Origin of the sequence: Enterobacter sp. BNK-34 (genome assembly GCF_048684445.1) — a bacterium.
GTDB classification, from domain to species: domain Bacteria; phylum Pseudomonadota; class Gammaproteobacteria; order Enterobacterales; family Enterobacteriaceae; genus Enterobacter; species Enterobacter pseudoroggenkampii.
In genome coordinates, this window is the sequence record NZ_JBLQUA010000001.1 from 618,884 (window position 1) to 845,477 (window position 226,594).

Sequence of the window (226,594 nt, forward strand, 5' to 3'; positions counted from 1 at the left end):
TACAGGAAGCCGTTCGGCCACAGCAGGCCACCCACAATCGGCGGCAGGAAGGTCAGCAGCGCGGTTTTGAAACGCCCCATCGCAGAATCATCAAAGCCAAACAGATCCGCCAGGTAGTCAAACAGGCCCAGGGTTACGCCGAGGAAAGAGCTCGCCACTGCGAAGTTAGAGAAGATAACCAGCAACAGATCCAGGCTGCGGCTGTTCAGCACGCCGCTCAGGGCCTGTACCAGCACGTCGATGTTACCGCCCTTCTGGGCAATGCCGATAAACTCCGGGCGCGGGATGTTGCCCATCGTCCCGAGCAGCCAGATCACATACAGCCCCAGCGCCAGCAGCGTGCCGTAGACCAGACACTTCACAATCGTGCGCGGATCTTTGCCGTAGTACTTCATCAGGCTCGGCACGTTGCCGTGGTAGCCGAACGACGCCAGACAGAACGGTAGCGTCATCAGCAGGTACGGCGTGTAGGAGGTATTCACTTCGGCAACGTTAAACAGCGTGGTGGGCGTCACGTGCCCCAGCAGGCTGCCGAAGGTCAGGAAGAAGGTGATGACCTTCGCGCCCAGTACGATTGCCGTCATCCGGCTTACCGCTTTGGTACTCATCCAGACGATAAACGCCACGCCCAGCGCAAAGCATAGTCCGGCCAGACGCGCCGGAACGTTCAGCGACATCTCAGAGAAGGTGTGATGCAGAATCGAACCGCTCGCCGAGATATATGCGTAGGTCAGGATATAGAGCACAAAGGCGATGGACAGCCCGTTAACCAGGTTCCAGCCTTTGCCCAGCAGATCTTTGGTGATGGTGTCGAAGCTGGAGCCAATGCGGTAGTTCAGGTTTGCTTCGAGGATCATCAGCCCGGAATGGAGCATACAGAACCAGGTAAAGACCAGCGCAGCCAGCGACCAGAAGAACCACGCACCGGACATGACCACGGGCAGGGAGAACATCCCGGCACCTATAATGGTTCCGCCGATGATCACCACGCCGCCAAGCAGCGAAGGTGACGTTTGGGTGGTGGTTAGTGTCGCCATACAGCCTTTTCTCCAGTCAATCATGCGGTTCTGCATTTTAATGTGACGCACTGTACCAGTACAAGAGTACAAAGGGAATAAAAAAAGCCCCGATAGCATGTATCGGGGCTGTATATTTTACTTTACGTCAGAAGCGTAAGGCTTACGCGTCACCGAAACGACGACGGCTGGTGCCTTCTTCACGACGCGGGCCACGGCTTTCGCGGCGCTCGCCGGAGAAACGACGACCTTCACCACCGCGACCTTCGCTGCGACCGCCTTCACGACGCTCGCCGCCGAAGCTGCGACCACCGCCACGACGTTCGCCGCCACGGTCAGGACGTGGCTGTGCATCGCCCAGCAGCTGCATGTTCATCGGCTTGTTCAGGATGCGGGTACGCGTAAAGTGCTGCAGCACTTCGCCCGGCATGCCTTTTGGCAGTTCGATGGTAGAGTGGGAAGCGAACAGCTTGATGTTACCAATGTAACGGCTGCTGATGTCGCCTTCGTTAGCGATCGCGCCAACGATGTGACGAACTTCAACGCCATCATCACGGCCCACTTCAATGCGGTACAGTTCCATGTCACCCGCGTCACGGCGTTCACGACGTGGACGGTCTTCACCACCACGCTCTGGACGGTCACCACGTGGGCCACGATCGTTACGGTCGCCACGACGTTCGAAACGATCGTCACGGTCACGGAATTCACGCTTAGGACGCATCGGCGCATCTGGCGGCACGATCAGGCTACGTTCGCCCTGAGCCATTTTCAGCAGTGCTGCAGCCAGGGTTTCCATGTCCAGCTCTTCGCCTTCAGCAACAGGCTGAATCTGCGACAGCAGCGCGCGGTACTGATCCAGATCGCTGCTTTCCAGCTGCTGCTGTACTTTGGCGGCGAATTTTTCCAGACGGCGTTTGCCCAGCAGCTCTGCGTTTGGCAGGTCCGCTTCTGGAATGGTCAGCTTCATGGTACGTTCGATGTTACGCAGCAGACGACGCTCGCGGTTCTCAACGAACAGCAGTGCACGGCCAGCACGACCCGCACGACCGGTACGGCCGATACGGTGAACGTAAGACTCGGAATCCATCGGGATGTCGTAGTTAACAACCAGGCTGATACGCTCAACGTCCAGACCACGTGCTGCCACGTCGGTGGCAATCAGAATATCCAGACGACCGTCTTTCAGACGCTCCAGAGTCTGCTCACGCAGGGCCTGGTTCATATCGCCGTTCAGCGCTGCGCTGTTGTAGCCGCTACGCTCCAGGGCTTCAGCCACTTCCAGGGTCGCGTTTTTGGTACGAACGAAAATAATCGCCGCATCAAAATCTTCCGCTTCCAGGAAACGTACCAGCGCTTCGTTTTTACGCATGCCGTACACAGACCAGTAGCTCTGGCTGATGTCCGGGCGAGTGGTTACGCTGGACTGAATACGCACTTCCTGCGGCTCTTTCATGAAGCGGCGGGTAATGCGACGGATAGCTTCCGGCATGGTTGCAGAGAACAGCGCGGTCTGATGACCGTCCGGGATCTGCGCCATGATGGTTTCAACGTCTTCGATGAAGCCCATACGCAGCATTTCATCTGCTTCATCCAGTACCAGACCGCTCAGTTTAGAGAGGTCCAGGGTACCGCGCTTCAGGTGATCCAGCAGACGGCCCGGCGTACCGACAACAATCTGTGGGCCCTGACGCAGGGCGCGTAACTGCACGTCATAACGCTGGCCGCCGTAAAGGGCTACCACGTTTACGCCGCGCATATGTTTAGAGAATTCCGTCATGGCTTCTGCAACCTGAACAGCCAGTTCACGGGTTGGAGCCAGAACGAGGATCTGCGGTGCACGCAGGTCCGGATCAATGTTGTTCAGCAGCGGCAGCGAGAATGCTGCAGTTTTACCGCTACCAGTCTGGGCCATGCCCAGCACGTCACGACCAGAAAGCAGGTGTGGGATACACTCAGCCTGGATCGGAGATGGTTTTTCGTAACCCAGATCGTTAAGGGCTTCAAGGATAGGAGCCTTCAGGCCCAGATCTGCAAAAGTGGTTTCGAATTCAGCCATGTAGTACGAGTGCCTCAATGTCAATGGCGGCCAGTCTACTTAGCTCATCGTGAAAATGATTAGCAATTTTCATTGAAAAGTGTGAACCGGCTCAAAGTAGGTGTATTGACGAACAACAACGCCCTCACCAGTTAAGGTGATGGCAATCAAAAGATTACGGGCTGATGTTTCTGTCGTCAGCTATTGCTGGTCCGATTCTGCCAGGTCGTCATGCTCCTGGCCCAAGAGCGATAATTCCAACAATGCATAACGGTGCTCAACGAAGTTGTGTACGTTGTTAGCAACCGCTAATTTGAACAGTGCCGTAGCGCTGTCCATATCCCCCAGACTTAGGTAGTACTTACCTAAATAGAAGTTGGTTTCACTGAGATGCTCAGCGAGCGAGGTGTTATCCGTTGCGTCCGCCTTGAGGCGTTCCATCAGCGTTGCTTCGCTAATGTTGCCCAGGTAGAACTCGACAATGTTCCATCCCCACTGTTCCTTGTCCGATTTATCGAAGCGCTGTTTCAGTGCTTCTTTTGCCTGCTTCTCATCGAGCTTCCGCTCAACGATGTAAAGCCACAGGCTACGGAAAGGATCATTAGGATCGTCTTGATAAAACGCCAGCAGATCATCTTGCGCTAACTTATCACGACCGCCGTAATACAATGCGATACCGCGATTCAAGTGCGCGTAGTTGTAAGTTGGATCAAGCTCAAGTACAGAATCAAACGCTTCATAGGCAGCATCAAAATTGCCTGCCTGCGTTAAATAAATGCCTAAGTAATTGAATACTTCAGGCATATCAGGTCGGATAGCCAGCGCTTGTGAAAAATCATTTCGCGCCAATGCCCTCAGACCGAGACTATCATACAACACTCCGCGCTCATATAAAAGCTGTGCGCGTTCTTCATCGGTTAAAGCCCGACTGGCAAGTATTTGTTCCATGCGTGCCAGGATCACTTCCTGCTGCAAAGTCGGTTGCAATGGCACTGCGAGGACTTCGCTCTTACGCCAGGCAGAGTTGCTGCATCCTGCCAGCGTTAAAGCTGTCGCAACGAAACACCAGCGCAAAAAAGGCTTCATTTCCCACTCCCGAAGACAACTATTGGATGAACGTCCTGTCCCCCGGCGGCTTAACAAGGCGTCCTGCCTGATAATAGGCCCTCCGCAAAGCGGAGGGCAAATGGCAACTTACTCGCCTTGCTGTTCTGCTGCCTGTGCTTCTGGCGCAGCAGCTGGCTGAGACTGCTCGGTTGCTTCTTTAATGCTCAGACGGATACGGCCCTGGCGATCAACTTCCAGAACTTTCACCGGTACTTCCTGACCCATCTGCAGGTAATCAGTTACTTTCTCAACGCGCTTGTCAGCGATCTGAGAGATGTGAACCAGACCTTCTTTACCGCCACCGATGGCAACGAACGCGCCAAAGTCAACGATACGGGTCACTTTACCTGCGTAGACACGGCCCACTTCGATTTCTGCAGTAATTTCTTCGATGCGACGGATCGCGAATTTCGCTTTCTCGCCATCGGTTGCTGCGATCTTCACAGTACCGTCATCTTCGATTTCGATGGTGGTACCGGTCTCTTCGGTCAGCGCACGGATTACGGAACCGCCCTTACCGATAACATCTTTGATCTTGTCTGGATTGATCTTGATGGTGTGGATACGTGGAGCGAACTGAGAAATGTCGCCACGCGGCGCGTTAATCGCCTGTTCCATCACGCCCAGGATGTGCAGACGCGCACCTTTAGCCTGGTTCAGAGCAACCTGCATGATCTCTTTGGTGATACCTTCAATTTTGATATCCATCTGCAGTGCAGAGATACCTTCGCGGGAACCCGCTACTTTGAAGTCCATATCGCCCAGGTGGTCTTCGTCACCCAGAATGTCAGACAGTACAACGAAGTTGTCGCCTTCTTTCACCAGGCCCATTGCGATACCCGCAACGGCGGCTTTGATTGGCACGCCTGCATCCATCAGCGCCAGAGAGGCACCACACACGGAAGCCATGGAAGAGGAACCGTTGGATTCGGTGATTTCAGACACTACACGTACGGTGTACGGGAATTTGTCTGCTTCTGGCATGACTGCCAGTACGCCGCGCTTCGCCAGACGACCGTGACCAATTTCGCGACGCTTCGGCGAGCCAACCATACCGGTTTCGCCTACGGAGTACGGAGGGAAGTTGTAGTGGAACAGGAAGCTGTCAGTGCGCTCGCCCATCAGTTCGTCGATGATCTGCGCATCACGTGCAGTACCCAGGGTCGCGGTAACCAGCGCCTGCGTTTCGCCACGGGTGAACAGCGCGGAACCGTGAGTACGTGGCAGAACGCCAGTACGCACATCCAGACCACGGATCATGTCTTTTTCGCGGCCATCGATACGCGGCTCGCCTGCCAGTACGCGGCTACGAACAACGTTTTTCTCGATAGCGTGCAGGATGTCGCTCAGTTCATTAGCGTCCAGCGTTTCATCTTCCGCAACCAGGGTCGCGATAGTTTCAGACTTGATCACGTCAACCTGAGCGTAACGCTCCTGTTTGTCAGTGATGCGGTATGCATCGCTCAGACGAGATTCTGCCAGTGCAGCAACGCGTGCGTTCAGCGCGTCGTTTGCCGCTTCTGGCTGCCAGTCCCAACGTGGTTTACCGGCTTCTTTCACCAGGTCGTTGATGTTCTGGATAACGATCTGCTGCTGGTCGTGGCCAAATACCACAGCGCCCAGCATCTGGTCTTCGCTCAGCAGTTCAGCTTCGGATTCAACCATCAGTACAGCCGCTTCAGTACCCGCAACCACCAGGTCCAGCTTACTTTCTTTCAGCTCTTCCTGGGTTGGGTTCAGCACGTACTGGTCGTTGATGTAGCCAACGCGCGCGGCACCGATTGGACCATTGAATGGAATACCAGACAGCGACAGGGCAGCTGACGCACCGATCATCGCTACGATGTCCGGGTTAACCTGCGGGTTAACGGAAACAACGGTCGCGATAACCTGTACTTCGTTAACGAAGCCTTCCGGGAACAGTGGACGAACCGGGCGGTCAATCAGACGCGCGATCAGGGTTTCGCCTTCGCTTGGACGGCCTTCACGACGGAAGAAACCACCCGGGATTTTACCGGCAGCGTAGGTACGCTCCTGGTAGTTAACGGTCAGCGGGAAGAAGTCCTGACCTGGTTTAGCTTTTTTCTGGCCAACAACGGTAACGAATACCGCAGTGTCATCCATGCTTACCATAACGGCAGCAGTAGCCTGACGAGCCATCATGCCGGTTTCCAGCGTGACGGTATGTTGACCATACTGGAATTTACGAACGATCGGATTCAGCAAAGTTCTGTCCTTTCTTAAATGTTTGACAGCACACCACCGGTGTGCTGTCGATTTAACCCGACCTTCTTCGCATCCTCGCGACTAATGACAACCAACACCCCCATGGGTGAAGCCTCTCATTAGCCGCGCGAACCTCTGCAATGAAGATCATTTATAGCAACAATACAATAGTTTCCAGTGAATTGCTGCCGTCTGGTTGAAAAAAGGGGCCATCAGGCCCCCTTTTCTGAAACTCGCAAGACTTAGCGACGCAGACCCAGACGCTCGATCAGCGCGGTGTAGCGTGCAACATCTTTACGTTTCAGGTAGTCGAGCAGTTTACGACGCTGAGAAACCATACGCAGCAGACCACGACGGCTGTGGTGATCTTTTTTGTGCTCTGCAAAGTGACCCTGCAGGTGGTTAATCTGTGCAGTCAGCAGTGCAACCTGAACTTCGGTAGAACCGCTGTCGTTAGTACCACGACCAAACTCAGAAACGATTTTAGCTTTAGCTTCAACGCTTAGAGACATTTTCAAACTCCAAAGTATAAAGAATGTAAGGATGCCGATCTCTAATTCAGCGACCCCATGTACGCCCCGCAGATTGTTAAACAATTTACCAGGCGTTAAGCGGCGATATTCTACTCGTCTCCCCTGCTTATCGCAAGGTGAGCCGTCATCACCGTCATGCTTCGATCGGATACTCGACGACCAGACGACGCGGCGCAACGCGCCCTTCACCATCCATTTCGCCCATACCGATGAATTTCCCTTCGTCACCTTCGGTCACGCGTACCAGTCCTTCCAGCGGCGCTTCCGCCGTACGAACCGGGTTGCCGTTCTTAAAGTAAACGGAGGATGTTAAAGGAAGATTAACAACCGGGAAGTCCGCTGCCGGACTGTCCATCGGCATCAGCAATGGATCCAGCAAATCTGCCGGCGCGATCCCCTGCACTTCCGCCTGTTCTACCAGCTCGCGCAGTTGCTCCAGGGTCACCATCCGCTCTACCGGGTACTTGCTCACCGCCAGACGACGCAGGTAAATCACATGTGCGCCGCAGCCCAGCTTTTCACCGAGATCGTCGATGATGGTGCGAATATAGGTCCCTTTCGAACAGTGCACTTCCAGCTCAAGCTCATCGCCTTCGTGGCGAATAAACAGCAGCTCATACACGGTTATCGGACGGGCTTCACGCGGGACGTCAATGCCCTGGCGCGCATATTCGTAGAGTTTTTTTCCCTGATACTTCAGCGCCGAATACATCGACGGCACCTGCATCGTGTCCCCACGGAAGCTCTCCAGCGCAGCATCAAGCTGTTCCGCGCTGAAGGTCACCGGACGCTCTTCTACCACCTGGCCATCCGCGTCGGAGGTATCCGTGCGCTGGCCCAGTTTAGCGATAACGCGGTAGCGCTTATCGGAGTCGAGCAGGTACTGGGAAAACTTTGTCGCCTCTCCCAGGCAGACCGGCAGCATGCCGGTTGCCAGCGGATCGAGCGCGCCGGTGTGGCCCGCACGGTTGGCGTTATAAATACGCTTAACTTTTTGCAGCACGTCGTTGCTGGAAGCGCCCTGGGGTTTATCCAGCAGCAGCACACCATGCACGTCGCGACCACGACGACGAGGACGACTCATTAGTCCTCCTTGCTGTCGTCCGCCGGGTTAACACGACGCTCGTCGTCATGTTTAACCACGCTGGTCACCAGGTTGGACATACGCATACCTTCGACCAGCGAGTTGTCGTAGAAGAAGGTCAGTTCAGGCACGATACGCAGGCGCATCGCTTTGCCAAGCAGGGAGCGGATAAAACCAGAGGCTTCCTGCAGCGCTTTAATGCCGTTTTTCACTGCCGCTTCGTCCTGATCGTTCAGGAAGGTGACGAACACTTTGGCATAGGCCAGGTCACGGGACATTTCGACACCGGAAACGGTGGTCATCATGCCGACACGCGGGTCTTTAATTTCACGTTGCAGAATGAGTGCGATCTCTTTCTGCATTTCCTGCGCTACGCGCTGAGGGCGACCAAATTCTTTCGCCATAATAAATTCTCCAGACAAAAAAGGGGCTAAAGCCCCTTTTTGAAATTATTGCCGGGTGGCGCGAGGCGATCCCGGCTTACAATCGGTAATTAAGCGATGGTACGCTGAATTTCGATGATCTCGAACACTTCGATCATATCGCCAACGCGAACGTCGTTATAGTTCTTCACACCGATACCACATTCCATGCCGTTACGGACTTCGTTAACGTCATCTTTGAAGCGGCGCAGGGATTCCAGCTCGCCTTCGTAGATAACCACGTTGTCACGCAGTACGCGGATTGGGTTGTGACGCTTGATGTTACCTTCGGTCACCATACAGCCCGCGATCGCACCGAATTTCGGTGATTTGAACACGTCACGTACTTCAGCCAGACCGATAATCTGCTGTTTCAGCTCAGGAGACAGCATACCGCTCATCGCGGCCTTCACTTCGTCGATCAGGTTATAGATGACGGAGTAGTAACGCAGATCCAGGCTTTCGGATTCAATCACTTTACGCGCAGACGCATCCGCACGAACGTTGAAGCCAACCAGGATAGCGTTAGAGGCAGCAGCCAGGGTAGCGTCGGTTTCGGTGATACCACCTACGCCCGAACCGATGATCTTCACTTTCACTTCGTCGGTAGACAGTTTCAGCAAGGAGTCGGAGATCGCTTCCACAGAACCCTGAACGTCGGCTTTCAGAACGATGTTCACTTCGTGAACTTCGCCCTCGGTCATGTTGGCAAACATGTTCTCGAGTTTAGATTTCTGCTGACGAGCCAGTTTAACTTCACGGAATTTGCCCTGACGGTACAGTGCCACTTCACGCGCTTTCTTCTCGTCACGCACAACGGTCACTTCGTCACCGGCAGCCGGAACACCGGACAGACCCAGGATTTCCACTGGAATGGACGGACCCGCTTCCAGCACTTCCTGACCCAGTTCGTTACGCATCGCACGAACGCGGCCGTATTCGAAACCGCACAGAACGATATCGCCTTTATGCAGTGTACCTTCACGAACCAGAACGGTAGCAACCGGGCCACGTCCTTTATCCAGGAAGGATTCGATTACCGCACCGCTCGCCATACCGTTACGGATGGCTTTCAGCTCCAGAACTTCGGCCTGCAGCAGGATCGCGTCCAGCAGTTCGTCGATACCGGTACCCGCTTTCGCAGACACGTGTACGAACTGGCTTTCACCGCCCCACTCTTCCGGCAGGATACCGTACTGGGAAAGTTCGTTTTTAACACGATCGGGATCCGCTTCTGGCTTATCGATCTTGTTCACTGCAACCACAACTGGCACACCTGCAGCCTTCGCGTGCTGGATAGCTTCGATGGTCTGTGGCATCACGCCGTCGTCTGCGGCAACAACCAGAACAACGATATCCGTCGCCTGAGCACCACGAGCACGCATTGAGGTAAACGCGGCGTGGCCTGGGGTATCCAGGAAGGTGATCATACCGTTGTCAGTTTCTACGTGGTATGCACCGATGTGCTGGGTAATGCCACCCGCTTCACCCGAGGCAACCTTAGTAGAACGAATGTAGTCAAGCAGAGAGGTTTTACCGTGGTCAACGTGACCCATGATGGTCACAACCGGTGCACGCGGTTCAGCCGCAGCGCCAGTATCACGGTCGCTCATTACTGCTTCTTCCAGCTCGTTTTCACGACGCAGGATAACTTTGTGGCCCATCTCTTCAGCAACCAGCTGTGCGGTTTCCTGATCGATCACCTGGTTGATGGTCGCCATGGCGCCCAGTTTCATCATCGCTTTGATGACCTGAGAGCCTTTAACCGCCATCTTGTTCGCCAGTTCGCCAACGGTAATGGTTTCGCCGATCACAACGTCACGGTTAACGGCCTGAGCAGGCTTCTGGAAGCCCTGCTGCAGAGCGGAACCTTTACGCTTGCCGCCTTTACCACCGCGAACAGCCGCGCGTGCTTCTTCACGATCAGCTTTGGATTCAGCGTGCTTGTTGCCTTTTTTCGCCGGACGCGCAGCTTTTGCATTACGGCCACGGCCACGACCGCCTTCCACTTCACGGTCGTTATCATCTTCAGCCTGACGCGCATGCTGAGAAGTGGTCACGTGATAGTCGCTGGTGTCTTCAGTCGGCTCAACGGTATTCACACCATTCTTCTCGTTTTCTTCTGCCATACGGCGCGCTTCTTCGGCGACGCGGCGAGCTTCTTCTTCCAGCTTACGGCGGGCTTCTTCTTCCGCTTTACGCTTCAGCTCGGCAGCTTCATTTTCACGGCGGGCTTTTTCAGCCTGGGCGGTTTTGGTCATTTCGTCTGTCTGTTGATTGCTCACTTTGTCTTTTTCCGCAGCGTCACGCTTCACTTTATCACTTGCGTCGCGTTTCGCTTTTTCTGCGGCCTCACGTTCAGCTTTTAATTCTGCTTCACGTTTGGCGGCTGCTTCCGCCTCACGCTGAGCTTGTTCTTCCGCTTCACGCTGTGCCTGCTCTTCCGCGGCAAGGCGTTCTGCCTCTTGCGGATCACGTTTTACAAAGGTGCGCGTCTTGCGGACTTCAATTTGTACCGATTTGCTTTTGCCACCGGTACCAGGGATGTTTAACGTGCTACGCGTTTTGCGCTGCAGCGTTAACTTGTCAGGCGTAGAACCGTGTTCACGGTTCAGGTGCGTTAACAAGGTTTGTTTTTCTTGCGCGGTCACCGAGTCATCAGCGGACTTCGGGATCCCTGCATCAGCAAATTGCTGTACCAGGCGGTCCACGGAGGTCTGAATCTCAGCAGCCAGCGATTTTACAGTTACATCAGTCATGCTGTTCCTTCCTGCTACAGTTTATTACGCTTCGTCGCCGAACCAGCAAATATTACGTGCGGCCATGATGAGCTCGCCGGCTTTCTCGTCGGTTAAACCTTCGATATCAGCCAGGTCATCAACGCCTTGCTCAGCGAGATCTTCCAGCGTACAAACACCACGGGCAGCCAGCTTGAACGCAATCGCACGATCAAGACCTTCCAGATTCAGCAGGTCATCAGCCGGCTTCTTATCGCCAAGGCTTTCTTCCTGAGCCAGTGCCAGGGTGGTCAGTGCGTTTTTAGCGCGTTCACGCAGGGCTTCAACGGTTGGTTCATCCAGACCGTCAATTTCCAGCAGCTCTTTCATTGGCACATAGGCCAGTTCTTCCAGCGTAGAGAAACCTTCTTCAACCAGAACAGTGGCGAAGTCTTCGTCAATATCCAGGTATTTAGTGAAGGTGTCGATCGCCGCATGGGCTTCAGCCTGATGCTTAGCCTGCAGGTCATCAACGGTCATCACGTTGAGTTCCCAGCCGCTCAGCTGTGACGCCAGGCGTACGTTCTGGCCGTTACGGCCGATTGCCTGCGCCAGGTTGCCCGCTTCAACAGCGATATCCATGGTGTGTTTGTCTTCGTCAACAACGATAGACGCCACATCAGCCGGAGCCATTGCGTTGATCACGAACTGCGCCGGGTTGTCATCCCACAGAACGATATCAATACGTTCGCCGCCCAGCTCAGTAGAAACTGCCTGGACACGCGCACCGCGCATACCGACGCAAGCACCGACCGGGTCGATACGCTTGTCGTTGGTTTTCACCGCAATTTTCGCACGGGAGCCCGGATCGCGAGCCGCCGCTTTAATCTCGATAACTTCTTCACCGATTTCCGGTACTTCGATACGGAACAGTTCTACCAGCATTTCTGGTTTAGAACGGGTCACGAACAGCTGTGCGCCACGCGCTTCAGGGCGAACGGCGTACAGAACACCGCGAATACGGTCGCCTGGACGGAAGTTTTCACGCGGCAGCATATCTTCACGCAGGATCACGGCTTCAGCGTTACCCGGCAACCCTTCGGATTTGATCTCCAGGGAGATATTGTCGCGGTTCACTTTCTTCACCACGCCGGTGATGATTTCGCCTTCCTGATCGCGGAACTGATCGACAACCAGCGCGCGCTCGGCTTCGCGCACTTTCTGCACGATAACCTGTTTAGCGGTCTGGGTGGTGATACGGTCGAAGGTCACAGATTCAATCTGATCTTCAACGTAGTCACCCACGTTCAGACTTTCGTCTTCAAAACGGGCGGCTTCCAGGGTGATCTCTTTGGTCGGCTGGGTCACTTCTTCTACGATTACCCAACGACGGAATGTATCGAAGTCACCGCTTTTACGATCGATTTCTACGCGAACATCGATCTCTTGTTCGTATTTTTTCTTGGTTGCTGTAGCCAGTGCACTTTCCAGCGCTTCAAAAATCTTTTCACGCGGCAGTGATTTCTCGTTGGAGACGGCTTCAACAACAGCCAAAATTTCTTTGTTCATCGCGGGCTTTTCACCTCAATCCAGACTGTTAAAAGTGGGGAACCAGGTTCGCCTTCTGGATATTACTCAGCGCGAACACTTCATCTTTGCCTTCGACTGTCACCGTGATCATTTCACCATCAACGGCTTTGATAATTCCCTGCCATTTACGGCGGTTCTGTACGGCCATACGCAGAACGAGAGCCACTTCTTCACCGGTAAAGCGCACATAGTGCTCGGCCGTGAACATCGGGCGATCGAGGCCAGGTGAGGAAACTTCCAGGTTGTACGCAACGGTAATCGGGTCTTCAACATCAAGAACCGCACTCACCTGGTGGCTGACATCAGCACAATCATCAACATTGATGCCATCTTCACTATCAATATAGATGCGCAGCGTCGATGTACGGCCGCGAACGAATTCGATGCCGACCAGTTCGTAGCCCAGTGCTTCGACCGGTGCAGTAATCATCTCTGTTAATTTTTGCTCTAATGTGGACAAGCCCACCCCCAAGACATAAAAAAAGGGCGTAAAGCCCAGTTATTCTGTAGTCAGATAACAAAAAACCCCGATAAATCGGGGCTTTAGATAACTGAACCCTATAGCCACAACTGTGGCCTGGAGCACTTTCCGAAAGAATTTTTTCAAATCCAGCTACGAAGGCTCTAAGTCTTCACAGTATATTTGAAAAAGAACTTTATGGGAAAGTGGTTGCGGGGGCCGGATTTGAACCGACGACCTTCGGGTTATGAGCCCGACGAGCTACCAGGCTGCTCCACCCCGCGCCTGAAACGTGGCAAATTCTACGCGTTTTGGACAGAATTTGCAAATAATGCTGGGATTTGGTACCGAAGACGGGACGTAAAATCGGCGTTTAGTATATTGATAGTTGACCCCACCTGTCAAGGCGACTTCCGCCAGATCGATCAGACCAAAATTTTTACAAAAAACGCATGACTCTCTTCCGGTCTTCGCCAAAAGATGATTAAATGAATACTCACTTATTTTGCATAAAAATGCACAAGAGAGCGAAAGCGGTCTCTAATCAGTCAATCAAGCAGGGTTTTATTCTATGACGACGATTCTCAAGCATCTTCCGGTAGGACAACGTATTGGCATCGCTTTCTCAGGTGGCCTGGATACCAGCGCTGCACTGCTGTGGATGCGCCAGAAGGGAGCGGTTCCGTATGCCTATACTGCGAACCTGGGTCAGCCGGATGAGGACGACTATGATGCCATTCCTCGTCGCGCTAAAGAGTATGGTGCAGAGAACGCGCGCCTGATTGACTGCCGTAAGCAACTTGTCGCGGAAGGTATCGCGGCTATTCAGTGTGGTGCATTCCATAACACCACCGGCGGTCTGACCTATTTCAACACCACCCCGCTGGGCCGTGCGGTCACCGGCACCATGCTGGTTGCGGCGATGAAAGAAGACGGCGTCAACATCTGGGGTGACGGTAGCACCTATAAAGGTAACGATATCGAACGTTTCTATCGTTATGGCCTGCTGACCAACGCCGAGCTGCAGATTTACAAACCATGGCTGGACACCGACTTCATCGACGAGCTGGGTGGTCGTCATGAGATGTCCGAGTTTATGATCGCCTGCGGTTTCGACTATAAGATGTCAGTCGAGAAAGCCTATTCCACCGACTCCAACATGCTGGGTGCAACGCACGAAGCGAAAGACCTGGAATTCCTGAACTCCAGCGTGAAGATCGTTAACCCGATCATGGGCGTGAAGTTCTGGGACGAGAACGTCAAAATCCAGGCGGAAGAGGTGACCGTACGTTTCGAGCGCGGCCATCCGGTTGCGCTGAACGGTAAAACCTTCTCTGACGATGTTGAGCTGATGCTGGAAGCTAACCGTATTGGCGGTCGTCACGGTCTGGGCATGAGCGATCAGATTGAAAACCGTATCATCGAAGCGAAAAGCCGTGGCATTTATGAAGCCCCGGGAATGGCGCTGCTGCACATCGCTTACGAGCGTCTGCTGACCGGCATTCACAACGAAGACACCATTGAGCAGTATCACTCTCATGGCCGTCAGCTGGGCAAACTGCTGTATCAGGGCCGCTGGTTCGATCCACAGGCGCTGATGCTGCGTGATGCGCTGCAGCGTTGGGTGGCAAGCGCGATCACCGGTGAAGTGACGCTGGAACTGCGTCGCGGTAACGACTACTCCATCCTGAACACCGTGTCTGACAACCTGACCTATAAAGCAGAGCGTCTGACTATGGAGAAAGGTGAATCTGTGTTCTCACCAGACGATCGTATTGGTCAGCTGACCATGCGTAATCTGGACATCACCGATACACGTGAGAAGCTGTTCAACTATGTTGAGAATGGCCTGCTCTCCGCCAGCTCCGGTAACGGCCTACCGCAGGTTGAAAACCTGGAACACAGCGATAAGAAGTAATCGACAGCAAGACATGCAAAAGGCGCCCAACAGGCGCCTTTTTATTTGGTATTTGTAGGGCGGGTAAGCGCAGCGCCACCCGCCATTTTGCCCGCTACCACAATATACAGACGAAAAAAAAGACGTCTTTCGACGTCTTTCTTCTGGAATATTGGTACCGAGGATGGGACTCGAACCCACAAGCCCGTTAGGGCACTACCACCTCAAGGTAGCGTGTCTACCAATTCCACCACCTCGGTACAGAATACTTAGTGCGGGATATCGCTGGTTGGCTTAGCCGGTGCAGCTGGCTGAGTCTGCTCAGTTTTCGCTGGCGCGCTCAGGTTTTCCCACTCGCTTCCTTTGCTGGTCTTATTGCTGTTGATATTGCCAAGCACCAGACTGATGATGAAGAACAGCGTAGCCAGAATCGCCGTTGTGCGGGTCATGAAGTTCGCAGAACCACTTGAACCGAACAGCGTACCGGAAGCGCCTGCTCCGAAGGAGGCTCCCATATCAGCGCCTTTACCTTGCTGCAGCATAATCAGCGCTACGAGAGCGATGGCTACAATAAGGAAAACAACTAAAAGAGCTTCGTACATAATCAACCTGTTCCTTGCGGATTTGCCGCATACCAATGCTTCGACCAATTAGCAGGATTTTTGTTTCCCACTGAAGCGGGTGTGAATACTAACCAAAGCGAATCACCTTCGCAAGGGCATTTTCGACGCATTGTATCAACTGCGGAAAAAAACAGCAAAAAGCCATGAATTGCTTAAAACAAAGGCGGCAAACGCCGCCTTTTTAAACATTTAGCGTGCAAGATTATGCAGCTTTTACGGCATCCGCAATACGGTGCGCAAATTCGGTGACCTGCGCTTCGTCTTCACCTTCCACCATCACGCGGATCAGCGGTTCGGTACCGGACTTACGCAGCAGCACGCGTCCACGGCTGCCCAGAGCCGCTTCAACATCAGCCATCACCGCTTTGACGTTCTCATTTTCCAGCGGATCGCCTTTGCCAGCAGTAAAGCGCACGTTCACCAGGATCTGTGGGAACATTTTCATCCCGCTGCACAGATCGTGCAGGCTCATATGGTTGCGCGCCATCGCGGCAACCACCTGCAGCGCGGCCACGATACCGTCACCGGTGGTAGTTTTGTCGAGCAGGATGACGTGACCCGAGTTTTCTGCACCGATGCGCCAGCCCTTCTCCTGCAGTTTTTCCAGCACGTAGCGGTCACCCACTTTCGCGCGCACGAACGGAATACCGAGCTGTTTCAGCGCCAGTTCCAGGCCCATGTTACTCATCAGCGTACCTACCGCACCGCCGCGCAGCTGGCCCTGACGCAGACCTTCACGTGCAATGATGTAGAGGATCTGATCGCCGTCGACCTTGTTACCTTCGTGGTCGACCATGATCACGCGGTCACCGTCGCCGTCCAGCGCAATACCGAGATCGGCTTTCTCCGCCAGAACACGCGCCTGCAGGGCACGAACGTCAGTTGCCCCCACCTGCTCGTTAATGTTCAGACCATCCGGCTCGCAGCCGATGGCGATCACTTTCGCACCCAGTTCGCGGAAAACATTTGGGGCGATGTGGTAGGTCGCACCGTTCGCACAGTCCACCACAATTTTCAGATGAGCCAGGCTCAGCTCATTCGGGAAGGTACCTTTACAGAATTCGATGTAACGCCCCGCCGCATCGACGATACGGTTCGCTTTACCCAGCTCTGCGGAATCAACACAGGTGATCTCTTTTTCCATTTCGGCTTCAATCGCCTCTTCCACGTCATCCGGCAGCTTGGTGCCGTCAATGGAGAAGAATTTAATGCCGTTGTCGTAGAACGGGTTGTGAGAAGCCGAGATGACAATCCCCGCTTCCGCACGGAAGGTGCGCGTCAGATACGCGACTGCAGGCGTTGGCATTGGGCCCGTAAAGGAGGCGGACAGTCCGGCAGCTGCCAGACCCGCTTCAAGCGCGGACTCCAGCATATAGCCCGAAATACGGGTGTCTTTACCGATGATAATTTTACGTGAGCCATGACGCGCCAGTACCTTGCCAGCAGCCCAGCCGAGCTTCAGGACAAAATCAGGGGTGATGGGAGCATCGCCTACACGCCCACGGATACCGTCGGTACCAAAATATTTACGATTACTCATAGCGTTTGTTTTCCTTCGCTGCCAGTGTGGCTTCCACCACACGCATGGCTTCTACTGTTTCTTTGACGTCATGGACACGAATAATGTGCGCACCCTGCATCGCCGCAATCACTGCGCAGGCCAGGCTGCCGCTCAGGCGTTCGCTCGGCCCCACGTTCAGCAACTGCCCAATCATCGACTTTCTCGACATCCCCACCAGTAACGGCAGGCCAAAATGATGGAATTCCGACAGGCGCGCAAGCAACGCATAGTTGTGGGAGAGATTTTTACCGAAACCGAACCCCGGGTCGAGCAGCAATTTCTCTTTTGGGATACCTGCACGTTCACAGCGTGCAATATGCTCAATAAAGAAGCGATTCACGTCGGCAAAGACATCGTCATACTTCGGTGCTTCCTGCATGGTTTTCGGTTGGCCCTGCATGTGCATCAGGCATACCGGTAACCCCGTCTCTGCCGCGGCTTCAAGTGCGCCAGGCTCGGTGAGTGAGCGAATATCATTAATAATGTGAGCGCCCACTCTCGCCACTTCACGAATCACTTCGGGTTTGGAGGTATCAACGGAGATCCACACTTCAAACCGCTGCGCGATGGCTTCAACGACCGGCACGACGCGCGCCAGCTCTTCTTCCACAGACACGTCAGCCGCACCAGGACGCGTCGATTCGCCGCCAACGTCAATGATGGTGGCACCCGCATTAATCATTAAATTCGCGTGCTTAACCGCCTCGATAAGCGTGTTATGCGTGCCGCCGTCAGAGAAGGAGTCAGGGGTAACATTCAGGATCCCCATCACATGGGGATGTGAGAGATCGAGATGCGAGTCCTGAGCGAATAATTTCATGGCGAAATCCCTGATATCTATATGGTTAAACAGAAATGAAAAACCCCGGAGCAAGCTCCAGGGTTTGAGGTACAGACAAACGCGTCAACAGCAGTAACTTACTTATCGCCCAACTGTTCTGACATGGTGTTGCCCGGGTTTGGCGTACGCGGTTCATCAACCGGACGCGGCGCACGCGGGGTGCCATTGTTGTCAGAATTATTGGAAGCGCCTGGGTCTTCCCAGCCTGCTGGCGGACGCACTTCACGGCGCGCCATCAGGTCGTCAATCTGCGGTGCATCGATGGTCTCATACTTCATGAGCGCATCTTTCATCGAATGCAGGATGTCCATATTGTCGTTCAGGATCTGGCGAGCACGTGCATAGTTACGCTCTACCAGAGATTTTACTTCCTGGTCGATGATACGTGCCGTCTCATCGGACATATGTTTCGCTTTCGCCACAGAACGGCCCAGGAAGACTTCACCCTCTTCCTCTGCATACAGCAGCGGACCGAGTTTGTCGGAGAAGCCCCACTGCGTCACCATGTTACGCGCCAGGTTGGTCGCGACTTTAATGTCGTTGGACGCACCGGTAGAAACATGTTCCACACCGTAGATAATCTCTTCTGCCAGGCGACCACCGTAGAGGGTAGAAATCTGACTTTCCAGTTTCTGACGGCTGGCGCTGATCGCGTCGCCTTCAGGCAGGAAGAAGGTCACACCCAGCGCACGACCGCGCGGAATAATCGTCACTTTATGCACCGGATCGTGTTCCGGTACGAGGCGACCAATAATCGCGTGACCCGCTTCGTGGTATGCCGTGGACTCTTTCTGCGCTTCCGTCATCACCATGGAGCGACGTTCCGCACCCATCATGATTTTGTCTTTCGCTTTCTCGAACTCCACCATGGACACCACGCGCTTGTTACCGCGAGCGGCAAACAGAGCTGCTTCGTTGACCAGGTTAGCCAGGTCCGCACCGGAGAAGCCAGGAGTACCGCGCGCAATGATTGCCGCGTCGATATCTGGTGCCAGCGGTACGCGACGCATGTGAACTTTCAGAATCTGTTCACGACCGCGAACGTCCGGCAGACCCACAACAACCTGACGGTCGAAACGGCCTGGACGCAGCAGCGCAGGGTCAAGTACGTCCGGACGGTTAGTCGCCGCGATAACGATGATACCTTCGTTACCTTCGAAGCCGTCCATCTCAACCAGCATCTGGTTCAGCGTCTGTTCACGTTCATCATGACCACCGCCCAGACCTGCGCCACGCTGGCGGCCTACGGCGTCGATTTCATCGATGAAGATAATGCACGGTGCTGCCTTCTTGGCCTGCTCGAACATGTCACGCACACGAGATGCACCGACACCCACGAACATTTCAACGAAGTCAGAACCTGAAATAGTAAAGAACGGCACCTTCGCTTCGCCCGCAATGGCTTTCGCCAGCAGGGTTTTACCGGTACCCGGAGGGCCAACCATCAGCACGCCTTTCGGGATCTTACCGCCCAGCTTCTGGAAACGGCTCGGTTCACGCAGGTATTCAACCAGTTCGCCGACCTCTTCTTTCGCTTCGTCACACCCGGCAACGTCTGCAAAAGTGGTCTTGATCTGATCTTCCGTTAACATACGCGCCTTGCTCTTACCGAACGACATGGCACCTTTGCCACCGCCGCCCTGCATCTGGCGCATAAAGAAGATCCAGACGCCGATAAGAAGCAGCATCGGGAACCAGGAAATGAAGATAGAAGCCAGCAGGCTTGGTTCTTCTGGCGGCTCGCCAACTACCTTGACGTTTTTGGTCAGAAGGTTATCAAGCAGCTTAGGATCGTTCACCGGGATGTAAGTCGTGTAACGGTTACTATCTTTCTTGGTAACGTTGATCTCACGTCCGTTGATACGCGCTTCGCGAACCTGGTCCTGATTGACCTCCTGCAGGAAGGTAGAATAATCCACCTTGCGGCCATTCGACTCGCTGGGCCCAAAGCTCTGGAATACTGACATCAGCACAACGGCAATGACCAGCCAGAGTATTAGGTTTTTCGCCATGTCACTCAAGGGATTAACCTCATATTACAACTGTGTTAAAAACAGCGTCAGGATACTCTATATCCAGTTTCATTCAAACTTTCGTCTGAAATCTCCCGGTTATCATTTTCGCCCGGTCGCTACAATATACACTTCACGGGAACGGGCCCGGGAAGAGTCCGGCTTACGAACTTTGACCTTCGCAAACAGGGAGCGAATTTCCTTAAGATACTCCTCGAAACCTTCGCCCTGAAACACCTTCACAACAAAACTACCACCAGGCGCTAGTACATCACGACACATTTCTAACGCTAGCTCCACCAGATACATGGCGCGGGGGATATCCACCGCCGGTGTTCCGCACATATTTGGTGCCATATCTGACATGACAACCTGGACCTTACTGTCACCTACACGATCAAGTAACGCTTTCAGCACTAATTCATCACGAAAGTCGCCCTGAAGGAAGTCGACACCGACGATGGGATCCATTGGTAAAAGATCGCACGCGATGATTCGGCCCGTTCCGCCGATCTGCGTGACCGCATACTGGGACCATCCGCCAGGTGCCGCACCGAGGTCAACAACCGTCATCCCCGGCTTAAAAAGTTTGTCACTTTGCTGTATTTCATCAAGTTTAAACCAGGCACGGGAACGCAACCCCTTTTTCTGTGCCTGTTGAACATATTTATCGCTAAAGTGTTCCTGGAGCCAGCGGCTGGAGCTGGCAGAACGCTTTTTACCTGTCATTTAACATTTCCGTCCTGGTTCATCGTTGCTTGCCTGTGACGTAAATTTCTACGCAGCTATTTGGCGATATAAGGGAGATGGCGGTAGAATGAACCGTTTTCAATCCCAACGTAAGCAAAAATATACGATGAATCTGAGTACTAAACAAAAACAGCACCTTAAAGGTCTGGCACATCCGCTCAAGCCTGTAGTGATGCTTGGCAACAATGGTTTGACCGAAGGGGTGCTTGCCGAGATTGAACAAGCGCTGGAACACCACGAGCTGATCAAGGTGAAAATCGCCTCTGAAGACAGAGACACTAAAAACCTGATCGTGGAAGCCATCGTGCGCGAAACCGGCGCCTGTAATGTACAGGTCATCGGTAAAACGCTGGTGCTCTACCGCCCGTCTAAAGAGCGTAAAATCTCGCTGCCACGTTAAGGATATCCTGAATTAAACACATTTTCTGTGTGAAACGAGGGATTTCTGTCAGCAGGCGAGCAAAATGCCATGCTCCTTGAGTTGATAAAAGGCCGCTACGCGGCCTTTTTCTTTTCTTTACAATGTATCAACATCTTAGTAGAGAAGCGAATTACAGGTATTCAACCTTAATAATTTCGTATTCTACTTCACCGCCAGGGGTGCGGATGGTGACAACATCGTCCTGCTCTTTGCCAATCAGGCCGCGAGCAATCGGCGAGTTCACCGAAATCAGGTTCTGTTTGAAATCAGCTTCATCATCACCCACGATGCGATAGGTCTGCTCTTCGTCGTTGTCCAGGTTCAGCACGGTCACGGTAGAACCAAAGATCACACGCCCGTTGTTAGGCATTTTGGTGATGTCGATAACCTGTGCATTGGACAGTTTTGCTTCGATATCTTTAATACGCCCTTCACAGAAGCCCTGCTGCTCACGCGCGGCGTGGTATTCAGCATTCTCTTTCAGGTCGCCATGCTCGCGCGCATCCGCGATAGCGGCGATGATTTCAGGACGACGCACGGATTTCAGGAAATCCAGCTCTTCGCGCAGTTTTTCGGCACCACGTAAGGTCATCGGAATAGCTTGCATTTGTTATACCTCTTAAACATTCCTGTTGGGAGCAGTGTTCCCTGCTCCTGCCCCCCTAAGCGGGCAAGAAGCAAAAAGAAAACCGACCCGGGAGCAATGCCCCAGGTCAGCAGCAATTTTTCAATTTGATATGCATTTTACCGCGAAGTTCACTATGGGTCATCGTTTACTTTGCAGTGCCATGCACCGTAGTATGACGGTTTGTTTTCGGGTTGTTAGCGCGAGATTATGCGATTTTCCAGATTTATCATCGGATTGACTACCAGTATAACGTTCACCGCCCAGGCCGCGAATGTTGATGAGTACATTAATCAGCTCCCCGCAGGCGCGAACCTTGCCCTGATGGTGCAGAAGGTTGGCGCACAGGCTCCCGAGATTGACTTTCACAGTCAACAGATGGCGCTGCCTGCCAGTACCCAAAAGGTGATCACTGCCCTCGCCGCCCTGCTCCAGCTCGGGCCTGACTTCCGTTTTACGACCACTCTTGAAACCAAAGGTAACGTTGAGGGTGGCGAACTGAAAGGCGATCTTATCGCCCGTTTTGGCGGCGATCCGACCTTTAAGCGCCAGGATATCCGCAATATGGTTGCGGTGCTGAAAAAATCTGGCGTGCAGAAAATTGATGGCAATGTGCTGATCGACACGTCCATCTTTGCCAGCCACGATAAAGCCCCAGGCTGGCCGTGGAACGACATGACCCAGTGCTTTAGCGCCCCGCCCGCCGCCGCGATTGTCGACCGTAACTGCTTTTCGGTTTCGCTTTACAGCGCGCCAAAGCCGGATGATTTAGCGTTTATCCGCATAGCGTCCTACTACCCGGTCACGATGTTTAGCCAGGTCCGCACGCTGGCGAAAGGCTCCCCGGATGCGCAATATTGTGAGCTGGACGTCGTGCCAGGCGATCTTAACCGCTTCACGCTGACCGGCTGCCTGACCCAGCGCGCCGATCCGCTGCCGCTGGCCTTTGCGATACAGGATGGCGCAAGCTATGCGGGCGCCATCCTGAAAGATGAACTGAAACAAGCGGGAATAACCTACTCGGGCACGCTGCTTCGTCAGACGCAGGTCAACCAGCCCGGTACGGTCATCGCCAGCAAACAGTCTCCACCGCTGCACGATTTATTGCGAATTATGCTGAAAAAGTCGGACAACATGATTGCCGATACGGTGTTTCGCATGATTGGTCACGCCCGTTTCGGCGTGCCGGGAACCTGGCGCGCGGGTTCAGACGCGGTTCGGCAGATCCTGCGCCAGCAGGCGGGGATCGAACTGGGTAATACCATCGCTGTCGATGGCTCCGGACTATCGCGCCATAATTTGATCTCTCCGGCCACGATGATGCAGGTGCTTCAGTACATTGCACAGCATGACACTGAGCTAAACTTTATTTCAATGCTGCCGCTGGCCGGGCATGACGGTTCACTGCAGTACCGCGCCGGGCTTCACGCTGCCGGTGTGGATGGCAAAGTATCCGCTAAAACAGGCTCACTGCAGGGGGTTTACAACCTTGCAGGCTTCATCACTACCGCCAGCGGACAACGCATGGCATTCGTGCAGTATCTTTCCGGCTATGCCGTCGAACCGACCGACCAGCGCAATCGTCGTATTCCGCTTGTTCGCTTCGAAAGCAGGCTTTATAAGGACATCTACCAGAATAACTAGCGATGAAACTACTTATAGTTGAAGACGATCTGTTATTGCAGGAAGGGCTGGCGCTGGGGCTGGCCAATGAAGGGTATGCCCTCGACTGTGCCGGCACCGCAGCGGAGGCGGACGCCCTGATTCAGAGCGGCGAATACAGTCTGGTGATCCTCGATTTGGGCTTGCCTGATAAAGACGGCGCTACGCTGCTCAGCCAGTGGCGACGTCGCGGCATCGCCAACCCGGTATTGATCCTGACGGCACGTGATGCCATTGAAGACCGTATCACCGGCCTCGATGCAGGCGCAGATGATTACCTGGTGAAGCCTTTTGCGCTTGCGGAGCTGCAGGCTCGGGTGCGAGCGTTGATTCGCCGCTATCAGGGACATAGTGATAACTTACTGACCGACGGCGATATTACGCTGAATCTGCAAACCCAGCAGGTACTGCGCCAGGATCAGGCGGTCGAGGTAACACCAAAAGAGTTCGCCTTGCTTACGCGTCTGATCATGCGCAGCGGGCAAACTGTGCACAGAGAAACGCTCCAGCAGGATATCTACTCCTGGCAGGACGATCCGGGGTCAAATACCCTTGAAGTCCACATTCACAACCTGCGTCGTAAGCTTGGCAAGGACAGAATCAAAACCGTCCGTGGCGTTGGCTATCGCCTGGAGAGCCAGAAATGAACAGCATGCGTCGGCGTTTGATGGTGCTGCTGGCGGTCATTCTGTTATTTTTCCAGCTGATAAGCGTCATCTGGCTGTGGCATGAAAGCCGTGAGCAGATTAGTTTCCTGGTCAGTGAAACGCTGTCAGCAAAAGCGCGTAATAACCATGTCGAGAAAGAGATCCGCGAGGCGATTGCCTCGCTGCTGGTCCCTTCTCTGGTGATGGTCGGTTTTACCCTGCTCTTCTCCTTCTGGGCGGTCACCTGGATCACCCGGCCCCTGAATAAACTGCGTGTCAGCCTGGCTAACCGTTCGGCGGATAACTTAACCCCGCTTCCTATGTATTCCGACATGGAAGAGATCGGCGCGGTGACGACTTCCCTGAACCAGCTCCTCGCCCGGCTGGACAATACCATTCAACAGGAGCGTCTCTTCACTGCAGACGCCGCGCACGAGCTTCGAACGCCTCTTGCCGGTATCCGGCTCCATCTGGAGCTGATGTCGCAGTCTGGTGCGCCACAGGCGGCAACGCTGATTAGCCGTATCGATCAGCTCATGCATACCGTCGAACAGCTGCTGATGCTGGCCCGGGCCGGACAGGCAATGGCGAGCGGCCACTACGAAACCGTAAGCTGGACGGAAAATATCATTGAACCTCTCGGCCTGGGTCATGAAGCCAAAGAGCATACGGTAATTTGGCCCGCTAAAAGCGCGCTCACGGTTCAGGGAGACGCCGTGCTCCTGCGCCTGATGCTGCGCAACCTGCTGGAAAATGCAGGACGCTACAGCCCGGCAGGGACAACGATTACAGTGACGTTAACCGAGGTCGACGGGGGGACGCAGATCAGCGTTATCGATCAGGGCCCAGGGATTGATGAAGCGCACCGGCAGTCCATTACCGAGCCATTCCGCCGTCTTGACCAGCGCTACGGCGGCAGCGGTCTGGGGCTGAGCATCGTGCAGCGCATCGTCCAGCTTCACCACGGCAGGCTAACGCTTGAGAATGGCGCAGAAGGCGGTTTAATCGCCAGCTGCTGGCTGCCTGCGACGCTGGAATAAAAAAAGCCCCCATAAGGGGGCTTTGGACAGATATTAGTGCTTGTAGATGAACTCGACGCCTTCTTCGTCATCTTCATCCCAGTCATCGTCCCAGTCTTCATCGTCTTCTTCCGCTTCCAGCTCTTCGAGCTGCTGGCGGTGGTAGTCATCCCACATGAATTCGACTTTTTCAGGCTGTTTGGCTTCTTCCGCCTGAACGATTGGGTTCTCGATGATGAAGGTCATCACATCCCAGCACAGATCTTTCACGCCAACCTGGCTTGCCGCAGAGATCAGGTAGTATTTATCTTCCCAACCCATCGCTTCGGCAATGGCTTTCGCTTTTGCTTCCGCTTCGGCTTTGTCCATCAGGTCGATCTTGTTGAAGACCAGCCAGCGTGGTTTATTCGCCAGTTTTTCGCTGTATTTTTCCAGCTCACCGATGATGATGCGGGCGTTTTCAACCGGATCGGAACCATCGATAGGATCGATATCAATGAGGTGCAGCAGTACGCGGCAACGCTCAAGGTGTTTCAGGAAGCGAATACCCAGTCCCGCGCCTTCCGCAGCGCCTTCAATCAGACCCGGAATATCGGCAACCACAAAGCTCTTCTCGTTATCCATGCGGACAACGCCCAGGCTTGGTACCAGCGTGGTAAACGGATAGTCCGCCACTTTCGGTTTCGCCGCAGAGACGGCACGAATGAACGTTGATTTACCGGCGTTTGGCATACCCAGCATGCCCACGTCAGCCAGAAGCATCAGCTCCAGCTGCAGGTCGCGCTTATCGCCCGGGGTACCCATCGTTTTCTGACGCGGCGTACGGTTAACGGAAGATTTGAAACGGCTGTTACCCAGACCGTGCCAGCCGCCTTTCGCTACCATCAGGCGCTGACCGTGTTTGGTCATGTCACCCATGGTTTCACCGGTTCCCTGGTCAATCACACGCGTACCGACCGGAACCTTAATGGTGACGTCTTTACCGCGTTTCCCGGTACAGTCACGGCTCTGGCCGTTCTGGCCACGTTCAGCGCGGAAGGATTTTTCGAAACGGTAGTCGATCAGCGTGTTGAGGTTCTCATCCGCCTCCAGCCACACGTCACCACCATCCCCACCGTCGCCGCCATCAGGGCCGCCACGAGGGATATACTTTTCACGGCGGAAGCTCACGCAACCGTTGCCGCCATCACCAGCCACGACCAGGATCGTCGCTTCATCAACAAACTTCATTTTACTCTCCGTAACTCATTCGCCTGAGCGGGGGACTACTACAACCGCTTCATTTTTGCGCCAACGTCCCCAAAGACGATGACCAATGGCGGAATACATCGCGCCCGCAACCACGACAAACGCACCGAGATAGCCCAACAGGTTGAGCATCGGTCTGACGAAGACATCGGGCCAGGCCATTGATAACAAATCTGAAAATAACAGCGTAAACAGCGGAGTAAGCGTAATTAACGCGCTCACCTGTGCTGCCTGCCAGCGCGCCATCGCTTCGGCAAGCGCGCCATAACCGACCAGCGTGTTCAGCCCACAAAAAATGAGGCACGCCAGTTGCCAGTCGCTAAGCTGAGTAATCACACCCGGCTTCGCTAATGGCAGCAATGCTATTGTACACAAAGTGTACAGCAAAAAGAGGATCTGCTGTGAGGCAAGTCGACGCAATAACACCTTTTGTGCGACGCCATAGCTCACCCAGACCGTTGCTGCCCCCACACCGAAAATGACACCCCATGTGTAATCCGTCAGGCGGGTAAAAATCTCTATCAGACTGGTGTTGAAGAACATCACCAGACCGCACAGCAGCATGCTCGCCCCGATAATCTGCGTACCGCGCATCTTCTCCTTGAGGATAAAGACGCTGGCGACCATCATGCCCACCGGTGAAAGCTGACCTATTACCTGCGACGCCGTGGGGCTGAGATATTGCAGGGAAGAGCTGAACAGGATGAAGTTACCGAACAGACCGCCCGTCGCGATAGCCAGCAGCACCAGCCAGCGCGGTTTACGGAAGAGCCGCAAGGGTGGAAGCTTACCTTTGACGGCCAGAATCGCCCCGAGGCCGATGCTTGCCATCAGAAAGCGATAAAAGACCACCGTAGGCGGCTCCATCACTTCCAGCACCTGCTTCATTGCAATTGGCAGCGCACCCCAGCACATTGCGGTGGTGAGCGCCAAAAGAATTCCTATGCCGGCCTGCTGCTTCATGCCCGTTTTCCCTACAGAAAAAATTACCGGGTTTCCAATGTAAAAAGCCCCGCAACAGGGTGCGGGGCTTTAATCCGTTACCGGACCGAGAAAACCTTACTCAGCAACGATGCTGATGTATTTACGGTTGTTCGGGCCTTTAACTTCAAATTTCACTTTACCGTCTGCTTTAGCAAACAGAGTGTGGTCACGACCGCAACCTACGTTGTTGCCAGCGTGGAATTTGGTACCACGTTGACGAACGATGATGCTACCCGCCAGAACGGATTCGCCACCGAAACGCTTAACGCCCAGGCGTTTAGCTTCTGAATCGCGACCGTTACGTGTGGAGCCGCCAGCCTTTTTATGTGCCATTTAAATCTCTCCTCAGGTCTTAGGCGCTGATGCCAGTAATTTTCACATCAGTGAACCACTGACGGTGGCCCTGCTGCTTACGGTAGTGCTTACGACGACGAAACTTAACGATTTTAACTTTCTCGCCACGACCGTGTGCAACAACTTCAGCTTTGATAACGCCGCCATCAACGAAAGGAACGCCGATTTTGACTTCTTCACCGTTTGCGATCATCAGAACTTCTGCGAACTCAACAGATTCGCCAGTTGCGATGTCCAGCTTTTCCAGGCGAACGGTCTGACCTTCGCTTACTCGGTGTTGTTTACCACCACTTTGGAAAACCGCGTACATATAAACTCCGCTTCCGCGCACATCCTCGTATGATTCAGAGTGCGCTATAAATATTCACAATAGGGCGCGAATATTACGCAAAACGCGAGCCTTTGACAAGTGCTACCGTCAATACATGAAGAAAAAAAACACAACACGTACGGTAACGTTTATCTGAGCCGTTTTTTCAGTACAATCAGCACTACTATTGATAAACCGAAACCCTTCGTTACCCCATTGAAGATGGGATCAACAGGATAAAAAGCCCGGCTTTTGCGATGAATTTAGAAAAAATCAACGAGTTAACCGCGCAAGATATGGCGGGTGTGAATGCAGCAATCCTGGAGCAACTCAACTCTGACGTCCAGCTGATCAATCAGTTGGGCTATTACATTGTCAGCGGCGGTGGTAAACGCATTCGTCCGATGATCGCCATTCTGGCTGCCAGAGCCGTTGGTTATCAGGGAAATGCCCACATCACTATCGCAGCGCTCATCGAATTTATCCACACGGCGACGCTTCTGCACGACGATGTGGTGGATGAATCGGATATGCGTCGTGGCAAAGCCACGGCTAACGCCGCGTTCGGGAACGCAGCCAGCGTACTGGTGGGGGACTTTATCTACACCCGCGCCTTCCAGATGATGACCAGTCTGGGCTCCCTGAAAGTGCTGGAAGTGATGTCCGAAGCCGTAAACGTCATTGCTGAAGGCGAAGTGCTGCAGCTGATGAACGTCAACGACCCGGACATCACCGAAGAAAACTACATGCGCGTGATCTACAGCAAAACCGCGCGCCTGTTTGAAGCGGCGGCCCAGTGTTCCGGCATTCTGGCTGACTGTACCGAAGCACAGGAAAAAGGCCTGCAGGACTATGGTCGCTATCTGGGTACGGCATTCCAGCTGATTGATGATTTGCTGGACTATAGTGCGGACGGTGAGACGCTCGGCAAAAACGTGGGCGATGACCTTAATGAAGGCAAACCGACCCTGCCGCTGCTCCATGCCATGCGTAACGGAACAGCCGATCAGGCGAAAATGATCCGTGAAGCGATTGAGCAGGGAAATGGCCGCCATCTTCTGGAACCTGTGCTGGAAACCATGGCTATCTGCGGATCGCTGGAATGGACGCGGCAGCGTGCGGAAGAAGAAGCCGACAAAGCCATCGAAGCTCTCCAGGTCATTCCCGACAGCCCGTGGCGCGAGGCATTGATTGGTCTTGCCCACATCGCCGTTCAGCGCGACCGTTAACCCTCCTTGTTTCTCCCCGCGACCATGGCGGGGGGATTCCAGAAAAATCCTGTAAATTACGTATTCCTGTAAATTCATCGGTTTAGAGACTGCATGAATAAAGCCATGTCTTATTCTGAATATCCCTTCAAGTAACGCGAACTTTTTAGAACAAAAGCTTGAAATGGGTATATTAACCCCGTCGTTTCAGAAGAAACGGCGTAGGTGAATCCGAACTTAAGGACGGCGTTATGGATACGAAATTTATCGACTGGCACACGGCTGATATTATTGCCGCACTGCGCAAAAGAGGCACTTCACTGGCAGCAGAGTCCCGCCGCCATGGACTGAGTTCTTCAACTCTGGCAAACGCCCTCACCCGCCCCTGGCCCAAGGGAGAATTAATCATCGCGACGGCGCTGGATACGCATCCGTGGGTGATTTGGCCTTCGCGCTACCACGATCCCATCACCCATGAATTTATCGACAGAACGCGCATGATTCGCCAGAGAAAGGCAAAAAGAGAACCGCAGAAGTAATGCGTTTTTGACAGGAACAGCAACCCCCCGGTCATTGCTGGCAGGGGGCTGCCGGAACGATTACTCGCCCTTCACACGCTCGATATTGGCACCCAGCGCGCGCAGTTTATCTTCGATACGCTCATAACCACGATCGATGTGATAAATACGATCCACGATCGTTGTGCCTTCCGCGATACAACCCGCCAGCACCAGGCTTGCAGACGCACGCAGATCGGTTGCCATCACCTGAGCACCTGACAGTTTCTCAACGCCATGGCAAATCACGGTATTACTTTCGATCTCAGCATGCGCACCCATACGGATCAGCTCCGGTACATGCATAAAGCGGTTTTCGAAAATGGTTTCTGTGATGAAGCCAGTACCTTCGGCGACCAGGTTCAACAGGGTGAACTGCGCCTGCATGTCCGTTGGGAACGCCGGATGCGGCGCCGTCCGCACATTGACCGCTTTTGGACGCTGGCCGTGCATATCAAGGCTGATCCAGTCTTCACCGATTTCGATATCCGCACCCGCATCGCGCAGTTTCGCCAGCACCGCATCCAGGGTATCGGGCTGCGCGTTGCGACAAACAATCTTACCGCCAGAGATCGCGGCAGCGACCAGGAAGGTACCGGTTTCGATACGGTCCGGCAGAACGCGATAAACACCACCGCCCAGACGCTCAACGCCTTCGATGGTGATACGGTCGGTACCCTGACCGGTGATCTTCGCACCCAGCGCCACGAGGAAGTTGGCGGTATCCACAATTTCCGGTTCGCGCGCGGCGTTTTCGATGATAGTGGTCCCTTCTGCCAGCGTCGCCGCAGACATAATGGTAACCGTTGCGCCCACGCTCACTTTGTCCATGACAATGTGCGCGCCTTTCAGACGACCATTGACGGACGCTTTGACGTAACCTTCTTCCAGCTTGATCTCTGCGCCCAGTTTTTCCAGACCAAAGATGTGCAGGTCAACCGGACGCGCACCGATAGCGCAGCCGCCCGGCAGAGAGACCTGACCCTGACCAAAACGCGCCACCAGCGGGCCAAGCGCCCAGATGGAAGCACGCATGGTTTTCACCAGATCGTAAGGGGCAGAGAAGTTGTTCACCTTGCTGGCGTCGATCCAGACGGAACCATTACGCTCGACTTTCGTGCCCAACTGGGTGAGCAGCTTCATGGTGGTATCGATATCTTTCAGCTTCGGTACGTTCTGAATTTCTACCGGCTCTTCCGCGAGCAGCGCAGCAAAGAGGATTGGCAGCGCGGCGTTTTTCGCGCCAGAAATTGTGACTTCGCCCTGGAGACGCGTTGGCCCCTGTACACGAAATTTATCCATTGTGTGCTCTCTTATAAATTCAACCGTGCTGCGGGCCTGTCGCCCTCAGCTCAAAAACCGTTTAGTTTGCGATCGCGTGCCCACTCTTGCGGGGTGAACGCTTTAATCGACAGGGCGTGGATGCGGTTATCCGCAATATATTCCATCAGCGGCGCGTACACAGCCTGCTGTTTCTTTACACGGCTCATACCGTCGAACATCTCACCCACAGCAATAACCTGGAAGTGACTGCCATCGCCAGTGACGTGGGCTTCCTGAAGGGAGAGTGCATTCATCAGCACTGTCTGGATTTCATGATTTTCCATGGGTTCTTAATCATCTGATAGTGAAAACAAGCCCAACATCTTAGAGCAAAGTGGCGTCGTCTTAAACAAGCAAAAAGCCCCGACGATGAAACTGTCAGGGCTTTCGGAAGTAACGCACTGAAAATATTAACGAGGCAATACGTCCTGAGGCAGATTGTAGAGCTGCGCCAGGGTAACGACATTATCGCTCGCGCCGCGAAGCGTGACGCTCGCCCCCTGCTTTTTCCCTACCGCAACCAGATGGGCAAGCAGCGCAACGCCTGCCGTATCGACCCGTGTGATGTCGGTTAAGTCGATAAGCGTCACGCCCTGCATGGCCTCATGGCGTTTATCCCATAAGGGGTTCAGCAGATCCTGATCCAGCTCACCGGACAGCTTTAATGTCTCGCCTTCACGCGACCAGCTGAGTTGCTGTGACATTACTTCTTCTCGTCCAGCGTGATTTTCTGACGAGCAATGGACTGCAGCTGCGCGGTCAGGCCATCAATACCCTTAGTGCGCAGCAGGTCACTCCACTCGTTCTGTTTGGTGGTGATCATGCTTACGCCTTCGGCGATCATGTCATACGCCTGCCAGTGGCCGGTCTGGCTGTTTTTACGCCACTGGAAATCCAGACGAACCGGCGGACGGCCGTTAGGATCGTTGATCGTTACGCGGATAGGCACGATGGTCGCATCACCCAGCGGCTGCTCAGGCGCAATCTGATAGGTCTGACCGTGGTACATCGCCAGCGCCTGGCCATAAGCCTGTTTCAGGTATTCACGGAACGCGGCAAAGTAGGCCTCACGCTGCGCAGGGGTCGCGTCTTTGTAATAACGTCCCAGCACCAGCGCACCCGCATATTTGATCTGCACATACGGCAGCAGTTCCTGGTCAACGACATCACGCAGATAATCAGGATTAGCACGAATTTTAGGCTGTTCGTTTGTAAGGCGGTCGAAGGTCTTCTTCGCGGCCTCGTCCATCAGTTTGTACGGGTTACTCTGATCCGCAGCGTGGGCAGCGGTGAGAGGGGCGATGACCAGCATGGCAACCATTAACAGTCGTTTAAACATGAATGACTTCTCCTGAAATTAATTCGCAGCACCAGGTGTCGGTGCGGCGTCGGTATGCTCTTCGCTCTGCGCAGGGGCTGCATCGGATTTTTTCTCATCCCCTTTGCTGTTGTAAAGGAACTGACCAATCATATCCTCCAGAACCATCGCGGATTTCGTATCCTGAATGACGCTACCGTCTTTAAGGATAGTCGTTCCCAGCTCGGGGTCTTCAAAACCGACGTTAAGCGCCAGATATTGTTCACCCAGCAGGCCGGAAGTACGGATAGAAAGGGAACTGGTGTCCGGGATATGGTTATAACGCTCTTCGATATCCATCGCGACGCGTGGCAGATAGGTTTTCTCATCGAGCGTAATGTCCGTTACGCGTCCGATCACCACGCCGCCAATACGGACCGGTGAACGCGCCTTCAGCCCGCCGATGTTATCGAAGGTGGCATAGATGCGATACGTCGGCTCGGTGCGCACAGACGTAATATCCGCCGCTCTCAGGCAGATGAACAGCGCGGCCAGCAGCGCCAGAAGCAGGAATACACCGACCCAAATTTCATTTTTTCTCGTTTGCATGAACTCAATTCCCAAACATCAGTGCGGTGAGCACAAAATCCAGACCCAGTACGGCCAGCGACGAATGTACGACGGTACGTGTAGTTGCACGGCTAATGCCCGCCGACGTCGGAATGGCATCGTAACCATTGAACAATGCAATCCACGTGACCGTAATGGCAAATACCACGCTTTTAATCAGGCAGTTAACCAGATCCATTCGCAGGTCAATGGCGTCCTGCATCGCGGACCAGAAGAAACCAGCGTCAATGCCTTTCCAGTGCACGCCAACCAGCGAACCGCCCCAGATACCCACGGCGACAAACAGAATAGTCAGTAACGGTAAAGAGATCACCCCAGCCCAGAAACGCGGCGAGATCACGCGACGTAGCGGATCGACCGCCATCATCTCCATGCTGGAGAGCTGCTCGGTCGCACGCATCAGGCCAATTTCAGCCGTTAATGCCGACCCCGCACGCCCGGCGAACAACAGCGCCGCCACAACCGGCCCCAGTTCTCGTAGCAGCGAGAGCGCCACCAGCATCCCGAGGCTGGTTTCCGCACTGTAGGTTGTCAGAACAAGATAGCCCTGTAGCCCAAGCACCATACCGATAAAAAGACCGGAGACAATGATGATGAGCATCGACAGCACGCCGACATTATAAAGCTGCCGCACCAGCAGCGGTGCGTGCTTACGGAATTCCGGCTTGCCGACCAGCGCGTTGAATAACATCAATCCGGCACGCCCGAACGTCCTGATGGTTTTTATGCCACGGTGTCCGAGAGCGGCCAACGCATTTAACAGCATGAGTGGCTTAACTCCCTATTCCCAGTAAATCGTCACGATAGTCGCCCGCCGGGTAGCGGAACGGCACAGGGCCATCGGCAATACCGTCGAGGAACTGCCGCACGCGCGGATCGCAATTCTCCTGCAGCGCCTGGGCGCTACCGTGCGCGACGATCTTTTTGTCCGCCACGATATAGGCGTAATCGGCAATGCTCAATACTTCCGGTACATCGTGAGATACCACAATGCAGGTGACGCCAAGCGCACTGTTCAGTTCAGAGATGAGCTTCACCAGCACGCCCATCGTGATGGGATCCTGTCCAACGAACGGTTCGTCAAACATGATTAAATCAGGTTCGAGTGCAATGGCTCGCGCCAGCGCGGCGCGGCGCGCCATCCCCCCGGATAGCTCTGAAGGCATCAGTTTCGCGGCGCCCCGCAAACCGACGGCTTCAAGCTTCATCATCACCGTGCTTTTCAGCAGTTCAGGCGGCAGGCTGGTATGCTCGCGCAGCGGATAGGCCACGTTATCAAAGACATTCATGTCGGTGAACAAGGCTCCAGACTGAAAGAGCATGCTCATGCGTTTGCGGACAGTATACAGGCGCGAGCGTGACATCTCCGGGATGTTTTCGCCATCAAAGAGAATTTCACCGCTATCCGGTGGGATCTGCCCACCAATAAGGCGCAACAGGGTCGTTTTACCGATCCCGGACGGCCCCATGATGGCAGTGATCTTGCCACGCGGTACGGTCAATGAAATATCATCAAATATCAATCTGTTGGCGCGAGAAAAACTCACACCGCGAACATCGACTAAATTCGCCATCGTTTGGCTCATTTATGGTTCCTTTATTACCCTGCTCACATTAAGGCATGCTGCCTGAATCAGCCCTCAACTCCGCATTTTTACAGAATAATAGCCGTTGAGGTTAGCGAAAGCTGGCATTTGTTTTACTTTTCCGGCGCATAAAGTCAAAATTAGGAATTCGTTACGCCTCAGACTGTATGCAGTCCAGCCATTTCCGCGCGATGGACCGACGAGTATACCTGAAGAAAGGACTTTTGATGCTTTTAGCAACAGCACTGTTAATAATTGGTTTACTTTTGGTGGTCTACAGTGCTGACCGTTTAGTGTTTGCTGCATCTATCCTGTGTCGCCTGACGGGCGTACCGCCTGTCGTCATCGGGATGACCGTGGTCAGTGTTGGAACGTCACTTCCTGAAATCATCGTCTCTGTCTCGGCATCGCTGCATGGTCAGTTAGACCTGGCAGTAGGCACTGCGATTGGCTCTAACATCGTCAATATACTCTTGATTTTAGGCCTGGCGGCACTGCTCCATCCATTTCGCGTGCATTCTGATGTTCTGCGCCGTGAATTGCCGCTAATGTTAATCGTAAGTCTGCTGGCAGGGTGCGTATTTTACGATGGTGTACTGAGCTACAGCGACGGCATTTTCTTGCTGGCGCTGGCCGTTATTTGGCTGCTGTATAGTGTTAAAATCGCCCGTCTGGCTGAAAAGCAGGGCCAGGATAGCCTCACGCGTGAGCAGGTCGCCGAACTTCCGCGAGAAGGCACGCTGCCTGTTGCCCTACTGTGGCTTGGCGTTGCGCTGATCATCATGCCGATGGCAACGCGTATGGTTGTGGATAACGCGACGGTGCTGGCGAACTATTTCGCCATCAGTGAACTGACCATTGGTCTGACGGTGATTGCCATCGGTACCAGCCTGCCGGAGCTGGCCACGGCCATTGCGGGGGCACGCAAAGGTGAGGATGACATTGCCATTGGTAATATCATCGGTTCCAACATATTTAATATCGCCATTGTGATGGGTCTGCCGGCCCTGATTACGCCAGGGCCCTTTAATCCCCTGGCGTTCTCACGCGACTACGGCGTGATGTTATTGGTCAGCGTGATATTTGCCCTGCTCTGCTGGCGGCGGCAACGACAGATCGGCAAAGGCGCAGGCGCGCTGCTGACGGGTGGATTTATCGTATGGATGGCGATGCTGTACTGGCTCTCGCCTCTTCTCTCTGGGTAACGGAAACGCATTATGTCGCAAATAGAATTGCAGCCGGGTTTTGACTTTCAGAAAGCAGGCAAAGACGTTCTGGAGATTGAACGTGAAGGTCTGGCGCAGTTAGATCAGTACATTAATCAGGATTTTAGTCTGGCATGTGAGAAGATATTCTACTGTGCCGGCAAAGTCGTGGTGATGGGGATGGGTAAGTCCGGCCACATTGGACGCAAAATGGCGGCAACATTTGCCAGTACCGGCACCTCGTCCTTCTTTGTGCACCCGGGAGAAGCCGCGCATGGCGACCTGGGTATGGTCACGCCGCAGGATATCGTCATCGCGCTGTCCAACTCCGGTGAGTCCAATGAGATCCTGGCGTTGATTCCGGTACTGAAGCGCCTGCAGGTGCCGCTTATTTGCATGACCAGCCGTCCGGAAAGCAGCATGGCGCGGGCGGCAGACATTCACCTGTGCGTGAAAGTGCCCAAGGAGGCCTGTCCGCTCGGCCTGGCGCCGACGTCCAGCACCACCGCCGCGCTGGTCATGGGTGATGCGCTTGCCGTCGCGCTGCTCGAAGCCCGTGGTTTTACGCCGGAAGATTTCGCGCTTTCCCACCCGGGCGGTGCGCTGGGGCGCAAGCTGCTGCTTCGGGTAAACGATATTATGCACACCGGGGATGAGATCCCTCACGTCAGTAAAGAAGCCTCCCTGCGTGATGCGCTGCTGGAAATCACCCGCAAGAATCTGGGGATGACGGTCGTGTGCGACGATCTGATGAAAATTCAGGGGATCTTCACCGATGGCGACCTGCGTCGCGTGTTCGACATGGGTGTCGATGTCCGCACGCTCGGCATTGCCGACGTGATGACGCCAGGCGGTATCCGCGTGCGTCCGGGTACGCTGGCCGTGGATGTGCTGAACCTGATGCAGTCCCGCCATATCACCTCCGTTATGGTTGCCGATGGCGACCAGTTGCTGGGTGTGGTACATATGCATGATCTGCTGCGCGCAGGCGTAGTGTAATGAAGGATAAGACAATGAGTAATGCGGGTGCATCCCTTGCAACCTGTTATGGTCCGGTCAGTACCCAGATGATGGCAAAGGCGGAAAACATTCGTCTGCTCATCCTGGATGTGGATGGGGTACTCTCCGACGGCCTGATTTACATGGGCAATAATGGTGAAGAGCTGAAAGCGTTTAACGTTCGCGACGGCTACGGTATCCGCTGTGCGCTCACCTCAGGTATTGAGGTGGCTATCATCACCGGGCGAAAAGCTAAACTGGTAGAAGACCGCTGTGAAACCTTAGGCATTACCCATCTGTATCAGGGGCAATCCGATAAGATGGCGGCGTTTAAAGATTTACTGGGTAAACTGGCTATCGCACCGGAAAACGTGGCCTACGTCGGGGACGATCTGATTGACTGGCCCGTGATGGCTGAAGTTGGGCTGAGCATCGCCGTTGCCGATGCGCATCCGCTGCTGATCCCGCGCGCTGACTACGTTACCCACATCAACGGGGGCCGCGGTGCCGTACGTGAAGTCTGCGATCTGCTCCTGCTGGCGCAGGGCAAGCTTGATGAGGCCAAAGGGCAATCGATATGAGTAAAACCAGACGTTGGATTATCATTTTGCTTTCGCTTGTCGCACTGGTATTGATTGGCGTGAACCTTGCCGATCGCGACGATACGCAAACGGAAGTGATCAACAATAACGATCCAACCTATAAAAGCGATCACAGCGACACCGTGGTCTACAGCCCTGAAGGCGCGCTGAACTATCGCCTGATTGCCCAGCATGTTGAATATTTTTCAGATGACGGTATTTCGTGGTTTACCCAACCTGTCATGACCACATTTGATAAGGACAAAGTGCCGACGTGGTCAATTAAGTCAGATCGGGCAAAACTGACAAATGACCGTATGCTTTATCTGTATGGCCACGTTGAAGTCAACGCCCTGACCGCTGACTCGCAGCTACGAAAAATTACGACGGATAATGCCCAGATCAACCTGGTAACCCAGGACGTGACGTCGCAGGATCTGGTCACACTGTATGGCACAACATTTAATTCCAGCGGTTTGAGAATGCGCGGGAACTTACGCAGCAAAAACGCCGAGCTGATTGAAAAGGTTAGAACCTCCTATGAAATTCAAAACAAACAAACTCAGCCTTAAAGTAATTATCGCCAGCGCGATGCTGGCGACCAGTCTCCCCGCGCTTGCTGTAACGGGCGATACCGACCAACCGATCCATATCGAGTCCGATACCCAGTCTCTCGATATGCAGGGCAACGTCGTCACCTTCACGGGTAACGTCGTCATGACTCAGGGCACCATCAAAATTAATGCCGACAAAGTGGTCGTGACCCGTCCGGGTGGCGAGCAGGGCAAAGAGATCATTGATGGTTACGGTAACCCGGCCACCTTCTACCAGATGCAGGACAACGGCAAGCCGGTGAAAGGTCACGCTACGCACATGCACTATGAGCTGGCGAAGGACCTGGTCATCCTGACCGGTAATGCGTACCTGGAACAGCTGGACAGCAACATTACCGGCGACCAGATTACCTATCTGGTAAAAGAGCAAAAAATGCAGGCCTCCAGCGAGAAAGGCAAACGCGTCACCACCGTACTGGTTCCGTCGCAGCTGCAGGACAAAGGCAAAGGCCAGGCCCCGGCACAGAAGAAGAGTAACTAATTCGTTATGGCAACATTAACTGCAAAAAATCTCGCGAAGGCCTATAAGGGCCGCCGTGTCGTAGAAGATGTCAGTCTGACCGTCAACTCCGGCGAAATTGTAGGGCTGCTTGGCCCTAACGGTGCGGGTAAAACCACCACTTTCTACATGGTCGTTGGCATTGTGCCGCGAGATGCCGGCAACATTGTCATTGACGATGAAGACATCAGTCTTCTGCCGCTGCACGCGCGCGCACGTCGCGGGATCGGCTACCTGCCGCAGGAAGCCTCCATTTTCCGTCGTCTTAGCGTTTACGATAACCTGATGGCGGTCCTGCAAATTCGTAACGATCTGACCAGCGAACAGCGTCAGGATCGTGCCAACGAGCTGATGGAAGAGTTCCACATTGAGCATCTGCGCGACAGCCTCGGTCAGGCTCTCTCCGGGGGCGAACGCCGCCGCGTTGAGATTGCCCGTGCGCTGGCCGCAAACCCGAAGTTTATCCTTCTGGATGAACCGTTTGCGGGCGTTGACCCAATCTCGGTTATCGACATTAAACGTATCATTGAACACCTGCGTGACAGCGGGCTTGGCGTACTGATCACCGACCACAACGTCCGTGAAACGCTGGCCGTGTGTGAACGCGCGTATATTGTGAGCCAGGGCAATCTGATCGCCCACGGTACGCCGCAGCAGATCCTCGAAGACGATCATGTTAAGCGCGTCTATCTTGGGGAAGACTTCAGACTCTGATAGGGTAGAGGTAACGTAACGCCGAACCGGAGAAAAATGCTCTGAACATGAAGCAAGGTTTGCAATTAAGGCTCAGCCAACAACTGGCGATGACGCCGCAGCTACAGCAGGCAATTCGCCTGTTGCAACTGTCCACGTTAGAACTTCAGCAGGAGCTCCAGCAGGCGCTGGACAGCAACCCCCTGCTGGAACAAACCGATCTTCATGACGAGGTAGATACCCAGCAATCGCAGGATACAGAAGCGCTCGACACCGCGGATGCACTCGAACAAAAAGAGATGCCGGACGAGCTTCCGCTGGATGCCAGCTGGGATGAAATCTACACCGCCGGAACCCCTTCCGGTACGCGTGCAGACTACCAGGATGATGAGCTACCGGTCTACCAGGGCGAAACCACCCAGTCACTGCAGGATTACCTGATGTGGCAGGTGGAACTCACACCCTTCTCCGATACCGACCGCGCGATTGCCACCTCAATTGTCGATGCCGTTGACGACACCGGCTATTTGACCGTCACGCTGGACGATATTCTGGAAAGCATGGGCGACGACGAGATTGAGCTTGAGGAAGTTGAAGCCGTTCTGAAGCGCATCCAGCGTTTCGATCCGGTAGGCGTGGCCGCAAAAGATCTGCGCGACTGCCTGCTAATCCAGCTTTCTCAGTTCAGCAAAGAGACGCCATGGCTCGACGAGGCGCGCTTAATCATCAGCGATCATCTGGATCTGTTGGCGAACCACGATTTCCGCACCCTGATGCGCGTCACGCGCCTGAAGGAAGAGGTGCTGAAAGAAGCGGTGAATCTGATCCAGTCGCTCGATCCGCGCCCGGGACAGTCGATCCAGACCAGCGAGCCCGAGTACGTCATCCCGGATGTGCTGGTCAGAAAACACAATGGCCGCTGGGTCGTTGAACTGAATTCAGACAGCATCCCTCGCCTGCAAATCAACCAGCAGTATGCCTCCATGTGCACCAGCGTGCGTAACGACTCCGACAATCAATATATTCGTAGCAATTTGCAGGAAGCGCGATGGCTGATCAAAAGTCTGGAGAGCCGAAATGATACGCTGCTACGCGTCAGCCGCTGTATTGTCGAACAGCAGCAGGCGTTCTTTGAGCAGGGCGAAGAGTATATGAAACCGATGGTACTGGCGGATATCGCCCAGGCCGTCGAAATGCATGAATCAACCATTTCCCGTGTCACCACGCAGAAGTATCTGCACAGTCCACGCGGTATTTTTGAGCTTAAGTATTTCTTCTCCAGCCATGTGAATACCGAAGGCGGCGGCGAAGCGTCGTCAACGGCCATTCGTGCCCTGGTGAAGAAGTTGATCGCCGCGGAGAATCCCGCGAAGCCACTAAGCGACAGTAAGTTAACCACCATGCTGTCCGATCAGGGTATTATGGTGGCACGTCGTACTGTTGCGAAGTATCGAGAGTCTTTATCCATTCCGCCGTCCAACCAGCGTAAACAGCTGGTCTGACACAACCGATAAGGAAGACACTATGCAGCTCAACATCACTGGACAAAACGTCGAAATTACTGAGGCTTTACGCGACTTTGTGAACGCGAAGTTTGCAAAACTCGAGCAGTATTTCGAAAGGATCAATCAGGTCTATATTGTGTTGAAAGTGGAGAAAGTGACTCATATCTCGGATGCCACCCTGCATGTTAACGGGGGTGAACTGCATGCCAGTGCGGAAGGACAAGACATGTACGCTGCTATCGACGGCTTGATTGATAAGCTTGCACGACAGCTCAATAAACATAAAGATAAACTGAAACAACACTAATTGTCCGGGCAGTTAACGGGTGCAGGACGGCCTGTTGTGAAACACAACAGGCCATTTGTACAGTTAGCGCTTAGGTGAAATTATGATGAACAACGATTCCGCTCTTCAACTGAGCAATGTCCTTAACCAGGAATGTACCCGCAGTGCGGTTCACTGCCAGAGCAAAAAACGTGCGCTGGAGATCATCAGTGAACTGGCTGCAAAACAGCTGGGCCTGCCGCCGCAGGTGGTATTCGAAGCGATTCTGACCCGTGAAAAAATGGGCAGTACCGGTATCGGCAACGGCATCGCGATCCCGCACGGCAAACTGGAAGAGGATACCCTGCGTGCCGTTGGTGTGTTTGTGCAGCTTGAAACACCCATCGCCTTCGATGCCATTGATAACCAGCCCGTCGATCTCCTCTTCGCGCTGCTGGTGCCTGCCGATCAGACTAAAACCCATCTGCATACGCTGTCGCTGGTCGCCAAGCGTCTGGCTGACAAAACCATTTGCCGTCGACTGCGCTCGGCCCAAAGTGATGAAGAGCTCTATCAGATTATCACTGAAGCAGAAGGCAATCAGGATGATGCATAACCAGGAGATGGCCTTCACATCTGTTGTCCTGAGGAGAAACGGAACATGGTGCTGATGATTGTCAGTGGCCGTTCAGGGTCGGGGAAATCCGTTGCTCTGCGCGCGCTGGAAGACATGGGTTTTTACTGCGTCGATAACCTGCCGGTCGTGTTATTGCCTGACCTGGCCCGTACGCTTGCGGAGAGGCAAACCTCTGCCGCCGTCAGCATCGACGTCCGTAACATGCCTGAATCGCCAGAGATCTTCGAACAGGCCATGAGCAACCTGCCTGATGCGTTCTCGCCTCAGCTGCTTTTCCTCGATGCAGACCGCAATACGCTGATCCGCCGCTACAGCGATACCCGTCGCTTGCACCCGCTTTCCAGTAAGAACCTCTCTCTGGAGAGCGCGATCGATGAAGAGAGCGACCTGCTGGAGCCGCTGCGTTCTCGTGCCGACCTGATTGTCGACACCTCTGAGATGTCCGTTCACGAGTTGGCGGAAATGCTGCGTACCCGACTGTTGGGCAAGCGCGAGCGCGAACTGACGATGGTGTTCGAATCCTTCGGCTTTAAGCACGGTATTCCGATTGATGCGGATTACGTTTTCGACGTGCGCTTCCTGCCTAACCCGCACTGGGATCCGAAGCTGCGTCCCATGACCGGTCTGGATAAACCCGTCGCGGCCTTCCTCGACCGGCACACAGAAGTTCACAATTTTATCTACCAGACGCGAAGCTACCTTGAGCTATGGTTACCTATGCTGGAGACAAACAATCGTAGCTACCTGACGGTGGCGATTGGCTGTACCGGCGGTAAACATCGTTCGGTTTATATCGCCGAACAGCTGGCCGACTATTTCCGCTCGCGCGGGAAGAACGTTCAGTCCCGTCATCGCACGCTGGAAAAACGTAAAACATGACCGTAAAACAAACCGTTGAGATCACCAATAAGCTGGGTATGCATGCACGCCCGGCGATGAAACTGTTTGAGCTGATGCAGGGTTTCGATGCTGAGGTTCTGCTGCGGAATGACGAAGGTACCGAAGCGGAAGCGAACAGCGTGATCGCCCTGCTAATGCTGGATTCCGCCAAAGGGCGCCAGATTGAAGTCGAAGCCACCGGACCTCAGGAAGAGGAAGCGCTGGCGGCGGTGATTGCCCTGTTTAACGCCGGATTTGACGAAGACTAGCGTTCGCCCCTCGGCGGGTGGCGCTGCGCTTACCCGCCCTACATAAGATTATTACGCTGCATAAAACCCTCTCCACCCAGCTGATTCATCTGGCGTAGGATCCACGCCTGACGGCTTCGCACGTACCCTGATGGGGCACTGGCTTTAAAGCGGATGGGATTCGGTAAGACAGCGGCCAGAAATGCTGCTTCTGACATGCTCAGACGGCTGGCTGGCTTATTGAAATAACGCTGCGCGGCAGCTTCCACGCCAAAAATACCGTCGCCAAATTCAGCGACGTTGAGATAGACGGTCAGAATGCGCTTTTTGCTCCAGACCGTTTCCATCCCCAGGGTTAACCCCGCTTCCAGCCCTTTTCGCACCCAGCTGCGGCCGTCCCACAGAAACAGATTTTTGGCCGTCTGCTGCGACAAGGTTGAGGCACCGCGCACGCGGTTTTCATGGCGTTCGTTATGGGCTAGCGCCTTCTCAATGGCCGCCACGTCGAACCCCCAGTGCTCCGGGAATTTCTGGTCCTCCGCCGCGATGACCGCCAGCCCCATGAACGGCGAGATCTCGTCCATGCTTACCCAGTCAGAGTGGGCAACATAGCTGAAATCGCCGCCGAGCCACGCGCCGAGCTGGCGCTCAACCATTACGGCGGAGAACGGGACTGGCATAATGCTGAACAGGGCGAGTCCACCGCCCCAAAACACCGCCAGCATCAGAACGATGCGCAACAGGGTACGTTTTACCCACGCGCCGGCACCGGATTGACGACTCATTCAGCCAACACCAGCACGCGGGCGACCAGCTTTTCGATCCCCATAGCCGCTTCTGCAATATTCTTCGCCAGCATATACGCAGGCGTGGTGACAATTTTGTTATCTTCATCAACCACAATGTCATCTACCGGGCACGGAACGTGTTCGCCCCCCATTTCCTCGACGATCTCTGCGGTATCGATATCCGTCCCGATGGTCAGGCGCAGCGGGAAATCAAAAATCTTAGGCAACATCGCCGGTGCGATACAGATAAAGCCCAGCGGCTTTCCTGCCGCATGCATGGCCTGTGACAGCGCTTTCAGATGAGGATCGATCTGACACTCCGCGCCCTGCGCAGCAAAGGTACTGAGATTTTTGGCCGCGCCAAACCCACCCGGCACAATGAGCGCATCAAGCTCTGTAGGGTCTGCCTGAATAAGAGGATGGATATCACCTCGCGCAATACGCGCGGCTTCAATCAGTACATTACGGGTTTCCGCCATCGGCTCACCGGTCAGATGATTAATCACATCCGCCTGATTTTTGTCTGGCGCAAAACAAATCACCTCTGCTCCCTGCTTAGCCAGGGCCAGCAGTGTGATTACGGCTTCATGTATCTCAGAACCATCGTAAACACCGCATCCGCTCAGCACGACACCAATCTTTTTCATCATGACAATCCTTTTCTGCAACTTGCTGAAGCACATTAATAATTTTGATTAAAACGCTATGCTTCACACATTTCACTGATTCATGTAACAAACCATTTAAGATTTGCTATCTTATCTGCGTGCGGCCTAAATTTTTCAGGCAGCGCCCTTTCGAAAATAACGTTTAAAAACAGGCGCAGCCACGATTTCCCTGGTGTTGGCGCAGTATTCGCGCACCCCGGTTAATCCGGGGTCATTTTTTTCTGGCGTCAACCCAGGCTTTAAGCACCGCCACATCGTTTTGCCACTCTTGCTTCATCTCTTCAACCCAATCACCCACGTTATCTTCCCATGCAGGTAAATCAGGCGACTGAATCTGTTGACCCAACTGCTGCAGGTGGCGTAGGCCAACCGAACCGGCGGCACCTTTAATTTTATGTCCTTCTTCCACGATGCCCTTCTGGTCACGCGCCGTCAGGTTTGATTCCAGCACACTCAGATAGCCCGGCATCATTTTTTCGAACACCGCCAGACCATCGGTAATCAGTTTCGGGCCGACCAGATCGATGTACTGCTCCAGCATCGCGGTATCGAGTATCGTTTGGGCTTTTGCGCTATCAACAGACGTCATGGTGCTCTCCTCTTCATCACGGGTATCCCAGAACTTCTTAATCATGGCGGTCAGAGCAGGCACCGCCAGCGGCTTGCTGAGTACATCGTCCATACCGGCATCGAGATACTCTTTTTTATCTTTCAGCACGTTCGCCGTCAGGGCAACCAGCGGCGGCAGTTCGTCGGCCGCGTACTGACGCGTCAGCTCGCGTGAGATATCCAGCCCGGTCATATCCGGTAACTGAATATCCAGCAGAACAAGATCGTATTCGTCCGGTTTAAACATCTCCAGCGCGGCCTTACCGGTCATCGCGACATCGACGCTGTTGCCCAGTTTTTCCAGCACGGAGCGCGCCACGATCACGTTCAGCTCAATGTCTTCCACCAGCAGGACGTGCAGCGCAGGCAGCGGCATATCGTCATTTTCAAAGGTATCCTCAACCTCCTCCGCCACCGCCGGCGCATGGACCGTCAGCGTGAAGGTTGACCCTTTACCCGGCTGGCTGGCAACGGTGATATCGCCCCCCATGCTCTTCGCCAGTCGTTTAGAGACCGCCAGGCCAATGCCCGTTCCGGTAGCTGGTTTTCCGCCGTTGCTGTCCTTCACCTGGTAGTACATGGCGAAGATTTTGTCCTGCTCCTCCTGCGGAATACCCATCCCGGAGTCCTCTACCTCAAAGTGCAGCATGTCGCCTTCGTCAAAGCGGATGCGCACCGCAACCTGCCCCTTCTGGGTAAATTTCACCGCGTTGCTGATAAGGTTCCACAGGATCTGGCGCAAACGCGTACCGTCAGTCACCACTTTATGCGGCAGCGGCAGGGTTGGCTCCATGACAAAACTTAGCCCCTTCTGCTGCGCCTGCAGGCCGGACAGGTTTTCCAGATCGGCAAGGAAGCTGGTGAAATCAACAGGCTGATTATCAAGCTGAACTTTACGGCGCTCCATCTTATCCATATCAATAATATCGTTGAAGATATTACCCAGCGTGACCGCCGAAACATGGATAGTCTTGAGGTATTTTTCCTGCTCTGCGGTCAGGTCGGTATCCAGCAGAATACGGCTCAGCCCGACGATGCCGTTAAGCGGCGTACGCAGCTCGTGGCTGATGGTGGAGATAAAGGTGGTCTTGTCGCGGCTGGCACGCTCAAGGGCATCCTGATAGCGCTTACGCTCGGTAATGTCGCGGCCAAAGCCCATCAGGCCATGGCGTTTCCCCACGCGGTCATAGTAGGGCACCTTACGGATCTCAAAGCAGGCTTTGCGTCCGTCCGGGTAATCCAGCCACTGTTCATAGGTCAGCGAGACGTTATGACGGAAGACTTTTTCGTCGGTCTCCATGACCTTGGCCGCCGCCTCTTCAGAGTAAACGTCCTGCGGTTTCAGGTTAATCAGCTGCTTCTCGCTTTTCCCGGTGAGCAACTCCATCGCCCGGTTACAGCCGGAAAACTCTTTATCTTCATTACGGTAAAACACCAGATCCGGCGAAGCATCGAGGAACGACCGCAGGAAAGAGGATTGCTGCTCAAGCTGGATCTGCGTGACCTCGCGCTCTTTCATTTCGATTTTCAGCTGCTCCAGCGTGGCCTGGCGCTCGGCCTCCGCCTTCTCACGATCTGAAATCTCCTGGTTCAGCTGCGCAATGTTGTCTTTAAGCTGGACGTTGAGCTTCAGGTCTCGCTCGCGCATCTCTTCCAGTTTATCGACCAGCTTAGACAAACGCTGACGGGACTCTTCCAGCTGTTCAACCACCACGGAAAGGAAGTAGACCGCCCAGGGGGTAATAAGTAATCCAAAGAAGATGGAGCGGATGACGTCGATACTCTCGACCTGACCATGCAGAACCATGGTGACGGCCATTTGCACGACAATGGCCAGAACGACCAGCGCCAGCGCAAGCAGCATGGAGAAACGCACCAGCCCAAGCTTCATCATCAGATCGACGTAATACTGGGCAAGCATTCGAATTTGCTTCATAGAGGATCCCTTCACGACTTTATCGCTCAATAATACTCAAATTCAGGGCGAGGCGTTGAAGGTTGTGAGAAAAAGTGCGGGGTGAAACAGGAGATTAGCCTCGCTCCCGGTGAACCGGAAGCGAGGAGAGGTCAATCAGGAGCGTTTCAACAACAGCCAGAGGCTGATCAGGAGGAAACTGGCGCTTGGCAGCAGCGCACCAATTATCGGCGGAATGCCATAAACCAGCGTCAGCGGACCGAAGATCTGGTCGAGCACGTAGAACACAAAGCCGAAGCTGATACCGGTCACGACGCGCACGCCCATCGGCACGCTGCGTAACGGGCCGAAGATAAACGACAGCGCCATCAGCATCATCACCGCCACGGACATCGGCTGGAAGATTTTGCTCCACATGTTGAGCTGATAACGTCCCGCATCCTGCCCGCTCGACTTCAGGTATTTCACATAGTTGTGTAAACCGCTGATGGAGAGCGCGTCTGGATCCAGCGCCACGACCCCGAGCTTATCGGGCGTCAGGTTGGTCTTCCACGTCCCGGTTACCGTCTGAGAACCCGTAATCTGTTTCGGATCGGTCAGGTTAGATTCATCAACCTGGGACAACCGCCACTGCTTATGTTCGGCGTCAAATTTCGCCGAAGAGGCGTGGCGAACGGACTCCAGACGGCGCTGGTCATCGAAAGCGTAGATGCTCACCCCACCCAGTTCGTCATTCCCCTTTACCCGCTCGATGTAGACGAAGTTTTTACCGTCTTTCGCCCATAAACCTTGTTGAGTCGAGAGCAGTGAGCCACCGTACATTGCCTGCGCACGGTAGTTACGCGCCATCTGTTCGCCCTGCGGCGCGACCCACTCGCCGATCGCCATGGTCAACAGCACCAGTGGGATCGCGGTTTTCATTACCGACAGCGCGACCTGCATGCGGGTAAAGCCTGAGGCCTGCATAACGACCAGCTCACTACGCTGCGCCAGCATTCCCAGCCCCAGCAGCGCGCCCAGCAGGGCCGCCATCGGGAAGAAGATCTGCACATCTTTCGGCACGCTGAGCAGGGTATACATCCCCGCGCCCATCGCGTCATAGCTCCCCTGCCCGGCTTTTTTCAGCTGATCGACAAATTTGATAATGCCGGAGAGCGACACCAGCATGAACAAGGTCATCATGATGGTGGTAAAAATGGTTTTACCGATATAGCGATCAAGAACGCCAAACGCCTGCATTAGATGGCTCCTTTACGCGAGAATCGGGCACGTATGCGGCGCACAGGCACCGTATCCCACAGGTTTAACCCTAGCGCCAGTAAGATGTACAGGCTGTTGACGAACCATGTCCAGACCATAGGGTCCAGCTTACCCTTCGCGCCGTTAGAACGAATCGAGGTTTGCAGCAGGAAATAGATCAGGTAAAGCAGCATCGCCGGCAGCATAGAGAGCACGCGTCCCTGGCGAGGGTTCACCACGCTCAGCGGAACGACAATCAGCGCCATCATAAACACGGTGAAGACGAGCGTAATACGCCAGTGGAACTCAGCGCGCGCTCTGTCGGTATCGGTATTCCAGAGGGTCCGCATGTCCATTTGCTCGGTATCCGTTGGATCGAGCGCCACCGCCTGATGGCCGATAATGGCCTGATAGTTCTGGAAATCCGTGATACGGAAGTCGCGCAGCATCGCGGTGCCTTCGAAACGGGTGCCTTTATTCAGCGTCACGATCTGAGAACCATCTTTGCGCTGAGCAAGCTGACCGGAATCTGCAACCACCACGGAAGGACGCGCGTTACCTTTGGGACGTAACTGCGCCAGGAAGACGTCGTTGAATTTACTGCCGTCAACGCTCTCAATAAACAGCACGGAGTTGCCGTCGGTCGCCTGCTGGAACTGCCCCTGGGCTAACGCCGCCATGCCGGGGTTGGCTTTCGCTTCGGCCAGCACTTCGTCCTGATGACGGGAAGACATGGGGCCCGCCCACATCACATTCACCGCGGCAACAATACCCGTGAACAGCGCCAGTATCATGGCCGCTTTCACCAGTACCGCTTTGCTCAGGCCACAGGCATGCATCACCGTGATTTCACTCTCGGTGTAGAGTTTCCCAAGCGTCATGAGCAGGCCAAGGAAAAGACTTAGCGGCAGGATGAGCTGCGCCATTTCCGGGATCCCTAAACCAAGCAGGGAAAGCACCAGATTTGTTGGAATTTCGCCGTCAACGGCCGCACCGAGGATCTTAACCAGCTTCTGACAGAAAAAAATCAGCAGCAGGATGAAGAGGATCGCCAGTTGGCTTTTGAGCGTCTCCCGCACCAGATATCTTATGATTATCACTTTAAATACGCCCGTAAAAACCCGTCTCTTTGCAGGAATTTCGCTTGTTTCATGGCTTAAACGTCATTTATTCTCTTGAGTCGTCGAAATCATCGCTAAGATTAAAACATCCAGCGGATTCACGCTTCAGGACTTTTTCTGACGTGTCGAAACCGTAGTAACGTAAGATTAACACGAAGTCACCACAACAGCGGACATGAGTTACGAAAGGTTTCAATTCTATCCGTAGCAGCCGCCGTTGTCTTTAAGATTCAGGAGCGTAGTGCATGGAGTTCAGTGTAAAAAGCGGTAGCCCGGAGAAACAGCGGAGTGCCTGCATCGTTGTGGGCGTCTTTGAACCACGCCGACTCTCCCCGATCGCCGAGCAACTCGATAAAATCAGTGACGGCTATATTAGCGCCCTGCTGCGCCGTGGCGAACTGGAAGGCAAACCTGGGCAGACGCTGTTACTGCACCATGTTCCGAACGTACTGTCAGAGCGTATTCTGCTGATTGGCTGCGGCAAAGAACGCGAGCTGGATGAACGTCAGTATAAGCAGGTGATTCAGAAAACAATCAATACGCTGAATGATACCGGCTCAATGGAAGCCGTCTGCTTCCTGACTGAATTGCACGTCAAAGGGCGTAACACCTACTGGAAAGTGCGTCAGGCGGTCGAAACGGCAAAAGAGAGCCTCTACAGCTTCGATCAGTTGAAGACCAATAAAAGCGAGCCGCGTCGTCCGCTGCGTAAAATGGTCTTTAACGTGCCAACCCGTCGCGAACTGACCAGCGGCGAACGCGCGATCCAGCACGGTCTGGCGATCGCAGCCGGCATTAAAGCGGCCAAAGATCTCGGCAACATGCCGCCTAACATCTGTAACGCGGCGTACCTGGCCTCTCAGGCGCGTCAGCTGGCCGACGCCTACAGCAAAAACGTCATTACCCGCGTCATCGGCGAACAGCAGATGAAAGAGCTCGGGATGCACTCTTACCTGGCGGTCGGTAACGGATCGCAGAATGAATCCCTGATGTCCGTCATCGAGTACAAGGGCAACCCGGCCGAAGACGCGCGCCCTGTCGTGCTGGTCGGTAAAGGCCTGACCTTCGATTCCGGCGGTATCTCCATCAAGCCTGCCGAAGGCATGGACGAGATGAAATACGACATGTGCGGCGCGGCGGCGGTTTACGGCGTGATGCGCATGGTCGCTGAACTTCAGTTGCCGATTAACGTTATCGGCGTACTGGCGGGCTGCGAAAACATGCCTGGCGGGCGTGCTTATCGTCCGGGTGACGTGCTGACCACCATGTCCGGCCAGACCGTTGAAGTGCTGAATACGGACGCCGAAGGCCGTCTGGTGCTGTGTGACGTGCTGACCTACGTTGAGCGCTTCGAGCCTGAAGCGGTCATTGACGTCGCCACGCTCACCGGCGCCTGTGTGATTGCGCTGGGCCACCACATCACCGGCCTGATGTCGAACCACAATCCGCTGGCGCACGAGCTTATCGGCGCCTCGGAACAGGCCGGTGACCGCGCATGGCGTCTGCCGTTGGGTGACGAATATCAGGAGCAGCTGGAGTCTAACTTCGCGGATATGGCAAACATCGGTGGACGTCCTGGCGGGGCGATCACCGCGGGCTGCTTCCTGGCACGCTTCACCCGCAAGTACAACTGGGCGCACCTGGATATCGCGGGCACCGCATGGCGCTCCGGCAAAGCCAAAGGCGCAACCGGTCGTCCAGTGGCGCTGCTGTCGCAGTTCCTGCTCAATCGCGCGGGTTTTAACGGCGACGAATGATGTAAAACGCCGGGTGGCGGCTTCGCCTTACCCGGCCTACAGCGTCACTCAACCGTAGGCCGGGTAAGCGTAGCGCCACCCGGCTTTGCATTTAAATCCACGACAAGAAGCCCCATATATGAAGAATGCAACGTTCTACCTTCTGGACAACGACACCCATCAGGATGGCCTCAGCGCCGTCGAACAGCTGGTGTGTGAAATTGCCGCAGAACGTTGGCGCGCAGGTAAACGCGTTCTGATTGCCTGTGAAGATGAACAGCAGGCTATTCGCCTTGATGAGGCGCTGTGGGCGCGTCCGCCGGAGAGTTTTGTCCCGCATAACCTGTCGGGCGAAGGCCCGCGCGGTGGAGCACCCGTTGAAATTGCCTGGCCGCAAAAGCGCAACAGCAGCGCGCGCGATATTCTGATTAGCCTGCGGATAGATTTTGCAGATTTTGCCACCGCTTTCACAGAAGTGGTAGACTTTGTCCCTTACGAAGAATCTTTGAAACAACTGGCGCGCGAACGCTATAAAGCGTACCGCCTGGCTGGTTTTAACCTGAATACGGCAACCTGGAAATAATGGAAAAGACATATAACCCACGCGATATCGAACAGCCGCTTTACGAGCACTGGGAACAGCAGGGCTATTTCAAGCCTAACGGCGACGAAAGCAAAGAGTCCTTCTGCATCATGATCCCGCCGCCGAACGTCACCGGCAGTTTGCATATGGGTCATGCTTTCCAGCAGACCATCATGGATACCATGATCCGCTACCAGCGCATGCAGGGTAAAAACACCCTGTGGCAGGCGGGGACTGACCACGCGGGTATCGCGACCCAGATGGTGGTTGAGCGTAAAATTGCCGCTGAAGAAGGAAAAACCCGCCACGACTACGGTCGCGACGCGTTCATCGACAAAATCTGGCAGTGGAAAGCGGAATCCGGCGGCACCATTACCCGTCAGATGCGCCGCCTTGGCAACTCCGTGGACTGGGAGCGCGAGCGCTTCACCATGGACGAAGGCCTGTCCAACGCCGTGAAAGAAGTCTTCGTCCGCCTGTACAAAGAAGACCTGATTTACCGTGGCAAACGCCTGGTAAACTGGGATCCGAAACTGCGCACCGCCATCTCTGACCTGGAAGTGGAAAACCGCGAGTCTAAAGGCTCCATGTGGCACATCCGCTATCCGCTGGCCGACGGCGCGAAAACCGCCGACGGTAAAGATTACCTGGTGGTCGCAACCACCCGTCCGGAAACCCTGCTGGGCGATACCGGCGTGGCCGTTAACCCGGAAGATCCACGTTATAAAGATCTGATCGGCAAATTCGTGGTGCTGCCGCTGGTAAACCGCCGTATTCCAATTGTGGGCGACGAACACGCCGACATGGAAAAAGGCACCGGCTGCGTGAAAATCACCCCTGCGCACGACTTCAACGACTATGAAGTCGGTCGTCGTCACGCCCTGCCGATGATCAACATCCTGACCTTCGACGGCGATATCCGCGAAAGCGCAGAAGTGTATGACACCAAAGGCGAAGAGTCTGACGTTTACTCCAGCGACATCCCGGCGGAGTTCCAGAAGCTGGAACGCTTTGCCGCGCGTAAAGCGATCGTGGCTGCCGTCGACGCACTCGGCCTGCTGGAAGAAATTAAACCTCACGATCTGACCGTGCCTTACGGCGACCGTGGCGGCGTGGTTATCGAGCCAATGCTGACCGACCAGTGGTACGTGCGTGCCGACGTGCTGGCGAAACCGGCTGTTGAAGCGGTTGAGAACGGCAGCATTCAGTTCGTGCCGAAACAGTACGAAAACATGTACTTCTCCTGGATGCGCGATATTCAGGACTGGTGTATCTCCCGCCAGCTGTGGTGGGGTCACCGTATTCCGGCGTGGTACGACAACGACGGCAACGTCTACGTTGGCCGCACCGAAGACGAAGTGCGTCAGGAAAACAACCTGAGCGCGGACGTTGCGCTGCGTCAGGACGAAGACGTGCTGGATACCTGGTTCTCCTCCGCGCTGTGGACCTTCTCCACCCTCGGCTGGCCAGAAAACACCGACGCGCTGCGTCAGTTCCACCCGACCAGCGTGATGGTGTCCGGCTTCGACATTATCTTCTTCTGGATTGCCCGCATGATCATGATGACCATGCACTTCATCAAAGACGAAGACGGCAAGCCGCAGGTTCCGTTCCATACCGTCTACATGACCGGTCTGATCCGCGACGACGAAGGCCAGAAGATGTCCAAGTCCAAGGGTAACGTGATTGACCCGCTGGACATGGTTGACGGTATCTCTCTGGAAGAGCTGCTGGAAAAACGTACCGGTAACATGATGCAGCCGCAGCTGGCGGAGAAAATCCGCAAGCGCACCGAGAAGCAGTTCCCGAACGGGATCGAGTCTCACGGTACCGACGCCCTGCGCTTCACCCTGGCGGCACTGGCCTCTACCGGCCGTGACATCAACTGGGACATGAAGCGTCTGGAAGGTTACCGTAACTTCTGTAACAAACTGTGGAACGCCAGCCGCTTCGTGCTGATGAACACCGAAGATCAGGATTGCGGCTTCAACGGCGGCGAAATGACCCTATCTCTGGCGGACCGCTGGATCCTGGCGGAATTCAACCAGACGGTGAAAGCGTTCCGCGAGGCGCTGGACAGCTACCGCTTCGATATCGCGGCGGGCATCCTGTATGAATTCACCTGGAACCAGTTCTGCGACTGGTATCTGGAGCTGGCGAAGCCGGTGATGAACGGCGGTACTGAGGCGGAGCTGCGCGGCACGCGCAACACGCTGATTACCGTTCTGGAAGGTCTGCTGCGCCTGGCGCATCCGGTCATTCCATTTATCACCGAAACCATCTGGCAGCGCGTGAAGGTGATTGCAGGCATCAACGCTGACACCATCATGCTGCAGCCGTTCCCGGAATTCGATGCGGCTAAGGTTGATGAAGCGGCGTCGGCGGATACCGAGTGGCTGAAACAGGCGATCGTGGCGGTGCGTAACATTCGTGCTGAAATGAACATCGCCCCTGGCAAACCGCTGGAACTGCTGCTGCGCGGCTGCAGCGAAGCGGCTGTTCGCCGTGTCACCGAGAACAACACCTTCCTCAAGACCATGGCGCGTCTGGAAAGCATCACCGTGCTGCCTGCGGATGACAAAGGTCCGGTTTCCGTGACCAAAATCATCGACGGCGCCGAGCTGCTGATCCCAATGGCAGGTCTGATCGACAAAGACGCTGAGCTGGCTCGTCTGGCGAAAGAAGTGGCGAAAGTCGACGTGGAAATTGGCAAAATCGAAAGCAAGCTGGCGAACGAAGGCTTTGTCGCCCGCGCGCCGGAAGCGGTCATCGCGAAAGAGCGTGAGCGTCTGGTTGCCTTCGCCGATGCGAAGACCAAGCTGATTGAGCAGCAGGCGGTTATCGCCGCGCTGTAATGCTTTTACCCCTTACGCTTCAGGGCGTAAGGGGTAACCTTCCTGAAAACTCCTCGCTTGCACTCCCCCTTCTGCGGTGCTATTAACAGCAGTTATGTGTCAATTTTTGTAATGAGTAATGCTATGAGCGTGATTACCCCCGTCGCGACGACGATGCGTCGGATCGCTGAGCAGGATAATCCGGCTATCGCCGCCGTTATCCGCACCGTTTCTGCCGAATATGGCCTGACGGCTGACAAAGGCTACACGGTTGCGGACCCGAACCTGGACGCGCTTTTCCAGCTCTACAGCCAGCCAGGGCATGCCTACTGGGTAATCGAGCAGAATGGCCAGGTGGTGGGCGGTGGCGGCGTGGCGCCCCTCAGCTGCAGCGAGCCGGACATCTGCGAACTGCAGAAAATGTATTTCCTGCCAGCGGCGCGCGGACAAGGACTGGCAAAAAAGCTGGCGCTGATGGCGCTGGACCACGCGCGCAAGCAGGGCTTTACCCGGTGCTACCTGGAAACGACCGCCTTCCTCAAAGAGGCCATCGGCCTGTATGAACATCTGGGCTTTGAGCATATCGATGCGCCGCTGGGCTGTACCGGCCATGTTGATTGCGAAGTCAGGATGCTGAAAAGTCTGTAAATATCTTTGCTGCCCCCTTCTGTTAAGCGGCGCTGAACTGAATACTCTACACTCTCAGTTCACACCACAACGGGGGAAACACGATGTCAAAGATAAAAAGCTACGCCGCACCGCAGGCGGGTGCAGAACTTGAGCTGTACGAGTACGATGCAGGCGAACTAAAAGCAGAAGACGTCGAAGTACAGGTTGATTACTGCGGGATCTGCCACTCGGATCTCTCAATGATCGACAACGAATGGGGCTTTTCAAGCTATCCACTGATTGCCGGGCACGAGGTCATTGGCCGCGTCGTGGCGCTCGGTAGCGCCGCGCAGGACAAAGGGCTGAAAGTGGGCCAGCGCGTAGGCATTGGCTGGACAGCGCGCAGCTGTGGTCACTGCGATGCCTGTATCAGCGGCAATCAGATCAACTGCCTCGAAGGCGCCGTTCCCACCATTCTGAACAAAGGCGGTTTCGCCGACAAGCTGCGCGCCGACTGGCAATGGGTCATCCCGCTGCCGGACAGCATTGATATCGAATCCGCCGGTCCGCTGCTGTGCGGCGGTATCACCGTCTTCAAACCCCTGCTGATGCACCATATCACCGCCACCAGCCGCGTGGGCGTCATCGGTATCGGTGGCCTTGGGCATATCGCCATCAAGCTACTGCACGCGATGGGCTGCGAAGTCACGGCGTTCAGCTCGAACCCGGCGAAAGAGAAAGAAGTGCTGGCGATGGGTGCGGATAAAGTCGTGAACAGCCGCGATCCTGAAGCACTGAACGCGCTGGCGGGTCAGTTTGACCTGATCATCAACACCGTCAACGTCGATCTCAACTGGCAGCCGTACTTTGAAGCGCTGGCCTATGGCGGTAACTTCCACACCGTGGGTGCCGTCATGAAGCCGCTGCCGGTTCCGGCGTTTACCCTGATCGGCGGGGATCGCAGCGTATCCGGCTCTGCGACCGGCACGCCGTTCGAGTTGCGCAAACTGATGAAGTTTGCCGGACGCACCAAAGTGGCGCCGACTACGGAACTGTACCCGATGTCGAAAATCAACGAAGCCATCCAGCACGTGCGCGACGGCAAAGCCCGTTATCGCGTGGTGCTGAAAGCAGATTTCTGATGTGAGTTTGCCGGGTGGAGGCTTCGCCTTACCCGGCCTACTTTCACTGCTACGCCAATACGTTAAATACTTCCGCTACCGCGACCGCTCCCGGATCCATCACCCCATCCAGGTTCTCTTTATTGACATACGACGAGCGTCCCGCGCCGGCTTTCGCCATTTTCGACGTTGCTTCTGCGCCCTGCTGCGCGGCCTGCGCTGCCGCCTGAATATTGCCTTTCTGTAACGCCTCCAGCGCCGGTTGCAGCGCATCGATCAGCGTGCGATCGCCAAGATCCGCTCCGCCGTACTGCTTCATCTGCGCCAGTCCGCTCAACAGCGCATCCGGCAGGGCGTGTCCGTCATGCAGCTTTTGCCCGGCCGCGGTAAAGAAGATCGACATCAGCACCCCGCTCGACCCGCCCATCACCGTAGCCAGCCGCTCGCCAACCAGCAGCAGCAGCTTAGACACGTCATTAAGCGGGAGCGTGTTCTCCTCCAGGCGCTGCGCAATATCCCGCGCCCCTTGCGCAAAGGTGGAGCCGGTATCGCCATCGCCCACTTTGGCATCCAGCGCGTTCAGACGGTTTTCGAGTTGGATCAGCGTCCTCGTTACCGAGGAGACATACTCACCCACCTGCGGATTGTCAGACGGGGTGTATTCCACGCGATCGTGAATAGCGCTATGCGCCACGGTGCGCAGCGGCGCAAACGCCACGGGCTTCTGCCAGCCCAGCGTTTCAACCTCGGCGTGAATCGCCTTTTCGAAGAAATCGTTAAGCTTCAGCAGCGTCAGAGAAAAGCCTTTCATATCCAGCGCGCTCACCAGCGGCGCGGGGCCTATCAGATACGCGATCTCCTCTTTCAGCGCCGAATGCGCCAGCTCTTTGGTCAGCAGCGCCATCTCCAGCGCCGATACGCCGCCAAGATTGTTAATCAATACCGCAAAGCGCCCCTCTCCCGCCTGCGCGCGTAGCGGCGTCACCAGCGTGTCGATAATCGCTTTGCTGTTCTGCGTATCTACGACGGAAGCGCCGGGCTCGCCGTGAATGCCCAGACCCAGCTCGACGTGGCCTTGCTTAATGCGCCCCTCTTCATCGTCGCTGCCCGGCAGATTACAGGTTTGCATCGCAACGCCCAGGCTCCAGAGGTTATCGCAGGCCTGTTGCGCAATATCCCGCACCTCGCTCAGCGATTTCCCCTGCTCCGCCGCATAGCCCGCAATCTTGTGCACCAGTGCCGTACCGGCAATACCGCGCGGCTGCTTGTTATCCGGCAGCGCGATATCGTCTGCCACAATCACCATCTCCACCTTCAGGCCATAGCGCTTGGCCTTTTCGGCCGCCAGACCAAAGTTCAGGCGGTCGCCGGTGTAGTTTTTGACGATCAGCAGACAGCCGCGATCGCCCGTGACCGCCACAATGGCATTCAGCACCGCATCCACGCTCGGCGAGGCAAACAGATCGCCGCACACTGCCGCCGTCAGCATCCCTTTGCCGACAAACCCGGCGTGTGCGGGTTCGTGGCCTGAGCCGCCGCCGGAGATCACCGCCACGCGGCTTTTGTCCCAGTCGCCGCGTGCGACGATCCTGATGGCCGGATCGATATCAAGCTTGACGAGATTGGCATGTGGCGCAGAAAGCAGTATGCCTTCAATGGCATCGTTGACCAGCTGTTTGCGATCGTTAAAGAAGAATCTGGACATAGTTTCCCACTATTTTGTGAACCGTATGCAAAAGCATAGTCCGCGCTGGATAATGCGCCGCAAAGTCAGGAATTTACTCAACCAAATTGCTATCAGGTTGCCTATACTCCACCCAGGACTAAGAGAGGAAGCGCATCATGAGTACACCATTGTTAATTGCCCGGACGCTGGAAAAAGAGCTCTATTTACTGCCCGCGATGGCGAACCGCCACGGTCTGATCACCGGCGCGACCGGGACGGGGAAAACCGTCACCCTGCAAAAGCTGGCGGAGTCGCTTTCGGAGATTGGCGTACCGGTCTTTATGGCTGACGTAAAAGGCGATTTAACCGGTGTGGCTCAGGAAGGAGCGGCCTCTGAAAAACTGCTCGAACGGCTGAAAAATATTGGCATCACGGACTGGACGCCGCATAACAATCCGGTGGTGGTGTGGGATATTTTTGGTGAGAAAGGCCATCCGGTGCGCGCCACCGTCTCCGATCTTGGCCCGCTGCTGCTGGCCCGTCTGCTTAACCTCAACGACGTGCAGTCCGGCGTGCTGAATATTATCTTCCGCATTGCCGACGATCAGGGGCTGCTGCTGCTTGATTTCAAAGATCTGCGCGCCATTACGCAGTATATCGGCGATAACGCCAAATCCTTCCAGAACCAGTACGGCAACATCAGCAGCGCCTCGGTGGGCGCCATTCAGCGTGGGCTACTGACGCTTGAGCAACAGGGCGCTGAACATTTCTTCGGTGAACCCATGCTGGATATCAAAGACTGGATGCGCACCGACAGCAGTGGCAAAGGTATTATTAACATCCTGAGCTCAGAGAAGCTCTACCAGATGCCGAAACTCTACGCCGCCAGCCTGCTGTGGATGCTCTCCGAACTCTATGAACAATTACCCGAAGCAGGCGATCTGGAAAAACCGAAGCTGGTGTTCTTCTTTGACGAAGCGCATCTGCTGTTTAACGATGCACCTCAGGTACTGCTGGATAAGATCGAACAGGTTATCCGCCTGATCCGCTCCAAAGGCGTCGGCGTCTGGTTTGTCTCGCAAAACCCGTCGGATATCCCCGACAACGTGCTCGGGCAGCTCGGCAACCGCGTGCAGCATGCCCTGCGCGCCTTTACGCCGAAAGATCAGAAAGCGGTGAAAGCCGCCGCGCAAACCATGCGCGCCAATCCGGCCTTTGATACCGAAGCGGCGATTCAGGCGTTAGGCACCGGTGAAGCGCTGATCTCGTTCCTCGATCCGAAGGGCAGCCCGTCCGTGGTGGAACGCGCCATGGTGATTGCCCCCTGCTCGCGCATGGGGCCGGTGACCGACGATGAGCGCAACGGCCTGATTAACCACTCTCCGGTTTACGGGAAATACGAAGACGAGGTGGATCGCGAGTCCGCGTTCGAGATGCTGCAAAAAGGGGTCCAGGCGACAACGGAATCGCAGGATGCACCTGCCGCTAAAGGGCAATCAGTCGCCGTGGATGACGGCATTCTCGGTGGGCTCAAAGACATTCTGTTCGGCAGCACCGGGCCGCGCGGCGGCAAACGCGACGGCGTAGTGCAGACCATGGCGAAAAGCGCAGCCCGACAGGTCACCAATCAGATCGTGCGCGGCATGCTGGGGAGTCTGTTAGGCGGCCGTCGCCGGTAGACGGGGAACCCACGGGCGGCCCAGCGCCGAACCCTGCACACCGTGCTCCTGCAGATAGCGGTCGATTTCCACCATCCCCGTCCAGCGGTTTTCACACCATAGCGGTGCCAGAAGCGTTGGACGGCGGGCGCTGGCGGAGATGCGGTGGTAGACGATTTCCGGCGGCGTGTGGCGAATCATCTCCCCCGCCGTCACTGAATAGTCCTCAAGCGCAATACAGTTTAACCGCCCCGCTTCCCAGGCTTTCGCCATAATGCTTCCCTTCACGATATGCAGCGGGTGCAGCTTAATGCCGTCCACGCCGGTCTCAACCACCTTTTCCAGCGTTTCAAGACCATGCTGTTGACCTTCACCGGGTAACCCAACAATCAGGTGCGAACAGACCTTCAGCCCGCGCTCACGGGCCAGGCGCGTGGTGCGCTGGTAGCAGGCGAAATCATGGCCACGGTTAATACGGTGCAGGGTTTTGTCGTGCGCGGTTTGCAGGCCCAGCTCCAGCCAGATCTCGTAGCCTTGTTCTTTGTACTCGCTGAGCAGGTCCAGCACCGCGTCCGGCACGCAGTCCGGGCGCGTGCCCACGCACAGCCCAACGATGTTAGCCTGGCTGACGGCCTGCTGATACATAGCGCGCAGCACCTGCACCTCCGCCCACGTGCTGGTGTAGGCCTGGAAATAGGCCAGATATTGCTTCGCGCGGTTCACCAGGCTGGCCTGATGGGCAAGCTGTTCCGCGATAGATTTATGCTGCAGGGCTTCGTCAGCAAAGGATGCAACGTTACAGAAGGTGCAGCCGCCGCGCCCGATGGTGCCATCACGATTCGGGCAGCTAAACCCGCCGTGCAGCGTCAGCTTATGAACCTTTTGCCCGTACCGCTGCAAAAGATCCCCACCAAACATATTGACTAATTTCTGTAACTGCATAATCTGATAGACCGTCCCGAAGAAAGGGGACAAGCCTGCCACTTTTAGCCTCTGTCGGCGATGACCTGGATCAATCGCCCTGGACGGCCTTTATCTATATGAATAAATACTCAGGATTACTGCAATTTCATTCACGCTACTCGTGATTACTTTTCCTTATGTTCTGATTGTTTTTTTCATTTATAGCGCCGTTACTGAAAAACAGTGACTTTATGCGGGTTTGAAGACAATGCCAGATTATTATTCTGCTATAAAACCGCTATTCAGCACGCTACATTGATAATACCGCTTACATATAGTGAGTCAGATCACACTCCGCTACGTCCTGTCAGGGCATATAATCAATGTAAATATAGTTAAATATCCTTTAATTACAATCAGATAAACTCTCTTTAGCACATTTTTGTATAAATAAGAATGCCATTTGACCTGTGTACCAATTCCCGATAAGTTGGAAATCCGCTGGAAGCTTTCTGGATGAGCGGCCTGCTCATCATATTTATGCAGTAATTGAGATTCCCTCTGAAGCAAGTCCTCAAACTTGTTTACCTGCGCGAAAGGATGAAAAAGAGGGCGAATGCGAGGTCCGCGTATGAAACGCAAACCCCGTCGCCATGCTCTTTCTGTGCCTGTGCGCCACGGTAAAGTTCAGTGGGAAGCCCGACGAGCCTGGGGAGGTTCACTGATATGTTGTACGATAAATCCCTTGAGAAGGATAACTGTGGTTTCGGCCTGATCGCCCACATAGAAGGCGAACCTAGCCACAAGGTAGTGCGTACTGCTATTCACGCACTGGCCCGTATGCAGCACCGTGGCGCCATCCTTGCCGATGGTAAAACCGGCGACGGTTGCGGCCTGCTGCTGCAAAAACCGGATCGTTTCTTCCGCATCGTGGCGGAAGAGCGCGGCTGGCGTTTAGCCAAAAACTACGCTGTCGGCATGCTGTTCCTGAATCAGGATCCTGAAAAGGCTGCCGCCTCACGCCGCATCGTCGAAGAAGAACTTCAGCGTGAAACCCTGTCGATTGTCGGCTGGCGCAATGTGCCAACCAACGAAGGGGTACTCGGTGAAATCGCCCTCTCCTCGCTGCCTCGTATTGAACAGATTTTCGTCAACGCGCCTGCGGGCTGGCGTCCGCGTGATATGGAACGCCGTCTGTTTATTGCCCGCCGCCGTATTGAAAAACGTCTCCAGGACGATAAAGAGTTCTACGTCTGTAGCCTCTCTAACCTGGTGAACATCTATAAAGGTCTGTGTATGCCGGCTGACCTGCCGCGCTTCTACCTGGACCTGGCGGACCTGCGTCTGGAATCGGCCATTTGCCTGTTCCACCAGCGCTTCTCCACCAACACCGTTCCACGCTGGCCGCTGGCTCAGCCGTTCCGCTACCTGGCGCACAACGGCGAGATCAACACCATCACCGGTAACCGCCAGTGGGCCCGCGCCCGTACCTATAAGTTCCAGACGCCACTGATCCCCGATCTGCACGATGCCGCACCGTTCGTGAACGAAACCGGCTCTGACTCCAGCTCGATGGATAACATGCTGGAACTGCTGCTGGCGGGCGGGATGGATATCGTGCGCGCCATGCGTCTGCTCGTGCCACCGGCCTGGCAGAACAACCCGGATATGGATCCTGAGCTGCGCGCGTTCTTCGACTTTAACTCCATGCACATGGAGCCGTGGGACGGCCCGGCGGGCATCGTGATGTCCGACGGCCGTTTTGCCGCCTGTAACCTGGACCGTAACGGTCTGCGTCCGGCGCGCTACGTCATCACCAAAGACAAGCTCATCACCTGCGCCTCTGAAGTCGGTATCTGGGATTACCAGCCTGACGAAGTGGTCGAGAAAGGCCGCGTCGGTCCGGGCGAGCTGATGGTAATCGACACCCGCGGTGGGCGCATCCTGCACTCCGCCGAAACCGACAACGATCTGAAAAGCCGCCATCCGTACAAAGAGTGGATGGAGAAAAACGTGCGTCGTCTGGTGCCGTTCGAAGATCTGTCGGACGAAGAAGTGGGCAGCCGCGAGCTGGACGACGATACCCTCGCAAGCTACCAGAAGCAGTTTAACTACAGCGCAGAAGAGCTGGACTCCGTCATCCGCGTGCTCGGTGAGAACGGCCAGGAAGCGGTCGGCTCGATGGGTGACGATACCCCGTTTGCCGTGCTCTCCAGCCAGCCGCGCATCATTTACGATTACTTCCGTCAGCAGTTCGCGCAGGTCACCAACCCGCCGATCGATCCGCTGCGTGAAGCACACGTGATGTCGCTGGCCACCAGCATCGGTCGCGAGATGAACGTCTTCTGCGAGGCCGAAGGCCAGGCACACCGTCTGACCTTTAAATCGCCGATCCTGCTGTACTCCGATTTCAAACAGCTTACCACCATGAAAGAGGAGCACTACCGCGCCGACACGCTCGATATTACCTTCGACGTGAACGAAGCGAGCCTCGAAGAGACGGTGAATGCGCTGTGTGACAAAGCCGAACAGATGGTGCGTAACGGTACCGTTCTGCTGGTGCTGTCCGACCGCAACATCGCGAAAAACCGTCTGCCGGTACCGGCCCCGATGGCGGTTGGCGCTATCCAGACGCGTCTGGTCGATAAGAGCCTGCGATGCGACGCCAACATCATTGTGGAAACCGCAAGCGCGCGCGATCCGCACCACTTTGCCGTGCTGCTGGGCTTCGGTGCGACGGCGATCTACCCGTACCTGGCCTACGAAACGCTGGCCCGTCTGGTGGATACCCGCGCGATCGACAAAGATTACCGCGCGGTGATGCTGAACTACCGTAACGGCATCAACAAAGGTCTGTACAAGATCATGTCCAAAATGGGCATCTCGACCATTGCCTCCTACCGCTGCTCGAAGCTGTTTGAAGCGGTCGGCCTGCATGACGAGGTCGCCAACCTCTGCTTCCAGGGCGTGGTCAGCCGCATCGGCGGCGCCGGTTTTGCTGACTTCCAGCAGGATCTGGTGAACCTGTCCAAACGCGCCTGGCTGGCACGTAAGCCGCTGGATCAGGGCGGTCTGCTGAAATACGTTCACGGCGGCGAATACCACGCCTACAACCCGGACGTGGTGCGCACGCTGCAGCAGGCGGTTCAGAGCGGCGAATACCGTGATTATCAGCAGTATGCTGAGCTGGTGAACAACCGTCCGGCGGCAACGCTGCGCGACCTCATTGCCCTGAACCCGGGTGATGAAGCGGTCAGCATTGACGAGGTTGAGCCGGCATCCGAGCTGTTCAAACGCTTCGACACCGCGGCGATGTCCATCGGCGCGCTGAGCCCGGAAGCCCACGAAGCGCTGGCGGAAGCCATGAACAGCATCGGCGGCAACTCTAACTCCGGCGAAGGCGGTGAAGATCCGGCCCGTTACGGTACCAACAAGGTGTCCCGCATCAAGCAGGTGGCATCCGGTCGCTTTGGCGTAACGCCAGCGTACCTGGTCAACGCCGACGTGATTCAGATTAAAGTCGCTCAGGGTGCGAAACCGGGCGAAGGCGGCCAGCTGCCGGGTGATAAAGTTACCCCGTACATCGCCAAACTGCGCTACTCGGTACCGGGCGTGACGCTGATCTCCCCGCCACCGCACCACGATATCTACTCTATCGAGGACTTAGCGCAGCTGATTTTCGACCTGAAGCAGGTCAACCCGAAGGCGATGATCTCCGTGAAGCTGGTTTCCGAACCGGGCGTCGGCACCATCGCCACCGGCGTGGCGAAAGCCTATGCGGACCTCATCACCATCGCCGGCTACGACGGCGGTACCGGTGCAAGCCCGCTCTCCTCCGTGAAATATGCGGGCTGTCCGTGGGAGCTTGGCCTGGTGGAAACCCAGCAGGCGCTGGTGGCTAACGGTCTGCGTCATAAGATCCGCCTGCAGGTGGACGGTGGCCTGAAAACCGGCCTCGACATCATCAAGGCGGCGATCCTCGGTGCGGAAAGCTTCGGCTTCGGTACCGGCCCAATGGTTGCACTTGGCTGTAAATACCTGCGTATTTGCCACCTGAACAACTGCGCAACCGGCGTGGCAACCCAGGACGAGAAGCTGCGTAAGAATCACTATCACGGTCTGCCGTTCAAAGTAACCAACTACTTTGACTTCATCGCCCGCGAAACCCGCGAGCTGATGGCGCAGCTGGGCGTGAAGCGTCTGGTAGACCTGATTGGCCGCACCGATCTGCTGAAAGAGCTGGAAGGCTTCACCGCCAAACAGCAAAAGCTGGAGTTGAGCAAGCTGCTGGAAACCGCGCAGCCGCATCCTGGCAAAGCGGTCTACTGCACCGAGAACAACCCACCGTTCGATAACGGCGTACTGAACGCGCAGCTGCTGCAGCAGGCGAAGCCGTATGTGGACGACAAGCAGAGCAAAACGTTCTGGTTTGATATCCGCAACACCGACCGCTCCGTGGGCGCCTCCCTTTCCGGTTATATCGCGCAAACGCACGGTGACCAGGGGCTGGCGGCGGATCCGATTACCGCGCACTTCAGCGGTACCGCGGGTCAGAGCTTCGGCGTGTGGAACGCAGGCGGCGTTGAGCTTTACCTGACCGGCGATGCCAACGACTACGTCGGCAAAGGCATGGCGGGCGGTCTGCTGGCGGTGCGTCCTCCGGTTGGCTCAGCCTTCCGCAGCCATGAAGCCAGCATCATCGGTAACACCTGCCTGTACGGCGCGACCGGCGGTCGCCTGTTCGCAGCAGGCCGTGCGGGCGAGCGTTTTGCGGTGCGTAACTCCGGTGCCATCACCGTGGTGGAAGGCATTGGCGATAACGGTTGTGAATACATGACGGGCGGGATTGTTTGCGTTCTGGGTAAAACCGGCGTGAACTTTGGCGCGGGCATGACGGGTGGTTTTGCCTACGTCCTGGATGAAGACGGTGAGTTCCGCAAACGCGTGAACCCGGAGCTGGTGGAAGTGCTGGACGTTGATACGCTGGCTATCCACGAAGAACACCTGCGCGGTTTGATCACCGAACACGTGCAGCATACCGGTTCTTCGCGCGGCGAAGAGATCCTGGCGAACTGGCCGGCGTTCTCTGCGAAATTCGCGCTGGTTAAGCCGAAGTCCAGCGATGTTAAAGCCCTGTTGGGTCACCGTAGTCGTAGCGCAGCAGAGCTGCGCGTGCAGGCGCAGTAAGGAATTCAGATGAGCCAGAACGTATACCAGTTTATCGACCTGCAGCGTGTTGATCCGCCAAAGAAACCGCTGAAGATCCGCAAAATTGAATTTGTTGAAATCTACGAGCCGTTTTCAGAGGGCCAGGCCAAAGCGCAGGCAGACCGCTGCCTGTCCTGCGGTAACCCTTACTGTGAATGGAAATGCCCGGTACATAACTACATCCCGAACTGGCTGAAGCTGGCCAACGAAGGACGTATTTTTGAAGCCGCCGAGCTGTCTCACCAGACCAACACCCTGCCGGAAGTGTGCGGCCGCGTGTGTCCTCAGGACCGTCTGTGCGAAGGTTCCTGTACGCTGAACGACGAGTTCGGCGCGGTGACCATCGGCAACATCGAGCGCTATATCAACGATAAAGCGTTCGAGATGGGCTGGCGTCCGGATATGACCGGCGTGAAGCAAACCGACAAGCGCGTGGCGATCATCGGCGCGGGCCCGGCGGGCCTGGCCTGTGCGGACGTGCTGACCCGCAACGGCGTGAAGGCGGTGGTCTTTGACCGTCATCCGGAGATCGGCGGTCTGCTAACCTTCGGTATCCCGGCCTTCAAGCTGGAAAAAGAGGTCATGACCCGTCGCCGTGAAATCTTCACCGGCATGGGCATTGAGTTCAAACTGAACGTGGAAGTGGGCCGCGACGTGCAGCTCGACGACCTGCTGAAGGATTACGACGCCGTGTTCCTGGGCGTGGGCACCTATCAGTCCATGCGCGGCGGTCTGGAGAACGAAGACGCGCCGGGCGTGTACGACGCGCTGCCGTTCCTGATTGCCAACACCAAGCAGATCATGGGCTACGGCGAAACCGCCGATGAGCCTTTCGTCAGCATGGAAGGCAAACGCGTGGTGGTGCTGGGCGGCGGTGATACCGCGATGGACTGCGTGCGTACCTCCATTCGTCAGAATGCGGCACACGTGATCTGCGCCTACCGTCGTGACGAAGAGAACATGCCGGGTTCTAAACGCGAAGTGAAAAACGCGCGTGAAGAGGGCGTGGAGTTCCAGTTCAACATCCAGCCTCTGGGTATTGAAGTGAATGCCAACGGTAAAGTGAGCGGCGTGAAGATGGCGCGCACGGAGATGGGGGCACCGGATGCGAAAGGCCGTCGTCGTGCGGAAATCGTCGCCGGTTCTGAACACGTGATCCCGGCCGATGCCGTGGTGATGGCGTTCGGTTTCCGTCCTCACAGCATGGAGTGGCTGGCGAAGCACAGCGTTGAGCTGGATTCGCAGGGCCGCGTGATTGCGCCAGAAGGCAGCGATAACGCGTTCCAGACCAGCAACCCGAAAATCTTCGCCGGTGGCGATATCGTTCGCGGTTCTGACCTGGTGGTGACGGCGATTGCCGAAGGCCGCAAGGCGGCTGACGGTATACTGAACTACCTGGAAGTGTAAAAAAACAGGCCCGATTGGGCCTGTTTTTTTTATTTCACGACGCGAAGAGCCGGACGGCCACCGCGCGGAGGCGGATCGTCATCAGGGTCATTGTCGTCGTGATGATCGGGTTTATCGCCATCAATAAGTGACATCACCGTGTCGCTTTCGCGCTCATCGGATGCGTTGTCATCATTCAGGCTGGCAACATCTTCATCATACGCCGCTTCCGGCTCGAACATGGTACCCGCCCCGTTTTCACGCGCGTAGATAGCCAGCACGGCTGCCAGAGGTACGGAAACCTGACGCGGCACGCCGCCGAAACGCGCGTTGAAGCGCACTTCATCGTTTGCCAGCTCCAGATTACCCACCGCACGCGGCGCAATGTTCAGTACGATCTGTCCGTCACGCGCGTATTCCATTGGAACCAGCACGCCCGGCAACGTCACATCCACAACCAGGTGCGGCGTGAGCTGGTTATCCAGCAGCCATTCATAGAAGGCGCGCAGCAGATACGGACGGCGTGGGGTAAGTTGTGACATTTCCACAGTCATTAGCCTCGGCCGAGACGCATTTCACGTTCCGGTTCAGTTAAAGATGCCAGGAAAGAGTCGCGTTCAAATACGCGAGTCATATAGCCTTTCAGCTCTTTCGCGCCAGGACCGCTGAACTCTACGCCCAGGGTTGGCAGACGCCACAGCAGCGGTGCCAGGTAGCAATCCACCAGGCTGAACTCATCGCTCAGGAAGAACGGTTTCTGACCAAACACAGGCGCGATTGCCAGCAGCTCTTCACGCAGCTGCTTACGTGCAGCGTCAGCTTCAGAAGCGGAACCGCTGACGATAACGTTCATCAGCGAGTACCAGTCTTTTTCAATACGCTGCATGTACAGGCGGCTTTCACCACGCGCGACAGGGTAAACAGGCATCAGTGGCGGATGCGGGAAACGCTCATCCAGATATTCCATAATGATACGGGATTCCCACAGGGTCAGCTCGCGATCCACCAGCGTCGGTACGCTTTGGCTCGGGTTGAGATCGATCAGATCCTGAGGCGGGTTATCCTTTTCCACATGCTCGATCTCAAAACTGACACCCTTCTCGGCCAGCACGATACGAACCTGATGGCTATAAATGTCAGTAGGACCAGAAAACAGCGTCATTACCGAACGTTTGTTGGCAGCGACAGCCATGAAAACCTCCAGGTATATTCAGAATTTTTACTGCTACCAGCCCAACAGGGGCCAGCCAGATGTTGTATCGCCCATCCCAGAGAAAACACATTGTTCAAGAAACGAACAAAAATCGAGTATTCACCGATATTTGGGCAGAAAATTGGATGATAGTTTACCAGATTTTGATGGCTTTGTGGTGAGGGGATTCTGGAAATGTGGAAAAAGAGAAGATATATGCATGGAGATTGTGGATAACCTGCGCATTATCCATAAAAAAACCCGCCGAAGCGGGTTTTTCGCCAATCGTTCTGCGTAAGCAGAATGGATTAACGTTTGGAGAACTGTGGACGACGACGTGCTTTACGCAGACCCACTTTCTTACGTTCAACCTGACGCGCGTCACGAGTAACGAAGCCAGCTTTACGCAGTTCAGAACGCAGGGATTCGTCGTACTCCATCAGAGCGCGGGTGATACCGTGACGGATCGCACCTGCCTGACCGGAGATACCACCACCTTTAACGGTGATGTACAGATCCAGTTTTTCTACCATGTCAACCAGTTCCAGCGGCTGGCGAACTACCATGCGGGCAGTTTCGCGACCGAAGTATTGTTCCAGAGAACGCTGGTTGATTACGATTTTACCACTGCCCGGTTTGATGAAAACGCGAGCTGCGGAACTTTTGCGGCGACCAGTGCCGTAGTATTGATTTTCAGCCATTGCCTATAATCCCGATTAGATGTCAAGAACTTGCGGTTGCTGTGCCGCGTGGTTGTGCTCGTTGCCTGCGTAAACTTTCAGTTTACGGAACATAGCACGACCCAGCGGGCCTTTTGGCAGCATGCCTTTAACCGCGATTTCAATCACACGCTCAGGACGGCGAGCAATCATCTCTTCAAAGGTCGCTTCTTTGATACCACCGATGTGGCCGGTGTGGTGATAGTACACTTTGTCAGTACGCTTGTTGCCGGTTACAGCAACTTTATCAGCGTTCAGAACGATGATGTAATCACCGGTATCAACGTGCGGAGTGTATTCCGCTTTGTGCTTACCGCGCAGGCGACGAGCCAGTTCAGTAGCCAGACGGCCCAGAGTTTTACCGGTCGCGTCAACAACATACCAGTCGCGCTGTACGGTTTCTGGTTTAGCTGTAAAAGTTTTCATTAAAAGCTTACCCAAATAATAAGTTACACGTTGGTGAACACCCAAACGTTTAGTCAGTTGAGGTTCACACGACAAAGTCCGGCAAACCTACCCCTTCGAATAGCTAATGCCGACACATAGAAAGTTTCGGGAAAAAAACCTTCTCGTAACGTGGGGTCGCAAGATTATAGAGAAGTTGAGGTCAAAGATCGACCCTTAAATGTGATTTGGAATGGGTTTTTCGGGGGTAAGTATTGCGCGGTCTGGTGCCCTCACCCCCGGCCCCTCTCCCACAGGGAGAGGGTGACGTTTGTTACGGCATATGCTCCAGCTTCAGGTATTCCTCGCTCTGCATCTCCTGCAGGCGCGACAGGCAGCGCTGGAATTCAAACTTCAGCCGCTCGCCCTGGTAAATCTCATATAAAGGTACCTCGGCGCTGACCACCAGCTTGACGTGGCGCTCATAAAACTCGTCCACCAGCGCAATGAAGCGCCGTGCTTCGCTCTCCATCAGCCGCGTCATCACCGGTACATCCAGCACCATGACGGTGTGGAACAGACGCGAAAGCGCAATGTAGTCGTGCTGGCTGCGGGCATCCACGCAGAGCGTCGTAAAGGAGACCGCCAGCGTTTGGTTTTCGACGCCAAGGGTGGGCAGCGGGCGATGGTTAATCTCGAGTTCCGGGGCGTGATCGCGTTTTGCCCCCGCCAGCGCCAGCCAAAGCTTATCCATCTCGCGGGTGGTCTCTGCATTTAACGGCGAAAGCCACAGGTGCGCCTGTGTCAGGGTGCGCAGACGATAATCGACACCGGCATCGACGTTCATGATGTCGCAGTGCTGCTTGAGGGCGTCGATGGCGGGCAGAAAGCGTGCCCGCTGCAGGCCGTTACGATAGAGCTCATCCGGCGGGATATTCGACGTGGCCACCAGCGTGATTCCGCGGGCAAATAGCGCTTTCATCAGGCCACCTAACAGCATGGCATCGGTGATGTCAGACACAAAAAACTCATCGAAGCAGAGCACGTCGGTTTCCGCCTTGAACCTGTCGGCCACAATCTCCAGCGGATCGCTTTTACCCTGCAGTGCGGTCAGCTCTTCATGCACCCGCAGCATAAAACGATGGAAGTGCAGGCGCTGTTTACGTGCGCCCGGCAGGCTCAGATAGAACAGGTCCATCAGCCAGGTTTTTCCGCGACCGACCCCGCCCCACATATATAAACCGCGCACCGGCACATGAGCCTGCGGCGTTTTTTTACCGAGCAACCGCCCAAACGCCGCCTTTAGGCCACCGTTCTGTTCGACTTCAGCGGGTTTTGCCGTGAGCTCCTGATAAATCGTCTCCAGACGGTTTACCGCCTCACGTTGAACGTCATCCGGCTGATGAGTGCCCTCGTTTAGGGCCAGTTGATATCGCGATGCAGGGGACAGGTTTTGCATAATCTTATTGTTATTCCTTCAATTAACGCTCACCAGCAGACGCGACTGATGAAAAAAAGGCCGTTCTACACTACGCGATGATACGTCAGGATTCCACTTCTACGGAAATAGCGGTTATAGTGGCATTATCAGGCACAGGCAGGAGCCGAGCCAACACCCTACGGAACAACAAGACAACGGGAGAAGTTCATGACCTGGGAATATGCGCTAATCGGTTTAGTCGTCGGCATCGTTATCGGTGCTGTGGCCATGCGTTTCGGTAATCGCAAATTGCGTCAGCAGCAGTCACTGCAGTACGAACTGGAAAAGAACAAAGCCGAGCTGGAAGAGTATCGTGAAGAGCTGGTCAGCCATTTTGCCCGTAGCGCCGAGCTGCTGGACAACATGGCGACCGACTATCGTCAGCTGTATCAACATATGGCCAAAAGCTCCAGCAGCCTGCTGCCGGAAATGACCGCGGAAACCAACCCGTTCCGCAACCGTCTGGCTGACTCTGAAGCCGGTAACGATCAGGCGCCCGTTCAGATGCCTCGCGACTATTCCGATGGCGCGTCCGGCCTGCTGCGCGGCGGTGTAAAACGCGATTAATCGCATAACCTGAATTTATTTTACGGGCGCAGCGATTGCGCCCGTCCTTTCTTGATGACCCCAGCTATCATTTAGTTAAACACCTCATTGTTCAGCGGTTTAAAATTCAATAACATCAACGTGTTTTTGGGGCCGTTTTTCCTTTATTCCAGGTTACGAGAGTCAACATCGATGAAGAAAAAAAACCAGCTGTTGAGCGCTATCGCGTTAAGTGTCGGGTTATCTCTCTCGGCGTCCGTCCCTGTATTCGCCGCCATCCCCACCCAGGTGCCTGGCCAGGCGGCCATTCCAAGCCTCGCCCCCATGCTGGAAAAAGTGTTGCCTGCGGTCGTCAGCGTTCAGGTTGAGGGTACCGCAGTACAAAGCCAACGCGTCCCTGAAGAACTGAAAAAATATTTTGGCGATGAGTCTCCCGACCAGCAGGCGCAGCCTTTTGAAGGCCTGGGCTCTGGCGTCATTATTGATGCGGCAAAAGGCTATATTCTGACCAACAATCATGTCATCAGCCAGGCCGATAAAATCAGCGTCCAGCTGAACGATGGCCGCGAATTCGATGCTAAACTGATCGGCGGAGATGACCAGAGCGACATCGCGCTGTTGCAGGTGCAAAACCCGAGCAACCTGACCCAGATTGCCATCGCGGACTCCGACAAACTGCGCGTCGGCGATTTTGCCGTCGCCGTGGGCAACCCCTTTGGCTTAGGGCAGACCGCGACTTCCGGGATCGTCTCCGCGCTGGGACGCAGCGGCCTCAATCTGGAAGGGCTGGAAAACTTTATCCAGACCGATGCCTCCATCAACCGTGGGAACTCCGGCGGGGCATTGCTCAACCTTAACGGCGAGCTGATAGGGATTAACACGGCGATTCTGGCCCCGGGCGGCGGCAGCATCGGGATCGGTTTTGCTATCCCCAGCAATATGGCCAAAACCCTCTCTCAACAGCTCATTCAGTTTGGCGAAGTCAAACGCGGGCTGCTGGGTATTAAAGGTATGGAGATGAGCGCGGATATTGCAAAAGCGTTCAACATCAACGTACAGCGCGGGGCGTTTGTCAGTGAAGTGCTGCCAAACTCCGGCTCGGCAAAAGCGGGCGTGAAATCGGGTGATGTGATCGTCAGCCTGAACGACAAGCCGCTGAGCAGCTTTGCCGAACTGCGCTCGCGGATTGCCACCACCGAACCCGGTGCCAAAGTGAAGCTGGGCCTGATACGTGACGGTAAGCCGCTGGACGTTGAAGTCACGCTGGATAAGAGCACCTCTTCCTCTGCCAGTGCGGAGCTTATCGCCCCGGCCCTGCAAGGGGCTACGTTGAGCGATGGGCAGCTGAAAGACGGTACGAAAGGCATTCGCATCGACACCGTCGAGAAGAGCAGCCCTGCCGCACAGGCCGGATTGCATCAGGATGACGTGATCATTAGCGTAAACCGCAATCGCGTGCAGTCCATTGCCGAACTGCGCAAGTTGCTGGAAAGTAAACCGGCGGTTATTGCCCTGCAGGTCATGCGTGGCAATGAGTCCATCTATATACTGTTGCGCTAAGCATTTGTGACCCGGACATCACCGCTGCGTGTGATGTCCGGATAACTCATGTTATGCTGCAAATCGTTCCTTTTTTAACGACACGCGCATCATGCTTTTAAAGCTCTTACGTTCTATTGTCATCGGTTTGATTGTCGCTGGCCTGCTGCTGCTGGCGCTGCCGTCTATACGTCAGTTCAATAAACTGTCGGCTCCCCAGTTCGATAGCACGGATGAAACGCCAGCCACCTATAACCAGGCCGTCCGCCGTGCCGCACCTGCCGTGGTTAACGTCTATAACCGTGGTCTGAACACCTCAGCCCACAACCAGCTGGAGATCCGTACTCTCGGCTCCGGCGTAATCATGGACGAGCGCGGCTACATTATTACCAACAAGCACGTGATTAACGATGCCGACCAGATCATCGTCGCCCTGCAGGATGGCCGCGTATTTGAGGCGTTACTCGTTGGTTCTGACAGCCTGACCGATCTGGCCGTGCTGAAAATTAACGCCACGGGCGGTTTGCCGGTCATCCCGATCAACCGTAAACGTACCCCGCATATTGGTGACGTCGTCCTGGCGATTGGTAACCCTTACAACCTGGGTCAGACCATCACCCAGGGGATTATTAGTGCGACCGGTCGTATTGGCCTCAACCCCTCCGGGCGGCAGAACTTCCTGCAAACCGATGCCTCCATCAACCACGGTAACTCCGGCGGGGCGCTGGTCAACTCGCTGGGTGAACTGATGGGCATCAACACCCTCTCGTTCGATAAGAGTAACGACGGCGAGACGCCGGAAGGGATCGGCTTTGCCATTCCGTTCCAGCTGGCGACCAAGATCATGGATAAGCTGATCCGCGACGGACGCGTGATCCGCGGCTATATCGGTATCGGCGGGCGCGAAATTGCACCGATGCATACCCAGGGCGGTGGTATCGATCAGATTCAGGGGATTGTGGTGAATGAAGTGTCGCCTGGTGGCCCGGCCGCTAATGCGGGTATTCAGGTAAATGACGTCATTGTGTCGGTCAACGGCACGCCAGCGGTCTCTGCGCTGGAGACGATGGACCAGGTGGCAGAGATTCGTCCGGGCTCTATCATCCCTGTTGAAGTCATGCGCAACGATAAGAAACTGACGCTGCATGTGACGATTCAGGAATATCCGGCCACTAACTGACAAGCATAAAAAAACGGAGCGATAAGCTCCGTTTTTTTTGCCAGAAGACGGTTCGTTTTACTTGTTAACGAACTCTTCACCCAGGGTGATATCTTTCTTCAGCGTATCCAGCATACCTTCCATCGCGTGTTGTTCAAACGCGCTCAGCGTACCAATGGATTTACGCTCTTCGATACCGTTTTTACCCAGCAGCAGCGGTTGAGAGAAGAAGCGAGCGTGTTCGCCATCGCCTTCAACGTAAGCGCATTCAACAACGCCTTTCTCGCCCTGCAGAGCGCGAACCAGTGACAGGCCAAAACGCGCAGCTGCCTGGCCCATAGACAGGGTTGCAGAACCGCCACCCGCCTTCGCTTCCACCACTTCGGTGCCCGCGTTCTGGATGCGTTTAGTCAGGTCAGCCACTTCCTGCTCGGTGAAGCTCACGCCTGGGATCTGCGACAGCAGAGGCAGGATGGTGACGCCAGAGTGACCGCCAATGACCGGCACTTCCACTTCTGTTGGCTGTTTGCCTTTCAGCTCAGCAACAAAGGTGTTGGAACGGATGATATCCAGCGTGGTCACGCCGAACAGTTTGTTTTTGTCGTAAACACCCGCTTTCTTCAGCACTTCTGCCGCGATAGCCACGGTAGTGTTCACCGGGTTAGTGATGATACCGATGCATGCTTTCGGGCAGATTTCTGCAATCTGCTGCACCAGGTTTTTCACGATGCCCGCGTTGACGTTGAACAGGTCTGAACGATCCATGCCTGGCTTACGCGCCACGCCTGCAGAAATCAGCACCACGTCAGCACCCTGCAGTGCAGGACGTGCATCTTCACCGGAGAAGCCTTTGATTTTTACAGCGGTCGGGATGTGGCTCAGGTCAACCGCCACACCTGGGGTTACCGGAGCAATATCGTACAGGGAGAGTTCTGAGCCTGAAGGCAGTTGGGTTTTCAGTAGTAGGGCAAGCGCCTGGCCGATACCACCAGCAGCGCCGAGGACTGCGACTTTCATCCTAAACTCCTTATTATGGTTAACTTAAGTATCTGTAAATCCGTTGCGGCGACCATAATTCAGCAAGTAAATAATTACAATTTTCGTAGCTAAAGAATTTGAGGTCACGCGACTTTATCTCTCATCAGAAGACTATCTGACGACAAATGGCAACGCATTAAGAGGTGGTTACAATACACCCTGCCCCGCCACCAAAACAACATCATTTTGATAACATTTAATTTACTTTTAAGCTTATTTGCGCGGCGTGACCCAGGCATGTTTTCTGATAACGAAATCTGATAAAATCACTCCCTTTCATAACATTATTTCAGCCTGGCGCTGGGTAGATAATTTGCATAAAAATTCATCCACATGCATAATAATGTTGTTTCTATCGTCATATTCCGGGTGACTTATGCGAAGCTCGTCTAAGCAAGAAGAATTAGTAAAGGCGTTTAAGGCGCTACTCAAAGAAGAGAAATTCAGTTCTCAGGGAGAAATTGTTCAGGCGCTGCAGGAACAAGGCTTCGATAACATCAATCAGTCGAAAGTCTCCCGCATGTTAACGAAATTTGGCGCGGTGCGTACCCGTAACGCCAAGATGGAGATGGTCTATTGCCTGCCGGCAGAACTTGGCGTGCCGACCACCTCCAGCCCGCTCAAAAATCTGGTTCTGGATATCGATCATAACGACGCCGTAGTGGTGATCCACACAAGCCCTGGGGCCGCACAGCTGATTGCCCGCATGCTGGACTCGCTGGGTAAAACGGAGGGTATCCTCGGGACTATCGCCGGCGATGACACCATCTTTACCACACCAGCCAGCGGTTTCTCCGTGAAAGATCTCCACGAAGCGATTCTGGTTCTGTTCGAACAGGAACTCTAATCCCCTCTCCCCGTAGCGTCGCTACGGGGATCGTTCTGCTTACGCTGCGTTTCCCCCTCTTTTCTACTGCCCTTCACTTTGACAAATAGTGCTTTTTACCACCCATTAACATTCATCTGGTGAATGCTAAATCAAAAAATCGCACAAAAAATCAAAAGCTACTATCCATATGATTTAATTAGATATAACCACCACAATCGAACAAAAAACACCCAATATTATGCAATTTGGTTATAAAAAATAGTCTGGTTAACACGTAATAACAATAGAAACCATTAGTCTGGTATTAATTTTTACCGTTATTAGTGTATACTTGATTTTGTGATGAGGGTCACGAAACAAGACCCCACTAAAAAATTCGACGAGGTAAGAATCATGAAAATCAAATCAACTGTAGCGGCGCTGAGCGTCCTGTCTGTCCTGTCATTCGGTGCTTTCGCTGCCGACTCTATCAATGCTGACCAGGCGCAATCCCGCCAGGCCATCGGTACGGTTTCTGTCGGCGCGGTCGGCACATCGCCAATGGACATGCGTGAGATGCTGAACAAAAAAGCGGAAGAACAGGGTGCGTCATCCTATCGCATCATCGAAGCGCGTTCTGGTGACCACTGGCACGCCACCGCTGAGCTGTACAAATAAGTTTTAGTAATAACTAAAAACGTAAATCTCCCCTCAACGGCACCAGGCATAAAAATAGCGGTTCAACCCTTCTCGCCGTTGAGTAAAAAACCCTATTCAGGAGTAAAGACTATGAAAACCAAATTGATCATCGCAACCCTCGGTCTGGCATCCGTTCTCTCTTTCGGCGCAAGTGCAGCCGTACAGCAGGTGAATGCCGACCAGGCACAAAATCTGCAGCCAATGGGCAGCGTATCCGTGACGTCAGTCACCGGTTCCCCAATGGATATTCGTCACGAACTTGCCGCCAAAGCTGAAAAAGCAGGCGCCAGCAGCTATCGCGTCACCGAACTGAATCAGGGTGACCACTGGCATGCAACGGCAGAGCTGTACAAATAAACCCTCGTCGTATCTCATCATACGACTTGCCCCTGGCCTCATGGTCAGGGGCTTTTTTTTTGATTCAATGCCGCGCGTTAAAGCGCAGCTGCCCTTCAAGCTCTTCTTCCGCTTCATCGAAAAGCAATATCAGCGCGCCAAAACGTCTGCGAAGCTTATCGGGCAAATGGATGAACTCAATTTCCAGCGGTAGCGGCAGCAGGCTGCCGGTCACCACGTCCCACAGCGTATCCAGATTCGTCACGCTTTCCCGTTCAAGATCAAACACCCGGATAAATTCACGGTAGAAGTCTTCCTGACTGTCGATCTCGTCAAAATCAAACGTATAGGTTTTCATTGCCAGCCACCCAGTCCAGGCGAGCGGCAGATGCCGCCCTGTCTATTATAATCCCCCAATATGCAGGGTTTTAACTTCCAGATACTCTTCCAGCCCAAGCACGGAGCCCTCTCGTCCAAGACCTGACTCTTTTACGCCGCCAAAGGGGCCGAGCTCCGTGGAGACGGCACACTCGTTAATGCCAATCATCCCGCTCTCGATTGCCTGTGAAACGCGGAAGACCCGTGAGAGATTCTGGGTATAGAAGTAAGCCGCCAGCCCATAGGGCGTGTTGTTGGCGCGCTGGATAACTTCATCTTCCGAGGTGAAACGGAAGCACGCCGCCACCGGGCCAAACGTCTCTTCTTCTGCCAGCTTCATGCCTTCATGGCAGTCGCCCAGTACGGTTGGCATCCAGAAATTCCCACCAAGCGGATGGGGTTTACCCCCAGCCAGTACGGTTGCGCCCCGGGCAACGGCATCGTCGACATGCTCACGCACCTTGTTGACCGCAGAAGGTTCAATCAGCGGCCCGACGACCACCCCTTCGTCAAGACCATTGCCCACCTTCAGCCCATTCACCGCATCGGCAAGTTTATTAACAAATTTGTCGTAGACGGTTTCCTGAATATAAAAACGGTTCACGCTGACGCAGACCTGCCCGGCATTGCGGAACTTGTTGGCGATCGCCCCCTTAACCGCTGCGTCGATATCCGCATCCTCAAAAACGATATAAGGAGCATTTCCCCCCAGCTCCATCGAGACTTTCTTCATGGTTTCTGCGGCGTTACGCACCAGCGTTTTGCCGACGGAGGTTGAACCCGTAAAGGAGATTTTACGCACGTCCCGGCTTGCCATAATCGCATCGCTGATTTCATGCGTATTCCCGGCCACGGCGTTGAGCACGCCGTCGGGTACGCCGGCCTGTTTTGCCAGGGTAAGCAGCGCAAAGGCACTGAGCGGTGTGTTATTGGCCGGTTTGATCACCCCGGTACATCCTGCTGCCAGCGCCGGGCCTAACTTGCGGGTGAGCATGGCCATCGGGAAGTTCCACGGCGTAATCGCCGCGACCACACCAATGGGTTCACGGGTCGCCAGAATGCGTGAGCCGGGTTTGATCGGCGGAATAATTTCACCGTTGGCGCGTTTGGCTTCTTCGGCAAACCACTGGATAAAGCTGGCGGCGTACTCGACTTCTCCCTCAGCCTCTTTCAGGGGTTTGCCCTGTTCGGTGGTCATTAACCGCCCGAGCCAGCTTTTATTCTCAATAATCAGTTCGTACCAGCGGTAGAGAATCGCCGAACGCTCTTTTGCGGTTTTGGCACGCCAGGCCGGGAAGGCTTTGGTGGCCGCTGCGATAGCGTCTTCGGTTTGTGCTTTACCCGCCTTCGCGACTTTAGCGATGACTTCCCCGGTCGCGGGGTTAAGTACATCGAACGTCGTGTCCAGCGTTTTCCAGATTCCATTGACCAGATAACCGGTCTGAAAAAGGATGTGATCCTGAAGCGCCTGGGTCGTCATGTGTCCTCCCTTCCTGAAATGTAAGAACGTGCTGGAATAAGTATAGCCACAAAAAAACCGACGCTTTTGGCGTCGGTTTTTTTACTTCAGTCAGTTATCCGTGAGGGCATTCTGGTAGCGATGCAGCATAAACACCAGCCGTCCTACCGGCTCGGTCACCTGAGGCGGTGCTTCCCAGTGCTTTAGCTTCTCCTGGTAGATATCGAGCTCTTCAAGCAGCTGCGTAAAGTAACGACGTCGTTTGTCATCGCTGCTGGCAGAAAGCACGTGATCGGCGGTACGACGCAGCTGGCGGTGCCAGGCCGACAGATCGTCGTTGATCGGCACCGGCGCGTTACGCAGACGCTGGTGCGCGATGATCATGGTTAACGCCAGGCGGAACTTTGCGATATCGCCCGGGAACTTGTTCAGCAGTAAAAACAGCTGCTGGTAGAGCGCGGGCAGGTGGTTCTCTTTACGGCGCGCGGTATTGGTTGTCATCGACGATACGGCAGCCGACACGAACTGGTTCAGCAGCACGCGGCCCGTTCTTGCCTGCGAGTTATCCCGAACCAGAAGTATCACCATCATGGCCAGGAAACAGCCCACCAGCTGACCTAACGCGCTGTCGAGGAACTGGCTGAAATGGAAGGTCATCGGGTTATCGAGCACGATGATGTTAATCGTACTTGCCAGCGCCCCCAGCGATCCCAGGCGCCGCTTTTGTACTTCAATGCCGATAAAGAACGCCATTACCGCCAGACTAATACAGAGCAGCAGCATGCTCTGCTGGGTAGACGGGATGATGACCAGAAAATAGAGCGCGCCTATCGGCAGGGCGGCAATGGTGCCGTAGAGGAAATCAATGGCGACCATTCGCGGGTTAGGCAGACGCATCGCCAGTGCGGTCACGACGGCAATCATCACCATCGCGCCGCTGCCGGACGTCCAGCCCGTCCACAGCCAGAACAGCGTGCCGAGCATACAGGCCAGCGTGGTACGCCAGAAGTTGACCATGGCGTGATGGCGCTCGGCGGATTCCGCCTTGATCACCACTTCGCCCTGCAGCACCTCTTCTTCCGCCGCGCTGATTTTGGTATTCCCGATCACGCCGCGCTTCAGCAGCAGATAGCGCGTCGCGGCGCCGACCCAGGTGTAGATCGTCACCGGCGTGTCGCGCTCCCCTGTCCAGGCAATCACCCGACGTATGCGCTTAAGCTGCTTGTGCACGTCCTGCACGGTTTCCACCGGCTCGGCAAACAGTTCGCGGAACGTATCGGTGACAGCTTTCGGCCGGGTGTTCTGAATCAAATAGGTTTCACATGCCTGGGTAATCAGCGTCAGAGAGACGGTGTTGAGGGCTTTCAGGCGACGATTCGCGCGAGCCCAGCGCGAGGACTCCATATTAAGGTTGCTGCGCATCCCTTCCAGCGCCTGCGTACGACGTACCAGCCCGCTCCAGGCTTTATCCACCTCTTCGCTGTCGCCGTGCTTAATGCAGAGCTGCATCAGCTGGTACTGGGCAACCATCAGCGCGTCAAGCTCAAGGTCGACTTCCTGCTTGATGGAGCGCGGGGAGAACAGCAGGTCAGCGACGATTGCACTGACAATACCAATCACAATCTCGCTGCAGCGCTCCACCGCAAACTGTGGGGCGAGCAGCGGTTCAGACTGAATGGTAATGACAATAATCAGCGCGGTATAGCCCGCCAGCCCCCAGGCGTAGGAGTTCTCCACTTTCACCAGAGACGAGATCCAGGTGCAAAAGCCCGCCCAGATACAGCAGACCATCAGCATCAGCAGCGGCGTGCGGATCATCAGAATAATAATGGTGAGCGCCGCGAAACAGCCGATAAACGTCCCGATGATACGCAACATCCCGCGATAGCGGATCGCGCCTGAATAGGGTTCCCCACCCGCAGCAAAGGCCGGGCCCGCCGCGACAATCGCAGCCGTCAGCACCGCCCAGCGAGGGGTTTCAAGCTGGAAGTGAAAGCCAACAAACAGCGCCAGCACAATGGCACACGCCAGCTTCACGGCGAAGCGAATGTGTTGGCTGGCGATGGAAAAGATGCCCATAGCGATTAACCAAACTCGCGCAGACGGTGGGCGATTTTACGGAAGAACGAGTCCTGGCTGGCATCCCGATCTTTTTCACCGGTAATCACCACCGTCGCCGTGGTACCCGCAGGCCACAGATTTCCCTGCTGCTCGTCCAGGTGGATGCGCACCGGCACGCGCTGGGCCAGACGCACCCACTCGAGGTTGGAATCTACCGTCGCCATCCCTTTAGCATCGTTAGAGCTGCTGGAGTTAGTCACCCCTGCGGCGACGCTGTCGACGGTGCCTTTAAAGACGCGATTGCTGCCCAGCGGCGTGATCTCCGCGCGATACCCTGGACGTACACCCTCCAGCTTGGTCTCTTCCATATAGGCGAGCACGTAGAAGGAGTTCTGTTTAACCAGCGCCACGGCGGTTGAGCCGCGGGTAATGAATTCCCCGGCGTAGACGTTCAGGTTGGTCACCCAGCCATCCGACGGCGCACGGATCACGGTGCGCTCCAGATCGAGCTTCGCCAGATCGCGCGTTGCCTGCGCTTTCGCCAGCTGGTGGAGCACGGTCTGCAGCACGTTGTTGGACTGGTCAATCTCTTCACGGGACATTGCCTGAACGCCCAGCTGATTGCGGCGGCCAGCCTCGCGGCGTTTCTCCGCAGCCAGCGCCTGGTAATAGGCCACGTCCGCTTCCGCCTCTTCCAGCGCTTTCTGGTAACGAGGCTGGTCGATGGTGAACAGGACCTGATCTTTCTTCACCAGCTGGTTGTCGTGGACGTTGACCGCCGTGATAAGACCGGCCACGTCAGGGGCGATGGCCACCACATCGGCGCTGAAGCGTGCATCACGCGTCCACGGTGATTCGGTGTAATAGACCCAGGCGCGGAAAATAGCGATGAAGGCGAGGATAACCAGCGCCGTAGTGATGGCAGTGCGGGAGATTTTTCTTGTTAGCGTTTTCACATCAACCTCAGACAAACATGCGCGATATCAGGTAGAACAGGCAGCAATACAGCGCGGTATTGAACAATGCAGGGTGCCAGACGAAATCGTAGATCCCGGTAGGGACCAGCACCTTGCGCACCAGCCAGAAGATCGCCAGTGATAAAAGAAGCTCGAAAAATATCGGTGGGAACGACAGACCGAACACCACGATAACGGGAAACAGACTCATGTTGACCTTGATTAGAGAGAGTGCAGGCTTCAGAATTTTTTAGCGCACGCCATCGCAGGAGAGCAAGAAACGCCGGGCGAGAATGGCGCAGCCGTTATGTAATAAATAATATATTAACGTAACTGTTATGCTGTTATCTATAATATGTGATCTAAATCACTTTTAAGCCAGAGTGAACAATGGAACGTTTAAAACGCATGTCGGTCTTCGCCAAAGTGGTTGAACTGGGCTCCTTTACCGCCGCTGCACGCCAGCTTCAGATGAGCGTCTCATCCATCAGCCAGACGGTGTCCAAACTGGAAGATGAGCTTCAGGTCAAGCTGCTCAACCGCAGCACCCGCAGCATTGGGCTGACGGAAGCGGGTAAAATTTACTATCAGGGCTGTCGCCGCATGCTGCTTGAAGTGCAGGATGTTCACGAACAGCTTTATGCCTTCAACAACACCCCCATCGGCACGCTGCGCATCGGGTGTTCTTCAACTATGGCACAAAATGTTCTCGCTGCCATGACCGCGGATATGCTGAAAGAGTACCCCGGGCTTACCGTCAATCTGGTGACGGGTATCCCGGCGCCGGATCTGATTGCCGACGGGCTGGACGTGGTGATCCGCGTCGGCGCGCTGCAGGATTCCAGCCTGTTCTCGCGTCGGCTGGGCAGCATGCCGATGGTGGTCTGTGCATCGAAAAGCTATCTGGCGCAGTACGGTGTGCCGGAGAAACCCGCCGACCTCACTAACCACTCATGGCTGGAGTACAGCGTGCGGCCCGACAATGAATTTGAGCTGATCGCCCCGGAAGGGATCTCCACCCGACTGCTGCCGGAAGGGCGTTTTGTCACTAACGATCCGATGACCATTTCGCGCTGGCTGGTGGCCGGCGCCGGGATCGCCTACGTGCCGCTGATGTGGGTGATCAACGAGATCAACAGCGGCGTGCTGGAGATCCTCTTCCCACGCTACCAGTCCGATCCGCGCCCGGTGTACGCCCTGTATACCGAAAAAGACAAACTCCCGCTCAAGGTACAGGTGTGTATTAACTATCTGACCGAGTATTTTGTGGACGTGGCGGAGCTGTTTCAGGGGATGCGGGGAAGAAGGAAGGAATAATCGATTTATCCCTGAAAGTATATGAGCGATGAATATTTCCAGGATAAAACCCCTCTGCATTCTGGAATATTCCTTCGCCACTATCAGGAATAGCTAATTGACACTGCCGCCGCGCGCCCTTTACTTTATAAACAGTCTGCTGTTCAGACTGTTATTAATTTGTTGCTGATATGAATAATAAAATGTATTCCGCAGGATGACATTAAACAAGGAAAAGAAATGAATCTATTTGAACAAACACCGCCTTCACGCAGGCGCTATGGGCTCGCCGCATTCGTCGGTTTAATTGCAGGGATTGTCTCCGCGTTTGTCAAATGGGGAGCCGAGGTGCCGCTTCCGCCACGCAGCCCCACCGATTTATTTACCGGCGCATGCGGGCCTGAGCAATTAATAAGAGCCGCAAGCCAGATTGACTGTTCACGTAATTTTTTAAACCCTCCCTATGTATTTTTACGTGACTGGCTGGGTGTTGTTGATCCTAACGCAGCGGTTTATACATTTGCCGGACATATATTTAACTGGGTCGGCGTGACGCATATTATTTTCTCAATCGTCTTCGCTGTCGGGTATTGTGTCGTTGCTGAAGTCTTCCCGAAAATTAAACTCTGGCAGGGTTTGCTGGCGGGTGCGTTAGCTCAGCTCTTTGTGCATATGATCTCCTTCCCGCTGATGGGGCTGACGCCACCGCTGTTTGAGCTGCCGTGGTATGAACACGTGTCAGAGATCGTGGGCCATCTGGTCTGGTTCTGGTCGATCGAAATCATTCGTCGTGATTTACGTAACCGCATCACGCACGAGCCGGATCCGGAGATACCGCTGGGTCAATTACGCTAAAAAAAAGGCGCTACTGATGTAGCGCCTTTTTTATGAAGGAGTCAGGTCAGGCTGTACCGCCCACCGTTAGGTTGTCCACTTTCAGCGTTGGCTGGCCCACGCCAACCGGCAGGCTCTGGCCCTCTTTACCGCAGACGCCCACGCCGTTATCCAGCTTCAGATCGTTACCAACCATCGAGATCTGCTGCATGGCTTCAATACCGGAGCCAATCAGCGTTGCACCTTTCACCGCTTTGGTTACTTTGCCCTTCTCGATCAAGTACGCTTCTGAAGTAGAGAAGACAAACTTACCGGAGGTGATGTCCACCTGGCCGCCGCCAAAGTTTGGCGCAAAGATACCGTAATCAACGGATTCGATAATCTCCTGCGGCGTGGATTTGCCCGGCAGCATGTAAGTGTTGGTCATGCGCGGCATCGGCAGATGCGCGTAAGATTCACGGCGTCCGTTGCCCGTCGGCGCAACACCCATCAGGCGCGCGTTGAGTTTGTCCTGCATGTAGCCTTTCAGCACGCCGTTTTCGATCAGCACATTGTACTGGCCTGGCGTACCTTCATCGTCGATAGCCACCGAGCCACGGCGATCGCGCATGGTGCCGTCATCCACCACGGTGCACAGCTCCGAGGAGACAAGCTGCCCGATCTGTCCACTGAACACGGACGTCCCGCGACGGTTAAAGTCGCCTTCCAGGCCGTGGCCTACCGCCTCATGCAACAATACGCCCGGCCAGCCGGCACCCAGCACCACCGGGAATGAGCCCGCCGGCGCCGCGACGGCATTCAGATTCACCAGCGCCATACGCACGGCTTCTTTTGCCCACGCGTCAGCGCGCGCTTCACCGTCAACGTCGCCCAGGAACCAGTCATAGCCGAAACGACCGCCGCCGCCGCTTGAGCCGCGCTCGCGTTTGCCGTCCTCATCAACCTGCACGCTGATGGAGAGACGCACCAGCGGGCGAACATCTGCCGCCAGGGTGCCGTCCGTTGCCGCCACCAGAATCAGTTCATACACACCGCTCAGGCTGGCTGAAACTTCCTGCACGCGTTTGTCCGCCGCGCGGGCGACTTTGTCCACGCGACGCAGGATATCCAGCTTCTCTTCACGGCTCATGCTCTGCAGCGGATCGATGCTGGTATAGAGCGCAGAGTGCTGCACTTCTCCGAGGGTTTTCACGCGACCATCGCCGGTATCACGCACAATGGTACGCGCGGCCTGCGCGCTCTGCTCAAGTGCGGTGAGGCTAATCTGATCGGCATAGGCAAAACCGGTTTTCTCGCCGCTGACGGCACGGACGCCGACGCCCTGGTCGATGTTGTAGGAGCCATCTTTGATGATGCTGTCTTCTAAAACCCAGGATTCGTGATAGCTCGACTGGAAATAAAGGTCGCCGTAGTCGAGACGGCGTTCGGTCAGTTGACCAAGAATGGAGAACAGGTCCTGATGGCTCAGGCCGTTCGCTGCGAGCAAATGTTCACTTACCAGGTTCAGACTCATCGTATTGCTACTCGTTCGTTGCCGCCCGTGGCGGTATAAAGATCGTATTTATTGAGAGTGAGGCAATTACCTGCCCACGTCAAATCATTGCTGTGCATCTTTGCGCGGCTGGCGCAGCACCTCGTTAATCTGCGGTTTATCTACCGGACCGGTAATGCGGTAGCGCAGAATGGAGACCTTGCTCCAGAGTGGCCCCAGCACTTTACTGGCGGCAAACACCGCCGCACCAACAATCGGGTTCACCACGAAAGCTGCCGCCACACCCACGCTCGCGGAAATTTCCGGTGCCACGACGGCTTCCATATCCAGTTCGCGACGCACGAGGTTAACGGAGCCTTTCATGGCGATATCCGCTTCAAGGCCATCCACCAGCGTGTCGTCCGTGTGCAGAACGCCGTCCTTGATCCACGCCGTACTGCGGATGGAATCGTAGTAGAAACCTTCGTTGAAGGTATCACTGAAATCGAAGCGCAGCTTGCGCAGCAGCGCGTCAAAACTCAGCAGGCGCAGGATCTGTCCGGCACGCCCCGTGCTTACGTCGGCGATCTCACCTTTGCCGAAGTGGGTTTTCAGAATGCCGTTAAGCGAGGCCTCATCCGGCTTCCACGGTGCGTCGCGCCAGTGAAGATCGTAATCGACATCAAATGACGAGCCGCGCAGCGGCGTGCTGATACCAAAGAAACTGGCTGCCGCATCCAGTTTGTTGCCTTTAATGTCGCCCTTCAGGGACGTCCGCTGCTCGCCCGGGTTATTCACCCATTCCCCTGCGGCCGTCATGCGGCCAAATCCGGTATCAACCAGGCCGCCGGAGAGCGTAAGCGTGTTTCCCTGGATGGCAAAATCACCGTCGATGCGGCCATATTTCTGCCCCCACAGCCAGCAATCCGCACAGCGCAGCTGGAGATCGGGCCAGCCGCTAAAATCGACGCGGGAGGTATGACTCAGCGGCGACGTCTCTGCCGGTTTGTCTTTCCCGCTCGCGGCGCTTGCCGGGTTGTAGTAGAGGTAGCGGATCGCCGCCTGCCACGGCGCGTGATTGCGCATGGTCAGCGTACCGTTGATCTCTCTGCCCTGGGCCTCCACCTTCGTGCCGTTAGCGCCAGGCTGCGAGACAATGCTCAGGTTGTTCCACTGCTGCCCGCCCAGCATCAGCGACGGCGTACGTACGGTAATGGTTTGCGGGAACTGGGCGGTTTCATCAACGTTTTGCCCAACGCCTTTCTGGAACAGCGCCAGCCACTCAGCACCGTCCATCGGCGGGAGGTTCAGCTCAATGCCCGTCTGCTCCGGCAGCGGCGGCGTGGAGCGGCTATCCGTTGTCCAAATGGCTTTGTCGAGGGTGAGTTTGCGGTTAAGCAGCCAGCGGCTGTTGAAGTGGTTTGTCCCACCCGCGCTGCCGGTCAGCGCGAAGCTGTTCAGGTTGCCATCGACGTTCAGCTTTACCGGCAACGGCTGTCCGGCCTGTTTATCCAGCGGCGCAGGCAGCTGGCTCTGAAGGTTTTTCAGATCGCCCGTGATGTCGACCTTATACTGGGCACCCGCGTGATAAGGCAGGTCGATTGCCACTTTACCCTGCCAGGCAACCGCCCCCTCCACTGACGCCTCAATGGGCTTCGGCAGGACGTCCATACGTGATGGTTGCCAGTTACCGTCCAGATTGACGGCTACCTGATAGGCCTTTTCACCCTCGGTCGTCGTGAAGTCAATATTAACGGGCTGATTAAACCAGCTGGCCGTAAGCGGCTCGCTCTTCAGGTTACCGTTCTCAAAGCTGAACTGCCCGCTGAGATTTTTCAGCGTGCTCTCAAGGGGTTTGATGAACAGACTGTTGTTCTTCAGACGGACGTCGCCTTTGGCGGTGGTCATCTTGCCGTCCAGCGGGATATCAAGATGTAAGCGAGCATTCACATCGCCATCAAGCTGCAGCTGTTGAAGCGTCGCGGCCAGCGACTCTTTCAGCGGCGTCTCCTCAAAGTACGGTCCGACCGCCTTGCCGGGACCGTTGATGTCGGCATCAATCAGCAGCTTCTCTTTTGAGTAGTCCGGAATGTTGGCCGTCAGGTTACTGGCCGTCACGCCGCCCAGCGCCACGCTGTCGGACTTCATCCACAGGCCGTCATTGAGGAAATTAAGTTCGATATCCAGGTTTTTCAGCGCGGGCCAGCCCGGCTGGAACGCGAAGGTGGCGTTATGCAGCGGCACCAGCACCTGGAACTGGCCTTCATTATGTTTATACGGGAAAAGATGCGGATTTCCGCCGTAGACCAGCGTGGCATTGTCCGCCTGACCGCCCTGAATCGCCCCGCTGAGATAGTCTACCAGCGCTTTTCCCATCAGGTTTTCCGGGAAGTAGCGCCAGGCCTGAGAGCCATCATCGGTGCTGATCCCGGCGAGAATACCCAGCCACGGCTCATCCCCTTCAGGCTGCAGATAGCGGAAATCGCCGCGCGCGTGCACCGCTTTGGCTTTCACATCGATATGGCGTCCATCAAGCTGGAAACCCTTGTCGTTACGGAGCCAGTTAAGCACCGCGCTGCCCTGTTTGATTTCTAGCGGCGCGCGGAAGACCGTCTCGTAAGGCATTTTGGCGTCGTGCATATCAACCGTCAGCCTGCCGTTTTCCACGCTGCCTTCCAGCTTGCCGCTAAAGTGCTCTGCACCCGGCAGCAGCTTCCACTGCTTCCAGGCAAGATCTTTCCACGTTGCCTGGAAGCGGGTTTTTTCCGTCGCCTGGAGCGGGATATCCAGCGCCAGAGCGTCTATCTTCCCGCTCGGCTGCGTTGCCAGCCAGATCTCGCCGAGATCGGGAGAGAGCTTTGCCGCCATCGAGCGCAGCCCTTCAATGGCGGCCAAATCCAGGTTGCTGGCACGGATGCGCAGCTCGTCGCTGCGTTTACTGGCCGTGCCGCCAACGTCCTGCTCCGGCATCCAGGCCAGCGTCAGCGCACCGCGCGGCCACGGCTTGCCGTCCATCGTGATGCGCGTATCGGGAATGGCAAACTGCCAGCCCTCTTTCTCCTGCGTTACGTGTGCGGTGAGGTTATCGACGGAAAGCTGATGCTGTTGTTTTTCGCCTTTCCAGCTCGCGCCCCCCTGCTTGAGCCAGATATCACCGCTGGCAAATTCGCCTTTCGTCAGGGTCAGCCAGCCTTCAAGACTGAAGCGGGCCGTTTCCAGCTGCATATTTTGCTGGAGCCAGTCGCCCAGCCACGGCTTGACGTCCACATCGTCGGCCTGCAGCCAGACTTTGCCGTTATTTAACAGGCCGTCATCGTCGCGCAGATCCATGCGCACCTGCATCACGCCGTGCTGGCCGTTCAGGCTTGAGAGATTGACCTGCCCCTCGGCGCGGTGCCGATCCTTACCGTTGAGCCAGGTCAGCTGCGGGATCGCCAGCTCGGCGCGCTGGCCGGAAAGAGTAATAAAGCTCACTTCGCTGTCACGCAGATCGAAATGATCGAACTGGCGGAGGAAAAGATCGCTGAAGCGGTTGGCTTCAAGCCCCTGACCGCTATCGCTACCGGACAGCGGCGTATTGGTCAGGAACTGGAGTTGATAAAAGGTGAGATCGCGAAACTGCCAGCGCAGATGCAGCAGGCTTTGCCAGACGTCCAGCGCCAGGGTCACGCGTTTGATTTTCAGATAACCGCCATCTTTCAGGCGGGCGTTGATATCCCGGACATCGAGCGTCGGGCCAAAATTTTGCCAGTTAGCGCTGACCTGACTGACGTTCACCGGCACGCCGGTGGTGGATTCGATTTTCGCCAGCAGCTGCGGACGCCAGCTGTCCAGATGCGGCAATACGAGGCGTAGCCCGCTCACGAGCAACGCGACAATCACGACCAGCGTTGCCCCTGTAAGCAATAAAATCCCCGGCAATCGCCTCACGCATCTCTCCTTGTCAGCATTCGTCACGCAGCGTACTGCGCTTACATCATCACGACGTCAAACTGCTCCTGGTTATAGAGCGGTTCAATTTGTACTTTTACCTGTTTGCCGACAAAGATTTCCACTTCCGCCAGCGCGTGTGACTCTTCGCCTTTCAGCGCTTCAGCCACCGCAGGGGAAGCATAGACCAGAAAACGGTCGGAGTCGTAGGCATGATGCACACGCACAATTTCACGCATAATTTCGTAGCAGACGGTCTCAACCGTCTTTACCGTTCCGCGTCCATGGCAGGTCGGGCATTCATTACACAGCACATGCTCCACGCTCTCGCGGGTACGCTTACGCGTCATTTCCACCAGCCCCAGCTGTGAGAAGCCGTTGATGCTGGTTTTCACGCGATCTTTACTCAACGCCTGCTCAAGCGAGTGCAGCACGCGGCGACGATGGTCTTCATTACTCATATCGATGAAGTCGATGATGATAATGCCGCCCAGATTGCGCAGACGAAGCTGGCGCGCAATCGCCTGCGTGGCTTCGATGTTGGTGTTGAAGATGGTGTCATCGAGATTGCGATGGCCGACAAACGCGCCGGTGTTAATATCGACGGTGGTCATCGCTTCGGTCTGATCGATGATCAGATAGCCGCCTGACTTCAGTTCAACCTTACGCTCCAGCGCACGCTGGATCTCGTTTTCGACATCATAGAGATCGAAGATCGGCTGACGCCCTGAATAATGCTCCAGCAGGCCAGGCATCTCGGGGATATATTCGGCGGTAAATTCCAGCAGCGCTTCATAGGTCAGGCGCGAGTCCACGCGAATGCGGTCGAGCTGCGCATCAGCAAAGTCACGCAGAACGCGTTGTGCAAGCGCCAGTTCACCGTAGAGCTGGTAGCGGGTCTGGTTGCGTTTTTTACGCTCCATCACTTTGGTCCAGACGCGCTTCAGGTATGCCGCATCCGACGCCAGGTCTTCCTCGCTGATCCCCTCTGCGGCGGTACGGATGATGAACCCGCCCTGCTCATCGCAGTAGGCGCTGACCACTTTTTTCAGACGCTCGCGCTCGCTTTCGCTCTCAATACGCTGCGAAACGCCCACGTGCGACGCGCCGGGCATAAAGACCAGATAGCGGGAAGGTAAGGTGATGTCGGTGGTCAGACGGGCGCCTTTGGTACCGAGGGGATCTTTCACCACCTGCACCATCAGATCCTGTCCCTGACGCACCAGTTCGGAAATGTCGCGCACGGCAAACTGCTTTTGCTCTTCGCCCGCGACGCACTCGGTGTGCGGCATGATATCGGAGGCATGTAAAAATGCCGCCTTATCCAGTCCAATATCTACAAAAGCCGCCTGCATACCCGGTAGTACACGACTGACACGACCTTTGTAGATATTGCCTACTATTCCGCGCCGCGCTTCACGCTCAATATGAATTTCCTGAAGAATGCCACCATCAATATAGGCCACACGGGTTTCCGATGGCGTTACGTTTACCAACAATTCAGCCGTCATAATTATCCCTTCCCTCACGCAGTGAGTTAAAATTGCTCAGCAACTCATACGTTTCCACCAGCGGTAAGCCGACTACGGCGTGATAGCTGCCATGAATCTTCCTGACAAAACAGCCACCCAGCCCCTGAATACCGTATGCACCTGCCTTATCCATTGGTTCACCGCTGGCAATATAAGCGGCGATGTCGTCGTCGGTAAGCACTCTGAACGTCACTTCTGTCACCACCAGGCAATCCAGCACATGCTGGCTGTCAGCCAGCGCGACGGCCGTCATCACCTGATGCGTATGTCCGGACAGTTTGCGCAGCATGCGCACCGCATGATCGGCGTCGCGCGGTTTCTCAAGCACTTCACCGTTCAGAATAACGATGGTATCTGCTCCCAGCACGGGGAGATCGCATGGCACACTGGCCACGCCCGCCTGCGCTTTCTCACGCGCCAGGCGAGACACGTACTGTTGCGCGCTTTCGCCCTCAGCACGTTTTTCTTCAATGCCGGTCACGATGCGTTCAAAAGAGACCCCTAGCTGCGTCAGGAGTTCCTGACGGCGCGGGGAGCCGGAAGCGAGATACAAAGACGTCATAGAAACCTTTTATTGCACAGCAAACTGCTGGCGAACCTTACGCATCAGCAGGAATAACCATGGCCAGAGCACACCGTTTACTACACTACTCCAGAACACTTCCGGTCGGAAAGAGACGTTGATCACTAAAAACTCTGCCCAGAAAACAACGATATCCGCAGCGAGCGACAATAGCATCACCACCAGGGCCTGTTGCCAGAGCGCAAGGTTACGGAAGAGCTGGAATTTGAGTGCGACGAGGTACGCAATAATGCTCATGGACAAGGCGCGCACGCCAAGCGTAGAGCCGCTAATGAGATCCAGTATGGCACCCATCACGAAACCTGTGCCGACATTTACGCGATGCGGCAGGGCAAGGATCCAGTAGAGCAAAATGAGCAATACCCAGTTTGGCCGGAAAACGAGAATGTCATCCGGCCAGGGCATCACTTGCAGCAACAGTGCAATGAGAAACGAGAGCCAGATGACCCAGCGTCCCTGGCTACGATAGCTTGCCACTACTGCCCTCCCGAAGAGAGTTTAGGCGGTGGCGGCGCATCCGGCAGCGGCTGCGTTAACCCGGTTGCCGGCGCCGGGACTGGCGCAGGTGGCCCCATGGAATCCGCAGGCGGGAGAACCTGCGGCATCATCTGCATCAGGCGCTCATTTGCTACGCGATGCACCTCTTCAGGCGTCATCGGGTTAGCACCGTTACGATCGGCGCCCCACAGCAGCAGCAGATAGCGCAGACGCTGCAAACCGGCGGTTGGACGCGCCTGAATTACGGTATAGGCACGCTGCGTATCCAGCTTCACTGAAGAAACCACCGCAACCGGATAGCCCTCAGGGAAGCGTCCGCCCAGACCGGAGGTCACCAGAACGTCACCCACGCGGATATCCGTGTTAGCCGGCAGGTGTTCCAGCTGCAGGTCGTCCGTACAGCCATTACCGGCCGCAATCACGCGGATGTCGTTACGCAGGACCTGGATCGGCAGCGCATGCGTGGCATCGCAAATCAGCAGCACGCGGCTGGTCAGCTTGGCCACGGCAACCACCTGGCCCACGACGCCTTTATCACTGATAACAGGCTGACCTTCATACACCCCGTTCACGCTCCCTTTGTCGATCACAACCTGATCGCTGTAGGGGTCGTTCACGGTGGAGATCACCTGCGTGACCATTTTCTGCTCATCCTGACGCAGCGGCGAGCCGAGCAGTTCACGCAGACGCGCGTTTTCCTGCTTGTATTGCCCCAGCATCAGCAGTTCGCTGTTTTTCAGCAACAGTTCCTGACGTAATGCCCGGTTTTCGAGTTCGAGTTGGTCGCGCGAAGACAGCGTTTGAGAAACGGAGTCGAGCAGTTCACGGGGACCATTTGAAACAAAGTAGAAAGGACTGACGGCGGTATCCATGTACGTTCTGATCTGGCTGAACGTACCGAGGCGGCTATCGGCAATAATGACCCCAAGCGCAACCAGAACCGCCAGAATGAGGCGAAACTGTAGCGATGGGCCACGGCTAAAAATTGGCTTCATAGGCTATGCGTATTCTCGCGTCAGAGAGAAAGGGTAGCAAATTGCTACCCTCTCAAACTCGACTACTCTTCGCTGAACAAATCGCCGCCGTGCATGTCGATCATTTCCAGCGCCTTGCCACCACCACGGGCGACGCAAGTCAGTGGATCTTCTGCAACTACGACAGGAATACCTGTCTCTTCCATTAACAGGCGGTCGAGGTTACGCAGCAGCGCACCACCACCGGTCAGAACCATACCGCGCTCGGAGATATCGGACGCCAGCTCTGGTGGGCACTGTTCCAGCGCGACCATTACCGCGCTCACGATACCCGTCAGTGGTTCCTGCAGTGCTTCCAGAATTTCGTTGGAGTTCAGGGTGAAACCGCGTGGCACACCTTCAGCCAGGTTACGGCCACGTACTTCGATCTCACGCACTTCATCGCCCGGATACGCAGAGCCGATTTCGTGTTTGATACGCTCTGCGGTGGCTTCACCGATCAGAGAGCCGTAGTTACGGCGTACATAATTAATGATGGCTTCGTCGAAGCGGTCACCACCGATACGTACGGAAGAGGAGTACACCACGCCGTTCAGAGAGATAACGGCCACTTCAGTGGTACCACCACCGATATCCACCACCATGGAACCGGTCGCTTCAGACACAGGCAGACCAGCACCGATGGCCGCCGCCATTGGCTCTTCAATCAGGAACACTTCACGCGCACCTGCGCCCTGGGCAGATTCACGGATTGCGCGACGCTCTACCTGGGTTGCACCAACCGGCACACACACCAGAACACGCGGGCTTGGGCGCATGAAGCTGTTGCTGTGAACCTGCTTGATGAAGTGCTGAAGCATTTTTTCAGTCACGAAGAAGTCGGCGATAACGCCGTCTTTCATTGGGCGAATGGCGGCGATGTTGCCAGGGGTACGACCCAGCATCTGCTTCGCGTCATGACCCACTGCGGCCACGCTTTTCGGCGAGCCTGCACGATCCTGACGAATGGCCACAACAGAAGGCTCATTCAATACGATGCCTTGTCCTTTTACATAAATAAGGGTATTCGCGGTACCCAGGTCAATGGACAGGTCATTGGAAAACATGCCACGAAATTTTTTCAACATACTAAGGGATAATCCTGAAAGCTGGGGCGGAAAACAAAATCCGCTTACTTTACCAACCACACGCAGCAGCGACAAGGCGCAAAAATCATCTGCAACGGTGAAAATTTGTGCAGTACGTTTCCTGATGTTACAAAATCATCCCCTGACTCCCTCAGGGCTGAATAAACAGTAGCGTTCCCCACTGACGTTTGTAACCCGTTAAAGGTCGTTCACTGGCTTTTTGCTCGACATACTCAAAGCTACAGGCGCGATATTCTACGTGAAAACAGCGTAAACGGCAGGTCAAACAGAGTATCTTTGCAAATATTTTTTCACGTTGGTGTCAAGCGGTTGAGAGGCAGCAAAAAAATCCCCCTGACCACCCATCACACCGCGCTCTGTTAACATCTGCCATTCACTTCTGGAGCGCACGCCCGTGGCAAATACTTGTGTTCGCGTTCCCTTGCATGCTTCTACCAGACTCTGTACCAGCAGCTGGTTTTCCGTACGCTTCTCAATATTCCTTACCAGCCCCGGATGTAGCTTTAATAACTCCACATCCAGCTCCTTGATCCAGTTGGTACTGACCAGCGTTAAACCTGCCTGAGTCACCGCCACACGCGCACCGAGCGCATTGATCAAACGTACTACCGGACGTAACCGGCTGATGTGTTGACCTACATCGGCCTCAGCAAGTTCAAAAATAATGTGTTTGCGTTGCGATTTTTCGCATTGCATTAATGTATCACGAAGCCAGCGCTGAAAACGTGGGCGTATTAATGACTCAACGGTAACCTGTAATGCCAGGCTCTCTTCAGGCCAAAAAGATAAAAACGGAATCAATCGGGTAATTTGCTGGCGGTCATACTCTTCGGACAGGCCAAATTGCAGGACCATCGGCAGATATTCCGCCGAGATAACCTCTTCCGAACCGTCAAAAATACGACACATCAGTTCACGGTGATGAACGTTGCCGTTTTTCATGACCGCGGGTTTTTGATAAATACGTGGTCCACCGCGGCTAAGCATTTGCTCAATCAAAGTACGCCAGCGCACATTACCACGCCCTTTTTCCGGCAGCGAGTCATCGTAAACCGCCCATCCGTTCGCCCCCTGCAACACGGCGTTGCGGGTGGCAGCTTCCGCATGTTCCATCACCTGTTCTGTGGATTGTCCGCCACGCCAGGCGCAGATCCCCATGTGGACCATATCGTCCCTGTCGAGCATTTTGCTCTGCGGCAGCGCATCCACCGCCTTCAACAGCTGGCTGGCGATGCTTTCCGACTCTTTCAGCGTACGATGAGGCAACAATACGGCAAAGTCGCTGCGGTGATAGCGGGCCAGCAGCGCGCCCGGGTAGCGCATAATAAAGGTGGAGAGCAGGTTGATCAGCGTAAAGAGATTTTCTTCCGCAGCCCGCTGTCCCCAGGTATCGCGCAGGAGATCGAAATCGGGCAGGCGAATCATCATCACCACCCCGTGTGTCCCCACTTTTTCTGAATCGTCGAGCAGCGTCGCGAGCTGATTATCAAAGAAAAGACGGTTGTTAAGGCCAGTTTTATTATCCTGGGCGGCATAAGAGCGAATCAGCGTATCCATTCGGCTGCGCTGGTCGCTGGCAAACTGGATTTCCGAGAGCAGCGTATCCAGCGCGCTGCTGGCGCGTGACGGCCACTCATGGACCGAGCCACGCACCTGCGGACCGCGTTCACCGTTAAGGATCCGCACGGAGCGCATCTCCAGCAGCTCCTGGCCGGAGAGCTGGCGGCGCAGCCAGCGGACCGCGAGAAAGATCAGCAGGACGATAAACGCAACGGCGACGGTGAGCGGTGCGGTGGTCATCATTGAACGAAAATAGCTCGCCATCGGATCGAGGTAGACCATGTGTATGGTCATCCCCGGATTTTTCAGGGAATGCACCGTCACTTCCCGATACTGGCTCACCACGCCCGCGGGACGATAGCTTCCCGGCCGTTCGTGGCTTAAAACACGATGCTTTCCCTGCAGAATGTCGATCTGAACGATATCAACAGGTACCATCAACTCATCGAGCTCACTGGAGAGCGCCGGTAGCGGCGTCGTCAGCAGACGCGCATCAATCACCGATGCAACAGACTGTACCCGGTTAACCAGCTTGTCCTGAATGGCGGTGTAAAAGCTCAGGGAGCAGCCCATAAGCGTGACAAAAATGGTAAGCCCCGTCAGCAAGGTGATAAAAGCCGAGAACTTCGTCGTTAATCGCATCCTTGAGATTACTCCGTGGGTTGATGGGGTAGCGAGTAAGCGCTAACTTGCATTCCAAATGCGGCATACTACCAAATCGAGTGTATCTGGCAATTTATTGCGTTAAATCGGCATTGCGTTTCCCTGAGCGAGTATAGTCTTCAGAAATTATTTTCCAATCATCTGAGTCGAGAGGACCCCGTATGCAGGCTTTGATCTTAGAACAGCAGGACGGCAAAACGCTTGCCTCAGTGCAGGCGGTTGAAGAGAGTCGCCTGCCGGAAGGCGAAGTAACCGTCGACATCGACTGGTCCAGTTTAAATTATAAAGATGCGCTGGCGATTACCGGTAAGGGTAAAATCATCCGAAATTTCCCTATGGTGCCGGGGATTGATTTCGCTGGCCGGGTTCATACCAGCGAAGATCCGCGTTTCCATGTGGGCCAGCAGGTGCTGCTCACCGGCTGGGGGGTGGGTGAAAATCACTGGGGCGGGCTGGCAACGCAGGCGCGCGTGAAGGGCGACTGGCTGGTGCCAATGCCGAAAGGCATGGATGGCCGCAAGGCGATGATTGTCGGCACGGCAGGCTTTACCGCCATGCTGTGCGTGATGGCGCTGGAAGAGGCGGGCATCCGCCCTGAGTCGGGTGAAATTGTCGTCACCGGTGCCAGCGGCGGCGTGGGCAGCACTGCAGTCACGCTGCTGCACAAGCTGGGCTATCAGGTCGCGGCGGTGTCGGGCCGCGAAAGCACCCACGATTACCTGCGCCAGCTCGGGGCCAGCCGCATTCTCAGCCGTGACGAATTCGCCGAAACTCGTCCACTGGAAAAACAGGTCTGGGCAGGCGCGGTGGATACCGTCGGTGATAAAGTGCTGGCAAAAGTCCTGGCGCAGATGAACTACGGCGGCTGCGTGGCAGCCTGCGGACTGGCGGGCGGATTTGCCCTGCCCACCACCGTGATGCCATTTATTTTGCGTAACGTCCGCCTGCAGGGTGTGGATTCCGTGATGACCCCGCCGGCCCGTCGCCATGAAGCCTGGGAACGGCTGGTGCGCGATCTGCCGGAATCTTTCTATACCCAGAGCGCAACGGAGATAACCCTCAGCCAGGCGCCGGAATACGCCAGTAAGATCATGGACAACCAGTTCCACGGTCGTGCGCTGGTAAAAATCGCCTAATCTTCAAATTTTCGTGACATATTCGCGCGAATCCCTCTCCTCCGTCATGCTTAGGAAAACGCATGACGGAGGATGCCATGAAAAACCGAAAACTGACGGAAGCCGACGTAACGTCCGAGTCTGTCTTTATGTTACAGCGCCGCCAGATCCTGAAAATGCTTGGTATCAGCGCCACAGCCCTGACGCTCTCTCCGGCGGCACACGCCGACCTGCTAGACTGGTTTAAAGGCAACGATCGGCCGAAGGCTCCTTCCGGCGCCCCGCTCACCTTTACGAAACCCGCCCAATGGCAAAATAAACTGACGCTGACGCCAGAAGATAAAGTCACCGGCTACAACAACTTCTACGAATTTGGTCTCGACAAGGCCGATCCTGCCGCCAACGCCGGTAGCCTCAAAACCGATCCGTGGACGCTGAAGATTGATGGCGAAGTGGCAAAACCCCTGACGCTGGACCACCACGATCTCACCACCCGTTTCCCACTCGAAGAGCGTATCTATCGCATGCGCTGCGTGGAGGCCTGGTCGATGGTGGTGCCCTGGGTCGGCTTCCCGCTGCATAAACTGCTGGCGATGGTTGAGCCCACCAGCAACGCAAAATATGTCGCTTTCCAGACGCGCTATGCGCCGGACGAGATGCCAGGACAAAAAGACCGGTTTATCGGCGGCGGGCTTGAGTATCCGTATGTGGAAGGGCTACGTCTCGATGAGGCGATGCACCCGCTTACCCTGCTAACCGTTGGCGTGTACGGCAAGGCGCTTCCGCCGCAGAACGGCGCGCCCATTCGTTTAACCGTACCGTGGAAATACGGTTTCAAAGGAATTAAGTCCATCGTCAGCATTAAGCTTACCCGCGAGCGTCCTCCCACCACCTGGAATCTGGCGGCTCCGAACGAATACGGCTTCTTCGCCAACGTGAACCCGCATGTGGATCACCCGCGCTGGTCGCAGGCAACCGAGCGGTTTATCGGTTCCGGCGGTGCGCTGGACGTGAAGCGTCAGCCAACGCTGCTGTTTAACGGCTATGCGGATGAAGTGGCCTCGCTGTACCGTGGCCTCAATTTACGGGAGAACTTCTGAGTGCGTTTAACGGCAAAACAGATTACCTGGCTGAAAGTGCTGCTGCACCTGGCCGGGTTACTTCCTTTTATATGGCTGTTCTGGGCCGCCAGCCAGGGGCTCTTTAGCGCAGACCCGGCCAAGGATATCCAGCATTTTACCGGTCGGATGGCTCTGAAATTTTTACTGGCCACCTTGCTCGTCTCGCCGCTGGCGCGCTACGCTAAACAGCCACTATTGATACGCACCCGTCGGCTGTTAGGGATATGGTGTTTTGCCTGGGCGACGCTGCACCTCACCAGCTATGCCCTGCTGGAACTGGGAATTAACAATCTGGCACTGCTTGGCCGCGAACTGGTGACACGCCCTTATCTGACGCTGGGTATTGTGAGCTGGGTGATTTTACTGGCGTTAGCGCTGACCTCCACGCAATATGCGCAGCGAAAACTGGGCAGGCGCTGGCAGCTGCTACACAACTTCGTCTATCTTGTCGCGATCCTCGCCCCCATTCATTACCTGTGGTCGGTGAAGATCCTCTCCCCGCAGCCGGTCCTGTACGCACTGGCCGCCGTGGCGCTTTTAGCATGGCGTTACAAGAAGTTCCGCCAGTGGTTGCGATAGTTCGCGAAACTGTGCGTTTTCCCGCATATTCCCTGTCAACCGCAAATCTTTTTCGGATAGCGGTTGATAATCTTCCCTGATAAGACCAGTATTTAGCTGCTAAATGCTACGAAATCGTTATAATGTGCGACCTTGGTTCGCCTGACAGCGGTTTTAAGCCTCTGAAAAGGTGACATTTGCGTTTCGAAGGTATATTTTGTTTTTTACCCGAAAATCGCAGGAGATAGCGGCATAATGACTGATAAGTTCCATATCTTAGTTTTGAACGGACCGAACCTGAACATGCTCGGAACCCGTGAGCCAGAGAAGTACGGCACGCTGACATTGAGTGAAATTGTTAACCGTCTGGGAACGGAAGCAGCGTCACTGAATGTGGATTTGGATCATTTTCAGTCGAATGCGGAGTACGCAATCATCGACCGTATTCATCAGGCTAAAGACAATGTGGACTATATCCTGATCAATCCGGCCGCGTTTACGCACACCAGTGTTGCTATCCGCGACGCACTGCTCGCGGTGAGTATCCCGTTTATCGAGATCCACCTGAGTAACGTGCACGCCCGAGAGCCGTTCCGTCACCATTCATATCTGTCAGATATCGCTGCTGGCGTTATCTGTGGACTGGGCGCAGACGGCTATTCATACGCTTTACAGACAGCGGTAAAACGCTTGTCACAATCACACTAAACAAGAGTACGGAACCCACTCATGGATATTCGTAAGATTAAAAAACTGATCGAGCTGGTTGAAGAATCAGGCATCTCCGAACTGGAAATTTCTGAAGGCGAAGAGTCTGTACGCATCAGCCGTGCAGCCCCAGCCGCTAGCTTCCCGGTAATGCAGCAGGCTTATGCTGCGCCAGTGCAGCAGCCTGCGCTCTCCGCAGCCGTTGCGCCAGCAGCTGAAGCCGCACCTGCCGCTGCAGCAGAAATCAGTGGTCACATCGTACGTTCCCCAATGGTTGGTACTTTCTACCGCACCCCGAGCCCGGACGCGAAGGCGTTCATCGAAGTGGGTCAGAAAGTCAACGTAGGCGATACCCTGTGCATCGTTGAAGCGATGAAAATGATGAACCAGATCGAAGCAGACAAATCAGGTACTGTGAAAGCGATTCTGGTCGAAAGTGGTCAGCCGGTTGAATTTGACGAGCCGCTGGTCGTCATCGAGTAACGAGGCGTACATGCTGGATAAAATTGTTATCGCCAACCGCGGCGAGATCGCACTGCGTATTCTTCGTGCCTGTAAAGAACTGGGCATCAAGACCGTCGCTGTGCACTCAAGCGCGGATCGCGATTTAAAACACGTATTGCTGGCGGATGAGACGGTCTGTATTGGCCCGGCTCCGTCCGTAAAAAGCTATCTGAACATCCCGGCTATCATCAGCGCCGCTGAAATCACCGGCGCGGTGGCAATTCATCCGGGTTACGGCTTCCTCTCTGAGAACGCCAACTTTGCTGAGCAGGTTGAACGCTCTGGCTTCATCTTCATCGGCCCGAAAGCCGACACCATCCGCCTGATGGGCGACAAAGTGTCTGCAATCACCGCGATGAAAAAAGCCGGTGTGCCAACCGTACCAGGCTCTGACGGCCCTCTGACCGACGACATGGATGCTAACCGTGCTCATGCTAAACGCATTGGCTACCCGGTTATCATCAAGGCGTCCGGCGGCGGCGGCGGTCGCGGTATGCGCGTTGTGCGCAGCGATGCTGACCTGGCGCAGTCCATCTCCATGACCAAAGCTGAAGCGAAAGCCGCTTTCAGCAATGACATGGTATACATGGAAAAATACCTGGAAAACCCACGCCACATCGAAATTCAGGTGCTGGCTGACGGTCAGGGCAACGCGATCTATCTGGCAGAGCGTGACTGCTCCATGCAGCGTCGTCACCAGAAAGTGGTCGAAGAAGCGCCAGCACCGGGTATTACCCCGGAACTGCGTCGCTACATCGGCGAGCGTTGCGCCAAAGCGTGTGTCGATATCGGCTATCGCGGGGCGGGTACCTTTGAGTTCCTGTTCGAAAACGGCGAGTTCTATTTCATCGAAATGAACACCCGTATTCAGGTTGAACACCCGGTTACCGAAATGATCACCGGCGTTGACCTGATCAAAGAACAGCTGCGTATCGCAGCCGGTCAGCCGCTGTCCATCAAGCAGGAAGAAGTTGTGGTGAAAGGCCATGCGATCGAGTGTCGTATCAACGCCGAAGACCCGAACACCTTCCTGCCAAGCCCGGGTAAAATCACGCGTTTCCACGCGCCGGGCGGCTTTGGCGTGCGTTGGGAATCTCATATCTACGCAGGTTACACCGTACCGCCGTACTATGACTCAATGATCGGTAAACTCATCTGCTACGGCGAAAACCGTGACGTGGCGATTGCCCGCATGAAGAACGCCCTGCAGGAGCTGATCATCGACGGTATCAAAACCAACGTTGATCTGCAGATGCGCATTATGAGCGACGAGCACTTCCAGAATGGTGGAACCAACATCCACTATCTCGAGAAGAAACTCGGTCTTAACGAGAAGTAAGACTGCGCGCACACGAAAAGGCCGGATTATCCGGCCTTTTTTATTTCTGGGGCCTGGAAAGCCTCATCATGTACAATCCCCGCTTTCTTCATCCACAAGGGACAAAAAATGGACAAACGTTTTGTTCAGGCCCATAAAGAAGCGCGCTGGGCGCTGTGGCTGACCCTTCTCTATCTCGCCGCATGGTTAGTAACTGCTTACTTACCGAATTCAGCATCCGGCATAACCGGCCTGCCGCACTGGTTTGAAATGGCGTGTCTGCTGGTACCGTTGATTTTTATTTTGCTCAGCTGGCTGATGGTGCGCTTTATCTTCCGCGATTTCCCGCTGGAGGACAGTGATGCAAACTGAAATCATCACCGTACTGGTTGTCTATTTGATCGTGGTATTTGGCCTATCTTTCTATGCCATGCGCAAACGCAGTACCGGATCGTTCCTGAGCGAATATTTCCTCGGCAGCCGTTCCATGGGCGGGTTTGTGCTGGCGATGACGCTGACCGCCACCTACGTGAGCGCCAGTTCGTTCATTGGCGGGCCGGGAGCCGCATACAAATACGGCCTGGGCTGGGTATTGCTGGCCATGATTCAGGTGCCCACGATTTGGCTGTCACTGGGTATTCTGGGCAAAAAATTTGCCATACTCGCTCGCCGCTATAACGCCATTACGCTGAACGACATGCTGCAGGCGCGTTATCAGAGCCGCGCGGTGGTCTGGATTGCCAGTATCAGCCTGATTGTCGCCTTCGTCGGCGCCATTGCCGTTCAGTTTATTGGCGGCGCGCGCCTGCTGGAAACGGCGGCGGGTATTAAGTACGAGACCGGGCTGCTCATCTTCGGGATCACGATTGCGCTGTACACCGCGTTTGGCGGTTTCCGCGCCAGCGTGCTGAACGACACCATGCAGGGCATGGTGATGCTGATAGGTACTCTTGTGCTGCTGGTTGGCGTCATCTACGCGGCCGGCGGGTTACACAATGCAGTGCAAACGCTGGAACAGATCGATCCTAAGCTGGTCAGCCCTCATGGTGCTGACGATATCCTGACGCCCGCGTTTATGACCTCCTTCTGGGTGCTGGTTTGCTTTGGGGTTATCGGTCTGCCGCACACCGCCGTGCGCTGTATCTCCTATAAAGACAGCAAAGCCGTTCACCGCGGGATTGTGATTGGTACCGTCGTTGTCGCCCTTCTGATGTTGGGCATGCATCTGGCGGGCGCGCTGGGTCGAGCTGTATTACCTCACCTGACCGTGCCGGATCAGGTGATCCCAACGCTGATGGTGCAGGTTCTGCCGCCGTGGGCCGCAGGTTTATTCCTTGCTGCACCGATGGCGGCCATCATGTCCAACGTTAACGCGCACCTGCTTCAGGCTTCCGCCACCATTATCAAAGATCTGTGGCTTAGCGCGCGTCCGGCTAAAATGCATAATGAGCAGAAGCTGAAACGCATCTCAACCTGGACCACGCTGGTGCTCGGTATTCTGATGATGCTCGCCGCATGGCGTCCGCCGGAGATGATCATCTGGCTGAACCTGCTGGCATTTGGTGGGCTGGAAGCGGTATTCCTGTGGCCGCTGGTGTTAGGGCTCTACTGGGAGCGGGCAAACGCGGCGGGCGCGCTGAGCGGCATGATCGTCGGCGGTGTGCTGTATGCCGTCCTCGCAACGTTTAAGATTCAGTACCTGGGCTTCCATCCGATTGTGCCTTCGTTACTGCTAAGTTTACTGGCGTTTGTGGTGGGGAACCGTTTCGGTCAGCCTGTCCCACAACCCGCTATGATTTCTACTGATAAATAAAGAGTTTTGCCATGCCGTGGATCCAACTAAAACTGAACACAACCGGCGCTAACGCCGAGGAACTGAGCGATGCGCTGATGGAGGCCGGTTCGGTCTCTATCACCTTCCAGGACACGCATGACACGCCGGTCTTTGAGCCACTGCCGGGCGAAACCCGTCTGTGGGGTGATACCGACGTTATTGGCCTGTTTGATGCCGAAACCGATATGAAAGAGGTTGTCGCGATTCTGGAAAACCATCCTCTGCTGGGCGCGGGATTTGTGCACAAAATCGAACAGCTGGAAGATAAAGACTGGGAACGCGAGTGGATGGATAACTTCCACCCGATGCAGTTCGGCAAACGTCTGTGGATCTGCCCAAGCTGGCGCGACGTCCCGGACGAGAATGCGGTCAACGTGATGCTCGACCCGGGCCTTGCATTTGGTACCGGCACTCACCCAACCACATCCCTGTGCCTGCAGTGGCTGGATGGTCTCGATCTGGACGGGAAGACGGTGATCGACTTCGGCTGTGGATCCGGGATCCTCGCGATTGCCGCCCTGAAACTGGGCGCAGCTAAAGCCATCGGGATCGATATCGATCCGCAGGCGATTCAGGCCAGCCGCGATAATGCCGAGCGTAACGGCGTGTCCGATCGTCTGGAGCTGTATCTGCCGGATGCGCAGCCAGACGCCATGAAAGCCGATGTGGTGGTCGCAAACATTCTGGCGGGCCCACTGCGCGAGCTGGCCCCGTTAATCAGCGTGCTGCCCGTTGAGGGCGGTCTGCTGGGGCTTTCCGGTATTCTGGCGAGCCAGGCCGACAGCGTGTGTGAAGCCTACGCCGATCTTTTCACCCTCGACCCGGTGGTTGAGAAAGAAGAGTGGTGCCGCATCACCGGCCGTAAAAAATAAGCATTTGGCGTGGTCATCTGACCACGCCTTTCACCCTCTGATTATTCTCTCTCCCTCTGCCATTCTTCGCTAAAATAACCACACAAATCATGTTGATTTGTATTATAAAAATTCACCGGAAGAATATGATGAAACACATTACAGGCAAGGCAGCGCTGCTGGCGCTGAGCATGGTTTCGGCTTCAGCATTTGCGTCACACTGGAGCTACGAAGGGGAAGGTTCACCGGAACACTGGGGCGAGCTGGACGAGGCATACAAGACCTGTCAAAGCGGGATGAACCAGTCTCCGATTAATATTGATTCGACCGCTAACGCCCATCTCCCTCCGCTTAAAACACACTACATTGATGGCCCTGTCGGGCTGACAAACAATGGCCATACCATTCAGGCCAGCGAAAAAGCAGATACCCGCAACACGATAACCCTGGACAAGCAAACCTGGACGCTACAGCAGTTCCACTTCCATGCGCCGAGCGAAAACACCGTGCACGGCAAAAAGTACGCGATGGAGATGCATCTGGTACATAAAAACAGCGCGGGTGAGCTGGCCGTGGTGGCCGTCATGTTTGATAAAGGTGCTGCGAATCCCGAGCTGGCAAAGCTGTGGAATGTGATGCCTCAGCAGGCTGAACAGAATGTATCTATTGAGAAGGATCTCAACCTGAACAAACTGCTGCCAAAGGTGAAAACTTACTGGCGCTTTAGCGGCTCCTTGACCACGCCACCGTGTTCTGAAGGGGTCACCTGGATCGTGCTCAAACAGCCGTTAACCCTCTCAGCAGAACAGCTTGAGAAATTTACTCATACCATGCATCACGATAATAACCGTCCGGTACAGTCGCTGCACGGGCGCGTTGTGGTCGAATAAGACGCATTTTTCGCATGACGATCATGTTCTAAAATGCGACGCAGATCGCAAAGAAGTGGGGAAATCTGCTGCTAAAAACAGCAGATTATCCCGCTTCATCGAAGCATTTATTCAGAAATGATGAGAAGTTACGGGAAATTGTAAGCGCCTATAAAATAACCATTCTCGTATAACATAATGATTTAAATAATGAATAATTTTGAACGGAAAGATTGAGCGGCGATTCCTTGATCTACAACAGTGGATTGTTCAAAGTTTGGCCTTTCATCTCGTGCAAAAAATGCGTAATATACGCCGCCTTGCAGTCACAGTATGGTCATTTCTTAACTCATGCGCATCGGACACCACCAGCTTAGAAATCGCCTGATCGCAGCCCCTATGGCAGGTATTACAGACCGGCCGTTCAGGACGCTGTGCTATGAGATGGGAGCCGGTTTAACCGTATCCGAGATGATGTCGTCTAACCCGCAGGTTTGGGAAAGCGATAAATCCCGCCTTCGGATGGTGCACGTTGATGAACCAGGTATTCGCACCGTGCAAATTGCCGGAAGCGTGCCTGAAGAGATGGCAGATGCCGCGCGGATTAACGTGGAAAGTGGTGCCCAGATTATTGATATCAATATGGGGTGCCCGGCCAAAAAGGTGAATCGCAAGCTTGCAGGTTCAGCCCTTCTGCAATACCCCGACCAGGTGAAAGCTATCCTGACGGCGGTTGTCAGCGCAGTGGACGTTCCTGTTACGTTGAAGATTCGCACGGGTTGGTCGCCGGAACACCGTAACTGTGTAGAGATTGCCCAACTGGCCGAAGACTGTGGCATTCAGGCCCTGACCATTCATGGACGCACTCGCGCCTGTTTGTTCAACGGTGAAGCTGAATACGACAGCATTCGGGCAGTTAAGCAGAAAGTTTCCATTCCGATTATCGCGAATGGCGACATAACTGACCCGCTTAAAGCCAGAGCTGTACTCGACTATACGGGAGCTGATGCTCTGATGATAGGACGTGCCGCTCAGGGAAGACCCTGGATCTTCCGGGAAATCCAGCATTATCTGGACACTGGGGAGCTGCTTGCCCCGCTGCCTCTGGCAGAGGTTAAGCGCTTGCTTTGTTCGCATGTTCGGGAACTGCATGACCACTACGGTCAGGCAAAAGGGTACCGAATTGCGCGTAAACACGTCTCCTGGTATCTCCAGGAGCACGCTCCAGATGACCAGTTTCGGCGCACATTCAACGCCATAGAGGATGCCAGCGTACAGCTGGAGGCGTTGGAGGCATACTTCGAAAATCTTGCGTAATGAAATAAAGAGCTGACAGAACTATGTTCGAACAACGCGTAAATTCTGACGTACTGACCGTTTCTACCGTTAACTCTCAGGACCAGGTAACTCAAAAGCCCCTGCGTGACTCGGTTAAACAGGCACTGAAGAACTATTTTGCTCAACTGAACGGTCAGGATGTTAATGACCTGTATGAGCTGGTACTGGCTGAAGTTGAACAGCCACTGTTGGACATGGTGATGCAATACACCCGCGGTAACCAAACCCGCGCTGCGCTGATGATGGGTATCAACCGTGGTACTCTGCGTAAGAAACTGAAAAAATACGGCATGAACTGATACTAATCAGTTAAATGCTTGTTTAAAAAGGCGCTCTTCGGCATGGGGAAGCGCCTTTTTTATTACCTGTACCTCTCCGTCAACGCAGTGTAAACCTTCGCTTCTCCCGCTTTTAAACCACGGTTTTTCGTGTATATTTTTCCCCATCCTACAGGCGCTCTTCTCGCGGAATGACACAATGATTCGTAAATACTGGTGGCTGATTGTCTTTGCAATCTCCGTTCTCATTTTCGATGCACTCCTGATGCAGTGGATTGAACTGATGAGTACCGAAACCGATAAGTGTCGCAATATGAACTCCGTCAATCCGCTGAAACTCGTGAACTGCTCCGAGCTCGACTAACCGCCCGATTGCGCAAATCACACTATTATTACCCACTAAAAACGGGGATTTAAATCCCTTTGAGCCATTACCTGACGGTGATAATGTCTCGCCCTTCTCAACCGCTCTAGCGTAACCCCACACTCGAGTAGAACCGTCCATGCTGGTCAGCCAATACAACCATATCCTTGTCGTCCTCTCCTTTGTTGTTGCCATCCTTGCGGCGTATACCGCGCTGAACATGGCTGCACGCGTCGCCGGGAGTGAGGGCGTCGCTGCCCGCGTCTGGCTGGCTGGCGGCGGTATTGCAATGGGTATTGGCGTGTGGGCCATGCACTTTATCGGCATGCTGGCGATGGACCTCTCCATGAGCATGAGCTACAACGCCACCCTGACGGTGTTATCCATGGTCATCGCCGTGGGTTCATCACTGTTTGCGTTATGGCTCGTGAGCTGCGAGCAATTACGCCTGCGCCGACTGCTGCCCGGCGCGCTGGTGATGGGGAGCGGTATTGTTGCTATGCATTACACCGGCATGGCGGCGCTGGAAGTGATGCCGGGGATTATCTGGGACAAGGTCTGGGTGGCCATTTCGGTCGCGATTGCGCTTGCCGCTTCTCTCGCGGCGCTATGGCTGACCTTCCGCCTGCGTCGCGAAGCCGCACAGGTCGTGCTGATGCGCATGGGGGCCGCCATCACGATGGGGATTGCCATTGCCGGTATGCACTATGCCGGGATGAAAGCAGCGCAGTTTCCCATGTCCACAATGGTTCATCATGAGGGGATTAACGGGAGCTGGCTGGCGGTGCTGGTCAGCGTTGTCGCCCTCTCTATTCTTGGGATTACCCTGCTGGTGTCGATGCTGGATGCCCGCCTTCAGGCACGTACGGCCCTTCTGGCCTCGTCGCTGGCAGAAGCTAACCGGGAACTCGCTCAACTGGCGCTGCACGATACCCTGACGCGTCTGCCCAATCGTATCCTGCTGGAAGACAGACTCGATCAGGCCATCAGCAAAGCCGATCGTGAAGGGAATCACTTTGCCCTGATGTTCATGGATCTCGACGGCTTTAAAGCCATCAACGACGCCTACGGCCATGATGTTGGTGACAGGCTGCTGGTCGCCGTTACGCAGCGTCTGCTGCTTCTCCTGAAAGGCCAGTTCACCCTTGCACGTATCGGCGGTGATGAGTTTGTTCTGCTGGCAGAGGGAGAAGGTCCGGACGACGCGGCATCGCTGGCAAATTCGCTGGTCCGCGCGATCGATAGCCCGTTCAATCTCGGCCCCTATGAACTGGTGGTGACTCTCAGCATTGGTATCGCACTGTACCCTCACGACGGCAAAACTGAGCGTGAACTGATGTTTAACGCCGACGCGGCGATGTATCACACGAAGCATATGGGCCGTAACGGCTACCACTTTTTCCAGCCCTCCATGAACACCCTGGCGCAGACCCATCTCCAGTTAATGAACGATCTGTGGATGGCGATCGATCGCAATGAGCTGCGCCTGCTGTATCAGCCAAAATTTCACGCCCCCGCGGGTCCTGTCCTCGGATTCGAGGCGTTATTGCGCTGGCAGCATCCTAAGCAGGGGTTACTGACGCCGGAGCTTTTTCTGCCGCTGGCGGAAAAAACGGGGCTGATCATCCCCATTGGCAACTGGGTGATTAATGAAGCCTGTCGCCAGCTGCGGGAATGGCATCTTCAGGGGCATCAAAGCTGGTCAATGGCGGTAAACCTGTCGACACTGCAGTTTGAACAACCTTCGCTGGTGAAAACGGTTCTCGACTGCCTGGCTCTTCACCATGTGCCACCGGAAATGTTGATCCTCGAAGTGACGGAAACCACGGCGATGAGCAACCCGGATGAGAGCGTACGGGTGCTGACAGAGCTAACGGATGCGGGCGTGAAGGCCTCCATTGATGATTTTGGCACCGGATATTCGAGCCTGCTGTATCTCAAGCGGTTACCGGCCTGTGAATTGAAAATCGACAGGGCGTTTGTGAAAGAGCTCAGCGGCGAAAGCGAGGATGCCACTATTGTCTCAGCGATTGTCGCCCTTGCCAAAACGCTTAACCTGAAAGTCGTGGCAGAAGGTGTAGAAACCGAAGCACAGCAAGCCTTTTTAACCGAGCTGGGCTGTAACACCCTTCAGGGTTATCTGTTAGGTAAACCCACCAGCGCGCAGACCATAGAAGCACTTTGTGCCCGAGGGGAAATGTTACCTGGCGCTGAGCTGTAAGCATCCTCATCAGGCGACACGCGAATGACAGGGAGTGTCGCCAGTATGCTATCAACCAGAGCGGGAGCCTGCTGATAAAGATTAAAACTGTCGTTATTCATTAACCAGTTTTTAATTATTCCGCTAAAAAAACCGTGGAATACAATCAAGGTGAGATCAACATTCACCTTTGGCGAAATGATATTCTGCGAAATACAGGTCTCCAGCGTGGCGCGTAGCGTGTCATCATTGAATCCAATGCGGTTTCTGATTTCACGCTCTGAAATCATATCACTGCTAAATTCACACTTATGATACAGAATTTGTAAAAGCGCACATTGCCGGGGTTCACGGGCAATATACTGCAGCGCAGTAATAAATTGCTCACGAAGTTTTAACAATGGGTCGTCGCTATCGGAAAGGGAAAGCCTGTCACGAATAATGTCGCGAAGCGGTAATTGCTGTTCCCAGATGGCATTAAATATTTCTGATTTACTGGTGAAGTGCCAGTAGATCGCGCCGCGCGTCACCTTTGCAGCATCAGCGATATCCGTCAGCGTCGTACTGGCTACGCCACGCGTCGCAAACTGTCCTATAGCCGCCTCAATCAGCTGCTGCCGGGTTTGTTGAGCCTCTTCTTTCTTTTTACGCGCCATAGGCAACTACTCGTTACTCACAAGGTTTAAAGGTAATATTGCGTTCATGCAAATGTAAGTATTCACTAAAATCCGTTTTAATTTTGCACAAAAAAAGTCACCCCTCTTAATTTATAATTAATACAAATACATCGAGCCAATTAAATTGACGGGATGAATAACCAAACAACATAAACCCCATTTACCTGATTAACATGCCTGAAGTATATCCCGGAATGGACCAGGTCTGATTCTGATTTTCTCCAGAAGCATGGTCATTCGCACTTATAAATTAAAAAACATTAAATACCCTCATTATTATACGCAGCTACATTTTATTTTTTATCCCTCTGCCCCAGCTACCGGTTCGCGGCATATATCGGTTAATGGGTATTTAAAGGAACAGTAATGACGAATCATTTCAGACGCTTGCCCTTATCCGGTTTCATTGTCTGCGCGGTACTGCTCACTGGATGCGATGGTCAGGAAAATCAACAACAACACCTGCAGGCGCCTCAGGTCAGCGTGCACATTGTGAAAAGCGCACCTCTGGCTGTCACCACTGAACTCCCGGGCAGAACAGATGCATTTCGCGTTGCGGAGGTTCGTCCTCAGGTTAGCGGCATTATCCTTCGCCGCAACTTCGCGGAAGGTAGCGATGTAAAAGCGGGTGAGTCACTTTACCAGATTGATCCTGCGACCTATCAGGCAGCCTATGACAGCGCGAAAGGCGAACTGGCGAAGGCTCAGGCGGCGGCCAATATTGCGCACCTGACGGTAAAACGCTATCTCCCGCTGGTAGGCACCCAATATGTCAGTAAGCAGGAGTATGACCAGGCCGTGGCGACGGCTCAGCAGGCAGATGCCAGCGTGGTTGCCGCGAAAGCCGGCGTTGAAAGCGCACGTATCAACCTTGCCTACACCAAAGTAACCTCGCCTGTTGATGGTCGTATCGGGAAATCCAGCGTGACCGAAGGGGCGTTGGTGACGAACGGACAGGCCTCAGCGCTGGCAACGGTCCAGCAGCTCGATCCGATTTATGTCGATGTCACCCAGTCCAGTAATGATTTTATGCGCCTGAAACAGACTAGCCTGCAAAAAGGCGATACCGCCAGCAGCGTTGAGCTACTGATGGAGAACGGGCAGCCCTATCCGCTGAAAGGCACCTTGCAGTTCTCTGACGTCACGGTCGATGAAAGTACCGGCTCAATTACCCTGCGCGCCATTTTCCCGAACCCTCAGCATATGCTGTTACCCGGCATGTTTGTTCGCGCCCGCATCGATGAAGGTACCCAGCCGGATGCGATTCTGGTTCCCCAGCAAGGCGTGACCCGCACACCGCGAGGTGATGCAACCGTCCTGGTGGTGAACGATAAAAACCAGGTTGAGCCGCGTACCGTCGTCGCCCCGCAGGCAATTGGCGATCGCTGGCTGGTGACGGAAGGGCTGAAAAACGGTGACCGCGTGATTGTCAGCGGGCTACAGAAAGTCAGACCAGGGGTAACCGTCGTCGCCACGCCGGATACCACCACGACTCCAGCCGGTTAAGGGACGACGACATGGCTAACTTCTTTATTCAGAGACCGGTTTTCGCCTGGGTACTTGCCATCATCCTGATGATTGCAGGCGGGCTGGCCATTCTCAAACTTCCGGTCGCACAGTATCCGACCATCGCCCCTCCCGCCGTGGCGATATCCGCGACCTACCCGGGAGCGGACGCTCAAACGGTGCAGGATACCGTGACCCAGGTTATCGAACAGAACATGAACGGTATCGATAACCTGATGTATATGTCCTCCACCAGTGATTCAGCGGGTAACGTCACCATCACCCTGACCTTCGAGTCAGGCACCAACCCGGACATCGCTCAGGTGCAGGTACAGAACAAGCTGCAGCTCGCCATGCCGCTGCTGCCGCAAGAGGTTCAGCAGCAAGGGATTGGCGTGGAGAAATCCAGCAGCAGCTTCCTGCTGGTCGCCGGTTTTGTTTCTGACAACAAAAATCTCACGCAGGATGACATCTCTGACTATGTCGCCTCAAACGTCAAAGATGCCATCAGCCGAACGTCTGGCGTCGGTGACGTTCAGCTGTTTGGCGCTCAGTATGCGATGCGCATCTGGCTCGACAGCAACGCGATGAACAAATACCAGCTGACGCCGCTGGATATTATCAACCAGCTGAAAACCCAGAACGATCAGATAGCGGCAGGCCAGCTGGGCGGAACGCCGTCCATTCCCGGGCAACAGCTGAATGCCTCGATCATCGCGCAAACTCGCCTGAAATCGCCGGAGGAGTTTGGCCGCGTGACGCTCAAGGTGAACCAGGACGGCTCGATGGTTCATCTGAAGGACGTGGCTCGTATTGAGCTGGGCGGCGAAAACTACAACATGGTCACTAAAATCAACGGGCAGGCGGCAACCGGTCTGGGGATTAAGCTGGCAACCGGGGCAAATGCGCTGGACACTGCGGCAGCCATCAAAAGCAAGCTGGCGCAGCTGCAGCAGTTCTTCCCACAGGGGCTGAAAGTTGTCTATCCCTATGACACCACGCCTTTTGTGAAAATCTCCATTCACGAAGTGGTGAAGACCCTGTTTGAAGCGATCGTTCTCGTCTTCCTGGTCATGTACCTGTTCCTGCAAAACCTGCGGGCGACGCTCATCCCGACTATCGCGGTGCCGGTCGTTCTGCTGGGCACCTTTGCGGTTCTGGCGGCGTTTGGTTTCTCCATCAATACCCTGACGATGTTCGGCATGGTGCTGGCGATAGGTCTGCTGGTCGATGACGCTATCGTGGTCGTTGAGAACGTCGAACGTGTCATGGTCGAGGACAAGCTGCCGCCGAAAGAGGCCACGCAGAAGTCGATGGAGCAGATCCAGGGCGCACTGGTCGGGATCGCCATGGTGCTCTCGGCGGTCTTTATTCCGATGGCCTTTTTTGGCGGCTCGACGGGGGCGATCTATCGCCAGTTCTCGCTGACTATCGTTTCCGCTATGGCGTTGTCCGTACTGGTTGCGCTCATCCTGACGCCCGCACTCTGCGCAACGTTGCTTAAGCCCGTATCCGGCGACCATCATGAGAAAAAAGGGGGCTTCTTCGGCTGGTTTAACGCGCTCTTTGATAAAAGCGTGGAGCACTACAGCAACAGCGTGAGCGGTATTTTGCGTAAGACAGGGCGCTATCTGGTGGTGTACGTCATTATTGTCGGTGGGATGGCGGTACTCTTCCTGCGCCTACCCACCTCCTTCCTGCCCGAAGAGGATCAGGGGGTGTTTATGACGATGGTTCAACTCCCGGCAGGTGCAACCCAGACGCGTACTCAGCAGGTCCTCGACCAGGTTCAGGACTACTACCTGAACAAAGAGAAGGCGAACGTTGAATCCGTCTTTACCGTAAACGGCTTTAGCTTTAGCGGCCAGGGCCAGAACTCCGGTATTGCATTCGTCAGCCTGAAGCCCTGGGAGGAGCGCCCGGGGTCGGAAAATGGTGTCGAAGCCATTGTGGGTCGCGCGACGAAAGCCTTCAGTCAGATTAAAGATGGCCTTGTTTTCCCGTTTAACCTGCCTGCAATTATTGAGCTGGGTACCGCCACGGGCTTCGACTTTGAATTGATCGATCAGGCTAACCTGGGGCATACCCAACTGACGCAGGCGCGTAATCAACTGCTCAGCATGGTGAAAGAGCACCCTGATCTGCTGGTTCGCGTGCGCCCTAACGGTCTTGAAGATACGCCGCAGTTCAAACTGGATGTCGACCAGGAGAAAGCCCAGGCGCTGGGCATCAGTCTTTCTGACGTCAACCAGACGATTTCGACAGCCTTAGGTGGCACCTATGTGAACGACTTTATCGATCATGGGCGCGTGAAAAAGGTCTACGTACAGGCCGACGCCAAATTCCGTATGTTGCCAGGCGATATTAACAACCTCTATGTGCGCAGCGCGAATGGGGAAATGGTCCCGTTCTCTGCCTTTAGCAATGCTCATTGGGTCTATGGTTCACCTCGCCTGGAGCGCTATAACGGGATGCCCTCTATGGAGATCCTCGGTGAATCAGCCCCGGGTAAAAGTACCGGTGAGGCCATGGTTATGATGGAAAGTCTCGCGGCAAAACTGCCTTCCGGCATCGGCTATGACTGGACCGGAATGTCCTATCAGGAGCGGCTCTCGGGTAACCAGGCGCCTGCACTGTACGCCATTTCGCTGATCGTGGTGTTCCTGTGTCTGGCAGCGCTGTATGAAAGCTGGTCCATTCCGTTCTCCGTTATGCTGGTTGTACCGCTGGGGGTCATTGGGGCGCTTCTCGCAGCATCGCTGCGCGGGTTAAACAATGACGTCTATTTCCAGGTCGGCCTGCTGACGACGATTGGTTTATCGGCGAAAAACGCCATCCTGATCGTCGAATTTGCTAAAGACCTGATGGAGAAAGAAGGCAAAGGCATTATTGAAGCCACGCTGGAAGCTTCCAGGATGCGCCTTCGACCGATCCTGATGACGTCTCTGGCCTTTATCCTTGGCGTCATGCCGCTGGTGATCAGCTCCGGTGCCGGGAGCGGCGCGCAAAACGCCGTCGGTACGGGCGTTATGGGGGGAATGCTTTCCGCAACGCTTCTGGCGATTTTCTTCGTGCCCGTCTTCTTTGTGGTTGTTCGACGACGGTTTACTCACCATAAAGAGTAATATTCCCCCTAAAAGGCACCTTTGGTGCCTTTTTTATTTTTAACATAAACAATGAATTACGCTTTACATAAAGGCAGTGTTAAAAATATGATGATTTGCATTAAGTAAAAACAGTCTCTTGCAGCTCCATAATGTCTCCATTAATTCCTCCTGAAACCGATTTTTCTCCACGATTTTTACAAACTACATAATTTGAGATTATTCCTCGTGTAACGAGGACTTACCCCGGTGGTAAAATAACCTCCAGTTCGTTAATAGCCCTCCTGGCTTTATAGCGGATGAGAAATAATACTGAGGTAACATCATGAAAAGATTCATTTCCGTTGCACTTCTCGCTGCGCTGCTGGCTGGTTGCGCGCACGACTCTCCATGTGTACCGGTTTACGATGACCAGGGCCGACTGGTTCATACCAATACCTGTATGAAAGGCACCACCCAGGATAACTGGGAAACTGCGGGTGCTATCGCTGGCGGTGCTGCCGCAGTAGCGGGTTTGACGCTGGGTATTGTTGCCCTGACGAAGTAACATCTGTAAAGAAAGCGCGGCTCTGGCCGCGCTTTTGCTTTTAATGAGTGCAGTATTTTAAAATAAGTAAAAAAACAGCCCCGTATTTATTCACATAATTAATCTAAGCCTGAAGTCAGTCACAGCTTTTTCGCATACTCATTCAAATTACTTATTCTATCGTGATGATTTTCACACATTAATATTATTGAATACCCTGCCAATATTCACTCTGGAAACTATCTCCCCTTTTTCCTGACCCGACGCATAACTTTTGCTCCGATTTGTGGCACAGGTTGTAATTTCGCACCATTTCAGGGCGCTCGTTTTATTTAAGCCTGTCTACACTCAGCATTAAGCGTTCGCTCGTCTCTTATTTTGTCGAACGCAAAACTGGCATTACGTTTGCTTTATAAACGTTGGCCAAAGCCACAGATAGGTTAAGCGTTTAAAAACGCCTCTATAACGATAAATTTCGCCACACAGGATGCATTATGAAAAAGACGATGATAGCCAGCCTGGCCGCTGCAGGCATGTTGTTTGCCGTAGCCGGTCAAGCCCATGCGGGAACGACACTGGATGCCGTTAAAAAGAAAGGTTTTGTTCAATGCGGTATCAGTGACGGTTTGCCTGGCTTCTCTTATGCCGATGCGAACGGCAAATTTACCGGTATCGATGTGGACGTCTGCCGTGGCGTTGCGGCCGCCGTTTTTGGTGATGACAGCAAAGTAAAATATACCCCGCTGACGGCGAAAGAACGCTTTACGGCGCTGCAGTCCGGAGAGGTCGACATGCTCTCCCGTAATACCACCTGGACGTCCTCACGTGATGCAGGCATGGGGATGTCATTTACGGGCGTGACCTATTATGACGGTATCGGCTTCCTGACCCACAATAAAGCAGGCCTGAAAAGCGCTAAGGAACTGGATGGTGCCACCGTTTGTATCCAGGCGGGCACCGATACCGAGCTGAACGTCGCGGATTATTTCAAAGCAAATAACATGAAATACACCCCAGTGACATTCGACCGCTCGGATGAGTCGGCCAAAGCGCTGGAGTCCGGCCGTTGCGACACGCTGGCCTCTGACCAGTCACAGCTGTATGCCTTACGTATTAAGCTGAGCAACCCGGCAGAATGGATTGTTCTGCCTGAAGTGATCTCCAAAGAACCTCTCGGACCGGTCGTACGTCGTGGCGATGAAGACTGGTTCTCAATTGTTCGCTGGACGCTGTTCGCCATGCTGAACGCAGAAGAGATGGGCATCAACTCGAAAAACGTTGATGAGAAAGCCGCTAAGCCATCCAACCCGGATATGGCACACCTGCTCGGTACAGAAGGTGATTTCGGCAAGGATCTGAAGCTGGATAACAAGTGGGCCTACAACATCATCAAACAGGTGGGCAACTACTCTGAGATCTTTGAGCGCAACGTGGGATCGGAAAGCCCGCTGAAGATCAAACGCGGCCAGAACAATCTCTGGAACAACGGCGGTATTCAGTACGCGCCACCAGTACGTTAAGTCATAGCTGTAACGGGCACTGCTCAGGCAGTGCCCACTCCAGAGTCATGGTTACTGAGGTTTCTTTATGTCCCATCGCCGCTCAGCCGTAAAAGGATCGCTATCCTTTTCTCATCCCGCGGTCCGCGCCTGGCTATTCCAGATTATTGCTATTGTTGCGGTTGTTCTCATCGCCGTGTATCTCATCCATAACACCATTACCAACCTGAATAATCGTGGCATTACCTCCGGTTTCGCGTTTTTAGATCGCAGCGCGGGGTTTGGCATTGTTCAGCACCTTATTGATTACCAGGAAGGTGACACGTATGGACGCGTGTTCGTGGTCGGTTTACTGAATACGCTGTTGGTATCGGCGCTTTGTATCGTCTTCGCGTCGATACTGGGCTTCTTTATTGGTCTGGCACGTCTTTCTGAAAACTGGCTGCTGCGGAAACTGTCGACTGTTTATATCGAGACGTTCCGCAATATCCCCCCGCTCCTGCAGATCTTCTTCTGGTATTTCGCCGTACTGCGTAACCTTCCCGGTCCCCGTCAGGCCGTCGACGCGTTTGAGCTGTTTTTCCTGAGTAACCGTGGGTTGTCCATTCCTTCTCCTCAGACGGGTGAAGGGCTGTACGCTTTCATTGGCGCGATTGTGATGGCGCTTGCTCTTTCTGTTGGCGTATTTCGTTTTAATCGCAAGCACCAGATCAAAACCGGTCAGCTTCGTAGAACCTGGCCAACGGCTGTGGTCCTGATCGTTAGTCTCCCGCTATTGGCACACTGGCTGTTTGGGGCTGCGCTGCACTGGGACATTCCCCATCTGCGTGGCTTTAACTTTCAGGGCGGGATGGTATTAATTCCCGAGCTGGCAGCGCTGACATTGGCGCTGTCGATTTATACGTCCGCGTTTATCGCAGAGATTATCCGTGCCGGGATCCAGGCTGTACCTTACGGACAGCACGAGGCGGCACGCTCGCTGGGATTACCCCATACCGTGACGCTTCGCCAGGTCATCATTCCGCAGGCTTTACGGGTCATCATCCCCCCCCTGACCAGCCAGTATCTCAATATTGTCAAAAACTCGTCGCTGGCCGCTGCCATTGGTTACCCGGATATGGTGTCACTTTTCGCCGGAACCGTGCTTAACCAGACCGGACAAGCCATTGAAACCATCGCCATCACGATGTCTGTCTATCTGATCATCAGCCTGGTGATTTCACTCCTGATGAACCTTTATAACCGTCGTATAGCACTGGTCGAGCGCTAAGGATCTATGATGACAAAAGCGATACTGTCGCACTCCTCGCGCCCTGCCAACTCGACAGGTGGACGTTTCATTCTCTGGGCGCGTAAGAATCTGTTCTCCAGCTGGAGTAACAGCCTGCTGACGATTGTCTGCCTGTGGCTCATGTGGGAATTGATTCCTCCCCTGCTGAACTGGGCGTTTTTACAGGCCAACTGGGTCGGTTCAACCCGAGCAGACTGCACAAAAGCCGGTGCCTGCTGGGTGTTTATCCACGAGCGATTCGGTCAGTTCATGTATGGGTTGTATCCGCATGAACAGCGCTGGCGGATTAATCTGGCGCTGGTTATCGGCCTGCTCTCTGTCGCAGCCATGTTCTGGAAAAAGCTGCCTCATCGCGGACGCTATATTGCCGTCTGGGCAGTGGTTTATCCGATTATTGTCTGGGTACTGTTGTATGGCGGTTTTCTGGGGCTGGAACGCGTAGAAACACGCCAGTGGGGCGGGCTGACGCTGACGTTGATTATCGCTTCAGTGGGGATAGCCGGTGCTCTGCCGTGGGGGATTTTACTTGCCCTGGGGCGGCGTTCAAAAATGCCGATCGTACGCGTGCTCTCCGTTATCTTCATTGAGTTCTGGCGCGGCGTACCGCTTATCACCGTTCTGTTTATGTCGTCGGTCATGCTGCCGCTGTTTATGGCAGAAGGGACCACCATCGACAAGCTGATCCGTGCCCTGGTGGGGGTGATTCTCTTCCAGTCCGCCTATGTCGCTGAAGTTGTGCGCGGAGGTCTGCAGGCGCTGCCTAAAGGCCAGTACGAAGCGGCGGAATCACTGGCTCTCGGTTACTGGAAAACGCAGGGGCTGGTCATTCTTCCACAAGCACTCAAGCTGGTCATCCCAGGTCTGGTCAACACGATCATTGCCCTCTTCAAGGATACCAGCCTGGTGATCATCATTGGATTGTTCGATCTCTTTAGCAGCGTGCAGCAGGCAACCGTTGACCCTGTCTGGCTGGGTATGTCCACCGAGGGATATGTCTTTGCAGCTCTGATCTACTGGATCTTTTGTTTTAGCATGTCGCGCTACAGCCAGCATCTGGAAAAGCGCTTTAACACCGGGCGTACACCGCACTGAGGAAATTATGAGCCAAATAACTATGACACCCGCCGACGCGATGATTACGCTGGAAAACGTGAATAAATGGTACGGACAGTTTCATGTCCTGAAGGACATTAATCTTAAGGTCAAGCAGGGAGAGCGCATTGTCCTGTGCGGCCCTTCCGGATCCGGGAAATCCACAACCATTCGCTGCATTAACCATCTTGAAGAGCATCAGCAAGGACGCATCGTGGTTGACGGTATCGAGCTGAATGAAGATATCCGCAATATTGAACGCGTTCGTCAGGAAGTGGGAATGGTCTTTCAGCACTTTAATCTGTTTCCGCACCTGACCGTTCTGCAGAACTGTACGCTTGCACCGATTTGGGTACGAAAGATGCCGAAAAAGGAAGCGGAGGCATTAGCCATGCACTACCTGGAGCGCGTACGTATCGCAGAGCATGCGAATAAGTTCCCTGGCCAGATATCGGGTGGCCAACAGCAGCGTGTGGCTATCGCCCGTTCTCTGTGTATGAAACCGAAAATTATGCTGTTTGATGAACCGACATCTGCCCTCGATCCTGAAATGGTGAAAGAGGTTCTGGACACCATGATTGGGTTGGCACAATCCGGCATGACCATGCTGTGTGTGACGCATGAGATGGGGTTTGCGCGAACTGTAGCCGACCGGGTGATCTTTATGGACCGTGGGGAGATTGTTGAGCAGGCACCGCCGGATGAGTTCTTTGCCCATCCGAAGTCAGAACGTACGCGAGCATTCCTGTCGCAGGTGATTCATTAGTCGTTAGCTCTGCCGGGTGGCGGCTTCGCCTTACCCGGCCTACCGTTTTTTTCGGCGCATGAACGCAAAAAGGCCATCCTTTCGGATGGCCTTTTCACTTATTTGATGTCTGGCAGTTCCCTACTCTCACATGGGGAGACCCCACACTACCATCGGCGCTACGGCGTTTCACTTCTGAGTTCGGCATGGGGTCAGGTGGGACCACCGCGCTAAAGCCGCCAGACAAATTCTTTTACTTCTTGCCGAACTTTAACCTAAGTATAAAGTGGTGCTGATACCCAGAGTCGAACTGGGGACCTCACCCTTACCAAGGGTGCGCTCTACCAACTGAGCCATATCAGCACGCTAAATTTGATGCCTGGCAGTTCCCTACTCTCACATGGGGAGACCCCACACTACCATCGGCGCTACGGCGTTTCACTTCTGAGTTCGGCATGGGGTCAGGTGGGACCACCGCGCTAAAGCCGCCAGGCAAATTCTGTTAATCTGTATCAGGCTGAAAATCGTCTCTGTCTCTTCGCCGAAACAGCTTCGGCGTTGTAAGGTTAAGCCTCACGGTTCATTAGTATCGGTTAGCTCAACGCATCGCTGCGCTTACACACCCGACCTATCAACGTCGTCGTCTTCAACGTTCCTTCAGGAGACTTAAAGTCTCAGGGAGAACTCATCTCGGGGCAAGTTTCGTGCTTAGATGCTTTCAGCACTTATCTTTTCCGCATTTAGCTACCGGGCAGTGCCATTGGCATGACAACCCGAACACCAGTGATGCGTCCACTCCGGTCCTCTCGTACTAGGAGCAGCCCCCCTCAATTCTCCAGCGCCCACGGCAGATAGGGACCGAACTGTCTCACGACGTTCTAAACCCAGCTCGCGTACCACTTTAAATGGCGAACAGCCATACCCTTGGGACCTACTTCAGCCCCAGGATGTGATGAGCCGACATCGAGGTGCCAAACACCGCCGTCGATATGAACTCTTGGGCGGTATCAGCCTGTTATCCCCGGAGTACCTTTTATCCGTTGAGCGATGGCCCTTCCATTCAGAACCACCGGATCACTATGACCTGCTTTCGCACCTGCTCGAGCCGTCACTCTCGCAGTCAAGCTAGCTTATGCCATTGCACTAACCTCCTGATGTCCGACCAGGATTAGCTAACCTTCGTGCTCCTCCGTTACTCTTTGGGAGGAGACCGCCCCAGTCAAACTACCCACCAGACACTGTCCGCAACCCGGATTACGGGTCTACGTTAGAACACCAGCCATTAAAGGGTGGTATTTCAAGGACGGCTCCACGCAGACTGGCGTCCACGCTTCAAAGCCTCCCACCTATCCTACACATCAAGGACCAGTGTTCAGTGTCAAGCTATAGTAAAGGTTCACGGGGTCTTTCCGTCTTGCCGCGGGTACACTGCATCTTCACAGCGAGTTCAATTTCACTGAGTCTCGGGTGGAGACAGCCTGGCCATCATTACGCCATTCGTGCAGGTCGGAACTTACCCGACAAGGAATTTCGCTACCTTAGGACCGTTATAGTTACGGCCGCCGTTTACCGGGGCTTCGATCAAGAGCTTCGCGTTGCCGCTAACCCCATCAATTAACCTTCCGGCACCGGGCAGGCGTCACACCGTATACGTCCACTTTCGTGTTTGCACAGTGCTGTGTTTTTAATAAACAGTTGCAGCCAGCTGGTATCTTCGACTGATTTCAGCTCCACCCGCAGGGGCTTCACCTACATATCAGCGTGCCTTCTCCCGAAGTTACGGCACCATTTTGCCTAGTTCCTTCACCCGAGTTCTCTCAAGCGCCTTGGTATTCTCTACCTGACCACCTGTGTCGGTTTGGGGTACGATTTGATGTTACCTGATGCTTAGAGGCTTTTCCTGGAAGCAGGGCATTTGTTACTTCAGCACCGTAGTGCCTCGTCATCACACCTCAGCGTTAAAAGGTACCGGATTTACCTGGAACCTCCGCCTACATGCTTAAACCGGGACAACCGTCGCCCGGCTAACATAGCCTTCTCCGTCCCCCCTTCGCAGTAACACCAAGTACAGGAATATTAACCTGTTTCCCATCGACTACGCCTTTCGGCCTCGCCTTAGGGGTCGACTCACCCTGCCCCGATTAACGTTGGACAGGAACCCTTGGTCTTCCGGCGAGCGGGCTTTTCACCCGCTTTATCGTTACTTATGTCAGCATTCGCACTTCTGATACCTCCAGCATGCCTCACAGCACACCTTCAACGGCTTACAGAACGCTCCCCTACCCAACAACACCTAAGTGTCGCTGCCGCAGCTTCGGTGCATGGTTTAGCCCCGTTACATCTTCCGCGCAGGCCGACTCGACCAGTGAGCTATTACGCTTTCTTTAAATGATGGCTGCTTCTAAGCCAACATCCTGGCTGTCTGTGCCTTCCCACATCGTTTCCCACTTAACCATGACTTTGGGACCTTAGCTGGCGGTCTGGGTTGTTTCCCTCTTCACGACGGACGTTAGCACCCGCCGTGTGTCTCCCGTGATAACATTCTTCGGTATTCGTAGTTTGCATCGGGTTGGTAAGCCGGGATGGCCCCCTAGCCGAAACAGTGCTCTACCCCCGAAGATGAATTCACGAGGCGCTACCTAAATAGCTTTCGGGGAGAACCAGCTATCTCCCGGTTTGATTGGCCTTTCACCCCCAGCCACAAGTCATCCGCTAATTTTTCAACATTAGTCGGTTCGGTCCTCCAGTTAGTGTTACCCAACCTTCAACCTGCCCATGGCTAGATCACCGGGTTTCGGGTCTATACCCTGCAACTTAACGCCCAGTTAAGACTCGGTTTCCCTTCGGCTCCCCTATACGGTTAACCTTGCTACAGAATATAAGTCGCTGACCCATTATACAAAAGGTACGCAGTCACACCACGAAGGTGCTCCCACTGCTTGTACGTACACGGTTTCAGGTTCTTTTTCACTCCCCTCGCCGGGGTTCTTTTCGCCTTTCCCTCACGGTACTGGTTCACTATCGGTCAGTCAGGAGTATTTAGCCTTGGAGGATGGTCCCCCCATATTCAGACAGGATACCACGTGTCCCGCCCTACTCTTCGAGTTCACAACCTGTGCATTTTCGTGTACGGGACTATCACCCTGTACCGTGCGACTTTCCAGACGCTTCCACTAACACACAAGCTGATTCAGACTCTGGGCTGCTCCCCGTTCGCTCGCCGCTACTGGGGGAATCTCGGTTGATTTCTTTTCCTCGGGGTACTTAGATGTTTCAGTTCCCCCGGTTCGCCTCGTTAACCTATGTATTCAGTTAACGATAGTGTGTCGAAACACACTGGGTTTCCCCATTCGGACATCGCCGGGTCAAAGGTTCATATCACCTCGCCGGCGCTTTTCGCAGATTAGCACGTCCTTCATCGCCTCTGACTGCCAGGGCATCCACCGTGTACGCTTAGTCGCTTAACCTCACAACCCGAAGATGTTTCACTTCATGATTGCGAAAATTTGAGAGACTCGAACACACCTTAAAGATGTGTCGTTTCAATTTTCAGCTTGATCCAGATTTTTAAAGAGCAAATATCTCAAACGTCACCCGAAGATGAGTTTTGAGATATGACGGCAGGTGACTTTCACTCACGAACCAGCAAGTGGCGTCCCCTAGGGGATTCGAACCCCTGTTACCGCCGTGAAAGGGCGGTGTCCTGGGCCTCTAGACGAAGGGGACACTGAAGTCTCAATCGCAAGACGCCTTGCTATTTACTTTTCATCAGACAATCTGTGTGAGCACTGCAAAGGCAGGTTCTTTAAGGTAAGGAGGTGATCCAACCGCAGGTTCCCCTACGGTTACCTTGTTACGACTTCACCCCAGTCATGAATCACAAAGTGGTAAGCGCCCTCCCGAAGGTTAAGCTACCTACTTCTTTTGCAACCCACTCCCATGGTGTGACGGGCGGTGTGTACAAGGCCCGGGAACGTATTCACCGTAGCATTCTGATCTACGATTACTAGCGATTCCGACTTCATGGAGTCGAGTTGCAGACTCCAATCCGGACTACGACGCACTTTATGAGGTCCGCTTGCTCTCGCGAGGTCGCTTCTCTTTGTATGCGCCATTGTAGCACGTGTGTAGCCCTACTCGTAAGGGCCATGATGACTTGACGTCATCCCCACCTTCCTCCAGTTTATCACTGGCAGTCTCCTTTGAGTTCCCGGCCTAACCGCTGGCAACAAAGGATAAGGGTTGCGCTCGTTGCGGGACTTAACCCAACATTTCACAACACGAGCTGACGACAGCCATGCAGCACCTGTCTCAGAGTTCCCGAAGGCACCAATCCATCTCTGGAAAGTTCTCTGGATGTCAAGAGTAGGTAAGGTTCTTCGCGTTGCATCGAATTAAACCACATGCTCCACCGCTTGTGCGGGCCCCCGTCAATTCATTTGAGTTTTAACCTTGCGGCCGTACTCCCCAGGCGGTCGACTTAACGCGTTAGCTCCGGAAGCCACGCCTCAAGGGCACAACCTCCAAGTCGACATCGTTTACGGCGTGGACTACCAGGGTATCTAATCCTGTTTGCTCCCCACGCTTTCGCACCTGAGCGTCAGTCTTTGTCCAGGGGGCCGCCTTCGCCACCGGTATTCCTCCAGATCTCTACGCATTTCACCGCTACACCTGGAATTCTACCCCCCTCTACAAGACTCTAGCCTGCCAGTTTCGAATGCAGTTCCCAGGTTGAGCCCGGGGATTTCACATCCGACTTGACAGACCGCCTGCGTGCGCTTTACGCCCAGTAATTCCGATTAACGCTTGCACCCTCCGTATTACCGCGGCTGCTGGCACGGAGTTAGCCGGTGCTTCTTCTGCGGGTAACGTCAATTGCTGAGGTTATTAACCTCAACACCTTCCTCCCCGCTGAAAGTACTTTACAACCCGAAGGCCTTCTTCATACACGCGGCATGGCTGCATCAGGCTTGCGCCCATTGTGCAATATTCCCCACTGCTGCCTCCCGTAGGAGTCTGGACCGTGTCTCAGTTCCAGTGTGGCTGGTCATCCTCTCAGACCAGCTAGGGATCGTCGCCTAGGTGAGCCGTTACCCCACCTACTAGCTAATCCCATCTGGGCACATCTGATGGCAAGAGGCCCGAAGGTCCCCCTCTTTGGTCTTGCGACGTTATGCGGTATTAGCTACCGTTTCCAGTAGTTATCCCCCTCCATCAGGCAGTTTCCCAGACATTACTCACCCGTCCGCCGCTCGTCACCCGAGAGCAAGCTCTCTGTGCTACCGCTCGACTTGCATGTGTTAGGCCTGCCGCCAGCGTTCAATCTGAGCCATGATCAAACTCTTCAATTTAAGTTTGATGCTCGTGAATTAAACTTCGTAATGAATTACGCATGTTCACTCAGAGACTTGGTATTCATTTATTGTCCGAAGACATTAAGAATCCATGTCACTTTGAGTGCCCACACAGATTGTCTGATAAATTGTTAAAGAGCAGTGCAACGCGGCTTTCGCTCACCGTTGCGAGGTGGCGTATATTACGCTTTCCTCTTTCAGAGTCAACCCGTTATTTCAGGATTTTTTCTCTTCAACCGACCGGGTTGTTTGTGAAGTGATTCACATCTGCCGTGTCGATGGAGGCGCATTATAGGGATCCCATTTTTTAGCACAAGCATTTTTTAGATCTTTTTTTCCGACTGCTGATTTTCCGCGCTTTTCGCTGAAATCCCGCCCGATCTGCTTAAATATTGACGTATTTTGCCTTGCCTCGATCCATTACTATGATCAAAGTCTTCTGTATAGCGCCCATTGTTAGAGGTAGATATGCCCGCAGTATTACGTCCTTATAAAGGTCTGTTCCCCCAAAAAGGCGATCGCGTGATGATCGATGCCAGCAGCGTGGTGATTGGTGATGTCCGAATGGCCGATGATGTCAGCATCTGGCCGCTCGTCGCCATCAGGGGTGATGTTAACTATGTGTCGATTGGTGCACGTACCAATATTCAGGACGGTTGCGTTCTGCATGTCACGCACAAATCCTCCTATAACCCGGAGGGCAATCCCCTCATCATTGGAGAAGAGGTTACCGTCGGCCATAAAGTGATGCTTCACGGCTGCACAATCGGAAATCGCGTGCTTGTTGGCATGGGGTCGATTTTGCTGGATGGCGTCATAGTAGAAGATGACGTAATGATTGGTGCCGGTAGCCTGGTCCCGCAGAACAAACGCCTGGAGAGCGGCTATCTCTATCTGGGAAGCCCGGTAAAACAGATCCGCCCCCTGAAGGAGGCAGAGATCGAAGGGTTAAAATACTCAGCGAACAACTACGTTACGTGGAAGAATGAGTATCTGGATCAGGACAACCAAACCCAGCCCTGATCGTCTTCCTGCTGTTCGCGGATTAAATCGCTGGCTTCCTCTTCCAGATCCCAGCGATTTTCGCAAAATACCGCTATCGGGTTTGAACCGCCAAAACGACGCAGCAGCGTTTCCCCATGAATGGCACAGGTAAGTTGCATACCCTGCACCAGCACCGGAAAACAAACCGCTTGTTTACTCTCATCCCAGCTCTCTCTGTCCGGGAAATGAATAGCCTGGTTCACGCCGAAAGTTCCTGCTTTAACTTTTCAATGACAGGTTCGACCGCAGGCAACACGCCGTGCCAGAGCAGCACCGCATGCGCAGCCTGACCTACCAGCATTCCCAGTCCATCGGCTAACTGTTTCGCGCCGTGTTGTTCACACCAGTTAAGGAAAGGCGTCTTCCCTTTCTGATAAAACATGTCATAGAAGTACATATGCGCGCTGACCAGAGAAGCGGGGATTGCCGGGATCTCACCGTTGATGCCGCTGGACGTGGCATTAATGACAAGATCGAACTCACGATCGGCAAGATCGTCAAGCGCTACTGCGCTCACGCTACCGGTATGCGCAAACAACGCCGCCAGCGCTTCTGCACGGGAAAAGGTTCTGTTGGTAATGGTCACCGCACAGTCCAGTGAAAGCAGAGGCAACAGTACTCCCCGCGATGCGCCGCCCGCACCAATCAGCAGGACCCGGAACCCGGGCTTAATAAATGAAAGTCGTTCCAGATCGCTAAGTAAACCAATTCCGTCGGTGTTATCCCCCAAAAGGCGACCATCCTCAAGCCGTTTTAGAGTATTGACTGCACCAGCCAGTGAAGCGCGCTCGGTCAGCTCATCCGCACGTTCGAAGGCTTCTTCTTTAAACGGGACCGTCACATTCGCACCTTTACCGCCCGCGGCGAAAAAAGCCTCCAGCGTTGGAATAAATGCATCCACCGGTGCCAGTACGCGACCATAGGGATGATTTATCTGCAGCTGCTTCGCAAATTGCTGATGAATCAACGGTGATTTGCTGTGTGCAATCGGATTACCAAAAACAGCATAGGTTTCCATGAGATTACCCCTGGCGAAAACGTTCGCCGGTTAAAGCGTCGCGAATTTCAGACGGATTCAGACGCCCTCCCGTTTCACCGACAGCAACAGGGAAGTCATTCCCGAACTGCGCCAGCACTTCTTCGGTTGTCCGACAAGGTGGCAATCCGGTCAGGTTAGCGCTGGTTGAGACCAGCGGTTTACCAAACGCCAGACAAAGCTCGACCACCAGCGGATGGTCAGTGACGCGTACGGCGAGGGAATCAAAGCGTCCGGTTAACCAGCGCGGCGTTGTCGGCTGCGCAGGGAAGACGAAGGTCACCGGTCCAGGCCACGCGGAGAAGATCGTCTCGCGCTGCGCCGGCGTCAGCATAGAATCATCGATGTAGGGCTTAAGCTGCTCGTAATTTGCAGCGATCAAAATCAGCCCTTTCTCGACGGGTCTTTGTTTTAAGGCAAGCAGACGGCTCACAGCCGTCTCGCTGTCAGGATCGCAACCGACCCCAAAAACAGCTTCAGTTGGATAGGCGATGACTTCTTCATTTTTCAGAACATCCAGTGCATGCGCAATGGAGCCTGATGGCAGGTTATTATTCACTATTTTGATCCGCCGTAACCGGCTTTCCACATTGTTTACTGGCGCAGAAGCGTTTCATGCCTTGCGCGGTTTTCTTCTCTATCAGTAGCGGATAATTGCAATGAGGGCAGATTCCCGCTACCGGCTTAAAATTGATAACGAACTGGCAGTCAGGGTAGCGATCGCACGAATGAAAGGTCTTACCATAACGGGAACGGCGCTGTACCAGCTGACCGCGCTGACACTGAGGGCAGGCAATTGCCGTTTCATCAGGCTTATCAATTTGTTCCGTATGCTCGCATTCCGGGTAGCGACTACATCCAATAAACATGCCGAAACGCCCCTGCCGAAGGGCTAATTCACCACCGCAGAGTGGACAAGACTGCCCCTCCAGAATTTTAACGATATGTCCATCCGCCTGGCTTTTCAGGGGACGGACATAATCACATTCCGGATAGTGTGAACAACCGAGAAACGGGCCGTGTTTCCCGGACCGAATAACAAGTTCAGCCCCGCACTGCGGGCAGGGCTCGTTTTTATGCACCGTGAATAGTGCTGATTTGGCCATAACAACTCTTGGTGCTGCACATTGAATTAGTGCAGCATACCTTCATTCACTTCAAAGAGTAATTCTTCCATTTGCTGATAGGCATTTTCACAGCCCGGGATATTAAACAGAACCATCAGGATCACCCACTTGAGATCTTCCAGTTCAAATTCTGCTGTATCCAGCGCCATGACGCGCTCTATCACCATTTCTCTCGTTTCGAGGTTTAGCACCTGAATCTGCTCAAGGAATAAAATGAACCCCCGGCAGCTGGCGTCCAGCCTTTCACACTCTTCTGCGGTATAAATGCGTACTGACAATGGGTCAGAAGCAAGCTGCATCGGTTCGGCGAGGCCTTCCTGATAATCAGCCAGTTTTTCCAGCCACATCAACGCATTATAGATATCTTCCCGCTCAAACCCCGCATCGGTAAGATCCTGTGTCAATTTGTCCTGATCCACTCGCATTTCTGCTTCGTTATGGATGTAAGTCTCAAACAAATACATCAGTACGTCGAACATGGCATGCCCTCCTTAATCGGACATAGCCGCCGGGTACAGCTGCGATCCACCCTGCTAACTCCAGTTCGAGTAGCTGTGCTACCGTTACTGGCACAGGTTGGCCGGCACGTTCAGCGACAACGTCAACAGGTGTTACCTCATCTCCTACGTTAGCCAGGAGCTTGGGAAATGGCAATGCCACCTTTCCCTGATCTGATGAATATTGTCGCTTTTCGGGATCTTCCTGCAGCCATTGCAGCCCATATTGCAAATTTTCAAGAATATCCCCTACTTCCGTTACCGGTGTTGCCCCTTGCTTAATCAGCCAGTGGGGCCCCTCGCATCCGGGGTTGCCTATCGGACCAGGCAAGGCGAAGACTTCTCGTCCCTGTTCCAGCGCGCATCGCGCCGTGACCAGTGAACCGCTTCGCAGCGCGGCTTCAACCACCAGCACACCTTTGCTAAGCCCGCTGATAATGCGATTACGACGCGGAAAGTTTGCCGGTCTGGGCTGTGCGGAAAGCGGAAATTCAGACACTATCGCGCCGTCAGACTCAATAAGCCGCATCGCCAATGCCTGATGTCGGCGTGGATAAATGCTAAAAAGACCATTCCCCAGCACCGCGACAGTTCGTCCTTTAAGTGACAGCGCCGCGCCGTGGGCAACGCCATCAATACCACAGGCCAGCCCGCTGGTAATCGTGAAACCACTTTGTGAAAGTTGTTCGCACAGGATTTTCCCCCATCGCTCGCCGTACCATGACGGCGCACGACTGCCTACCACCGCCAGCTGAACAGTTTTAAGCGTCTCAGGGTTACCTTTTATGAATAATGCCCCGGGATAGTCAGGGATCGTGCGGAGTAGAGGGGGATAAAGGGAATGATTGGCCGTTAATAAATGATGTCCCGGCTGCTCAAGCCATTTCAGGCTACGTTCCAGCTCACTCTCATTGAACGCAAAGAATCGTTCAGCCTGCTTTGCTGTCAGTCCAGCATTTCTTAAAGCAAGCGTGTCGATGCCTTCCTGCCTCTGCAGTCGTGCAGCCGCTTCCACCATGACATCACCACACAGAGAACCTGTGTGCATAAGCCGTAGCCATATCTCGATTGACGTCATCCTTTCCCCTGCCATAAGCGCTCTCCGCAATCATTGCGATTGGTCACTGATGCTGTCAATCGATGGGGGATTTGTCTAGAATAGAGGTAGTATTCTTATCAACTCCTGAACACGACTCTGGAAATTTATGGCAGTTTTGCAAGTGTTACATATTCCGGACGAGCGCCTTCGCATCGTCGCTGAACCGGTCAAAGAAGTGAATGCAGAAATCCAGCGTATCGTTGATGATATGTTCGATACCATGTACGCCGAAGAAGGCATTGGCCTGGCGGCGACGCAGGTAGACATTCACAAGCGTATTATCGTGATTGATGTTTCTGAAAATCGCGATGGCCGCCTGGTGCTGATCAACCCTGAGTTGCTCGAAAAGAGTGGCGAAACCGGTATTGAGGAAGGCTGTCTGTCTATTCCTGAACAGCGTGCGTTAGTGCCGCGTGCTGAAAAAGTGAAAATTCGCGCCCTGGATCGTGACGGTAATCCGTTCGAACTGGAAGCAGACGACCTGCTGGCGATTTGTATTCAGCATGAGATGGATCACCTGGTCGGTAAACTGTTTATCGATTACCTCTCGCCGCTGAAACAGCAGCGTATTCGTCAGAAAGTAGAGAAACTGGATCGTTTGCGTTCTCGCGCATAACGTCCCCCCGGATACAAGGATCATCGTGTCTAAAACACTACGTATTATCTTCGCGGGAACCCCTGATTTTGCAGCGCGTCATCTTGACGCGCTGCTATCGTCTGGTCACCAGGTTGTTGGCGTCTTTACCCAGCCGGACCGTCCTGCTGGTCGCGGCAAAAAACTGATGCCGAGCCCGGTCAAGGTGCTGGCAGAAGAGCATGGGCTTCCTGTTTTTCAGCCCGCATCGCTGCGCCCGCAGGAAAATCAGCAGCTGGTTGCTGACCTGAATGCCGACGTAATGGTGGTGGTGGCTTACGGTTTAATTCTGCCAAAAGCCGTGCTTGATATGCCGCGCTTGGGTTGTATCAACGTGCATGGGTCTCTGCTCCCACGCTGGCGTGGTGCAGCACCTATCCAGCGCGCGCTGTGGGCGGGTGATGCCGAAACGGGCGTGACCATCATGAAGATGGACGTAGGTTTAGACACCGGCGACATGCTGTATAAACTGGCCTGCCCCATTACGCCAGACGATACCAGCGCCACGCTGTATGACAAACTGGCAGACCTTGGCCCACAAGGTCTTATCGAGACGCTTCAGCAGCTTGCTGACAATACGGCAAAACCGGAAGTTCAGGATGACGCGCTGGTAACCTACGCCGAAAAGCTGAGCAAAGAAGAAGCACGGATCGACTGGTCCCTGTCGGCCGCTCAACTTGAACGCTGCATCCGCGCTTTTAATCCGTGGCCAATGAGCTGGATGGAGATTGATGAGCAGCCAGTGAAAGTCTGGAAAGCCTCCGTCATTAGCGGTACTACCGCGGCTGAACCCGGTACGATTGTTGACGCCAACAAGAACGGGATCCAGGTGGCGACTGCGCAAGGGATCCTGAATCTTGAATCGCTACAACCGGCCGGTAAGAAGGCCATGAGCGCTCAGGATCTGTTAAATTCTCGTCGCGAATGGTTTATTCCGGGCAATCGTCTTGCCTGAGCAAATTTATTCTTAAGGCCCGGTGTTTCCGGGCATTTTTATTTTTACGGTTATGAAAAAACAAAATCTACGCAGTATGGCGGCTCAGGCCGTTGAGCAGGTTATCGAGCAGGGCCAGTCATTAAGTAACGTCCTGCCTCCCCTACAGCAAAAAGTCTCTGATAAAGACAAAGCCCTGCTTCAGGAGCTCTGCTTTGGCGTTCTGCGCACGCTTTCTCAGCTTGAGTGGTTGATTAACAAGCTGATGTCACGCCCAATGACAGGCAAGCAGCGCACCGTACACTATTTGATTATGGTGGGTTTTTATCAGCTTCTTCATACCCGCATCCCACCTCATGCCGCGCTGGCTGAGACGGTGGAAGGTGCCGTTGCGATTAAACGCCCTCAGCTGAAAGGGCTGATCAACGGTGTACTGCGTCAGTTCCAACGACAGCAGGATGAGCTTCTGGCTGAATTTGCCCAAAACGAAGCACGCTTCCTGCATCCGGACTGGCTGTTGAAGCGGCTGAAAAAAGCTTATCCGCAGCGGTGGCAGGACATTGCCGATGCCAACAACCAGCGTCCGCCAATGTGGTTACGCGTGAATCGTAATCACCACACCCGTGACGCATGGCTGGCATTACTCGAAGAAGCTGGAATGAGTGGTTTCACTCACGCTGCATACCCTGATGCCGTACGTTTAGCCTCCCCCGCTCCGGTACATGCATTACCGGGTTTCGAAGAGGGTTGGGTAACGGTACAGGATGCTTCTGCCCAGGGTTGCATGACCTGGCTTGAACCCCAGAACGGTGAGCAGATCCTCGATCTCTGCGCCGCACCAGGGGGCAAAACGACGCATATTCTTGAAGTGGCTCCGCAGGCCAGCGTGATGGCGGTGGACGTCGATGAACAGCGTCTTTCACGCGTCTACGACAACCTCAAGCGTCTGGGCATGAAGGCGCAGGTTAAGCAAGGCGATGGACGCAAACCCGCAGAATGGTGTGGTGAAACGCAATTCGATCGCATTTTGCTGGATGCTCCCTGCTCTGCAACCGGCGTTATTCGTCGTCATCCGGACATCAAGTGGCTGCGTCGCGATCGTGATATTAACGAACTTGCCCAGCTGCAGTCCGACATTCTCGACGCCATCTGGCCGCATCTCAAACCTGGCGGAACGCTGGTCTATGCAACCTGCTCCGTACTGCCGGAAGAAAACAGCCAGCAAATCGCGGCCTTCCTTAAACGTACCCCGGACGCCGCGCTGCGCGATACGGGAACGCCTGAATCCCCGGGTCTGCAGAACCTGCCGGGTGCCGAAGAGGGTGATGGCTTCTTTTACGCTAAGCTAATCAAAGAGTGATGTTGAGAACAGGTCACGAGATATGAAGATTATCATTCTGGGTGCAGGACAGGTTGGCGGTACGCTGGCGGAAAACCTGGTGGGCGAAAACAACGACATCACCATAGTCGATACCAACGGCGATCGTCTGCGTGTCTTACAGGACAAGTTTGACCTGCGCGTGGTGCAGGGTCATGGTTCTCACCCACGGGTTCTTCGTGAGGCAGGTGCCGACGATGCCGACATGCTGGTTGCGGTAACCAGTTCTGACGAAACCAATATGGTGGCCTGTCAGGTGGCCTACTCGCTTTTCAACACGCCAAACCGAATCGCGCGCATTCGCTCTCCGGACTATGTTCGCGATGCTGAGAAACTGTTTAATTCCGAAGCGGTCCCTATTGATCATCTCATCGCACCGGAACAGCTGGTTATCGACAATATCTATCGCCTGATCGAATATCCGGGCGCCCTGCAGGTGGTGAACTTTGCCGAGGGTAAAGTGAGTCTGGCAGTGGTTAAGGCCTATTACGGTGGACCATTGATCGGCAATGCGCTTTCTACCATGCGCGAGCACATGCCGCATATCGATACGCGCGTCGCAGCCATTTTCCGTCACGACAGGCCAATCCGCCCGCAAGGCTCCACGATTGTCGAAGCAGGTGATGAGGTCTTCTTTATTGCGGCCTCACAGCATATTCGTGCCGTAATGAGTGAACTTCAGCGTCTCGAAAAACCCTATAAACGCATTATGCTGGTCGGCGGCGGCAATATCGGTGCAGGCCTGGCACATCGGTTAGAAAAAGATTACAGCGTAAAATTGATCGAGCGCGATCAGCAGCGTGCTGCTGAACTGGCGGAAAAACTGCAAAATACGATCGTATTTTATGGCGATGCGTCTGATCAGGAGCTGCTGGCTGAAGAGCATATTGATCAAGTTGATCTTTTTATTGCCGTCACCAACGACGACGAGGCGAATATAATGTCCGCCATGCTCGCCAAGCGTATGGGTGCAAAGAAGGTCATGGTGCTTATCCAGCGCAAGGCGTATGTCGATCTGGTCCAGGGTAGCGTTATTGATATTGCCATTTCGCCGCAGCAGGCGACAATTTCCGCGCTCCTGAGCCATGTTCGTAAAGCGGATATTGTCGGTGTGTCATCGCTCCGCCGCGGCGTAGCGGAAGCCATTGAAGCCGTGGCGCATGGAGATGAAACCACATCACGCGTCGTGGGCCGGTCGATCGACGAAATTAAGCTGCCGCCAGGCACGATCATCGGCGCCGTTGTGCGCGGAAATGACGTCATGATTGCCAATGACAATTTACGTATTGAGCAAGGCGATCACGTTATTATGTTCCTTACGGATAAAAAGTTTATTACTGACGTCGAACGTTTATTCCAGCCAAGTCCATTCTTCCTTTAAAGAGTAGGGTGCTCTAGAAAGAGCACCCGCACTTTATCCTTTTCATTTCTGTGCCTTTTATTTTTCATAACGTTTAATTATCCCGAATGGCAATTGGCTAATCATTTGTTAAACTTATACTCGTCAGCTGGCACAAGGAGAGAACAATGAGTTTTATTAAAGAATTTCGCGAATTTGCGATGCGCGGGAACGTGGTGGATTTGGCAGTGGGTGTCATTATTGGTGCAGCATTCGGCAAGATTGTTTCATCATTAGTGGCCGACATTATCATGCCACCATTAGGGTTGTTAATCGGGGGCATTGATTTCAAACAATTCGCTTTCACACTGCGTGAAGCGCAGGGTGATGTTCCGGCAGTAGTAATGCACTACGGCGTATTTATTCAGAACGTATTTGATTTTGTGATTGTCGCGTTTGCCATTTTTATGGCTATCAAGCTGATCAACAGGCTCAACCGTAAAAAAGAAGAGCCGGCTGCTGCACCTGCACCAACGAAAGAAGAAGTGCTGCTGAGTGAGATCCGCGATCTGTTAAAAGAACAGAATAACCGCGTTTAATCGAAAGTTTAAAGCAGAAAGGCCAGTGGTAAATAAGCGATTCGCTTGCTTGCCACTGGCCTCCCAGTTACCCCGTTTTTCATGTTTGTCTTTACGCAGATAACTTCCTTTCCCTTTTTTATTCTTCTCAACGCGCTGCCTGAATAACGGGTCGTGAAGTAACGCCTCAATGGCATTGTCCTTAATTTGTCCTTTCGTGTGCTGATAGCGGCTCATAATGTCTCCAGAGCAAGGTTTATGACGACGGGAGTCTAGACCCAGATGAATTAAAAATCAACAGCCCTCGGTTTCTCCACTCGCTCCCTGTTCAAGGGCTTCGAGAATTGAACAGTAAATACTGCTGTGGGCCGTCCCGCAGCAGGCATCATTCAGCCTTTGCAGAGAGCGCTGCATGGTTTGCAGCTCCTGGATGCGTGCTTCAACTTCGTCCAGCCGGGCCTGCACAATGCTTTTAGATTCCTGGCAGGTGTGATGTTCCGGATCGATGCGGATCGATAATAACTCGCGGATCGAATCCAGCGTGAAGCCGAGCTGACGCGCATAACGAATAAATCGCAGGCGCTGAAGATCGTTATCGGTATAAAGTCGAAAGCCTCCTTCAGTACGAACTTCATGATCGATCATCTGCTGCTTTTCGTAATAACGGATGGTATCCGGCGTAACGTTCGCAAGCTTCGCAAGTTCACCAATACGGTACATAACTACTCCTCGTTTATTCTCTGTATCAATCTTTCACCGTATTCACCGCGCAGAAAATCAGTGTTCATCCCAGCCTGGCGCAGCTTGAGTTCAAGCAGGGCGAGACGGCGGCTCAGTTCAGAATGTCGCGGATCGTCCTGACGGATACCGTTGAGAAGATCGGCCAGTTCAACAGCCTCTCTACGCTGTTCGAGCTCCGGAGGGAGACAGCCCGCGTTTTTCAGTAAACGGTATCCAGCTCGCAGTTCAGGCGCAATGTGCGAATCATCGTCAAGCACAAGGGGTTCGCCGCTTCCCGGGAGATCGTCGAATTCACCTTTATTTTGGGCATCGCGAATATGGCGTTCTGCCCACTGGTCGAGCAACCACATTACCAGCTCCAGGGAATGAACAGAATTGATACAGACATTGTAGAGAAGTGGGGATATCGCGGATATAAAAAAACCCGCCGGAGCGGGTTTTTTTACGTTACTACAGATTACTCTGCAGCAGCTTCTGCTTTCTCTGAACGATCAACCAGCTCGATGTAAGCCATCGGCGCGTTGTCGCCTGCACGGAAACCACACTTCAGAATGCGAGTGTAACCACCGGCACGGCTCGCGAAACGCGGGCCCAGTTCGTTAAACAGTTTTGCCACGATCTCGTTATCACGAGTACGGGCGAATGCCAGACGACGATTAGCAACGCTGTCAGTCTTGGCAAGAGTAATCAGCGGCTCAACTACGCGACGCAGCTCTTTCGCTTTAGGCAGGGTCGTCTTGATGATCTCATGACGAACCAGTGAACCTGCCATGTTGCGGAACATAGCCTGGCGATGGCTGCTGTTGCGGTTCAGTTGACGACCACTCTTACGATGGCGCATGACCTTATCCTTCTCAGTAAAACCTTAACCTGTGATCCGGTTACTCGTCAGCAATGCTTGCCGGTGGCCAGTTTTCCAGGCGCATGCCCAGAGACAGACCACGTGAAGCCAGCACGTCTTTAATCTCAGTAAGAGATTTTTTACCCAGGTTCGGCGTTTTCAGCAACTCAACCTCGGTACGCTGTACCAGATCACCGATATAGTGGATAGCTTCTGCCTTGAGGCAGTTAGCAGAGCGGACAGTCAATTCGAGATCGTCAACAGGGCGCAGCAGGATCGGATCGAATTCTGGTTTCTCTTCTTTCACTTCCGGCTGACGTACATCACGTAAGTCAACGAAAGCTTCCAGTTGTTCTGCCAGGATGGTTGCCGCACGACGAATCGCCTCTTCAGGATCGATTGTGCCGTTGGTTTCCATTTCGATGACCAGCTTGTCCAGGTCGGTACGCTGTTCTACACGCGCTGCTTCAACATTGTAGGCAATACGCTCTACAGGGCTATAGCATGCGTCGACCAGCAGACGGCCGATTGGGCGCTCATCTTCTTCCGAATGAATTCGGGCAGAAGCCGGCACATAACCACGACCGCGCTGAACTTTGATACGCATGCTAATAGCTGCGTTCTCATCGGTCAGGTGGCAGATCACGTGCTGCGGCTTGACGATTTCAACATCACCGTCGTGGGTGATGTCGGCTGCAGTCACAGGGCCAATGCCAGATTTATTCAGAGTAAGAATAACTTCATCTTTACCCTGAACTCTCACCGCCAGCCCTTTCAGGTTGAGCAGGATTTCAAGGATATCTTCCTGAACGCCTTCTTTGGTGCTGTACTCATGAAGTACACCATCAATCTCAACCTCGGTCACCGCGCAACCCGGCATCGATGAGAGCAGAATACGGCGCAGTGCGTTACCCAGAGTATGGCCAAAGCCACGCTCTAAAGGCTCAAGGGTCACCTTGGCGTGCGTCGAACTCACTTGCTCGATATCTACCAGGCGCGGTTTTAGAAACTCTGTCACAGAACCCTGCATTGTGTCCTCTCTTTGGTACTAAGCTTTACTTGGAGTAAAGCTCGACGATCAGGTGTTCGTTAATGTCCGCAGACAGATCAGAACGTTCTGGCTGACGCTTGAACGTACCTTCCATCTTGCCAGCATCAACTTCCAGCCAGGTTGGCTTTTCACGCTGCTCAGCCAGCTCCAGAGCGGCCTTCACGCGAGATTGCTTTTTCGCTTTCTCACGAATGCTAACAACGTCATTCGCTTTAACCTGATAAGAAGCGATGTTAACAACACGACCGTTTACCATGATTGCTTTGTGGCTAACCAGCTGACGTGATTCAGCACGAGTAGCGCCGAAGCCCATACGGTATACAACGTTGTCCAGACGACCTTCCAGCAGAGCGAGCAGGTTTTCACCTGTGTTGCCTTTCAGACGTGCTGCTTCTTTATAGTAGTTACGGAACTGACGCTCCAGCACACCGTACATACGGCGAACTTTTTGCTTTTCACGCAACTGCACACCATAGTCAGACAGACGCGGTTTACGCGCACCGTGCTGGCCAGGAGCTTGTTCAATTTTACACTTGGTATCGATCGCGCGAACGCCAGACTTAAGGAATAAGTCGGTGCCCTCACGACGGCTCAGCTTGAGCTTAGGACCCAAATATCTTGCCATTTTCTATCTCCAACTAACCTAAAAAACGGAGCGTTATACGCGACGTTTTTTCGGCGGACGACAACCGTTATGAGGGATCGGAGTCACATCAGTAATATTCGTGATGCGGAAACCAGCGGCGTTCAGAGCGCGAACAGTAGATTCACGACCCGGACCCGGACCTTTAACCATAACTTCCAGATTCTTGATGCCGTATTCTTTTACGGCTTCTGCGCAACGCTCTGCTGCAACCTGAGCTGCGAACGGAGTGGATTTGCGAGAACCACGGAAACCGGAACCACCGGCTGTTGCCCAACCCAATGCGTTACCCTGACGATCAGTAATAGTAACGATGGTGTTGTTGAAAGAAGCATGGATATGAGCCACGCCGTCAGAGACTTGTTTTCTTACACGTTTACGTGCACGAACTGGTGCCTTTGCCATTATTCAATCACCCCGATTATTTCTTGATCGGTTTGCGCGGACCCTTACGGGTACGTGCGTTGGTCTTAGTACGCTGACCGCGCACTGGCAGACCACGACGATGACGCAAACCGCGATAGCAACCAAGATCCATCAGGCGCTTGATGCTCATGCTGATTTCACGGCGCAGATCACCTTCAACGACAAATTTGGCAACTTCGTCACGCAGCGTGTCGATTTGTTCTTCAGACAGCTCACTGATCTTAACATCTTCAGCGATACCCGCTGCAGCCAGAATGGCTTTAGAACGGGTCTTGCCGACGCCGTAGATCGAAGTTAATGCGATCACAGCATGTTTCTGATCAGGAATGTTAATGCCTGCTATACGGGCCACTATGCACTCCTACTATTTAATATGTACGCACCATGCTGAAAAGCCCGTTTTCAGGATACTCAAATGGAAACGTACAGACATACAAAAGATTGGCTGGCTAATCTAGCCAGCTCAACCCAACTTTGCAAGAAAAATATGCGAAATAATCAGCCTTGGCGCTGTTTATGCTTCGGCTCGGCACTGCAAATCACACGGATGACACCATCACGCTTAACGATTTTGCAGTTACGGCATAATTTCTTGACGGAAGCACGAACTTTCATTTTTACTCTCCGTAACTTCTCAGGCGACCATTTAGCGGCCGTAGCCTTTCAGGTTCGCCTTCTTCAATGCAGACTCGTACTGACTGGACATCATCAGAGTTTGCACTTGAGCCATAAAGTCCATAATCACGACAACAACGATAAGCAGTGAGGTCCCACCGAAGTAGAACGGTACTTTCATTGCATCACGCATGAACTCCGGGATCAGGCAGATAAAAGTAATATAAAGCGCACCAACCAAAGTCAGGCGAGTCATTACTTTATCGATATACTTCGCCGTTTGCTCTCCCGGACGAATTCCTGGTACAAATGCACCGGACTTCTTCAGGTTATCTGCTGTTTCACGCGGGTTGAAGACCAACGCCGTGTAGAAGAAACAGAAGAAGATGATCGCAGACGCATAGAGTAACACATAAAGTGGTTGCCCAGGCTGCAAATACAGCGAAATTGTTGTCAGCCAGTTCCAACCAGTACCGCCCCCGAACCATGACGCGATGGTCGCCGGGAACAGAATAATACTGGAAGCGAAGATAGCCGGGATAACCCCCGCCATGTTCACTTTCAGCGGTAAATGTGTGCTCTGTGCAGCATAGACACGACGACCCTGCTGACGTTTAGCGTAGTTCACCACAATGCGGCGTTGACCACGTTCAACGAAGACAACAAAGAACGTCACTGCAAATACTAATACTGCAACCAACAGCAACAGGAGGAAGTGCAGGTCGCCTTGACGCGCTTGCTCAATAGTATGGGCGATGGCTGGCGGGAGGCCCGCAACAATACCGGCGAAGATAATGATTGAGATACCGTTACCGATACCACGCTCAGTAATCTGTTCGCCGAGCCACATCAGGAACATAGTCCCTGTGACCAGACTTACAACAGCGGTGAAGTAGAATGCAAAGCCCGGGTTTAAAACCAGGCCCTGCATACCAGGCATATTCGGCAGACCGGTAGCAATACCGATCGACTGGAATATTGCCAGCACCAGAGTACCGTAACGGGTGTACTGACTAATCTTACGACGTCCAGACTCCCCTTCTTTCTTCAACTCTGCCAGGGCCGGATGAACGACCGTCAGCAGCTGGATAATAATAGATGCCGAAATGTACGGCATAATACCCAATGCGAAGATAGAAGCACGGCTGAGAGCACCACCAGAGAACATGTTGAACATTTCAATGATGGTGCCTCGCTGTTGCTCAAGCAGTTTGGCAAGTACAGCGGCATCGATACCAGGGATCGGAATAAAAGAGCCAATACGGAACACAATCAGCGCGCCGATAACAAACAGCAGTCTGCGTTTCAGCTCGCCAAATCCACCTTTGGCACTTTGAAAATCTAATCCCGGTTGCTTAGCCATCTGCTACTTATTCCTCAATTTTACCGCCAGCAGCTTCGATAGCAGCACGAGCACCTTTAGTAACACGCAGGCCACGAACAGTTACCGGAGTAGAAACTTCACCAGCCAGGATCACTTTCGCGAACTCGATCTGGATACCGATAATGTTTGCTGCTTTCAGCGTGTTCAGGTCTACAACGCCGCCTTCAACTTTCGCCAGGTCAGACAGACGGATTTCCGCTGTGATCGCTGCTTTGCGAGAGGTGAAGCCGAACTTCGGCAGACGACGGTACAGTGGCATCTGGCCACCCTCGAAACCGCGACGTACGCCACCGCCAGAACGAGAGTTCTGACCTTTGTGACCACGACCACCGGTTTTGCCGAGGCCAGAACCGATACCACGACCCAGGCGTTTACCCGCCTTTTTAGAGCCTTCGGCCGGAGACAGAGTATTTAAACGCATCTCTTACTCCTCAACTTTAACCATGAAGTAAACCGCGTTGACCATACCACGAACAGCAGGAGTATCCTCGCGCTCAACGGTATGACCAATACGACGCAGACCCAGGCCAAGCAGCGTTGCCTTGTGTTTCGGCAGACGACCGATTGCACTGCGGGTTTGAGTGATTTTAATAGTCTTTGCCATGGTCAATTACCCCAGAATTTCTTCAACGGATTTACCACGCTTGGCAGCGACCATTTCTGGAGAATTCATATTTTCCAGGCCATCAATAGTTGCACGAACCACGTTGATCGGGTTGGTGGAACCATATGCTTTAGCCAGAACGTTATGAACCCCAGCAACTTCCAGAACGGCGCGCATTGCACCACCGGCGATGATACCGGTACCTTCTGAAGCTGGCTGCATGAATACACGAGAACCCGTGTGAACACCTTTAACTGGGTGCTGCAGGGTGCCGTTGTTCAGCGCGACGTTAATCATGTTGCGACGGGCTTTTTCCATCGCTTTCTGGATCGCTGCTGGAACTTCACGCGCTTTACCGTAACCAAAACCAACGCGACCGTTACCATCGCCTACTACAGTCAGAGCTGTGAAGGAGAAAATACGACCACCTTTAACGGTTTTAGATACGCGGTTTACCGCGATCAGCTTTTCCTGCAGTTCGCCAGCCTGTTTTTCGATGTGAGCCATCTTACACCTCTACCTTAGAACTGAAGGCCAGCTTCACGGGCAGCATCTGCCAGTGCCTGGACACGACCATGATATTGGAACCCGGAACGGTCAAAGGAAACATTGCTGATGCCTTTTTCCAGAGCGCGTTCAGCAACAGCTTTACCTACAGCTGCAGCGGCGTCTTTGTTACCGGTGTACTTCAATTGTTCTGAGATAGCTTTTTCTACAGTAGAAGCAGCTACCAGAACTTCAGAACCGTTCGGTGCAATTACCTGTGCGTAAATATGACGCGGGGTACGATGTACCACCAGGCGAGTTGCACCCAGCTCTTTGAGCTTGCGGCGTGCGCGGGTCGCACGACGGATACGAGCAGATTTCTTATCCATAGTGTTACCTTACTTCTTCTTAGCCTCTTTGGTACGCACGACTTCGTCGGCGTAACGAACACCCTTGCCTTTGTAAGGCTCAGGACGACGGTAGGCGCGCAGATCTGCTGCAACCTGACCGATCAGCTGTTTATCAGCGCCTTTCAGCACGATTTCAGTTTGAGTCGGACATTCTGCAGTGATACCGGCCGGCAGCGGATGCTCAACAGGGTGTGAGAAGCCCAGAGACAGGCCTACTGCATTCCCTTTGATAGCTGCACGATAACCTACACCAACCAGCTGAAGCTTTTTAGTGAAGCCTTCGGTAACACCAACAACCATTGAGTTCAGCAGGGCACGCGCGGTACCAGCCTGAGCCCAACCATCCACGAAACCATCACGTGGACCGAAGGTCAGAGCGTTATCTGCATGTTTAACTTCAACAGCTTTGTTGAGGGTACGAGTCAGCTCGCCGTTTTTACCTTTGATCGTAATAACCTGACCGTCGATTTTTACATCAACGCCGGCAGGAATAACGACCGGTGCTTTAGCAACACGAGACATTCTTTCCTCCGATTAGGCTACGTAGCAGATAATTTCGCCACCAAGACCAGCCTGGCGCGCTGCACGATCAGTCATAACACCTTTAGAGGTAGAAACAACTGCGATACCAAGACCAGCCATAACTTTTGGCAGCTCATCTTTTTTCTTATAGATGCGCAGGCCTGGGCGGCTGACACGCTGAATGCTTTCTACAACAGCTTTACCCTGGAAATACTTGAGAGTAAGTTCCAGTTCCGGCTTGGTGTCGCCTTCAACTTTAAAATCTTCGATAAAACCTTCTTCCTTCAGCACGTTGGCAATTGCCACTTTCAGCTTGGCGGAAGGCATGGTGACCGCAACTTTGTTCGCGGCCTGACCGTTACGGATACGGGTCAGCATATCCGCGATCGGATCTTGCATGCTCATCTGTCTTTACTCCCGTGATTCAATTGGTAATTACCAGCTAGCCTTTTTCAAGCCTGGCACTTCACCGCGCATAGCGGCTTCACGCAGTTTGATACGGCTCAACCCAAACTTGCCCACATAACCATGTGGACGACCTGTTTGACGACAGCGGTTACGCTGACGAGACGGGCTGGAATCACGCGGCAGAGACTGCAGCTTGAGAACCGCATTCCAACGATCTTCGTCGGAAGCGTTCACATCAGAAATGATCGCTTTCAGTTCAGCGCGTTTAGCGAAGAATTTATCAGCTAAAGCTACGCGCTTTACTTCGCGTGCTTTCATTGATTGCTTAGCCATTCAGTAACCCTACCTTACTTGCGGAACGGGAAGTCAAAGGCAGCCAGCAGAGCACGGCCTTCTTCGTCAGATTTCGCAGTAGTGGTAATGGTAATATCCAAACCACGCACGCGGTCGACTTTATCGTAGTCGATTTCTGGGAAGATGATCTGCTCACGGACACCCATGCTGTAGTTACCACGACCGTCGAAAGACTTAGCGGACAAGCCACGGAAGTCACGGATACGTGGAACAGCAATAGTGATCAGGCGCTCAAAGAACTCCCACATGCGTTCGCCACGCAGAGTTACTTTACAGCCGATCGGATAGCCCTGACGGATTTTGAAGCCTGCAACAGATTTGCGTGCTTTGGTGATCAGCGGTTTTTGACCGGAGATTGCTGTCAGGTCAGCTGCTGCGTTATCCAGCAGTTTCTTGTCAGCGATCGCTTCACCAACACCCATGTTCAGGGTGATCTTCTCGACCCGAGGGACTTGCATGACAGAATTGTAGTTAAACTCAGTCATGAGTTTGTTAACTACTTCGTCTTTGTAGTAATCATGCAGTTTCGCCATCGTACTACTCCAAATTACTTGATAGTTTCGCTGTTAGACTTGAAGAAACGGACTTTTTTGCCGTCTTCGAATCTAAAGCCTACACGGTCAGCCTTGCCGGTAGCCGCATTGAAGATTGCAACGTTAGAAACCTGAATAGCAGCTTCTTTTTCAACGATGCCGCCTGGTTGGTTCAGGGCCGGAACCGGCTTCTGATGTTTCTTAACCAGGTTGATACCTTCAACGACAAGTTTGCCGGAAGACAGAACATTTTTTACTTTACCGCGTTTACCTTTATCTTTACCGGTTAACACGATAACTTCGTCATCACGACGGATTTTCGCTGCCATGATTCGCTCCTTAGAGTACTTCTGGTGCCAGAGAGATAATTTTCATGAACTTCTCAGTACGAAGTTCACGAGTTACCGGCCCAAAGATACGCGTGCCGATAGGCTGCTCGCTGTTATTGTTTAAAATAACGCATGCATTACCATCGAAGCGAATGACAGAACCGTCAGGGCGACGAACACCCTTCTTGGTGCGCACCACTACCGCCTTCAGCACATCACCTTTTTTGACCTTACCACGTGGAATTGCTTCCTTGATGGTGATCTTGATGATGTCGCCTACGCCTGCGTAGCGACGGTGCGAGCCACCCAGAACCTTGATACACATTACGCGACGTGCACCGGAGTTGTCGGCGACGTTCAGCATAGTCTGTTCTTGGATCATTTTAGTGCTCCGCTAATGTCAACTACTACCTGAGACTCTAAAATCAGAGCCGTTAAAAAGCCCCATATCGAGGGCGCGGCATTATAACACCGCTTCTGCAATATGGGTAGAAAAAATAAACGGCTCATCGCTGAGCCGTTTATTCGTATTGAGAAGGCGTACTGTATTACAGAACCGCTTTCTCTACAACGCGAACCAGCGTCCAGGACTTAGTCTTGGACAGTGGACGGCATTCACGGATTTCAACCTTGTCGCCGATACCACATTCGTTGTTCTCGTCATGTACGTGCAGTTTGGTCGTACGCTTGATGAATTTACCGTAGATCGGGTGTTTCACAATACGTTCGATAGCTACAACAATGGATTTCTCCATTTTGTCGCTAACAACACGACCTTGCAGAGTACGGATTTTATCGGTCATTACGCACCCGCCTTCTGAGTCAGTAAAGTCTTAACGCGTGCAACATTGCGACGCACTTGCTTCAGCAGGTGAGTCTGTTGCAGCTGGCCACTTGCAGCCTGCATACGCAGGTTGAACTGCTCACGCAGCAGGTTCAGCAGCTCAGCGTTCAGCTCTTCAACGCTTTTTTCACGCAGCTCTTTTGCTTTCATTACATCACCGTCTTAGTTACAAAGGTGGTTTTGATAGGCAGTTTCGCTGCTGCCAGGCCGAAGGCTTCACGGGCCAGCTCTTCCGGAACACCGTCCATTTCATAAAGGACTTTGCCCGGTTGGATCAAGGCAACCCAGTACTCCACGTTACCTTTACCTTTACCCATACGAACTTCCAGCGGCTTCTCGGTGATCGGTTTGTCCGGGAATACACGGATCCAGATCTTACCTTGACGCTTAACTGCACGGGTCATTGCACGACGTGCTGCTTCGATCTGACGTGCAGTCAGACGACCACGGCCAACAGCTTTCAGACCGAAAGTGCCGAAGCTAACATCCGTACCCTGCGCCAGACCACGGTTGCGGCCTTTGTGCACTTTACGGAATTTTGTACGCTTTGGTTGTAACATCAGCGACGCTCCTTATTTACGGCCTTTACGCTGCTGCTTTTTAGGTTGAACAGCCGGTTTTTCCGGTTGTTCAACAGCAGCCATACCACCCAGGATCTCACCTTTGAAGATCCATACCTTAACGCCGATTACACCGTAAGTGGTGTGCGCTTCAGAGGTGTTGTAGTCGATGTCAGCACGCAGAGTGTGCAGCGGTACGCGACCTTCACGGTACCATTCGGTACGTGCGATTTCCGCGCCGCCCAGACGGCCGCTAACTTCAACTTTGATACCTTTAGCGCCCAGACGCATTGCGTTCTGTACAGCACGCTTCATAGCACGACGGAACATAACACGACGTTCCAGCTGAGAAGTGATGCTGTCAGCAACCAATTTAGCGTCCAGTTCAGGCTTACGAACTTCAGCGATATTGATCTGTGCAGGAACGCCAGCGATATCCGCTACGACCTTGCGCAGTTTTTCTACGTCTTCGCCTTTCTTACCGATAACGATGCCAGGGCGAGCAGTGTGAATAGTCACACGGATGCTCTTAGCTGGACGCTCGATAACGATACGAGATACAGACGCTTTAGCCAGTTCCTTAGTCAGGTACTGACGTACTTTAAAATCGCTGTCCAGGTTGTCAGCGAATTCTTTGGTGTTCGCAAACCAGGTAGAGTTCCATGGTTTTACAATACCCAGGCGAATACCATTAGGATGTACTTTCTGACCCATTGCTAGTCTCCAGAGTCTCAGCGATCGGACACAACCACAGTAATGTGGCTGGTGCGCTTCAGGATGCGATCTGCACGACCTTTCGCACGCGGCATAATGCGCTTCATGCTTGGGCCTTCATCTACGAAAATTTTCGCGACTTTCAGATCGTCGATGTCAGCGCCATCGTTGTGTTCAGCGTTAGCAATGGCAGATTCCAGTACTTTCTTGACCAATACCGCAGCTTTCTTGTTGGTATAGGTCAGGATGTCCAGGGCCTGCGACACTTTCTTACCGCGAATCAGGTCAGCAACAAGGCGAACCTTCTGAGCAGAAGAACGAGCATGGCGATGTTGAGCTAAAGTTTCCATCTCTTCCTCCTACCTTATTTCTTCTTCGCTTTTTTATCAGCAGCGTGGCCGCGATAAGTACGAGTCGGTGCGAATTCACCCAGTTTGTGACCAACCATTTCGTCGGTAACAAAGACTGGAACGTGCTGACGACCATTATGGACAGCGATGGTCAAACCGATCATGTTAGGAAAGATCGTTGAACGACGGGACCAAGTGCGCAGGGGCTTCTTGTCTCCGCTTTCCACCGCTTTCTCTACCTTCTTCAGCAAGTGCAGGTCAATAAAAGGACCTTTCTTGAGAGAACGTGGCATGGCTTATCCTCTAAAATTATTTGCTACGGCGACGTACGATAAATTTATCAGTACGCTTGTTGCTGCGGGTCTTCTTACCTTTGGTCTGAACGCCCCACGGAGTTACCGGGTGCTTACCAAAGTTACGACCTTCACCACCACCATGTGGGTGGTCGACTGGGTTCATCGCAGTACCGCGAACGGTAGGACGAACACCACGCCAGCGTGCAGCACCTGCTTTACCCAGAACGCGCAGCATATGCTCAGCATTGCCAACTTCGCCCAGAGTAGCGCGGCAGTCTGCTTCGACTTTACGCATTTCACCAGAACGCAGACGCAGGGTGACATAAGCACCATCACGCGCAACGATCTGAACGTAAGTACCAGCGGAACGTGCCAGCTGACCGCCTTTACCTGGTTTCATTTCTACGTTATGAACGGTAGAACCAACCGGGATATTGCGCATCGGCAGGGTGTTGCCTGCTTTGATTGCAGCATCAACGCCAGACTGAATCTGGTCGCCAGCTTTCAGGCCTTTAGGGGCCAGGATGTAACGGCGTTCGCCGTCTTTGTACAGAACCAGCGCGATGTTCGCGGAACGGTTCGGATCGTACTCAAGACGTTCAACAACTGCTGGGATACCGTCTTTGTTGCGTTTGAAGTCAACAATACGATAAGCCTGCTTGTGGCCACCACCGATGTGACGAGTGGTGATACGGCCATTGTTGTTACGACCACCGGATTTGCTGTTTTTTTCCAGCAACGGAGCAAAAGGTTTGCCCTTGTGCAGCTCAGGGTTAACCACTTTAACTACGTGGCGACGACCCGGAGATGTCGGTTTACATTTAACAACTGCCATTGTATTACTCCTCCGACTTACTCAGCGCCGCCAACGAAGTCCAGATTCTGGCCTTCTTTCAGGGTGACGTAAGCTTTTTTCCAGTCGCTACGACGACCGATACGCTGTCCGTGACGTTTAACTTTCCCTTTAACTACCAGGGTGTTAACGACTTCGACTTCGACTTCAAACAGTTTCTGCACAGCAGCTTTGATCTCTGCTTTGGTCGCGTCTTTAGCAACTTTGAGAACGATGGTGTTTGTTTTTTCCATCGCAGTAGACGCTTTTTCAGAAACGTGCGGTGCGCGAAGCACCTTCAGCAGACGTTCTTCACGAATCATGCCAGCATCTCCTCAACTTGCTTAACAGCATCAGCAGTCATTACGACTTTGTCGAAGGCGATCAGGCTAACCGGGTCGATACCAGTCGCATCGCGTACGTCAACCTTGTGCAGGTTACGTGCGGCCAGGAACAGGTTCTCGTCCAGCTCACCGGTGATGATCAGCACATCTTCCAGAGCCATGTCTTTCAGTTTCTGTGCCAGCAGCTTAGTTTTAGGCGCTTCTACAGAGAACTTCTCGACAACGATCAGACGATCCTGACGTACCAGTTCGGACAGGATGCTTTTCAGCGCGCCGCGGTACATCTTTTTGTTAACTTTTTGACTGTGGTCCTGTGGACGCGCAGCGAAGGTCACGCCACCTGAACGCCAGATCGGGCTCTTGATAGAACCTGAACGCGCACGGCCGGTACCTTTCTGGCGCCATGGCTTTTTGCCAGAACCAGTTACTTCAGCACGAGTCTTCTGAGCACGAGTACCCTGACGAGCACCAGCTGCATAAGCAACAACAACCTGGTGAACCAGCGCTTCGTTGAAATCACGACCGAAGGTAGTTTCGGAAACAGTCAGCGCGCTCTGCGCGTCTTTCAATACTAATTCCATTGCTATCCCCTTACGCCTTCACAGCTGGTTTAACGATCAGGTCGCTACCGGTTGCACCCGGAACTGCACCTTTAACCAGCAGCAGGTTGCGCTCAGCGTCAACACGTACTACGTCCAGGCTCTGAACGGTTACACGTTCGTTACCCAGCTGACCTGCCATTTTCTTGCCTTTGAACACTTTGCCCGGAGTCTGGTTCTGACCGATAGAACCCGGAACGCGGTGAGACAAGGAGTTACCGTGAGTAGCGTCCTGGGTACGGAAGTTCCAGCGCTTAACGGTACCAGCAAAACCTTTACCTTTAGAGGTACCGGTTACGTCAACTTTTTTAACGTCAGCAAACAGCTCAACGCTAATGTCCTGACCTACGGTGAACTCTTCGCCTTCAGCAAGACGGAATTCCCACAGACCACGGCCAGCTTCTACGCCAGCTTTAGCGAAGTGACCCGCTTCTGGTTTGGTTACACGGTTAGCTTTTTTAGCACCAGTGGTAACCTGAATAGCGCGGTAGCCATCGTTAGCCAGATCTTTAACCTGAGTAACGCGGTTTGCTTCAACTTCGATTACGGTTACTGGGATAGAAACGCCATCTTCAGTGAAGATGCGGGTCATACCCACTTTTTTACCGACTAAACCAATCATTGTTTCAACCTCTCAATCGCTCGATGACCTGATTAACCCAGGCTGATCTGCACGTCTACACCGGCAGCCAGATCCAGACGCATCAGAGCATCAACGGTTTTCTCAGTTGGCTCAACGATGTCAACCAGACGCTTGTGAGTGCGGATTTCGTACTGATCACGCGCGTCTTTGTTGACGTGCGGGGAGATCAGAACGGTGAAGCGCTCTTTGCGGGTCGGCAGCGGGATCGGACCACGGACTTGCGCACCAGTGCGCTTAGCAGTCTCGACGATTTCCGCGGTTGATTGATCGATCAGACGATGATCAAACGCTTTAAGGCGGATACGGATTCTTTGGTTCTGCATGAGACCAGAGCTCCAATTATTTTATAAACGAAAATGATTACTCCTCAAACCCATTACGATTGATGGGAGAGTGTAACCGTTCTTACGTAGCTCCCCAATTGGGAGCATTGTTGAGTAACAAAATGAGCTACTCTGGTTCTGATTGAACCCGCCGTCAATTACGACAAGCCCGCGCATTATACGTAAATCTGGGCAAGACGCAAGTGCCGTTTAGAAATTAAGCGCCAAAGGCGCAGGATGCGTAAGAGCGCGCAACATTTCATGCAATGTATTCTGCGTCGATTCTTTGTTTCGAGCCGCTACGCATCTCCGTTTTTTATGCATTGCCGGCCAGGCCGTTTATAACGAGTATGCGCTCAAACCCGTTTGAGGCCTTTTTCATGCTAACTACCCTCCCCTTTCTGCTGATCTATCTTTCACTGACTGCCTTACTGGTACATGCCGATATTCGCTACGGTCTGCTTCCCGATAAATTTCTCTGCCCGCTGCTATGGGCGGGTCTGCTCTTCCAGCTCTGTATCCAACCTGATTTTCTGCCGAGCGCGGTGGCGGGTGCGATGGCTGGATATATTGTCTTTGCCATTATTTACTGGGGCTACTGGTTTATCCGCCGACGTGAAGGTATGGGATATGGCGATGTGAAATACCTGGCGGCGCTTGGTGCATGGCACGGCTGGTGCGTACTGCCTACGCTGGCGTTACTCGCGGCACTGATGGCGCTTCTTTGCATTCTTGTCTTTTCGTTCATTCGCCCTGATAAGAAGGCAATAAAAAACCCGCTGCCTTTTGGGCCATTTCTGGCAGCAGCGGGTTTATGCGTAGGCTGGAAGACGTTGCTTATTCTTCCACTTTAATCTGTGACTGAAGATAGTTTTGCAGGCCAATTTTAGCAATGAGATCCAGCTCTGTTTCCAGCCAGTCAATATGCCCTTCTTCATCGGCCAGGATCTGGATCATCATATCGCGGCTGACGTAGTCATGTACGCTGTCAGCATAGGCAATGGCTTCACGGAGATCTTTAGCGCCTTCAAGTTCCAGCCTGAGGTCAGAACGCAGCATCTCTTCGACATCTTCTCCAATGCCCAGCTTGCCGAGATCCTGCAGGTTTGGAATGCCTTCAAGGAATAAAATACGCTCGATATATTTATCAGCGTGTTTCATCTCATCTATAGATTCATGGTACTCAACGTCGTTTAAACGTTTGAGTCCCCAGTTTTTGAACATTCTCGCGTGAAGAAAATACTGGTTGATTGCGACAAGCTCATTTCCCAATAATTTATTGAGATAACTTATGATTTTAACATCACCTTTCATTATATAGTCCCTCCGCTTCCACTCATTGAAGCGTAGATCGGGCTACAGGGATGTCAAAAAAAAGATGGGCGCTTACGCGATCTCTTTGTATTCCGGGATCTGCATCAGTTCGTCCTGCATGATCTCTCGCGCAGCACGTACACATTTACCGCATTGATTTCCCACCGGAACAAATTTGCGAAGCTGCTGGAATGACTGGGGCTGAAACTGGCGAACGGCCTGACGTATTTTTTTGTCGCTTACACCATTACATAAACAAACGTACATAGAAACTCCCGTTCAAATTATGCGCAAAGTGTAAGTGAGAATGGTTATGATTACAATAGCACAAACGCCAGAATGCGGGGCGGGAGCAGGCAAAAAATGCGAAATTTTGTGACAACGCCTGAGCGGCAGAAAACAAAAAAGGACGCCGAAGCGTCCTTTTTTATTCGGGGATAATTAATTAGCCCAGAACTTTAGCAACAACGCCCGCGCCAACGGTACGGCCGCCTTCACGGATTGCGAAACGCAGACCGTCGTCCATCGCGATTGGGTGGATCAGAGTCACAACCATCTTGATGTTGTCGCCTGGCATTACCATCTCAACGCCTTCTGGCAGTTCGATGGTACCGGTCACGTCAGTAGTACGGAAGTAGAACTGTGGACGGTAGCCTTTGAAGAACGGAGTATGACGGCCGCCTTCGTCTTTGGACAGGATGTACACTTCAGATTCGAACTTGGTGTGTGGCTTGATTGAGCCTGGCTTCGCCAGAACCTGACCACGTTCGATTTCTTCACGTTTGATACCACGCAGCAGAACACCAACGTTCTCACCAGCACGGCCTTCGTCCAGCAGTTTGCGGAACATTTCAACGCCAGTACAGGTAGACTTCGCAGTCTCTTTGATACCAACGATTTCAACTTCTTCGCCAACTTTGATGATACCGCGCTCTACACGACCGGTAACAACGGTACCACGACCGGAGATGGAGAATACGTCTTCGATTGGCAGCAGGAATGGCTTGTCAATCGCACGCTCTGGTTCTGGGATGTAAGAATCCAGGAAGCCAGCCAGTTCGATGATTTTCGCTTCCCACTCAGCTTCGCCTTCCAGCGCTTTCAGAGCAGAACCACGAACGATTGGGGTATCGTCGCCTGGGAAATCGTACTGAGACAGCAGTTCACGAACTTCCATCTCTACCAGTTCCAGCAGCTCTTCGTCATCAACCATGTCGCATTTGTTCAGGAACACGATGATGAAAGGAACGCCTACCTGACGACCCAGCAGGATGTGCTCACGAGTCTGAGGCATTGGGCCGTCAGTCGCAGCAACAACCAGGATCGCGCCGTCCATCTGCGCAGCACCGGTGATCATGTTTTTAACATAGTCGGCGTGGCCTGGGCAGTCTACGTGTGCGTAGTGGCGAGTCGGGGTGTCGTACTCAACGTGAGAGGTGTTGATGGTGATACCACGAGCTTTTTCTTCTGGTGCGTTATCGATCTGGTCGAATGCGCGAGCAGAACCACCGTAGGTTTTTGCCAGAACGGTAGTGATTGCAGCAGTCAGGGTAGTTTTACCATGGTCAACGTGGCCGATAGTACCAACGTTGACGTGCGGTTTTGTACGTTCAAATTTTTCTTTAGACACGGCTATATTCCTTACTATAGTGCTCTCCCCTGTGGAGAGAGCACGGGACTTAGGTTTTAATCCTGTGGATTACTTACCACGGGCTTCAATAACGGCCTGAGCAACGTTGTTAGGCGCATCATCATACTTCAGGAATTCCATGGTGTATGATGCACGACCTTTGGTCAGAGAACGCAGCTGAGTTGCATATCCGAACATTTCAGACAGCGGAACTTCAGCGTGGATCTTAACGCCAGTTACTTCGGATTCCTGACCACGCAGCATACCGCGACGACGGCTCAAGTCACCGATAACGTCACCGGTGTTCTCTTCAGGAGTTTCTACTTCAACCTTCATGATTGGCTCAAGCAGAACTGGTTTTGCTTTCTTAAAGCCTTCTTTAAAGGCAATAGACGCAGCCAGTTTAAACGCCAGTTCAGAGGAGTCAACGTCGTGGTAAGAACCGAAGTGCAGACGAACACCCATGTCAACAACCGGATAGCCAGCCAGAGGGCCCGCTTTCAGCTGTTCCTGGATGCCTTTATCAACGGCTGGGATGTATTCGCCAGGAATTACACCACCTTTGATGTCGTTGATGAACTCGTAACCTTTCGGGTTAGAGCCCGGCTCCAGTGGGTACATGTCGATCACAACGTGACCGTACTGACCGCGACCACCAGACTGCTTAGCGTGTTTACCTTCAATGTCGGTAACTTTCGCGCGAATCGCTTCGCGGTAAGCAACCTGAGGTTTACCCACGTTCGCTTCAACGTTGAATTCACGCTTCATACGGTCAACGATGATGTCCAGGTGCAGTTCACCCATACCAGCGATGATGGTCTGGTTAGATTCTTCATCAGTCCATACGCGGAATGATGGGTCTTCTTTCGCCAGACGGCCCAGAGCCAGACCCATTTTTTCCTGGTCAGCTTTGGTTTTTGGTTCAACTGCGATGGAGATTACCGGCTCTGGGAATTCCATACGCTCCAGAATGATCGGGTGATCCGGGTCACACAGGGTGTCACCAGTGGTCACGTCTTTCAGACCGATAGCTGCAGCGATGTCGCCCGCACGAACTTCTTTGATCTCTTCACGTTTGTTAGCGTGCATCTGTACGATACGGCCAAAACGCTCACGCGCCGCTTTCACGGAGTTCAGGATGGTGTCACCGGAGTTAACCACACCAGAGTAAACGCGGAAGAAGGTCAGGTTACCCACGAATGGGTCGGTAGCAATTTTGAACGCCAGTGCAGAGAATGGCTCTTCGTCGCTTGCGTGACGCTCAGCCGGGGTATCTTTACCGTCGTCCAGGATGCCGTTGATCGCAGGAACGTCAACCGGGGATGGCAGGTAGTCAACTACCGCATCCAGCATCGCCTGAACACCTTTGTTCTTGAACGCAGAACCACAGGTTACCAGGATGATTTCGTTGTTCAGAACGCGCTGACGCAGAGCTTTTTTGATCTCTTCTTCAGTCAGTTCTTCACCACCCAGGTATTTCTCCATCAGCTCTTCAGAAGCTTCAGCAGCGGATTCGATCAGGTTCTGGTGCCATTCGTCAGCCAGGTCCTGCATTGCAGCTGGGATATCTTCGTATTCGAAGGTAACGCCCTGGTCTGCATCGTTCCAGTTGATGGCTTTCATTTTCACCAGGTCGATAACGCCGGTGAAGCCTTCTTCAGCACCAATTGCCAGCTGCAGCGGAACAGGGTTCGCGCCCAGACGGGTTTTGATCTGACCAACAACTTTCAGGAAGTTAGCACCCATACGGTCCATTTTGTTAACGAACGCGATGCGTGGAACTTTATATTTGTTCGCCTGACGCCATACGGTTTCAGACTGTGGCTGAACACCACCAACTGCGCAATAAACCATTACCGCGCCGTCAAGAACACGCATGGAACGTTCTACTTCGATGGTGAAGTCAACGTGCCCTGGGGTGTCGATGATGTTTACGCGATGCGGTTCGTACTGCTTAGCCATACCTGACCAGAATGCAGTAGTCGCTGCGGAGGTGATGGTGATCCCACGCTCCTGCTCCTGTTCCATCCAGTCCATGGTGGCTGCGCCGTCATGAACTTCACCGATTTTGTGGTTTACACCGGTGTAGAACAGAATACGTTCGGTAGTAGTGGTTTTACCGGCGTCGATGTGCGCACTGATACCGATGTTACGGTAGCGTGCGATGGGTGTTGTACGAGCCATTTGATTCCTCGTTTATATCTTTAGGCGTTCAGTTAAGTTACCCAGAGCGGGCGGCTTCTCTGAAGCGCCCGCCTGGTGACTAATACTCCGAAGGGATTACCAACGGTAGTGTGCGAACGCCTTGTTGGCTTCTGCCATACGGTGAACGTCTTCACGTTTCTTAACTGCAGTACCTTTGTTGTCTGCAGCATCAGAAAGTTCGTTCGCCAGACGCAGAGCCATGGATTTATCACCGCGTTTACGAGCAGCTTCAACGATCCAACGCATTGCCAGGGCATTACGACGAACCGGACGAACTTCAACTGGAACCTGATAAGTAGAACCACCAACGCGGCGGGACTTAACTTCTACAGTTGGGCGAACGTTGTCGAGAGCGACTTCGAAAGCTTCCAGTTCATTTTTACCAGAACGCTGAGCCAGGGTCTCAAGCGCGCTGTATACGATTGCTTCTGCAGTAGATTTTTTACCATCTACCATCAGGATATTTACAAATTTTGCCAGCAGTTCTGATCCGAATTTCGGATCTGGAAGAATTTTACGCTGACCAATGACGCGACGACGTGGCATGGGAATACTCCGTTGTTAATTCAGGATTGTCCAAAACTCAAAGAGTTTAGTGTGACATTAAGATAAATCAGTTTGGCCTTACTTAACGGAGAACCATTAAGCCTTAGGACGCTTCACGCCGTACTTGGAGCGAGCCTGCTTACGGTCTTTAACACCTGAGCAGTCCAGCGCACCACGAACGGTGTGGTAACGAACACCCGGAAGGTCTTTAACACGACCGCCACGGATCAGGATCACGGAGTGCTCCTGCAGGTTGTGACCTTCACCACCGATGTAGGAAGTCACTTCGAAACCGTTAGTCAAACGCACACGGCATACTTTACGCAGTGCGGAGTTTGGTTTTTTAGGAGTGGTGGTATATACACGAGTACATACGCCACGTTTCTGCGGGCAGGCTTCCAGCGCAGGCACGTTGCTTTTCGCAACTTTGCGTGCACGTGGTTTGCGTACCAGCTGGTTAACTGTTGCCATTAAATAGCTCCTGGTTTTAGCTTTTGCTTCGTAAACACGTAATAAATCGACCTCATACAATATGAGGACGCGAAATTTTAGGGCTACGTCGAAAAGGTGTCAAGAAATATACAGCGATCTCAGATCACCAGTTCATTTGACTGGCGTGCGTCACAGTAAGATTGACGAAATCAGTATAGCCAACCACGTCAATTTTGGCTGAAATTTGACCAGAAAGACCCCGCGCATCCAGATCGTCTTTCAGCGCAGAGACTGTTATGGGGGCGTTCGTGAGAATTTCAACGAAACGACTGCCTTCCAGTGCGGCAAGCACGCCGTCCTGAATCAGCAGCAGGTCATCACCTTCGCGCAGCATACTCAGTAACGCGTCGATATCACATTGCCACGGTGAATGGCTCAGAGTATGGAGCATGTCGGCCTCAGAAAGTCAGAACGGTGTCGTAGTGGGAAAGGTGTTCGCGCAATGCAGCAGAAGACAGGACGGTCACATCCAGCACGAAAGGCGTCTTATCATCCAAACCGCGAGCGGCCAGCGAATCGGCGCAGACATACAGGGTTTCAATGTCGTACAGCGGCAACACTTTGAAGGTCGCGATGTAATCCCGCGCCAGAATGGCCTGTGGCTGCTGACCCGCCAGAAGCTGAAACACCCCGTCCCCCAAAAAGAAGACGCCGATATCTTCGGTCAGCGCGGACGTCGCAAGTAACGCATCCAGCCCTTCGCGGCCGGAAGCGCTGCCGTGCGGCGCAGACGTAAAAACAAATGCCACGCGCTTCATCAGAATTGCACCACTCTGTCGCAGGTTAATGCCGCCTGTGCCAGTGCACCCAGACCACTCAACGAAAAACCGGGCTGCAGGTTAGAACCCGATAAACCAGAACGCGCGGCTTCGGTTGCATCGGTCACGCCGCGGCGCAGTGCCGCCGCCACGCAGATGTGCAGTTCTACGCCCTGCTTTTCGTTTAATGCCTGCCAGGCGCGCACCAGATCGAACTCATCGCTCGCCGGTGAGGTAAACTGATTCGCGTTATACACCCCTTCCCGATAGAAGAAGACGCTCGCCAGCTCATGTCCAGCCGCCAGTAGCGCATGCGCAAACTGCAGCGCGCTGCTGGCCTGCTGAGTACCGTACGCCGGGCCTGTCACCATTAACGCAAAACGCATTACTTGTCTTGCCCCAGGAAATCGCCGCTTTTGAACTGGCGAATATAGAGGTAGACCGTGTGCTTGGAGATGTTCAGACGATCGGCCACCTGGTTGATGGCGTCTTTAATATCAAAAATCCCTTTTTCATAGAGATTGAGCACGATCTGACGATTCTTGGCGTTGTTCGAGACGTTGCGATCGGCATTCACCTCTTCAATCGTAAACTCAAGCGTCTGCGTCACCAGATCTTCAACGGAGGAGGCAAAGTTAACAGAAGAGCCAACGTCCGGCGTTTCTGGTGGAATAAAGGTGCTCATGATTTGCGAGAATGGCACATCAAGGTTCATGTTGATGCACAGCAGCCCAATAACACGATGCTCGCGGTTTCGAATCGCGATGGTTTCTGATTTCATCAGCACGCCGCTTTTGGCGCGGGTGAAATAGCATTTGGAGACGCTGCTGTCCGCGCCGGTCATGTCATGCAGCATACGCAATGCAAGGTCGGTAATTGGCGAACCAATTTTACGGCCAGTATGCTCACCATTCGCAATGCGGATGGCGGAACACTTCAGATCTTGCAGGGAGTGCAATACGATTTCGCAGTGGGAGCCAATGAGCATCGCTAACCCGTCCACTACCGCTTCATAGGATTTCAGAATATCGAAGTCGGTCTGATCGAAAGGACGTTGATCCAGCAAATCAAGTTCACTGGTTTCGTTGGTTAAAAGCGACCTGGACATGAAAAAAACACTCCTTTTCAGGAGCCTGTCGTTAGGTTTTCAGGGCAGGCTCATTATCTACACGGACAACTAAATTAATACAGCGTGCCTAACGCTTTCCAGTGTTAATTATATCTGCCCCACAATAAAAAACCGCCGCCTTAAAGGCGGCGGTTTTTTTTCAGCATTACTTCTTAGCAGCAGCGGCTTTATCGTCAGCCGGCGCGTCTGCCTTGGCATCCGCTTTCGGTGCCGGTTTGATGTCCAGCAGCTCTACGTCAAAGACCAGCGTAGAGTTGGCAGGGATACCCGGCACGCCGGTTTTGCCATAGGCCAGATCCGGTGGGATAACCATCTTGATCTTGCCGCCTTTCTTGATGTTTTTCAGGCCTTCAGTCCAGCCCGGGATCACACCATCAAGACGGAAGGAGAGCGGCTCACCGCGGGTGTAAGAGTTATCGAACTCTTTACCGTCGATCAGCGTACCTTTGTAGTTCACAACAACGGTGTCGCTGTCTTTAGGCGCATCGCCGGTGCCTTCTTTCTCAACTTTGTACACCAGGCCAGTCGAAGAGGTTTTCACACCCTTCTCTTTAGCAAAGGTGTCGCGGTAGGCTTTGCCTTTCGCTTCGTTGTCTTTAGCGTCCGCGTCCATCTTAGTCTGCGCGGCACCCTTCACGCGCGCTTCAAACGCCTGCAGGGTCTGTTCAATTTCCTGGTCAGACAGCTTGCTCTTATCTGCAAATGCGTCCTGAACGCCCGCGATCAGCTGAGCTTTATCCAGTTTGATGCCCAGTTTCTCTTGTTCTTTCAGAGAGTTTTCCATGTAACGGCCCAGAGATGCGCCCAGTGCGTAGGCAGATTTCTGGTCGTCATTTTTGAACGCCGCTTTGCTGTCTGCAGTGGCAGCAGGCTTCGCAGCAGTATCAGCAGCGAATGACAGCGGCACGTTCAGCGCAACAGCCATCGTCGTCGCCAGCAGCGTTACTTTAAACAGTGATTTCATCCATATCTCCAGGGCCTGGGGACTCTCACCCCAGCGTTAAACGTAAATGAGTTACGTACTATAAAACGTTGCGGAAGAAATCTACAGACAGACACTTCCAATTCTCGCCACTTTTCAGACTATTTTTGTTTAAATAAGTTTCCTGCCAAGGGGATGCGGACTGTACTTAAGGATAAACTCAGTTAAACTGCGCCGCCGCAGGACCAATATGGCGAATCTGAAATAAACGAGGTGAATGATGAAGGATACAGCATTAGAAGCGAGAATGGCTGAGCTGGAAAGCCGCCTGGCTTTTCAGGACATCACCATCGAAGAGCTAAACCAGACCGTGACCGCACATGAGCTCGAAATGGCAAAACTGCGGGATCATATGCGCCTGCTGACGGAAAAGCTGAAGGCCACGCAGCCGTCAAACATTGCCTCTCAGTCAGAAGAGACGCCACCTCCTCATTATTGAGGCGTAAAAAAAGCGGGATTATCCCGCTTTTTTATTTTCCGCATGACGGAATTAGTGGCAACCGCAGCCGCCGTTACCGCAACCACCTTTACCGTGATCGTGGTCGTGACCATGGTCGTGGCCGTGACCACCGCAGCAGCCGTCGTGGCCGTGATCGTGGTCATGGTCGTGACCGTGCGCACCGTGAACGTGGCCATGAGCCAGCTCTTCTTCGGTCGCTTCACGGATCGCAACAACTTCTACGTTGAACTTCAGGTTCTGGCCAGCCAGCATGTGGTTACCGTCAACCACGACGTGGTCATCTTCCACTTCGGTGATTTCAACAGGAACGGGGCCTTGGTCAGTTTCAGCCAGGAAGCGCATGCCAACCTGCAGTTCGTCAACGCCCATGAACACGTCTTTAGGAACGCGCTGAACCAGGTTGTCGTCATACTGACCGTAAGCGTCGTTCGCGCCTACAGCAACGTCAAATTTGTCGCCAACTTCATGACCTTCCAGCGCGTTTTCCAGGCCGGAAATCAGGGAACCGTGACCATGGAGGTAGTCAAGCGGCGCACTCACCGGAGACTCATCAACCAACACACCGTCTTCTGTACGTACCTGATAGGCCAGGCTGACCACCAGGTCTTTTGCTACTTTCATGATATCTCCTGAGCGTGGGAAAATTGCTGGCGCAGATTGTAGCGGAAATCTGCACCTGTGTACCCTTTAGCTTAAAAAAACTCAGGGCATATCGCTAGTCCGGATGAAAAATCCCGATAACTTGCTCTTCTTTGCGAACGTGATCGCGGGCCTCTTTATCGACCTCACGCATCTGGTGACCGCACTTAACACACTCAACAACATCAATATTATTTTCCCGCCACATCGCCAGGGTATCTTGCGCCTGGCAGGTCGGGCATTTTGCTCCCGCGATAAAGCGTTTACGTACAGCCATCTTTCGTTACCCTTTATTCAAATTCATCCCAGCCATCGAGCTGGCGTCGTTCCTGCTGCATCTCGCGCTGGAAGATCTCCTCCAGCTCGCGACGCGCTTCCCGCACGCGGGAGATCTGCGCCGTATCGGTATGGACCGGCATCAGCTCGCGCAGCATCCGCATATCCAGCCGGCGGAAGTGCATCTGGGCACGCTGCGCCTGATGCGGATGCATGCCGAGCGAGATCAGCGCCTTACGGCCCAGCTCCAGCGCGCTGGAGAACGTCTCACGGGAGAAGTGTTTCACACCCGCCTGCAATAATTCGTGAGCTTCAACACGTCCCCGCGCACGCGCCAGAATATGCAGATGCGGGAAATGCTGCTGACACAGCTCCACCAGCTTCATCGTATCTTCCGGATCGTTACAGGTAATGACGATGGACTCTGCCGCTTCCGCCCCCGCCGAGCGTAGCAGCTCAAGCTGGGTCGCGTCGCCGTAGTAAACCTTATAGCCATATTTACGCATCAGGTTAACCGCGCTGATATCCCGCTCCAGTACCGTAATGCGCATTTTGTTCGCCATCAGCAAACGCCCGATAACCTGTCCAAAACGACCAAAGCCCACCACAATCACCTGCGGCTTGTCGTCTTCCACCCACGGTGCTTCGTCTTCATCGTCAGTGGGATTCAGGCGGCGCGACAGCAGTTTATCCACCAGCTTCATCAGCAGCGGCGTGGTCATCATCGACAGCGTGACCGTTACCAGCAAAAGCGCCATCTGATCGTCTTTAAACAACTTCTGGGAGGAGGCGGTAGAGAACAGCACAAACGCGAACTCGCCCCCCTGGCTTAACACGCTGGCAAACTGCATGCGTTCCGAACTGCGCAAGCCATAAATGCGCGCCATGACGTACAGCACCAGCGTTTTCACCGCCACCAGGATGGCGACGCTCACCACAACCCACAGCAGATGGGTATAGAGCACGCCAAGGTTGAGCGCCATCCCCACCGAAATAAAGAACAGGCCTAACAGCAGCCCTTTGAAGGGATCGATGGCAATTTCCAGCTCGTGCCGATACTCGCTCTCCGCCAGCAGCACCCCGGCGATAAAGGTCCCGAGCGCCATCGACAGCCCCAGCGCGTCCATAAACAACGCCGACCCCAGCACCAGCAGCAGCGTCGCGGCGGTAAATACCTCGCGAACGCCCGACGCGGCAATAAAGCGGAATACGGGACGTAACAGGAAACGACCGCCAATCAGCATGCCCGCGAAGGCAAGCACCTTCATGGCGATTTTCGCCCAGTCGAAGTGATCGTCTCCGGACCCCGCCAGCAGCGGCACCAGCGCCAGAGCCGGGATGACTGCCAAATCCTGGAACAGCAGCACCGAAAAGCCGAGCTGGCCGGCTTCGTTGCGATTCATCCCTTTATCGCGCATCAGCTGCAGCGCCATCGCCGTCGACGACATCGCAAGGCCTATCCCGCCAATCACCGCCGCCTGCCATGAAAAATTGGTCAGCATTAACAGGCCACCCAGGATCGCGGCGCTGAACATCACCTGCGCGGCGCCCACGCCAAAGATAGAGCGTCGGAGTTGCCACAATTTCGAAGGATTCAGTTCCAGCCCGATGATGAACATCAGGAACACCACGCCCAGTTCGGAGAAATGGAGAATCTCATCTACATCGCTGATAAATCCCAGTCCCCAGGGGCCAATCGCGATCCCCGCCAGCAGATACCCCAACACCGCACCGATACCAATGCGTGCCGCAAGCGGCACCGCGACGACGGCCGCAAATAAAAACAGCACCCCGGCGAGGAGCAAATTCGATCCTTCCATTAACGACCTCCTGCCGGAATCGGTGACGCCAGCCATTCACCATAGGCTCTGGCGTGGCTGGCCAGTTCTTTCGGATCCTGACGTCGGGCCCAGTAGACAATAATCGGGCTCATCCAGTGCATACGGCACATCGCCGCCGTCAGCTCGAAAGGCCGCAGAATATCGCTCATCGGATAGCGGTTCAGCCCGTCGTGGCGGTAAGCACTTTCCGGCTCTCCGGTGGTGATCACACTACGCCAGTACTTTCCCGCCAGCTGGTTGCCCCCCACCCCGCTGGAGAAGCCCCGGCTCAGCACGCGGTCCAGCCACTCTTTGAGCAGCGCCGGACAACTGTAGGTGTAAAGCGGATGCTGGAACACAATGACGTCATGCTGACGCAGCAGTTCCTGCTCGTAAGGGATATCAATAAAGAAATCAGGATAGTGCGCGTAGAGATCGTGCACCGTCACGTTACTGAGCTGTGTGGCCGGCTTAAGCAGCACCCGGTTTGCCACCGAGTCCTGAGATTCCGGATGGGCATACAGCAGCAGCACTTTTGCTGTCTGAGACATCATTCCCCTCCCGGTCTTGTTTCTGTTTTTGTGTATCGTCGTTGTTTTGGGCTACCATGGCGGCCCGGTGCGGAAAATGGCCCACACCTTACATTATCATAATGACAAATTAACATAGTCGGAACATACGGCGCTTCTATGATTGTTTTCTCCTCGTTACAAATTCGTCGCGGCGTGCGCGTCCTGCTGGATAACGCCACTGCTACCATCAACCCGGGCCAAAAAGTGGGCCTGGTCGGCAAAAACGGCTGTGGTAAATCCACCCTGCTGGCACTGCTGAAAAACGAGATTAGCGCGGATGGCGGTAACTTTACCTTCCCGGGGAACTGGCAGCTCGCCTGGGTAAACCAGGAGACGCCGGCGCTGAGCGAACCGGCACTCGACTATGTTATCGACGGCGACCGGGAATACCGTAAGCTCGAGGCGGAACTTAACGCCGCTAACGAGCGCAACGACGGCCACGCCATCGCCACCGTTCACGGCAAGCTGGACGCTATCGACGCGTGGACCATTCGCTCCCGCGCCTCCAGCCTGCTACACGGCCTGGGCTTCAGCAATGAACAGCTGGAACGCCCGGTCAGCGACTTCTCCGGCGGCTGGCGTATGCGACTCAACCTGGCGCAGGCGCTGATCTGCCGCTCTGACCTGCTGCTGCTCGATGAACCGACTAACCACCTCGATCTCGATGCGGTTATTTGGCTGGAGAAGTGGCTCAAGAGCTATCAGGGCACTCTGATTCTGATCTCCCACGACCGCGACTTCCTCGACCCGGTAGTGGATAAAATCGTTCACATCGAACAGCAAACGATGTTCGAGTACACCGGCAACTACAGCTCCTTCGAGCGTCAGCGCGCGACGCGCCTTGCCCAGCAGCAGTCCATGTACGAAAGCCAGCAGCAGCGCGTGGCGCACCTGCAAAGCTTTGTGGATCGCTTTAAGGCCAAAGCCTCAAAAGCCAAGCAGGCCCAGAGCCGCATCAAGATGCTGGAACGCATGGAGATGATTGCCCCGGCGCACGTGGATAACCCGTTCCACTTCAGCTTCCGCGAGCCGGAAAGTCTGCCGAACCCGCTGCTGAAGATGGAGAAGGTCAGCGCGGGCTATGCCGACCGCATTATTCTCGACTCCATCAAGCTCAACCTGGTGCCGGGTTCGCGCATTGGCCTGCTGGGGCGTAACGGCGCCGGTAAATCGACGCTGATCAAGCTGCTGGCGGGCGAGCTTAGCCCGGTCAGCGGTGAAATCGGCCTGGCGAAGGGCATCAAGCTGGGTTACTTCGCCCAGCATCAGCTGGAATTTTTACGTGCGGATGAATCGCCGATTCAGCACCTCGCGCGTCTGGCGCCGCAGGAGATGGAGCAGAAGCTGCGCGACTATCTCGGCGGCTTTGGCTTCCAGGGTGATAAGGTGACGGAAAACACCGAGCGCTTCTCCGGCGGCGAAAAGGCCCGTCTGGTGCTGGCGCTGATCGTCTGGCAGCGCCCGAACCTGCTGCTGCTCGATGAACCGACCAACCACCTGGATCTCGATATGCGTCAGGCGCTGACCGAAGCGCTGATTGAGTTCGAAGGCGCGCTGGTGGTGGTTTCGCACGACCGTCACCTGATCCGCTCCACCACGGACGATCTCTATTTAGTGCACAGCGGCAAAGTCGAACCGTTCGACGGCGATCTGGAAGACTACCAGCAGTGGCTGACGGACGTGCAGAAGCAGGAGAACCAGCCGGAGGAATCGGCAAAAGACAACGCCAACAGCGCGCAGGCGCGTAAAGACCAGAAGCGTCGTGAAGCGGAGCTGCGCACCCAGACGCAGCCGCTGCGTAAAGAGATTATCCGTCTCGAAAAAGAGATGGAAAAACTCAACGCCACGCTTGCCGCTGTTGAAGAGAAGCTCGGCGACAGCGGTCTGTATGACCAGAGCCGCAAGGCTGAACTGACCGACTGCCTGCAAACGCAGGCGAAGACCAAATCCAGTCTCGAAGAGTGCGAAATGGCGTGGCTCGACGCACAGGAACAGCTGGAAGCGATGCTGCAGGCTGAATAACACGCCGGGAGGGCTATGAGTTTCGATATCACAAGCGAGATTACGTTCCGCAAGCTCAGCATCTTCATGACGTTTATGGAGAAAGGGAATATTGCGCGTACCGCCGAAACTCTGGGCCTGAGCGGCGTGAGCGTGCACCGTGCGCTGCACACCCTGGAAGAGAACGTACGCTGCCCGCTCTTCACCCACAAGGGGCGCAACCTGATTGCCCTGCCTTCCGCCTGGACGCTGCTGGAGTACTGCCAGGAGGTGATGCAGGTGATGGAGCGCGGGCTGGAAGAGTCGCGCAAAATTGCCGGGATCGGTCAGGGGCGGCTGCGAGTCGGGACGCTCTACTCGCTCACCCTGGAAACCGTGCCGCGTCTGATCATGGGCATGAAGCTGCGTCGTCCGGATCTGGAGATGGATCTGACGATGGGCTCCAACGACACCCTGCTGCACATGCTGGATGAAGGCTCGCTGGACGCGATTCTTATCTCCATCTCCGAAAGCGACATTGACCGTAACAGCCTCGAAGTGCTGCCCCTGTTTCATGACGACATCTTCCTTGCCGCACCGGCTTCCGCCACGCTGAATACCCGCGGACCCGCGGATCTGCGTGATTACAAAGACCAGAAATTTGTCGCTCTGGCAGAAGGGTTCGCCACCTATGCAGGGTTTCAGGAAGCCTTTCATATCGCCGGTTTCGAGCCGGAGATAGTTACTCGGGTGAATGACATTTTCTCGATGCTCAGCCTGGTGCAGGCAGGCGTTGGTTTTACGCTGATGCCGGGCAGGATGAAGAAAGTGTATGAGAATTCCGTGCAGCTGTTGAAGCTGGCGGAGCCGTACCAGATGCAGCAGCTGATTGCGATCGTCTTTGCCCGCAACCGCGAGCAGGACCCGAGCCTGCGGGCATTAGCCGCCGAAGGGCGGATGTATGCGCGCAGCCTGCAGGAAAATACGTGATACAAAACAAGGCAATCGAACCCGTAGGCCCGGTAAGGCGCAGCCGCTACCGGGCAAAATTCTCACCGCTGAAGCCGCTTCGCCAGATGCACCGCAACGTCCACCCCGCTGCGCTCCAGTGAAATCGTCTCTCCTTCCCACGCAGCCTGACGCGTCAGGCAGGTCAGCACGCCGCCAGGCGGCATTTCAATCGCCAGCCGGGCTTCGCGTTCATTCGCTGAAATCATCGCCTCCTGCCAGCGCACGGTACGCGCCATGTTCATCGCCAGATCGTCGGCGATCTTTTCCGGCTGCCACAGCACGCGCCCGCTGCTGCCGCTCAGATAGGCGCAGCGTGGGCGTGAAAGCGTAACCGATTCAAACGCCGCTGCCAGCTTTTGCGCGGGTTCCGCCAGCAGTTCGCAGTGGGACGGCACGCTGACCGCCAGCCGTTTGGCCTTGCTCGCCCCTTTCGCCAGCGCGCGCGACGCCGCCTGCGCCATCCCGTCATCGCTTCCGGCAATCACGATCTGCGTTTCGGCATTCAGGTTGGCAATGTAGGTCCCGGTGCCCTGGATAAGGTCTTCCACCTGCGGCAGAGTGAGCCCCATAATTGCCGTCAGGCCGTAGCCGTGCGGATACGCCTGCTCCATCAGATCGCCACGCAGCGCCACCAGCTTCAGCGCATCCGTGAAGTCCAGCGCGCCTGCAATGACCGCCGCCGGATAAGCGCCGATGGACAGCCCGCTGACGATATCCGGCGCCACGCCGCGCCGTTCCAGCTCGCGCGCCCAGGCCACGCCTGCAATTAGCAGGCAAAGCTGAACCGCGCGGGTATGGCTTAACGCGTCTGCGCTATCCAGCGTATCGACTTCGCTGCCCAGTACCGCACGCGCCCGTTCCAGCTCCGTTCCCGGCAGGTTTTGCAGCATGCCTTCATGCTGCGTGCCCTGTCCCGGAAAGGTAAACACTATTTTCATCACTCCTCCCTGCGCCACGGATCCGCCACCAGGCGCGGTCCACGGCAGGTTTTCAGCAGCGTTTTGCCGTCGCGCAGCCACTCTGCCAGCGCAAAGCCACCCTCGGGGGTATCCACCTGTGTATCCGCCCGACACAGCGCCCGGCTAAGCTGAGACTGCCAGCCAGCAAACGCATCGGGGGAAACGGCGTGCGGGGCGCGGATCAGCAGATCAAGATCGCTGTCGGCATGAATAACCGGAATACCGGTCGCCAGCGCGTAGCCGGTGCTGCCGGTAATGCCCCACGTCCACGGCCACGCCTGCTGAGAAAGCTGCAGCGCCACCTGAACGGGTGGCTGGGTAACAAACGGCGAGCGCAGCAGATCGGCCGCAACGCTCAGGTCTTCCGGTGAAACCACGCGTAACACGTTTTCCGGCTTCACCCACCCGGCCGCCCGCTGGTCGCGACGCAGTCCGCGCACGCCAACGGGGATCCGGCCTTCACTGTCAACATCACGCCGCACCACCACCGGCAGGCCAGTATGCCAGGCCGCCTCCACCCAGGATTCGGTGATGCCTTCCAGCGTGTCGCGCGCGGTAAGCCAGATGAGGTCGTGCGGGCGTAATGTTGTAGTCATGATTACATTCCTGAAGTCAGCGAGATAAACAGCGGCAGCGACAGGATACACAGTACGGAGCTTAACAGCAGCACGGCTTCAGCATCCGGCGACTGCACGCCAAAGCGGTTACCGAACACCACGCCGAAGAAGCCCGCAGAAAGTGCAATCATCAGGATAGCGGTGATCGCCACGGAGCCATGCAGGCCGAAGATCAGCACAATACCCCAGGCAATCGCTGGCTGAATCAGCAGCTTGGCGATGGTTGACGTAATCACCATGGTGTTGATCTGCAGCTTACGGGCAGAGAGGATCACCCCGGTCAGGAACAGCGCGGCAGCGGTGGCGGACAGCCCCAGCGGTTTAATCGCTGCAAGAACCAGTTCCGGCATTTTGATCCCAATGGCGGAAAGAATCACGCCCAGCAGCGGGCCCATCACGATCGGTTTTTTAATGGAGCGCCACATCAGCACCGGCAGCATGGAGAGCGTCGAGCCCGAGTTATTCCCCTCGGCGCGTGCTTTCTCACGCTCCAGAATCAGCAGGCAGAACGGGGTCATCAGCACCGAACCGCAGGCAATAGAGACCGCAACGGAAAGCGACGTGGACGAACCTTCACCCAGCACGCTGCCCAGAATCGGCAGGCCAAGCGCTGCATAGTTCGGTAAAGCTACCGTCAGGGTCAGCACGGCCGCGTCCTGCGGGGATTTCTTAAAGACTTTCGTGGCGAGGAAGTAGATGGCCGCATAGGTGATCCACATCGCCAGAGTGAGAACCAGAATCAGCGGCGACTGCGCCACGATGCCGGCCCACGGCGTTTGCACGGTGGCGCCAAACAGCGCGGCAGGCAGTGCAAAATCCATCACGAAGATATTGAGCAGGGAGACATTTTTGTTATCGACCATCTTTGCCTTACCGGCCCAGAATCCCAGCAGCATGATGACGAAAATCGGTGCAAGAGCATGAACAATTACGTAAGTCATAAATCACCTGTAGTAAAAAAAGTTTTAGCACTGGTGCGATGTTTATTATTTTTCAGGATGCAGGCTCCCGCGCGGGCGCAGCGGGCGCGCCCACGGGGTTTGCATCTCCGGCAGGTCTTTTTTTTACTTACCAGCTGGCTCGCATACGTTCGCGTACGAGCGCCGAGCTGCGGCGGTTGTCAGCACCCAGACGGTTTTTCAACGTGGTGTCCTGACGAGCGTCACTGATGGCCTGTTGCAGGGTGGTTTTCACCAGCGTCAGATCGTTATCGGAGGGGGCATCCGGGTTGCTGATATCCAGCAGGTTAGAGAGCAGCCCCAGCGTGGCGTAGTTGCCGATGTCGTATGCCATTGGCGGAATGGTCGCCGCCAGTTTTTCCAGCGCCTCGACGGTTCGCAGCGTGATGCGCGCGGCGGACTCTTTGCCCATCGCATGGATCAGCACGCCTTTGTCGTTAAAGGCGATCAGACGGTTGGCCTGATAGCCGTGCGCCAGGAACGCGCCGGACATCGCCTTGCCGACGATAAGCCCAATCACCGGGTGACCGGCCAGGCGCGCATTCGCATAGGCTGCTGCCGCACCGGCCAGCGCCTGATGAATACCAAACGCCTCTTCGCGTCGGCCATAGGCCTGGCTTGGAACATCGATCACTGCCACAATCGGGCGCTTCACGCCCTTATCGGCATCCGCCGCGACGGTTTCGCTGACTACTTTCGCCAGGGTCCAGCCCTCCAGCAGACCGACTTCCCCTTTCGCCGCGCGCGGGAAGTGGTTGTTGGCATCCGGGACAACGGCAACAAAACGTACCGCTTCGCCGTTCAGTTCACCGTCTGCCGCCTGCACGGACGGGCACAGTCCCGCGATACGTTTGGCATTCGGGGAGAGGGTTTCCAGCCAGAGCTCGCCGCGGTTTTTTGAATTACTCATCATTTCACCTCCCGGGCAAAAAGTGCGTTAATCTGTTCGGCATCGGCCTGTTTGCGGGTGTCGAAATTCGTTAAACGGTTCAGGTAATCGTCGTAGTTGTCGGTGCGGTGTTTCGCGGGAACGCCTTTACCAATCGCGTCGTTCATCGCCTTTTTCACCGCGTTGATACCATCGCCGACGAGCGCATCCACCAGCCCGCTTTGATAGCGCACTTCACCGCCGGTCATGCTCCAGATAAACGGACGATCGCGGGAGTCGTACTCCTCAATGCCCGCCTCCTGCTCGATAACCTGCGGGCCGTTAAGACCAAGACGCGCTTCGCGGGTCACAATCAGATAACTGCACAGCGCTGCCGCGATGGACATCCCGCCGAAGCAGCCCACGGTCCCGGCCACAATCCCGATGACGGGCGTGTAGCGACGCAGGTCGACAATCGCGGCGTGGATATCGGCAATCGCCGCCAGGCCGAGGTTCGCTTCCTGCAGACGCACGCCGCCGGTTTCGAGGCACAGCACCGCCTGCGTCGGAATGCCGTTGCGGTTATCTTCCGCCGCCAATTCCAGCGCCGCCGCCATTTTGGCACCGGACACTTCGCCCATGCTGCCGCCCTGGAACGCGCCTTCAATCGCCACGACGACGGCAGGCTTGCCGTTGATGGTGCCTTTCGCCACCACCATGCCGTCGTCCGCCTGCGGCACAATGCCCTGTGGCCCAAGCCACGGAGAGATAATGCCTTCAAACGGATCCAGCAGTTCGCGGTAGCTGCCCTCGTCGAGCAGAGCCTGCGCGCGCTGGCGCGCTTTCAGTTCGATAAAGCTGCTGTCATCACGCATGGCTCACCCCCTCAAAAACCTGTTCGATACGAATGCGCGCCACGCCCGGCGTCGCGCCGAAGTCGTGGATGGTCAACTTCCCTGCGGGCAGGCTGCTGACGGTTTGCAGACGGTTGAACAGCGCCTCCCAGCGACCCCGGCTGTTGTCCACGGAGGTGGTGATATCAATGGTTAGCGTCTGGCCCGGTTCGGCGGTGAAGAGCACCTCCATATCCCCGGAACCAACTACCCCTGCCAGCGCCCTGCCGCTTAACGCGCGGCTGGCTGGCACGGTCAATGTGATTTTTTCCATAACATCCTCTTAATGCTTTGAATTTGGCGTTTCGATGCGGTCGAGAAACAGCGTGGCTGCAAGCAGGTCGGCAGCGCCGCCCGGTGAGGCGTTGAGCGCCAGCATCTGACGGTCTAACCTGGCCAGCGCCTGCTGGCCCGCAGGCGTTGCGCAGCCGCCGGTATTCAGCACCGCACGGGCACCGTCCTGCATGGCGTCAAGCCCTTCCATTCCGGCACGTGACAGCACGCAGGTGTCGGTGAGTGAGGTCATGATGGCCATCAGCGCGTCGAGCCTGGCATGCGTTTCGCTGCTGCCGTTGAGGCGGCTCAGACGAAGCTGCGGCAGCGCACGCTGCATAACGTGCGGAAACGCCTGCTGCGCCTCTTCACGCGCGCCCGGCACGCGGTAACGGTGCGTGGCGCGCAGGCCTTTACTGAACACCTTCGGCGCCGCGTCGTCCGGCAGTCTCGCCAGCTGTGCGGCGGTACGGGCGACGTCTTGCGCCCTGGCATCACCGCCGAGCATCGCCACCGCGCTGACCAGCAGCCCCAGCGCCCAAATCGCGCCGCGATGGGTGTTTACGCCACCGGTTGCGGCCATCATTTGCTGCTCGCCTTCGCGACCGAGTCGCCCGACGGTTTGCCGAAGTGCGATATCTGCCGGACGCTGCCAGCTTTGCTGCGCCAGCGCCTGAAACGTGGAGGTCAGGCTGTGCGCCGAGCGCTCCATCAGCGCAAGGGATAAATCGTGGTGCGCGCCGTTCCCCCGACTGTCCACCAGACCGGGTTTCGGGCTTAAACGTGCTTCGTCAATCAGACACTGCGTGGCGGTTCGCGCCAGCCATTCGGCACCGCCTTCAACCTGAATCTGGGGGAGAAGCTTCATTACCAGCTCCGGAATTTCGCAGGTGGGTTATACAAACCGCCGGACCACTCAACGAGGTCAGACACGCTGCCCGCAGCCAGCAGAGAGCGGGTGGCGTCAGTGCGGCGAATCCCCATATCTTCCGGATACACAACCTTGCCGCTCTGGCGCAGTTCCGCCACGCGTTTGGCGTCCACGCCCAGGCCGATGTCGGTGATCCCCGCGACGGCGGCAACCATGGCCCGACGCTCTTCCAGATCTTTCGCCCGGTAGAGGTAGGCAATCCCCTCTTCCGTCAGCACGTGCGTCACGTCATCTCCGTAAATCATCACCGGTGCCAGCGGCATGCCGGAGGCTTTCGCCACGTCTACGGCATCGAGTTTTTCCACGAAGGTTGGCTTCACGCCTGCCTGGAAGGTTTCGACCATCTGCACGACCAGCTTTTTACCGCGCTGCATCGGGTCCGGCTCGGTGATCATGTTCAGCCAGGCCGGCGTGGCGTGGCGGCGACCGTGCGGGTCATGGCCCATGTTTGGCGCACCGCCGAAGCCGGAAAGACGACCGCGGGTCACGGTTGAGGAGTTGGCGTAACCGTCTACCTGCAGCGTAGAGCCGATAAACATATCCACCGCGTACTGACCTGCCAGCTGGCAGAAGGCACGGTTGGAACGCATAGAGCCGTCGGCACCGGTAAAGAAGACGTCCGGACGAGCACGGATGTACTCTTCCATCCCCAGCTCGCCGCCGAAGCAGTGCACGCTCTCCACCCAACCGCTTTCGATGGCGGGGATCAGCGTCGGATGGGGGTTCAGCGTCCAGTGTTTACAGATTTTGCCCTTCAGGCCGAGCTGTTCGCCGTAGGTGGGCAGCAGCAGCTCGATCGCTGCGGTGTTAAAGCCGATACCGTGGTTCAGGGACTGCACCTGGTGCTCCGCGTAGATGCCTTTGATGGCCATCATCGCCATCAGGATATGTTCCTGTTTAATGAGGCGTGGGTCGCGGGTGAACAGCGGTTCGATAAAGAACGGCTTATCGGCAACCACCACGAAGTCAATCCACGAGCCCGGAATATCCACGCGCGGCAGGTCACACTCGTCATCCACCAGCTCGTTCACCTGCGCGATGACGATGCCGTCATGGAACGCGGCGGCTTCCACCAGCGCCGGGGTATCTTCGGTGCTCGCCCCGGTGTAGAGGTTGCCTTTGCGGTCGGCTTTAAAGCCGGCAATCAGCGCCACGTTGGGCGACAGGTCGACGTAGAGACGTGAGTAAAGTTCGATGTAGGTGTGAATTGCGCCGATTTCGAGCTGACCATCTTCCAGCAGCTGGGAGATTCGCAGGCTCTGCGTCCCGGAGAAGGAGAAATCCAGCTTGCGGGCGATGCCTTTCTCGAAGATATCCAGATGCTCGCTGCGGCCGACGCTCGGCATGATCATATGCAGGTCGTGGACAATTTGCGGATTCACTTCGGCCAGCGCGCGGGAAAGGAAATCCGCCTGCTTCTGGTTGTTACCTTCCAGAACGACCTTGTCGCCAGGCGCGATTAATTTTTCCAGCATGGCGACAAGATCGCCGGTTGGCAGTACCTTGCCCTGCACCGGTACGGACGCCAGGCGACGCGCTTTTTCGCTGCGTCGCGTGTTCCATTGCCGGGTGGGTGTTTGCCCAGATAACATTATTAACCTCCTGATTCAGCTAATCATTTTGATTTTCTTAACGTTGAGTAAAGTGTGCGCTCTGGTGAGAAAGGCATCAATTAAGCGTAGAGTGGAATCATTAGCCTGAGAGTAATAATCAAGGTAAAGATTTGTGATCGGGATCAGTTCATGTTTCGGAAAACCAGGCTAAACGGGGTACAATTCGGAAAGTACCGTAAATTTCTGACAAGAATCAGCATCGCCCTTATGACCCAAATCATTCCATCAGACTTCGACATTGCGGCCGAAGACAGCACTGAGTTCGTGCCTATGCGCGGCGTGGCCAATCGCCATTTGCAGACCATGCTGCCGCGACTGATCCGCCGCAAGGTTCAGTTCACCCCACACTGGCAGCGGCTTGACCTGCCAGACGGTGATTTTCTGGATCTCGCCTGGAGCGAAGCGCCGGAGCAGGCCCGCCATAAGCCGCGTCTGGTGGTCTTTCACGGTCTGGAAGGCAGCCTGCACAGCCCGTATGCACATGGGTTAATTGAGGCGGCAAAAGCGCGCGGCTGGCTCGGCGTGGTGATGCATTTTCGCGGCTGCAGCGGCGAACCGAATCGTCAGAAACGCATTTATCACTCGGGTGAAACCGAAGACGGAACGTGGTTTTTACACTGGCTACGGGACAACTTTGGCACCGTGCCGACCGCCGCGGTGGGCTACTCGCTGGGCGGCAATATGCTGGCCTGCCTGCTGGCCAAAGAGGGTGAAAGCGTACCGCTGGATGCCGCCGTCATTGTCTCCGCGCCGTTTATGCTGGAGCAGTGCAGCTACCACATGGATAAAGGCTTTTCCCGCGTCTATCAGCGCTACCTACTCAACCTGCTGAAGGCCAACGCGGCGCGTAAGCTGAAAGCCTACCCGGATACCCTGCCGGTAAGCCTGCGTCAGCTGAAAAAGGTGCGCCGTATTCGCGAGTTCGACGACCTGATCACCGCGAAAATCCACGGCTTCGCCGATGCGATTGACTATTATCGTCAGTGCAGCGCCATGCCGCTGCTCAGCAAGATCACGCAGCCAACGCTGATCATTCATGCCAAAGATGACCCGTTTATGGATCATCATTCGATCCCCGCTCAGGAATTCCTGCCCGACAACGTTCACTATCAGTTGACCGAGCACGGCGGCCACGTCGGGTTTATCGGCGGTACGCTGCGCCGCCCGAAAATGTGGCTTGAGACGCGTATTCCTGACTGGCTAACCCCTTATCTGGACGGTGCAAAATGATTATTCCCTGGCAGGATCTGGCTCCCGAAACGCTCGATAATCTGATTGAAAGCTTTGTATTACGCGAAGGCACCGATTATGGTGAACAGGAACGCTCGCTTGAGCAAAAGGTCAACGATGTAAAGCGCCAGCTGAAAAGCGGCGACGTGGTGCTGGTGTGGTCAGAACTGCATGAGACGGTCAATATCATGCCCCGCAACGCGTTTCACGGCTGATCTTCCACCCTTTTAAGTCAGGGAGTTGCTATGTCTGCCAGACATCCGGTTATTGCCGTTACGGGGTCGAGTGGTGCGGGAACCACCACCACCAGCCTCGCCTTTCGCAAGATTTTCGCCCAGCTGAATCTTCGTGCGGCGGAGGTCGAAGGCGACAGCTTTCACCGCTACACGCGTCCGGAGATGGACATGGCCATCCGTAAAGCGCGCGATCTGGGTAAACACATCAGCTATTTCGGCCCGGAAGCCAATGACTTCGGCCTGCTGGAACAAACCTTTATAGAGTACGGTCAGAGCGGCAAAGGGCAGTCCCGCAAGTATCTGCATACCTATGATGAAGCTGTTCCCTGGAATCAGGTGCCGGGGACGTTCACCCCGTGGCAACCGCTGCCGGAACCCACCGACGTACTGTTTTACGAAGGATTGCACGGTGGCGTGGTCACTCCTCAACACGACGTGGCGCGCCACGTGGATCTGCTGGTCGGCGTGGTCCCTATCGTTAACCTGGAGTGGATCCAGAAGCTGACGCGCGACATGAGCGAGCGCGGCCATTCACGAGAGGCGGTGATGGACTCGGTGGTGCGCTCCATGGAAGATTACATCAACTTCCTGACGCCGCAGTTCTCCCGTACCCATATCAACTTCCAGCGCGTGCCGACGGTGGACACCTCCAACCCGTTTGCCGCCAAAAGTATCCCGTCCCTTGATGAGAGCTTTGTGGTGATCCATTTCCGCAATCTCGAAGGCATTGATTACCCCTGGCTACTGGCCATGCTGCAGGGCTCGTTTATTTCGCACATGAATACGTTAGTCGTGCCGGGCGGAAAAATGGGGCTGGCGATGGAGCTCATCATGACGCCGCTGGTGGAGCGACTGATGGAAGGGAAGCAGATTGCGTGAACATGTTCCCTCTCCCTGTGGGAGAGGGTTAGGGTGAGGGCATCAACACGCACGATGCCCCAATAATTAAGCCTCGATCACTTCATACGAATGCGTGATTTTTACCGCTTTCTCCAGCATTAACGCCACAGAGCAGTACTTCTCCGCAGACAGATCCACCGCACGCGAGACCGCTGCGTCCTTCAACTCTTTACCGGTGACCACAAAGTGCAGATTAATATGGGTGAACAGGCGTGGCGCCTCTTCGCGACGTTCTGACGTGAGTTTAACCTCACAATCCGTCACGTCATGACGACCTTTTTGCAGAATCGACACCACGTCAATGGCGCTGCATCCCCCTGCCGCCATCAGCACCATTTCCATTGGGCTTGGCGCTTTATCGCCGGAGTTACCGTCCATCAAAATCTGGTGTCCTGACGCGGACTCGCCCAGGAACGTTAAACCTTCAACCCATTTCACGCGCGCTTGCATATTCTTAAACTCCAACGTTGCATTTTTGGTGACAGATTACGCGTGCGTTACATTTCTCGCAATGGAAGGCGACCTGCATCATGCTGAAGCGAGACACCAGGAGACACGCGGCGAAAGCTATGCTAAAACACTCTGGATGCTACAGTAATACATTGACGTTACACATGTATGCAGAGGACATCAAACTTTACTGGCTGCGAAACGTTACGGTAGCCGACTTCCCAGGGTATGGGTAAGAATTCGATTGCAACCCCAGAGTCCGGATGCATCTGATGACTCTGGTGACAGCTTATAACAGAGGATAACAGCGCATGGTGCTTGGCAAACCGCAAACAGACCCGACTCTCGAATGGTTCTTGTCTCATTGCCACATTCATAAGTACCCATCAAAGAGCACGCTGATTCACCAGGGTGAAAAAGCGGAAACGTTGTATTACATCGTTAAAGGCTCGGTGGCAGTGCTGATCAAAGATGAAGAAGGGAAAGAGATGATCCTTTCTTATCTGAACCAGGGCGATTTCATCGGTGAACTGGGCCTGTTTGAAGAGGGCCAGGAACGTAGCGCCTGGGTTCGTGCAAAGACAGCATGTGAAGTGGCTGAAATTTCTTACAAGAAGTTCCGTCAGCTGATTCAGGTTAACCCTGACATCCTGATGCGTCTTTCTTCCCAGATGGCGCGCCGTCTGCAGGTCACCTCAGAGAAAGTGGGCAACCTCGCCTTCCTGGACGTGACTGGCCGTATCGCACAGACCCTGCTGAACCTGGCGAAACAGCCAGACGCCATGACCCACCCGGACGGCATGCAAATTAAAATTACCCGTCAGGAAATTGGTCAGATCGTCGGTTGCTCCCGTGAAACAGTGGGCCGTATCCTGAAAATGCTGGAAGATCAAAACCTGATCTCTGCCCACGGTAAAACCATCGTGGTTTACGGAACGCGTTAATTCCGCTTAAACGGCGTGCCATCGCAAGGTGTCACGCCGTTTTTGTCTCTACTCCCCATGTGGCGCAGGCTGATCTATCACCCGGAAGTTAACTACGCACTGCGACAAACGCTGGTGTTGTGTCTTCCCGTGGCCATAGGCCTGATCCTCGGACATCTTCAGCAAGGTCTGCTGTTTTCCCTCGTGCCTGCCTGCTGCAACATCGCCGGTCTGGACACGCCGCATAAGCGCTTTTTCAAACGCCTGATTATCGGCGGCTGCCTGTTTGCGGGCTGTAGCCTCGCCGTACAGCTTTTACTGGCTCGGGATATCCCGCTGCCGCTGATCCTGACCGTGCTGGCGATGACCCTCGGCGTCACGGCGGAAATCAGTTCGCTGCACGCCCGCCTGCTTCCCGCGTCGCTGATTGCGGCCATTTTCACGCTGAGCCTCGCCGGGAATATGCCGGTGTGGGAGCCGCTGCTGATCTACGCCCTGGGGACATTATGGTACGGCCTGTTTAACTGGTTCTGGTTCTGGCTGTGGCGGGAGCAGCCGCTGCGTGAATCCCTGAGCCTGCTCTATGTGCAGCTTGCGGATTACTGCGAAGCCAAATACACCCTGCTGACCCAGCATACCGATCCGGAAAAATCCTTACCGCCCCTGCTGACGCGCCAGCAGAAGGTGGTGGATCTGATAAGCCAGTGCTATCAGCAGCTGCATATGCTCGCCGCCAACAAGAACCACGAATACAAACGGCTGCTGCGCACCTTCCAGGTCGGGCTGGATCTGCAGGAGCATATCTCCGTGAGCCTGCACCACCCGCAGGAGGTGCAAAAGCTGGTCGAGCGCAGCCACGCCGAAGCGGTGATCCGCTGGAACGCGCAAACCGTGTCCGCACGCCTGCGCGTGCTGGCCGATGATATTCTCTATCACCGCTACCCGACGCGCTTTAACATGGATAAACAGCTGGGCGCGCTGGAGAAAATCGCTCGTCAGCATCCGGATAACCCGGTCGGCCAGTTTGCCGCCTGGCACTTCAGCCGTATCGCCCGCGTGTTGCGCACGCTGCGCCCGCTTTATCCCCGCGACCTGATGGCGGATAAGCAGAAACGGCTGCCGCTATTGCCCGCGCTCAAAAGCTATCTTTCTCTTAAGTCGTCCGCCCTGCGCAACGCCGCAAGAATTAGCGTGATGCTCAGTACCGCCAGCCTGATGGGCATGGCGCTGCATCTGCCGAAACCCTACTGGATCTTAATGACCGTGCTGTTTGTCACCCAGAACGGCTACGGCGCCACGCGGGTGCGTATTCTGCATCGGGCTGGCGGAACGATGGCCGGGCTGATCATCGCGGGCGTGACGCTGCACTTCCACGTGCCGGAAGGCTACACCCTGGCAGGGATGCTGGCGATCACGCTGGTGAGCTACCTGATTATCCGCAAAAACTACGGCTGGGCGATGGTGGGCTTCACGGTGACGGCGGTATACACCCTGCAGCTACTCACGCTCAATGGCGAACAGTTTATTGTCGCCAGGCTGATCGATACCCTGATCGGCTGCCTGATTGCCTTCGGTGGTATGGTCTGGCTCTGGCCGCAGTGGCAAAGCGGACTGCTGCGCCAGAACGCCCACGACGCGCTGGAAGCCGACCAGCAGGCCATTCGCCTGATCCTGAGCGACGACCCGCAGCCCTCCCCGCTGGCGTATCAGCGCATGAAGGTCAACCAGGCGCACAACGCCCTGTTTAACTCGCTCAATCAGGCGATGCAGGAGCCGGGCTTTAACTCGCACTATCTGGCCGATATGAAGCTCTGGGTGACGCACAGCCAGTTTATCGTCGAGCACATTAACGCCATGACCACGCTGGCGCGCGAGCACACGATGCTGACGCCGGATCTGGCGCAGCGCTATTTGCAGTCGTGTGAAATTGCGTTGCAGCGGTGTCAGCAGCGTCTGGAATATGACTCGCCGGGTGAGTCGGGAGATTCGAACATTCTGGAAGCGCCGGAAACGTTAACCCACGGGCCAATGAGCACCCTGGAGCAGCATTTGCAGCGCGTACTGGGGCATCTGAACACCATGCACACCATTTCTTCGGTGGCATGGCGTCAGCGTCCGCATCACGGGATTTGGCTAACCCGCAGGTTGAAGCGGACGGCGTATTAACCTTTTACGATCTTCGCGACCGCGGCGGCAAAGCGGGTTAACCCGTCTTCGATGTCTTTATCTTCCACCACCAGCGACGGCGCAAAGCGCATCACGTCCGGCCCGGCGTTCAGCACCATCACCCCTTCGCGAGCGGCGGCATGCAGGAAATCACGCGCGCGTCCCTTGTACTGCGGCTTCAGCTCAGCGCCAATCAGCAGTCCCATCCCGCGGATCTCGCTGAACACGTCGTACTGCTCGTCAATCTTTTGCAGGTGTTTTACGAACAGCTCGCGCTTCGCGCTAACGCCGTTCAACACCTCCGGCGTGTTGATGATGTCGAACGCGGCGCCCGCTACGGCGCTCGCCAGCGGGTTACCGCCGTAGGTAGAGCCGTGAGAGCCAACGTGGAACGCGGAGGCGATCTCCTGCGTCGTCAGTACCGCACTCACCGGGAAACCGCCGCCGAGCGCTTTCGCGCTGGTCAGAATATCCGGCGTCACGCCGTAGTGCATATAGGCGAACAGATCGCCGGTACGCCCCATTCCGCACTGCACTTCATCAAAGACCAGAAGCGCCTGATGCTCGTCGCACAGCGCGCGCAGCCCTTTCAGGAATTCCGGAGTTGCCGCGGTCACGCCGCCTTCACCCTGAATCGGCTCGACCACCACCGCGCAGGTGTGGTCGTCCATCACCGCTTTCACCGCGTGCAGATCGTTAAACGGCACGTGGACGATATCAGCCGGTTTCGGGCCAAACCCGTCGGAATACTTCGGCTGGCCGCCAACGGAGACGGTAAAGAAGGAGCGTCCGTGGAAGGCATTGTGGAAGGCGATGATTTTGGTTTTGTACGGGCTGTGACGCGTTGTCGCGTAGTAGCGTGCCAGCTTAAAGGCGGTTTCGTTGGCTTCGGTGCCGGAGTTCATAAATAGCACGCGCTCGGCGAAGGTGGCATCTATGATCTTACGTCCCAGGCGCAGCGCCGGTTCGTTGGTGAACACGTTGCTGGTGTGCCACAGGGTTTCGCCCTGGGTTTTTAGCGCCTCAACCAGCGCGGGATGGCAATGACCCAGCGCCGTGACCGCAATACCGCCCGCGAAATCCACATACTCTTTACCCTGCTGATCCCAGACGCGGCTGCCCTTTCCCTTCACCGGGATAAACTCAGCCGGTGCATAAATCGGCAGGATCACTTCATCAAATGTCGCGCGGGTAATTGCTGGTTGTTCAGTTGCCATGTCATGCCCATCCATTTTATGTCACATTGATTGTGAAAATATAATCACAAAATATGCATAAAAAATCACAGCAAGGCAACAGTTATTCAGCGATGGAGGAAATTTGCCAGCAGCGCATGGCCCTGCTCGCTGAGGATGCTTTCCGGGTGAAACTGCACGCCTTCGAGATCCCATTCGCGGTGACGAATCCCCATGATCTCCTGCGTATCGCTCCAGGCCGTCACCTCAAAGCAGTCGGGCAGCGTCGACGGGTCAATGACCAGGGAATGGTAGCGCGTCACGGTTAACGGATTATTGAGCCCCGTGAACACTCCGGTGCCCGTGTGGGTGACCGGGGAGGTTTTACCGTGCATCACTTTGGCGGCGCGCACGATGGTGGCACCAAACGCCTGGGCAATCGCCTGATGGCCCAGACAGACGCCCAGGATCGACAGCCTGCCGGCATAGTGCTGGATCACATCCAGAGAAATACCCGACTCCGAGGGCGTACACGGCCCCGGAGAAATCACGATTTTCTGTGGAGCCAGCGTCTCGATATCGGCGAGATCGATCTCGTCGTTGCGACGAACAACCACCTCGGCACCCAGTTCGCAAAAATACTGGTAAAGGTTCCAGGTGAAGGAATCGTAGTTATCAATCAGCAGAATCATGGCGGCTCCCGAAAAAAATGCCGCCCTATTCTACTCAGATTCCCGCGCTTCGCTCACTACTTTGGCAAAGATAGCGTTCAGCGCGGATAAATCACCCGTTGCGCCGCTGCGGTTAGCCGCCACCCACTGCTCGGGATCGATATCGCGCCAGTCCAGCGCGTAGCCTGCATGGAGCGCCAATTGCTCGAAGAACACGCGTTGGGCAATACCGTTGCCGCGTATGAAGGGATGCAGCATGTTGATTTCGCAGTAATAGTGGCTAACCCGGTCAACAAACGCCGCTTTCTCAAGACCCACAAGATATTTTTCGCTTTCCAGCGCCGCCATCAGCTCGTTACCCATCTTTTCGATGTATTCGAAATGGCAGAACGGAATATCACCTTTAAAAATATCCTCGGTACGGAGTTCGCCTGCCCGCTTCATCTCGCTGCGATACAGATGACGATGAATAAGGCACAGATGGGGCAACCCAGGCGCGGAAGGCCCAAGCTCCAGCGTCTCAATGTGGGGTTGCGAGGGACCATTACCTTTTTCAAGGAGACAACTGGCCTGTAAATTGACGTTACGCTGCTGTTCCCAGAGACGGGATTTTTGCTTGTCGGTGAGTTTTTTCACTTAACGCCTCCCTGAATAGTCCGTTTGCCACAAGTATAAGCAGCAAAACGCGCTTTCGCAGGGAGGGTGACATCACGCGGGCAGGAGAGCCCGCGTTCAGAAGAATTACGGCAGAACTTTTGCGGAGAGGATAACCACCGGTTTTGACGGCACATTCTGATACGGACCGACGTCGTGAGTAGGCACCTGAGAAATCTTGTCAGCCACGTCCATCCCTTTCACGATTTTACCGAACACCGCATAGCCGAAGTCACGCTGACCGTGGTCGAGGAAGGCGTTATCCGCCACGTTCAGGAAGAACTGGCTGGTCGCGCTATCTTTGTCTGCGGTACGCGCCATGGAGATGGTGCCGCGCTTGTTCAGCAGGCCGTTGTCCGCTTCGTTTTTAATAGGCGGGTTCGGCTGCTTCTGCTGCATCTGCTCGTTGAAGCCGCCGCCCTGCACCATAAAGCCAGGGATCACGCGGTGGAAGGTGGTGTTGTTATAGAAACCACTGTTCACGTAGTCGAGGAAGTTTTTCACAGAAACCGGAGCTTTCTGGCTATTCAGTTCCAGCTCAATGTTCCCGGCGGAGGTGGTCAGCAGAACGTGAGGGTCCCCTTTGGCTGCCAGCGCAGCAGGGGAAACGGCAGAAAGAGCAAACACAGCTGCAACAGCCGCCAGTGTTGATTTGAGCATGAGAATTCCTTAACAAAGCGCAGTATAAAAAGCGAATGGCTTGATTCTAAAGAGCAGTATGAACGGAGACCAGCCTTTTACCTAATTTTACGAAATTGAAACAGTTGTAACCACGCAAACGGTTGGCTTTAGCACCATTTTGTGTGATCAGGATCACACAAAAACATGCAATGAAGTTCTAATTTCTCTTAAAAGATATGAATAGATCACTTTAATGTCTAAAATCTGCCCGCTCTCAGCGCCCCCTGGGCGCTTTTCTTTTTCTGAACAGGCCAGACATGACTAACAGCAATCGCATCAAGCTCACATGGATCAGCTTCTTCTCCTACGCCCTGACCGGCGCGTTGGTGATCGTCACCGGGATGGTGATGGGAAATATCGCAGACTACTTCCAGCTGCCCGTTTCCAGCATGAGTAATACCTTCACCTTCCTCAACGCAGGGATCCTGATCTCTATTTTCCTGAATGCCTGGCTGATGGAAATCGTGCCGCTGAAAACCCAGCTGCGTTTTGGCTTTGTGCTGATGGTCGCCGCCGTGGCTGGCCTGATGCTAAGCCACAGCATCGCGCTGTTCTCCGCCGCGATGTTCGTGCTTGGTCTGGTCAGCGGGATCACCATGTCGATCGGTACGTTCCTGATTACCCATATGTATGAAGGCCGCCAGCGCGGCGCGCGCCTGCTGTTTACCGACTCCTTCTTCAGCATGGCCGGAATGATTTTCCCGATGGTCGCGGCCGTTCTGCTGGCGCGCAGCATCGAGTGGTACTGGGTCTATGCCTGCATTGGTCTGGTCTACGTGGCGATCTTTATTCTGACCTTCGGCTGCGAGTTCCCGGTGCTGGGCAAGAAAGCGCAAACCACCGCAGAGCCCGTTGCGAAAGAAAAGTGGGGAATCGGCGTGCTGTTCCTCTCCATCGCCGCACTGTGCTACATCCTGGGCCAGCTGGGCTTTATCTCCTGGGTACCGGAATACGCCAAAGGTCTGGGCATGAGCCTGAACGATGCGGGTCAACTGGTGAGCGATTTCTGGATGTCTTACATGTTCGGCATGTGGGCGTTTAGCTTCATCCTGCGCTTCTTCGACCTGCAGCGCATTCTGACCGTGCTGGCAGGCCTGGCGACCGTGCTGATGTACCTGTTCATCAACGGCTCCCCGGAACATATGCCGTGGTTCATTCTGACCCTGGGCTTCTTCTCCAGCGCGATCTACACCTCGATCATCACCCTGGGCTCCCTGCAGACCAAAGTGGCCTCGCCGAAGCTGGTTAACTTCGTTCTGACCTGTGGCACCATCGGCACCATGCTGACCTTCGTGGTGACGGGCCCGATCGTTGCCCACAGCGGCCCGCTGGCCGCGCTGCATACCGCGAACGGTCTGTACGCCGTGGTGTTCATCATGTGCTTCATCCTGGGCTTTGTTACCCGCCACCGCCAGCACAACGCGGCAGCGGCATCGCACTAAACCCTGCGCCCCTTTGCATTAGGCAGAGGGGCTGTTTCTGGCGAAACTTACCTCTTCTCCTCCGGTATCCATCTGGATCCAGGTCTGCGCCAGCTGGGTCGTAGCGATCACGCGCCCCTGACGAATCGACCAGCGCACCGGCACCTGACAGCGCACCGCTTCAAACCCGCTCTCCGCAGGCAGAATAATCAGGTTTGCCGGGTTTCCCGTTTCAATGCCGTAATCGCTCAGGCCAAAGGTCCGGGCGCTGTTGTGGGTGATGAGATTCAGGCCGCTGTCGATTTGCGGGTAGCCCATCATCTGACAGACGTGCAGCCCCATATGCAGCACCTGCAGCATGTTGCCGGTGCCGAGCGGGTACCACGGGTCGAAGACGTCGTCGTGACCGAAGCAGACGTTAATGCCCGCCTCCTGCAGCTCTTTCACCCGGGTGATGCCGCGACGCTTCGGATAGTCATCAAAGCGCCCCTGCAGGTGGATGTTGACCAGCGGGTTCGCGACGAAGTTAATCCCCGACATTTTCAGCAGGCGGAAGAGCCGCGAGGTGTAAGCGCCGTTATAGGAGTGCATGGCGGTGGTGTGGCTGGCCGTCACGCGCGGCCCAATACCGGCCTCATACGCCAGCGCGGCCACCGTCTCGACAAACCGCGACTGTTCGTCGTCAATTTCGTCGCAGTGAATATCCAGCGGACGGTCATACTTCTTCGCCAGCTCGAAAGCGATGTGCAGCGACTGGACGCCATATTCCCGGGTAAATTCGAAGTGTGGGATCGCCCCAACCACGTCGGCGCCCAGCTTTAACGCCTCTTCCAGCAGCGCCGCGCCGTTCGGATAAGAGAGAATACCTTCCTGCGGGAACGCGACGATTTGCAGCGTTACCCACGGCGCCACCTCCTGCTTCACCTCCAGCATCGCCTTCAGGGCGGTCAGCGTCGGGTCGGAGACATCCACATGGGTGCGAACAAACTGAATGCCGTTGGCAATTTGCCACTTCAGCGTTTTCCAGGCGCGCGCTTTAACGTCCTCATGACTGAGCAACGCCTTGCGCTCGGCCCAGCGCTCGATGCCTTCGAACAGCGTGCCGGACTGGTTCCAGTTCGGCTCACCCGCCGTCTGGGTGGTATCAAGATGGATGTGCGGCTCGATGAACGGCGGAATAGCCAGCCCACCGCGCGCATTCAGTACTTCATAACTTTCGGCATGGGTGTCGTCCATCGGGGTGATGTCACCAAATCGCCCGTTCTCAATGGCGAGCTGCCACAGCCCTTCCCGACCCGGTAAACGAACATTCTGAACAAGCCATAACGGTGCTGTAGACATACCTTTCCCCTAAAAAACGCCGCTGATATTCAGGCGTATCGTTTTTTGCAAAATCGCCCCTGAGTTGTACACAAATTCAACGAACACGAAAAGCCTTCGATTTCCAATACTTATAAAAATCCTGACAAATCAGTTATATACCACCTAAGGAGTAGGCGAAGACGTATTTGATTTGCATCAATAAGCGCCCCTGCTGAATCGTTAAGGTAGGCAATAATAGAAAAGAAATCGAGGCAATAATGAGCAAAGTCAGACTCGCTATCATCGGTAACGGCATGGTCGGCCACCGCTTTATCGAGGATCTTCTCGATAAAGCCGATGCTGAGCAGTTCGATATTACCGTGTTCTGTGAAGAACCCCGCAAGGCGTACGACCGTGTGCACCTCTCTTCCTACTTCTCCCATCATACCGCCGAAGAGCTCTCTCTGGTGCGGGAAGGTTTCTACGAGAAGCATGGCGTAAAGGTGCTGGTGGGCGAACGCGCTATCACCATCAACCGTCAGGAAAAAGTGATCCACTCCAGCGCCGGGCGTACGGTTTTTTACGACAAGCTGATCATGGCGACGGGCTCCTATCCGTGGATCCCGCCGATTAAAGGCTCGGAAACGCAGGATTGCTTCGTCTACCGTACCATTGAAGACCTCAACGCCATTGAGTCCTGCGCACGCCGCAGCAAGCGCGGTGCGGTGGTCGGCGGCGGTCTGCTGGGCCTGGAAGCGGCTGGCGCGCTGAAAAACCTCGGCGTTGAAACCCACGTCATCGAATTTGCCCCGATGCTGATGGCCGAACAGCTGGACCACATGGGCGGTGACCAGCTGCGTCGTAAAATCGAGAGCATGGGCGTGAAGGTTCACACCAGCAAGAACACCAAAGAGATTGTCCAGGAAGGCACCGAAGCACGCAAAACCATGCGCTTTGCCGACGGCAGCGAGCTGGAAGTGGACTTCATCGTCTTCTCCACCGGTATTCGTCCGCGCGACAAGCTGGCGACCCAGTGCGGGCTGGCCGTAGCGCAGCGCGGCGGGATCATGATTAACGACGCCTGCCAGACCTCCGATCCGGATATCTACGCTATCGGCGAATGCGCCAGCTGGAACAACCGCGTATACGGTCTGGTGGCGCCGGGCTACAAAATGGCGCAGGTCGCCGTGGACCATATCCTCGGCAGCGAAAACGCGTTTACTGGCGCAGACATGAGCGCCAAGCTGAAGCTGCTGGGCGTGGACGTAGGCGGTATTGGCGATGCGCACGGCCGCACCCCGAATTCCCGCAGCTATGTCTATCTCGACGAAAGCAAAGAGGTCTACAAACGACTCATCGTCAGCCAGGACAACAAAACCCTGCTCGGCGCGGTGCTGGTGGGCGACACCAGCGACTTCGGCAACCTGCTCCAACTGGTGCTCAACGCCATCGAACTGCCGGAAAACCCGGACGCGCTGATCCTCCCGGCGCACGCCTCCAGCGGCAAGCCGTCTATCGGCGTAGATAAACTGCCGGACAGCGCGCAGATTTGCTCCTGCTTCGACGTCACCAAAGGCATGCTGATCTCCGCGATCAACAAAGGGTGCCACACCGTTGCGGCGCTGAAAGCGGAAACCAAAGCCGGTACCGGCTGCGGCGGCTGTATTCCGCTGGTCACTCAGGTGCTGAACGCCGAACTGGCGAAACAGGGCATCGAAGTGAACAACAACCTGTGCGAGCACTTCGCGTATTCTCGCCAGGAGCTGTACCACCTGATCCGTGTTGAAGGCATCAAGTCCTTCGATGAACTGCTGGCTAAGCACGGCCAGGGCTACGGCTGTGAAGTGTGTAAACCGACCGTCGGCTCCCTGCTGGCCTCCTGCTGGAACGAATACGTGCTCAAGCCGGAGCACACGCCGCTGCAGGACACCAACGACAACTTCCTGGCCAACATCCAGAAAGACGGCACCTACTCCGTGATTCCACGCTCGGCCGGTGGTGAAATTACGCCGGAAGGGCTGGTCGCGGTGGGCCGTATCGCACGTGAATTTAACCTTTACACCAAAATTACCGGCTCCCAGCGTATCGGCCTGTTCGGCGCGCAGAAGGACGATCTGCCGGAAATCTGGCGTCAGCTGATTGAAGCGGGCTTCGAAACCGGCCACGCGTACGCCAAAGCGCTGCGCATGGCGAAAACCTGCGTGGGCAGCACCTGGTGTCGCTACGGCGTCGGCGACAGCGTGGGCTTCGGCGTGGAGCTGGAAAACCGCTACAAAGGCATCCGTACCCCGCACAAAATGAAGTTTGGTGTCTCCGGCTGCACCCGCGAATGTGCGGAAGCGCAGGGTAAAGACGTGGGTATTATTGCCACCGAGAAAGGCTGGAACCTGTATGTGTGCGGCAACGGCGGGATGAAACCGCGCCATGCGGACCTGCTGGCGGCGGATCTCGATCGCGACACGCTGATTCAGTATCTCGACCGCTTCATGATGTTCTACATCCGTACCGCCGATAAGCTGACCCGTACCGCCTCCTGGCTCGATAACCTCGAGGGCGGCATCGACTACCTGAAATCGGTCATCATCGACGACAAGCTGGGCCTGAACGAGCATCTGGAAGCGGAAATGGCGCGCCTGCGCGAGGCGGTGATCTGCGAGTGGACGGAAACCGTCAACACCCCGGCGGCGCAGACACGCTTCAAACACTTTATCAACAGCACCCAGCGCGACCCGAACGTACAGGTTGTGCCGGAGCGCGAACAGCATCGTCCGGCGACGCCGTATGAACGTATTCCGGTCACGCTGGTGGAGGAAAATGCATGAGCCAGTGGGTAAACATCTGCAATATTAACGACATTCTCCCCGCCACCGGCGTCTGTGCGCTGCTGGGCAACGAGCAGGTGGCGATTTTCCGCCCTCGTCACGATGAACAGGTCTTTGCTATCAGCAATATCGACCCGTTCTTCGAGGCCAGCGTGCTCTCCCGCGGACTGATTGCCGAGCACCAGGGTGAACTGTGGGTCGCCAGCCCGTTGAAAAAGCAGCGTTTCCGCTTAAGCGACGGGTATTGCATGGAAGATGAGAGCCGCTCTGTGAAGCACTACGACGTCCGCGTGAAGGACGGTAAGGTGCAGCTGAAAGGCTAATCCCCCGCCCTTTTAGGGATAACGGCAGGAAAGTCGTATGTTCTGTGCGATCCCTGCTGTTATCCTGACGTCAATTCTTACCCCCTCCATGAATGCTGCGAGGTAACGTCGTGGATCACCTGCCGATTTTTTGTCAATTACGCAACCGCGACTGCCTGCTCGTGGGCGGCGGCGACGTGGCTGAACGCAAAGCGCGCCTGCTGTTAGAGGCTGGCGCCCGACTCACCGTCAACGCCCTCGACTTCGCCCCCCAGTTTGAGGTCTGGGCGCAGGAAGGGATGCTCACGCTGGAACAGGGTGCGTTTAATGAATCCCTGCTGGATACCTGCTGGCTGACCATTGCCGCGACGGATGACGATGAAGTGAACCAGCGCGTGAGCGATGCCTGCGAAGCGCGCCGTATCTTCTGCAACGTGGTGGATGCGCCGAAAGAGGCCAGCTTTATCATGCCGTCGATTATCGACCGCTCGCCGCTGATGATTGCGGTATCGTCCGGGGGACGTTCACCGGTTCTCGCGCGTCTGCTGCGGGAAAAACTGGAAGCCCTGTTGCCCCAGCATCTTGGTCAGATTGCGCATTATGCCGGGCAACTCCGCTCCCGCGTGAAGCAAACCTTCTCGACAGTGGGCGAGCGCCGCCGCTTCTGGGAAAAATTCTTTGTGAACGACAGGCTGGCGCAGTCGCTGGCGAATCAGGACGTGAAGGCGGTTGAAGAGACAACGACGCAGTTACTCTCCGAACCCCTAGATCATCGAGGCGAAGTGGTGCTGGTGGGCGCAGGTCCCGGCGATGCGGGTCTGCTGACGTTAAAAGGACTACAGCAGATCCAGCAGGCGGATATCGTGGTGTACGACCGTCTGGTTTCTGATGACATCATGAATCTGGTCCGTCGCGATGCCGACCGCGTATTCGTTGGCAAACGGGCGGGCTACCACTGCGTGCCGCAGGAGGAGATTAACCAGATCCTGCTGCGCGAGGCGCAGAAAGGTAAGCGCGTGGTGCGCCTTAAGGGCGGCGATCCGTTTATCTTTGGTCGCGGCGGCGAGGAGCTGGAAACCCTGTGCGACGCGGGCATTCCGTTCTCCGTCGTGCCGGGCATTACGGCAGCATCCGGCTGCTCAGCGTACTCTGGCATTCCGCTGACCCACCGGGATTACGCCCAGAGCGTGCGTCTGGTGACGGGCCACCTGAAGACCGGCAGCGAGCTGGACTGGCATAATCTGGCCGCCGAAAAGCAGACGCTGGTGTTCTACATGGGGCTCAATCAGGCCGCCACGATTCAGGCGAAGCTGCTGGAGCACGGTATGAATGCGGATATGCCCGTCGCGCTGGTCGAAAACGGCACCGCCATTACGCAGCGCGTGGTGGATGGTGTACTGACGCAGCTCGGTGAGCTGGCGCAGCAGGTTGAAAGCCCGGCGCTGATTGTGGTGGGCCGCGTGGTTGAACTGCGCGACAGGCTGAACTGGTTCTCGAATCACTAACGCATACTCTTCCTTCCCGGAGTAGTCCTTAAGCGGACTACTCCCCTCTTACCGCTGTCGATAACATACCGCCCCGAAGTGGAACTTTTCCCTTTATTCCCTTGAGTTACATCCAATTTTCGTTTTTAAGACAAGGAATGCGTATGTTCAAACTGGCAAAAGCCGCCGTTCTGGTTGGCCTGTTATCGACACTGACGGCCTGCACCGGCCACGTACAGAACACCAAAAATAACTGCAGCTATGATTACCTGCTGCATCCGGCGATCTCCATTTCGAAGATCATCGGCGGTTGCGGCCCGGCGGCGCAGCAGTAAGCGTTTTACAGGCGTAAAAAAACCGGGATGTCCCGGTTTTTTTGTTTAGGGAAGTCGGCCTGATGCCCTCACCCTGACCCTCTCCCACAGGGAGAGGGAACAAACCCTAAAAACGGTAACGTGGTTACCGTTTTGCTTTTACTTAAGGTTTACCCACAAACCCAATCGCGTTGTATACCGCTTTCAGGGTTTCGGACGCGCGCGCGCTGGCTTTTTCCGCGCCCTCTTTCATCACCTTCTGCAGGAAGGCTTCGTCATTGCGATAGCGGTTATAGCGCTCCTGCAGCTCGGTCAGCATGCCGGAAACGGCGTCTGCCACTTCACCTTTCAGGTGGCCGTACATCTTGCCTTCGAAGTGCTGTTCCAGCTCAGGAATGCTCTGGCCGGTCACGCCGGAGAGGATATCCAGCAGGTTGGAGACGCCCGCTTTGTTCTGCACGTCGTAGCGCACAACAGGCGGCTCGTCGGAGTCGGTGACCGCGCGCTTGAGCTTTTTGACGACGGATTTCGGGTCTTCCAGCAGGCCGATAACGTTGTTGCGGTTATCGTCAGACTTGGACATCTTTTTGGTCGGCTCCAGCAGCGACATCACGCGCGCGCCGGACTTCGGAATAAACGGCTCTGGCACTTTGAACACATCACCGTAGATCGCGTTAAAGCGCTGGGCGATATCGCGGCTCAGCTCCAGATGCTGCTTCTGGTCTTCACCCACCGGGACCTGGTTTGTCTGGTACAGCAGGATGTCCGCCGCCATCAGCACCGGATAGTCAAACAGACCGGCGTTGATGTTCTCAGAGTAGCGCGCGGATTTATCCTTGAACTGGGTCATGCGGCTCAGCTCGCCGAAATAGGTGTAGCAGTTCAGCGCCCAGCCCAGCTGCGCGTGCTCCGGCACGTGAGACTGAACGAAGATGGTGCTTTTCTCAGGATCGATGCCGCAGGCCAGGTACAGCGCCAGCGTATCGAGAGTGGCTTTGCGCAGCTTCTCAGGATCCTGACGCGCGGTAATCGCATGGAGATCGACGATGCAGTAGATGCAATGGTAGTCATCCTGCATGCTGACCCACTGACGTAACGCACCCATGTAGTTACCAATGGTCAATTCACCTGAAGGCTGTGCGCCACTAAAAACGATGGGCTTAGTCATTATTCAATTCCTGATGTTCACTGTGCGAAAGCCCGAGTGCGGGCAACAAATCTTTGAAGTGGTCGAAGACCACATCCGGCTCACTTAGCGTGATGGCCTCACCGTAGTTGTAGCCATAGGTTAATCCGACGGAAGGACACCCTGCCGCTCGGGCAGCCAGAATATCATTGCGCGAATCCCCGACAAAGAGCAGCTCCGCGGGCGTTAAGGATAATTTTCCTGCCACCAGCAAAAGCGGTTCCGGATGCGGCTTTTTGTTCTGCACGTCATCGCCGCCCACAATCACGGAGAAATACTTCGCGATATCGAGCGCTTCCAGCAGAGGCGCAACGAACGGGGTTGGCTTGTTAGTCACCAGCCCCAGCGGGATACCCTTCGCGTGAAGCGCGCTCAGCGTTTCCTGAACGTCCGGGAACAGGAAACTGCCCTCCTCGACGGTCTCTTCGTAGAAACGATCGAACAGTTTGCGCAGAATACGCAGCTGCTCATCCTTAGGAATGTCAGCGTGATCGACGCTCGGTTTACCCTGCGCGGAACGCTGCGACGCGCGCTCCTGGCGAGCCCACGTCAGCGCACGCTCCATCAGAACATCGGCGCCGTTGCCAATCCACGTTACCACGCGTTCTTCACCTGCAACGGGCAGCTCAAGTGCGTACAGCGCCTGGTCAACGGCGCTCGTTAAGCCCGGCGCGCTGTCAACCAGCGTGCCGTCGAGGTCGAATGCCACACCCCGCATAGCCTGTAATTTATCCATGACTTACCTTCGCCAGCTCGCGGCGCATTTCATCGATGACTTTTTTGTAATCCGGTTGGTCGAAAATGGCTGAACCGGCAACGAACATATCCGCGCCTGCCGCCGCAATTTCACCAATGTTATTCACTTTCACGCCGCCGTCCACTTCCAGACGAATATCGTAGCCTGACTCGTCAATACGACGGCGGACTTCACGCAGCTTATCCAGCGTGTGAGGGATGAATGACTGGCCGCCAAAGCCCGGGTTAACGGACATCAGCAGGATCACGTCCAGCTTGTCCATTACATAGTCGAGATAGCTCAGCGGCGTGGCCGGGTTAAACACCAGACCCGCTTTACAGCCGTTCTCTTTGATCAGCTGCAGCGTGCGATCCACATGTTCAGAGGCTTCCGGATGGAAAGTGATGATGCTGGCACCCGCCGCGGCGAAGTCAGGCACGATGCGGTCAACCGGTTTCACCATCAGGTGAACATCGATCGGGGCGGTAATGCCATAGTTACGCAGCGCCTTGAGCACCATCGGACCGATGGTCAGGTTTGGAACGTAGTGGTTATCCATCACGTCGAAATGGACGACATCCGCGCCAGCCGCCAGTGCGTTGGCAGTGTCTTCACCCAGGCGGGCAAAATCGGCCGACAGAATTGAGGGAGCAATCAAAAACTGTTTCATCCGCTTCTCCTTGAAATGTGTTTACCGGCGGGCAAAACGGCTCAGGGGCGATAAAGAGCCAGGAGTTCGTCCACCTTTTTACGTGTGCCGCCGTTGCTGCTAATGCTACGCCGCACCTTAACCTGAAAATGCTTCGCGGCTTTGTACCATTCGCGCGTATCAGGCGTGTCGTGATTCGAAATTAACACCGGAATTCTTTTGCTGACCAGCTTTTCCGCCATCTCCGCCAGACGAGCCTGTTCGGCCGGGCTGAAGCTGTTGGTGTGATAGGCGGTGAAGTTCGCCGTCGCAGACAGCGGCGCGTAAGGCGGGTCACAGTAAACCACCGAGTTTACGCCTGCCAGTTCCATACACTCTTCATAGGAGAGGCAATGAAACTCCGCGTTCTGCGCTTTTTCGGCAAAGTGATACAGCTCGTCCTGCGGAAAATACGGGCGCTTATACCGGCCAAAAGGCACGTTAAACTCCCCGCGCAGATTATACCGACACAGGCCGTTGTAACCATGTCGGTTGAGGTAGAGGAACAGCAGGGCTCTGCGGAACGGGTCCTGGCTCTGGTTAAACTCCGCGCGGTACTGGTAGTAAACGTCCGGGTTATTGTTCTCGGGCGTAAACAGTTTGCGCGCCTCGGCGACATACTCATCGGTACGCAGCTTAACGATGTTATAGAGGCTGATAAGGTCGCTGTTGATATCCGCCAGGATATAACGAGAAAAATCAGTGTTGAGGAACACCGATCCTGCCCCCACGAAAGGTTCGATAAGACACTCGCCTTTAGGCAGGTGCTTTTTAATATCATCGAGCAGGGGGTATTTCCCCCCTGCCCATTTCAGAAAAGCGCGATTTTTTTTCATGCTGACTAACTGATTACACCTTCTCCAGCTGTGGAGAAAGCTCCGACAGCATCCTGCGCTTTAAACATTACTTCAGATCGGCCTGAACCTGATGAATCGGCTTCGCCCATGGGTTTTTCGCCTGAACATCAGCTGGCAGCGCCGCTACGGCACGTTTTGCTTCATCTTTGGACGAATAAACACCGCTCACCAGCACATACCACGGCTGACCGTTACGGGTCGTCTGATAAACAACGTAGTTTTTCAGATTTGATTTCTTCGCCCAGCTGTTGAGGTTGTCATAGTTAGACGAACTGCTCAGTTGCAGCGTGTAGTTGCTGGATGGCGCAGACTTCAGCGAGCCAACGTTACCTGCAGTTTTACCTGCGGCGCTGCTGGAGGCTGTTGCCGTGGCTGCTGGAGCCGTGGCTGCAGGTGCAGCTGTGGCAGCCGGTGCCGTGGTGGTCGCCGTGGCTTTCGGCGCAGTCTGCGTGACGGGCGCTTTAGCCGGCTCGCTCACCGCGGCCGTTTCGGTATGTTTCGGCTGGGCCGGAACAGCTTTCACTTCAGGCGCTTTAACGACTGCCTGAGGTTTAGTTTCACGCTTAGGCTCAATCACCGCCTGCTTACGTTCAGGACGTGCCGCAGTCTGCGTCTGGCGCGGCTTGGTTTCCGTCGCGGCCGCTTGCGGCTGAGCATTACCACCGCGAACCGGGGCAACGGTTGCAGGTTCAGTTGGCAGCGTAGAGTTAACCACGACGTTATCAACCTGCTGCTGGTTCTGCGGCTGCGTCAGCGCATTGTTCAGGTCTCCCTGAACTTCTACGCGCTGCTGGCCTTCAGGCGTAGCAGGTGCCTGACCCTGAGCAGGGGTTGAAGAAACAGGCGGCAGAGAAACATCCTGCGGCGCTGCGGTGTTCCCTGCGGTCTGCTCTGCGGAAGTGGTACCCGGAGCAGGCTGTGCACCATTCGCCTGATTGGACGCATCGTTACCGGACAGGTTGATGCTCTTCTCAGCGGAAGCCGTTTGCTCGGTTGAGTTCGTTGACGGTGCTTTAAGCGCGGAGCCAATGCCGACAATCAGCAGCACAAGCACCAGAACGCCAAGGCCCATCATGATGTACTGGCGGGACGCCGGTTTAGGCGTAGCGGCTTTTTTACGTTTACGCGGGCGACGCTCTACAGGCTGTTCGTCCATTGAATCTTCTTCGGACTCATAATCCTCTTCTGCTCGCTCTTCGTGCGCGTTGCGGCTGCGCGAAGGGCGACGATCGTCTGCATCCAGATCAACATCGTCAAAGTTGATCTGCGGCTCGTTATCACGTTCTGAAGATTGACGAGAACGACCAGTACGACGATCGCTGGGATCGGGTTTCAGCTCGTCTTCTGGTTTGAATTCATCCATTTAACACCCCACTCAAAGGCTTATGCCAACGACTTTGCATTTCACCTGAAGCTAAACGACCACCTGCGACAGTGGCCTGACCTTTCTAGTTGTTACGCCTGCTGACAGTCAGCGATAGCGCCAAGAACGACATCGTGCGGCACTCCGCCGCGTACTTCACTCTTCCCTATTGCAAGCGGGAGTACAAGACGCATCTCGCCTGCCAATACTTTTTTATCGCGCATCATGTGGGGTAAATACGCTTGCGCCGACATCTCCTGCGGCCCGGTTACCGGCAAACCTGCACGCTCAAGCAGCGCAATGATGCGTGCCGTCTCTTCCGGCTTGAACTGCCCGAGACGTTCGGAGGTGCGAGCCGCCATCACCATGCCGGCCGCAACGGCTTCACCGTGCAGCCAGTTACCGTAGCCCATTTCGGCTTCAATCGCGTGACCAAACGTATGCCCAAGATTCAGTAAAGCACGTAAGCCCGTTTCACGCTCGTCTGCGGCAACAACTTCTGCTTTCAGCTCACAGCAACGACGAATGCAGTATGCCAGTTTAGCCTCATCCAGGCCCAGCAGCGCATCCATATTCTCTTCAAGCCAGCTAAAGAACTCGCCATCCAGAATAATGCCGTATTTGATCACTTCCGCCAGACCAGAAGCCAGCTCGCGCTTCGGCAGCGTTTTCAGACAGTCGAGATCCACCACCACCGATGCGGGCTGGTAGAAGGCGCCAATCATGTTTTTACCGAGCGGATGGTTGACTGCCGTTTTGCCACCGACAGAGGAGTCGACCTGGGACAGCAACGTGGTCGGGATTTGAATAAAACGGACGCCACGTTGATAGCTTGCGGCCGCAAAACCGGTCAGATCGCCAACAACACCGCCGCCCAGGGCAAGCAGTGTTGTATCGCGACCGTGTGGTTTTTGCAGCAATGCGGTAAAGACGGTATCCAGTACCGTCAGGCTTTTATACTGCTCGCCATCGGGGAGAATCACACTGTCGACTTTTACGCCCGCCTGCTCAAGCAGGTGGCGTACGCGGTCGAGATAAAGCGGAGCCAGCGTCTCATTGGTGACCAGCATCGCCTGATCACCCGCTTTCAGTGGTAAAAAGGAAGCTGGGTCGTTAAACAAACCAGCCGCGATGGTGATAGGGTAACTACGTTCCCCGAGAGTAACTGTAATCCTCTCCATGACGCGACATCCACCTTTAATGCTTTTACCCGCAGGCGAGTGTATATAAAGCCAGAATCAGTTGCTTTCCAGCATATGAATAATCTGGTTTGCAACCACTTTAGCGCTCTGGTCGTCAGTACGAATGGTCACATCGGCAATCTCTTCATACAGCGGATTGCGTTCATCGGCCAACGCTTCCAGAACTTCGCGTGGTGGCGTTTCAACCTGCAGCAGCGGGCGCTTTTTATCGCGCTGCGTACGTGCCAGCTGTTTCTCGATAGTCGTCTCAAGATAGACCACTACGCCACGGGCGGAGAGACGGTTGCGGGTTTCGCGAGATTTCACAGAGCCGCCGCCTGTTGCCAGAACGATGCCCTGTTTTTCCGTGAGTTCGTTGATCACTTTTTCTTCTCGGTCACGGAAACCTTCTTCGCCTTCTACGTCGAAAACCCAGCCCACATCAGCTCCGGTTCGTTTCTCAATCTCTTGATCAGAATCGTAAAATTCCATATTGAGTTGTTGAGCTAACTGACGCCCAATAGTGCTTTTGCCGGCACCCATAGGCCCAACCAGAAAGATATTGCGTTTCTCTGCCATTTTATCGGTACTACTAAGACTATTCGTTAATGGTAATCCCCGCTGCGCAGACACCCGGCGTAGCAGGACATGAACTGAAACCTCATATGCAATAGAGCGAGAGTCAGACTAAAAATTATCTCAATACTCCGGCTTGTTTGGCAACTGATTAAATCACCGCGCCGGGCGCATAAGGTAATAAGACGTAAGTCCAACTCAAATCGGTACTCCTTGTATGCTAATTCATGCCCCACGTCAAACATCTGCAACAAACTGAATGCAAATTCATTGCGGGGATCGTTACCCGTCAGCGAATACCGACCAGACGTGGTGTAATAAACACCACTAACTCACGCCGTTCGTTGTCTTTCCCGTCATGGCGAAAAAGCTGACCAATCCAGGGGATTTTTCCCAGCCCCGGCACGCTGTCACTGCCGGTTTTGTTCTTCTGCGAAAAAATTCCGCCTAACGCCAGCGTTTCTCCACTTTTTACCTCCACCTGGGTTTCTATCTCCTGTTTGTCGATCGCCAGCGTTTCTCCGTCCGCCTGCTGCAGAACCTGTCCAGGCATATTTTCGCTGATGTGCAATTTCAGGCGCACGCGCCCTCCCGGTAACACCACCGGCGTGACCTCCATCCCTAATACCGCTTCCTTAAACTCAACGGAGGTGGCGCCGCTTTCACCGCTTGAGACCTGATACGGGATCTCACTCCCCTGCTTGATACTGGCCGGCTGCATATGCGAGGCCAGCAGCCGCGGGCTGGCGATGATATCGACCTGCTGTTTTTGCTCCAGCGCAGAGAGCTCCAGATCCAGCAGCCGACCATTGATCCGTCCGATGTTAAAACCTACGTGGCTGGTGGCGCTGGCGACGGAAAGATCGCTGCCAAGCGTGGTGAGCTGGCCAACCTTGCCCGCGTCGGTGGCGTCGGCGAGATTCCACTTCACTCCCAGCTCACGCAGGCTTTTTTCATTAATGGTCACAATGTGCGCCGCCAGCTCGACCTGTTCGACGGGAATATCCATCTGAGCGGCCCAGCGCTGCAGCGTCTCCACCACCGTCTGGTTATCCCGGATCAGCAGGCGGTTGGTGCGTTTGTCGACAGATAAACTCCCCTTAGGGCTCAGGAGTTTTTCCGCGGCTTTTTGCAGCTCTCCGGCATCGGCATAGGAAAAAGGGATAGTGTGAGACACCAGCGGCGCATCAAGCTGCCGACGCGCCCGCTCCTGTTCTGAACGTTCCCGCTGCTCACGCTGCCAGGCGGCGGTATGCACGTAAAAAATGCCCGCTTCCTCGCGCAGGACAAGTCCGGCACTGGAGACTACCGTCTGTAACGCCTGCCGCCAGGGGACGCGCGTCAGGTTAAGCGAAAGCGAGCCGCCGACATCAGGCGAGACCACCAGATTACGGTTCTCCTGTGCGGCCAGGCTCTGAAGCACCTGGACTACAGGAACGTCATCCACCACCAGCGTGACCGGTTTTGGCGCGGCGGCCCACAGCGGATGGCTGAACGCCAGCAGCCACAGCATTATCCGTAAATTCATTCTTATCCGTTCCTTCTCGTTGCCACGTCCATTTTTCTGGTTCACATGTGTCACCCACATCAACAACCAGTTCCGTTGCATTGATGGCTGTTATCGTCCAGCCTGCCGGGAAGCGCTCATGCGTTTTCAGCCGGTACCAGCGCTTTTGCCCATCCTGTAAAATGCCGATAGCCTGCTGTCCTTCCACCATGCCGCGATAGTGCCACTGCGCCAGCTCGCCAATGGCGCAGGGATCGTCCGGCGGGCGAAACGGATCGCGCATGCCGGTCAATAGCAGCGCTGAGCAAATCAGTAAATATCGCGCGCTATTTCGCATGTGCCAGCTCCAGCCGCAGGCGCAACGCTGTACCTTGTGGCACAATCGCAAAAGCGGCGATCTGCACATCCCGCTGCGCCAGCCGGGAGAAAAGCGCCGGAAGCGCCTGCCACTCAACCTCCAGCATCAGTTCCCCTCCGTTCTGCAGCGGCTTCCAGTGAATCAGCGTCGTGTTATCACCCTGAAAATCGAGCGGGGAAAAAGATATCAATTCCCGTGATTCCGGCGTTTCCGGACGAAAAGGCACCTTTCTGACGGCAGGCCATAACGCTGCGTTAGCTCTCGTGTCCTGAATCAGCTGACGCTGTCGTTCAGCACACTGTCTGTCTACCGGTCTGAGCAAGGTACCCCACGCGGCCAGTCCTGCCAGGAGACTCCCCAGACACCAGAAGAGTACCCGATACCAGGGACGGCTTTCGCACCAGCGTTCTAACAGGGTATCCACGCGTTACCCCTCGCTTTTAAGCTGAAGGGTGAACATCCAGCGCCCCTGGCTGTCCCGCCGAAGCTCACCCGCCGTCCCGGGCGTAAAACCCGCTATTTGGCCAAGCGCATCGCGCAGAGCAGACAGGGCCGGCAGGGTTATGGCATACCCGCTCAGCATCAGAGCAGGAGGCTGATAGCGCAGCTCTGTCAGCCAGACCTGTGCCGGAATGGTGCGGGAAAGGGCTTCCAGCACCGGTTGCCATGCACGTCGTTGAATTTCCTGCGCTGGCAGCTGCGCCTGTGAGGCGAGTCTCTGCCGGGAGAGAAGCACATGCTGCACGGCCTGCATGCCCGTCAGATCCGTTTGCAGCGCGTGCAGCCTCATAAGAGGGTTCATCCGCAGACAGAAAATGGCCATGAAGATTAACAGTACGGTACCGACACACATTGCGCCCCAGAAACGCAGGCATCGCTCGCGCCGCTGCTGCCGCCAGGGCAGAAAGTTCATGATGCTCATCCGGGCACCTCGCTCATGGCCAGCGCCAGCGCAACGGTATAATCAGCGCCGCAGTCCGGCAGCGGGGCATGGCAGCGCTCAAGGATTTCCCACGGGTCACGTCGGCTATCAAACAGCGCGATGTCATCCGGACCAAGCGCCAGCAGCGCCGACAGCTCAGCCACATTGTCTGCTTCTGTGGTAAAGCGTCGTCCCCACTGGTGGCGCATCGCCCAGAGCCACTGCCGCTCGTCCCGCCAGGCGATGCACTTCGCTGGTGTCACCGCAGGAAGAAGATTCGCCAGAGCGCTGGCATCCGGCGTAATGGTCATCAGCCGCAAACGCAACGCCTTCGCCAGCGCCAGAAGGGTGTCAACCTCGTTGTTTTGTGCGGCTGTCACCTGAAAGGTATTGCTGAACGTATCCTGCACGTAATCGAAACAGAGCGTATCGGCAGACATCTCCAGTTCGCGGGCGAGCGCGGCGCCAAGCCATGAGAGCTGCTCGCTGTCGCGCAGCGCAACGGTCGGACGGGCAAGCGACCGCTGCAGGGTGCGTGCTGCCGGGAAAGAGAGGAACGCCCGGTGGTAGTGCGGCAGCGTTTTTCGCCAGTCGCGTAACGCATCAACCAGCTGTTCTGACTGATAAATTTTGCCGTCACGAATGATGCCTTCAGCCAGCGGGATTGCCCACCAGCGCCGCAAACACCAGCCGGACTTCTCCCGGGCCAGTGCGACGATCAGCACCCTATCCTGTTGAATATGAATGCCCGTTTGCCAAGTTTTGAAAGCCATGCTTCACGATCTCCTTATCGCCCGTCACCCTGACGGCTATATCAATGAATCAGGCTTGCCTTTATACTACCGCGCGATTGTTTAGAAACTGCCCAAGTGAAACCAAATGGGAAATCTCCGGTGAAGTTCGTAAAGTATTTATTCATCCTTGCAGTCTGTTGCATTCTGCTGGGAGCAGGCTCGATTTACGGTTTGTACAAATATATTGAGCCACAGCTACCTGATGTCGCCACGCTTCGCGATGTGCGACTCCAGATCCCGATGCAAGTCTATAGCGCCGATGGCGAGCTCATGGCGCAGTATGGCGAGAAGCGTCGTATTCCGCTGACCTTAAACCAAATTCCCCCTGTGATGGTGAAAGCCTTTATCGCCACGGAGGACAGCCGTTTTTACGAGCACCACGGTGTCGATCCGGTGGGGATTTTCCGCGCCGCGAGCATTGCGCTGTTCTCTGGTCACGCCTCTCAGGGGGCGAGTACCATTACGCAGCAGCTGGCGCGTAACTTCTTCCTCAGCCCTGAAAAGACGCTGATACGTAAGATCAAAGAGGTGTTCCTTGCTATCCGTATTGAGCAGCTGCTGAGCAAAGACGAAATCCTTGAGCTGTACCTCAACAAAATCTACCTGGGCTACCGCGCTTATGGCGTGGGGGCTGCCGCACAGGTGTACTTCGGTAAGCCTGTTGAGCAACTCACCTTAAGCGAAATGGCAACCATTGCCGGTCTGCCGAAAGCGCCGTCCACGTTTAACCCGCTCTACTCGCTCGATCGCGCCACCGCGCGTCGGAACGTCGTCCTGTCACGTATGCTGAGCGAAGGCTACATCAGCCAGAGCGAGTACGAGCAGGCGCGTAACGATGTCATTGACGCTAACTACCACGCCCCTGAGATCGCCTTCGCCTCCCCTTACCTGACCGAAATGGTTCGCCAGGAGATGGTGAATCGTTATGGTGATAAGGCCTATGAAGATGGCTATCGCGTGTACACCACCGTCACCCGCAAAGTTCAGCAGGCGGCGCAGGAAGCGGTACGCAACAACGTGATGGACTACGATATGCGTCACGGCTATCGCGGCCCGTCAAACGTGCTGTGGAAAGTGGGCGAAAGCGCGTGGGACAGCAAAAAAATCACCAGTACGCTGAAGGCGCTGCCAACCTACGGTCCGCTCCTTCCTGCCGTGGTGACGCAGGCCGATCCTCAGGAGGCCGTTGCGACGCTTGCGGACGGTACCTCCGTCTCCCTGCGTATGGACGGTATCCGCTGGGCGCGTCCGTACCGCTCGGATACGCTGCAGGGCGCCACGCCGCGTAAAGTGACCGACGCGGTACAAACCGGGCAGCAAATCTGGGTGCGCAAGGTAGGTGAATCCTGGTGGCTGGCGCAGGTGCCGGACGTCAACTCGGCCCTGGTCTCGATCAACCCGCAGAACGGCGCCATCCTGGCCCTGGTCGGCGGGTTTGATTTCAACCAGAGCAAATTTAACCGCGCCACCCAGGCGCTGCGTCAGGTCGGTTCCAATATAAAACCGTTCCTCTACACGGCAGCGATGGATAAGGGTCTGACCCTCGCCAGCATCCTGAACGACGTGCCAATTTCCCGCTGGGATGCCGGTGCCGGTTCCGACTGGCAGCCGAAGAACTCCCCTGCGGAATATGCCGGTCCTATTCGTCTTCGTCAGGGCCTGGGACAGTCGAAAAACGTGGTGATGGTACGCGCCATGCGCGCGATGGGCGTCGACTATGCCGCAGAGTATCTGCAGCGCTTCGGCTTCCCGGCGCAGAATATCGTTCGCACCGAGTCGCTGGCGTTGGGCTCAGCCTCCTTTACGCCGCTTCAGGTCGCACGCGGTTACTCGGTGATGGCCAACGGCGGCTTCCTGATTGACCCGTACTTCATCAGCAAGATCGAGAACGACCAGGGCGGCGTGCTGTTTGAAGCGAAGCCGAAAATTGCCTGCCCTGACTGCGATATTCCAGTCATTTATGGCAATACGCCGAAATCCGACGTGCTTGAAAACAAGGACATGGAAGACCCGGCCGTGTCGCAGGAGCAGCAGAACGGCGTTGTGCCGCAGCCGCAGCTGGAACAGGCGAACCAGGCGCTGGTGGCGCAGACCGGTGCGCAGCAGTATGCCCCGCATGTGATCAACACGCCGCTGTCGTTCCTGATCAAGAGCGCGCTGAACACCAACATCTTCGGTGAACCGGGCTGGCAGGGTACCGGCTGGCGTGCAGGACGTGATTTGCAGCGCCATGATATCGGCGGTAAAACGGGGACAACCAACAGCTCGAAAGACGCGTGGTTCTCCGGTTACGGGCCGGGCGTGGTGACATCGGTCTGGATCGGCTTCGACGATCACCGCCGCGATTTAGGGCGTACAACGGCCTCCGGCGCGATTAAGGATCAGATTTCCGGCTACGAAGGCGGAGCGAAGAGCGCGCAGCCGGCCTGGGACGCCTACATGAAGTCCGTTCTCGAAGGCGTGCCGGAGCAGCCGCTGACGCCACCGCCAGGCGTGGTGACGGTCAATATCGACCGCAGTACGGGTCAGCTCGCCAACGGCGGTAACAGTCGCGAAGAGTATTTCATTGAGGGCACCCAGCCAACCACACAGGCGGTGCACGAGGTGGGTACAGAGATCATTGACAACGGCGAAACGCACGAGCTGTTCTAAACATAAAAATGCCCGGTAAAAACCGGGCAAAGCATCGTAGGCCGGGTAAGGCGAAGCCGCCACCCGGCTTTTTTTATGGCCTACAGCCGCCCCTGCCCCTTCAGCCACTCCCGAACCAGGAACAGCGCGCTCACGTTACGAGCCTCATTAAAGTCAGGGTCTTCCAGCAGATCCATCAGGTGCGCCAGCGGCCAGCGAACCTGCGGCAGCGGCTCCGGCTCATCCCCTTCGAGCGATTCAGGATAGAGATCTTCAGCGACCACAATATTCATTTTGCTGGAAAAATAGGACGGCGCCATGCTCAGTTTTTTCAGGAATGAAAGCTCATTCGCCCCGAAACCGACCTCTTCTTTCAGCTCGCGGTTGGCCGCTTCAAAGACGGTTTCACCCGGATCGATAAGCCCTTTCGAGAACCCAAGCTCGTAAGATTCCGTTCCCACAGCGTATTCGCGGATCAAAATCAGATGATCGTCGATAATGGGAATAATCATCACCGCTTCGCGCGACGAGGGGCGCATACGTTCATAAACGCGACGCACACCGTTGCTGAACTCCAGGTCCACACTTTCAACATTAAACAGCCGCGATTTGGCGACAGTTTCAACATTCAGAATGGTGGGTTTTTGTAGTGGTTTGCTCATCGTGATGGGTCTTAGCAGTGAGAACTGGGGTTATTGTGCGATACGCCGCACGGTTTCGGCAATGTCAATTGTTCTGTATTTACATTTGTGCAACCTAGCAGGAATCAATCCTCAATTCAAAACAAATGTCAAGAGGTTGAAATGTTTCCAGGAATTTGCTGATATCGCGCCATAACAGGCTTTGCTATCATCACCGGTCACTGGGATGCGCTTCAGAATGCTCAAGTTCGACTCCATACTTGCCGATAGCCAACCACAGACACTCATTCAATGTAAAGGTGCTACTGACTACACCTGTAAGATAAGTAAGATGGGGAAAGCATGAGCACCATTTTGATTGTTCTCGCTGCTATGCTGGCCGGCGCATTGGTTGCAGGGTGGATGTACAGGCGCCGCGTACAGCGCCGTTATCGTCTGCCCTTTTTAAATGCATTTGCGGGCGCGACCACGCGTAAACTCACGCAAGACGAGCGCGATGCAGTTGAAAACTATCTCGAAATCCTGAACCGTTCTCAGCTCACGCCTGGGCCAACGGGAGCTACCGCCGCACCCGTCGCGCTAAAGCTCAATGCGCAAAGTGATACCGTGCTCTGCGTGACGCGCTCCATCACGCGCTATGGCATCACTACTGATGACCCCAACAAATGGCGCTATTACCTGGATTCCGTCGAAGTGCATCTCCCTCCGTCCTGGGAGCAATACATTAATGACGAAAACAGCGTTGAGCTGATTCACACCGATTCGTTGCCCCTGGTTATTTCGCTTAACGGCCACACGCTGAATGAATACCTTCAGGAAGCCCCGCGTTTTGCGCTGGAGCGTGCGAGTTCAACGCAGGCTTCTATTCGTGGCGAAGAAACTGAGCAGATCGAACTGCTGAATATTCGCCAGGAAACCCATGAAGAGTACGCCCTGAGCCGCCCGGACGGCATTCGTGAAGCGCTTCTGATCGTCTCCGCCTTCCTGCTCTTTTTTGTCTGCCTGTTGACGCCGGATGTGTTTGTCCCCTGGCTGGCGGGAGGCGCGGTGCTGCTGCTGGCGGCCGGGCTTTGGGGTCTCTTTGCCCCACCGGCCAAAACCTCGTTGCGCGAGATCCACTGCCTGCGCGGTACGCCAAAGCGCTGGGGCCTGTTCGGTGAAAACGATCAGGAACATCTCAATAATATTTCGCTCGGTATTATCGACCTGATCTACCCGCGCCACTGGCAACCGTGGATTGCGCAGGACCTGGGTCAGAAAACGGATATTGATATCTACCTTGACCGACACGTTGTGCGTCAGGGGCGCTTCTTATCCCTGCATGATGAAGTGAAAAATTTCCCGCTTCAGCACTGGCTTCGCAGCACGGTCATTGCCGGAGGCGCGGCGCTGGTCTTAGTCATGCTGCTGCTTTTCGTGCCGCTGGATATGCCCATCAAATTCACCCTGTCGTGGATCAAAGGGGCGCAAACCATCGAAGCGACCAGCGTCAACAAGCTGGATGAAGCCGGTGTGCGCGTGGGGGACACGCTGCGCCTGAAGGGTACCGGGATGTGTAATATTCACACCCCGGGGGCGTGGAACACCCGCCAGAATTCGCCGTTTATGCCGTTCGATTGCTCGCAAATTATCTGGAACGACGCGCCGCCGCTGCCGCTGCCGGAATCCGAAGTGGTGAATAAAGCCACGGCCCTTACCCAGACGGTGAACCGCCAGCTGCACCCGAAAACGGACGATGACTCGCGCGTCAGCCCCGCGCTGCGCTCGGCCATTCAGAAATCAGGCATGGTTCTGCTGGATGATTTTGGTGACATCGTCCTGAAAACGCAGGATTTATGCTCCTCTCAGGATGAGTGCATACGTCTTAAAAACGCCCTGGTAAACCTGGGTAACAGTAAAGACTGGGACTCGCTGGTGAAACGCGCCGAAGCGGGACGACTGGACGGTGTTAACGTGCTGCTGCGTCCGGTGAGCGCTGAATCGCTGGATAACCTGGTCGCCACTTCCACGTCGCCGTTCATGATGCGCGAGACCACCCGAGCGGCTCAGGCGCTGAACAGCCCGGCACCGGGCGGGTTTGTGATTGTCAGCGATGAGGGCAGCGACCTGGTCGATCAGCCTTACCCGCAGGTTGCGCTTTACGACTACCCGGCGCAGGAGCAGTGGAGCCAATTCCAGCGCCTGGCGCAGATGCTGATGCAAACGCCGTTCAGTGCCGAAGGGATCGTCACAAGCCTTTACACCGACGCCAACGGCACTCGCCATATCGGCCTGCACCGGATGCCGGATAGCGCAGGGCTATGGCGTTACATCGGCACCTCTCTGCTGATGACCGCAATGCTGATTGCCATTTTCTGGAACGGCTTTATGGCCCTGCGCCGCTACCAGCGCTCGCGCACCCGGCTTGCCGAGATCCAGCAATATTACGAAAACTGCCTCAATCCTAAGCTGATCCCCTCGTCTGAGAGCCTGATCTGATAACGTCGTTGCGCGACAAGATGTGCTACCCTGTCGCGCACGTTTCTTCTGGCTGGAGTTCCCCCTAATGCATCTTGATATCGCCTGGCAGGAGGTTGATACCGTTCTGCTGGATATGGACGGCACGCTGCTCGATCTCGCCTTTGATAACTATTTCTGGCAAACGCTGGTTCCTGAAACCTATGGCGAGCAGCAGGGGATCTCCCCGACAGAAGCGCAGGCATTCATTCGTTCGCAATATAGCGCGGTCCAACATACGCTAAACTGGTACTGTCTTGACTACTGGAGCGATCGCCTTGGTCTGGATATTTGTGCCATGACCACCGCCCAGGGTCCACGCGCCGTATTGCGCGAGGATACGGTTCCGTTCCTGGATGCGCTGAAAGCAAGCGGCAAGCGCCGTATTTTACTGACCAACGCGCATCCACATAATCTGGCGGTGAAGCTGGAGCATACGGGTCTGGCGTCGCACCTTGATTTATTACTTTCCACCCACACATTTGGTTATCCGAAAGAGGATCAGCGGTTGTGGCATGCGGTGAAGGAAGAGACGGGTTTGCAGCCAGAACGTACGCTGTTCATTGATGACAGCGAGCCCATTCTGGATTCCGCGGCAAAGTTTGGCATCCGCTACTGTTTGGGCGTTACCAATCCTGACTCTGGCCTGGCTGAAAAAAGCTATCTGCGCCACCCTGGACTGAACGACTATCGCCAGATGATCCCCTCACTGACCGTGAAGGAGACGCCATGAAAGAAAAACCCTCTGACGGGGTAAGACTGGATAAATGGCTGTGGGCGGCGCGTTTTTATAAAACACGCGCCCTTGCCCGCGAGATGGTTGACGGCGGAAAAGTGCATTACAACGGCCAGCGCAGCAAACCGAGCAAGCTGGTTGAGCTGAATGCCACCTTAACGCTGCGTCAGGGCAACGATGAACGTACGGTAGTGATTAAAGCCATTACCGAACAACGTCGACCCGCAACGGAAGCCGTACTGCTTTATGAAGAGACGGCGGAGAGCATTGAAAAGCGCGAGAAGACCGCGCTGGCGCGCAAAATGAACGCGCTGACGATGCCTCACCCGGACCGGCGACCGGATAAAAAAGAGCGCCGCGACCTGATGAAATTTAAACACGGTGAGACTGAATAACCTCACCCGCACGAGAGATGAAAATGGCCCAACACGACCAATTACACCGCTATCTGTTTGAACAATTCGCCGTGCGCGGCGAGCTGGTCACCGTATCTGAAACCTGGAAACAGATTCTGGAAAACCACAACTACCCGCTGCCGGTGAAGACCCTGTTGGGCGAACTGCTGGTTGCCACCAGCCTGCTGACGGCGACGCTGAAGTTTGCCGGTGATATCACCGTGCAGCTGCAGGGTGACGGCCCGATGACGCTGGCGGTCATCAACGGCAATAACCAGCAGCAGATGCGCGGCGTCGCGCGCGTTCAGGGCGACGTGCCTGAAAATGCAGACCTCAAAACGCTGGTGGGTAATGGCTACCTGGTGATCACCATCTCCCCTGAGGAAGGTGAGCGCTATCAGGGCGTGGTGGGTCTGGAAGGCGATACCCTGGCGGCCTGCCTGGAAGATTACTTCATGCGTTCTGAACAGCTGCCGACGCGTCTGTTCATCCGCACCGGTGAAGTGGACGGTCAGCCTGCTGCGGGCGGTATGCTGCTGCAGGTTCTGCCTGCGCAGGACGCACAGACCAATGACTTTGAGCACCTGGCGACGCTGACAGAAACCATCAAAGCGGAAGAGTTGTTCAACCTGTCAGCGACTGACGTGCTGTGGCGTCTGTACCACGAAGAAGAAGTGACCGTTTACGACCCGCAGTCCGTGGAATTTAAGTGCACCTGCTCCCGCGAACGCTGCGCTGGCGCACTGAAAACCCTGCCGGACGAAGAGATCGACAGCATCATGGCGGAAGACGGTGAAATTGATATGCACTGTGACTACTGCGGTACGCACTATGTGTTCAATTCAATGGATATCGCTGAGATCCGCAATAACGCCTCCCCGGCAGATCCACAGGTTCACTAAACCTCTTTCCCTCACCCTATAACCCTCTCCCCTTTGAGGAGAGGGCTGGGGTGAGGGGAAAAAACTCCACCCAAGCTGAATCGTTTTCCCTATGTAACTCTTACGTAATTTTCTTACGTGTATGCGATTACATTCACATTCTTTCCGATAAAATCACCAGTCTTTAACCTTTTCGGAACATTTTCCCCACCCAAAAAGCGATTCCTGCGATAATCCGCCTGCGCTGTGACTGGAGTCGCAGCGTTTTCCGTTAGTAAGGGTTTTGTCCAGATGCATGAATCTATGAGCCCCGTCGCGGTAAACAACCCCAGAAAAACCCTACAATTTCAGGCAGTACATATTGGCTAAGGAGCAGTGATATGCGTGTTACTGGTTTAACCCCGCAAGATCTCAAGGCTTATGGTATTCACGACGTCCAGGAAATCGTCTACAACCCCGACTACGATACGCTGTATCAGGAAGAGCTCAATCCAGCACTGGAAGGATACGAGCGTGGTGTGTTGACGAATCTTGGTGCTATCGCCGTCGATACCGGTATCTTTACCGGTCGTTCGCCGAAAGATAAGTATATCGTCCGAGACGAAACCACCCGCGATACGCTGTGGTGGGCTGACAAGGGCAAAGGGAAGAACGACAATAAACCGCTCTCTCCGGAAACCTGGCAGCACCTGAAAGGGCTCGTCACCCAGCAACTTTCCGGCAAGCGTTTGTTTATTGTCGACGCTTTCTGCGGCGCTAACGCCGACACCCGTCTCTCCGTACGTTTTATCACCGAAGTGGCCTGGCAGGCGCATTTCGTGAAAAACATGTTTATTCGTCCAACCGACGAAGAGCTGCAGGACTTCACCCCTGATTTCATCGTGATGAACGGCGCGAAATGCACCAACCCACAGTGGAAAGAGCAGGGTCTGAACTCCGAAAACTTTGTTGCCTTCAACCTGACCGAGCGTATCCAGCTGATCGGCGGTACCTGGTACGGCGGCGAAATGAAGAAAGGGATGTTCTCGGTCATGAACTACCTGCTGCCGCTGCGGGGCATCGCCTCCATGCACTGCTCGGCGAACGTCGGTGAAAAAGGCGACGTGGCGGTCTTCTTCGGCCTGTCCGGCACCGGGAAAACGACTCTGTCCACCGATCCAAAACGTCGTCTGATTGGCGATGACGAACACGGCTGGGATGACGACGGCGTATTCAACTTTGAAGGCGGCTGCTACGCGAAGACCATTCGCCTGTCTGAAGAGGCCGAGCCGGATATCTTCCACGCGATCCGTCGCGATGCGCTGCTGGAAAACGTCACCGTGCGTGCCGACGGCTCCATCGACTTCGACGATGCGTCGAAAACGGAAAACACCCGCGTCTCTTACCCGATCTACCACATCGACAATATCGTGAAGCCGGTGTCAAAAGCGGGTCATGCCACGAAGGTTATTTTCCTGACGGCGGATGCGTTCGGCGTGTTGCCTCCGGTGTCTCGCCTGACGGCCAGCCAGACGCAGTACCACTTCCTCTCCGGTTTCACCGCCAAGCTGGCGGGTACCGAGCGCGGCGTGACGGAGCCAACCCCAACCTTCTCCGCCTGCTTCGGTGCGGCCTTCCTGTCGCTGCACCCGACGCAGTATGCTGAAGTGCTGGTGAAACGCATGCAGGCATCCGGCGCGCAGGCATACCTGGTGAACACCGGCTGGAACGGCACCGGCAAACGTATCTCCATCAAAGATACCCGCGCCATTATCGACGCCATTCTGGATGGTTCTCTGGACGACGCCGAAACCTTCACTCTGCCGATGTTTGACCTGGCGATCCCAACGTCGCTGCCGGGTGTGGATACGCATATCCTCGACCCGCGCAATACGTACGGTTCGCCGGAGCAGTGGCGTGAGAAAGCGGAATCGCTGGCGAAGCTGTTTATCGAGAACTTCGAGAAGTACACCGATACCCCGGCGGGTGCTGCGCTGGTGAGTGCGGGTCCAAAACTGTAGTCCATGTCGGGTGGCGGCTTCGCCTTACCCGACCTACAAAAAAGGGTGGCTCGTGCCACCCTTTTTTCAACTCTCTTTCACCTGCCCTCGCGTCACCGGAACCGGCAACCAGGCGCGAATGCTCAACCCACCCCGCTCGCTGGTACCAATCTCCAGCAGTCCGTTATGGTTATCCACAATACGCTGCACAATCGCCAGGCCTAAGCCCGTACCGCTGGTGCTGCGCGCGCTGTCGCCGCGCACAAACGGCTGGAACAGATGCTTACGCTGCTCGGGCTTGATGCCCGGACCGTCGTCTTCCACCTGGAACCAGGCGCGGTTGAGTTCAGAGCCGCTGCTGACCTTAATCCAGCCGTTGCCGTAGCGCGCCGCGTTAACCACCATGTTGGCCACCGCGCGCTTAATGGAGAGCGGGTGCATGCGTACCTGGATCTCGCCCGCCTGAAGGTCGGTATCAATCTCGCGCTCGTAGCCGCTTTCCGCCGCCACCACTTCGCCCAGCACCGCGTTCAGATCCGCCATCTCCATCGGCATCTCCTGACCGGTGCGCAGGTAGTCGATGAACTGCTCGATGATGGCGTTGCACTCTTCGATATCCTTGTTGATGGACTCGGCGAGATAACCGTCCTCTTCTCCCATCATCTCCGTCGCCAGACGGATACGCGTTAGCGGCGTGCGCAGGTCATGACTGACGCCCGCCATCAGCAGCGTACGGTCATCCGCCAGCTGCTTCACGCCTGCCGCCATATGGTTAAACGCGCGCGTCACCGAGCGGACTTCCGAGGCGCCATACTCGCGTAGCGGAGGAGGAATAATCCCTTTACCGACCTGCAGCGCAGCGTGCTCCAGGTCGACCAGCGGTCGGTTCTGTATACGGATAAATAGCCACGCGCCGCCTATCGCCAGCAGCATAATCGCCAGGGTGTAGCGGAACAGCGGCGAGAAGTCGCCCTGATGGATTTCGGTCAGCGGGACGCGCACCCAGATATTGGGTGACAGCCAGGTTTTCAGCCAGACGACGGGCGAGCTCTTGTTGACCTCAACGCGCACTTCCGTCGGGCCACCCAGTTGCTGCGCCATCTGCTGGCTGAGGAATTCATAGTGCTGCGCCCAGCGCAGGCCCGCGTCTTCCGCCGCTTCATTCGAGTAGAGCGAAATGCCCAGTTCACGGTAGATTTCACGGCGAAACGCCGGGGGAACGACGAGCTGCGTGCCGTCCTCCAGCTGCAGTTTATCGGTCATCAGCATACGGACTTCGTAGGCCAGGACCTTATTAAACTGCTGGAGGCTCGGCAGGATCGCAAAGTTCAGCACCACCAGATAGGTCGTCACCAGGCTGACGAACAGCAGGGTGACGATCAGTAACAGGGTGCGGGCAAACGAGCTACGCGGCGAGAAGCGCATTCGCCTCATGCTTTAGAGCCGTCCGGGACGAACACGTAGCCCAGACCCCATACGGTCTGAATATAACGAGGATGCGCCGGATCTTCTTCCACCATGCGGCGCAGGCGGGAGATCTGCACGTCAATAGAGCGTTCCATTGCGGAGTATTCGCGACCGCGCGCCAGGTTCATCAGCTTGTCACGGGAAAGCGGTTCACGCGGGTGGCTGACCAGCGCTTTCAGGACCGCAAACTCGCCGCTGGTGAGCGGCATTGGCTCGTCTTCACGGAACATCTCGCGCGTACCGAGGTTCAGCTTGAACTTGCCGAAGGCGATGACGGCTTCTTCCTGCGACGGCGCGCCAGGCAGTTCGTTAGCCTGACGGCGAAGGACAGCGCGAATACGCGCCAGCAGTTCACGCGGGTTAAACGGTTTTGGAATATAGTCGTCGGCGCCGATTTCGAGGCCCACGATACGGTCAACTTCTTCTCCCTTCGCCGTCACCATGATGATCGGCATCGGGTTGCTCTGGCTGCGCAGACGGCGGCAGATAGAAAGCCCGTCTTCGCCAGGCAGCATCAGGTCGAGAACCATCAGGTGGAAAGATTCACGGGTCAGCAGACGGTCCATCTGCTCAGCGTTCGCGACGCTACGAACCTGGAAGCCCTGCTCGGTCAGATAACGTTCCAGCAGCGCACGCAGGCGCATGTCGTCATCCACGACCAGAATTTTGTAGTTCTCTTGCATTGTGTGTACTCCCAAAGGTTCGGATAGTCTTTGTAACAGCGTATTCTAAAAAAGTGCACGTATTCGACCAGTTAATTCTGGTATAAATTCTAGTCGAAATTGTTACAAAGCATATTTAACAGCAGCTTATCTGTTCATTTCATCACATAAATCATTATTAATCCTGTCTGTTACACTGTGTGGTACGTATTGTGCGCAAGACAGAAAACCGGCAGCAAAGGCTTTACCATGAAAACGCCCCTGATCACCCGCGAAGGGTATGAGAAGCTCAAAGAAGAGATGGATTACCTCTGGCGCGAAGAGCGTCCTGAAGTGACCAAAAAAGTGACCTGGGCCGCGAGCCTGGGCGATCGCAGCGAAAACGCTGACTACCAGTACAACAAAAAGCGGCTGCGCGAAATTGACCGCCGGGTTCGCTATCTGACGAAGTGCCTCGAGAATCTCAAAATTGTCGATTACTCACCGCAGCAGGAGGGCAAAGTGTTCTTCGGCGCGTGGGTGGAGATTGAAAACGACGACGGCGACACCCTGCGCTTTCGCATTGTCGGCTACGATGAAATTTTTGGTCGTAAGGATTACATCTCCATCGACTCCCCGATGGCTCGCGCGCTGTTGAAAAAGGAAGTGGGCGATCTGGCCGTCGTGCAGACCCCAGCCGGCGAAGCCAGCTGGTACGTCAATGAGATCGTCTACGTAAAATAGTCCGAGAGCGCCCTCCCCGGCTGGCATTTTGCCGTGTCAGCCCGTATAACTATCCCCTGATTTTTGACCCACAAGATGATAAAGCCATGATGAAAGATTCGCTCTGCCGCATTATTGCGGGTGATATTCAGGCCAGAGCCGAACAGGTAGAAGCTGCCGTTCGCCTGCTTGATGAAGGGAACACCGTGCCATTTATTGCGCGCTATCGTAAGGAAGTCACCGGCGGTCTGGATGACACGCAACTGCGTAACCTGGAGACCCGTCTCGGTTATCTGCGCGAACTGGAAGAACGTCGTCAGGCGATCCTCAAGTCCATCGGCGAACAGGGCAAGCTGACCAGCGATCTGGAAAGCGCCATCAACGGCACCCTGAGCAAAACCGAACTCGAAGACCTCTATCTGCCGTATAAACCGAAGCGCCGCACGCGCGGGCAGATTGCGATTGAAGCGGGTCTTGAGCCGCTGGCCGACCTGCTGTGGAACGAGCCGTCCCACGATCCGGATACCGAAGCGGCGAAATTTATCGACGCTGACAAAGGCGTAGCGGACACCAAGGCCGCCCTCGACGGCGCACGCTACATTCTGATGGAGCGCTTCGCCGAAGACGCCGCCCTGCTCGCCAAAGTGCGTGATTACCTGTGGAAGAACGCCCACATCGTCTCTACCGTCGTCGCGGGTAAAGAGGAAGAAGGCGCGAAATTCCGCGACTACTTCGATCACCACGAACCGATCTCTACCGCCCCTTCCCACCGCGCGCTAGCGATGTTCCGCGGCCGCAACGAAGGCGTGCTGCAGCTCTCCCTGAACGCCGACCCGCAGTTTGACGAGCCGCCGAAAGAGAGCCACTGCGAGCAGATCATCATCGACCATCTTGGCCTGCGCCTGAACAACGCCCCGGCGGACAGCTGGCGCAAAGGCGTGGTGAGCTGGACCTGGCGCATCAAGGTGCTGATGCACCTCGAAACCGAGCTGATGGGCACCGTGCGCGAGCGCGCCGAAGATGAAGCGATTAACGTCTTCGCCCGTAACCTGCACGACCTGCTGATGGCCGCTCCTGCTGGCCTGCGCGCCACCATGGGTCTCGATCCGGGTCTGCGCACCGGTGTAAAAGTCGCTGTGGTTGACGGCACCGGCAAGCTGGTGGCTACCGATACCATTTATCCGCACACTGGCCAGGCAGCGAAAGCGGCCGTGGTAGTGGCGGCGCTGTGCGAAAAATACAACGTCGAGCTGGTTGCCATCGGCAACGGTACGGCCTCACGTGAGACCGAGCGTTTCTACCTCGACGTGCAGAAGCAGTTCCCGAAAGTGACGGCGCAGAAAGTGATCGTCAGCGAAGCGGGGGCATCCGTCTATTCCGCATCCGAGCTGGCGGCACAGGAGTTCCCGGACCTGGACGTTTCCCTGCGCGGTGCGGTCTCTATCGCTCGCCGCCTGCAGGATCCGCTGGCGGAACTGGTGAAGATCGACCCGAAATCCATCGGCGTGGGCCAGTATCAGCACGACGTGAGCCAGACGCAGCTGGCGCGCAAGCTGGATGCTGTCGTGGAAGACTGCGTTAACGCCGTCGGCGTTGACCTGAACACCGCCTCCGTTCCGCTGCTGACCCGCGTGGCGGGCTTAACCCGCATGATGGCGCAGAACATCGTCGCCTGGCGTGACGAGAACGGCCAGTTCCAGAACCGTCAGCAGTTGCTGAAGGTCAGCCGTCTGGGGCCAAAAGCCTTTGAGCAGTGCGCGGGCTTCCTCCGCATCAACCACGGCGATAACCCGCTGGATGCCTCTACCGTTCACCCGGAAGCGTACCCTGTGGTGGAGCGTATTCTGGCCGCCACCCAGCAGGCCCTGAAAGATCTCATGGGCGACAGCAGCGCTCTGCGCAATCTGAAAGCCGTTGATTTCACCGATGACAAATTTGGTGTCCCAACCGTTACCGACATTATCAAAGAGCTGGAAAAGCCGGGCCGCGATCCGCGTCCTGAGTTCAAAACGGCGACCTTTGCTGACGGCGTGGAAACCATGAACGACCTGCTGCCCGGCATGGTGCTGGAAGGCGCGGTGACCAACGTCACCAACTTTGGCGCGTTTGTGGATATCGGCGTGCATCAGGACGGTCTGGTCCATATCTCCTCCCTTGCCGACAAGTTCGTTGAAGACCCGCACACCGTGGTCAAAGCGGGCGACATCGTGAAGGTCAAAGTGCTGGAAGTGGACCTGCAGCGCAAGCGTATCGCCCTGAGCATGCGTCTGGACGAACAGCCGGGTGACACCAACGCGCGCCGTGGCGGAAACGGCGGTGGCCGCGAGCAGCAGCGTCCGGCCGCGAAAGCAGCAAAACCGCGCGGACGTGATGCCCAGCCTGCAGGCAACAGCGCGATGATGGATGCGCTGGCGGCAGCGATGGGTAAGAAACGCTAAACCCTCACCCTAACCCTCTCCCCACAGGGGAGAGGGAATAATAATATCGTGCCGTAATATATGAAACCGATTGCACATCCATATTTAAACCACTAATTATCACTCTGTTAACAAATACTCCCCTTTTCGTCTTCCAGGCATTTCAGCAAATATTGAGCAAGGTCAAAAAGGCCGTAAATTAATATCGCAAACAACATTCCGTCACAGTTTTAATATTGCTGATAAAAACTATTCTCATTATCATCCCATAGTAGATAATTTAACCTTTCGTGGAATCAGGCGTTATGCAATTCACTCCAGACAGTGCATGGAAGATTACCGGTTTTACCCGCGAAATTAGCCCGGCCTATCGGCAAAAGCTGCTGTCGCTGGGCATGCTGCCCGGCTCGTCATTCCAGGTCGTGCGTGTGGCGCCGCTAGGTGACCCGGTTCATATCGAAACCCGCCGCGTGAATCTGGTGCTGCGTAAGAAAGACCTCGCGTTAATAGAAGTCGAAGCCTTATCCCGATAACAAGCCAGCGGTTTCAGTGAGTCTAAAAAATGAAAAAGTTAACTATTGGCTTAATTGGCAATCCTAATTCCGGCAAGACTACGCTTTTTAACCAGCTGACTGGAGCCCGCCAGCGCGTGGGCAACTGGGCGGGCGTGACGGTTGAGCGTAAAGAGGGCCAGTTCACGACAACGGACAATCAGGTAACGCTGGTCGACCTTCCCGGCACCTACTCCTTAACCACCATTTCGTCGCAAACCTCGCTCGATGAGCAGATTGCCTGCCACTATATTCTTGGCGGCGACGCGGACCTGCTGATCAACGTGGTCGATGCCTCCAATCTCGAGCGTAACCTTTATCTGACGCTGCAGCTGCTGGAGCTGGGGATCCCCTGCATCGTGGCGCTCAACATGCTCGATATCGCAGAGAAACAAAAGCTGCGCATCGACGTCGATGCCCTCTCCGCGCGCCTGGGGTGCCCGGTGGTTCCGCTGGTCTCGACGCGCGCGCGCGGTATTGATGCGCTGAAGCTGGCCATTGACCGTCACGCGGGTAATCGCGACATTGAGCTGGTGCATTACGCGCAGCCTCTCCTGCGTGAAGCCAACGTGCTGGCGCAGGAGATGGACAACAGCATGCCTGCGAAACAGCGCCTGTGGCTTGGACTGCAGATGCTGGAAGGGGATATCTACAGCCGCGCTTACGCCGGGCATGCGGCCGATAAGCTGGACGTGACGGTGGCCCGGCTTAGCGACGAGCTGGACGACCCGGCGTTGCACATCGCCGACGCCCGTTACCAGGCCATCGCCTCGATCTGCGACGTGGTCAGTAACGCCCTGACGGCAGAACCCAGCCGCTTAACGGCGGCGGTGGATAAAGTTGTGCTTAACCGCTTCCTTGGTTTGCCGATCTTCCTGCTGGTGATGTACGTGATGTTCTTGCTCGCCATTAACATCGGTGGCGCGCTGCAGCCGATTTTTGACGCCGGTTCCGTCGCGGTCTTCGTCCACGGGATCCAGTGGGTGGGTTACACCCTGCACTTCCCGGAATGGCTCACCATCTTCCTCGCGCAGGGGATCGGCGGCGGTATCAACACCGTTCTGCCGCTGGTGCCGCAGATCGGCATGATGTATCTGTTCCTCTCGTTCCTGGAAGATTCCGGCTACATGGCGCGCGCCGCGTTCGTGATGGATCGTCTGATGCAGGCGCTGGGTCTGCCGGGTAAATCCTTCGTCCCGCTGATTGTCGGCTTCGGCTGTAACGTGCCGTCGGTGATGGGCGCGCGCACCCTGGATGCACCGCGTGAACGTCTGATGACCATTATGATGGCGCCGTTTATGTCCTGCGGTGCCCGCCTGGCAATCTTTGCGGTCTTTGCGGCAGCCTTCTTTGGCCAGCAGGGTGCGCTGGCGGTCTTCTCGCTGTATGTGCTGGGCATCGTGATGGCGATCCTCACCGGTCTGATGCTGAAGCACACCATCATGCGCGGTGAAGCGTCACCGTTTGTGATGGAGCTGCCGGTGTATCACGTGCCGCATCTGAAAAGCCTGGCGATCCAGACCTGGCAGCGCCTGAAAGGCTTTGTGCTGCGCGCCGGTAAGGTAATTGTCATCGTCAGCATTTTCCTGAGCGCGCTGAACAGCTTCACCTTCAGCGGGCAGGCGGCAGATAACATCAACGACTCTGCCCTCGCTTCCGTCAGCCGCGTCATCACGCCGGTCTTCAAACCGATTGGCGTGCATGAGGATAACTGGCAGGCAACCGTCGGGCTGTTCACCGGTGCGATGGCGAAAGAGGTGGTTGTCGGCACCCTGAACACGCTTTACACCGCTGAGAACATTCAGGAACAGGAATTTAATCCAGCAGAGTTTCATCTCGGTCATGAGCTGCTGGGTGCCGTAGAGGAAACCTGGCAGAGCCTGAAGGACACCTTCAGCCTGAGCGTGCTGGCGAACCCGATTGAAGCGAGCAAAGGCGACGGCGAAATGGCGACGGGTGCCATGGGCGTGATGGGCGAGAAATTTGGCAGCGCGTCCGCGGCCTACAGCTACCTTATCTTTGTACTGCTCTACATTCCGTGCATCTCGGTGATGGGGGCGATTGCCCGCGAGTCCAGCCGCGGCTGGATGGGTTTCTCCATCCTGTGGGGGTTAAATATTGCGTACTCGCTGTCGACGCTCTTTTATCAAACCGTTAACTTCAGTCAGCATCCGCGCTACAGTCTGGTCTGCATTCTCGCGGTTGTGCTGTTTAACGTGGTAGTGCTCGGTCTGCTGCGGCGGGCACGCAGCCGCGTCGATATTGATCTGCTGGCAAACCGTAAAACCGCCGCGACCTGCTGCAACAGCCCGGCGGGCGACTGCCACTAAGGAGTACACCACATGGCATCGTTGATTCAGGTTCGTGACCTGCTGGCGCTACAGGGGCGGATGGAGGCGAAACAGTTGAGCCTCAGCCTGCATACGCCGCAGCCGATGATCGATGCCATGCTGGAAAGACTGGAAGCCATGGGGAAAGCCGTGCGGATTCAGGAAGACGCGGATGGCTGTCTCTCCGGCAGTTGTAAAAGCTGTCCGGAAGGAAAGGCCTGCCTCAGGGAGTGGTGGGCACTGCGCTAGTAAAGCCAGGCATCGCTGCCTGGCTTTATCGTATTACTTGTAGACGTCCGCCGTTGCGCGTACGTTCTTCGTGTCTTTGTTTGCACTGGTTACCACGTAGTACGTCCCACCCAGTTCATCCGCTTTCTTCGACAGCTCTCTGCGAGCATCCATCGGCGCGGTAGTATCAGACGTAGAGATCTCACCAACTTTGGTCAGATTCATGCCGGCAACTTTATCTTTTTCCAGCTCTTTTGCCGCAAAGACGCCAAATGAAAGTGACCCAATAACCAGAGAAGTGACAATACCTGTAACAAGTTTCATAACCTGACTCTCCATAGGATTGTTGTTTTGATTATCGTAGGCAGAACAACCGCAACGACATCTGGAGTATGGTTGCGGTGTGTAACTTTTTCCAGGCTGGATAGAAAATAATCAGTCGAAACGTTGACTTAACGCAATGAGCGCTGAACAAAACTCCGCCGGATGAGAGATGAACGGGGCATGTGCAGCTTTGGCAACGATCTGCGATTCGCTGTTCGGCCAAAGTGAATCCAGGAGTGGAACCACCTTGCGCGGCACAATTCCGTCGAGGTAACCGTAGATACGCAGGTGCGGCAGCGTCAGGGAGGCCAGCGGCGCGCGCAGGTCAACCGTTTTCAGCAGCTCAAGACCGCCGTTAAGCACCTCAACCTCCGGCATCGGCAGCGACAGCACGGTTTGCTTCAGCGTGCGGGCATCCTTACGGGCGGTGTCAGTTCCCATCGTCTGCAGGGCGAGGAAGCGCTCTACGGTCCGCTGGAAATCTTCGCTCAGCTGCTGCTGGAATCCCGCCAGTACCTCGGGTTTTATCCCCGGCCACGCGTCCTGCGCGCTAAAACAGGGCGACGACGCCACCGTCACCAGCGCTTGTACGCGGTCTGGTCGCGACAGCGCAACCTGGCTCGCCACCAGCCCGCCCAGGCTCCAGCCCAGCCAGACAGCGTTTTGCGGCGCGGCGTCCAGAACCTGCTGCGCCATCTCATCAAGCGACAACGCGCCATATCCGCGGCTGCGGCCAAAGCCGGGTAAATCCACCAGATGCAGTGTGAAATGCGAGGCGAGTTCCTCACGTATGCAATGCCATATCTCCGCATTCAGGCCCCATCCGTGCAGCAGCACAAGATGGCAATTTCCTGTCCCTACAGTCTGCCACCACAGCGTCTTCATCAGTTACTGTTCTCTTTTTTCACATGGAGGTTGCACATGCTAACAGTACCTGGGTTGTGCTGGCTATGCCGAATGCCGCTGGCGCTAAGCGAGTGGGGCGTCTGCTCCGTCTGTACGCGTTCGCTGGAATGGCGTATCGGGATCTGTCCACAATGTGGTTTACCGGCCATAAATTCCTCTTTGCCCTGCGGCCGCTGCCTGAAGAAATCCCCGCCGTGGAGCGCGCTGGTGGCCGTGGATGATTATGTTCCACCGCTGAGCAGGCTGATTCACGCGCTGAAGTTTTCCGGGCAGAGCTCGCTTGCACCGCCCCTTGCCCGCCTGCTATTGCTGGCGGTTTTGCAGGCACGGCGTCATCGCGCACTGCCGAAAATTGACAGGGTGGTGAATGTCCCCTTATACCGACATCGGCACTGGCGGCGCGGCTATAACCAGAGTGACCTGATCTGCCGTCCCCTCGCACGGTGGCTCGGCTGTCGGTATGATGCCAGCGCGCTGACGCGTGTTCATGCCACCGCCATCCAGCATCAGCTCAGCGCGCGGCTTCGCAAAAGAAACCTCAAAAATGCCTTTCGCCTTGAATTACCGGTCGACGGTCTCCATATCGCGATTGTGGATGATGTCGTCACCACGGGCAGTACCGTTGCTGAACTTTCCCGACTGCTTTTGCGAAGCGGCGCCGCGTCGGTTCAGGTATGGTGTCTGTGCCGTACCTTGTAGCCCTTCTTCAATGGGCGTATGATTATACCCAGGTAATTTAGTCAACTATTAGGCCAAAGCTATGATCCGTATTTCCGATTCTGCACAAGCGCACTTTGCCAAACTGCTGGCAAATCAGGAAGAAGGGACGCAGATCCGCGTGTTTGTGATTAATCCAGGCACTCCGAATGCAGAATGTGGTGTTTCTTATTGTCCTCCGGACGCTGTGGAAGCCACCGACACTGCCCTTAAATTTGAACAGCTCACCGCCTATGTTGATGAGCTGAGCGCACCGTATCTTGAAGATGCGGAGATCGACTTCGTCACCGATCAGCTGGGTTCTCAGCTGACCCTGAAAGCGCCGAACGCGAAAATGCGTAAAGTGTCTGACGATGCCCCGCTGATGGAGCGCGTCGAGTATCTGCTGCAATCCCAAATCAACCCACAGCTGGCGGGCCACGGCGGCCGTGTTTCCCTGATGGAAATCACCGACGAAGGTTTTGCCATTCTGCAGTTTGGCGGCGGTTGTAACGGTTGTTCAATGGTCGATGTCACCCTGAAAGAAGGGATCGAGAAGCAGCTGCTGAACGAGTTCCCGGAACTGAAAGGCGTGCGTGACCTGACCGAACACCAGCGCGGCGAGCACTCCTACTACTGATTCAGTGCCCGTCTGTATTGCCCGGTGGCGCTGCGCTTACCGGGCCTACAAAACCCTGCCCCCCCCCTCTTCGTTCCCCTCTATATGTTGACCTGCGTCTCATAATTCACATTTTGCCTGCCAGGGTGATTCTCAATCACGTCATGTTACCCGTATCATTCTCATGGGCACTAAGCACACTCATAACAGCCGACTAAACTTAATGGTTTCCAAGGCATCAGTATTAGTGCCGTTACTTCTCTGTTCCCAGTTGGGACAATCGGAATGTGTCGTTGAAACAATGACGTTACCCATAACAATTCAAAGGCCAGGTAAATCATGCCATTAGTCATCGTTGCTATCGGTGTTGTGTTATTACTGCTCTTGATGATCCGTTTCAAAATGAACGGATTTATCGCTCTGGTTCTGGTGGCACTTGCAGTCGGTCTGATGCAGGGTATGCCGCTGGTTAAAGTTATCAGTTCCATCAAAGCCGGTGTCGGCGGCACGCTCGGCAGCCTGGCGTTGATCATGGGCTTCGGCGCTATGCTCGGTAAAATGCTGGCGGACTGTGGTGGCGCCCAGCGTATTGCTACCACGCTTATCGACAAATTTGGTAAGAAGAATATTCAGTGGGCAGTGGTGTTAACCGGTTTTACCGTCGGTTTCGCGCTGTTCTACGAAGTGGGCTTCGTGCTGATGCTGCCGCTGGTGTTCACCATCGCGGCTGCCGCGAGCATCCCGCTGCTGTATGTTGGCGTGCCGATGGCTGCGGCGCTGTCCGTGACCCACGGCTTCCTGCCGCCGCACCCGGGTCCAACCGCTATCGCGACCATCTTCCACGCGGATATGGGTAAAACCCTGCTGTTCGGTACGATTCTGGCGATCCCGACGGTGATTCTGGCAGGCCCGGTTTATGCCCGCTTCCTGAAGGGCATTGATAAGCCAATCCCGGAAGGTCTGTACAGCGCCAAAACCTTCACCGAAGAAGAGATGCCTGGTTTTGGCGTCAGCGTCTGGACTTCTCTGGTACCGGTGATCCTGATGGCAATGCGTGCCGTGGCTGAGATGATCCTGCCGAAAGGTCATGCGTTCCTGTCCGTTGCGGAATTCCTGGGTGACCCGGTGATGGCAACGCTGATTGCCGTGCTGATCGCGATGTTCACCTTCGGTCTGAACCGTGGCCGCTCGATGGATCAGATCAACGACACGCTGACCTCTTCCATCAAAATCATTGCCATGATGCTCCTGATCATCGGCGGTGGCGGTGCCTTCAAACAGGTTCTGGTTGACAGCGGCGTGGACAAATACATCGCCGCGATGATGCATGAAACCAACGTGTCGCCGCTCCTGATGGCCTGGTCTATTGCCGCGGTTCTGCGTATTGCCCTAGGCTCTGCGACCGTTGCGGCGATTACCGCAGGCGGCATCGTTGCGCCGTTGATTGCCACCACGGGCGTGAGCCCTGAGCTGATGGTTATCGCCGTCGGTTCCGGTAGCGTGATTTTCTCTCACGTTAACGACCCGGGCTTCTGGCTGTTCAAGGAGTACTTCAACCTGACGATCGGTGAAACCATCAAGTCCTGGTCCGCGCTGGAAACCATTATTTCGGTGTGCGGTCTGGTCGGGGTGCTGCTGTTGAATATGGTGGTCTGATGCCCTAAGTCGGGTGGCGGCTACGCCTTACCCGACCTACATGAGCACTACCGGATAATAAAAAACCCGCCACTGGCGGGTTTTTTTATTACTTCTTCCCGGCAGCTTTTCGCCGCTTATCCAAATCCTTAATCAGCCTGTTCACCCCGTCATCGGCAAACATCGCCTCAAGCGTGGTGGACAGCTTGCGACGCCAGTTCTTGTACTGATAGCTGGTGCCCGGTATGTTCACCGGCTCCGCCATATCAATCCAGTCTTCCGGCTGCAGCCCCAGCAGGGCGCTGTTGCTGTCGGCAATATAGCGCTGCAAACCACGGTTGAGGGTCGCGGTCATCGACATCAACGACGCCTTATGCCCGGCGCGTTTCGGCAGACAGCCCTGCTTGTGCAGCGCATCCAGCAGCCCCTGCTTAGAAAGCTCGCGATCCTGATACAGGCCGCGCAGAACCTCTTCATCAGGATACAGTCCCAGCGTTTTGCCGAGCGTCAGATCGCCGCTTTCCCAATAGCCACGAAGCGTAGGAAGGTCATGCGTCGTCGCGACTGCCATTGACTGTTCAGGGTACGCTTTCGGCGCGCGGAAGGTTTTCTCATGGTCGTTTTCAAAATAGAGCACTTTATAGGAGTAGACGCCGCTGTCGCGGAGCTTGCTGACAATCTCCACCGGCACGGTACCGAGATCTTCACCGATCACCATGCACTGGTGGCGCTTACTTTCCAGCGCCAGGATCGACAGCAGATCGTCAACCGGGTACTGCACGTACGCCCCGTGATCCGCAGTTTCACCGTACGGGATCCACCACAAACGCAGCACGGACATCACGTGGTCAATACGCAGCGCCCCGCAGTTCTGCATGTTAGCGCGCAGCAGGTCGATAAACGGCTCGTAGGCGCGCGCCGCCATGACGTGCGGATCCATCGGCGGTAATCCCCAGTTCTGGCCCAGCGGGCCCAGGATATCCGGTGGTGCCCCCACGGAGGCCTTCAGGCAGTACAGCTCACGGTCGCACCAGGTTTCCGCGCCGCCTTCCGCCACGCCCACGGCCAGGTCACGGTACAGGCCAATCGGCATTTTATAGCCCTGGCTCACCTGCCAGCAGGCGGCAAATTGGCTGTACGCCAGCCACTGCAGCCACAGGTAGAAGTCCACCTCATCGGCATATTTTTTACAGAACGCTTTTACTTCCGGCGTGTCGATGGACTGATACGCTTCAGGCCAGACCGGCCAGCCCCAGCGCATTTCGTCCTCTTTCACCTGATACGCGTGCAGCGCATCAAACGCCGCCTGCCAGTACAGGCTCTCGCCCTCCTGCGTCACAAACTGACGGAACGCGGCCATCTGCTCGTCGTCACGCTGCGAAAAGCCTTTCCACGCCAGACGCAGCGCGGCCATTTTCAGCGCCGTGACGGTGGAATAGTCCACCCAGTCTGCGTCGCGCGCCTGCTTCAGCGCCTGCTGCGTGGTGCTGAGTTTCCACCACGCCTGCGCCTCTTTGCTGTTTTTGAAGTCATCTAAGGCGTTAACGTCGATATAAATCACGTTCAGCCAACGACGGGACGACGGGCTATACGGGCTGGCGCTCTCCGGGTTGGCGGGATAAAGCGCGTGGATCGGGTTGAGGCCGATAAACGCGCCGCCGCGCTCGCCCACGGATGCCAGCATGTTCTTCAGATCGCCAAAATCACCGATGCCCCAGTTGCTGTCGGAACGCAGGGTGTAGAGCTGCACGCAGGCGCCCCACAGCTTTTTGCCTTCGAGCAGCGCCTGCGGCTCGTAGCAGCGTTTTGGCGCGACGATCACCCGGCAGTGGAAACGCCGATCGTCCTGGGTGAGCGTGAGGGTGTGATAGCCCTCCGGCAGCTTCGCCGGAAGGTTTAACGTTTTGCCGCCGGTGGCGTGACCTTTGTGCTGATGCCCCTCTTCGGTGGTCAGCAGCCAGCTAAACTCGCCGCGCCCCTCCACCGCCAGCGGCATCTTTTTGCCTGCGGTGAATACCTTCACGTTCGGCACCGGCGCAGCCGACGCTTTCGCGTCGGTTTTGTGCATAGCGTCCAGCAAACGTCTTTTGGTGTCGGCGCCAATAGACTGCGGTTTGCCGTGAGCATTGATGTAACTGAGGCTGATCCCCGCCGCCTGCGCGGCGCTGTCCAGACGTTTACTCTCCATCGCGCTTCCTTAGCGTTTTGCCTGCCAGATACGGGCCTGATAATCACGGATTGAACGGTCAGAGCTGAACATACCGCAGCGGGCGGTGTTCAGGATGCACGCCCGGGTCCACGCCTCCTGATCGCGATAGAGCACGTCGACCTGCTTTTGCGCTTCGACATAGGCCGTGAAGTCCGCCATCACCAGATACGGGTCACCGCCGTGTTTGTCCATGCTGTGCAGCATCTGGTCAAACGCGTGCTTGTCGCCGTCGCTGTATTTACCGCTTTCCAGCTCCTTCAGCACTGCATCAAGCACTTTGTCTTTCTTACGCCATTTCACCGGGTCATAGCCTTTGGCCTTGATGGCTTTCACCTCTTCCACGGTATGGCCGAAGATAAAGATATTCTCTTCCCCCACCTTCTCGGCGATTTCGACGTTGGCCCCGTCGAGCGTGCCGACGGTAAGCGCGCCGTTCAGCGCCAGCTTCATGTTGCCGGTACCGGACGCTTCTTTCCCTGCGGTAGAGATCTGCTCGGAGATGTCCGCCGCCGGGATCAGCATTTCAGCCGCCGAGACGCAGTAATCCGGCAGGAACACCACCTTCAGCTTGTCGCCCACTTTCGGGTCGCTATTGATCGCCGCCGCCACTTTGTTGATGGCGAGGATGATGTTTTTCGCCAGGTAGTAGCCCGGCGCCGCTTTCGCACCGAACAGGAACACGCGCGGCACGCGGTCAGCCTGCGGGTTCTCGCGGATCTCTTTGTACAGCGCCAGAATGTGCAGCAGGTTCAGGTGCTGGCGTTTGTACTCGTGCAGACGTTTGATCTGGATATCGAAAATCGCATTCGGGTTGATCTCAATCCCGGTACGCATTTTCACGAACTCCGCCAGGCGAACCTTGTTCTCCTGCTTGATCGCACGGTACTGCTCGCGGAATTTCGCGTCGTCGGCCTGTTTTTCCAGGTTGATGAGCTGGTCCAGATCGTTGGCCCACTCTTTCTTCAGGGTCTTATCCAGCAGGCCGGCCAGCAGCGGGTTGCACTGCTTGATCCAGCGACGCGGCGTGATGCCGTTGGTCACGTTGTGGAATTTGGTTGGCCACAGCTGGTGGTATTCAGGGAATAGATCTTTCACCACCAGATCTGAGTGCAGCGCCGCCACGCCGTTCACCGCAAAGCCGCTGACTACGCACATGTTTGCCATGCGCACCTGCTTATCGTGAACCACCGCCAGCTTCGCCCAGACCGCTTTGTTGCCCGGCCAGGTTTTATCCACGAGCTTTTTAAACTGGTCGTTAATCTTGTTGATGAGCTGCATGTGGCGCGGCAGCAGCGCTTTCACCAGCTTCTCATCCCAGCACTCGAGCGCTTCCGGCATCAGGGTGTGGTTGGTGTAGGCAAAGGTACGGCTGGTGATGGCCCAGGCGTCATCCCAGCTCAGCTGATGCTCGTCGATCAGCACGCGCAGCAGTTCCGGGATCGCAATCGTCGGGTGCGTGTCGTTGAGCTGAATCACTTCGAAGTCCGGCAGCTGCGCCAGCTTGCGGCCCGCCAGGTGATGGCGACGCAGAATGTCCGCCACGGAGCAGGCGCACTGGAAGTACTGCTGCATCAGGCGCAGCTTTTTACCGGCCAGGTGGTTGTCGTTCGGATAGAGGACTTTGGTCAGCTTCTCGGCGTCGATACCCTGCTGCTCGGCGCGCAGGAAATCGCCGTCGTTGAATTTGGTCAGGTTAAACGGATGGGCGTGCTTCGCCTGCCACAGACGCAGCGGCTGCGCCACACCGTTACGGTAGCCAAGCACCGGCAGATCCCAGGCTTCACCGGTGATGGTGAACGCTGGCTCCCAGAGCCCCTGCTTTGTCACTTTCCCGCCAATGCCAACCTGCACATCCAGCTGCGCGTTGTGGCGGAACCACGGATAGGTATTGCGATGCCAGTCGTCCGGCGCTTCCATCTGATGTCCGTCGGCAAACGACTGACGGAACAGGCCGTACTGGTAGTTCAGGCCGTAGCCAATCGCCGACTGGCCGACGGTCGCCATGGAGTCCAGGAAACAGGCCGCCAGACGTCCCAGGCCGCCGTTGCCCAGCGCCGGGTCAATCTCTTCTTCCAGCAGGTCGGTCAGGTTAATGTCGTGCTCTTTCAGCACATCACCGACTTCCTGATACCAGCCGAGGTTCAACAGGTTGTTGCCCGTCAGACGGCCAATCAGGAACTCCATTGAAATGTAGTTTACATGGCGCTGGCCTTTTACCGGTTTTGCCAGGGGTTGAGCATCCAGCTGCTCTGCGAGCGCACCGCTCACTGCCTGCCACCACTGGTGAGGCGTCATTTCGTTTGCAGCATGAAGGCCAAAACGCTGCCACTGACGCGTCAGGGCAGCCTGGAATTGAGCTTTGTTGAAGGTAGGCTGTGACATAGGGGATCGGCATCCTTTAGAAAGAAAACACAAGTTGGCGCTAGTGTGCCTGGCTCATTTCCCCTCTTCCTCCTCCCGTGGGGGATTAGACAGGGAGGAGTAGCGGGGATGAGCAGAAAAGTGTGATCGAGGCCACTCTCAGAGCATAGTTCGAGTGTGCCCGGAAGATAAAAAAGTAACCGAGGATAATGTCAAAGAAATGAAATGCAGTTTCGGGTGAAATCAAACCCCACCGAAATAATTACTTACGTAGAATAATATTTCTGCAATCGGGTAATCGCTAAGGAGATTATTAATCTCCCTTAACTTTACCAGCAGTATATTAAATTTGACGTCACTATCCCTTTCTGA

Annotated in this window: 229 protein-coding genes, 4 tRNA genes and 4 rRNA genes (1 of these 237 only partly in view); 89 read left to right on the plus strand and 148 right to left on the minus strand. The window is 55.1% G+C overall.

Features of this window, described 5'->3' with window-relative positions; all coding sequences use genetic code 11:
* The 12 genes from mtr to ACMGG5_RS03245 form a co-directional block, all read right to left on the minus strand.
* Positions 1-1,037 carry the 5' portion of a tryptophan permease gene (mtr, locus tag ACMGG5_RS03190; RefSeq protein ID WP_267217575.1) on the minus strand. The gene continues 208 nt to the left of window position 1, outside the view, so only the first 1,037 of its 1,245 coding nucleotides appear in the window; it begins with the start codon at positions 1,035-1,037; its stop codon lies beyond the left edge, outside the window.
* A 142-nt stretch (positions 1,038-1,179) separates the two neighbouring features.
* Entirely contained in the window at positions 1,180-3,075 is a 1,896-nt protein-coding gene (locus tag ACMGG5_RS03195) for a DEAD/DEAH family ATP-dependent RNA helicase (RefSeq protein ID WP_024906370.1), read from the minus strand.
* Positions 3,068-3,148, minus strand: a complete 81-nt coding sequence (gene yrbN / locus ACMGG5_RS03200; protein WP_100122156.1) for a protein YrbN — start codon at positions 3,146-3,148, stop codon at positions 3,068-3,070. Before yrbN ends, ACMGG5_RS03195 begins: the two co-directional genes overlap by 8 nt.
* A 107-nt stretch (positions 3,149-3,255) precedes the next feature.
* A complete protein-coding gene (gene nlpI / locus ACMGG5_RS03205) occupies positions 3,256-4,140 on the minus strand; it encodes a lipoprotein NlpI (protein WP_023309331.1) in 885 nt (294 codons plus the stop codon).
* Between the two features lie 108 nt (positions 4,141-4,248).
* The gene (gene pnp, locus ACMGG5_RS03210; RefSeq protein WP_024906369.1) at positions 4,249-6,387 is read right to left on the minus strand and encodes a polyribonucleotide nucleotidyltransferase; all 2,139 of its coding nucleotides are present in this window, start codon (positions 6,385-6,387) and stop codon (positions 4,249-4,251) included.
* Positions 6,388-6,629: 242 nt separating this feature from the next.
* Positions 6,630-6,899, minus strand: coding sequence for a 30S ribosomal protein S15 (gene rpsO / locus ACMGG5_RS03215; protein WP_003861789.1), 270 nt, complete (start codon positions 6,897-6,899; stop codon positions 6,630-6,632).
* A 154-nt stretch (positions 6,900-7,053) separates the two neighbouring features.
* Entirely contained in the window at positions 7,054-8,004 is a 951-nt protein-coding gene (gene truB, locus ACMGG5_RS03220) for a tRNA pseudouridine(55) synthase TruB (RefSeq protein ID WP_048992082.1), read from the minus strand.
* Entirely contained in the window at positions 8,004-8,408 is a 405-nt protein-coding gene (gene rbfA, locus ACMGG5_RS03225; RefSeq protein WP_003024988.1) for a 30S ribosome-binding factor RbfA, read from the minus strand. The genes truB and rbfA overlap by 1 nt, the downstream gene beginning before the upstream one ends.
* An 89-nt stretch (positions 8,409-8,497) precedes the next feature.
* Positions 8,498-11,185, minus strand: coding sequence for a translation initiation factor IF-2 (gene infB, locus ACMGG5_RS03230; protein ID WP_048992084.1), 2,688 nt, complete (start codon positions 11,183-11,185; stop codon positions 8,498-8,500).
* Between the two features lie 24 nt (positions 11,186-11,209).
* Positions 11,210-12,712, minus strand: coding sequence for a transcription termination factor NusA (gene nusA, locus ACMGG5_RS03235; RefSeq protein ID WP_003861798.1), 1,503 nt, complete (start codon positions 12,710-12,712; stop codon positions 11,210-11,212).
* Positions 12,713-12,740: 28 nt separating this feature from the next.
* Positions 12,741-13,193, minus strand: coding sequence for a ribosome maturation factor RimP (gene rimP / locus ACMGG5_RS03240; protein WP_014833432.1), 453 nt, complete (start codon positions 13,191-13,193; stop codon positions 12,741-12,743).
* 207 nt (positions 13,194-13,400) lie between these two features.
* Positions 13,401-13,477: transfer RNA gene (locus ACMGG5_RS03245), tRNA-Met, on the minus strand.
* A gap of 287 nt (positions 13,478-13,764) precedes the next feature.
* Here ACMGG5_RS03245 and argG point away from each other — a divergent pair.
* Entirely contained in the window at positions 13,765-15,111 is a 1,347-nt protein-coding gene (gene argG / locus ACMGG5_RS03250; protein ID WP_024906366.1) for an argininosuccinate synthase, read from the plus strand.
* 152 nt (positions 15,112-15,263) lie between these two features.
* Here argG and ACMGG5_RS03255 read toward each other — a convergent pair.
* From ACMGG5_RS03255 to rlmE, 6 genes are all read right to left on the minus strand, one after another.
* Positions 15,264-15,350 (minus strand) — tRNA-Leu (locus ACMGG5_RS03255).
* A 9-nt stretch (positions 15,351-15,359) separates the two neighbouring features.
* A complete protein-coding gene (gene secG, locus ACMGG5_RS03260; protein WP_023309338.1) occupies positions 15,360-15,692 on the minus strand; it encodes a preprotein translocase subunit SecG in 333 nt (110 codons plus the stop codon).
* A 223-nt stretch (positions 15,693-15,915) separates the two neighbouring features.
* A complete protein-coding gene (glmM, locus tag ACMGG5_RS03265) occupies positions 15,916-17,253 on the minus strand; it encodes a phosphoglucosamine mutase (RefSeq protein WP_024906365.1) in 1,338 nt (445 codons plus the stop codon).
* Positions 17,246-18,094 (minus strand): dihydropteroate synthase, encoded by an 849-nt coding sequence (folP, locus tag ACMGG5_RS03270; RefSeq protein ID WP_024906364.1) that lies wholly within the window; start codon positions 18,092-18,094, stop codon positions 17,246-17,248. The genes glmM and folP overlap by 8 nt, the downstream gene beginning before the upstream one ends.
* A gap of 98 nt (positions 18,095-18,192) precedes the next feature.
* Positions 18,193-20,127 (minus strand): ATP-dependent zinc metalloprotease FtsH, encoded by a 1,935-nt coding sequence (gene ftsH, locus ACMGG5_RS03275; RefSeq protein ID WP_010436002.1) that lies wholly within the window; start codon positions 20,125-20,127, stop codon positions 18,193-18,195.
* Positions 20,128-20,229: 102 nt separating this feature from the next.
* Entirely contained in the window at positions 20,230-20,856 is a 627-nt protein-coding gene (gene rlmE, locus ACMGG5_RS03280) for a 23S rRNA (uridine(2552)-2'-O)-methyltransferase RlmE (protein ID WP_003861812.1), read from the minus strand.
* A 127-nt stretch (positions 20,857-20,983) separates the two neighbouring features.
* On the opposite strand from rlmE, the gene yhbY reads away from it, so the two are divergent.
* The gene (gene yhbY / locus ACMGG5_RS03285) at positions 20,984-21,277 is read left to right on the plus strand and encodes a ribosome assembly RNA-binding protein YhbY (RefSeq protein ID WP_003861814.1); all 294 of its coding nucleotides are present in this window, start codon (positions 20,984-20,986) and stop codon (positions 21,275-21,277) included.
* Positions 21,278-21,428: 151 nt separating this feature from the next.
* Here yhbY and greA read toward each other — a convergent pair whose 3' ends face one another.
* Positions 21,429-21,905 carry a transcription elongation factor GreA gene (gene greA / locus ACMGG5_RS03290; RefSeq protein ID WP_014171793.1) on the minus strand — a complete coding sequence of 159 codons (477 nt, stop codon included), beginning with the start codon at positions 21,903-21,905 and terminating at the stop codon, positions 21,429-21,431.
* A 228-nt stretch (positions 21,906-22,133) separates the two neighbouring features.
* Between greA and dacB the strand changes: the two genes are divergently transcribed.
* The 3 genes from dacB to pmrB are packed head-to-tail and all read left to right on the plus strand — an operon-like array spanning position 22,134 to position 25,272.
* Entirely contained in the window at positions 22,134-23,567 is a 1,434-nt protein-coding gene (dacB, locus tag ACMGG5_RS03295; RefSeq protein WP_061716417.1) for a serine-type D-Ala-D-Ala carboxypeptidase, read from the plus strand.
* Positions 23,568-23,569: 2 nt separating this feature from the next.
* Positions 23,570-24,232 carry a two-component system response regulator PmrA gene (gene pmrA / locus ACMGG5_RS03300; protein ID WP_024906362.1) on the plus strand — a complete coding sequence of 221 codons (663 nt, stop codon included), beginning with the start codon at positions 23,570-23,572 and terminating at the stop codon, positions 24,230-24,232.
* Entirely contained in the window at positions 24,229-25,272 is a 1,044-nt protein-coding gene (gene pmrB, locus ACMGG5_RS03305) for a two-component system sensor histidine kinase PmrB (RefSeq protein WP_024906361.1), read from the plus strand. Before pmrA ends, pmrB begins: the two co-directional genes overlap by 4 nt.
* Before the next feature lie 33 nt (positions 25,273-25,305).
* Here the strand turns inward: pmrB and cgtA are convergent, their stop codons facing one another.
* From cgtA to rplU, 4 genes are all read right to left on the minus strand, one after another.
* The gene (gene cgtA / locus ACMGG5_RS03310) at positions 25,306-26,481 is read right to left on the minus strand and encodes an Obg family GTPase CgtA (protein WP_023333597.1); all 1,176 of its coding nucleotides are present in this window, start codon (positions 26,479-26,481) and stop codon (positions 25,306-25,308) included.
* Between the two features lie 15 nt (positions 26,482-26,496).
* On the minus strand, positions 26,497-27,462 hold the full coding sequence (locus ACMGG5_RS03315; protein WP_014833443.1) for a DMT family transporter: 966 nt from the start codon (positions 27,460-27,462) through the stop codon (positions 26,497-26,499).
* A 96-nt stretch (positions 27,463-27,558) separates the two neighbouring features.
* Positions 27,559-27,816, minus strand: a complete 258-nt coding sequence (rpmA, locus tag ACMGG5_RS03320) for a 50S ribosomal protein L27 (RefSeq protein WP_004385076.1) — start codon at positions 27,814-27,816, stop codon at positions 27,559-27,561.
* Positions 27,817-27,835: 19 nt separating this feature from the next.
* Complete coding sequence (gene rplU / locus ACMGG5_RS03325) at positions 27,836-28,147, minus strand: 50S ribosomal protein L21 (protein WP_003025032.1); 312 nt, start codon at positions 28,145-28,147, stop codon at positions 27,836-27,838.
* Positions 28,148-28,404: 257 nt separating this feature from the next.
* Between rplU and ispB the strand changes: the two genes are divergently transcribed.
* Together ispB and sfsB are read left to right on the plus strand one after the other, a co-directional pair.
* Positions 28,405-29,376, plus strand: coding sequence for an octaprenyl diphosphate synthase (ispB, locus tag ACMGG5_RS03330; RefSeq protein ID WP_024906360.1), 972 nt, complete (start codon positions 28,405-28,407; stop codon positions 29,374-29,376).
* A gap of 230 nt (positions 29,377-29,606) precedes the next feature.
* Positions 29,607-29,894, plus strand: coding sequence for a DNA-binding transcriptional regulator SfsB (gene sfsB / locus ACMGG5_RS03335; RefSeq protein WP_024906359.1), 288 nt, complete (start codon positions 29,607-29,609; stop codon positions 29,892-29,894).
* 60 nt (positions 29,895-29,954) lie between these two features.
* Here the strand turns inward: sfsB and murA are convergent, their stop codons facing one another.
* The 7 genes from murA to mlaF form a co-directional block, all read right to left on the minus strand.
* Complete coding sequence (gene murA / locus ACMGG5_RS03340) at positions 29,955-31,214, minus strand: UDP-N-acetylglucosamine 1-carboxyvinyltransferase (RefSeq protein WP_024906358.1); 1,260 nt, start codon at positions 31,212-31,214, stop codon at positions 29,955-29,957.
* 50 nt (positions 31,215-31,264) lie between these two features.
* The gene (gene ibaG / locus ACMGG5_RS03345; protein ID WP_008501458.1) at positions 31,265-31,519 is read right to left on the minus strand and encodes a BolA family iron metabolism protein IbaG; all 255 of its coding nucleotides are present in this window, start codon (positions 31,517-31,519) and stop codon (positions 31,265-31,267) included.
* Positions 31,520-31,645: 126 nt separating this feature from the next.
* On the minus strand, positions 31,646-31,939 hold the full coding sequence (mlaB, locus tag ACMGG5_RS03350) for a lipid asymmetry maintenance protein MlaB (RefSeq protein WP_024906357.1): 294 nt from the start codon (positions 31,937-31,939) through the stop codon (positions 31,646-31,648).
* Entirely contained in the window at positions 31,939-32,574 is a 636-nt protein-coding gene (mlaC, locus tag ACMGG5_RS03355; protein WP_024906356.1) for a phospholipid-binding protein MlaC, read from the minus strand. The genes mlaB and mlaC overlap by 1 nt, the downstream gene beginning before the upstream one ends.
* An 18-nt stretch (positions 32,575-32,592) precedes the next feature.
* A complete protein-coding gene (mlaD, locus tag ACMGG5_RS03360) occupies positions 32,593-33,141 on the minus strand; it encodes an outer membrane lipid asymmetry maintenance protein MlaD (RefSeq protein WP_024906355.1) in 549 nt (182 codons plus the stop codon).
* A gap of 4 nt (positions 33,142-33,145) precedes the next feature.
* Positions 33,146-33,928, minus strand: coding sequence for a lipid asymmetry maintenance ABC transporter permease subunit MlaE (gene mlaE, locus ACMGG5_RS03365; protein WP_010436044.1), 783 nt, complete (start codon positions 33,926-33,928; stop codon positions 33,146-33,148).
* A gap of 7 nt (positions 33,929-33,935) precedes the next feature.
* Positions 33,936-34,748, minus strand: a complete 813-nt coding sequence (mlaF, locus tag ACMGG5_RS03370) for a phospholipid ABC transporter ATP-binding protein MlaF (protein WP_024906354.1) — start codon at positions 34,746-34,748, stop codon at positions 33,936-33,938.
* A 227-nt stretch (positions 34,749-34,975) separates the two neighbouring features.
* On the opposite strand from mlaF, the gene ACMGG5_RS03375 reads away from it, so the two are divergent.
* The 11 genes from ACMGG5_RS03375 (at position 34,976) to npr (ending at position 42,894) form a co-directional block, all read left to right on the plus strand.
* Positions 34,976-35,953 carry a calcium/sodium antiporter gene (locus tag ACMGG5_RS03375; protein ID WP_023309354.1) on the plus strand — a complete coding sequence of 326 codons (978 nt, stop codon included), beginning with the start codon at positions 34,976-34,978 and terminating at the stop codon, positions 35,951-35,953.
* Between the two features lie 12 nt (positions 35,954-35,965).
* Positions 35,966-36,952 carry an arabinose-5-phosphate isomerase KdsD gene (kdsD, locus tag ACMGG5_RS03380; RefSeq protein WP_008501450.1) on the plus strand — a complete coding sequence of 329 codons (987 nt, stop codon included), beginning with the start codon at positions 35,966-35,968 and terminating at the stop codon, positions 36,950-36,952.
* 14 nt (positions 36,953-36,966) lie between these two features.
* Positions 36,967-37,533: a 3-deoxy-manno-octulosonate-8-phosphatase KdsC gene (gene kdsC / locus ACMGG5_RS03385; RefSeq protein ID WP_023309356.1), complete on the plus strand. Its 567-nt coding sequence runs from the start codon at positions 36,967-36,969 to the stop codon at positions 37,531-37,533.
* Positions 37,530-38,105: an LPS export ABC transporter periplasmic protein LptC gene (gene lptC / locus ACMGG5_RS03390; RefSeq protein WP_024906353.1), complete on the plus strand. Its 576-nt coding sequence runs from the start codon at positions 37,530-37,532 to the stop codon at positions 38,103-38,105. Before kdsC ends, lptC begins: the two co-directional genes overlap by 4 nt.
* Positions 38,074-38,628 (plus strand): lipopolysaccharide ABC transporter substrate-binding protein LptA, encoded by a 555-nt coding sequence (gene lptA / locus ACMGG5_RS03395; protein ID WP_024906352.1) that lies wholly within the window; start codon positions 38,074-38,076, stop codon positions 38,626-38,628. The genes lptC and lptA overlap by 32 nt, the downstream gene beginning before the upstream one ends.
* Before the next feature lie 6 nt (positions 38,629-38,634).
* Complete coding sequence (gene lptB / locus ACMGG5_RS03400; RefSeq protein WP_025756692.1) at positions 38,635-39,360, plus strand: LPS export ABC transporter ATP-binding protein; 726 nt, start codon at positions 38,635-38,637, stop codon at positions 39,358-39,360.
* A 47-nt stretch (positions 39,361-39,407) separates the two neighbouring features.
* Positions 39,408-40,841, plus strand: coding sequence for an RNA polymerase factor sigma-54 (gene rpoN / locus ACMGG5_RS03405; RefSeq protein ID WP_420277523.1), 1,434 nt, complete (start codon positions 39,408-39,410; stop codon positions 40,839-40,841).
* A 22-nt stretch (positions 40,842-40,863) separates the two neighbouring features.
* Positions 40,864-41,151 carry a ribosome hibernation promoting factor gene (gene hpf / locus ACMGG5_RS03410; protein ID WP_008501444.1) on the plus strand — a complete coding sequence of 96 codons (288 nt, stop codon included), beginning with the start codon at positions 40,864-40,866 and terminating at the stop codon, positions 41,149-41,151.
* A gap of 82 nt (positions 41,152-41,233) precedes the next feature.
* Positions 41,234-41,725 carry a PTS IIA-like nitrogen regulatory protein PtsN gene (ptsN, locus tag ACMGG5_RS03415; RefSeq protein WP_008501443.1) on the plus strand — a complete coding sequence of 164 codons (492 nt, stop codon included), beginning with the start codon at positions 41,234-41,236 and terminating at the stop codon, positions 41,723-41,725.
* Between the two features lie 45 nt (positions 41,726-41,770).
* On the plus strand, positions 41,771-42,625 hold the full coding sequence (gene rapZ / locus ACMGG5_RS03420) for an RNase adapter RapZ (protein ID WP_014885397.1): 855 nt from the start codon (positions 41,771-41,773) through the stop codon (positions 42,623-42,625).
* Positions 42,622-42,894 carry a PTS phosphocarrier protein NPr gene (gene npr, locus ACMGG5_RS03425; RefSeq protein ID WP_003861872.1) on the plus strand — a complete coding sequence of 91 codons (273 nt, stop codon included), beginning with the start codon at positions 42,622-42,624 and terminating at the stop codon, positions 42,892-42,894. The genes rapZ and npr overlap by 4 nt, the downstream gene beginning before the upstream one ends.
* A 38-nt stretch (positions 42,895-42,932) precedes the next feature.
* Here the strand turns inward: npr and mtgA are convergent, their stop codons facing one another.
* The 5 genes from mtgA to lptF form a co-directional block, all read right to left on the minus strand.
* Positions 42,933-43,658 (minus strand): monofunctional biosynthetic peptidoglycan transglycosylase, encoded by a 726-nt coding sequence (mtgA, locus tag ACMGG5_RS03430; protein WP_420277524.1) that lies wholly within the window; start codon positions 43,656-43,658, stop codon positions 42,933-42,935.
* Complete coding sequence (gene elbB, locus ACMGG5_RS03435; RefSeq protein ID WP_032645081.1) at positions 43,655-44,308, minus strand: isoprenoid biosynthesis glyoxalase ElbB; 654 nt, start codon at positions 44,306-44,308, stop codon at positions 43,655-43,657. Before elbB ends, mtgA begins: the two co-directional genes overlap by 4 nt.
* Before the next feature lie 232 nt (positions 44,309-44,540).
* A complete protein-coding gene (gene arcB, locus ACMGG5_RS03440) occupies positions 44,541-46,874 on the minus strand; it encodes an aerobic respiration two-component sensor histidine kinase ArcB (protein WP_420277525.1) in 2,334 nt (777 codons plus the stop codon).
* 135 nt (positions 46,875-47,009) lie between these two features.
* Complete coding sequence (lptG, locus tag ACMGG5_RS03445) at positions 47,010-48,092, minus strand: LPS export ABC transporter permease LptG (RefSeq protein WP_024906346.1); 1,083 nt, start codon at positions 48,090-48,092, stop codon at positions 47,010-47,012.
* Positions 48,092-49,192, minus strand: coding sequence for an LPS export ABC transporter permease LptF (lptF, locus tag ACMGG5_RS03450; protein WP_024906345.1), 1,101 nt, complete (start codon positions 49,190-49,192; stop codon positions 48,092-48,094). Before lptF ends, lptG begins: the two co-directional genes overlap by 1 nt.
* A gap of 266 nt (positions 49,193-49,458) precedes the next feature.
* On the opposite strand from lptF, the gene pepA reads away from it, so the two are divergent.
* The 5 genes from pepA (at position 49,459) to ahr (ending at position 56,117) form a co-directional block, all read left to right on the plus strand.
* Positions 49,459-50,970 (plus strand): leucyl aminopeptidase, encoded by a 1,512-nt coding sequence (gene pepA / locus ACMGG5_RS03455; protein ID WP_024906344.1) that lies wholly within the window; start codon positions 49,459-49,461, stop codon positions 50,968-50,970.
* Between the two features lie 118 nt (positions 50,971-51,088).
* Positions 51,089-51,532: a DNA polymerase III subunit chi gene (gene holC, locus ACMGG5_RS03460; RefSeq protein ID WP_008502815.1), complete on the plus strand. Its 444-nt coding sequence runs from the start codon at positions 51,089-51,091 to the stop codon at positions 51,530-51,532.
* A complete protein-coding gene (locus ACMGG5_RS03465; RefSeq protein WP_420277526.1) occupies positions 51,532-54,387 on the plus strand; it encodes a valine--tRNA ligase in 2,856 nt (951 codons plus the stop codon). Before holC ends, ACMGG5_RS03465 begins: the two co-directional genes overlap by 1 nt.
* Before the next feature lie 123 nt (positions 54,388-54,510).
* Positions 54,511-55,014, plus strand: coding sequence for a GNAT family N-acetyltransferase (locus ACMGG5_RS03470; RefSeq protein ID WP_048962175.1), 504 nt, complete (start codon positions 54,511-54,513; stop codon positions 55,012-55,014).
* Positions 55,015-55,097: 83 nt separating this feature from the next.
* Positions 55,098-56,117 carry an NADPH-dependent aldehyde reductase Ahr gene (gene ahr, locus ACMGG5_RS03475; protein ID WP_032650403.1) on the plus strand — a complete coding sequence of 340 codons (1,020 nt, stop codon included), beginning with the start codon at positions 55,098-55,100 and terminating at the stop codon, positions 56,115-56,117.
* Between the two features lie 49 nt (positions 56,118-56,166).
* Here the strand turns inward: ahr and ACMGG5_RS03480 are convergent, their stop codons facing one another.
* Positions 56,167-57,801, minus strand: a complete 1,635-nt coding sequence (locus ACMGG5_RS03480; protein WP_420277527.1) for a dihydroxyacetone kinase subunit DhaK — start codon at positions 57,799-57,801, stop codon at positions 56,167-56,169.
* Between the two features lie 137 nt (positions 57,802-57,938).
* On the opposite strand from ACMGG5_RS03480, the gene ACMGG5_RS03485 reads away from it, so the two are divergent.
* Positions 57,939-59,441, plus strand: coding sequence for a helicase HerA-like C-terminal domain-containing protein (locus ACMGG5_RS03485; protein WP_267215675.1), 1,503 nt, complete (start codon positions 57,939-57,941; stop codon positions 59,439-59,441).
* Here ACMGG5_RS03485 and ACMGG5_RS03490 read toward each other — a convergent pair.
* Positions 59,421-60,362, minus strand: coding sequence for a TIGR01212 family radical SAM protein (locus ACMGG5_RS03490; RefSeq protein ID WP_248272504.1), 942 nt, complete (start codon positions 60,360-60,362; stop codon positions 59,421-59,423). The two genes, ACMGG5_RS03485 and ACMGG5_RS03490, sit on opposite strands and share 21 nt — an antisense overlap.
* Before the next feature lie 687 nt (positions 60,363-61,049).
* On the opposite strand from ACMGG5_RS03490, the gene gltB reads away from it, so the two are divergent.
* Both gltB and gltD read left to right on the plus strand, forming a co-directional pair.
* Positions 61,050-65,510: a glutamate synthase large subunit gene (gene gltB / locus ACMGG5_RS03495; RefSeq protein ID WP_032645059.1), complete on the plus strand. Its 4,461-nt coding sequence runs from the start codon at positions 61,050-61,052 to the stop codon at positions 65,508-65,510.
* A gap of 9 nt (positions 65,511-65,519) precedes the next feature.
* Entirely contained in the window at positions 65,520-66,938 is a 1,419-nt protein-coding gene (gene gltD, locus ACMGG5_RS03500) for a glutamate synthase subunit GltD (protein WP_023309377.1), read from the plus strand.
* Between the two features lie 29 nt (positions 66,939-66,967).
* Here the strand turns inward: gltD and sspB are convergent, their stop codons facing one another.
* From sspB to zapE, 5 genes are all read right to left on the minus strand, one after another.
* Positions 66,968-67,465: a ClpXP protease specificity-enhancing factor gene (sspB, locus tag ACMGG5_RS03505; protein WP_024906337.1), complete on the minus strand. Its 498-nt coding sequence runs from the start codon at positions 67,463-67,465 to the stop codon at positions 66,968-66,970.
* Positions 67,466-67,470: 5 nt separating this feature from the next.
* Positions 67,471-68,109, minus strand: coding sequence for a stringent starvation protein SspA (gene sspA / locus ACMGG5_RS03510; protein WP_023333624.1), 639 nt, complete (start codon positions 68,107-68,109; stop codon positions 67,471-67,473).
* Positions 68,110-68,417: 308 nt separating this feature from the next.
* The gene (rpsI, locus tag ACMGG5_RS03515) at positions 68,418-68,810 is read right to left on the minus strand and encodes a 30S ribosomal protein S9 (protein WP_003860436.1); all 393 of its coding nucleotides are present in this window, start codon (positions 68,808-68,810) and stop codon (positions 68,418-68,420) included.
* Between the two features lie 15 nt (positions 68,811-68,825).
* Positions 68,826-69,254, minus strand: a complete 429-nt coding sequence (gene rplM, locus ACMGG5_RS03520) for a 50S ribosomal protein L13 (RefSeq protein ID WP_006178824.1) — start codon at positions 69,252-69,254, stop codon at positions 68,826-68,828.
* Positions 69,255-69,546: 292 nt separating this feature from the next.
* A complete protein-coding gene (gene zapE / locus ACMGG5_RS03525; protein ID WP_024906336.1) occupies positions 69,547-70,671 on the minus strand; it encodes a cell division protein ZapE in 1,125 nt (374 codons plus the stop codon).
* Positions 70,672-70,860: 189 nt separating this feature from the next.
* On the opposite strand from zapE, the gene zapG reads away from it, so the two are divergent.
* The 3 genes from zapG (at position 70,861) to degS (ending at position 73,957) form a co-directional block, all read left to right on the plus strand.
* Positions 70,861-71,259 (plus strand): Z-ring associated protein ZapG, encoded by a 399-nt coding sequence (zapG, locus tag ACMGG5_RS03530; RefSeq protein WP_008502832.1) that lies wholly within the window; start codon positions 70,861-70,863, stop codon positions 71,257-71,259.
* Between the two features lie 171 nt (positions 71,260-71,430).
* Positions 71,431-72,798, plus strand: coding sequence for a serine endoprotease DegQ (gene degQ, locus ACMGG5_RS03535; protein ID WP_024906335.1), 1,368 nt, complete (start codon positions 71,431-71,433; stop codon positions 72,796-72,798).
* Between the two features lie 91 nt (positions 72,799-72,889).
* Positions 72,890-73,957 carry an outer membrane-stress sensor serine endopeptidase DegS gene (degS, locus tag ACMGG5_RS03540; RefSeq protein ID WP_024906334.1) on the plus strand — a complete coding sequence of 356 codons (1,068 nt, stop codon included), beginning with the start codon at positions 72,890-72,892 and terminating at the stop codon, positions 73,955-73,957.
* A gap of 57 nt (positions 73,958-74,014) precedes the next feature.
* Here degS and mdh read toward each other — a convergent pair whose 3' ends face one another.
* Positions 74,015-74,953: a malate dehydrogenase gene (gene mdh, locus ACMGG5_RS03545; RefSeq protein ID WP_023309387.1), complete on the minus strand. Its 939-nt coding sequence runs from the start codon at positions 74,951-74,953 to the stop codon at positions 74,015-74,017.
* A 397-nt stretch (positions 74,954-75,350) separates the two neighbouring features.
* Between mdh and argR the strand changes: the two genes are divergently transcribed.
* From argR to yhcN (ACMGG5_RS03560), 3 genes are all read left to right on the plus strand, one after another.
* Positions 75,351-75,821, plus strand: a complete 471-nt coding sequence (gene argR, locus ACMGG5_RS03550; protein ID WP_023309388.1) for a transcriptional regulator ArgR — start codon at positions 75,351-75,353, stop codon at positions 75,819-75,821.
* 375 nt (positions 75,822-76,196) lie between these two features.
* A complete protein-coding gene (yhcN, locus tag ACMGG5_RS03555) occupies positions 76,197-76,460 on the plus strand; it encodes a peroxide/acid stress response protein YhcN (RefSeq protein WP_024906333.1) in 264 nt (87 codons plus the stop codon).
* 111 nt (positions 76,461-76,571) lie between these two features.
* Positions 76,572-76,838 (plus strand): peroxide/acid stress response protein YhcN, encoded by a 267-nt coding sequence (yhcN, locus tag ACMGG5_RS03560; RefSeq protein ID WP_024906332.1) that lies wholly within the window; start codon positions 76,572-76,574, stop codon positions 76,836-76,838.
* A 64-nt stretch (positions 76,839-76,902) separates the two neighbouring features.
* On the opposite strand, the gene ACMGG5_RS03565 is transcribed toward yhcN (ACMGG5_RS03560), so the two are convergent.
* The 5 genes from ACMGG5_RS03565 to aaeX form a co-directional block, all read right to left on the minus strand.
* Entirely contained in the window at positions 76,903-77,175 is a 273-nt protein-coding gene (locus ACMGG5_RS03565) for a barstar family protein (protein ID WP_008502839.1), read from the minus strand.
* Positions 77,176-77,220: 45 nt separating this feature from the next.
* Positions 77,221-78,675: an NAD-dependent succinate-semialdehyde dehydrogenase gene (locus ACMGG5_RS03570; RefSeq protein ID WP_061716408.1), complete on the minus strand. Its 1,455-nt coding sequence runs from the start codon at positions 78,673-78,675 to the stop codon at positions 77,221-77,223.
* 90 nt (positions 78,676-78,765) lie between these two features.
* Entirely contained in the window at positions 78,766-80,733 is a 1,968-nt protein-coding gene (gene aaeB, locus ACMGG5_RS03575; RefSeq protein WP_420277528.1) for a p-hydroxybenzoic acid efflux pump subunit AaeB, read from the minus strand.
* Between the two features lie 5 nt (positions 80,734-80,738).
* Entirely contained in the window at positions 80,739-81,671 is a 933-nt protein-coding gene (gene aaeA, locus ACMGG5_RS03580) for a p-hydroxybenzoic acid efflux pump subunit AaeA (protein ID WP_032650427.1), read from the minus strand.
* 7 nt (positions 81,672-81,678) lie between these two features.
* Positions 81,679-81,882 carry a p-hydroxybenzoic acid efflux pump operon protein AaeX gene (gene aaeX, locus ACMGG5_RS03585; RefSeq protein ID WP_003860416.1) on the minus strand — a complete coding sequence of 68 codons (204 nt, stop codon included), beginning with the start codon at positions 81,880-81,882 and terminating at the stop codon, positions 81,679-81,681.
* Between the two features lie 179 nt (positions 81,883-82,061).
* On the opposite strand from aaeX, the gene aaeR reads away from it, so the two are divergent.
* A complete protein-coding gene (gene aaeR / locus ACMGG5_RS03590; protein ID WP_023309395.1) occupies positions 82,062-82,988 on the plus strand; it encodes an HTH-type transcriptional activator AaeR in 927 nt (308 codons plus the stop codon).
* A gap of 219 nt (positions 82,989-83,207) precedes the next feature.
* Positions 83,208-83,822, plus strand: a complete 615-nt coding sequence (locus ACMGG5_RS03595) for a YagU family protein (RefSeq protein ID WP_061716406.1) — start codon at positions 83,208-83,210, stop codon at positions 83,820-83,822.
* A 46-nt stretch (positions 83,823-83,868) separates the two neighbouring features.
* Here the strand turns inward: ACMGG5_RS03595 and tldD are convergent, their stop codons facing one another.
* The 8 genes from tldD to csrD form a co-directional block, all read right to left on the minus strand.
* Entirely contained in the window at positions 83,869-85,314 is a 1,446-nt protein-coding gene (gene tldD, locus ACMGG5_RS03600; protein ID WP_024906327.1) for a metalloprotease TldD, read from the minus strand.
* An 84-nt stretch (positions 85,315-85,398) separates the two neighbouring features.
* Positions 85,399-89,202, minus strand: a complete 3,804-nt coding sequence (gene yhdP, locus ACMGG5_RS03605; protein ID WP_420277529.1) for an AsmA2 domain-containing protein YhdP — start codon at positions 89,200-89,202, stop codon at positions 85,399-85,401.
* 41 nt (positions 89,203-89,243) lie between these two features.
* Positions 89,244-90,713 carry a ribonuclease G gene (rng, locus tag ACMGG5_RS03610; protein ID WP_032650437.1) on the minus strand — a complete coding sequence of 490 codons (1,470 nt, stop codon included), beginning with the start codon at positions 90,711-90,713 and terminating at the stop codon, positions 89,244-89,246.
* Entirely contained in the window at positions 90,703-91,296 is a 594-nt protein-coding gene (locus tag ACMGG5_RS03615) for a Maf family protein (protein WP_420277530.1), read from the minus strand. Before ACMGG5_RS03615 ends, rng begins: the two co-directional genes overlap by 11 nt.
* Before the next feature lie 9 nt (positions 91,297-91,305).
* Positions 91,306-91,794 carry a rod shape-determining protein MreD gene (gene mreD / locus ACMGG5_RS03620; RefSeq protein ID WP_023309399.1) on the minus strand — a complete coding sequence of 163 codons (489 nt, stop codon included), beginning with the start codon at positions 91,792-91,794 and terminating at the stop codon, positions 91,306-91,308.
* Complete coding sequence (gene mreC, locus ACMGG5_RS03625) at positions 91,794-92,810, minus strand: rod shape-determining protein MreC (RefSeq protein ID WP_023309400.1); 1,017 nt, start codon at positions 92,808-92,810, stop codon at positions 91,794-91,796. The genes mreD and mreC overlap by 1 nt, the downstream gene beginning before the upstream one ends.
* A gap of 62 nt (positions 92,811-92,872) precedes the next feature.
* Positions 92,873-93,916: a rod shape-determining protein MreB gene (mreB, locus tag ACMGG5_RS03630; protein ID WP_000913396.1), complete on the minus strand. Its 1,044-nt coding sequence runs from the start codon at positions 93,914-93,916 to the stop codon at positions 92,873-92,875.
* 282 nt (positions 93,917-94,198) lie between these two features.
* Complete coding sequence (csrD, locus tag ACMGG5_RS03635; protein WP_024906324.1) at positions 94,199-96,139, minus strand: RNase E specificity factor CsrD; 1,941 nt, start codon at positions 96,137-96,139, stop codon at positions 94,199-94,201.
* A gap of 182 nt (positions 96,140-96,321) precedes the next feature.
* On the opposite strand from csrD, the gene ACMGG5_RS03640 reads away from it, so the two are divergent.
* The 14 genes from ACMGG5_RS03640 (at position 96,322) to ACMGG5_RS03705 (ending at position 109,239) form a co-directional block, all read left to right on the plus strand.
* Positions 96,322-97,296: an MDR family oxidoreductase gene (locus tag ACMGG5_RS03640; RefSeq protein WP_407821338.1), complete on the plus strand. Its 975-nt coding sequence runs from the start codon at positions 96,322-96,324 to the stop codon at positions 97,294-97,296.
* Positions 97,297-97,373: 77 nt separating this feature from the next.
* Positions 97,374-98,375 carry a protein-methionine-sulfoxide reductase catalytic subunit MsrP gene (msrP, locus tag ACMGG5_RS03645; RefSeq protein WP_023333641.1) on the plus strand — a complete coding sequence of 334 codons (1,002 nt, stop codon included), beginning with the start codon at positions 97,374-97,376 and terminating at the stop codon, positions 98,373-98,375.
* The gene (msrQ, locus tag ACMGG5_RS03650) at positions 98,376-98,975 is read left to right on the plus strand and encodes a protein-methionine-sulfoxide reductase heme-binding subunit MsrQ (protein WP_420277531.1); all 600 of its coding nucleotides are present in this window, start codon (positions 98,376-98,378) and stop codon (positions 98,973-98,975) included.
* 234 nt (positions 98,976-99,209) lie between these two features.
* The gene (aroQ, locus tag ACMGG5_RS03655; protein WP_024906320.1) at positions 99,210-99,662 is read left to right on the plus strand and encodes a type II 3-dehydroquinate dehydratase; all 453 of its coding nucleotides are present in this window, start codon (positions 99,210-99,212) and stop codon (positions 99,660-99,662) included.
* A 21-nt stretch (positions 99,663-99,683) separates the two neighbouring features.
* Positions 99,684-100,145 carry an acetyl-CoA carboxylase biotin carboxyl carrier protein gene (accB, locus tag ACMGG5_RS03660; RefSeq protein WP_010436174.1) on the plus strand — a complete coding sequence of 154 codons (462 nt, stop codon included), beginning with the start codon at positions 99,684-99,686 and terminating at the stop codon, positions 100,143-100,145.
* A gap of 10 nt (positions 100,146-100,155) precedes the next feature.
* A complete protein-coding gene (gene accC, locus ACMGG5_RS03665; protein WP_024906319.1) occupies positions 100,156-101,505 on the plus strand; it encodes an acetyl-CoA carboxylase biotin carboxylase subunit in 1,350 nt (449 codons plus the stop codon).
* A gap of 108 nt (positions 101,506-101,613) precedes the next feature.
* Positions 101,614-101,856, plus strand: coding sequence for a YhdT family protein (locus ACMGG5_RS03670; protein WP_032650447.1), 243 nt, complete (start codon positions 101,614-101,616; stop codon positions 101,854-101,856).
* The gene (gene panF, locus ACMGG5_RS03675; protein ID WP_032650448.1) at positions 101,846-103,297 is read left to right on the plus strand and encodes a sodium/pantothenate symporter; all 1,452 of its coding nucleotides are present in this window, start codon (positions 101,846-101,848) and stop codon (positions 103,295-103,297) included. Before ACMGG5_RS03670 ends, panF begins: the two co-directional genes overlap by 11 nt.
* A gap of 11 nt (positions 103,298-103,308) precedes the next feature.
* Complete coding sequence (gene prmA / locus ACMGG5_RS03680; protein WP_024906316.1) at positions 103,309-104,190, plus strand: 50S ribosomal protein L11 methyltransferase; 882 nt, start codon at positions 103,309-103,311, stop codon at positions 104,188-104,190.
* 128 nt (positions 104,191-104,318) lie between these two features.
* A complete protein-coding gene (locus tag ACMGG5_RS03685) occupies positions 104,319-105,059 on the plus strand; it encodes a carbonic anhydrase (RefSeq protein WP_420278598.1) in 741 nt (246 codons plus the stop codon).
* A gap of 330 nt (positions 105,060-105,389) precedes the next feature.
* Positions 105,390-106,355, plus strand: coding sequence for a tRNA dihydrouridine synthase DusB (gene dusB / locus ACMGG5_RS03690; RefSeq protein ID WP_023309409.1), 966 nt, complete (start codon positions 105,390-105,392; stop codon positions 106,353-106,355).
* Positions 106,356-106,378: 23 nt separating this feature from the next.
* Positions 106,379-106,675, plus strand: a complete 297-nt coding sequence (gene fis, locus ACMGG5_RS03695; protein WP_000462905.1) for a DNA-binding transcriptional regulator Fis — start codon at positions 106,379-106,381, stop codon at positions 106,673-106,675.
* A 178-nt stretch (positions 106,676-106,853) separates the two neighbouring features.
* Complete coding sequence (locus tag ACMGG5_RS03700; protein ID WP_024906314.1) at positions 106,854-107,018, plus strand: DUF2556 family protein; 165 nt, start codon at positions 106,854-106,856, stop codon at positions 107,016-107,018.
* Positions 107,019-107,157: 139 nt separating this feature from the next.
* Positions 107,158-109,239 carry a putative bifunctional diguanylate cyclase/phosphodiesterase gene (locus tag ACMGG5_RS03705; protein ID WP_024906313.1) on the plus strand — a complete coding sequence of 694 codons (2,082 nt, stop codon included), beginning with the start codon at positions 107,158-107,160 and terminating at the stop codon, positions 109,237-109,239.
* Here ACMGG5_RS03705 and envR read toward each other — a convergent pair.
* Positions 109,155-109,874, minus strand: a complete 720-nt coding sequence (gene envR / locus ACMGG5_RS03710) for an acrEF/envCD operon transcriptional regulator (RefSeq protein WP_024906312.1) — start codon at positions 109,872-109,874, stop codon at positions 109,155-109,157. The two genes, ACMGG5_RS03705 and envR, sit on opposite strands and share 85 nt — an antisense overlap.
* Before the next feature lie 387 nt (positions 109,875-110,261).
* On the opposite strand from envR, the gene ACMGG5_RS03715 reads away from it, so the two are divergent.
* From ACMGG5_RS03715 to ACMGG5_RS03745, 7 genes are all read left to right on the plus strand, one after another.
* The gene (locus ACMGG5_RS03715) at positions 110,262-111,401 is read left to right on the plus strand and encodes an efflux RND transporter periplasmic adaptor subunit (RefSeq protein WP_248272492.1); all 1,140 of its coding nucleotides are present in this window, start codon (positions 110,262-110,264) and stop codon (positions 111,399-111,401) included.
* An 11-nt stretch (positions 111,402-111,412) separates the two neighbouring features.
* The gene (locus ACMGG5_RS03720) at positions 111,413-114,526 is read left to right on the plus strand and encodes an efflux RND transporter permease subunit (protein ID WP_420277532.1); all 3,114 of its coding nucleotides are present in this window, start codon (positions 111,413-111,415) and stop codon (positions 114,524-114,526) included.
* Between the two features lie 304 nt (positions 114,527-114,830).
* Entirely contained in the window at positions 114,831-115,052 is a 222-nt protein-coding gene (locus ACMGG5_RS03725; protein WP_008502867.1) for a lipoprotein, read from the plus strand.
* Between the two features lie 473 nt (positions 115,053-115,525).
* Positions 115,526-116,551, plus strand: a complete 1,026-nt coding sequence (locus ACMGG5_RS03730) for an amino acid ABC transporter substrate-binding protein (RefSeq protein ID WP_024906309.1) — start codon at positions 115,526-115,528, stop codon at positions 116,549-116,551.
* A 67-nt stretch (positions 116,552-116,618) separates the two neighbouring features.
* Positions 116,619-117,800 (plus strand): amino acid ABC transporter permease, encoded by a 1,182-nt coding sequence (locus ACMGG5_RS03735; RefSeq protein ID WP_090418923.1) that lies wholly within the window; start codon positions 116,619-116,621, stop codon positions 117,798-117,800.
* 9 nt (positions 117,801-117,809) lie between these two features.
* Entirely contained in the window at positions 117,810-118,913 is a 1,104-nt protein-coding gene (locus ACMGG5_RS03740; RefSeq protein ID WP_032650459.1) for an amino acid ABC transporter permease, read from the plus strand.
* A gap of 7 nt (positions 118,914-118,920) precedes the next feature.
* Positions 118,921-119,679 (plus strand): amino acid ABC transporter ATP-binding protein, encoded by a 759-nt coding sequence (locus ACMGG5_RS03745; protein ID WP_014171880.1) that lies wholly within the window; start codon positions 118,921-118,923, stop codon positions 119,677-119,679.
* A gap of 107 nt (positions 119,680-119,786) precedes the next feature.
* On the opposite strand, the gene rrf (ACMGG5_RS03750) is transcribed toward ACMGG5_RS03745, so the two are convergent.
* From rrf (ACMGG5_RS03750) to ACMGG5_RS03775, 6 genes are all read right to left on the minus strand, one after another.
* Positions 119,787-119,902: ribosomal RNA gene (gene rrf / locus ACMGG5_RS03750) — 5S ribosomal RNA — on the minus strand.
* A gap of 43 nt (positions 119,903-119,945) precedes the next feature.
* Positions 119,946-120,021: transfer RNA gene (locus ACMGG5_RS03755), tRNA-Thr, on the minus strand.
* A 14-nt stretch (positions 120,022-120,035) separates the two neighbouring features.
* Positions 120,036-120,151 (minus strand): 5S ribosomal RNA (rrf, locus tag ACMGG5_RS03760).
* Between the two features lie 69 nt (positions 120,152-120,220).
* Positions 120,221-123,125, minus strand: a 23S ribosomal RNA gene (locus tag ACMGG5_RS03765).
* A gap of 183 nt (positions 123,126-123,308) precedes the next feature.
* Positions 123,309-123,384, minus strand: a tRNA-Glu gene (locus ACMGG5_RS03770).
* 85 nt (positions 123,385-123,469) lie between these two features.
* Positions 123,470-125,009, minus strand: a 16S ribosomal RNA gene (locus ACMGG5_RS03775).
* Together the 16S, 23S and 5S rRNA genes with 2 tRNA genes alongside form the textbook arrangement of a ribosomal RNA operon.
* A 471-nt stretch (positions 125,010-125,480) precedes the next feature.
* On the opposite strand from ACMGG5_RS03775, the gene ACMGG5_RS03780 reads away from it, so the two are divergent.
* Entirely contained in the window at positions 125,481-126,035 is a 555-nt protein-coding gene (locus ACMGG5_RS03780; RefSeq protein ID WP_048989714.1) for a gamma carbonic anhydrase family protein, read from the plus strand.
* Here ACMGG5_RS03780 and ACMGG5_RS03785 read toward each other — a convergent pair.
* Genes ACMGG5_RS03785 through dprA form a run of 6 tightly spaced genes read right to left on the minus strand, consistent with a single transcriptional unit; the run spans position 126,011 to position 129,794 of the window.
* Positions 126,011-126,259 carry a DUF1488 domain-containing protein gene (locus tag ACMGG5_RS03785; protein WP_023309442.1) on the minus strand — a complete coding sequence of 83 codons (249 nt, stop codon included), beginning with the start codon at positions 126,257-126,259 and terminating at the stop codon, positions 126,011-126,013. The genes ACMGG5_RS03780 and ACMGG5_RS03785 overlap by 25 nt on opposite strands.
* Positions 126,256-127,074, minus strand: a complete 819-nt coding sequence (aroE, locus tag ACMGG5_RS03790) for a shikimate dehydrogenase (protein ID WP_023309443.1) — start codon at positions 127,072-127,074, stop codon at positions 126,256-126,258. The genes ACMGG5_RS03785 and aroE overlap by 4 nt, the downstream gene beginning before the upstream one ends.
* Before the next feature lie 4 nt (positions 127,075-127,078).
* Entirely contained in the window at positions 127,079-127,651 is a 573-nt protein-coding gene (gene tsaC / locus ACMGG5_RS03795; RefSeq protein ID WP_370884622.1) for an L-threonylcarbamoyladenylate synthase type 1 TsaC, read from the minus strand.
* Positions 127,644-128,198 (minus strand): type I DNA topoisomerase, encoded by a 555-nt coding sequence (locus tag ACMGG5_RS03800; protein ID WP_407859140.1) that lies wholly within the window; start codon positions 128,196-128,198, stop codon positions 127,644-127,646. The genes tsaC and ACMGG5_RS03800 overlap by 8 nt, the downstream gene beginning before the upstream one ends.
* 26 nt (positions 128,199-128,224) lie before the next feature.
* On the minus strand, positions 128,225-128,698 hold the full coding sequence (smg, locus tag ACMGG5_RS03805) for a DUF494 family protein Smg (RefSeq protein WP_008503477.1): 474 nt from the start codon (positions 128,696-128,698) through the stop codon (positions 128,225-128,227).
* A complete protein-coding gene (dprA, locus tag ACMGG5_RS03810; protein WP_417928052.1) occupies positions 128,670-129,794 on the minus strand; it encodes a DNA-protecting protein DprA in 1,125 nt (374 codons plus the stop codon). The genes smg and dprA overlap by 29 nt, the downstream gene beginning before the upstream one ends.
* 127 nt (positions 129,795-129,921) lie before the next feature.
* On the opposite strand from dprA, the gene def reads away from it, so the two are divergent.
* From def to mscL, 5 genes are all read left to right on the plus strand, one after another.
* Positions 129,922-130,431, plus strand: a complete 510-nt coding sequence (gene def, locus ACMGG5_RS03815; RefSeq protein ID WP_008503479.1) for a peptide deformylase — start codon at positions 129,922-129,924, stop codon at positions 130,429-130,431.
* Positions 130,432-130,456: 25 nt separating this feature from the next.
* A complete protein-coding gene (fmt, locus tag ACMGG5_RS03820; protein WP_420277533.1) occupies positions 130,457-131,404 on the plus strand; it encodes a methionyl-tRNA formyltransferase in 948 nt (315 codons plus the stop codon).
* A gap of 52 nt (positions 131,405-131,456) precedes the next feature.
* Positions 131,457-132,743: a 16S rRNA (cytosine(967)-C(5))-methyltransferase RsmB gene (rsmB, locus tag ACMGG5_RS03825; RefSeq protein ID WP_024909660.1), complete on the plus strand. Its 1,287-nt coding sequence runs from the start codon at positions 131,457-131,459 to the stop codon at positions 132,741-132,743.
* Positions 132,744-132,765: 22 nt separating this feature from the next.
* Positions 132,766-134,142: a Trk system potassium transporter TrkA gene (gene trkA, locus ACMGG5_RS03830; protein WP_008503482.1), complete on the plus strand. Its 1,377-nt coding sequence runs from the start codon at positions 132,766-132,768 to the stop codon at positions 134,140-134,142.
* 146 nt (positions 134,143-134,288) lie between these two features.
* On the plus strand, positions 134,289-134,699 hold the full coding sequence (gene mscL, locus ACMGG5_RS03835) for a large-conductance mechanosensitive channel protein MscL (RefSeq protein ID WP_023309449.1): 411 nt from the start codon (positions 134,289-134,291) through the stop codon (positions 134,697-134,699).
* Here the strand turns inward: mscL and ACMGG5_RS03840 are convergent.
* The 31 genes from ACMGG5_RS03840 to rpsJ all read right to left on the minus strand — a co-directional run bounded on the left by ACMGG5_RS03840 (position 134,673) and on the right by rpsJ (position 149,530).
* Positions 134,673-134,915: an alternative ribosome-rescue factor A gene (locus ACMGG5_RS03840; protein WP_024909662.1), complete on the minus strand. Its 243-nt coding sequence runs from the start codon at positions 134,913-134,915 to the stop codon at positions 134,673-134,675. The two genes, mscL and ACMGG5_RS03840, sit on opposite strands and share 27 nt — an antisense overlap.
* 57 nt (positions 134,916-134,972) lie before the next feature.
* The gene (gene zntR, locus ACMGG5_RS03845; protein ID WP_024909663.1) at positions 134,973-135,398 is read right to left on the minus strand and encodes a Zn(2+)-responsive transcriptional regulator; all 426 of its coding nucleotides are present in this window, start codon (positions 135,396-135,398) and stop codon (positions 134,973-134,975) included.
* A 2-nt stretch (positions 135,399-135,400) separates the two neighbouring features.
* On the minus strand, positions 135,401-135,769 hold the full coding sequence (locus tag ACMGG5_RS03850; RefSeq protein ID WP_061716390.1) for a DUF1992 domain-containing protein: 369 nt from the start codon (positions 135,767-135,769) through the stop codon (positions 135,401-135,403).
* 107 nt (positions 135,770-135,876) lie between these two features.
* Positions 135,877-136,260 carry a 50S ribosomal protein L17 gene (rplQ, locus tag ACMGG5_RS03855; protein ID WP_001216368.1) on the minus strand — a complete coding sequence of 128 codons (384 nt, stop codon included), beginning with the start codon at positions 136,258-136,260 and terminating at the stop codon, positions 135,877-135,879.
* Positions 136,261-136,300: 40 nt separating this feature from the next.
* Positions 136,301-137,290 carry a DNA-directed RNA polymerase subunit alpha gene (locus ACMGG5_RS03860; RefSeq protein WP_002919219.1) on the minus strand — a complete coding sequence of 330 codons (990 nt, stop codon included), beginning with the start codon at positions 137,288-137,290 and terminating at the stop codon, positions 136,301-136,303.
* Positions 137,291-137,315: 25 nt separating this feature from the next.
* Positions 137,316-137,936, minus strand: coding sequence for a 30S ribosomal protein S4 (gene rpsD, locus ACMGG5_RS03865; RefSeq protein ID WP_004868345.1), 621 nt, complete (start codon positions 137,934-137,936; stop codon positions 137,316-137,318).
* A 33-nt stretch (positions 137,937-137,969) separates the two neighbouring features.
* Complete coding sequence (gene rpsK, locus ACMGG5_RS03870; RefSeq protein ID WP_003863312.1) at positions 137,970-138,359, minus strand: 30S ribosomal protein S11; 390 nt, start codon at positions 138,357-138,359, stop codon at positions 137,970-137,972.
* 16 nt (positions 138,360-138,375) lie between these two features.
* A complete protein-coding gene (gene rpsM, locus ACMGG5_RS03875; RefSeq protein WP_003863308.1) occupies positions 138,376-138,732 on the minus strand; it encodes a 30S ribosomal protein S13 in 357 nt (118 codons plus the stop codon).
* Positions 138,733-138,878: 146 nt separating this feature from the next.
* Positions 138,879-138,995, minus strand: a complete 117-nt coding sequence (gene rpmJ / locus ACMGG5_RS03880) for a 50S ribosomal protein L36 (RefSeq protein ID WP_000868187.1) — start codon at positions 138,993-138,995, stop codon at positions 138,879-138,881.
* Between the two features lie 31 nt (positions 138,996-139,026).
* Complete coding sequence (gene secY, locus ACMGG5_RS03885; RefSeq protein WP_003863305.1) at positions 139,027-140,358, minus strand: preprotein translocase subunit SecY; 1,332 nt, start codon at positions 140,356-140,358, stop codon at positions 139,027-139,029.
* Positions 140,359-140,365: 7 nt separating this feature from the next.
* A complete protein-coding gene (rplO, locus tag ACMGG5_RS03890; RefSeq protein ID WP_003863304.1) occupies positions 140,366-140,800 on the minus strand; it encodes a 50S ribosomal protein L15 in 435 nt (144 codons plus the stop codon).
* 3 nt (positions 140,801-140,803) lie between these two features.
* On the minus strand, positions 140,804-140,983 hold the full coding sequence (rpmD, locus tag ACMGG5_RS03895; RefSeq protein ID WP_003863301.1) for a 50S ribosomal protein L30: 180 nt from the start codon (positions 140,981-140,983) through the stop codon (positions 140,804-140,806).
* 6 nt (positions 140,984-140,989) lie between these two features.
* On the minus strand, positions 140,990-141,490 hold the full coding sequence (rpsE, locus tag ACMGG5_RS03900; protein WP_003863299.1) for a 30S ribosomal protein S5: 501 nt from the start codon (positions 141,488-141,490) through the stop codon (positions 140,990-140,992).
* Positions 141,491-141,504: 14 nt separating this feature from the next.
* Positions 141,505-141,858, minus strand: coding sequence for a 50S ribosomal protein L18 (gene rplR, locus ACMGG5_RS03905; RefSeq protein ID WP_003863297.1), 354 nt, complete (start codon positions 141,856-141,858; stop codon positions 141,505-141,507).
* Between the two features lie 9 nt (positions 141,859-141,867).
* Positions 141,868-142,401 carry a 50S ribosomal protein L6 gene (rplF, locus tag ACMGG5_RS03910; RefSeq protein ID WP_003863296.1) on the minus strand — a complete coding sequence of 178 codons (534 nt, stop codon included), beginning with the start codon at positions 142,399-142,401 and terminating at the stop codon, positions 141,868-141,870.
* Between the two features lie 12 nt (positions 142,402-142,413).
* On the minus strand, positions 142,414-142,806 hold the full coding sequence (gene rpsH / locus ACMGG5_RS03915; protein WP_006178918.1) for a 30S ribosomal protein S8: 393 nt from the start codon (positions 142,804-142,806) through the stop codon (positions 142,414-142,416).
* 30 nt (positions 142,807-142,836) lie between these two features.
* Complete coding sequence (gene rpsN / locus ACMGG5_RS03920) at positions 142,837-143,142, minus strand: 30S ribosomal protein S14 (protein ID WP_003863291.1); 306 nt, start codon at positions 143,140-143,142, stop codon at positions 142,837-142,839.
* Positions 143,143-143,156: 14 nt separating this feature from the next.
* Positions 143,157-143,696 (minus strand): 50S ribosomal protein L5, encoded by a 540-nt coding sequence (gene rplE / locus ACMGG5_RS03925; protein ID WP_001096206.1) that lies wholly within the window; start codon positions 143,694-143,696, stop codon positions 143,157-143,159.
* 14 nt (positions 143,697-143,710) lie between these two features.
* Entirely contained in the window at positions 143,711-144,025 is a 315-nt protein-coding gene (rplX, locus tag ACMGG5_RS03930) for a 50S ribosomal protein L24 (protein WP_003863287.1), read from the minus strand.
* A gap of 10 nt (positions 144,026-144,035) precedes the next feature.
* Positions 144,036-144,407 carry a 50S ribosomal protein L14 gene (gene rplN / locus ACMGG5_RS03935; protein WP_002919748.1) on the minus strand — a complete coding sequence of 124 codons (372 nt, stop codon included), beginning with the start codon at positions 144,405-144,407 and terminating at the stop codon, positions 144,036-144,038.
* A 166-nt stretch (positions 144,408-144,573) separates the two neighbouring features.
* Positions 144,574-144,828, minus strand: coding sequence for a 30S ribosomal protein S17 (gene rpsQ / locus ACMGG5_RS03940; RefSeq protein WP_008503489.1), 255 nt, complete (start codon positions 144,826-144,828; stop codon positions 144,574-144,576).
* Positions 144,828-145,019 carry a 50S ribosomal protein L29 gene (rpmC, locus tag ACMGG5_RS03945; RefSeq protein WP_003863282.1) on the minus strand — a complete coding sequence of 64 codons (192 nt, stop codon included), beginning with the start codon at positions 145,017-145,019 and terminating at the stop codon, positions 144,828-144,830. The genes rpsQ and rpmC overlap by 1 nt, the downstream gene beginning before the upstream one ends.
* Entirely contained in the window at positions 145,019-145,429 is a 411-nt protein-coding gene (rplP, locus tag ACMGG5_RS03950; protein WP_002919759.1) for a 50S ribosomal protein L16, read from the minus strand. The genes rpmC and rplP overlap by 1 nt, the downstream gene beginning before the upstream one ends.
* Before the next feature lie 12 nt (positions 145,430-145,441).
* Entirely contained in the window at positions 145,442-146,143 is a 702-nt protein-coding gene (rpsC, locus tag ACMGG5_RS03955; protein WP_079791342.1) for a 30S ribosomal protein S3, read from the minus strand.
* Positions 146,144-146,160: 17 nt separating this feature from the next.
* Positions 146,161-146,493 (minus strand): 50S ribosomal protein L22, encoded by a 333-nt coding sequence (gene rplV, locus ACMGG5_RS03960; RefSeq protein ID WP_002919773.1) that lies wholly within the window; start codon positions 146,491-146,493, stop codon positions 146,161-146,163.
* Positions 146,494-146,507: 14 nt separating this feature from the next.
* The gene (rpsS, locus tag ACMGG5_RS03965; RefSeq protein WP_001138117.1) at positions 146,508-146,786 is read right to left on the minus strand and encodes a 30S ribosomal protein S19; all 279 of its coding nucleotides are present in this window, start codon (positions 146,784-146,786) and stop codon (positions 146,508-146,510) included.
* A 16-nt stretch (positions 146,787-146,802) separates the two neighbouring features.
* Complete coding sequence (gene rplB / locus ACMGG5_RS03970; protein ID WP_000301859.1) at positions 146,803-147,624, minus strand: 50S ribosomal protein L2; 822 nt, start codon at positions 147,622-147,624, stop codon at positions 146,803-146,805.
* A 17-nt stretch (positions 147,625-147,641) separates the two neighbouring features.
* Positions 147,642-147,944: a 50S ribosomal protein L23 gene (rplW, locus tag ACMGG5_RS03975; protein ID WP_000617546.1), complete on the minus strand. Its 303-nt coding sequence runs from the start codon at positions 147,942-147,944 to the stop codon at positions 147,642-147,644.
* Complete coding sequence (rplD, locus tag ACMGG5_RS03980; RefSeq protein WP_000424395.1) at positions 147,941-148,546, minus strand: 50S ribosomal protein L4; 606 nt, start codon at positions 148,544-148,546, stop codon at positions 147,941-147,943. Before rplD ends, rplW begins: the two co-directional genes overlap by 4 nt.
* 10 nt (positions 148,547-148,556) lie before the next feature.
* Positions 148,557-149,186 carry a 50S ribosomal protein L3 gene (gene rplC / locus ACMGG5_RS03985; RefSeq protein ID WP_003863274.1) on the minus strand — a complete coding sequence of 210 codons (630 nt, stop codon included), beginning with the start codon at positions 149,184-149,186 and terminating at the stop codon, positions 148,557-148,559.
* Positions 149,187-149,218: 32 nt separating this feature from the next.
* Positions 149,219-149,530, minus strand: a complete 312-nt coding sequence (gene rpsJ, locus ACMGG5_RS03990) for a 30S ribosomal protein S10 (protein ID WP_001181005.1) — start codon at positions 149,528-149,530, stop codon at positions 149,219-149,221.
* 380 nt (positions 149,531-149,910) lie between these two features.
* Between rpsJ and ACMGG5_RS03995 the strand changes: the two genes are divergently transcribed.
* Positions 149,911-150,384, plus strand: coding sequence for a prepilin peptidase (locus ACMGG5_RS03995; protein ID WP_420277534.1), 474 nt, complete (start codon positions 149,911-149,913; stop codon positions 150,382-150,384).
* Here ACMGG5_RS03995 and bfr read toward each other — a convergent pair.
* The 11 genes from bfr to fkpA form a co-directional block, all read right to left on the minus strand.
* Positions 150,368-150,844: a bacterioferritin gene (gene bfr, locus ACMGG5_RS04000; RefSeq protein ID WP_008503492.1), complete on the minus strand. Its 477-nt coding sequence runs from the start codon at positions 150,842-150,844 to the stop codon at positions 150,368-150,370. The genes ACMGG5_RS03995 and bfr overlap by 17 nt on opposite strands.
* Before the next feature lie 72 nt (positions 150,845-150,916).
* Positions 150,917-151,111 (minus strand): bacterioferritin-associated ferredoxin, encoded by a 195-nt coding sequence (bfd, locus tag ACMGG5_RS04005; protein ID WP_008503493.1) that lies wholly within the window; start codon positions 151,109-151,111, stop codon positions 150,917-150,919.
* A gap of 178 nt (positions 151,112-151,289) precedes the next feature.
* Complete coding sequence (tuf, locus tag ACMGG5_RS04010; RefSeq protein ID WP_014068448.1) at positions 151,290-152,474, minus strand: elongation factor Tu; 1,185 nt, start codon at positions 152,472-152,474, stop codon at positions 151,290-151,292.
* A 69-nt stretch (positions 152,475-152,543) separates the two neighbouring features.
* The gene (gene fusA, locus ACMGG5_RS04015) at positions 152,544-154,658 is read right to left on the minus strand and encodes an elongation factor G (protein WP_008503004.1); all 2,115 of its coding nucleotides are present in this window, start codon (positions 154,656-154,658) and stop codon (positions 152,544-152,546) included.
* A gap of 96 nt (positions 154,659-154,754) precedes the next feature.
* On the minus strand, positions 154,755-155,225 hold the full coding sequence (gene rpsG / locus ACMGG5_RS04020) for a 30S ribosomal protein S7 (RefSeq protein WP_004106370.1): 471 nt from the start codon (positions 155,223-155,225) through the stop codon (positions 154,755-154,757).
* Positions 155,226-155,321: 96 nt separating this feature from the next.
* Positions 155,322-155,696 carry a 30S ribosomal protein S12 gene (rpsL, locus tag ACMGG5_RS04025; protein ID WP_000246815.1) on the minus strand — a complete coding sequence of 125 codons (375 nt, stop codon included), beginning with the start codon at positions 155,694-155,696 and terminating at the stop codon, positions 155,322-155,324.
* A gap of 124 nt (positions 155,697-155,820) precedes the next feature.
* Positions 155,821-156,108 carry a sulfurtransferase complex subunit TusB gene (gene tusB / locus ACMGG5_RS04030; protein WP_024907951.1) on the minus strand — a complete coding sequence of 96 codons (288 nt, stop codon included), beginning with the start codon at positions 156,106-156,108 and terminating at the stop codon, positions 155,821-155,823.
* A 7-nt stretch (positions 156,109-156,115) separates the two neighbouring features.
* A complete protein-coding gene (gene tusC / locus ACMGG5_RS04035; protein WP_148768916.1) occupies positions 156,116-156,475 on the minus strand; it encodes a sulfurtransferase complex subunit TusC in 360 nt (119 codons plus the stop codon).
* Complete coding sequence (gene tusD / locus ACMGG5_RS04040) at positions 156,475-156,861, minus strand: sulfurtransferase complex subunit TusD (RefSeq protein WP_048992404.1); 387 nt, start codon at positions 156,859-156,861, stop codon at positions 156,475-156,477. The genes tusC and tusD overlap by 1 nt, the downstream gene beginning before the upstream one ends.
* Positions 156,861-157,583 carry a helix-turn-helix transcriptional regulator gene (locus ACMGG5_RS04045; RefSeq protein WP_003861697.1) on the minus strand — a complete coding sequence of 241 codons (723 nt, stop codon included), beginning with the start codon at positions 157,581-157,583 and terminating at the stop codon, positions 156,861-156,863. Before ACMGG5_RS04045 ends, tusD begins: the two co-directional genes overlap by 1 nt.
* Before the next feature lie 166 nt (positions 157,584-157,749).
* Positions 157,750-158,568: an FKBP-type peptidyl-prolyl cis-trans isomerase gene (fkpA, locus tag ACMGG5_RS04050; protein WP_420277535.1), complete on the minus strand. Its 819-nt coding sequence runs from the start codon at positions 158,566-158,568 to the stop codon at positions 157,750-157,752.
* A gap of 238 nt (positions 158,569-158,806) precedes the next feature.
* On the opposite strand from fkpA, the gene ACMGG5_RS04055 reads away from it, so the two are divergent.
* Positions 158,807-159,025 carry a protein SlyX gene (locus tag ACMGG5_RS04055; RefSeq protein WP_024907948.1) on the plus strand — a complete coding sequence of 73 codons (219 nt, stop codon included), beginning with the start codon at positions 158,807-158,809 and terminating at the stop codon, positions 159,023-159,025.
* 51 nt (positions 159,026-159,076) lie between these two features.
* On the opposite strand, the gene slyD is transcribed toward ACMGG5_RS04055, so the two are convergent.
* The 4 genes from slyD to kefG form a co-directional block, all read right to left on the minus strand.
* Positions 159,077-159,667: a peptidylprolyl isomerase gene (gene slyD / locus ACMGG5_RS04060; protein ID WP_024907947.1), complete on the minus strand. Its 591-nt coding sequence runs from the start codon at positions 159,665-159,667 to the stop codon at positions 159,077-159,079.
* A 94-nt stretch (positions 159,668-159,761) separates the two neighbouring features.
* A complete protein-coding gene (locus tag ACMGG5_RS04065; protein WP_029741376.1) occupies positions 159,762-159,962 on the minus strand; it encodes a YheV family putative zinc ribbon protein in 201 nt (66 codons plus the stop codon).
* A 13-nt stretch (positions 159,963-159,975) separates the two neighbouring features.
* Positions 159,976-161,781, minus strand: coding sequence for a glutathione-regulated potassium-efflux system protein KefB (kefB, locus tag ACMGG5_RS04070; RefSeq protein ID WP_024907946.1), 1,806 nt, complete (start codon positions 161,779-161,781; stop codon positions 159,976-159,978).
* Complete coding sequence (kefG, locus tag ACMGG5_RS04075) at positions 161,781-162,335, minus strand: glutathione-regulated potassium-efflux system ancillary protein KefG (protein ID WP_021242220.1); 555 nt, start codon at positions 162,333-162,335, stop codon at positions 161,781-161,783. The genes kefB and kefG overlap by 1 nt, the downstream gene beginning before the upstream one ends.
* 135 nt (positions 162,336-162,470) lie before the next feature.
* Between kefG and ACMGG5_RS04080 the strand changes: the two genes are divergently transcribed.
* The gene (locus tag ACMGG5_RS04080; protein WP_420277536.1) at positions 162,471-164,375 is read left to right on the plus strand and encodes an ABC transporter ATP-binding protein; all 1,905 of its coding nucleotides are present in this window, start codon (positions 162,471-162,473) and stop codon (positions 164,373-164,375) included.
* Positions 164,376-164,390: 15 nt separating this feature from the next.
* Positions 164,391-165,323 carry a LysR family transcriptional regulator gene (locus tag ACMGG5_RS04085; protein WP_420277537.1) on the plus strand — a complete coding sequence of 311 codons (933 nt, stop codon included), beginning with the start codon at positions 164,391-164,393 and terminating at the stop codon, positions 165,321-165,323.
* A gap of 62 nt (positions 165,324-165,385) precedes the next feature.
* Here ACMGG5_RS04085 and mdcH read toward each other — a convergent pair whose 3' ends face one another.
* The 8 genes from mdcH to mdcA all read right to left on the minus strand — a co-directional run bounded on the left by mdcH (position 165,386) and on the right by mdcA (position 172,436).
* Complete coding sequence (gene mdcH, locus ACMGG5_RS04090) at positions 165,386-166,282, minus strand: malonate decarboxylase subunit epsilon (protein ID WP_420277538.1); 897 nt, start codon at positions 166,280-166,282, stop codon at positions 165,386-165,388.
* Positions 166,282-166,899 carry a malonate decarboxylase holo-ACP synthase gene (locus ACMGG5_RS04095; RefSeq protein ID WP_420277539.1) on the minus strand — a complete coding sequence of 206 codons (618 nt, stop codon included), beginning with the start codon at positions 166,897-166,899 and terminating at the stop codon, positions 166,282-166,284. Before ACMGG5_RS04095 ends, mdcH begins: the two co-directional genes overlap by 1 nt.
* Before the next feature lie 2 nt (positions 166,900-166,901).
* Entirely contained in the window at positions 166,902-167,861 is a 960-nt protein-coding gene (locus ACMGG5_RS04100; RefSeq protein ID WP_420277540.1) for an AEC family transporter, read from the minus strand.
* Between the two features lie 127 nt (positions 167,862-167,988).
* Positions 167,989-168,789: a biotin-independent malonate decarboxylase subunit gamma gene (mdcE, locus tag ACMGG5_RS04105; RefSeq protein ID WP_420278599.1), complete on the minus strand. Its 801-nt coding sequence runs from the start codon at positions 168,787-168,789 to the stop codon at positions 167,989-167,991.
* Positions 168,789-169,622 carry a biotin-independent malonate decarboxylase subunit beta gene (locus ACMGG5_RS04110; RefSeq protein WP_420277541.1) on the minus strand — a complete coding sequence of 278 codons (834 nt, stop codon included), beginning with the start codon at positions 169,620-169,622 and terminating at the stop codon, positions 168,789-168,791. The genes mdcE and ACMGG5_RS04110 overlap by 1 nt, the downstream gene beginning before the upstream one ends.
* Positions 169,615-169,914 (minus strand): malonate decarboxylase acyl carrier protein, encoded by a 300-nt coding sequence (gene mdcC, locus ACMGG5_RS04115; protein ID WP_014885504.1) that lies wholly within the window; start codon positions 169,912-169,914, stop codon positions 169,615-169,617. The genes ACMGG5_RS04110 and mdcC overlap by 8 nt, the downstream gene beginning before the upstream one ends.
* Before the next feature lie 9 nt (positions 169,915-169,923).
* On the minus strand, positions 169,924-170,781 hold the full coding sequence (locus ACMGG5_RS04120) for a triphosphoribosyl-dephospho-CoA synthase (RefSeq protein WP_420277542.1): 858 nt from the start codon (positions 170,779-170,781) through the stop codon (positions 169,924-169,926).
* Positions 170,781-172,436, minus strand: coding sequence for a malonate decarboxylase subunit alpha (gene mdcA / locus ACMGG5_RS04125; protein ID WP_420277543.1), 1,656 nt, complete (start codon positions 172,434-172,436; stop codon positions 170,781-170,783). The genes ACMGG5_RS04120 and mdcA overlap by 1 nt, the downstream gene beginning before the upstream one ends.
* Positions 172,437-172,664: 228 nt before the next feature.
* On the opposite strand from mdcA, the gene ACMGG5_RS04130 reads away from it, so the two are divergent.
* Genes ACMGG5_RS04130 through ACMGG5_RS04140 form a run of 3 tightly spaced genes read left to right on the plus strand, consistent with a single transcriptional unit; the run spans position 172,665 to position 174,802 of the window.
* A complete protein-coding gene (locus tag ACMGG5_RS04130; RefSeq protein ID WP_032648359.1) occupies positions 172,665-173,687 on the plus strand; it encodes a hydrolase in 1,023 nt (340 codons plus the stop codon).
* Complete coding sequence (locus ACMGG5_RS04135) at positions 173,684-173,902, plus strand: YheU family protein (protein WP_008503016.1); 219 nt, start codon at positions 173,684-173,686, stop codon at positions 173,900-173,902. Before ACMGG5_RS04130 ends, ACMGG5_RS04135 begins: the two co-directional genes overlap by 4 nt.
* Positions 173,903-173,932: 30 nt before the next feature.
* The gene (locus tag ACMGG5_RS04140) at positions 173,933-174,802 is read left to right on the plus strand and encodes a phosphoribulokinase (RefSeq protein WP_008503017.1); all 870 of its coding nucleotides are present in this window, start codon (positions 173,933-173,935) and stop codon (positions 174,800-174,802) included.
* A gap of 66 nt (positions 174,803-174,868) precedes the next feature.
* On the opposite strand, the gene ACMGG5_RS04145 is transcribed toward ACMGG5_RS04140, so the two are convergent.
* A complete protein-coding gene (locus ACMGG5_RS04145; protein ID WP_008503018.1) occupies positions 174,869-175,273 on the minus strand; it encodes an OsmC family protein in 405 nt (134 codons plus the stop codon).
* A 311-nt stretch (positions 175,274-175,584) separates the two neighbouring features.
* Here ACMGG5_RS04145 and crp point away from each other — a divergent pair, with 311 nt between their 5' ends.
* Complete coding sequence (gene crp, locus ACMGG5_RS04150; RefSeq protein WP_000242758.1) at positions 175,585-176,217, plus strand: cAMP-activated global transcriptional regulator CRP; 633 nt, start codon at positions 175,585-175,587, stop codon at positions 176,215-176,217.
* 57 nt (positions 176,218-176,274) lie between these two features.
* Positions 176,275-178,362, plus strand: a complete 2,088-nt coding sequence (locus tag ACMGG5_RS04155) for a YccS/YhfK family putative transporter (protein WP_420278600.1) — start codon at positions 176,275-176,277, stop codon at positions 178,360-178,362.
* Here the strand turns inward: ACMGG5_RS04155 and argD are convergent.
* The 4 genes from argD to ppiA form a co-directional block, all read right to left on the minus strand.
* A complete protein-coding gene (gene argD, locus ACMGG5_RS04160; RefSeq protein ID WP_198313984.1) occupies positions 178,359-179,579 on the minus strand; it encodes a bifunctional acetylornithine/succinyldiaminopimelate transaminase in 1,221 nt (406 codons plus the stop codon). The two genes, ACMGG5_RS04155 and argD, sit on opposite strands and share 4 nt — an antisense overlap.
* Before the next feature lie 86 nt (positions 179,580-179,665).
* On the minus strand, positions 179,666-180,229 hold the full coding sequence (gene pabA / locus ACMGG5_RS04165) for an aminodeoxychorismate synthase component 2 (RefSeq protein ID WP_420277544.1): 564 nt from the start codon (positions 180,227-180,229) through the stop codon (positions 179,666-179,668).
* 30 nt (positions 180,230-180,259) lie between these two features.
* Positions 180,260-180,844: a putative adenosine monophosphate-protein transferase Fic gene (locus ACMGG5_RS04170; protein WP_420277545.1), complete on the minus strand. Its 585-nt coding sequence runs from the start codon at positions 180,842-180,844 to the stop codon at positions 180,260-180,262.
* Between the two features lie 105 nt (positions 180,845-180,949).
* Positions 180,950-181,522, minus strand: coding sequence for a peptidylprolyl isomerase A (gene ppiA, locus ACMGG5_RS04175; RefSeq protein WP_023309471.1), 573 nt, complete (start codon positions 181,520-181,522; stop codon positions 180,950-180,952).
* Positions 181,523-181,800: 278 nt separating this feature from the next.
* Between ppiA and tsgA the strand changes: the two genes are divergently transcribed.
* The gene (gene tsgA, locus ACMGG5_RS04180) at positions 181,801-182,985 is read left to right on the plus strand and encodes an MFS transporter TsgA (protein ID WP_061716375.1); all 1,185 of its coding nucleotides are present in this window, start codon (positions 181,801-181,803) and stop codon (positions 182,983-182,985) included.
* 18 nt (positions 182,986-183,003) lie between these two features.
* On the opposite strand, the gene ACMGG5_RS04185 is transcribed toward tsgA, so the two are convergent.
* On the minus strand, positions 183,004-184,305 hold the full coding sequence (locus ACMGG5_RS04185; protein WP_148769867.1) for a cytosine deaminase: 1,302 nt from the start codon (positions 184,303-184,305) through the stop codon (positions 183,004-183,006).
* A 239-nt stretch (positions 184,306-184,544) separates the two neighbouring features.
* Between ACMGG5_RS04185 and nirB the strand changes: the two genes are divergently transcribed.
* The 4 genes from nirB (at position 184,545) to ACMGG5_RS04205 (ending at position 189,209) form a co-directional block, all read left to right on the plus strand.
* Positions 184,545-187,088: a nitrite reductase large subunit NirB gene (nirB, locus tag ACMGG5_RS04190; RefSeq protein WP_032648349.1), complete on the plus strand. Its 2,544-nt coding sequence runs from the start codon at positions 184,545-184,547 to the stop codon at positions 187,086-187,088.
* Complete coding sequence (gene nirD, locus ACMGG5_RS04195; protein ID WP_032648347.1) at positions 187,085-187,411, plus strand: nitrite reductase small subunit NirD; 327 nt, start codon at positions 187,085-187,087, stop codon at positions 187,409-187,411. Before nirB ends, nirD begins: the two co-directional genes overlap by 4 nt.
* Before the next feature lie 110 nt (positions 187,412-187,521).
* Positions 187,522-188,895, plus strand: coding sequence for a siroheme synthase CysG (gene cysG, locus ACMGG5_RS04200; protein WP_048989696.1), 1,374 nt, complete (start codon positions 187,522-187,524; stop codon positions 188,893-188,895).
* 143 nt (positions 188,896-189,038) lie between these two features.
* A complete protein-coding gene (locus ACMGG5_RS04205; protein ID WP_008503029.1) occupies positions 189,039-189,209 on the plus strand; it encodes a YhfL family protein in 171 nt (56 codons plus the stop codon).
* Between the two features lie 142 nt (positions 189,210-189,351).
* On the opposite strand, the gene trpS is transcribed toward ACMGG5_RS04205, so the two are convergent.
* The 12 genes from trpS to pilM form a co-directional block, all read right to left on the minus strand.
* A complete protein-coding gene (trpS, locus tag ACMGG5_RS04210) occupies positions 189,352-190,356 on the minus strand; it encodes a tryptophan--tRNA ligase (protein WP_148769869.1) in 1,005 nt (334 codons plus the stop codon).
* A complete protein-coding gene (gene gph, locus ACMGG5_RS04215) occupies positions 190,349-191,110 on the minus strand; it encodes a phosphoglycolate phosphatase (protein WP_420277546.1) in 762 nt (253 codons plus the stop codon). The genes trpS and gph overlap by 8 nt, the downstream gene beginning before the upstream one ends.
* Positions 191,103-191,780: a ribulose-phosphate 3-epimerase gene (gene rpe, locus ACMGG5_RS04220; RefSeq protein WP_008503032.1), complete on the minus strand. Its 678-nt coding sequence runs from the start codon at positions 191,778-191,780 to the stop codon at positions 191,103-191,105. The genes gph and rpe overlap by 8 nt, the downstream gene beginning before the upstream one ends.
* Positions 191,781-191,821: 41 nt before the next feature.
* Entirely contained in the window at positions 191,822-192,634 is an 813-nt protein-coding gene (dam, locus tag ACMGG5_RS04225) for an adenine-specific DNA-methyltransferase (RefSeq protein WP_024907922.1), read from the minus strand.
* 67 nt (positions 192,635-192,701) lie between these two features.
* A complete protein-coding gene (gene damX, locus ACMGG5_RS04230; RefSeq protein ID WP_420277547.1) occupies positions 192,702-194,018 on the minus strand; it encodes a cell division protein DamX in 1,317 nt (438 codons plus the stop codon).
* A gap of 92 nt (positions 194,019-194,110) precedes the next feature.
* Positions 194,111-195,199, minus strand: coding sequence for a 3-dehydroquinate synthase (gene aroB, locus ACMGG5_RS04235; protein ID WP_024907920.1), 1,089 nt, complete (start codon positions 195,197-195,199; stop codon positions 194,111-194,113).
* 57 nt (positions 195,200-195,256) lie between these two features.
* On the minus strand, positions 195,257-195,778 hold the full coding sequence (gene aroK / locus ACMGG5_RS04240; RefSeq protein ID WP_003861630.1) for a shikimate kinase AroK: 522 nt from the start codon (positions 195,776-195,778) through the stop codon (positions 195,257-195,259).
* 286 nt (positions 195,779-196,064) lie between these two features.
* Positions 196,065-197,288, minus strand: coding sequence for a DNA uptake porin HofQ (gene hofQ / locus ACMGG5_RS04245; protein WP_420278601.1), 1,224 nt, complete (start codon positions 197,286-197,288; stop codon positions 196,065-196,067).
* Positions 197,215-197,619, minus strand: a complete 405-nt coding sequence (locus ACMGG5_RS04250) for a HofP DNA utilization family protein (RefSeq protein ID WP_407859177.1) — start codon at positions 197,617-197,619, stop codon at positions 197,215-197,217. The genes hofQ and ACMGG5_RS04250 overlap by 74 nt, the downstream gene beginning before the upstream one ends.
* The gene (locus ACMGG5_RS04255) at positions 197,609-198,064 is read right to left on the minus strand and encodes a hypothetical protein (protein WP_032645260.1); all 456 of its coding nucleotides are present in this window, start codon (positions 198,062-198,064) and stop codon (positions 197,609-197,611) included. Before ACMGG5_RS04255 ends, ACMGG5_RS04250 begins: the two co-directional genes overlap by 11 nt.
* Positions 198,065-198,067: 3 nt before the next feature.
* Positions 198,068-198,562: a PilN domain-containing protein gene (locus ACMGG5_RS04260; RefSeq protein ID WP_420277548.1), complete on the minus strand. Its 495-nt coding sequence runs from the start codon at positions 198,560-198,562 to the stop codon at positions 198,068-198,070.
* Entirely contained in the window at positions 198,559-199,335 is a 777-nt protein-coding gene (pilM, locus tag ACMGG5_RS04265; RefSeq protein WP_420277549.1) for a pilus assembly protein PilM, read from the minus strand. Before pilM ends, ACMGG5_RS04260 begins: the two co-directional genes overlap by 4 nt.
* A gap of 120 nt (positions 199,336-199,455) precedes the next feature.
* Between pilM and mrcA the strand changes: the two genes are divergently transcribed.
* Positions 199,456-202,008 carry a peptidoglycan glycosyltransferase/peptidoglycan DD-transpeptidase MrcA gene (gene mrcA, locus ACMGG5_RS04270; RefSeq protein WP_032648328.1) on the plus strand — a complete coding sequence of 851 codons (2,553 nt, stop codon included), beginning with the start codon at positions 199,456-199,458 and terminating at the stop codon, positions 202,006-202,008.
* An 80-nt stretch (positions 202,009-202,088) separates the two neighbouring features.
* Here mrcA and nudE read toward each other — a convergent pair whose 3' ends face one another.
* Positions 202,089-202,649, minus strand: coding sequence for an ADP compounds hydrolase NudE (nudE, locus tag ACMGG5_RS04275; RefSeq protein WP_023333707.1), 561 nt, complete (start codon positions 202,647-202,649; stop codon positions 202,089-202,091).
* A gap of 321 nt (positions 202,650-202,970) precedes the next feature.
* Here nudE and ACMGG5_RS04280 point away from each other — a divergent pair, with 321 nt between their 5' ends.
* From ACMGG5_RS04280 to pckA, 5 genes are all read left to right on the plus strand, one after another.
* A complete protein-coding gene (locus tag ACMGG5_RS04280; RefSeq protein ID WP_061716367.1) occupies positions 202,971-205,106 on the plus strand; it encodes an intracellular growth attenuator family protein in 2,136 nt (711 codons plus the stop codon).
* A 67-nt stretch (positions 205,107-205,173) separates the two neighbouring features.
* A complete protein-coding gene (gene yrfG, locus ACMGG5_RS04285; RefSeq protein WP_420277550.1) occupies positions 205,174-205,857 on the plus strand; it encodes a GMP/IMP nucleotidase in 684 nt (227 codons plus the stop codon).
* Entirely contained in the window at positions 205,854-206,255 is a 402-nt protein-coding gene (hslR, locus tag ACMGG5_RS04290) for a ribosome-associated heat shock protein Hsp15 (protein WP_023333710.1), read from the plus strand. Before yrfG ends, hslR begins: the two co-directional genes overlap by 4 nt.
* Before the next feature lie 17 nt (positions 206,256-206,272).
* Positions 206,273-207,157 (plus strand): Hsp33 family molecular chaperone HslO, encoded by an 885-nt coding sequence (gene hslO, locus ACMGG5_RS04295; RefSeq protein WP_161495995.1) that lies wholly within the window; start codon positions 206,273-206,275, stop codon positions 207,155-207,157.
* Between the two features lie 359 nt (positions 207,158-207,516).
* Positions 207,517-209,136 (plus strand): phosphoenolpyruvate carboxykinase (ATP), encoded by a 1,620-nt coding sequence (gene pckA / locus ACMGG5_RS04300; RefSeq protein WP_047652888.1) that lies wholly within the window; start codon positions 207,517-207,519, stop codon positions 209,134-209,136.
* Between the two features lie 66 nt (positions 209,137-209,202).
* Here the strand turns inward: pckA and envZ are convergent, their stop codons facing one another.
* Both envZ and ompR read right to left on the minus strand, forming a co-directional pair.
* Entirely contained in the window at positions 209,203-210,549 is a 1,347-nt protein-coding gene (gene envZ, locus ACMGG5_RS04305) for a two-component system sensor histidine kinase EnvZ (protein WP_008503047.1), read from the minus strand.
* Positions 210,546-211,265, minus strand: coding sequence for a two-component system response regulator OmpR (ompR, locus tag ACMGG5_RS04310; RefSeq protein WP_001157751.1), 720 nt, complete (start codon positions 211,263-211,265; stop codon positions 210,546-210,548). Before ompR ends, envZ begins: the two co-directional genes overlap by 4 nt.
* Before the next feature lie 228 nt (positions 211,266-211,493).
* Between ompR and greB the strand changes: the two genes are divergently transcribed.
* The 5 genes from greB to feoC all read left to right on the plus strand — a co-directional run bounded on the left by greB (position 211,494) and on the right by feoC (position 217,493).
* Complete coding sequence (gene greB, locus ACMGG5_RS04315; protein WP_420277551.1) at positions 211,494-211,967, plus strand: transcription elongation factor GreB; 474 nt, start codon at positions 211,494-211,496, stop codon at positions 211,965-211,967.
* A gap of 86 nt (positions 211,968-212,053) precedes the next feature.
* Entirely contained in the window at positions 212,054-214,384 is a 2,331-nt protein-coding gene (locus ACMGG5_RS04320) for a Tex family protein (RefSeq protein ID WP_420277552.1), read from the plus strand.
* A gap of 284 nt (positions 214,385-214,668) precedes the next feature.
* The gene (gene feoA, locus ACMGG5_RS04325; protein ID WP_008503050.1) at positions 214,669-214,896 is read left to right on the plus strand and encodes a ferrous iron transporter A; all 228 of its coding nucleotides are present in this window, start codon (positions 214,669-214,671) and stop codon (positions 214,894-214,896) included.
* Between the two features lie 29 nt (positions 214,897-214,925).
* On the plus strand, positions 214,926-217,244 hold the full coding sequence (gene feoB / locus ACMGG5_RS04330) for a Fe(2+) transporter permease subunit FeoB (RefSeq protein WP_420277553.1): 2,319 nt from the start codon (positions 214,926-214,928) through the stop codon (positions 217,242-217,244).
* A gap of 12 nt (positions 217,245-217,256) precedes the next feature.
* Entirely contained in the window at positions 217,257-217,493 is a 237-nt protein-coding gene (gene feoC / locus ACMGG5_RS04335; RefSeq protein ID WP_024907906.1) for a [Fe-S]-dependent transcriptional repressor FeoC, read from the plus strand.
* A 33-nt stretch (positions 217,494-217,526) separates the two neighbouring features.
* Here the strand turns inward: feoC and ACMGG5_RS04340 are convergent, their stop codons facing one another.
* Together ACMGG5_RS04340 and bioH are read right to left on the minus strand one after the other, a co-directional pair.
* Positions 217,527-217,796, minus strand: coding sequence for a YdgH/BhsA/McbA-like domain containing protein (locus tag ACMGG5_RS04340; RefSeq protein WP_024907905.1), 270 nt, complete (start codon positions 217,794-217,796; stop codon positions 217,527-217,529).
* Between the two features lie 111 nt (positions 217,797-217,907).
* Entirely contained in the window at positions 217,908-218,681 is a 774-nt protein-coding gene (gene bioH, locus ACMGG5_RS04345) for a pimeloyl-ACP methyl ester esterase BioH (protein WP_290094165.1), read from the minus strand.
* Between the two features lie 36 nt (positions 218,682-218,717).
* Between bioH and gntX the strand changes: the two genes are divergently transcribed.
* From gntX to gntT, 3 genes are all read left to right on the plus strand, one after another.
* Positions 218,718-219,401 (plus strand): DNA utilization protein GntX, encoded by a 684-nt coding sequence (gene gntX / locus ACMGG5_RS04350; RefSeq protein WP_048991804.1) that lies wholly within the window; start codon positions 218,718-218,720, stop codon positions 219,399-219,401.
* 61 nt (positions 219,402-219,462) lie between these two features.
* Entirely contained in the window at positions 219,463-220,038 is a 576-nt protein-coding gene (nfuA, locus tag ACMGG5_RS04355; RefSeq protein ID WP_008503055.1) for a Fe-S biogenesis protein NfuA, read from the plus strand.
* Positions 220,039-220,356: 318 nt separating this feature from the next.
* On the plus strand, positions 220,357-221,673 hold the full coding sequence (gene gntT, locus ACMGG5_RS04360; protein WP_024907902.1) for a gluconate transporter: 1,317 nt from the start codon (positions 220,357-220,359) through the stop codon (positions 221,671-221,673).
* Between the two features lie 88 nt (positions 221,674-221,761).
* On the opposite strand, the gene malQ is transcribed toward gntT, so the two are convergent.
* Together malQ and malP are read right to left on the minus strand one after the other, a co-directional pair.
* Entirely contained in the window at positions 221,762-223,840 is a 2,079-nt protein-coding gene (gene malQ, locus ACMGG5_RS04365) for a 4-alpha-glucanotransferase (RefSeq protein WP_420277554.1), read from the minus strand.
* 9 nt (positions 223,841-223,849) lie between these two features.
* On the minus strand, positions 223,850-226,243 hold the full coding sequence (malP, locus tag ACMGG5_RS04370; RefSeq protein WP_420277555.1) for a maltodextrin phosphorylase: 2,394 nt from the start codon (positions 226,241-226,243) through the stop codon (positions 223,850-223,852).
* Between the last annotated feature and the right edge of the window lie 351 nt (positions 226,244-226,594).

Bases quoted from the DNA above. Each gene is read 5' to 3' on its own strand.
- rplF (WP_003863296.1), bottom strand. From the start codon at position 142,401: ATGTCTCGTGTTGCTAAAGCACCGGTCGTTATTCCTGCCGGCGTTGAT.
- nlpI (WP_023309331.1), bottom strand. From the start codon at position 4,140: ATGAAGCCTTTTTTGCGCTGGTGTTTCGTTGCGACAGCTTTAACGCTG.
- trkA (WP_008503482.1), top strand. From the start codon at position 132,766: ATGAAGATTATCATTCTGGGTGCAGGACAGGTTGGCGGTACGCTGGCG.
- rplW (WP_000617546.1), bottom strand. From the start codon at position 147,944: ATGATTCGTGAAGAACGTCTGCTGAAGGTGCTTCGCGCACCGCACGTT.
- envZ (WP_008503047.1), bottom strand. From the start codon at position 210,549: ATGAGGCGAATGCGCTTCTCGCCGCGTAGCTCGTTTGCCCGCACCCTG.
- ACMGG5_RS03615 (WP_420277530.1), bottom strand. From the start codon at position 91,296: ATGACGTCTTTGTATCTCGCTTCCGGCTCCCCGCGCCGTCAGGAACTC.
- ACMGG5_RS03840 (WP_024909662.1), bottom strand. From the start codon at position 134,915: ATGAGCCGCTATCAGCACACGAAAGGACAAATTAAGGACAATGCCATT.
- mdcH (WP_420277538.1), bottom strand. From the start codon at position 166,282: ATGAAAATAGTGTTTACCTTTCCGGGACAGGGCACGCAGCATGAAGGC.
- ACMGG5_RS04130 (WP_032648359.1), top strand. From the start codon at position 172,665: ATGACCCAAATCATTCCATCAGACTTCGACATTGCGGCCGAAGACAGC.
- gph (WP_420277546.1), bottom strand. From the start codon at position 191,110: ATGGATAAATTACAGGCTATGCGGGGTGTGGCATTCGACCTCGACGGC.
- aroQ (WP_024906320.1), top strand. From the start codon at position 99,210: ATGACTGATAAGTTCCATATCTTAGTTTTGAACGGACCGAACCTGAAC.
- tusB (WP_024907951.1), bottom strand. From the start codon at position 156,108: ATGCTCCATACTCTGAGCCATTCACCGTGGCAATGTGATATCGACGCG.
- rplR (WP_003863297.1), bottom strand. From the start codon at position 141,858: ATGGATAAGAAATCTGCTCGTATCCGTCGTGCGACCCGCGCACGCCGC.
- ACMGG5_RS04155 (WP_420278600.1), top strand. From the start codon at position 176,275: ATGTGGCGCAGGCTGATCTATCACCCGGAAGTTAACTACGCACTGCGA.
- rbfA (WP_003024988.1), bottom strand. From the start codon at position 8,408: ATGGCGAAAGAATTTGGTCGCCCTCAGCGCGTAGCGCAGGAAATGCAG.
- sspA (WP_023333624.1), bottom strand. From the start codon at position 68,109: ATGGCTGTCGCTGCCAACAAACGTTCGGTAATGACGCTGTTTTCTGGT.
- gltB (WP_032645059.1), top strand. From the start codon at position 61,050: ATGTTGTACGATAAATCCCTTGAGAAGGATAACTGTGGTTTCGGCCTG.
- yhcN (WP_024906332.1), top strand. From the start codon at position 76,572: ATGAAAACCAAATTGATCATCGCAACCCTCGGTCTGGCATCCGTTCTC.
- nudE (WP_023333707.1), bottom strand. From the start codon at position 202,649: ATGAGCAAACCACTACAAAAACCCACCATTCTGAATGTTGAAACTGTC.
- dusB (WP_023309409.1), top strand. From the start codon at position 105,390: ATGCGCATCGGACACCACCAGCTTAGAAATCGCCTGATCGCAGCCCCT.
- ACMGG5_RS04340 (WP_024907905.1), bottom strand. From the start codon at position 217,796: ATGAAACTTGTTACAGGTATTGTCACTTCTCTGGTTATTGGGTCACTT.
- ACMGG5_RS04205 (WP_008503029.1), top strand. From the start codon at position 189,039: ATGTTCAAACTGGCAAAAGCCGCCGTTCTGGTTGGCCTGTTATCGACA.
- fusA (WP_008503004.1), bottom strand. From the start codon at position 154,658: ATGGCTCGTACAACACCCATCGCACGCTACCGTAACATCGGTATCAGT.
- argR (WP_023309388.1), top strand. From the start codon at position 75,351: ATGCGAAGCTCGTCTAAGCAAGAAGAATTAGTAAAGGCGTTTAAGGCG.
- ACMGG5_RS04080 (WP_420277536.1), top strand. From the start codon at position 162,471: ATGATTGTTTTCTCCTCGTTACAAATTCGTCGCGGCGTGCGCGTCCTG.
- crp (WP_000242758.1), top strand. From the start codon at position 175,585: ATGGTGCTTGGCAAACCGCAAACAGACCCGACTCTCGAATGGTTCTTG.
- gntT (WP_024907902.1), top strand. From the start codon at position 220,357: ATGCCATTAGTCATCGTTGCTATCGGTGTTGTGTTATTACTGCTCTTG.
- rpsJ (WP_001181005.1), bottom strand. From the start codon at position 149,530: ATGCAGAACCAAAGAATCCGTATCCGCCTTAAAGCGTTTGATCATCGT.
- fkpA (WP_420277535.1), bottom strand. From the start codon at position 158,568: ATGAAATCACTGTTTAAAGTAACGCTGCTGGCGACGACGATGGCTGTT.
- nusA (WP_003861798.1), bottom strand. From the start codon at position 12,712: ATGAACAAAGAAATTTTGGCTGTTGTTGAAGCCGTCTCCAACGAGAAA.
- rpsD (WP_004868345.1), bottom strand. From the start codon at position 137,936: ATGGCAAGATATTTGGGTCCTAAGCTCAAGCTGAGCCGTCGTGAGGGC.
- prmA (WP_024906316.1), top strand. From the start codon at position 103,309: ATGCCGTGGATCCAACTAAAACTGAACACAACCGGCGCTAACGCCGAG.
- rpsS (WP_001138117.1), bottom strand. From the start codon at position 146,786: ATGCCACGTTCTCTCAAGAAAGGTCCTTTTATTGACCTGCACTTGCTG.
- rplQ (WP_001216368.1), bottom strand. From the start codon at position 136,260: ATGCGCCATCGTAAGAGTGGTCGTCAACTGAACCGCAACAGCAGCCAT.
- pmrB (WP_024906361.1), top strand. From the start codon at position 24,229: ATGAACAGCATGCGTCGGCGTTTGATGGTGCTGCTGGCGGTCATTCTG.
- yhbY (WP_003861814.1), top strand. From the start codon at position 20,984: ATGAATCTGAGTACTAAACAAAAACAGCACCTTAAAGGTCTGGCACAT.
- mreC (WP_023309400.1), bottom strand. From the start codon at position 92,810: ATGAAGCCAATTTTTAGCCGTGGCCCATCGCTACAGTTTCGCCTCATT.
- mdcE (WP_420278599.1), bottom strand. From the start codon at position 168,789: ATGAGTAATTCAAAAAACCGCGGCGAGCTCTGGCTGGAAACCCTCTCC.
- ACMGG5_RS03595 (WP_061716406.1), top strand. From the start codon at position 83,208: ATGAATCTATTTGAACAAACACCGCCTTCACGCAGGCGCTATGGGCTC.
- sfsB (WP_024906359.1), top strand. From the start codon at position 29,607: ATGGATACGAAATTTATCGACTGGCACACGGCTGATATTATTGCCGCA.
- degQ (WP_024906335.1), top strand. From the start codon at position 71,431: ATGAAGAAAAAAAACCAGCTGTTGAGCGCTATCGCGTTAAGTGTCGGG.
- rpsL (WP_000246815.1), bottom strand. From the start codon at position 155,696: ATGGCAACAGTTAACCAGCTGGTACGCAAACCACGTGCACGCAAAGTT.
- ACMGG5_RS03375 (WP_023309354.1), top strand. From the start codon at position 34,976: ATGCTTTTAGCAACAGCACTGTTAATAATTGGTTTACTTTTGGTGGTC.
- infB (WP_048992084.1), bottom strand. From the start codon at position 11,185: ATGACTGATGTAACTGTAAAATCGCTGGCTGCTGAGATTCAGACCTCC.
- cgtA (WP_023333597.1), bottom strand. From the start codon at position 26,481: ATGAAGTTTGTTGATGAAGCGACGATCCTGGTCGTGGCTGGTGATGGC.
- mdh (WP_023309387.1), bottom strand. From the start codon at position 74,953: ATGAAAGTCGCAGTCCTCGGCGCTGCTGGTGGTATCGGCCAGGCGCTT.
- rplC (WP_003863274.1), bottom strand. From the start codon at position 149,186: ATGATTGGTTTAGTCGGTAAAAAAGTGGGTATGACCCGCATCTTCACT.
- gntX (WP_048991804.1), top strand. From the start codon at position 218,718: ATGCTAACAGTACCTGGGTTGTGCTGGCTATGCCGAATGCCGCTGGCG.
- rplN (WP_002919748.1), bottom strand. From the start codon at position 144,407: ATGATCCAAGAACAGACTATGCTGAACGTCGCCGACAACTCCGGTGCA.
- mtgA (WP_420277524.1), bottom strand. From the start codon at position 43,658: ATGAGTCGTCAATCCGGTGCCGGCGCGTGGGTAAAACGTACCCTGTTG.
- mscL (WP_023309449.1), top strand. From the start codon at position 134,289: ATGAGTTTTATTAAAGAATTTCGCGAATTTGCGATGCGCGGGAACGTG.
- kefB (WP_024907946.1), bottom strand. From the start codon at position 161,781: ATGGAAGGATCGAATTTGCTCCTCGCCGGGGTGCTGTTTTTATTTGCG.
- ACMGG5_RS04320 (WP_420277552.1), top strand. From the start codon at position 212,054: ATGATGAAAGATTCGCTCTGCCGCATTATTGCGGGTGATATTCAGGCC.
- aroB (WP_024907920.1), bottom strand. From the start codon at position 195,199: ATGGAGAGGATTACAGTTACTCTCGGGGAACGTAGTTACCCTATCACC.
- ACMGG5_RS04055 (WP_024907948.1), top strand. From the start codon at position 158,807: ATGAAGGATACAGCATTAGAAGCGAGAATGGCTGAGCTGGAAAGCCGC.
- rplM (WP_006178824.1), bottom strand. From the start codon at position 69,254: ATGAAAACTTTTACAGCTAAACCAGAAACCGTACAGCGCGACTGGTAT.
- lptA (WP_024906352.1), top strand. From the start codon at position 38,074: ATGAAATTCAAAACAAACAAACTCAGCCTTAAAGTAATTATCGCCAGC.
- ACMGG5_RS03315 (WP_014833443.1), bottom strand. From the start codon at position 27,462: ATGAAGCAGCAGGCCGGCATAGGAATTCTTTTGGCGCTCACCACCGCA.
- bfr (WP_008503492.1), bottom strand. From the start codon at position 150,844: ATGAAAGGTGATGTTAAAATCATAAGTTATCTCAATAAATTATTGGGA.
- envR (WP_024906312.1), bottom strand. From the start codon at position 109,874: ATGGCGCGTAAAAAGAAAGAAGAGGCTCAACAAACCCGGCAGCAGCTG.
- aaeB (WP_420277528.1), bottom strand. From the start codon at position 80,733: ATGGGCATCTTTTCCATCGCCAGCCAACACATTCGCTTCGCCGTGAAG.
- degS (WP_024906334.1), top strand. From the start codon at position 72,890: ATGCTTTTAAAGCTCTTACGTTCTATTGTCATCGGTTTGATTGTCGCT.
- hslR (WP_023333710.1), top strand. From the start codon at position 205,854: ATGAAAGAAAAACCCTCTGACGGGGTAAGACTGGATAAATGGCTGTGG.
- smg (WP_008503477.1), bottom strand. From the start codon at position 128,698: ATGTTCGACGTACTGATGTATTTGTTTGAGACTTACATCCATAACGAA.
- feoA (WP_008503050.1), top strand. From the start codon at position 214,669: ATGCAATTCACTCCAGACAGTGCATGGAAGATTACCGGTTTTACCCGC.
- tsgA (WP_061716375.1), top strand. From the start codon at position 181,801: ATGACTAACAGCAATCGCATCAAGCTCACATGGATCAGCTTCTTCTCC.
- ACMGG5_RS04140 (WP_008503017.1), top strand. From the start codon at position 173,933: ATGTCTGCCAGACATCCGGTTATTGCCGTTACGGGGTCGAGTGGTGCG.
- rpmA (WP_004385076.1), bottom strand. From the start codon at position 27,816: ATGGCACATAAAAAGGCTGGCGGCTCCACACGTAACGGTCGCGATTCA.
- rplX (WP_003863287.1), bottom strand. From the start codon at position 144,025: ATGGCAGCGAAAATCCGTCGTGATGACGAAGTTATCGTGTTAACCGGT.
- yrfG (WP_420277550.1), top strand. From the start codon at position 205,174: ATGCATCTTGATATCGCCTGGCAGGAGGTTGATACCGTTCTGCTGGAT.
- kefG (WP_021242220.1), bottom strand. From the start codon at position 162,335: ATGATGTCTCAGACAGCAAAAGTGCTGCTGCTGTATGCCCATCCGGAA.
- aaeX (WP_003860416.1), bottom strand. From the start codon at position 81,882: ATGAGTCTGTTTCCCGTTATCGTGGTGTTCGGTCTGTCGTTCCCACCG.
- mdcC (WP_014885504.1), bottom strand. From the start codon at position 169,914: ATGGAAAAAATCACATTGACCGTGCCAGCCAGCCGCGCGTTAAGCGGC.
- pilM (WP_420277549.1), bottom strand. From the start codon at position 199,335: ATGGCTTTCAAAACTTGGCAAACGGGCATTCATATTCAACAGGATAGG.
- ACMGG5_RS03730 (WP_024906309.1), top strand. From the start codon at position 115,526: ATGAAAAAGACGATGATAGCCAGCCTGGCCGCTGCAGGCATGTTGTTT.
- rpsH (WP_006178918.1), bottom strand. From the start codon at position 142,806: ATGAGCATGCAAGATCCGATCGCGGATATGCTGACCCGTATCCGTAAC.
- npr (WP_003861872.1), top strand. From the start codon at position 42,622: ATGACCGTAAAACAAACCGTTGAGATCACCAATAAGCTGGGTATGCAT.
- rplP (WP_002919759.1), bottom strand. From the start codon at position 145,429: ATGTTACAACCAAAGCGTACAAAATTCCGTAAAGTGCACAAAGGCCGC.
- rpsO (WP_003861789.1), bottom strand. From the start codon at position 6,899: ATGTCTCTAAGCGTTGAAGCTAAAGCTAAAATCGTTTCTGAGTTTGGT.
- accB (WP_010436174.1), top strand. From the start codon at position 99,684: ATGGATATTCGTAAGATTAAAAAACTGATCGAGCTGGTTGAAGAATCA.
- ACMGG5_RS03715 (WP_248272492.1), top strand. From the start codon at position 110,262: ATGACGAATCATTTCAGACGCTTGCCCTTATCCGGTTTCATTGTCTGC.
- rpoN (WP_420277523.1), top strand. From the start codon at position 39,408: ATGAAGCAAGGTTTGCAATTAAGGCTCAGCCAACAACTGGCGATGACG.
- ACMGG5_RS04085 (WP_420277537.1), top strand. From the start codon at position 164,391: ATGAGTTTCGATATCACAAGCGAGATTACGTTCCGCAAGCTCAGCATC.
- lptC (WP_024906353.1), top strand. From the start codon at position 37,530: ATGAGTAAAACCAGACGTTGGATTATCATTTTGCTTTCGCTTGTCGCA.
- dacB (WP_061716417.1), top strand. From the start codon at position 22,134: ATGCGATTTTCCAGATTTATCATCGGATTGACTACCAGTATAACGTTC.
- mdcA (WP_420277543.1), bottom strand. From the start codon at position 172,436: ATGTTATCTGGGCAAACACCCACCCGGCAATGGAACACGCGACGCAGC.
- holC (WP_008502815.1), top strand. From the start codon at position 51,089: ATGAAGAATGCAACGTTCTACCTTCTGGACAACGACACCCATCAGGAT.
- pabA (WP_420277544.1), bottom strand. From the start codon at position 180,229: ATGATTCTGCTGATTGATAACTACGATTCCTTCACCTGGAACCTTTAC.
- nirD (WP_032648347.1), top strand. From the start codon at position 187,085: ATGAGCCAGTGGGTAAACATCTGCAATATTAACGACATTCTCCCCGCC.
- ACMGG5_RS03670 (WP_032650447.1), top strand. From the start codon at position 101,614: ATGGACAAACGTTTTGTTCAGGCCCATAAAGAAGCGCGCTGGGCGCTG.
- mreB (WP_000913396.1), bottom strand. From the start codon at position 93,916: ATGTTGAAAAAATTTCGTGGCATGTTTTCCAATGACCTGTCCATTGAC.
- panF (WP_032650448.1), top strand. From the start codon at position 101,846: ATGCAAACTGAAATCATCACCGTACTGGTTGTCTATTTGATCGTGGTA.
- ACMGG5_RS03700 (WP_024906314.1), top strand. From the start codon at position 106,854: ATGATTCGTAAATACTGGTGGCTGATTGTCTTTGCAATCTCCGTTCTC.
- ispB (WP_024906360.1), top strand. From the start codon at position 28,405: ATGAATTTAGAAAAAATCAACGAGTTAACCGCGCAAGATATGGCGGGT.
- nirB (WP_032648349.1), top strand. From the start codon at position 184,545: ATGAGCAAAGTCAGACTCGCTATCATCGGTAACGGCATGGTCGGCCAC.
- rpsE (WP_003863299.1), bottom strand. From the start codon at position 141,490: ATGGCTCACATCGAAAAACAGGCTGGCGAACTGCAGGAAAAGCTGATC.
- ahr (WP_032650403.1), top strand. From the start codon at position 55,098: ATGTCAAAGATAAAAAGCTACGCCGCACCGCAGGCGGGTGCAGAACTT.
- ACMGG5_RS03485 (WP_267215675.1), top strand. From the start codon at position 57,939: ATGAGTACACCATTGTTAATTGCCCGGACGCTGGAAAAAGAGCTCTAT.
- csrD (WP_024906324.1), bottom strand. From the start codon at position 96,139: ATGCGATTAACGACGAAGTTCTCGGCTTTTATCACCTTGCTGACGGGG.
- rpsG (WP_004106370.1), bottom strand. From the start codon at position 155,225: ATGCCACGTCGTCGCGTCATTGGTCAGCGTAAAATTCTTCCAGATCCG.
- ACMGG5_RS03465 (WP_420277526.1), top strand. From the start codon at position 51,532: ATGGAAAAGACATATAACCCACGCGATATCGAACAGCCGCTTTACGAG.
- ACMGG5_RS04100 (WP_420277540.1), bottom strand. From the start codon at position 167,861: ATGACTTACGTAATTGTTCATGCTCTTGCACCGATTTTCGTCATCATG.
- yrbN (WP_100122156.1), bottom strand. From the start codon at position 3,148: ATGAAAATTGCTAATCATTTTCACGATGAGCTAAGTAGACTGGCCGCC.
- kdsC (WP_023309356.1), top strand. From the start codon at position 36,967: ATGAGTAATGCGGGTGCATCCCTTGCAACCTGTTATGGTCCGGTCAGT.
- gltD (WP_023309377.1), top strand. From the start codon at position 65,520: ATGAGCCAGAACGTATACCAGTTTATCGACCTGCAGCGTGTTGATCCG.
- ACMGG5_RS03780 (WP_048989714.1), top strand. From the start codon at position 125,481: ATGCCCGCAGTATTACGTCCTTATAAAGGTCTGTTCCCCCAAAAAGGC.
- rsmB (WP_024909660.1), top strand. From the start codon at position 131,457: ATGAAAAAACAAAATCTACGCAGTATGGCGGCTCAGGCCGTTGAGCAG.
- ACMGG5_RS03565 (WP_008502839.1), bottom strand. From the start codon at position 77,175: ATGAAAACCTATACGTTTGATTTTGACGAGATCGACAGTCAGGAAGAC.
- ppiA (WP_023309471.1), bottom strand. From the start codon at position 181,522: ATGCTCAAATCAACACTGGCGGCTGTTGCAGCTGTGTTTGCTCTTTCT.
- tusD (WP_048992404.1), bottom strand. From the start codon at position 156,861: ATGCGTTTTGCGTTAATGGTGACAGGCCCGGCGTACGGTACTCAGCAG.
- ptsN (WP_008501443.1), top strand. From the start codon at position 41,234: ATGATGAACAACGATTCCGCTCTTCAACTGAGCAATGTCCTTAACCAG.
- dprA (WP_417928052.1), bottom strand. From the start codon at position 129,794: ATGACGTCAATCGAGATATGGCTACGGCTTATGCACACAGGTTCTCTG.
- zapE (WP_024906336.1), bottom strand. From the start codon at position 70,671: ATGCAAAACCTGTCCCCTGCATCGCGATATCAACTGGCCCTAAACGAG.
- def (WP_008503479.1), top strand. From the start codon at position 129,922: ATGGCAGTTTTGCAAGTGTTACATATTCCGGACGAGCGCCTTCGCATC.
- rpmC (WP_003863282.1), bottom strand. From the start codon at position 145,019: ATGAAAGCAAAAGAGCTGCGTGAAAAAAGCGTTGAAGAGCTGAACGCT.
- ACMGG5_RS03720 (WP_420277532.1), top strand. From the start codon at position 111,413: ATGGCTAACTTCTTTATTCAGAGACCGGTTTTCGCCTGGGTACTTGCC.
- ACMGG5_RS04280 (WP_061716367.1), top strand. From the start codon at position 202,971: ATGAGCACCATTTTGATTGTTCTCGCTGCTATGCTGGCCGGCGCATTG.
- pckA (WP_047652888.1), top strand. From the start codon at position 207,517: ATGCGTGTTACTGGTTTAACCCCGCAAGATCTCAAGGCTTATGGTATT.
- ompR (WP_001157751.1), bottom strand. From the start codon at position 211,265: ATGCAAGAGAACTACAAAATTCTGGTCGTGGATGACGACATGCGCCTG.
- ACMGG5_RS03480 (WP_420277527.1), bottom strand. From the start codon at position 57,801: ATGTCCAGATTCTTCTTTAACGATCGCAAACAGCTGGTCAACGATGCC.
- zntR (WP_024909663.1), bottom strand. From the start codon at position 135,398: ATGTACCGTATTGGTGAACTTGCGAAGCTTGCGAACGTTACGCCGGAT.
- msrP (WP_023333641.1), top strand. From the start codon at position 97,374: ATGAAAAACCGAAAACTGACGGAAGCCGACGTAACGTCCGAGTCTGTC.
- rlmE (WP_003861812.1), bottom strand. From the start codon at position 20,856: ATGACAGGTAAAAAGCGTTCTGCCAGCTCCAGCCGCTGGCTCCAGGAA.
- ACMGG5_RS04145 (WP_008503018.1), bottom strand. From the start codon at position 175,273: ATGCAAGCGCGCGTGAAATGGGTTGAAGGTTTAACGTTCCTGGGCGAG.
- ACMGG5_RS03705 (WP_024906313.1), top strand. From the start codon at position 107,158: ATGCTGGTCAGCCAATACAACCATATCCTTGTCGTCCTCTCCTTTGTT.
- secG (WP_023309338.1), bottom strand. From the start codon at position 15,692: ATGTACGAAGCTCTTTTAGTTGTTTTCCTTATTGTAGCCATCGCTCTC.
- rpe (WP_008503032.1), bottom strand. From the start codon at position 191,780: ATGAAACAGTTTTTGATTGCTCCCTCAATTCTGTCGGCCGATTTTGCC.
- argG (WP_024906366.1), top strand. From the start codon at position 13,765: ATGACGACGATTCTCAAGCATCTTCCGGTAGGACAACGTATTGGCATC.
- rapZ (WP_014885397.1), top strand. From the start codon at position 41,771: ATGGTGCTGATGATTGTCAGTGGCCGTTCAGGGTCGGGGAAATCCGTT.
- bioH (WP_290094165.1), bottom strand. From the start codon at position 218,681: ATGAAGACGCTGTGGTGGCAGACTGTAGGGACAGGAAATTGCCATCTT.
- malP (WP_420277555.1), bottom strand. From the start codon at position 226,243: ATGTCACAGCCTACCTTCAACAAAGCTCAATTCCAGGCTGCCCTGACG.
- arcB (WP_420277525.1), bottom strand. From the start codon at position 46,874: ATGAAGCAAATTCGAATGCTTGCCCAGTATTACGTCGATCTGATGATG.
- rplE (WP_001096206.1), bottom strand. From the start codon at position 143,696: ATGGCGAAACTGCATGATTACTACAAAGACGAAGTAGTTAACAAACTC.
- ACMGG5_RS03490 (WP_248272504.1), bottom strand. From the start codon at position 60,362: ATGCAGTTACAGAAATTAGTCAATATGTTTGGTGGGGATCTTTTGCAG.
- ACMGG5_RS03470 (WP_048962175.1), top strand. From the start codon at position 54,511: ATGAGCGTGATTACCCCCGTCGCGACGACGATGCGTCGGATCGCTGAG.
- ACMGG5_RS03640 (WP_407821338.1), top strand. From the start codon at position 96,322: ATGCAGGCTTTGATCTTAGAACAGCAGGACGGCAAAACGCTTGCCTCA.
- dam (WP_024907922.1), bottom strand. From the start codon at position 192,634: ATGAAAAAAAATCGCGCTTTTCTGAAATGGGCAGGGGGGAAATACCCC.
- tldD (WP_024906327.1), bottom strand. From the start codon at position 85,314: ATGAGTCTGAACCTGGTAAGTGAACATTTGCTCGCAGCGAACGGCCTG.
- rpsI (WP_003860436.1), bottom strand. From the start codon at position 68,810: ATGGCTGAAAATCAATACTACGGCACTGGTCGCCGCAAAAGTTCCGCA.
- feoB (WP_420277553.1), top strand. From the start codon at position 214,926: ATGAAAAAGTTAACTATTGGCTTAATTGGCAATCCTAATTCCGGCAAG.
- ACMGG5_RS04045 (WP_003861697.1), bottom strand. From the start codon at position 157,583: ATGTCCAGGTCGCTTTTAACCAACGAAACCAGTGAACTTGATTTGCTG.
- ibaG (WP_008501458.1), bottom strand. From the start codon at position 31,519: ATGGAAAATCATGAAATCCAGACAGTGCTGATGAATGCACTCTCCCTT.
- argD (WP_198313984.1), bottom strand. From the start codon at position 179,579: ATGGCAACTGAACAACCAGCAATTACCCGCGCGACATTTGATGAAGTG.
- yhcN (WP_024906333.1), top strand. From the start codon at position 76,197: ATGAAAATCAAATCAACTGTAGCGGCGCTGAGCGTCCTGTCTGTCCTG.
- ACMGG5_RS04110 (WP_420277541.1), bottom strand. From the start codon at position 169,622: ATGCGTGATGACAGCAGCTTTATCGAACTGAAAGCGCGCCAGCGCGCG.
- rplO (WP_003863304.1), bottom strand. From the start codon at position 140,800: ATGCGTTTAAATACTCTGTCTCCGGCCGAAGGCTCTAAAAAGGCGGGT.
- ACMGG5_RS03800 (WP_407859140.1), bottom strand. From the start codon at position 128,198: ATGGCCAAATCAGCACTATTCACGGTGCATAAAAACGAGCCCTGCCCG.
- ACMGG5_RS04095 (WP_420277539.1), bottom strand. From the start codon at position 166,899: ATGACTACAACATTACGCCCGCACGACCTCATCTGGCTTACCGCGCGC.
- mlaB (WP_024906357.1), bottom strand. From the start codon at position 31,939: ATGTCACAGCAACTCAGCTGGTCGCGTGAAGGCGAGACATTAAAGCTG.
- ACMGG5_RS04120 (WP_420277542.1), bottom strand. From the start codon at position 170,781: ATGAAGCTTCTCCCCCAGATTCAGGTTGAAGGCGGTGCCGAATGGCTG.
- feoC (WP_024907906.1), top strand. From the start codon at position 217,257: ATGGCATCGTTGATTCAGGTTCGTGACCTGCTGGCGCTACAGGGGCGG.
- folP (WP_024906364.1), bottom strand. From the start codon at position 18,094: ATGAAATTATTCGCTCAGGACTCGCATCTCGATCTCTCACATCCCCAT.
- trpS (WP_148769869.1), bottom strand. From the start codon at position 190,356: ATGACTAAGCCCATCGTTTTTAGTGGCGCACAGCCTTCAGGTGAATTG.
- hpf (WP_008501444.1), top strand. From the start codon at position 40,864: ATGCAGCTCAACATCACTGGACAAAACGTCGAAATTACTGAGGCTTTA.
- lptB (WP_025756692.1), top strand. From the start codon at position 38,635: ATGGCAACATTAACTGCAAAAAATCTCGCGAAGGCCTATAAGGGCCGC.
- rng (WP_032650437.1), bottom strand. From the start codon at position 90,713: ATGACGGCTGAATTGTTGGTAAACGTAACGCCATCGGAAACCCGTGTG.
- ACMGG5_RS03740 (WP_032650459.1), top strand. From the start codon at position 117,810: ATGACAAAAGCGATACTGTCGCACTCCTCGCGCCCTGCCAACTCGACA.
- ACMGG5_RS04135 (WP_008503016.1), top strand. From the start codon at position 173,684: ATGATTATTCCCTGGCAGGATCTGGCTCCCGAAACGCTCGATAATCTG.
- rpsC (WP_079791342.1), bottom strand. From the start codon at position 146,143: ATGGGTCAGAAAGTACATCCTAATGGTATTCGCCTGGGTATTGTAAAA.
- hslO (WP_161495995.1), top strand. From the start codon at position 206,273: ATGAAAATGGCCCAACACGACCAATTACACCGCTATCTGTTTGAACAA.
- malQ (WP_420277554.1), bottom strand. From the start codon at position 223,840: ATGGAGAGTAAACGTCTGGACAGCGCCGCGCAGGCGGCGGGGATCAGC.
- ACMGG5_RS03735 (WP_090418923.1), top strand. From the start codon at position 116,619: ATGTCCCATCGCCGCTCAGCCGTAAAAGGATCGCTATCCTTTTCTCAT.
- rpsN (WP_003863291.1), bottom strand. From the start codon at position 143,142: ATGGCTAAGCAATCAATGAAAGCACGCGAAGTAAAGCGCGTAGCTTTA.
- rplV (WP_002919773.1), bottom strand. From the start codon at position 146,493: ATGGAAACTTTAGCTCAACATCGCCATGCTCGTTCTTCTGCTCAGAAG.
- greB (WP_420277551.1), top strand. From the start codon at position 211,494: ATGAAAACGCCCCTGATCACCCGCGAAGGGTATGAGAAGCTCAAAGAA.
- rplB (WP_000301859.1), bottom strand. From the start codon at position 147,624: ATGGCAGTTGTTAAATGTAAACCGACATCTCCGGGTCGTCGCCACGTA.
- tusC (WP_148768916.1), bottom strand. From the start codon at position 156,475: ATGAAGCGCGTGGCATTTGTTTTTACGTCTGCGCCGCACGGCAGCGCT.
- kdsD (WP_008501450.1), top strand. From the start codon at position 35,966: ATGTCGCAAATAGAATTGCAGCCGGGTTTTGACTTTCAGAAAGCAGGC.
- rplU (WP_003025032.1), bottom strand. From the start codon at position 28,147: ATGTACGCGGTTTTCCAAAGTGGTGGTAAACAACACCGAGTAAGCGAA.
- mlaF (WP_024906354.1), bottom strand. From the start codon at position 34,748: ATGAGCCAAACGATGGCGAATTTAGTCGATGTTCGCGGTGTGAGTTTT.
- mlaC (WP_024906356.1), bottom strand. From the start codon at position 32,574: ATGTTTAAACGACTGTTAATGGTTGCCATGCTGGTCATCGCCCCTCTC.
- fis (WP_000462905.1), top strand. From the start codon at position 106,379: ATGTTCGAACAACGCGTAAATTCTGACGTACTGACCGTTTCTACCGTT.
- rpsQ (WP_008503489.1), bottom strand. From the start codon at position 144,828: ATGACCGATAAAATCCGTACTCTGCAAGGTCGTGTTGTTAGCGACAAA.
- lptG (WP_024906346.1), bottom strand. From the start codon at position 48,092: ATGCAGGCGTTTGGCGTTCTTGATCGCTATATCGGTAAAACCATTTTT.
- rplD (WP_000424395.1), bottom strand. From the start codon at position 148,546: ATGGAATTAGTATTGAAAGACGCGCAGAGCGCGCTGACTGTTTCCGAA.
- greA (WP_014171793.1), bottom strand. From the start codon at position 21,905: ATGCAAGCTATTCCGATGACCTTACGTGGTGCCGAAAAACTGCGCGAA.
- truB (WP_048992082.1), bottom strand. From the start codon at position 8,004: ATGAGTCGTCCTCGTCGTCGTGGTCGCGACGTGCATGGTGTGCTGCTG.
- hofQ (WP_420278601.1), bottom strand. From the start codon at position 197,288: ATGCTGTGGCTGCTGGCGTTCAGCCATCCGCTGTGGGCCGCCGCGCCA.
- ACMGG5_RS03745 (WP_014171880.1), top strand. From the start codon at position 118,921: ATGAGCCAAATAACTATGACACCCGCCGACGCGATGATTACGCTGGAA.
- bfd (WP_008503493.1), bottom strand. From the start codon at position 151,111: ATGTACGTTTGTTTATGTAATGGTGTAAGCGACAAAAAAATACGTCAG.
- ACMGG5_RS03725 (WP_008502867.1), top strand. From the start codon at position 114,831: ATGAAAAGATTCATTTCCGTTGCACTTCTCGCTGCGCTGCTGGCTGGT.
- mlaE (WP_010436044.1), bottom strand. From the start codon at position 33,928: ATGCTGTTAAATGCGTTGGCCGCTCTCGGACACCGTGGCATAAAAACC.
- ACMGG5_RS03570 (WP_061716408.1), bottom strand. From the start codon at position 78,675: ATGACGACCCAGGCGCTTCAGGATCACATCCTTTTTCAGACCGGTTAT.
- accC (WP_024906319.1), top strand. From the start codon at position 100,156: ATGCTGGATAAAATTGTTATCGCCAACCGCGGCGAGATCGCACTGCGT.
- mlaD (WP_024906355.1), bottom strand. From the start codon at position 33,141: ATGCAAACGAGAAAAAATGAAATTTGGGTCGGTGTATTCCTGCTTCTG.
- ACMGG5_RS03685 (WP_420278598.1), top strand. From the start codon at position 104,319: ATGAAACACATTACAGGCAAGGCAGCGCTGCTGGCGCTGAGCATGGTT.
- ACMGG5_RS04065 (WP_029741376.1), bottom strand. From the start codon at position 159,962: ATGGCTGTACGTAAACGCTTTATCGCGGGAGCAAAATGCCCGACCTGC.
- ACMGG5_RS03860 (WP_002919219.1), bottom strand. From the start codon at position 137,290: ATGCAGGGTTCTGTGACAGAGTTTCTAAAACCGCGCCTGGTAGATATC.
- elbB (WP_032645081.1), bottom strand. From the start codon at position 44,308: ATGAAAAAGATTGGTGTCGTGCTGAGCGGATGCGGTGTTTACGATGGT.
- aroK (WP_003861630.1), bottom strand. From the start codon at position 195,778: ATGGCAGAGAAACGCAATATCTTTCTGGTTGGGCCTATGGGTGCCGGC.
- ACMGG5_RS03995 (WP_420277534.1), top strand. From the start codon at position 149,911: ATGCTAACTACCCTCCCCTTTCTGCTGATCTATCTTTCACTGACTGCC.
- aaeR (WP_023309395.1), top strand. From the start codon at position 82,062: ATGGAACGTTTAAAACGCATGTCGGTCTTCGCCAAAGTGGTTGAACTG.
- zapG (WP_008502832.1), top strand. From the start codon at position 70,861: ATGACCTGGGAATATGCGCTAATCGGTTTAGTCGTCGGCATCGTTATC.
- pmrA (WP_024906362.1), top strand. From the start codon at position 23,570: ATGAAACTACTTATAGTTGAAGACGATCTGTTATTGCAGGAAGGGCTG.
- pepA (WP_024906344.1), top strand. From the start codon at position 49,459: ATGGAGTTCAGTGTAAAAAGCGGTAGCCCGGAGAAACAGCGGAGTGCC.
- aroE (WP_023309443.1), bottom strand. From the start codon at position 127,074: ATGGAAACCTATGCTGTTTTTGGTAATCCGATTGCACACAGCAAATCA.
- ACMGG5_RS04250 (WP_407859177.1), bottom strand. From the start codon at position 197,619: ATGCGAAATAGCGCGCGATATTTACTGATTTGCTCAGCGCTGCTATTG.
- murA (WP_024906358.1), bottom strand. From the start codon at position 31,214: ATGGATAAATTTCGTGTACAGGGGCCAACGCGTCTCCAGGGCGAAGTC.
- secY (WP_003863305.1), bottom strand. From the start codon at position 140,358: ATGGCTAAGCAACCGGGATTAGATTTTCAAAGTGCCAAAGGTGGATTT.
- rpmD (WP_003863301.1), bottom strand. From the start codon at position 140,983: ATGGCAAAGACTATTAAAATCACTCAAACCCGCAGTGCAATCGGTCGT.
- rpmJ (WP_000868187.1), bottom strand. From the start codon at position 138,995: ATGAAAGTTCGTGCTTCCGTCAAGAAATTATGCCGTAACTGCAAAATC.
- ACMGG5_RS04260 (WP_420277548.1), bottom strand. From the start codon at position 198,562: ATGAGCATCATGAACTTTCTGCCCTGGCGGCAGCAGCGGCGCGAGCGA.
- ftsH (WP_010436002.1), bottom strand. From the start codon at position 20,127: ATGGCGAAAAACCTAATACTCTGGCTGGTCATTGCCGTTGTGCTGATG.
- glmM (WP_024906365.1), bottom strand. From the start codon at position 17,253: ATGAGTAATCGTAAATATTTTGGTACCGACGGTATCCGTGGGCGTGTA.
- nfuA (WP_008503055.1), top strand. From the start codon at position 219,463: ATGATCCGTATTTCCGATTCTGCACAAGCGCACTTTGCCAAACTGCTG.
- ACMGG5_RS03195 (WP_024906370.1), bottom strand. From the start codon at position 3,075: ATGGCTGAATTCGAAACCACTTTTGCAGATCTGGGCCTGAAGGCTCCT.
- rpsK (WP_003863312.1), bottom strand. From the start codon at position 138,359: ATGGCAAAGGCACCAGTTCGTGCACGTAAACGTGTAAGAAAACAAGTC.
- slyD (WP_024907947.1), bottom strand. From the start codon at position 159,667: ATGAAAGTAGCAAAAGACCTGGTGGTCAGCCTGGCCTATCAGGTACGT.
- ACMGG5_RS04185 (WP_148769867.1), bottom strand. From the start codon at position 184,305: ATGTCTACAGCACCGTTATGGCTTGTTCAGAATGTTCGTTTACCGGGT.
- ACMGG5_RS03850 (WP_061716390.1), bottom strand. From the start codon at position 135,769: ATGTGGTTGCTCGACCAGTGGGCAGAACGCCATATTCGCGATGCCCAA.
- damX (WP_420277547.1), bottom strand. From the start codon at position 194,018: ATGGATGAATTCAAACCAGAAGACGAGCTGAAACCCGATCCCAGCGAT.